Here is a 230,686-nt window from a genome sequence, read left to right as displayed (position 1 = left end):
AAAAATCATTATATTGAACCATTTAAAGAAGATAGCGACTTTGTTGAATTAGATGATGAATATAATATTGTGGATGATAACCCAATCGCACAAGATGCAATGTATCAAAAGTGCGTAGAAGATATGATTTTAGTTACAGAAGCGGGTGTTGATTATGATTATGAAAAACAACTTCGTGGAGAACAAACACCAGTATTCTTCGGTTCAGCATTGTCTTCATTTGGCGTAGAAAGTTTCTTAAATTATTATGTAGATAATGCGCCAACTCCAAAAGGTCGTCGTGGCACACATGAGGAAGATATTGAACCAACTGATGCTGAATTTTCAGGATTTATCTTCAAAATTCAAGCTAATATGGATCCAAAACATCGTGATAGAATAGCGTTCTTGCGCGTGTGTTCAGGAGAATTTAATCGTGGAATGGACGTAACTCTTGCACGTACAGGGAAAAAATTAAAAATATCTCGTTCAACAAACTTTATGGCGGACGACAAAGCTACAGTAGATGTTGCTTATGCTGGAGATATTATTGGATTATATGACAGTGGAAATTATAAAATAGGAGATACACTTTATCAAAATAAAAAAGTTGAGTTTGAAGCATTACCATCATTCACACCAGAAATTTTCGTAAAAGTTTCTGCGAAAAATGTTCTTAAACAAAAACACTTCCACAAAGGTGTGGAACAACTTGTTCAAGAAGGTGCAATTCAATATTATAAAACCTTACATACAAATCAAATAATTTTAGGAGCAGTAGGTCAGTTGCAATTTGAAGTATTTGAACATCGTATGAAAAATGAATATAATACAGAAGTAATAATGGAAAGAATAGGACAAAAGACAACTCGTTGGATAGAAAACGAAGATTCAATTAATGAAAATATGTCGAGCTCGCGTAGTATTTTAGTAAAAGATTTATGCGATAATTATGTATTCCTATTCGAAAATGACTTTGCAATGAACTGGTTTAATGATAAATATCCAGAAGTAAAATTATTTAGTAAGTTGTAAAATATAAACTAAAAGTAAAGAAGTTAATATACCTTATGGGGGGTGACTAAATAATCTTGTTTTAGTGGTTATGATTGTTAGTTATCCCTTAATTTTTTTATGTAAAAATTTGAAAAAAACTTATTCTAGGTATATAATAAAGTGTTAGCAAAAATTTTAAATTTAAAGAGGATAGTATGGAAAATTTAATAAAAAGAATGCTGGAACTCTACAAAGAACCAAAATATAAAAGTGTTGTTAATTACATTTTCTTTGGAGTTTGTACAACATTAGTAAACTTTGTGACATATGCGATTTTGTATTATTGTGGTATGAAAGTAATGTCAGCTAATTTAATATCGATAACATTGTCAATTTTATTCGCGTATTTTGTTAATGCAAAATATGTCTTCAACTCAAAAGCTGTAGGATTCAAAAAGGTTTTTTATGAACTTTCAAAATTTTTTACAGCTAGATTAACGACTTTAGTAATTGAAGTGTTTGGGGTTGAATTATTTATTTATGTCGGAATGAATGCTTATTTAGCTAAATTTATTATTCAATTTGTAGTACTTGTTGCTAATTATGTGATTAGTAAATTTTTAGTTTTTACAAAGGAGAAAAAATAATTTATGAAGTGGTTTATTACTGATATGGATGGAACTTTTTTAAATGATAAAAAAGAAGTTGCGCCTAATGCTCAAGATGTAGTAGTAAAACTACAAGATAAAGGTAGTAAGTTTATTATAGCTACTGGAAGACCTGATATTGCAGTTAAACATTATTATTATAATTTAGGTATGAATGATGTAGTTATTTCTAACAATGGTAGTCTAATTAGAAACTTAAAAACAGGAGAGATAGTATATCAAAAAAGTTTTACTATAGAAGAAGTTGAAACGATATACAATATGTTTAAAGAGTTGAATGATGATAGTATAGAATTTCATGTTTATACTCTGAATTATATTTATTGTAATAAGTTATCATTTAGTATGGCACGTATGAAACGTTTAGAAGAAAGTATGCCAGACGAATTGAAGACACCTATGTATATTCATGATGATATTGTAGGAGAAATAAAAAAGAATAAAGAAGACTGTCAAAAAATAATGATGATTGCAAAGGATCATGAGAAAGTTGAAAAATTTTATAAAAAAGTTAATAAAGTATTAGATGTAGATGGAACTTTCTCAGCAACAGATTTTTTCGATATAATGCCAAAGGGCTGTAACAAAGGAACTGCAATAAAAAGGTTAGCACAGTATTATAATTATCCAATAGAAAAATGTGTTGTATTTGGTGATAATTTCAACGATAAAGAAATGTTTGATGTGGCTGGGTGGAGTGTTTGTCCAAATAATGCAAGTGCGACAATTCAAAATATGTGTGATGAAGTTATTGGTAATAACAATGATTTTTCGGTAATAAAGTATGTGGAAGACTACTATAAAAAAATAAAATAAGTACTTGCGAAGTTTGGGAAAATTTGATAAATTAATAGATAGCGTATTAATATACACTAAAAGTAAAGAATAAGAATTATTTATTGTCTAGTGCAATGAAAAATAAAATAAAGGAGAACTTTCATGAGAGGAAGAAGAAATGAGAAGAAAAAATCTAGTAGAATACTAGCCTTTCTATCTTTAGTAGTTATTATTTTAACTTCAATTGGTTTAACGACAAAAACTAATGCACAAAAAGTAAATCTTGGACTAGACCTTCAAGGTGGATTTGAGGTACTGTATCAAGTAGAACCTTTAAGAGATGGTCAAACTATAGATGAAGCAGCGGTTAAAGCAACAGCTGATACAATCAGTAGACGTATTAATATATTAGGTGTAAGTGAACCAGTAATTACAGTAGAATCAGGTAATAGAATTAGGGTAGAGCTTGCCGGAGTCAAAGATCAAGAATCAGCAAGAAAAGTTTTATCTACACAGGCTAATTTAACAATTCGTGATATAGATGACAAGGTACTTTTAGATGGTTCAGACCTTCAGGAGAATGGCGCTTCTCAAGGGTTTGATCAAAATAATAAACCAGATGTCAATCTAAAATTAAAAGATGGAGAAAAATTTGGGAATATTACGTCTGAAATTAGTAAACGAGGTGCAGGTAAAAACCTAATGGTAATTTGGATGGACTTTAACGAAGGTGATTCGTATAAAGCAGAGTCTGCTAAAAGTAGTCCTAAATATATTTCAGCACCACAAGTAACTCAAACTATCAATTCAAAAGATGTTCAAATTACAGGAAACTTTACAGTAAAAGAAGCTAAAGAAATGGCAGCATTACTTAATTCTGGTGCTTTACCAGTTAAACTTACTGAGATCTATTCAAACTCAGTTGGAGCACAGTTTGGAGCAGATGCATTAAACCAAACAGTATTAGCAGGGGTTATTGCACTGGGTATTATCTGCTTATTTATGCTAATAGTTTACCGTGTACCTGGGTTTGTAGCAAGTGTAATGATGGTAGCTTATGTTTATATTACAGTTGTATTCTTTAATATGATTTCAGGTGTTCTTACATTGCCGGGTATTGCAGCCTTAATTCTTGGGGTAGGGATGGCAGTTGATGCTAATATTATTATGTACGAGAGAATTAAAGAAGAAGTTCGTGCTGGGTATCCACTTAAGAAGGCATATCTAGATGGAGCGCGTCAATCACTTTGGACTATTTTTGACTCTCAATTTACAACAGTGATAGCAGCTATAGTATTGTTTATCTTTGGTACAAGTAGTGTTAAAGGTTTTGCAACAATGTTATTACTATCAATTTTAGTCAGCTTTATAACGTCAGTATTTGGTACAAGATTACTATTAAGTTTATTAGTAAATTCTAATATCTTTAATAATAAACCAGAATATTTTGGAGTTAATAAAAAATCAATTCATGAATCTAAATTTGGAATTAATTCATTAAACTTAAGTACAAAATTTGAATGGTTAAGTTTTACAAAGAATATGAAGAAATTCTTCGCATTTAGTATAGCAATTATGATTGCAGGGACAATCTCGTTAGGAATGTTTAAACTTAACTTAGGAATTGATTTTTCTAGTGGTACGCGTATTGATATAGCATCAAACACGGAGTTAACAACTGAACAAGTAAAACAAGATTTATCATCATTAGGTGTAAAAGATGAAAAAATTGTTTTAACGCCAGATAAAAAACAGGCAACAGTTCATTCTAAAGATAGTTTTGCACAAGATAAATCAATAGAAATTAAAGAATATTTCTCTAAAAAATATAATAAAGATGCTAACTTGAGCGTGGTATCACCAGTAATAGGAAAAGAACTTGCAAAAAATGCATTATTTGCATTGATGTATGCTTCAATTGGTATTATTCTTTATGTGGCGTTTAGGTTCGAATGGCGTATGGGACTTACTAGTGTTATAGCTCTTCTACATGACGTTGCGGTGATTATTTTTATAACAAGTATTTTACGTTTAGAAGTTGATATTACATTTATTGCAGCAGTTCTGACAATTGTCGGGTATTCTATTAATGATACAATCGTTACATTTGATAGGATTCGAGAACATATGCGCCACGAAAAAGTATTAACATCAAAAGAACAAATTTATAAACTTGTTGATGTATCATTACGTCAAACATTGACCCGTTCTATTAATACAGTATTAACTGTTATTATTACGGTTATAGTTATGTTATTAGTAGGAAGTAATTCAATTTATACATTTAATGTAGCATTACTTATTGGGCTTATATTTGGTCTTTACTCATCTCTATTTATCGCTGCACAATTATGGGCAGTGTTGAAAGTTAGAGAGTTAAATAAAAAAGGTAAAATAGAAGTATCAGTTCGCAAATCTCCAAAAGAGAGAAAAGAAAATGATAAAGTATTAGTATAATAAAAAAATCTGAAGTTAGAATTTTTTCTATCTTCAGATTTTTAATTTGTTTAAAGTAAGTATTAGTTAAATATGTTAGAGTGGATAAGAAAAATTAAATATGATATAATTTAAAAGTAATTTTAATAAGGAGAATAGTTTATAAATGGAAATGTTATTTAAACTATTGACTGAACATGTATATTTGATATTGTTTATATCAATGATTTTAGAATTTGCAGCTTTGCCGCTTCCAGGTGAAACAATGATGCTTCTTGCTGGTATTATGGCTTATGGAGGACATGCAAGTTATTTAGGAATGATATTAGCAAGTGCATTAGGGACAATAATAGGAATGCAGCTATCTTACGAAGTGGGACGTCGATTAGGAGTTAAAGCTATAGAAAAATATGGTTCATATATAGGGCTTACACCTTATAGAATGACAAAAGCATCAGAATTTTTTAATAAATATGGGAATATTGTAATAATAATCGCGTATTATTTACCTGGAGTTCGTCATATATTAGGATATTTTTCTGGGATAACAAAAGTTGATGCTAAAAGATTCCATATCTATTCTACCTTTGGAGGAATTGCTTGGGTAGGAACATTCACTACTTTAGGTTACGTTTTAGGGCCTAGTGCCAAACCTGTATTTCATTTAATGCACAAATATGGAACATTAGCAATGCTATTTGGATTAGCTGGATTATTTATATATTTAATTTATAAAAAATTGGGTACTAGAGAATTTACGACATTTATTAAAAAAAGAGTATTAATTTTTATTCTGCCTATTATTTTTTCGATAGCAGTAATAATTTATAAATTTTCGACTACACCAATGCTTCACCCCAAATTTATTACGGATGTTTTATTTTACTTGGCAATAATATTATTAGTGATTTCATTTTTATGTTATTTAAGAATTACATTGAAAAATAATACTACAAAAAAATTGTTAGTGGTAGTAGATTATCAAAAAGATTTTGTTGATGGCTCACTAACAGTCGAGCGTGCAAGGGAATTAGAAAAAGTTATTGTTGCTAAAATAGAAAAATATAGACAAGATAACCAAGATATAATGTTTACAAAAGATACGCATTATACTAACTATTTAACTACAAGAGAAGGTCGATATATCCCAATAGAACATTGTATAATTGATACAGAAGGACATGGGTTATATGGTGAAGTAGCAAAATATGAAAAATATGCTAAGAAGGTTTTCAATAAAACATCTTTTGGTAGCATTGATTTAGCAAAATATATAAGTCGTAGTGATTATGAGGAAGTTGAGTTTTGCGGTGTTGTATCGAATATTTGCGTATTAAGTAATATCATTATGACTCAAACATATAATGAAAAAGTAGAAATTAAAGTAGATCTAAATGCAACTAAAGGTATGGATGATGAAATTGATAGTACACTTAAAAAATATTTAGAACAACTTACAGTAAGAGTAAAAGAATAAAAGAAGGCTTTGGATTATTCCAAAGCCTTTTAATATACGTTTTTCATAAAATATATAGAAAAATTTTATCTTTTATGTTAGAATAATAACAAAATTAGAAGGGTAGGATGAAAAAATTATGAATTATTTATTAGTATCTCCGAACTTTCCAATAAGTCAAGAGTTCTTTGCGAAGGGATTAAAAGAAAAAGGTATTAATGTATTAGGAGTGGGCTCAGAAAGCTATGATGCATTAAGTCAAACATTAAAGGATAACTTGGTAGAATACTTTAGAGTTAATGACTTAGAAGATTATGAAGAAGTCTTTCGAGCAGTTGCATTTTTAACATACAAACATGGGAAAATAGATAGAATAGAATCTAACAATGAATATTGGCTTGAACTAGATGCTAGGTTACGCGAAGATTTTAATGTTTATGGAGTTAAACCTAAACAGTTAGAACTTACGAAATATAAATCAAAAATGAAGACTATGTTTAAAGAAGCAGGGGCGAGAGTAGCCAAGGGTTATGCTGCTAACAATAAAGAAGAATTAAATGGTATTCTGAAAAAATTGGAATTACCACTTATTGCTAAGCCAGATAATGGTGTAGGTTCTGCCAATACATACAAATTATTAACTCAAAGAGATGTAGAAGAGTTTATTAATGAATGGAATGAAAAGGTAAGTTATTTTTTTGAAGAATTTGTGGAAAATGGCGTTCTTTGTACATATGATGGGTTAATTAATCAACATGGAGATATTGTATTTGAGACAAGTTTTATTTATACACAACCTACACTTGACTTGGTCAATAATGGATTGGATTATGCAAATATTATTGAACCCAATATTGATCCAAAGTTAAAAGAATTAGGTCAACGGATAGTTTATAAATTTGGTATGAGAGAAAGATTTTTCCATATAGAGTTCTTTAGACTTCCGGACGGTGAGTATATCGCTCTTGAATATAATAATCGTATTGCTGGTGGAACATGTATAGATTTATACAATTATTCTTATAATATTTCTTTATATGAAATTTATGCTGATGTAGCATTGGATAAAAAAATAAAAGATATTGTAACAAATAAATATACACTATCATTGTCAAGACGTAATAGATATCAATATAAAAATTCGCTTGAAGATATTAAAGCTAAATATTCTTATAGTATTCGAATGATAACAACAGTTCCAGAAGTTTTTTCAGCAGCAATGGGAAATACTATAATAATTATATCTGTTGAAAATAAAGAGCAAATTACAGAAGTGATGAATTATGTTCATGAAAAAATATAAGAAATATATTAGTATTATACCTTAATAAAATCAAATTATAGAAAGAGGATGAGGGATGAATAAAGTATTAAATGGGATTTTTCAGTTTGTAGTTATATTAGGTGTTGGTTTTTGTGTGGGGTATGTACTTGCGAATTTAGCAAAAGATAAAATAGTTTCACTTCAAGAGCCGAACTTCTTGTTACTAGTTTTAGCAGCTGTAATTAGTTTTGTTTTGCATATTATAATCCACGAAGCTGGACATTTGGTCTTTGGACTTTTAACTGGATATAAATTCGTTAGTTTCCGAGTGTTTAATGTTTTAATCGATAAAGAGGAAAATGATAAAATTCGCCTTAGAACTGTTCAAGGTGTAGATGGAACTGGAGGACAATGTTTAATGAGTCCACCAAAGATTAAAAATGGAACATTTCCATTTAAGCTATACTTAGCTGGTGGAGTAACATTTAATATCATATTTTCAGGTTTAGTATGGCTTATCGCACCAAGCTTTTATACCTTACTCTTCGCACTTATCGGGATAATACTAGCACTTACTAACGCAATTCCTATGGGATTCAATGACGGAATGAGTATGAAGCTTTGCTTGCAAAACGAGGTTAATAGATATGCGATTTATCTTAGTCTTATAGTAAATTATTACGCAACTCAAGGAAAGTCTTACGTAGTAAGTTACCCAGAAGTGTTAGAAGAAATTAAAAAATTAGACATAAACGAGCGAAACTATATAACAGATTTTCTAAGTTTTATGGAAATAGAATACTATCAAGATAAATTTGAATTAGAAAAAGTACATGATTTGTTATTAAAACTGTATTATGAGAATCCAGACTTAATACTACCGTATAAAATAGAAGTAATGCGTAGCTTGATTCAATTGACGAGTCTTTTTGAACCTAATTCAAACTTAATAGATGAATTACTTGCTAATAAAAATGTAAAAGCTAGACTTAAAACACGTGAACCACAAAATAAAACAATATTAGCAGTATATGAATGGCGTGTGAAAAATAATCCTCAAAAAGCATTAGCTATTTTAGAAGAGGGTAGAAAGATTCTGTATAGAAGCCCGCATTTATATGCAAAGATTATAGATGAAAAGTATATTAACTATATCGAGAGTTTAATAACATCTGAAATAGAGCAAAAAATATAAAATAAGAACCAAGATTGAGTTAGTCAAACTTGGTTCTATTTTGTTTTGTTAGAAATTAAGGCGCTGAAATCTAAGTCATCATATTTCGAATCACTTATATCTGTTAATAAATCAAAGTCTGTATCAGGAAATAGTGGATCAAAATCATCAATATTTAAATTTTTTTCGTTGGATGAGGTAGGTTTGTTAGAAATAAGCGCTGAAATATCTAGATTGTTATATTTATCCTCATGATTGTTTTTTTTATCTTCAAAATTATATTGTATATTTATCTCTTCTATGTTATTCTCTTCATTTTGATTATAAAATAAAACACCATACTCATCTAAAAGTTCTTCTTTTGAGTAATTTTTAAGTGGGTCTTCAATAGAAGATATAGTATTTTCATATATTTTCTTTACAGTATCCTCACTTGTCTCAATATTATTTTGTTTTGGTTGCCATGAATTTATTAAACTGTCAATAATATCTAGTTGGTTATCGTTAAGCAACATTAATTTATTTTTTAATTTTTCTACTTTATTCATAAACACACCTACATGATATTGTGAACAGGATGTTTTTCATTTTCTTTTAAATAATTGATGTAATCTGCACCCCAGTTTTCAAGTTCATTAAGAACACCTTTGAATTTTTTTCCGATATCTGTAAGGCTATATTCGACCTTTGGTGGAATTTGGGCATAAACTTTTCTATTTATAAGTCCATCTTGTTCTAGTTGCTTTAACTGTTTTGTTAGAGTAGCTTGTGTAATATTTCCTAATTCACGTTGAAGTTCATTAAATCTTTTTTCGCCATTATCCAAAATGTGTAGTATTAAAATTGTCCATTTTCCTGTTAATAGCTTTTGTGTCGTAAAAAAAGGACATGCTCCAAATAATTCTTTATCTTTCATTTTCGAACTCCTAAAATTTTTATATTAATTTATAGTTGATACAATACATTACTATCAAAAAAGATACTAACTATTGTAAAAAATTGTACTTGTTTATTATAATATACATTATTATAATTAGATATATAAATTATAAAACAAAAAGAAATATTTAGCAAGAGACTAAATAAAATGGAGGAATAAAAAATGACAGAGGCGAAAAATTTATATCAGAACAGACGTAGTGTATATGCATTAGGAAAAAATTTACCGATTTCTGAACAAGAGGTAATAGAAATAATTGATAACGCAGTGAAATATTCACCAAGTGCATTCAATTCAAACACTGCTCACGCAGTAGTTTTATTAGGTGATAATCATCAAAAACTTTGGAATATTACTTATGCTGAATTAGCAAAGCTGTTACCAACTGATGAAGCTAAAGCTACAACGAAAGGGAAAATTGATAATTTTGCGGCAGCATATGGAACAATTTTATTCTTTGAAGACCATAATGTTGTAAAAGGACTACAAGAACAATTTCCATCATATGCGGATAACTTCCCATTATGGTCTGAGCAATCAACAGGTATTGCATCATTTGCAGTATGGAATGCGTTAGCAGAAGCTGGAGTAGGAGCAAATATACAGCACTACAATCCACTAATTGACGAAAAAGTAGCAAATGAATGGAATATTCCTTCTAACTTAGTTTTACGAGCACAAATGCCATTTGGCGAAATAGTTGGCGCAGCAGCACCTATAGAAAGAAAAGCTCGTGTAAGAGTAGTAAAATAATATAAAATATAACTTCCCTTAAAGTCAAAATACTACTTTGGGAAGTTTCTTTATGTTACTTAAATAAATATTTTAGATAGTGGTTTTATGCTTAGTATATTGGAATAAGTCTTTAAATGTGTTATTATAATAGATGTTATTAATAAATAAATTTTTGAAAGGTCTAAAATTTTAAATCCCATGTTAAATATAGTAATTAAAAATTTAGAAGACACTAAAAGATTAGCAAAATTAGTTGCTGATTCGATTGAAAATAATAAGTTGCTTTTAATGTTAAATGGTGATTTAGCGGCAGGGAAAACGACTTTTACAAAATATTTGGCTGAATATTTAGGAGTAAAAGCTGTTGTAAATTCTCCGACATTTAACATTATGAAAGAATATAAGTTTCCGGCTGGTCGCTTGTATCATATTGATGCATATCGTTTAGAAGACAGTGATGAAGATTTAGGTTTTGACGACATTTTTTATGAAGACAATGTATGTGTAATAGAATGGGGAGAATTTATTGAAGAATTTCTACCACTAGAAAAATTAGTTTTCAATATTCGACTTAATGGTGAAGAACGTAATGTAGAGATAATCGCAACTGAGAAATATAGAAAAATAGAGGAAAGGATTGGTGAAAATTGGTAAGTATAATAGTAGAAGCATCAAATGGTTTTTGTTCGATTGCATGTCTAGAGAATAATAAGGTATTGTCACAACGAAATATGGAATGCAGCAACAATTTATCAGCGATAATTTTACAAGAAATTAATAATTGTTTAAATGATGCAGGAAAAAGTAAAAAAGATTTAACAGAAATAATTGCAAGTAATGGTCCAGGCTCATATACTGCCATTCGTGTTGTTGCAGCTATATGTAAGACATTAGCTTATACTTTAAAATTGCCACTAAAAGTTGTTTCAAGTTTAAAACTTCAAGCACTTTTGGAGTTTGAAAGTAATAAATTAATCGTACCACTTATTGATGCGCGTCGTAATAATGTTTTTGCAGCAGTATATAAAGTTGAAAATAAAAAATTAATAGAAGTTTTGCAAGAAGATTATTATTCTTTAGAAGAATTAAATAACTTTTTAAAAAACAAGGATGAACAATTTGTTTATGTGGGACGTGATATAAAAAAACTAAAAGAAAAACTATTGTTGGCAGAAAATAACAAGAATGAAGTAAGTGCAGCAAATGTTGTCAAAATTTATGATAGTTTAGAAATTGTTGATAGTTATAATATGAAACCACAATATTTAAGGAAAACAGAAGCAGAGAGGGAACTAGAAAATGATAAAAATAAATAAAGTAGATGTTAATGATTTGGAAGTACTTTCAAAAATTGATATTGATAATTTCGAAGATGCATGGACAAAGGAAATGTTTAAAAGTGAATTAGAACATCCAAACGCAGAATATTATGGGTTATTTAATGATGAAGAAATGATAGGTTTTTGTGGTGGATGGTTAGTGTCGGATGAATATCAAATTAATAAAATTGTCATTGACAAACCTCATCAAAATAAAAAACTTGGTCAGATATTTTTCACTTATATAATGCAGGTGCTAAAATTAAAAGGTGTGAAAAAAGCCTTAGTAGAAGTGCGTGTGAGTAATATGCCGGCAATAACTGTTTATGAAAAATCAGGATTTGCTACAATTGATATTAGAAAAAATTATTACAAAAATAATGGTGAAAATGCCTATGTAATGGTAAGGGATTTTAGTAATGAACGATTTTAAAGAAAAGATAAATATATTGGCGATAGAAACGAGCTGTGATGAAACGTCGGTTGCTGTTGTTAAAAATGGTAAAGAAGTATTATCGAATATTGTAAGTAGCCAAATTGAAACTCATAAACAATTTGGTGGAGTTGTCCCCGAAATTGCTAGCCGTCAGCATATAGAAGTAGTAATTCAAATTGTTGAAGAAGCACTTGAAGAAGCTAAGACTTCACTTTCTGAAATAGATGCATTGTGCGTAACGCAAGGTCCGGGGTTAATAGGGTCGTTGTTAGTAGGTGTAAATGTTGCTAAGGCATTAAGTTATGCTCTTGATAAACCATTAATTGCAGCACATCATATTGCAGGGCATATTTATGCTAGTAATATAGATAATGATATAGTTTATCCATCGTTGGCTCTAGTAGTCAGTGGTGGGCATACTGAACTTGTTTATTTAAAAGATGAACTTAATTTCGAAATTATTGGTTCTACTCATGATGATGCGGTAGGTGAAGCATATGATAAGGTGGCAAGGCAATTAAATCTAGAATATCCTGGTGGACCTAAAGTTGACAAACTTGCAAAACTAGGCGAGGATAAATACAAATTTCCACGTGCTATGATTGATAGTAATGATTATAATTTTAGTTTTTCAGGAATGAAGTCTGCGGTTATCAACTTTGTACACAATGCTAATCAACGAGGTGAAGAAATAGTACCAGAAGATTTGGCATGTAGTTTCCAAACGGCGGTAGTGGAAGTTTTAATTACAAAAACTAAAAAGGCCATAATTAATTTAGGAGTTAAGCAATTGATACTAGCTGGAGGTGTGGCAGGTAATAGTGAGCTTCGTAAGCAAGTACTAGAACTTGAACAAGAATTAGAAATAGAAGTGTTAATTCCAAAAATGAGTTATTGCAGTGATAATGCGGCGATGATGGGAGCGGTAGGATATTATTACTATAAAAATAATATTTTTGCAAATCCATTAACGTTAAATGCGAAGTCAACATTAGACTTGGAAGAAATTAATAAATAGTTTATTTTCTGTGTGATGTAGATTGTAAGTTTAAACATAAGTTTAAATATATTAGTTGATAAGAAATTATTTATAGATATTGAATAATTAAGGATATAGAGAGGTAGTAAGTGAATTATAGTATTAATGATAAAACAGCTGTAGCAAAAGAAAATCACAAGGAAGCACTGTTATTAGTAAAAGAATTAAACAGTAATGTAAATGATTTAAAAAAATGGAAAGAACTTTCTAAAATAGTTACTAAAGATTCTGACATGAATGATGATTTTTGGGCGGAATTATGTGAACTTGATTTTACAAAAATCCAATTTTTTCCGATAAGATCATTATTAGCTGGGATATTAAAAAATAAAAGAGATGTTTCAAATATTTCAAGAATATATGATTACATAGTTTTAGAAAATAAGATATATTTTGATAACTATGAGCAAAGAATAAGAAGGAATACTCCAGCAACCTTAATAATTTATTTTGGTGGATTTTTGGGGGTGGGATTTTTTGCTATAGTTAATTTCATTTTATTATTTTTTGCTCCATTAAATTATCGAGAAGTACTTTTTAATTTGATTGCAGGATGTTTTATAAGTGCTCTTGTAGCTGAAATATCAGATAGGCAGTATCTTTTTGAGTGGAAAATACCTTATTTTGAAAATGGTAAATTTCTAGCATATATGTGGATGTATATACCGATAATAGTTTTATATTTGTACATGAATATTACGTTATTGTATACACAAGGATTTGACTATAGTATTGAAAATCAATTTAAACTTACTATTGGGATTTATATTGTAATTTTAATTATAATTAACACTTTGTTTAAATTGAAAAATTCCATAGAGTTTATTTATAAGTCATATTTTGTAATATTTAAATTAATAAGTTTTCTAAGTTTGATATATATTATTACAATGTATTTTGTAGGAGAAATATATATTTCTGTTTTGTTTATCATAGTAACGATTATAATCGGGGTTTGTCTTAGTGTAATGAAAAAGTCTCTTGTTGATAGAATTGTGAGACTACTGTTTTACCCAATGACATTTTTCTATTTGACATATCTTAGATTAATTTTTGATAATTATAATATAGTAGGATTGTTTAATGAATTATTGTATGCTGCAGGAGTTTTAGCAGGATTAATAATATTAATGACTAAGACCAGAATAAAAACTAAATAGATACAGAAAAATCCCTTTCGATAATAATAAGAAAGGGATTAATATTTTTAATTGCATAGTAATAAAAACATCTTTAGTAGATATAAAGCGATATTGATTTTATTCGGCTATTATTTATGTTAAAATATAATATGATTAATATTAGGAGGCGATGTTATGGCGAATATATATTTAGATTATGCGGCAACATCAAGAAAACATTTTGATATTATTGAGAAAAATTTGGATATATTGAAAGAGATTTATGCTAATCCAAGCAGTGGTCATACTTTAGGAAAAAAGAATGAAAAGCTTTTTAGAGAAGCACGTGAAAAAATTGCCAAATCAATCTGTGCAAAACCTGAAGAAATTATATTTACTTCTGGTGGAACAGAAAGTAATAATACAGTTTTCAACCATGTACTAAATCGTTTTGCTGGTGGAGAAATTATTATTTCGTCTATAGAACATCCATCAGTTAGATCAAGTGCTAAACATTTAGAAAAATATGGATTTATTGTTCATGAATTAAGTGTAGATAAAACAGGAATAATTGATTTAGAGGAATTAAGACAGAAAATAAATGATAAGACAGTTTTGGTTTCTATTATGCTTGCTAATAATGAAACAGGGATGATAAATCCGCTTAAAGAAATTTCAGAAATAATTAAAGGTAAGAATATTTTATTACATAGTGATATTGTTCAAGCATTTGGAAAGGTAGAGATAGATGTTTCTGACTTAAATTTAGATTTTGCATCAGTTTCCGCACATAAAATTGGAGCTCTTAACAATTTTGGTTTTTTATATGCAAGAAATGGTGAGGTAGAACCGTTTATTTTGGGTGGAGGACAAGAACATGGACTTCGTTCAGGAACAAGTGATTTACTTGGAACATTAGTTCTTGCTGATTGTGTAGATGAAACATTAAAATCAATCTCAAAACTTCGTGAATTGAAAAATTATTTTCTTGATAAACTAGAGGAAAACCAAGTAGAGTTCGAAATTAATGGATTAAAGGATAATTCACTTCCTAATATAATGAATATATATTTCAAGAAGATTGAATCACAACGACTTATTACGTATTTAGATTCATTGAATATTTATATATCTGGAGGTTCTGCTTGTAGTTCTGGGAATATAAAAGGTAGTCGAATTATTACAGAGATGTATAATATAGAGCGAGCTAGTCATTCAGTTAGAATAAGTATTGGCTTTGATATTACAAAGGAAGATTTAAATTTTGTTATTGATAAAATTGTAAGATTAGAAAATAGATTGAAAGAAAGGGATAATTAATGAGTAATGGTAAAAAAGTAGTAGTTGGTATGAGCGGAGGAGTAGACTCATCAGTAACAGCATATCTTTTAAAACAACAAGGGTATGATGTTATAGGTGTTTTTATGAAAAACTGGGAAGAAAAAGATGATCGTGGAGTTTGTGTTGCTGAAAAAGACTATGAAGATGTGATTAAGGTTTGTGAGCAACTAGATATTCCATATTATTCAATAAATTTTGAAAAAGAATATTGGAATAAAGTCTTCACATACTTTTTAGATGAATATAAAAAAGGTCGTACGCCAAACCCAGATATTATGTGTAACAAAGAAATTAAGTTTAAAGTTTTCTTAGAGTATGCGGAAGATTTAGGGGCTGACTATGTGGCAACTGGTCACTATGCTCGTGTAAAAGATGAAGATAATCAAAGATTACTATTACGTGGTGTGGACAACAACAAAGATCAAACATACTTTTTATCACAATTAAAACAACATCAAATTAAAAATATTTTATTTCCTGTAGGAGAACTTGAGAAAAAGGATGTAAGAAGAATAGCGGAAGAAGCAGGTCTTGCGACTGCGAAGAAAAAAGATTCAACGGGAATATGTTTTATTGGTGAGAAAAATTTCAGAGAATTTTTATCTCAATATTTACCAGCAAAAAGTGGAAAAATGGTAGACCTTGATGGTAATATTCGTGGTGAGCATGTAGGACTTATGCACTACACTATAGGACAACGTCATGGGCTAGGAATTGGTGGAACAAAAGATACAGATGGTGAAGCATGGTTTGCTTGTGGTAAGGATTTAGAAAAAAATATTCTATATGTTTGTCAAGGATTCCACAATGAGAAATTATATTCTGATAGTCTTTTAGCAAGCTCTCTTTCATTTACAACTAAAGACCCACAACCTAATAAATTTACTTGTACAGCAAAATTCAGATATCGTCAACCGGATACTGAAGTAGATGTAGAAATATTAGAGGATGATAAAGTAAAAGTTGTTTATAAAAACCTAGTTCGTGCGGTAACCCCAGGACAAGCCGTTGTCTTTTATGACGGAGATGTTTGTTTAGGCGGAGCCATAATTGATGAAGTTTATAAAGACGGGGAAAAATTGCAAGTATAGATAGTAAAATTTAATTTATAAAAAAATCCTAAACGTTGTGAAAGGCTAACGTTTAGGATTTTTATTTGAAAATCAAAATACTTTTTTAGCTATTAATAAATTATTAATTTAATTAAAGAAATAAGAAATATAACATAATTTTTTTATTTCATTCCAATAGCTCTAAAATTATAATATATATTGCGCTAAAAGGGTATCAAACTTTCTAATATCAATATCTTTTTTCAGATTTATTTTTATTTTACCAACCTTAGTCCACAGTTCAACCTCAGCATTTAAATCAAATAGTTTTCCTGCATTTTCTGTTGACCACATTAAGATTGATGAGTAAGGAAGAGAGTAAATTTCTACTTTTTTACCAGTAATACCTTGCGCATCCTTGACTATAAGTCGCTTATTTGTAAAAACAGCGACGTCTCTAATTGTTGCAAACGAAGCAACAGGTTTCTCATTTTCTACTAGTAAAGTAGTGATGTCATCCGGGATATCAACTTCTCTAAAAAATGTCCAATTTAATAAATTCATTTCATTTGCCATAGTATCGTCTCCTATTCTTATAAATTTATCGTAATGAAAGTCTAATAAGGTGATTAATCTTTATTCAAGTATATCATAAATTTAAATAAATATGAATAATATTTTAAGTTTAGGTTTTCAGTATTAATATTGTAATTTTAGTGATATAATATTAGTGCTAGGGGGAGAAAATATGAAATTTAATAAAGAAGAAATAATTTTGTTTTTAAAACAAAATTTTAAAATTATAGCAGCTGCATTTTTATGTAGTGTGTTATTTGTAGCGGCAGGGTTTTATTATTTCAGTAGTTCATCATCGGGTAATAATGATAATATAAACTTTAATGTTCAAAAATCCTCAGAAGATAATCAAAATGAGGAGCAAAAAGAGGATGAAAACAAAATTTTTGTTGATGTAAAAGGTGCTGTAAAAAATCCAGGTGTTTATGAGACTACAAAAGAAAAGAGAGTCAAGGATATAATTGAAGAGGCTGGAGGATTATTAGAAGATGCTGATACATCTAATATAAATCTTAGCCAAAAGTTGCGAGATCAGATGGTCATTTACATTTTGAAAAAGGGAGAGAAGCCAAAGCAAATTGGGGAAACTTCTAGTGTAGGTAACTCAAATGATGCGATTATAAATGTAAATACGGCAAGTAAAGAACAACTTATGAAAATATCTGGAATAGGAAAAACTAAAGCTGAGGCTATACTTGCCTATCGAGAAAAAAATGGGGAATTCAAAAAGAAAGAAGATATAACAAAAGTAAAAGGTATAGGGAAAGCTACTTTTGATAAAATTAAAGATAAAATAGAGGTATAATTATGCAAAGAATTAGTTGGGATGAATATTTTATGGCACAAAGCCACTTATTATCATTAAGATCTACATGTAGTAGATTATCGGTAGGAGCGACTATCGTTAAAGATAAAAGGATAGTATCTGGAGGATACAATGGATCAATAAAAGGAGATGAGCATTGTATCGATGTTGGTTGTAAAGTTGTTGAGGGACATTGTGTGAGAACAATACACGCTGAAATTAATGCGATACTTCAATGTTCAAGATTTGGAGTAGGGACAGAAGGTGCTACAATATATGTAACACATTTTCCTTGTTTGAACTGTACAAAATCAATAATTCAAGCTGGGATAAAAGAAATTTGCTATGCAAATGATTATAGAAATAATGAATATGCTCGAGAGTTATTGGAAAAATCTGGGATTATAGTAAGAAAAGTAGACTATGATGTCAATTCTGTAGTAGAAAGGCTTTTGGATAATAAGTAATGTATTACTTACAATTAGCAATACTAGCATTAGGGGCGGTATTATTAAATTATAATTTTTTAATATCTATGCTATGTATAATTATTTTTCTACTAATAACTTGGAAAAATAAAAACCTTAATGCTAGGAAAACTATTATTTGTATAATAGTTTTCTTGGCATTTTTTATTCGGGGAGCATATGAACAGAAAACAAATACCACACATATATCTGATGAAAAAAATATAGATATAATCTTAACAATAGATGATAGAATTCAAGTGAATGGCAATTATTTAAAAGGTATTGCGAAATTAAATAAGGAAAAAGTTCTATTCACTTATATTCTTAAAGATGAAAAAGAAAAAACATTTTTTAAAGAACACTTTCAGGGTGGAATGCTAAAAGTAAACGCTGATATAGAAGATATTGGTGAAAAGAAAAATTTTTATTCCTTTGATTATAAAAAATATAATGAAAATAAGGGTATTTTTAAAAACGTAAAAGTCAATGATATTAAAAATTTTGAAGAAAATAAAGGAATTATTTCGAAAATAAAAATATGGAGAATTAGTCTAGGGAATAAAATTCATAAAGAGATTAGTTTTGATAAAAGTGGCTATATAGAAGCACTTATTTTTGGGGATAAAGCATATTTAGAAAAAGATGAGATTATTAACTATAAAAATTTAGGAACGAGTCATTTACTAGCAATTTCTGGCTTGCATCTAGGGGTATTGATTTCGCTGATTTATTTCATTTTGTTAAGGTTACGATTTAGTGTAGAAATAATAGAGAAAATAGTATTTTTAGTTATCCCATTTTATATGTTAATAAGTGGTTTTAGTCCATCTGTTTTGCGTGCAGGGGGCATGATTATGCTTTATATTATTTTCCGAAAGAAGGATATGACAAAACTGGAGGCATTACTGACAACGTTTATCTTAATGTTGTTTATTAATCCATTATTTATATTTGATATAGGATTTGAGTTGTCATTTTTAATAACGTTTTGTTTGCTTATGTCGGATGATTTTTTAAGTGGATCAAAAAATATCTTTACTTCAGGGTTTAAGATTAGTTTAGTTTCATCTTTGGCTAGTTTGCCAATTTTAGTTATGAATTTTTATACCTTTTCTTATATTTCTATAATAAGTAATATATTCTTAGTTCCAATATTTAGTCTAGTAATTTTTCCGTTAGTTCTTATAAGTTACGTTGTATTTTTATTTAGTTCAACAATATTTAATGTAATTTTTAAATCAATCTTAAATATTTCCTTTAGTTTTTTTGATAAAATTCAGGATTTATTTTTAAATTCCTCACCAATGCTAATAGGAAGACATAATAATTATGTTGGAGTTATAATTTTTATTTTTATCTTGGGTATATTAATTTATCTTAATAAAAATAAATTTTTACTAGCAACTTTAGGAGTACTATTACTATTCTTTACGCTTTTAGGTTTTAGCTATATAGGAGAAGATAAAATAGAAGAGGTGAAAATTGGTAAAGGGGATGTTTATTATGTTAGAGAGGGACGAGGTAATTTGTTGATTAATACCTCTAATAATATACAAAATTTTTATAATGATTTTCGAAAAAAAGACGTAGAATATGATATAATAAACGAATATAATCAAATGTTGAATTATGAAGGGAAGAGAAAAATTGATTATCTTGTTTTAACGAGTTTTAAAAGAGATAAGGTAGGGTATGCAAGCGAACTTGTGGGAAAAGATATGGTTAACGAAGTAATAGTCCTAGATAAAAATAAACACAAACTCAAAGAAATAATCAAACTTGCAAAATTTAAAGGTATAAAGGTTATTGAAATAAAAGAAAATACAGGTTTTGATTTAGGGATAATAAAATTTTATTACAGTGAACGACAGTTTAGTGTAAAGGGGAAAGATAGAGAATTTAAAATAGAGGTAGATGATTGATGAAAAATGTTTATGTGATTTATGGTGAAAATTTTGAAGCGGTAAATGACTATGAAAAAGAAATTACTAAAAATTATTTAAAAGAAGTAGATGAGTTTAATCGTGTAAAAATAAATATGAATGACCATACGCTAGAAACATTAGTTTATGAATGTAGAAGTAGTGGTTTATTCGGTAATGAGAAAGTAGTAGTAGCTGAAAACTGTAATTTCTTACTGGCAAAACCGAGAAAACTTAAAGTTGAACATAACGTAGACGTTTTGACCACATATTTAGAGAATATAAATGATGAAGTTATTTTAATTTTGAAAAATTCTGAAAAAATTGATAGTCGAAAAAAAATAGTTAAACAATTAAAAGAAATTGGTGAAGTAAAAGAGTTTTCTAATTTTAAAGAACATCAACTTATTGATTACATAGTAAAACAAGTGGAAGAATTGGGATTAGAAATATCAAAAGCCGATGCTCAATTTTTAGTAGACTACACACAGTTGGATTTAGCTAATATAAAAAAAGAATTAGAAAAACTTGTTCTTTATTGCGGGGGAATAGGCCGAATTTCTAAAAAAGATATAGAGTTGTTATGTACGCGAAGTTTAGATTATGATGTCTTTAGTTTAACAAATGAACTTTTTGGGAAAAATTACAAAAAATTACGTGAAGTATATAATTCACTAGTTTTGAAGAGAGAAGAACCGATATTTCTACTTTCATTAATTAGCGGGCAACTTAGACTCTATTATAAGGTAAAAGTATTTCTAAACGAGCATTATTCTCAAAAAGAAATCGCAAAAGAATTGGGTATTCATCCATACAGAGTTCAGTTAGCGGCACAAATGGTTTCTCATTATGATTTAGAAAAAATTATGAGGAGCATGATTATTGCTGCAGACTATGATAAGTTACTAAAGTCATCTTACATGGATAAATATTTGATTTTAGATCTTTTTATAAATAAGTTAATAGATGAATTGGAATAGAAAAGCTCAAGTTATAAAGAAATATGACTTAAGAAACAGAATTTAGGTTTGATTTTACAATTAAATCTGAATTCTATTTTTCATAAAAATTTCTAAAAAGATTGCAAAAAATTCTGAAAAATCTATTTATTATATTTTTATAAAATGTTATAATTAAGAAAAATTATAAGGAAAAGGAATGTTTAATTTATGAAGAAAATAGAAACTAAATTAGCTCAGTTGGGCAATAGAAAAGATAATGTAACGGGAGCAATCGTTAGTCCAATTTATTTATCTACAGCTTATTCACATCCTGGATTAGGGGAAAGTACAGGTTATAATTATACGAGAACAAAAAATCCTACTCGTACTATTTTAGAGGAGGGGCTTTGCGACCTCGAAGAAGGATGTTGTGCTGTTGCGACAAGTTCTGGAATGAGCGCTATTCAATTAGTTTTTGAACTTTTTGACTTGAATAGTGAATTTCTAGTATCACGAGATTTATATGGTGGTAGTTTTAGATATTTTGATGAACTGGAGCGTAAAGGGGTTCAAAAATTTATTTATTTCACTGATGAAGAAGATTTGAAAAATAAAATAACTGATAAAACAGAGGCAGTTTATGTAGAAACGCCTACTAATCCTTTAATGCAAGAAGTGAATATAGAGCAAGTAGCAAAAATCGCAAAGCAGAAAGGAGCACTGTTAATAGTTGATAATACACTGTTAACATCATTAAGGCAAAAACCTTTAATTTTGGGTGCGGATATTGTTATTCACTCAGCTACAAAATATTTAACTGGCCATAATGATATATTAGCTGGAGCTGTAATTACAAATAACGAAAAAATTGGAGAAAGGTTATTATGGCTTTCAAATACAACAGGTGCGGTGTTGTCTCCGCTTGATAGTTGGTTGTTTATTAGAAGCTTAAAGACTTTACCATTACGCTTTAGTAAACAAGAAAACAATGCAATTAAATTAGCTGAGGAATTAGAAAAACATCCAAATGTTAAAGAAGTATTATATCCTAAGAGAGGAGCTATGCTAAGTTTCAGACTAAATGATGAGACAAAAATTGATAAGTTTTTACGTTCTCTTAAAGTAGCAACATTTGCTGAAAGTTTAGGAGGAGTTGAAACTTTTGTTACATATCCAACAACACAAACTCATTTTGATATACCAGAAGAGTTACGTTTATCATATGGTTTAACACCAGACTTGTTAAGAGTTTCTGTAGGGATAGAAGATATTGATGATTTGTTAGAGGATTTTTTAAGAGCTTTAGAGGTTTAGGGGGAGTTGAATAATGAGTATAGTAGAAGAATTTGTAAAAAACTATTATGTAGAAAGAAGAAATACTAATAGTTTAAAATGGGATGCATTAGAAGAGAGGTTTGGAGACGGAAATTTGCTAGCTTTATGGGTTGCAGATATGGAATTTAAAACACCAGAATGCATTAGAGAAGATTTAAATAAAAGGATTGCACATGGAGTCTTTGGATATACAAAACTCCCAGAAAGTTACTATGATGCTTATAAAAAATGGCATAAAGATAGGTATGATTATGAAGTGAATAAGGATTGGATTAGATTTGCACCAGGTATTGTACAAGCAATATTATGGGTGATTCATGCTTATACTAAAGAAAATGAAGCTATTATAATAATGCCACCAGTTTATTATCCTTTTGCTAATTCTATTCGAAATAGTAAACGAAAATTGGTTGAATCGCCGTTAGTAGAAAAAGATGGTACTTTTGAAATTGATTTTGAAAAATTTGAAAACGAAATTGCTAATAACGATGTGAAATTATACATTCATTGCTCACCGCATAATCCAGTAGGGAGGGTTTGGACACTAGAAGAACAAAAACGAGTATTTGAAATCTGTGAGAAGCATAATGTTCTTGTGCTATCTGATGAAATTCACCAAGATTTCACCTATGATAAAAATAAACAAATTTCTGCACTTTCATTGGAAAATGGAAAGTATAATAGTAGATTAATAGTTGCTAATTCTGGTTCTAAAACTTTTAATTTAGCCTCATTAGTACATGCGACACTTTTAATCCCAGATAGTAAAATTCGTGAACAATTTGATAAATATAGTAAAAAAAACTTAGGAGCGGAGCCGAGTTTATTGGGTCAAATAGCGCTTGAAGCGGGATATAGAGACGGAGAAAATTGGTTAAATGGATTAAAAGAAACAGTTATTTTCAATTATAATTTATTACATGATACATTGGCGAAGAAGATTCCTGAAATTATAGTATATCCGTTAGAAGGAACATATTTAGCATTTGTTAATATTGAGAAAGTTTTAAATGGAAAAACAACAAAGCAATTTATACAAGATGAGTGTGGATTAGCAATAGATTTTGGTCACTGGTTTGGGGAAGGCTATAACAATTATATTAGAATTAATCTTGCTACAAGTCCAGATAATATGAAAGAGGCTGTTTCAAGGATTGTTGAAAACTGTAAATAAGTATGATGAAACATTAATAAAAAAACTACTCAGTTTACTGAGTAGTTTTTTTATTATTTAGCTAGGTTTGATTTGTATCTAGCAGCTGCATTTTTGTGAATTAAATTAGTTTTAGCAGCTTTATCGATTTTTTTGTAAGCAAGGTTTACTAACTCTGCAGCGTTAGCAGCACCTTCAGATTTAGCTAATTTAGCTTTTTTAATAGCTGTACGCATTTCAGACTTTTTAGCTGTGTTAGCTGCGTTAGTTTTAGCATCTTTTCTTACACTCAATACTGATGATTTAATGTTTGGCATTCGATTCACCTCCTGATTATTAGTGATATTACTAAGAAATATTAATTAATATTCTTAATTACAATGAATTAAGTGTTGTTAAATACAACTACCTCATTTTAACATAATGAAAATGTAAATGCAAGGTGTTTTTTTAATTTTTTATATTGTATTAGCAAATTTCATCCAAAATCAATATTTTTATTGACATTAGATTTAAGAATATGATAGTATATAAGACGTTGATATTTAATTTTACATGAGTAAGGTTATTTGTCTTCTGACTTTATTATAAATAAAAGATGTTTGAGAGATCCATCTATAAAAAAAACTGCGAACGCTGATTTCTCATATCAGTGTTTTTTTGTTCTCTTAAACAAGATAAGGAGATATATAATGAGAAATAATACAGTTAAAGTTTTAACTATTCAAGCATTATTAGCTGCAATCTACGTTGTATTAACAGTTGCTATTGCTCCATTTTCATACGGAGCAATTCAATTTCGCATAAGTGAGTCTTTATCACAATTAGTAGTATTTAGCAAAAAGTATTGGTTCCCAATTACTCTTGGGGTAGCGATTGCTAATATTTTCAGCCCCTTAGGAATTGTTGATGTGTTTTTTGGAACACTAGGAACAGGTCTTGCACTTGCAATTAGTATTTTTGTTTTTAAATTTATAAAAAACAGAATAGTAAGGCACGTCATTAACATTATTTTATATTTAATTATTTGTATGCCAATAATTGCATATGAGATAACAATATTTAGTGGTGAAAATTCTGCAAGAGTTCCATTTGATTTTGGAGCATTTACTACGATTTATGGCTCATTGCTATTATCGCAAGTGATTGTTATGGTTATTGGTATTGTAATTACAGAAGCGCTAAATAAAGCAGTGGATTTAAAGAAAGTTTTTGAAGCCTAATTAAATTGTCTTCAATATAACATTATAGAAGAAATCAATTCTGATGAGGCGTTTTCTTATATAAGGAAAGGTCATTCTGCAAATCCTGAATTCCAAGATAATATTAATAAATTTGGTGAGAGAGTTGTGGAGTATATAAGTGAAGCAATAGAGTATTATGTTAATAGACATAAATAATGTTATTATTTAAAACAATACCAATAAAAAATAAAAAAACTATTGACAAAAAAAGAAATATATACTAAAATATATAAGTCAGTTGAAAATGTACCGTAGACAGTAGGGGGAGAAATCCTTAATTAGCCTACCGAGGACAAAATTCGAAAAGAAGCTTATGTGCCTTTTTGTATGTTCTCGCATGCAAAAAGGTTTTTTATTGGTACTGAAATTGATAAATCTACTTAGGAGGAAGTTCAATGTCTAAAGCTATTGAGAGAAAACAAGAGTTAGTAAATCAAATCGCAGAAGAAATTAAAGCAAGTTCTTCAGTTGTTATTGCTGACTACCGTGGTTTAAACGTTGCGGAAGTAACAGAATTACGTAACAACATGCGTAACGAAGGTTTAACTTTTAAAGTTTATAAAAACTCATTAGTTCGTCGTGCGATGGAGCAAGCAGGAATTGAAGGATTAGAAGAAGTTCTAACTGGACCAAATGCTTTTGCTTTTTCAACAGACGATGCTGTAGCTCCTGCTAGAGTTTTAAACGATTTCGCAAAAGAACACGAAAACTTAGAACTAAAAGCTGGTGTTATAGAAGGAAAAGTTGCAGATAAAGCTGAAATTAAAGCTATCGCTACATTACCAAGTCGCGAAGGGTTACTTTCAATGTTACTATCTGTATTAACAGCGCCAATGCGCAACACTGCTTTAGCTGTTAAAGCTGTAGCAGACCAAAAAGCTGAACAAGAAGCTTAATAAATAAAAATCATAAAAAAATATAATTTAAAATCGGAGGAAATTTATAATGACTAAAGAACAAATTTTAGACGCTATCAAAGAAATGTCAGTTTTAGAATTAAACGACTTAGTAAAAGCAATTGAAGAAGAATTCGGAGTAACTGCTGCTGCACCTGTAGCTGTAGTTGGTGGAGCTGCTGCTGGAGCTGCTGAAGAAAAAACTGAATTTGACGTAGTATTAGCATCTGCTGGTGAGTCAAAAATCAAAGTAATCAAAGTTGTTCGTGAAATCACTGGAGACGGACTAAAAGAAGCTAAAGAAAAAGTAGATGGAGCACCTGCAACACTTAAAGAAGGTGTTACTAAAGAAGAAGCCGAAGAAATCAAAGCTAAATTAGAAGAAGTTGGAGCTTCTGTAGAAGTTAAATAATTTCTAATCTAAGTAGATAAAAAGATAGATGTAAATAAACAATAATATTCTATTTGAGAATATTTGATACGATGATAATAACAAAAAATAGTATATCTCAAGTGCTCAACTGAGGATATACTATTTTTCTTCTATTCATAAGAGGTGTCTTTATTATGGAACATTATTATACAAATAATCTAACAACAAAAAGTTGTGAAAAAATTATATGCTCTAAAATAGTTGGAGAAGATTTTAAATTTTATACAGATACAGGAGTTTTCTCGAAAGATGGAGTTGATTTTGGGACTAAGGTGTTATTAGAAAACTTTAGTAGTGATAAAGAAATTGCTGATGTGGCAGATATAGGTTGTGGATATGGTGTGATATCAATAGTTTTGGCAAAAAATAACCCAAGCTATAGCTTTACTATGGTTGATGTTAATAACAGAAGTCTTGAATTAACTAAAAAAAATATTGAACTTAATAGAATTGAAAATAAAGTAGAAATAATTGAAAGTAGTTCTTTTGATAATGTAAAAGGTGACTTTGATATAGTATTAACAAATCCACCTATAAGAGCAGGAAAAAAAATTGTCCATCAAATAATGATAGATAGTTTTAATCATCTTAACGAGTCAGGAGAACTATGGGTTGTTATTCAGAAAAAACAAGGAATGGCAAGTTGTAAAAAACTTCTTGAAGAAACTTTTTCTTTTGTGGAAGTTATCGTAAAAAACAAAGGATACTATATTTTGAAAGCCTCAAAATAATTGACAACTTGCTATAACTATGATAAAATGATAAATTGCAAGTAATTCTATTTTCTAGTAAATGGAATTGCAAAAATTATATAGTAATTAAGAGAAAATAGTATATTTTCTTTTTAGTTTTATAAGAGAAAAGCTGAGAGGTGACACAGTTGCAAAAAGTTAAATTTGGTAAGCACAGACAAAGACGTAGCTATGCTAGAATATCAGAGGTAATTGATTTACCGGACTTAATTGAGATTCAGACATTATCTTATGAAAAATTTTTAGAAACTGGTATAAAAGAAGTTTTTAGAGATGTTTCACCAATTGAAGGTAATAATGATAAATTAAGCTTAGAATTCATTGATTATAAATTAGGAACGCCTAAATACAGTGTTGATGAATCTAAGGAACGTGATGCTACATATTCAGCACCTTTAAGAGTGCGAGTACGTTTGATTAATAAAGAACGTGACGAAATTAAAGAACAAGAAGTATTTATGGGTGAGTTACCATTGATGACAGAAACTGGAACGTTTATTATCAATGGAGCAGAGCGTGTAATTGTATCTCAATTAGTGCGTTCACCTTCTGTTTACTTTACAGAAGACGATAAATTAAAAATTAAAAATATTCCTAATGCTTATAAAACAACTGTTATTCCTAACAGGGGTGCTTGGTTAGAGTTTGAGAAAGATATAAAAGGTCTAGCATACGCTCGTATAGATAGAACTAGAAAAATACCTTTGACAACGCTTATTAGAGCACTAGGTTTTGAATCTGATGAAGCAATAGTTAAATTGTTTGGTGAGGATACAGAACTTCTAAATACTTTGGAAAAAGATGAAAACTTAGACACGGGAACAGCATTAAAAGTTATTTACGATAAACTACGTCCAGGAGAGCCTGCAAACGTAGAGACAGCGAAAGCTACATTACATGGTCGTTTCTTTGACCCAAGAAGATACGATTTAGCTAAAGTAGGGCGCTATAAATTAAATAATAAACTTCATGTTGGAGAAAGATTAGAAAACCAAATTCTAGTAGAACCAATCGTTGATACAGAAACAGGTGAAATTTTAGTAGAAAAAGGAACTAAATTAACTCGTGAAATTATTGATGGTATCTACGAGGAACTGGGAACTACTGCTAACGTTGTAGAGTTTGATATGAATGAATCATTAGATGGCACTGATAGTTTGAAATTGCAACTTTTCAAAGTTGTAAATCAAGTTAAAGTTGGTAATGAGTTTAACATAGATGAACTTACTAATGATCAAATCCTTCATGTTATCGGTAATGGTGCGCCAAACAAAGATATATTAACATTAACAATCGCAGATATCGTTGCAAGTATCAACTACTATTTATTATTAATTAGAAATAGAAGGAATAGTGATGGATTCGAATATGAATTAATTGGCCGCGTTGATGATATTGACCATCTTGGTAATCGTCGTCTTCGTTGTATTGGTGAGTTGTTACAAAATCAAATTCGTGTTGGTATTTCTCGTATGGAGCGTGTTGTACGTGAGCGTATGAGTATTCAAGATACTAATGAAATTACACCTCAACAATTGATTAATGTTCGCCCAGTAACGGCAATTATTAAAGAATTCTTTGGAAGTTCTCAACTTTCACAATTCATGGATCAAACTAACCCATTAAGTGAGCTTACTCACAAACGCCGTTTATCAGCGCTTGGACCTGGTGGTCTAACGAGAGAACGTGCAGGAATGGAAGTGCGTGACGTTCACTATTCACACTATGGTCGTATGTGTCCAATTGAAACGCCAGAGGGTCCTAATATCGGATTGATTAACTCACTTTCATCATTTGCTCGTATTAATGAATTTGGATTTATAATGACTCCATATAGAAAAGTAGAAGTTGATAAAGATGGGCGTCCATATGTAACAGAAAATGTTCAGTATTTAACAGCTGATCAAGAAGATAAATACGTAGTAGCACAATCAAATTCAAATATAGATAAGAATGGATATTTCTTAGACGATGAAGTGGTTTGTCGTTTTAGAGGAGACAATACAGTTAAACCAAAAGAAATGATGAATTATATGGATGTTTCTCCAAAACAAGTAGTGTCGGCTGCAACAGCATGTATACCGTTCTTAGAAAATGACGACTCTAACCGTGCGCTAATGGGAGCGAACATGCAACGTCAAGCAGTGCCTTTAATGTTAACAGAGGCACCATTTGTTGGAACAGGAATGGAGCATCTTGCAGCACGAGACTCGGGAGCTGCAGTAATTGCTAAGTATCCTGGTATTGTAGAGTATGTAGACGGAGCTAAAATTAAAGTTCGTCGAATTGAAACTTTAGATGGAAAAGAAATACAAGGTGATTTAGATACTTATGTAGTTCATAAATTTGTTCGTTCTAATCACAGTACATCATACAACCAAAAACCAATTGTAAAAGTTGGTGATAGAGTAGAACCTAAAGATATTCTTGCTGATGGTCCTTCTATGGATAAAGGTGAATTAGCCTTAGGTAAAAACTTAGTTGTAGCATTCGTAAACTGGGATGGATATAACTATGAGGATGCTGTTATTATGAGTGAACGTCTTGTAAAAGATGATGTTTATACTTCTATTCACGTGGAAGAATATGAAACAGATGCGCGAGATACAAAATTAGGACCAGAAGAAATTACACGAGAAATTCCTAATGTGGGGGAAAATGCATTAAGAAATCTTGATGCACGTGGTATTATTCGTATTGGTGCTGAAGTTAAAGACGGTGATATCTTAGTTGGTAAAGTAACTCCAAAAGGATTAACTGAACAGACTCCAGAAGAAAAATTATTATATGCTATTTTTGGTGCGAAGTCTAAAGAAGTACGTGATACTTCATTACGTGTACCACACGGAGCAGACGGAGTAGTAGCAGATGTTAAAATTTTCAAACGTGAAGACGGAGCAGAATTAGCTAACGGCGTAAATGAACTTGTTCGAGTATTTATCGTTCAAAAACGTAAGATTCGCGTTGGGGATAAAATGGCCGGTCGTCATGGTAACAAAGGGGTTATCTCTAATATCTTACCTGAAGAAGACATGCCATATTTACCAGATGGAACACCTGTAGATGTTATGTTAAACCCACTAGGGGTACCATCTCGTATGAATATTGGACAAGTATTAGAGCTTCACTTAGGAATGGCTGCTAAACAGTTGGGTATTCATGTTGCTACTCCAGTATTTGACGGGGCTAATGATGATGATGTTTGGGCAACTATCGCAGAAGCAGGAATGGCTAAAGATGCCAAGACTGTTCTTTATGATGGACGCACAGGTGAACCATTTGACAGCCGTGTATCTGTTGGTGTAATGTACATGATTAAACTTGCACACATGGTTGATGATAAACTTCACGCACGTTCAATTGGACCATACTCACTAGTTACTCAACAACCATTAGGTGGTAAAGCACAATTTGGTGGACAAAGATTTGGTGAGATGGAGGTATGGGCATTAGAAGCTTATGGTGCTGCTTATACTCTTCAAGAAATTTTAACATATAAATCAGATGATACTAACGGTCGAGTGAAAACATATGAAGCTATCGTTAAAGGTGAAAATATTCCAAGACCTGGAGTTCCTGAATCATTCCGTGTTCTTATGAAAGAACTACAAGCTTTAGGTATGGACTTTAGAGTAATGGATAAAGATGATAACGAAGTGGATATGGGTGATATTGATTTAGGAGATACTATAGAATATCATGGTTCTCATGAGAATAAAGAAAACGATAGGGAAAATGATGTGCAAGAAGAATCAAAAGCTGAAAGCGATGAGACTTCAGGTTATGAAAATTTAGCTAACTTATTATTATCAGATACAGATGAGTATGATGATGTAGAAGAAGATAGTGAGCCAAGCGAAGAATCTTCAGGTTATGCGGCTTTAGCTGATATATTACTATCAGATATAGATGAATATGCCGATGTAGAAGATACTGATGAAGAATAATATGAATTTTACAATTAATCACAAAGAACTATTCAAGGCTATTATACAAAAAAATAAAGGAGGTATGCTCCTTGATAGACGTAAATAATTTTGCATATATGAAAATTAGTTTAGCTTCTCCTGAAAAGATTAGAAGTTGGTCTTATGGAGAGGTTAAGAAACCAGAAACTATTAACTATAGAACTTTAAAACCAGAAAATGATGGGCTATTCTGTGAAAGAATATTTGGTCCTACAAAAGACTGGGAATGTGCTTGTGGAAAGTATAAGAGAGTAAGATATAAAAACATAAAATGTGATAAATGTGGTGTAGACGTTACTTTGGCAAAAGTGCGTCGTGAAAGAATGGGGCACTTAGAGTTAGCTGCCCCAGTCAGCCATATTTGGTATTTTAAAGGTATTCCAAGTAGAATGGGACTATTGTTAGACCTTAGTCCAAGACAACTTGAAGAAGTTATCTATTTTGCTTCTTATATTGTAATTGATCCAGGTGAAACTGACTTTATGAAGAAACAAATTGTTTCTGAACGTGAAGTTCGTGAAGCGCGTAGCACTTTTGGAGCTAACTCATTCGTAGCAAAAATGGGAGCGGAAGCAATCCATGACCTGTTAACTGAGTTAGATATCGAAAAAGAACTAAAAGACTTAAAAAATGAACTTAAAGAATTAAGTGAAAGTAATTATAAATCAGGACAAAAAGTTGTTAAAATTATTAAACGTGTGGAAGTATTTGAAGCGTTCAAAAATTCTGGGAATAAACCAGAATGGATGATCATGACAGTACTACCAGTTATTCCACCAGAACTTAGACCAATGGTTCAATTAGATGGTGGTAGATTTGCAACAAGTGATCTTAATGATTTATACAGACGTGTAATTAACCGTAATAATCGTTTGAAAAAACTTATTGAGCTTAAAGCTCCGGGGTTAATTGTACAAAATGAAAAACGTATGTTACAAGAAGCAGTTGATGCTTTAATTGATAACGGACGTCGTGGTCGTCCAGTAACAGGGCCAGGTAATAGAACACTTAAATCATTATCTAATATGTTAAAAGGTAAACATGGGCGTTTCCGTCAAAACTTATTAGGTAAACGTGTTGACTACTCTGGGCGTTCTGTAATAGTAGTTGGTCCAAACTTAAAAATGTACCAATGTGGATTACCAAAAGAAATGGCGCTTGAATTATTTAAACCATTTGTAATGCGTGAATTAGTAAAACGCGAATTAGCAAACAACATTAAAAATGCAAAAAATCAAATCGAAAAAATGGAAGATCATGTTTGGGATATTCTAGAAGATATTATAAAAGAGCACCCAGTACTACTTAACCGTGCTCCGACTCTACACAGACTTGGTATCCAAGCGTTTGAACCAATTTTAGTTGAAGGACGTGCAATTCGTCTTCACCCTCTTGTTACAACAGCATTCAACGCTGACTTTGATGGTGACCAAATGGCCGTACACGTACCTTTATCAAAAGAAGCGCAAGCAGAAGCGCGTATGTTAATGTTAGCAGCTCAAAATATTCTTAACCCTAAAGATGGGAAACCAGTTGTTACACCATCTCAGGATATGGTACTTGGTAACTACTACCTAACACTAGAAAGACCAGGTGCAGTTGGGGAAGGTATGATTTTTAAAGATGCGGATGAAGCAAGAATGGCATATCAAAATGGATATATCCACTTGCATACACGTGTAGGTATTATGGCTAAGTCATTTGAAAATCCTACATTCACAGAAGAACAAAATAAAAAATTACTTATTACAACTATTGGTAAGGTAATTTTCAACGATATTCTTCCTGAAGGATTCCCATATTTAAATGAACCTACTAAAGAAAACTTAGAAACTGCAACACCAGATAAATACTTTGTAGCTCCATCTGAACTAACAGAAAGTGGCTTAAAAGGATATATTGAGGAAAAAGAACCTGTAACACCATTCAAAAAAGGTTTCTTATCAAAAATTATCTCTGAAATATTTAATAGATTCCACATTACTGAAACATCAATGATGTTAGACAGAATGAAAGATTTAGGATTTAAATATTCTTCAAGAGCGGGTATTACAGTAGGGGTTAGTGATGTATTTGTCCTACCTAACAAATATGAAATATTAGCTGAATCACAAGAAAATGTTGATAAGATTACTAATCTGTTTAGACGTGGATTATTAACAGAAGAGGAGCGATATCAAAACGTTATTGCACAATGGGCAAAAGCAAAAGATATCATTCAAGATCAACTTATGGACTCTCTTCCAGCTACAAACCCAATTTATATGATGAGTGATTCTGGAGCACGTGGTAATGCATCAAACTTTACACAGCTTGCCGGAATGCGTGGATTGATGGCTTCACCATCAGGGCGTATTATGGAAATGCCAGTTCGTTCATCATTTAAAGAAGGATTAACAGTATTAGAATACTTTATTTCTTCACACGGAGCACGTAAAGGTCTTGCAGATACAGCTCTTAAAACAGCCGATTCAGGGTACTTAACTCGTCGTCTAGTTGATGTTGCACAAGATGTTATCGTTCGTGAAAATGACTGTGGAACTTCTCGTGGTTTACGTGTAACAGCACTGAAAAATGGTACAGATGAAATCGAGAGCTTACAAGAACGTCTTGAAGGTAGATACAGTAAAGAAACTGTTGTTCATCCAGAAACAGGTAAAGTACTTGTTGAAGATGGAGAATTAATTACATTAGATACTGCAAAAGCAATCGAGGCAGCAGGTGTTGAAAGTGTTGTCATCCGTTCAGCATTCACATGTAATAGCCGTCACGGTGTTTGTGAAAAATGTTATGGTAAAAACTTAGCAACAGGTGAAAAAGTTGAAGTTGGAGAAGCAGTAGGTACTATTGCAGCTCAATCAATTGGGGAACCTGGTACACAGCTTACAATGCGTACATTCCATACAGGAGGGGTTGCTGGTGCCGATATTACCCAAGGGTTACCTCGTATTCAAGAGTTATTTGAAGCACGTAATCCAAAAGGTAAGGCACTAATCTCAGAAGTTGATGGAACAGTTACTAAAGTAGAAGTAGATACTAACCATGTTCGTAGAATCTATGTTCTAAGTGAAATTGGTGAAGAAAGAGAATACCAAGACTATGGTGCAAGCCGTATGTTAGTAAAACAAGATGATAAAGTTAAACGTGGACAAGCATTAACGGAAGGTTCTATTGAACCAAAAGAATTATTAGCTATTGCAGGGCTAGAAGCTGTACAAAGTTATTTATTAACTGAGGTACAAAAAGTTTACCGTATGCAAGGGGTAGAAATCAGTGACAAGCACGTAGAGGTTATGGTTCGTCAAATGTTAAGAAAAGTACGCGTAATCAATGCGGGAGATACTGATTTACTTCCAGGTTCACTAGTAGATATTCACAAATTTACTGATGAGAACAAACGAATCCTTGAAAAACGTGGGAACATGGCTACGGCTAAACCAGTTATTCTGGGGATTACAAAAGCATCTCTTGAAACAGAAAGCTTCTTATCAGCAGCATCATTCCAAGAAACAACACGCGTTCTTACAGATGCAGCAGTTAAAGGAAAAGTTGATAAACTTATGGGGCTTAAAGAAAATGTTATTATAGGTAAATTAATTCCAGCAGGAACAGGTATGCTAAGATATAATAATATTGATATAGACTCAGAAGAGGATTCTGATAAGCCAATTGAAGAAGAATTACAAGAAGAATTAGATGCTATTTAATAAAAATATGTAGAGTCAATAGAAATATATCAAAAAATTATATATTTCTATTGACAAAACTAAAAAATAAATGTAAAATGAATAATGTTGAATACAAAAGTAGAAGCACCCGTTTCTCACCTGCCAATTTTGATTGTTCAGGTCTATGTAGATGAAATGTAGAATTTTATGCTGGGTGTTTTGCACCCAGTTTTTTTAGTACTTTTAGTATTTAATGAAATTTATAAATAGGAGGTGCTGATCATTAGTAAAGATACTGCACAAGTAAATGAAGGTATTAAAGCGAAAGAGTTTCTTTTAATTAGTCAAAATGGAGAACAATTAGGAGTTAAAACAAAGGCAGAAGCGATGCAAATTGCAGAACGTATGAATTTGGATGTAGTCTTAGTAGCTCCAAATGCTAAAACACCTGTTGCGAAAATTATGAATTATGGTAAATTCAAATTTGAACAACAAAAGAAAGAAAAAGAAGCACGTAAGAAACAAAAAATCGTGACAACAAAAGAGATAAGATTATCTCCAACGATTGAAAAACATGATTTTGAAACTAAGTTGAAAAATGCACGTAAATTCTTAGCAAAAGAAGACAAAGTTAAAGTTTCTATTCGTTTTAAAGGGAGAGCAATCACCCATAAAGAAATTGGACAGAAAGTTTTAGAAAACTTTTCTAACGAAGCTAGCGATATAGCTACTGTCGAACAAAAGCCTAAAATGGAAGGTCGCAGTATGTTTTTAGTTCTAGCACCCAAAAAAGAGAAATAAAGGTTTAATATAGGAGGAATTTGATAATGCCAAAAATGAAATCTCACCGTGGTTTAGCAAAACGTGTGAAAAAAACAGCTAGCGGTAAATTAAAACGTAGCCGTGCTTATACTTCTCACTGGTTTTCAAGAAAAACTACTAAACAAAAACGTCACTTACGTAAAGCTTCATTAGTATCTCGTGGTGATTACAAACGTATTAGAACTTTATTAGTTAAATAATATTAAAGAAGATTAATTATAGCGTAGATACTTATTTAAGTTATACATAAGGAGGAATTTGATATGCCACGTGTTAAAGGTGGAACTGTGACTCGTCGTCGCCGTAAAAAAGTTTTAAAACTAGCTAAAGGATATTTTGGTTCAAAACATACATTATTCAAAGTTGCTAAGCAACAAGTTATGAAATCTGGTATGTATGCGTTTAGAGACCGTCGTCAAACTAAACGTAATTTCAGAAGATTATGGATCGTTCGTATTAATGCAGCTGCAAGATTAAATGGGTTATCTTACAGTCGTCTAATGAACGGACTTAAAGTTGCTGGTATCGATATTAACAGAAAAATGTTGTCAGAAATCGCTATCCACGATGCAGCAGCATTCACAAGTATTTGTGAACAAGCTAAAGCAGCTTTAGCTAAATAATTAATTTAAAGCTAACTACATAATTGTGTAGTTGGCTTTTTTTATAGTTTATTTTAATATAGGCCAAAGAAAACCAATATAAAGTTTAGTGTTAAACTTTAATATGTTTGTGTGTTAAGAGTGAATAATTTACTGTAAATTATAAAAGTTTTAGAATAAATATATAATATAAAATTTCATACTAAAATAATATTTTAATAACTAAATATTTAAATAAATTATTAAAATTTAATTAATAATATAATATATTTTATATAGAAATTAATAATATTAGTGGGTGAAAAAATAGCCCAGTTCTGCAATAAGATTCATATGTAAAGTATTATTTCTGTTGCCAGTTTCTTGAAAAAAAAGCTGTTTTCTGATATAATTATAAGGTATAAAATATATTTATATACATAAAGTTTCATTTCAAATCAATTTGGAGGTGTAAAATGAAAAAAGTTTTTATTAATAGTGAATATATTACACTGTCTCAATTTTTAAAACTAGAGGGTTTTATTGCTTCAGGAGGCGAAGCTAAATATTTCTTAAAAGAAGTAGAAGTAGAGTTAAATAATGCATTCGAAGACAGACGAGGTAAGAAGCTATATACTGATGATGTTATTAAAATAGATGGACAAGAGTTTATTATAGTTAATGAAAATTAGAGAGTTAAAACTATTATATTTTCGTAACTACACATCTTTAAATATAGCAACACATCCATCCCTTAATATTTTTTTTGGTGATAATGCTAATGGAAAGACTAATATAGTTGAATCTATTTTTTGTTTGTCTTTGGGAAAAAGTTATCGAACAAAAAGTGATACCGAGTGTATTATGTTTGGAAAAGATGCAGCAGCAATGTCATGTGTTTTAAATAAGAATAATAAAAATCTCGATATTATGCTAGGGATAAGCAATAAAGGAAAAAGTGCAAAAATTGCTGGCATAAAAAAAAATAAGCTAACGGAGTTTGTAGGAGAATTAAATGTAGTCTTATTTTCTCCAGAAGATTTACAAATAGTAAAAGGATCTCCATCGCTAAGAAGAGAGTTTATTAATAGAGAATTTTATCAGTTTTCTCGCATATATCATAAATATCATTTAATGTATCAACACCTTCTGAAACAGAGGAATTCTTATTTAAAAGACATGAAAAAGAATCCTAAAGATGAAATAAGTCTTACGTATTTAGAAACACTTACCAGTCAGTTAGTAAAAATAGCAATGTATATTACTCGAGAACGAGTTTCGTTTGTAAAAGATATAGCTAAGCTTGCTTATGAGAATATGTTGAATATTTCTAACGGTAATGAGATTTTGGAAATTAAGTATAAGAGTTCGATTTTGGATGTTCTAGGAGTCTCTAGTGTTTCAGATGCTAAATTTAGTGAAGAAAATATTGTCGAGTTAATGATGAAAAAATCTTTCGATGATATAATGCGTGGTAATACTAAAATCGGACCGCATCAAGATGACTTAGAGTTCTTTATAAATAATCTTGAAGCAAGAACATATGCGTCTCAAGGCCAACAACGTAGCATAGTGTTGTCACTTAAGCTTTCAGAAATACATTATTTAAAACAAAAAACAGGAGATTATCCTATACTTTTATTAGATGATGTATTAAGTGAGTTAGACAAAAATAGACAGTTAAAATTATTAGATGCAATTGATGAAAATGTACAAACATTTATAACAACACCATCCATAACAGATATAAAGGAAGATTTATTAGAAAAAGCAAAAGTATTCAAAATAGACAATGGTAATATTAATGTATTTTTGCCAAAATAGTTATTAAAACAATAGATGATAAAAATGAAAGGAAAAATCATGGTAGAAAAAAAACAAATTCAAGAATATAATGCCGATCAGATACAGGTTCTTGAGGGATTAGAAGCTGTTCGTGTAAGACCAGGTATGTATATTGGTTCGACATCAAGCAGAGGGCTACACCATTTAGTGTGGGAAATCGTAGATAACTCTATCGATGAAGCTTTAGCAGGATACTGTAATACAATTACAGTTGCTATTGAAAAAGATAATTGGATAAGAGTAGAAGATAATGGTCGTGGTATCCCAATTGATATTCAAGAACAAACAGGAAAACCTGCACTTGAGGTAATTCTTACAGTACTACATGCCGGTGGTAAATTTGGTGGAGGAGGATATAAAGTATCTGGTGGACTTCACGGAGTTGGTGCCAGCGTTGTTAATGCTTTGTCTACTAATTTAGAAGCATATGTACATCGTGACGGTAAAATTCATTCAATGAAATTTGAACGAGGAGAAGTTGTTCAAGGAATTACAGTTATCGGTGAAACTGATAAAACGGGGACAACGGTCCGATTTAAAGCAGATCCAGAGATATTCCAAGAAACAACAGTATATGAATATGATATTTTAAGATCACGTATTAGAGAGCTTGCTTTCTTAAATAAAGGTATAACTATTGTTCTGAAAGACGAAAGAGAAAACCAAGAGAAAGAAGAAGATTTTTGTTATGAAGGTGGATTATTAGAATATGTAGAGATGTTAAATGAAAATAAAGATGCTTTACACGAAGCAATTTATGTTCATGGTGAGATGGAAGGTAAGGAAGTAGAAATCTCAATGCAGTATAATACAGGATATTCAAGTAATATTTTGAGTTATGCGAATAACATTAATACACACGAAGGTGGGACACACGAAAGTGGATTTAAAACAGCTTTAACACGTATTATAAATGCGTATGGCAAAAAGAATAAGCTAATTAAAGAAAAAGAAACACTGACTGGTGATGATGTTCGTGAAGGTTTAGTTGCAATTATTTCTATTAAACATCCGAATCCACAGTTCGAAGGACAAACAAAGACTAAATTGGGTAACTCAGAAATGAGTACAATTACCAACAAGCTATTTTCTGAAGAATTAGATAGATTCCTATTGGAAAATCCAAAAGTTGCAAAAATTATTGTAGAAAAAGGATTACAGGCTTCTCGTGCGAGAATTGCTGCTAAAAAGGCACGTGAATCCACTCGTCGTAAAAATGCTTTAGAATTCACAAACTTACCAGGTAAGCTTGCAGATTGTTCTAGTAAAGATGCAGCTGAATGTGAATTATTCCTAGTCGAAGGGGATTCTGCGGGAGGAAGTGCGAAACTTGGACGTGATAGTAAGTTCCAAGCCATATTACCATTAAAAGGTAAAATTCTTAACGTAGAAAAAGTTAGAATTGATAAAGTTTTATCAAGTGATGAAATTAGATCTCTTATAACGGCAGTAGGTATGGGAATCGGTGAAACATTAAATATGGATAAATTACGTTATCACAAAATCGTAATAATGACCGATGCCGATGTTGACGGTAGCCATATTCGTACATTATTATTGACATTCTTCTTTAGATATATGAGAGAATTAATAGATGCGGGATATGTATATATTGCAAGACCACCACTATACGGTCTGAAAGTAGGTAAAAAAGAATACTATTGTCATACAGAAGAAGAACTAAAACAACATATTGAAGAATTTGCTGGAGATAAAAAGTACGCAGTTCAACGATATAAAGGTCTTGGAGAAATGAATGCTGAAGAACTTTGGGATACAACAATGGATCCAAAACATCGTTTAATGTATCAAGTAAGTATAGGAGATGCGCAACGTGCAGATGCCGCTTTTGATACTCTAATGGGTGAAAAAGTTGAACCAAGACGTAAGTTTATTGAAGAAAATGCCTTAAATGTTATAAACTTAGACATTTAGTAAGAAAGGATAAAACATGGAAGATAATAAAAATAATATTACCTTGAGAAATATAACAACTGAAATTGAAAATTCATTTTTAGATTATTCAATGAGTGTTATTGTTTCACGTGCCTTGCCAGATGTAAGAGATGGGTTAAAACCAGTTCATAGAAGAATATTATATGCATTTAATGAACTAGGATTAACTCATGACAAGCCGTATAGAAAAAGTGCTGCTGTTGTAGGGGAAGTTATGGCGAAATATCACCCTCATGGTGACTCGGCAACATATGGAACAATAGTTCGTCTTGCTCAAGATTTTAACAGTAGATATCCAATGGTAGATGGACAAGGGAACTTTGGATCTATCGATGGTGATGGAGCAGCGGCAATGCGTTATACAGAAGCTAGAATGAGTAAAATAGCTTCAGAAATGCTGAGAGACATCAACAAAGATACTGTTGATATGCAAGAAAACTACGATGGGACTAAACAAGAACCAAAAGTATTACCTGCTCGCATACCTAATTTACTAGTAAACGGTAGTAGTGGTATTGCTGTAGGTATGGCTACTAATATTCCACCACATAATCTTGGAGAAGTCATTGATGGAGTAGTAGCTCTTGCAGATAACTCTGAAATTACTATTGCGGAACTTATGACTAAAATTAAAGGACCAGATTTTCCAACTGGAGCACACCTGTTAGGGCGTAGTGGAATAGTTAAAGCATATACTACAGGTCGTGGTTCTATAGTTATGCGTGGTAAAACAGAAATCGAGCAAATGAAAAATGGTAAGGAACGTATTGTAATAACAGAAATTCCTTATCAAGTTAATAAAGCAAAATTAGTGGAAAAAATTGCTGAATTGGCCCGAGACAAAAAAATTGAAGGTGTAACAGATTTAAGAGACGAGAGTAATCTAAAAGGAATGCGTATCGTGATCGAACTTCGTCGAGATGTAAACAGCAATGTTATTTTAAATAATCTTTATAAATTAACACCACTTCAAAGTTCTTTTGGTGTTAATATGATTGCCCTTGTTAATGGGGTTCCCAAATTACTTAACTTAAAAGAAGCGTTATATCATTATCTAGAGCATCAAAAAGAAGTAGTTGTTCGTAGAACTAGATTCGATTTAAATAAAGCAAAAGCTCGTGCTCACATTTTAGAAGGATTAAGAATTGCGTTAGATAACATAGATAGAATTATTAGCTTAATTCGTGGTTCACAAACTACAGAAGAAGCTAAAATAGGCTTAATGGAACAATTTTCATTAACAGATGTTCAAGCACAAGCGATTTTAGATATGCGTCTTCAAAGACTTACTGGTTTAGAACGCGATAAGATTGAAGAAGAATATAAAAAACTTATGGAACTTATTGCTGATTTAGAAGATATACTTGCTAAGCCAGAGCGCGTAATTGAGATAGTAAAAGAAGAACTATTAGAAATTAAAGATAAATATGGTGATAAACGTCGAAGTGTTATAATTGAAGGACAAATTGATCAAATCGATAATGAAGATTTAATTGAAAAAGAGCAAATAATTATAACTTTATCACATAATCAATATATTAAACGTCTAGCAGCAAGTACTTATAAGAGTCAAGGCCGTGGAGGACGAGGTGTTAATGGTATGACTACTAATGATGAGGATAACGTAGCTTATATGCTAAGTTGTTCAACTCATGATCATATTTTATTCTTCACCGATAAAGGAAAAGTATATACTCTTAAAGGTTATGAAATTAATCAAATGAGTCGTCAGTCTAAAGGTATACCGATTATTAATCTACTTGAAATAGAAAAAGAAGAAAAAGTAAATTCTATTATTGCTATTTCTGATCTTCAAGAAGAGGACACAAGCCTAATCTTCTCAACTAAGTTTGGTATTATTAAAAAATCTAAATTAGGAGATTATGCAAGTATCTTGAAAAAAGGTAAAATAGCACTTAAATTGGATGATGGTGATTCATTAATTGATGTTCAAAGAATTACTGATGATCAAGACATTATGATTGTAACTGCAAATGGTCAAGCAATTAGAATTAATGCTAAAAAAGTACGTCAAATGGGACGTGTTAGCCGTGGTGTTAAAGGTATAACACTTTCTCCAGATGATTATGTAGTAGGTATGGAAGTGGTAGACGAATCTAAGAAAATTTTAACTGTAACAGAAAATGGTATTGGTAAAATTTCTAAATCTACAGAGTTTAATGTAATTAACCGTGGTGGTAAAGGTGTTAAAGTAGCGAAAGTTACTAAGAAAACTGGTAAAATAGTTGCGGTTAAATCAATAACTGGAAACGAAGACTTGATGATTATGACAGATCAAGGAATAATTATTAGAATAGATATTTCTACTATTAGTACCTTAGGAAGAACTGCTACAGGAGTTAAAGTAATTAACTTAGTTGACGATCAAAAAGTAGCAACGGTGACATTAGCAGAAAAAGAAGAAAATTATGAAGATGATTAAGAAGTACCCGAAAAGCATTTTAGCTTTTCGGGTATTTTTCTAAAATAAGAACATTAGTAAAAAAAATTTATAAAAAGTTAGTAATTTAATAAAAAAACATAGAAAAATCTTCCAAAGCAATTGTTTTATATAGAAAAAAGTTTTATAATGGAATATGTGGCTATTGTTGATAATAAAATTACAATGGTAATCTTATTATCAAAATCAAAGTAAGGAGTAGTTTAATGCAAAGTAAAAGACTAGAAAGTAATGTAAATGAAAATATTGTACATGAAGAAATAGAAATATTAACACAAATTTTGTTGAAGGCAACAGAGAAGATGACTTCAAAAGAGACTTTTAATAAAATTATCGAATTAAAACGATTAGCTGATAATAAAGAGTATGAACAATTAAACAAAATTATAAAAAGTTTAAATCAAGAAGAGATGGAAATAGTAGCTAACTTTTTCTCTACGTTACCGTTATTAATCAATATTTCAGAAGATGTTGATTTAGCTTATGAGGTAAACTATAAAAATAATTCTGGAGAAACTTATGTAGGAAAATTATCTGATTCAATGTCTAAATTAAAAGATGCTAATATTTTGGAAAATATTAATGTAGTACCTGTTTTAACAGCGCATCCTACCCAAGTTCAAAGAAAAACAATTCTAGATTTAACAGAAAAACTACATAACTTATTAAGAAAACATCGTGATGTTAAAAATGGACTAATTAATAAAAATAAATGGTATAATGATTTACAAAAACACATTGAAATTTTGTTACAAAGTGATATAATTCGTGAAAAAAAATTAAAAGTAGTTAACGAAATTACGAATGTACTAGAGTATTATAATTTATCATTTATAAAAGCTATCTCTAAACTTATGACTGAATATAAAAACTTGTTAAAAGAACATAATATACCATTGGAAAATGAAGCTCCTATAACTATGGGGATGTGGATAGGTGGAGATAGAGATGGAAATCCCTACGTAACAGCAGAAACACTAAAACTGTCTGCTATGAAGCAATGTGATTTAATCACAAATTATTATTTGAATAAGTTAGATAATTTGTATCGTACATTTTCTATGTCATCGCAATTGATAGGAGAAAGTGAAGCACTTCGTGAGCTTGCCAATAAGTCTTTAGATTTATCAGAATATAGAGAAAAAGAATTTTATAGAAAAGCTATATTTTATGTAAGATGTAAATTAGAAAATACTCGTGAATATTTATTAAATGATACAATACATGGTGATATTTACTTAAGTGCTGAGGATTTCGAAAAAGATTTAAAAATTATGGAAAAATCTCTTTTAGAGAATAAAGGGGAAATTTTAATAACTGGAGAATTTGAAGAATTATTGAATGTAGTTAAAATCTTTGGATTTTATCTGGCAAGCATTGATATGCGTCAAGATTCTAGTGTTCATGAGGCATGTGTAGCGGAACTTCTAAAATGTGCTAATATTGAACAAAATTATAATTTATTATCAGAAGAGGAAAAATGCAAATTACTATTGAGACAGTTAAATGAAGATCCACGACCTCTTAGTATAGGGGACGATAGCAGGCAATCTGAAGAATTGAAAAAAGAACTTGAAATTTTCCGTACAGCAAAATATTTAAAAGATAAACTAGGAAACAATGTAATACGTCAAAATATTATATCTCATACTACAAGTATTTCAGATTTGTTAGAACTTGCAATAATGTTGAAAGAAGTAGGGTTAGTAGGAAAAGATTTTGCAAGGTTACAGTTAGTACCATTATTTGAAACTATAGAAGATTTAGAAAATTCTTATGAAATTATGGATAATTATTTAAATCTTGATATTGTGAAAAAATGGGTTAGTGATAATAAAAATTATCAGGAAATTATGTTAGGATATTCTGATAGTAATAAAGATGGTGGATATTTATCATCTGGATGGTCACTATATAAGGCCCAACAAGAATTATCATCGCTTGGAGAAAAGTATGGTATAAAAATTACATTCTTCCATGGTCGTGGAGGTACAGTAGGTCGTGGAGGCGGACCAAGTTATGATGCAATTATTTCTCAACCACTAGGTAGTGTTCAAGATAGAATACGTCTTACAGAACAAGGAGAGATTATTGCAGCTAAATACGGTAATAGTGATGCAGCATATTACAACTTAGAAGCGCTGTTTTCTGCGGTGATTCAAAGAATGAATGCTGATAAAGTTAACACAGATATTAGAGATATTCCAGAAATTCAAGTTATAATGGATGAAATTGTGGCGAATAGTTATGAAGCATACCGTAAACTTGTATTTGAAAATCCGAATTTCTATAACTATTTCTTTGAAGCAACGCCAATTAAAGAAATTTCAAGCCTAAATATAGGTTCTCGCCCAGCTTCACGTAAAAAAATTACAGATATTGGGGGATTAAGAGCCATTCCTTGGGTATTCTCATGGTCCCAAAGTAGAATAATGCTGCCAGGGTGGTACGGAGTAGGGACTGCATTTTCAAACTTTATTAATAAAGATAAAGAAAATATTGATAAACTCCGCAGTATGTATAAAAATTGGCCGTTCTTTACATCGCTACTATCAAATGTAGATATGGTTATGTCAAAATCAGATATGGGAATAGCAAAAGAATATGCAAATCTTTGTAAGGATCAAAAAACAAAACAGGTATATGATGAAATTTTAAAAGAATGGCAACTAACAAAAGAGGTAGTTTTAAAAATTTCGGAACATAAAGAATTTTTAGAAGATAATACATATCTAACTAAAAGTTTAGATAATAGGTTACAATACTTCAATACATTAAACTATTTACAAATAGAATTAATAAAACGTGCTAGAGAAGGTAAGCTTCCGGAATCACAGGTTAACACTATTCATATTACTATTAATGGAATAGCAACAGGGCTAAGAAACTCAGGATAATAAAAAAACTTTCGCAGTTAGAATTACAAACTGCGAAAGTTTTTTTATTTAATTTTAACAGCTATATAACTACTTGGTGGAATTACTACACCATATGGAGTGACGTATATTTTATTATTTCCAAATATTTTTTCTCCATTATATTCTGGTATAAAATGTGCTTTGTTATCTAGATTAATAATACAAAGAATATCATTCCTACGGTATGCGATACATTTGTCAGCAATATAACTCATTTCGAATCCAGTTATGAAGTTTTCTTTATTATTATGTCTAAAATTAGACAGCTCTATATAGTAATTTAGTAGATCAGAATCTTTTTTATCGTGAGCAAAACCTAAACGATTGTATGGATCTCTAAAGCCATACATACCAATTTCATCTCCATAGTAAATACATGGGACACCAGGTAATGTAAATTGAATAAAACTTGCAAATTTTAATAGTTCTCGAGCTTTAGTATATTGTTCATCTGATAATTTGTATGTTGGACGTTCATTTACTGGAATACTTTCTGGATTATCAAATGCAAGTAAAGTAAGCACACGTTCAGTATCATGACTATCTAATAGGTTCATAATGCAATCAAGAGCGGGTTGTGGATAGTTTTCTACCAGTTTTAATATTTCAACTGAGAATTTCTTGGCATCATTGTACTTAACAAAATTAATAATTGCATCTTTCCAAGGATAATTCATAACACTATCAAGTTGTTTTCCTAAGAAATAGCGTCGGCGTGTATTATAAGAAATTTTATTCGTTGCATCTTCCCAAACTTCTCCGATAATTAAGGCGTCTTTATCATAATATTTCGCTGTTTCGCGAATACGATCAAGGAATTCATCAGGAAACTCGTCAGCCACGTCAAGTCGCCAACCAGAGATACCTAACTTTTGCCAAAAATTGACAACGCCAGTATCTTTATTATTAATAAAGTCACTATATTCTTTATTTTCTTTTACTACAGTTGGTAAATTATCAAATCCCCACCAAGAATGATATTCATTAGGGAAATTAATAAAGTTAAACCAAGAATAATAAGGGGATTCTTTTGAATTAAAAGATCCTATGCTATCATAGTGGTTATATCTGTTAAAGTAAATACTATCAGAGCCTGTGTGACTGAAGACACCATCTAAAATTATTTTAATATTGTCTTGTTTAAAGTTGTTACAAAATTCTTCAAATTGATCATTTGTTCCAAAATATGGATCCACTTTAAAATAATCTGAAGTAGAATAACGGTGATTTTCAGGGCTTTCGACTATTGGATTTAGATAAATACTTTCTATATTTAATTTTTTGAAATAATCTTTTTCTTCTTCAATACCTAGCAAATTACCCATTAGGAAATCTTTAGCGCCATAGTCTTTATGTGTTATTGATGAATGGGGGATAGCATCCCATGATTTATGTCTGATTCGAATATCTTCATTTTTTGCAGCAGGTGCGACATATTTTTCGCTACGTTTAAACCTATCAGGAAAAATTTGGTACATTATAGAACCTTTATACCAATCAGGAGTGGTAAAGTTTTCATCATAGACTGTCAATTGCCAATCAGGTAATTCGCTATTTTCACGTACTAATTTAGCATCTAAATTATCATTTTTCAAATAAGCGGTGAAACTATCAAATACAACTTCAAAATGATAAAAATATAATCCTATATCAAAACCACCGAAGTCAACAAAATATTTTGAATAATTAGATGAGTTTTTCTCAAGAAAAGTTAAGCTTTTAGAAAATGAAATTCCTGTAAATTCATTTTTTATTACTATTCTAAAATCATTAAAGTAAAAATCATCTCTAATTAACACTTCAAATTTTAAACTTTGTTTGTTTATAATTGCTCCATGAGGAAACTTGTTATAAATGGGGTTAAAAATAATCATAATTTTATTTTCTCCATTAATGTAATATTTTTTGCATTAAATTTATATGTGAATTTTTCAACAATATAATTGTAATATAAAATAATATTATTGTAAATTAATTGAATGCGAAAATATAAAAAAACTTTTATATATTTTTTATTTTGTAAGTATAAAAAGCAATCATCATTTTGCAAGAAAACATTTACAGAAATTGGGGTATGTGTTATAATATAAGTATAAAAAAGCAAAAGAAATCCAATAATATAGTAATTAAATTTATTTATTATTTTAATATTTCTTTTTTTTATAGCAAAAGAAAACGTTTACTTTAATTGGAAAAGGGGGGTTATATAGTGAATAGTATGGCGGAATACTTATTTCATGAAGGAACTAACTACCATAGTCATAAATTTTTAGGATCATTTTTAGAAGATGGAGCTTGTACCTTTAGAGTTTGGGCACCAAAAGCCAAAAAAGTTTTTGTGACAGGTGAGTTTTGTTCGTGGAATCCACATGTTTATGAAATGCAACCTTTTAATGATAAAGGAATTTATGAGATCACAGTACCTGATGTGAAACAATTTGATTCATATAAGTATATTATTGTAACAGAAAGCGGTCAGGAACTATGGAAAGCAGATCCTTATGCGGTACATGCAGAAACTAGACCTCAAACTGCATCTAAGGTTTATAGGCTTCCAAAATATGAATGGGAAGATGATAAGTGGATGGCTAAGCGAAAAGTTCCTTACCAGGAACCTATGAATATTTATGAAGTACATTTGGGATCTTGGAAACATAAAGAAAACGGCGATGAATTTAGTTATCGCGAGTTGGCAGATGAACTAGTTAACTATGTAAAAGAAATGAACTATACTCACATTGAATTACTTCCAGTAACTGAGTATCCATATGATAAATCTTGGGGTTATCAAGTAACAGGATATTTTTCACCTACATCAAGATATGGGACTCCAGAAGATTTTATGTATTTTGTTGATAAGTGTCATAAAAATAATATTGGTGTTATTCTTGATTGGGTGCCAGGACATTTTACAAAAGATGCACATGGATTATATGAATTTGATGGAACACCTTGCTATGAATATTCAGATACAAGAAAAATGGAACACGAAGGGTGGGGAACTAGAGTTTTTGACTATGGACGTAATGAAGTTAAATCATTTTTAACTTCTAGCGCAATATCTTGGATTGAAGATTATCATATTGATGGATTAAGAGTTGATGCGGTTAGTTCAATGATATTTTTAAACTATTGTCGTGATGAAGAAAAATCGGCAAGGAATATCTATGGAGGTTTTGAAAATTTAGAAGCGATAGATTTTCTAAAAAATCTAAATCTATATGTTAAAGAAAATTATTCTGGAGTTAGTATGATTGCAGAAGAATCTACAAGTTATCCTAAAGTAACGGCCGCTGTTGAGCGCGGTGGACTTGGATTTGATTTCAAGTGGAACATGGGATGGATGAACGATAGTCTTGATTATTTAGAAGTAGACCCATTTTTTAGAAAAGGATCACATGACAAATTCACATTCTCAATGTGCTATGCCTTTTCAGAAAATTATATTTTACCAATATCTCATGATGAAGTAGTACATGGGAAAAAGTCACTTTTAGATAAAGCACCGGTAGCATATGAAGATAAATTTTCTAATTTTAAAGCATTTTTAGGTTATATGTTTGCACATCCTGGGAAAAAATTAACATTTATGGGTGTTGACATAGCACAATTTATAGAATGGGATGAAGAAAGACAACTTGATTGGTTCTTGTTACTATACCCAAAACATAGTTTTAGCCAACGTTATGTGAAAGAATTAAATGAATATTATAAATCAACACCAGCACTGTGGCAAAATGATTGTGATTGGAACGGTTTTAGATGGCATGTAGTTGATGATAATACAAATAATGTCTTTGCTTTTTCAAGAATTGATAATAGCGGAAAAGAAGTATTAGTAGTAAGTAATTTTTCAGGTCAAATATTAAAAGGTTATGAAATAGGTGTGGATACTTGGGGAAGCTACAAAATATCATTAAATTCAGATGCTAAAAAATATGATGGTACAGCATTACAAAATAGAAATCTAAAAACACTAAATAAAAAGAAAAACAATTTCCAATATACTTTGAGTGTAAATATACCACCTTATGCAACAATGTATATAGAAAAGAAATAATAAGTTTAGAAGACGGGGGACAAATTTATGGCGCGTAAAAAAGAAGTAGTAGCAATGCTATTAGCAGGAGGTCAAGGAACGAGACTTCAAGTTTTAACACAAGATATGGCAAAACCAGCTGTACCGTTTGGTGGAAAATATAGAATTATAGATTTTCCACTTTCAAATTGTGCAAACTCTGGAATCTCTACTGTAGGTGTATTAACGCAGTTTATGCCATTAGAGCTTAATTCATATATGGGAAATGGACAACCTTGGGACTTAGATAGAATGGATGGGGGATTATCAATTTTACCACCTTACACAGCAGGGAAAACAGGAGAATGGTATAAAGGAACTGCTAATGCAATTTATCAAAACATAAAATATATTGAACAATATGATCCAGAGTACGTTCTTATTTTATCAGGTGATCACATTTATAAAATGAACTACAAAGAAATGTTGGATTTTCACAAACAAAAAGGTGCAGATCTAACTATTGCTCATATTAATGTACCAATTGAAGAAGCAAGTCGCTTTGGTATTCTTAATACAAACGAGGATTTAAGAGTAACTGAATTTTTAGAAAAACCAGAACATCCAATTTCAACTAAAGCGTCAATGGGAATTTATATTTTCAGTTGGCAGCAATTAAAAGACTATTTAGTACGAGATGAAGAAAATCCAGATAGTGAAAAAGACTTTGGTAAAAATATTATTCCTATGATGTTAAATGAAGGTAAAAATATTTATGCATATCCGTTTTATGGCTATTGGAAAGACGTAGGTACGATTGAAAGTTTATGGGAAGCTAACATGGACTTAATTAAAAATAAAGAGAACTTTAATATTGATGATAAACTATGGAGAATATACTATCGTCATGCTGGGGTAATGCCACAATACTTAAGTGCGAGTGCTAATGTTAAAAATTCTATGATTTCTGATGGAACGTCTGTTTCAGGATTAGTTTCAGAATCAATAATTTCTTCAGGGGTTACTATAGAAGAGGGAGCAGAAGTAGTAGGAAGTATTATAATGCAAAATGCTAAAATAGAGCGTGGTGCAAAAGTCTTTAATTCAATTATTGCAGAAGGTTCAGTAATCAAAGAAAATATTGAGGTAGGACACAGAGAAATTGTTTTAGGAAAAGAACAAATCACGGTAGTTGGAAAAGATGAAGTAGTTTCAGAAAATAGGAAAGTAGAGGGAAAATAATATGGTAAATGCTTTTTGTGTATTATTCGCAGACAATTATAGAAATGATGACTTGCAAGGATTGGTAAGAAATAGAACATTATCATCATTATCAATTGCCTCAAGATATAGAATGATAGATTTTATGTTATCATCATTAGTAAAAGCTGAAGTTTCTAATATAGCAGTTGTAACTAATCACCACTACAAGTCGCTAATGGATCATTTAAGTTGGGGGAAAGACTGGGATCTGAACAGAAAAAATAGTGGTTTGAAATTTATTACACCTATGTCGAATCACTTATCAAATAGAGTTGCTCATAACAAAATAGAAGCGCTTGGTGATGCAATATCTTATTCAAATGGTTTATTAGAAGAATATTGTATTTTAGCAGATGCAAATATTGTTGGAAACATTGATTTTAAAGAAATGGTAAAATACCATAAAAATACAAATGCTGATGTTACTTTAGCTTATACATATAGAAGACCGCAACAACGTGAATCACAAATTATATTTGATGAAAAACATAAAGTGTATGATAGTTTATATCACTATAATGGATATGATGAAGTTTGTCCAACACAAGTTAAAATTTATATTATGTCAAAATCTATGTTTAAAGATATTGTTCAAAAAGGAACAACATTAGGTTGGGAAGATATATTATTAGATTATGTAGCTAAAAATTTCCATAAATTAAATGTTTATGCATACGAAATTAAGAGTTATAATAGAACTATAAATAGTGTTCAAGAATATTATGACTTTAACAAAGATTTACTAAATCCAGATAAGTTAAGAGAGTTATTTTTATCTGGAACAGATATACTGACAAGAGTTCAAGATAGTGTACCAACAATGTATGGAGATGGAGCAATTGTTAAAAATTCTATCTTAGGTGATGGATGCGAAATTAATGGAATTGTTGAAGATAGTATTTTATTCCGTGATGTAGTTGTAGAAGAAGGTGCTGTAATTAAAAATTCTATAATAATGCCTAATTGCGTTGTGAAAAAATCAGCTTATTTAGATTATGTAATTTCAGATAAAGCTGCAACGATAGGAGAAAAAATTGAATTAAAAGGGACAGAAAATTGTCAAGTAATTGTAGAGAAAAATAAAGTTGTAAAATAACTAAATATTAGGGTTAGGATAATTTATGAAAAATTAAAATCTCGATTTTCTATTGGAAAAGGAGTATAATAAGCAAAGAATCATAAATTAATACTAACCCTTTTATCTGGAAATAAATTTATGATAAAACAACGAATAAGGAGATGACAAAAATGAAAATATTATTCGTAGCAGCAGAAGCAGCACCTTTCGTTAAAGTTGGTGGATTAGGTGATGTTATTGGCTCACTTCCTAAAGCATTGCAAGATGAAGATGTAGAGGCAAGAGTGATATTGCCATTATATTCTTCTATTGATAGAGAGAAATATAACTTAGAATATAGACAACATATTTTTATTAATTTAGGTTGGAGAACAGTTTATTGTGGTATATTTGAAACTGAAATAGATGGAGTAAAATATTACTTTATAGATAATGAACAATATTTTAATAGAGATAGTGTTTATGGTCAAAGTGATGATGGTGAGAGATTTGCATTCTTTTCAAAAGCAGCATTGGAGATTTTACCTCACATTGAATATAAGCCAGATATTCTTAATGCTAATGATTGGCATACTGCTTTATCTATAATTTATTTAGATGATTTAAAATCTCGTGGAGAGAATTTTTATAGTGATATTAAGAGTGTAATTTCTATTCACAATATAGAATTCCAAGGTAAGTTTAATCCATACGATATGGGTTATTTGTTCGGTTTAGATAATAAATACTTTGATGCACTTATTTATAATGGAGATTTGAATTTATTAAAAGGTGCAATTCAGTTAGCTGATAGAATTAGTACTGTAAGTGAAACGTATGCCCATGAAATTTTGGATCCATATTTCTCATATGGTTTAGATAGTATTTTAAAAATTGAGCAAGGGAAACTTCATGGAATTGTGAATGGATTAGATATAGATAAATTCAACTCGAAGACAGATAAACAAATTTATCAAAATTTTGACTTGAAAACTTTGAAAAATAAGGTTCAAAATAAACTTAAATTCCAAGAAGAAATGTCACTTGAAGTTAATGAAAATATTCCGATGATTGGGATGGTAACCCGTCTTACTCATCAAAAAGGTATAGATTTGGTACTTCATGTCGCAGATCAAATTTTAAAATCGGGAGCACAACTTATTATATTAGGAACAGGTGATAGACATTATGAAGATGCACTTCGTTCGCTAGAACATCGTCGTCATGACAAGGTACGAAGTTTAATAATGTTTTCATCAGAAATGTCATCAAAAGTGTATAGTTCATGTGATATGTTCTTAATGCCATCGAAAACAGAACCTTGTGGCTTATCACAACTAATATCTATGCGTTATGCGACAGTACCAATTGTCCATCGAGTAGGTGGGCTGCGTGATACAGTAGAACCATTTGATGGGAAAAACGGGACAGGATTTACATTTGAAAGTTTTGACGCATATGATATGCTAGACGCTGTTTATCGTGCAACATATTGTTACTATCAAGAACGTCATAATTGGAATAAAATTATGAAAAATGCTATTAACCAAGATGTTAGTTGGAAAAAATCAGCATTAAAATATATCGAGATGTACAATGAGATTGTGTAGTTAGAATGGACATATAATATGTGTAATAAATAAAAAGACTTAGGAGAGAATAATGAAGAACAAAAGATTCAAAGAAAAAATAGAGAAGTATTTAAAAAGACAATTTGGAGTAACAATTGATTCAGCAAGTAAACGTCAAGTATATGAAGCTCTCATGAGCACGATAAGAGAAGATTTATCAGAAAAGAAATTTGCTTATGAACAAGAACTTAAAAAAACTAGACAAAAACGTGCTTATTATATGTCAATGGAGTTTTTAGTAGGTAGAACGTTAAGAAACAATTTATTTAACTTAGATTTAGAAAAAGATGTAAGAGAATATTTTGCTGATAATGGTATTTCATTAGATGAAATTTACGATATTGAACCAGATCCAGGATTAGGGAATGGTGGACTTGGGCGTCTTGCCTCATGTTACTTAGATGCTTTAACAAGTAGTGATTATCCAGTTACGGGGTTCTCTATTTTATATGAATATGGAATTTTCAAGCAGGTAATTAATAATGGTTGGCAACAAGAATTTCCAGATTATTGGTTAGATCTTGGAAAATACGGTCTAGTTTACCGTAATGATGAAGAAGTTGAAGTTAGATTTTACGGCCGAGTTGAGGAAAAATTAACAGAAGATGGTTTTAAAGTTGAACATAAAGATTATACTTCAATCCAAGCCGAACCATATGACCTATTAATTTCTGGATATAAAACTGGAACTGTAAACACACTTCGTCTTTGGGAAGCAAAAGCAAAAACTGGCTTTAATATGAAGTTGTTTGAACGTGGAGAGTATTCAAAATCTTCTGAAGCAGAAGCTATTGCATCGTCAATCTCAAAATTATTATATCCAGCCGACAGTACGAATAAAGGTAAAGAACTGCGTATTAAACAACAATATTTCTTCATTAGCGCATCAATTCAACAATTACTAAAAAATCATTACAATGAATTTGGTACATTAGAAAATCTATTTGAACATGTTGCATTACATATAAATGATACTCATCCAGCTATGGGAGTACCGGAGCTTATGAGACTATTATTAGATGAGTATGGATATTCTTGGGATAAAGCATGGGATATTACAACAAAAACGTTTGCGTATACAAACCATACAATAATGGCAGAAGCATTAGAAAAATGGTCAGTTGAATTATTTAAACCTTTATTACCACGTATTTACTCAATTATAGAAGAAGTTAATAAACGTTTCTGTCAATGGGTAATTGATCAAGGTAAAGATTATACTTTAGCAGAAACAGCTATTATTTATGACAATCAAATTAGAATGGCAAATCTTTCTATAGTAGGAAGTCATAATGTAAATGGAGTATCAAAACTTCACAGTGATATATTAGTTGATTCTACATTCAGAGCATTCCATGAACTTTATCCAACTAAGTTTGGGAATGTAACTAATGGTATTGCGCATAGAAGATGGTTAGGACAGGCTAATCCTGAACTAGCAGAATATTTAGAAGATTTGATTGGGGATGATTTCGTTAAAGATTTATCAAAAATTGATAAATTAAATAAATATGCTAAAGAGAAAAAAGTTGTTGAAAAATTACAAGAAATTAAAAAAGTTAAGAAAGAGCAACTTGCTAAATATATTCAAGAAACAACTGGTATTACAGTAAATCCAGATTCTATTTTCGATGTACAGGTTAAACGTCTGCATGAGTATAAACGTCAATTGTTAAATGCGTTACACATTGTTTATTTATATCGTGAAATTAAATACAATGGATTGCGTCCAGTACCAAGAACATTTATCTTTGCGGCAAAAGCTTCATCAGGTTATCAAATGGCGAAAAACATTATTAAATTCATTCATTCAATCTCTCAATTAATTGAATCAGATGAATTAGTTCGAGATTATATTAAGGTTGTATTTTTACCAGATTATAAAGTAACACTTGCTGAAAAGATTATACCAGCAGCAGATATTAGTGAACAAATTTCACAAGCTGGTAAAGAGGCAAGTGGAACAGGTAATATGAAACTTATGCTAAATGGAGCTCTAACCCTTGGTACTTTAGATGGTGCTAACGTAGAAATTCATGAAGCGGTAGGAGATGATAATATTTTCATCTTCGGATTGGAAACTCCTGAAGTTGATGAACTTAATAGACATGGTTATAAACCATGGGAATACTACAATAGCTCTGCTAGAATAAAAGATACATTAGATTTCATCAGAACGATGACAGTTGGTGGAATGAACTTTAGCTTTATTGTGGACTACTTATTAACACAAGATAGCTACATGTGTTTAGCTGATTTTGAAAGTTATGTAACAGCTCAAGAGCTTGTTGCAAAAACTTATCAAGACAAAGAAAAATGGGGGCAAATGAGCCTTATTAACACAGCAAATGCCGGAATATTCTCAGCTGACCGTTCTGTAGAAGAATATGCTAAAGATATTTGGAATATCAAAAAAGTAAAATAATAAAAATTACAATTTGGGATGGTAATCTATAAGCTTAGAGATTACTAAATATATTTAATTAGATACTCTAGGAAGTTTTCATTTTGTAACTTTCGAAATCTAATGAAACCATGGGGTGGCTTGAAAATGTGGTTCTATATGAATTAATAATTTCTTGAGCTACTCCCTTAGTTTATAGTTGATGTAAAGTAATTACTATAAAATTGAAAACAAAATTATAAATGGAGGTGAACAGTATTAAAAATAAACTATCCAGAAGAGATATAAAAAAGAAAAATTCAAATAAAATAAAGAGTAAGACACCGAAGACAAAAGTGGTAAATAAAACAAAAAATTTAAAATCAAAACCTAAAAAAGGAACTAACTCGAAAAAAACAAGAGTGACTAAAAAGGTTCAGAATATTGCTACTAAATCAAAAAGTATAAAACAAAAGATATTGCCTGTGGTGGTTGGTGTATTTTTAGCGATACTGGGAGGAATGGTTATAGTTGAATATTATAATAGTACGAATATTATTATTCAACGTCAACTAGTAGGAAGTACTAATGTAGAACGAGCATGGAATTTTTATCGAGAAGAAGGATTTAGTGAAGAAGCAACTGCAGGTATATTAGGGAATTTTATGAGAGAAAGTAAAATGAATCCTGCAGTAGAGGAAATAGGTAATAAAATAGGATATGGTATAGCGCAATGGAGCTTTACAAGAAGAACAGACTTAGAAAAATGGACAAAAGAAAATAATTTTTTAGTTTCGAGTTTGGAAGGTCAATTAAATTTTAGTATATATGAAATGCAAAAAATGAAATTTGGAAAGTATTCATATGCGCAGTTTAAAAAATTAAAAGATGTCAGAGAAGCTACTGAAGTATTCGAAAAACATTTTGAAAGAGCAGGAGTTGTCGCACTAGATGAACGAATAAAATATGCTCAAGAAACGTATAATCAGTATTCAAAAACAAAAGATAGAAGCAGTTAATTTATGTATAAAACTACAAAGATTAATTTTTTCTATCTTATTTTTTATGAAAACATCTTAACTCATAGATAAAAAATCATTAATATGATAAAATTAAGTAGATAAAGAGATTGAGCTAAGAAATATAAGCTTGATAGTTAGATAATTTAAAGAGGTAATTATGGCAAAAGAAAGAGCGGATGTCCTTTGTGTTAGTCAAGGATTATTTGAGTCAAGAGAAAAAGCTAAACGTGCTATTATGGCAGGTATAGTTTATAATGAAAATATAAGGATAGATAAGGCTGGAGAAAAAGTAGATTCTACTGCTGAGCTTAGAATAAAAGGGAAACAAATGCCTTATGTTAGCCGTGGAGGCTTGAAATTAGAAAAAGCAATTAATGAACTAGGTTTTTCAGTAAAAGATAAAGTAATGATAGATATAGGTTCTTCAACAGGGGGATTTACTGATTGTGCTTTACAAAATGGTGCTAAATTTGTTTATGCTTTAGATGTTGGAACTAATCAATTAGTTTGGAAATTACGTAATGATGAGCGTGTAAAAGTGATGGAACAAACTAACTTTAGACATTCTGTCAAAGAAGATTTTGATGTGTATGAGATTGATATAGCATCGATAGATGTTTCATTTATTTCGTTATCACTGATTTTACCAAATCTCTCAGAGATTATAAAAGATGGGGGAGAGGTTTGTGCTTTAGTAAAACCTCAGTTTGAAGCTGGGAGAGACAAAGTAGGAAAAGGCGGTATAGTTCGCGATAAAAAAGTCCAACTTGAAGTTGTAGAAAAAGTGTTACTACTGGCTAATAGTGTTGGCTTTAGTATGACAAATCTATCATATTCTCCAATAACAGGTGGAGAGGGGAATATCGAATTTTTAATGTTATTAAAATATAACGCTACAAGAGAAATAGAAAACAAAGTTATTAATATTGAACATATAGTAAATAATGCTCATAATCATTTTAAATAGGAGGACAATAGGTGTTAATACAGTTAAATATAAAACAGTTTGGAATAATAGAAAGTGCTACTATCGAACTTAAAAATGGTTTGACTGTTTTGAGTGGTGAGACTGGAGCAGGTAAATCAATGATATTAGCAGCTATATCACAACTTTCAGGACAAAGAACATCTACTTCTTATATAAGATATGGGGAAGAAAAAGCAAGTGTTGAGGGAGTTTTTGATTTTCCGAAAAACAAAGAGGTCATTACTATATTTAAAGATCTTGATTTAGATTTAGAAGATGAAGTAATAATAATTCGACGTGATATTTACAGTAGTGGGAAAAGCGTTTGTCGTATAAATGGAACAATAGTTAATTTATCAACATTAAAAAAAGTAGCTGTATATTTATTGGATATGCATGAGCAACATGATAATCAAATTCTTTTAGTAGAAAAAAATCATCTTAATTTAATTGATTCTTTTAACAAGGAAGAAATAAAAAAAGTTCGAACGGAGTATAAAGAAAAATATAAAGAATATAAAGTAGTCACAGAGAAAATAGAAAATTTAAAACAACAGGAGAGTGATATACTTCAAAAAGTTGATTTTCTAAAATTTCAATATCAAGAACTTACACAGATGAAGTTGAAAAAAGATGAAGATATTTCTCTAGAAAAAGATATAGATTATCTAGAAAATTTTGAAAAGGTCAATACATTAGCTTATAGCATAACTGATGGAATCGATGGAGAATATGGAATTTTATCAAAACTTGCAGAGATAAAATCAAATTTAGGCGAATTAAGTAGATATAATAGTAATTTTGAAGAAAAATACGAGGAAATAACAAATCTTTATTATATTTTAGATGACTTAAAATATGAAGTGTCTAGCTACACAGATGATATTGAATATGATGAAGAAAAATTAGATCGTTTAATATTTAGAATGGATAAAATAAAAAACCTTGAGAAGAAATACTCACGTTCATTAAACGACTTAATAATTTTCAGAGAAGAAATTAAAGAAGAATTAGAAGAGTTAGAAAATTATGAAGAAAACTATGATAAATATATAGTAGAGCAAAAGAATATATTGGCTGAGTTAAAATCTTTAGGAGATAAATTAACAACTATACGTAAAAAAACTGCTCAAAAACTAGAGAGTCTTATTCAAGAAGAATTGAAGTTCCTGTACATGGATAAAAGCACAATAAAAGTAGACTTTAAAGATAAAGAATACGCAAGTGATGGAAAAGATGATGTAAGAATCTTAATTAGTGCTAACCTTGGGGAACCATTAAAATCATTATCGAAAGTGGCTTCTGGTGGAGAATTATCTAGAGTTATGTTAGCTTTAAAAATTATATTCTCACGCAGTATTGAAGCAACATCAATTATTTTTGATGAAATAGATACAGGAGTAAGTGGTCGTGTATCACAACGAATGGCAGAGAAAATGTATCAATTAGGTGTTGGTTCACAAGTATTATGTATATCACATTTACCACAAACAACTGCTCTTGCTGATACTAATCTGTTAATTAGTAAAGAAGTAATAGATAAACGAACACTAACATCAATTAAAGAATTAGATAGGCAACAAAAAATAGAAGAAGTTGCACGTATGATATCAGGTGATAAGATGACAAGATTATCAGAAGAGCATGCTATAGAAATGTTAAAATTAGCAGAAAAGACAAAAGAAGAAATTAAAACAAAAAAATTTCAATAACTATAAAAAGGTCAAAAGGAGGACTATGATAAAAGAAGGAAAAATTTTAAAAGCACTTAGTGGTTTTTATTATGTACAATGCCAAGATGAGTTGATAACATGCCGAGCACGTGGTAATTTTAGAAATGACAATATTACTCCACTTGTAGGAGATGATGTTAAAATTCAGATGAGCGACAATAATACAGGATATGTAGTGGAAATACTCGAAAGAAAAAATGAATTATTAAGACCTAAAGTATCTAATATAGATTACAGTATTATTATTGTTTCAGTTAAAGAACCGGATTTTTCTAGTAAGCTTTTAAATAAGTTGATATGTTTAAATGAAAATAGTCACGTTGATATTATAATTATTTTCACAAAGTTAGACTTATTATCAAAAGAAGAGTTAGACAATATAAAAACTATAATGGATTATTATAAAAAAATAGGATATATAGTTTTAAGCAATACTAAAGAAGATATAGTTAAATTAAAAAAATTAATTTCAAGAAAATATGTTGCAATTTCTGGTCAATCTGGAGCTGGGAAAAGTACACTCATAAACACATTAACAACAAATTTGGATATAGAAACTGGAGAAATATCTAAACATCTAGGGCGTGGGCGCCACACGACAAGACATATAGAGTTTTACCAAGTAGACGATTTTTATATAGCAGATACGCCAGGATTTTCGTCATTAGATATTACTTTTATAGAAAAAGAAGATATTCAATATTTATTTACAGAATTTAATAGTTATGATTGCAAGTTTAAACCTTGTAATCATATTGAGGAAGTAAAATGTGGTGTAAAAGAGGCGGTAGCCACAGGCGACGTGTTGGAAAGTCGTTATGAAGACTATAAATTATTATTTAAAGAAAAAGAAACACAGAAGAAGAAATATATAAAGGAGAAATAATTATGAAAAAAATATTACCTTCAATTTTATCAGCAGATTTTGCTAATTTGGAACGAGATGTGAAAGAATTAGAGCAAATAGGAATAGATATGTTTCATATAGATGTAATGGATGGGAATTTTGTTCCTAATATTTCTTTTGGATTTCCAATTATCGAAGCTATTCGTTCAAAAACAGATAAAATTTTTGATTGTCATCTAATGATAGCACGACCAGAAGAGTATGTAGAAAGATTCTGTAACGCAGGTTGTGATATGGTATCATTTCATATAGAAGCAACTAATCATGCTGATAGGGTAATTCAAATTATCAAAAATTCAGGGAAGAAAGCGGGGATAGTTTTAAATCCACAAACTCCAATTGAGAGTGCAAAATACCTACTACCAAAATTAGATTATGTACTGATTATGACTGTTAATCCTGGATTTGGAGGGCAAAAATTTATTCCTGAAATGTTAGAAAAAATAGAAGAATTAGCGAAAATTAGAGAAGAAAAGGGATATAGTTTTCTAATTCAAGTAGATGGTGGAGTTAATGTAGAAACATCAAAACTTTGTCGTGATAAAGGAGCAGATTTATTAGTTTGTGGTTCTTTCTTATTTGGTGCAGAAAACAAAGAAAAAACATTAGGTGAATTGTTAAGATAATGAATGAACAAAGAGAAGTAAATATTATGTTGGGGGGAGAATTCCCAACTGAAGTACCAACAATAGGGGTATGGTGCGGAGTAGATAAAGGAGCTTTATATTTAGCCGATAATGGAATAAGACCTCTATTAAGTTGTGGAGATTTTGATTCAATTTCCGAATCTGATAGAAAGAAAATAGAGAGTATATCAGAAAATTTTAAAATAAAAGAAAGTCAAGACTTAACAGATGCAGATTATGCATTAGAAGAATTGGTAAGACTTTATCCAAGTATAGAAAAAATAAATATATATGGAGCTACTGGGAAAAGGTTAGATCATTTTTTTGGTAATATTTTTCTTTTAAATAATGAGAAATATGAAAGAATTGAGCTGAGTATAATAGATGACAATAATATTATTACAATTGCTAAAAGTGAAAAAAATGTATTTCCCCCAAAAAAAGGTTATAAATATTTTTCAATTATTCCAATTTTTCAAGATACAAAAATGACTATAAAAAACTCTAAGTATGAGGCGGAGAATTTACTTTTGACACTGGATAGGCCTAATGCTACAAGTAATGAATTTTGTGAAAATAAGGATATAAAGTTAGAAGTTAGTAAAAATGTATTAGTTATATATTCAAAAGATTAGAAAGAAGAATTTAATTATGATAGAAGTAATTCAGTTTATAGTAATAGCCATTTGTGCAGGATTTCTAGGTTCTCTAGTCGGTTTAGGCGGAGGGCTTATAGTAACTCCAGCATTGACTATACTTTTTGGAATAGATATAAAATATGCTATAGGAGCAAGTATAGTAGCGGTAATTGCGACTAGTAGTGGTTCTGCTATTGCTTTTGTAAAAGACCATGTTAGCAATATGAGAGTAGGTATGTTATTAGAAATATTTACAACAGCAGGTGGTGTGATAGGAGCATTAATGGCTGGAATATTCTCATCTAAATTATTGTATATATTTTTCTCATTAATACTCTTAAACGCGTTTTATGGAATGTTAAAGAAAACGGGTTTGATTACAAAGAAAAGAGTTGAAGAAAAAGTTGAGAATGATAAATATGCAGAAAAGTATAAGTTAAATTCAAGTTATTATGACAAAGCAACTGGTAAAACTTTAGCTTATAATGTAACAAATGTACCTCAAGGTTCACTTGTAATGTTTGGGGCAGGTTTTGCTAGTGGGTTGTTAGGAATAGGAAGCGGAGCGTTCAAAGTAGTTGCGTTGGATAATTATATGAAGTTACCTATAAAAGTAAGTACTGCAACAAGTAATTTTATGATGGGGGTAACAGCAACTGCCAGTGCATTAATATATTTTTTCAATGGGACAATAAATCCCGCTATAGCAGCTCCTATTGCATTAGGTACACTTATTGGATCGAGAACAGGTGCTAAAGTAATGCAAAGATTGGATGCAAAATATATTAGATATATATTCTTACCGATACTTTTATTTACTATAATAAATATGTTTTTAAAAGGTATGGGGGTGCTGTAAAATGAAAGAGAAAAAAGATATAAATGTCGTTATTTCAAATATTTTAAGATGTGGAGTTTATATTAGCTCAGCGCTAATCTTAATAGGGATATTTTTAGGATTAGTAAAAGGAGTAGGAAGTTCTCTTACATTAGAGCGTTATGGTTTTAATCAAATGTTTAATGGATTAGTAGAGTTTGATTATTATGCATATTTAATGTTTGGAATTTTTATATTGATATTAACACCTATTTTTAGAATCTTGGGATTGCTTTTTGTTTATCTCCAAGAAAAAGATTATAATTTTGTAAGAATTTGTTTAATAGTATTAGTCATATTGATAATAAGTCTAACTTTGGGAGTTAAACATAACTAGAAATAGAAGAAATTTTCACAAATGTGAACAAAATGTGAAGAAAAAATGTTAAAATATAGTAAAACTGCTATAGTTTAACATTTTTCTTTTGCCATAAACATAACTATAGTATACAATAATTAATGTAATATTTACTTTAAATATAATTTAAAATCATAAAGGAGGTATATCTATGTTGGATTCATTATTACTTGCAAGGATACAATTCGCTGCAACAACAATATTCCATTTCTTCTTTGTTCCAATAACAATAGGAATGGTATTCTTAATTGCGATATTTGAAAGTATTTATGTTAAAACTGGAGATGAACATTACAAACGAATTACTAAATTCTTTGGACATCTATTCTTAATTAACTTCGCAGTTGGAGTTGTTACAGGTATCTTGCAGGAGTTCCAATTTGGTATGAACTGGTCAGAATATTCTTCATTCGTAGGGGATGTTTTTGGACCATCATTAGCGATAGAGGCATTACTTGCATTCTATCTTGAATCTACGTTTATCGGTATTTGGATTTTCTCTTGGGAGAAAATTAACAAAAAATTACATGCAATGTGTATTTGGTTAGTAGGTATCGGTACAGTTATGTCAGCATTTTGGATTTTATCAGCTAACTCATTTATGCAACATCCAGTAGGAGTTAAGTATGTTGAAAATAATGTTATTGGTAAAAAAGCAGAAATGATTGACTTCTTCGCAATTGTAAAAAATCCATATTTATGGAATCAATTCCCTCACGTATTAACTATGGCATTAACAGTAGGATCATTTACTATTGCAGGTATTGCAGCTTGGAAAATGTTACGTAAACATGAAGTTGCAATATTTAGAAAAGCATTTAAAGTGTCAATTATTGGTGCGCTAATTGGATCTACTGGTTTACTGTGGACAGGACATTCACAAATGCAGTATTTAGTAAGAGAGTATCCAATGAAGGTTGCTGCAGCTGAGGCGTTGTATGAAGACACAGGCAATTCGGCACCATTTTCTGTATTAGCAAAAATTGATCAAAAACAACAAAAAGCAGAGCATTATATTGAAGTTCCTAGTATGTTAAGTTTCTTAGCATATGATAAGTTTGAGGGGAGTTTGAAGGGAATGAAAACACTCCAAAAAGAAATGGATGAGAAGTATTATCCAGTATTTGGGAAGCATATTGATTATACCCCACATGTTCCAACAATTTATTACTCATTTAGAGTTATGTCTGGTTCAGCATTTATTTTATTCTTTGCAGCATTACTTGGAACAATTTTCTCATTTAAGAGAATTGAAACTAAAAAACGTTGGTTCTTAAAACTTATGCCATGGATGCTATTAGTAGCAGAGGTTGCTACTGCATGTGGTTGGGTAATGGCAGAGATGGGACGCCAACCGTTCTTAATCTTTGGGGTTATGACTACTGAAGCCGGAGTTTCACCTAATTCAGGAAGTTCAGTGTTGTTCTCGCTATTAGTTTTCTGTGTTTTATATACAATTTTGGGTATTGCACAGTTTATTGCATTTAAATATATGATGAATAAAAAAGAAACAACTGTAAAGGAGGTAGCATAGTATGGATTGGTCAGTAGCTTTACCAAATATATGGTTCTTACTTATTACAGTGTTATTTACAGGATTCTTTGTATTAGAAGGATATGATTTCGGAGTTGGAGTTCTTGCTCAAGTATTAGGTAAGACTGATGAAGATAAACGAGTTTATTTTAATACAATTGGTCCTTTCTGGGATGCCAATGAAGTTTGGTTATTAACAGGTGGTGGAGCGATGTTCGCGGCGTTTCCTATCTGGTATGGTAAATTATTCAGTGGATACTATATTGCTTTCGTTTTGATGTTAGTAGCATTAATTTTACGAGGCGTATCATTTGAATTTAGAGGTAAATTAGGTAATAATAGAACATGGATTAAATCATTCGATATAGCGATGTTTGTTGGTAGCTTACTACCTCCAATATTATGGGGAGTAGCTGTAGCTAACTTTATGACAGGGGCTAACCTTGATGAAAAGAAAAATCTAGTTGATGGTTTCTTAGGTCTATTATCTCCATTTACTATTCTTGGTGGAGTAATGATGTTACTTTTAATGTTGGTTCACGGAGCGCAATTCTTAGCACTAAAAACAACAGGTGAATTAAGAAACGCTGCTCGTGCAACATCTGCATTATTATTCCCATTTGCAGCGGTAGTAACATTAGTTTTTGCAATTTGGGCATTATTTAAAACAGATATATTCACTACAAACTATTATGTAGGACTAGTTCTTGCATTAATAGCAGTAGCACTATTTGTATTATCATTTGTCTTGAATTTCAAAGGTCGCGATCTAGGTGCTTTCTTGAGTACTTCAGGAACTCTAGCATTTTTAACTCTAAGTGTCTTTGCAGGTATGTTCCCACGTGCTATTATAAACAGTAATGATTTTAGTCAATCACTATTTATATATGATGCTGCGAGCGGAATCTATACACTAAGACTTATGACAATAGTTGCACTATTCTTATTGCCATTTGTTTTAGGTTACCAAGTTTGGTCTTATTCTATCTTTAGAAAACGACTATCAAAAGAAGATGAATTGGAGTACTAGTTAATGAGAAAGAAGGAAGAAAAATTAAAGCTTCCTGTTAAAAAAAGTTTAACATTAACTTTATTACTATTATCAATATTCGAAGCAGCTTGTATTATCATACAGGCTGCTTTTTTAGGTAAAGCAATAGTTGGCTTATTCCATAAAAATTTTGATAATGTAGCAAGGGATAGTGTTCTTTTTTTAATAGGATATATATTAAGAGTTGTGTTTTTACATTTACAACAATATTTTACAGAAAGAGAAGCATTAGAATTTGAAAAAGATTTACGTAAAAGATTGTTAGCAAGCTATTTTAACCTAGGGCCAGATTTTACAACTCGTGAAGGCTCTGGAAAATTAGTGACCCTGTCAATTGATGGAATTGGAAAAGTTAAACAATATTTTGAACTTAATGTTTCAAAGAAAATCCGTGGTGGAGTAATTCCAACGTTGGTAGTAATTTTTATTTTTTATACTGACTATGTATCAGCATTAGTTATAATTTCTGTTATTCCAGTAATAGTTGCCTTTATGATTTTATTAGGAATAAATGCTCGAGATATGGCAAATAGACAATATAAAAAATACCGTGCATTATCAAATAACTTTATTGATACAGTGCGTGGTATAGAAACGCTTAAGTTTTTAGGAATAAGTAAAAATTACTTGCCAATTATGGAAAAGAAAAATTCTGAATACCGAAAAAGTACTATGAAGACTTTAACTTTTGCCTTTCTAAACAGTTTTGCGTTAGATTTTTTAACTACAATAGCAATAGCTCTTTTAGCTGTAAGATTGGGGATATTGTTACTTGATGGAGAAACAAGTCTATTACCATCATTAACTGTTCTATTAATTTCACCAGAGTTTTTCTTGCCGATGAAACAAGCTGCGACAGATTATCATGCAACTTTGGATGGGCAGATAGCTTACGAAGATATAGAGCATATGATTAAAAAAAATAATAATATAACTAAAGAGGAAAAGGTTATAACTAATGTAGATAGTATTTTTCTTAAAGAAATTTCACTTATAAAAGATGATAAAGAAATTTTAAAAGATATCAATCTAGATATACAAAAAGGAAGTAAAATAGCCTTAGTTGGCCCAAGTGGAAGTGGAAAAACTTCGTTAATTTCAATATTATCAGGTTTTAATAAGCAGAGTTCAGGAGAAATATTTATTAACAATGAAGTTGTTTCATTAAATTCAAATTCATGGATTTCTAAAATTTCATATATTTCACAGTTTCCTTATATATTCCCGGATACTATAAAGAATAATATCTTATTTTATGAGAAGGACATAGTTAGTGAAGAAAAATTGAAGGAAGTATGTAGACTTGTTGGATTAGATACATTCATAGAGGATTTACCAAACGGATATGATACCCTTATTGGCGAGGCAGGTAACGAACTTAGTGGAGGACAGGCACAACGAATTGCAATAGCACGCGCTTTGATAAGTAATAGAGAAATTATTATATTAGATGAACCTACAAGTCACTTGGATATTGAAACGGAATTTGAAATTAAAGAAAAGTTATTACAGTTATTTGAAAATCGTACAGTAATTATTGCTACACATAGACTACATTGGCTGAATAATATGGATTATATCGTTAATTTAGAAAAAGGTATGATAGTAGATTTTGAAAGAATAGTAGATTTTAAACAAAGTTTACGATATGTTAGTTTAAAGAATAATTTAGTAGGGGGTGGCTACGATGAGAAATAATTCTATTATTAGAACAGAAATCAAAAAAAATAAAAGTATGATGGCCCTCGTAGTTATTCTAGGAATACTGTCAACAGTTAGTGGGGCGGCACTTATGTATGTGTCAGGTTTTTTAATAAGTAAGTCATCATTGAGAATAGGGAATATTCTTATGCTACAAGTCCCAACCGTATTAACAAGAACATTTTCTTTATCACAATCTACATTTGCTTATCTACAACGTTTAACAAGTCATAATTTGGTTTTAGGGATTATAGAGAAAATGCGTAGTCAAGTTTATAAAATTTTAGAACCGCATGCATTGAAATTGAAAAAAGAATATAAATCTGGAGACTTACTTGGATTAATAGCTGAAGATATTGAACATTTACAAAATATTTATTTGAAAACAATTTTTCCTAGTATAGTGTCATTAGTTCTTTATGTTATATTTGTAACACTAATGTTTGGATATGATATGAGTTATGCCATTCTAGCAACTCTGTTCGGATTATTTATAATTTTTATAGTACCTTTTGTATCACTTACATTTACACGTCGAAATTTTCAAGTAATGAAAGAGGCAAAGTATGATCTTTATAAAAATTTCACAAGTGCAATTTTCGGAATTAGCGATTGGATTTCATCAAATAGAGTGAATGACTTTATGAATGAATATCAAGAAAAAGAAACTAGACTATTAAAAAAAGAAACAAAGATTAAAATTTTTGTGCATTTTAGAGAAAACCTAGTAAACTTTATAGCAGGATTGACAGTTTTTTATATGATTTATAGTTGTTGGAATATGACCTTAAATAATTCTATAGAAAATGTATATATTGCATCGTTTTGTATGATGGCATTATCGGTTATGAGTGTTTCTGTTATAACAAGTGAATCTGTAGCCCATATCCCAGGATATGAAGTTTCGATTAGGCGTGTTAAAGACTTCTATGCTAATGAACAAGATGATGTAGATATTGATAAAGCGCTACAAAATAAAGAAGGAAATGTTATTGATATAGAAAATGTTACATTTGCTTATGAAAATGGGAAGAATGTTCTTGACAATATTTCGTTATCAATAAAAAAAGGAGAAAAAGTTGCAATATTAGGTCGTAGTGGTGTAGGAAAATCTACACTTGTTAAGCTATTGACGGGAACTTATACTGATTATACAGGAAGTATATCAGTTTTAGGCAAAGTTCCAACAGAAAAAATGTTAGGAACGAAAATTTCATTATTGAATCAAAAACCTTATCTTTTTGATATGACTATTCGTGAAAATTTAAAATTGGCGTTGCTAGATAAAAAAGAAGAAGTAACAGACGATGAGATTAACAGCAAGATTGAAGAAAGTTTAGAAAAATCTCAGCTTACTAGGTTAATTTCTGAACTTCCAGACGGAATAAATACTAATGTTTTTGAGACAGGTAGTCGTTTTTCAGGAGGAGAACGTCAGAGAATTGCTTTTGCAAGAACTCTTATTCAAAATAACGAGCTTCTTCTTCTTGATGAGCCGACAGTAGGTCTTGATCCGAAAACAGAACATGAGTTATTAAAAACAATTTTTGAAACTAACAGAGATAAAACAATAGTTTGGATAACTCACCATTTAAATTCTATAAAATACATGGATAGAATAATTTTTATTAAAGATGGAAAAGTAGAAATGAATGGAACTCACGAAGAATTATATCAAACAAATGAAAAATATCGTAAATTATATGATATGGATAATGTAGAATAATAGAAAGCAGCAGGATAAGAGACTTATCTCGAAATCTTGCTGTTTTTTATAATATAGAATAATAAAATGGGTTTAAAATATATAAAGAAAAAACAATTTAATATTATTTTAAATATTGTTTATGATATAATAATAGAGTTAGAAAATTTGTTTTAAAGTAAAAGTTATTAAATATAAAATAATAATTTCACAAAGTTTATATGAGGTGAAAAATGCAAAAAAAGAATAAAATCGTTATACAAGGAGCAAGGGAAAATAATCTAAAAAATATAGATTTAGAAATACCTAGGGATCAATTTGTTGTAATTACAGGACTAAGTGGAAGTGGAAAGAGTTCGCTTGCTTTTGATACTATTTATGCTGAAGGACAACGTCGCTATGTAGAAAGTCTTAGCGCTTATGCTCGCCAATTTTTAGGAAATATAGAAAAGCCAGATGTTGATTTGATAGAGGGGTTATCTCCTGCTATTTCAATAAATCAAAAAACAACATCAAAAAATCCTCGTTCAACGGTAGCAACGGTAACAGAAATTTACGATTATTTAAGACTTCTCTATGCACGAATTGGTGAAATTTACTGTCCAAATCATCATGTTAAGATTGAAAGTAGTTCGATAAGCCAGATTGTCGATTCAATAATGGAAATGCCTGAGAGAAGTCGAATTCAGATTGTTGCACCGATGATCAAAGAAAAAAAAGGTACCCATAAAAAATTAATAGAAAAATTAGCTAAAGAAGGGTATATTCGTTTTAAAATAGATGGTGAAAATTATGAAGTAGATGAAATTCCTGAATTAGATAAAAACAAAAAACATTCAATAAGTGTTATTATAGACAGAATTGTCATAAAAGAAGGAGTAGAAGGCCGTCTAGCAGATTCTTTAGAAACATCATTACATCTTTCTAATAATGATCTAGTAGAAATTGATGATGTTGGTAAGGGAGTGACTCACCTATATTCAACTAAATATAGTTGTAAATACTGTGATTTTACTTTAGGTGATCTAGAACCAAGAATATTTTCATTCAACAATCCTCAAGGTGCATGTCCAGCTTGTGATGGGCTAGGAATGCATGAAACAGTAGATGTTAATAAGGTTATTCTAAAAGATATGTCAATAAATGATGGGGCAATTGTAGTTTATAACACAGCAACATCGACGTATTATCCAAGTTTAGTAAAATGCGCATGTGAACATTTTGGAATTCCAATGGATATTCCATTTAAAAAACTGACACAAGAACAACAAAATATAGTCTTGTATGGAAATGATGTTGAAGAAATTAAGCATACCTACATAAATGATGAAGGTGTAAAACGTTCACGAATAATCTATTTTGAAGGTGTATGTAATAATATATTGCGTCGCTATCAAAGTGGAATGACAAAAGCAACTCGTGAAGCAATGGCAAAGTATATAAAAGAAGATGAATGTCAGAGTTGCCACGGACAAAGGTTAAAACCAGAAATATTATCAGTATATGTTGCTGGGAAAAATATTGCGGAAATTTGTGAAATGTCAATAAGAGATAGCTATGACTTCTTTGAAAATATAAAACTTAGTGAAAAAGATTATACAATAGCGAGATTAGTCTTAAAAGAGATAAAGTCAAGATTGCAATTTTTAAATGATGTTGGTTTAGATTATTTGACTTTAAATCGTGCTTCAGGAACATTATCTGGAGGGGAAGCACAAAGGATAAGGTTAGCAACCCAAATAGGTTCAAAACTTATGGGTGTTACATACATCTTAGATGAACCTTCAATAGGTCTTCATCAGCGTGATAATGAAAAATTAATTAATACAATGCTATCAATGCGTGATTTAGGTAATACGGTTTTAGTAGTAGAACATGATGAAGATACTATGCTCGCTTGTGATTATATTGTTGATATTGGACCTAAAGCTGGAGAAAATGGAGGGCAAGTAGTAGCGGTTGGGACACCAAAAGAAATTATGGAAAATAAAAATTCTATAACTGGTGCATACTTGTCTGGTCGAAAAAAAATAGAAGTTCCCAAAGAACGTCGTTCTGGAAATGGAGAGTTTATTACAATTAACAAAGCTAAAAAGAATAATTTGAAAGATGTATCGGTGAAACTACCATTAGGTAAGTTTATTGGAGTAACCGGTGTTTCAGGCAGTGGGAAGAGTACCTTAGTAAATGAGATTCTATTTAATTCTGTAAAAAGCATATTAAATAAAGAAGAGTTAGATACAGAGTATGTAAAATCAGTTAAAGGAGTAGAAGGCAATATTGATAAAATTATTGATATAGACCAAAGCCCTATTGGGAGAACACCAAGAAGTAATCCGGCTACCTATACAGGAGTATTTGATGATATACGAGATTTATATGCAAATACTAATGAAGCTAAATTACGTGGTTATAAAAAAGGACGCTTTAGCTTTAATGTAAAAGGTGGACGTTGTGAGGCATGTACAGGAGACGGTATATTAAAAATAGAAATGCACTTCTTACCGGATGTTTATGTGCCATGTGAAGTATGTAACGGCAAGAGATATAATAGAGAAACTCTTGAAGTCAAATATAAAGGTAAGAGTATCAGTGATGTTTTAGATATGACTATTAAGGAAGCCTATGAGTTTTTTGAAAATATACCAAAGATAAAAAATAAGCTAGAAACACTTGTTAATGTGGGATTAGATTATATTCGTTTAGGTCAAAGTGCAACGACTCTTTCAGGCGGAGAAGCACAAAGGGTAAAACTAGCTAGTGAGCTTTATAAAAAATCAACTGGGAAAACTTTATATATTTTAGATGAACCAACGACAGGATTACATATTGATGATATAAGTCGTCTAATTAAGATTATTAATAAGCTTGTAGATGGAGGCAATACTGTTGTAGTTATTGAACATAATCTAGATGTTATTAAGTGTTGCGATTATTTAATTGATTTAGGACCAGAAGGTGGAGTTGGAGGAGGAACTATTCTTGATGAGTGCACTCCAGAAAAATTAATTGAAAACCCGCAAAGTTACACTGGAAAGTTCTTGAAAAAGTTATTGTAAAAAAATATAAATTATAATAGAATTTAATTTTACAAATATATTTATTATGAAGATATTTTGAAAAAATTAATATCATAAATAATCCATTGTTTATTTAATAGAGCTAGAATAATAATACGATACTTGTTTATACAATTTTCTCTATTGTCTAAATATAAAAGATGTGGTAAAATATAGGTATAGAATACTAAAGCATTTGTAAGACTTACCATACATTCGGGCCTAACACTTTTTAAAAGGGAACAAGAATTTCTTATTAGTATAAAATGCTTCTCGGAGAAGACTTTAGAAGGTAAGACTATTGTACCCACCTGATTATATCAGGACCAATTTTAGTAAGAAACTACGGTGTTTTGGTTTTAGACTGGTATTAATTGCCAGTCTTTTTTAGTCTAATTATAACTAAAAATTATAAAATAAAAATTTAAAGGAATATAAAATGTTACATCAATTTTCAAGAAATGAATTAATAATCGGAACAGATGGATTAGATATATTAAAAAAGTCAAGAGTAGGTATATTAGGAATAGGTGGAGTAGGCTCATTCGCAGCAGAAGCATTAGCTCGTTCGGGTGTAGGAGCATTAGTACTTATGGATAAAGATGATATAGATATAACTAATATTAACCGTCAAATCCATGCAACGACGGTGACCGTGGGATGTAGTAAAGTTGAAGAAATGAAAAAAAGAATTTTATCTATTAATCCGAACTGTGAAGTTACTGCTATTCAGGATTTCTACACTGAAGAAACATATAAAATATTCTATGAAAAAAATTTGGATTTTGTAATAGACGCATGTGACACAATAACATATAAAATTCATCTGATGAAATACTGTTTAAGAAATAATATTAAGTTTATTAGTGTTATGGGAACAGCCAACAAGATGGACCCAACAAAGTTTCAAATAGCGGATATAAGAAAAACTACAGTGTGTCCTTTAGCAAAAGTAATAAGAATAAAATTAAAAAAAGATAAAGTAAAAGGGAAGGTTCCCGTAGTGTACTCAACGGAGAGTCCAACTGTAGCAAATAGTGTATATTTGAAAAAAATAGGCAATCAAGAGTCAGATATAAGAAAGTCTAAGATGCCGCCGGCGTCTAATGCATTTTGTCCATCTACCGCAGGATTAATTGCCGCGAATTATGTTTACACTAATTTATTAAAAAATATAAAAATATTAACTATAGAAAAATCTAATTAAAATGTTGAAACAACGCTTTCACAAGTGTTGTTTTTCTATATATTTCAGTTGACATATCATCTGTTATGGTAATTTTACTGTAAACCTTACACAGGAATTGAAAATTAGTTATTTTCATAATCATAAGAAAAGTTTTTAAAATTTATAATTTAATTTGCTTTTTTATAGAAAAGAAGGTATAATATAAGTAGATGAGAAAGGAGGATTACTTTGAAGAATAAAGGAACATTACTGGCACAAAATTTAAAGAAACTTCGAAAAATAAATAATTACTCTATGTCTACTGTAGCAGATAAATTAGATTTATCATCTCATGGTGTTTATGCTAACTGGGAATATGGTAGAAATGAGCCCAATGTAGCAACATTAGTATCTATTGCAAAGCTGTACAATGTATCGATTGATGAGCTTGTAGGTTACAAAATAGAAAAAGTGAATGACGAAGAGTTAGCGAAAACTCATTTTGAAGTAATTGATATGATAAAAGCACTAGATAGTGAGGATTGTAAATTAGTAGAAGAGGTTCTGAAAAGATTTAGGGGATATTCTTTTTCTAGACACTTGAATCTATAATAAAACTCAAATTACTTAGGCTATATGAGTTATCTGTGGTTGCGTTAAATTAATAGTTTTGATATAGACTAGGTACAAGATACTTAGTCTATATTTTTTTATCTATAAAATGGGGTGATGGTTATTGATGTAAAAAGTTTGATGACTAAAATTATAGATGATGCAATTAAAAGCAAAGCTAGTGATATACACATATATCCACATATATCAGGTAATTCCTTTATAAAACTCAGAATCAATGGTAATCTGAGTAAATATGAAAGTTACACAAATAGGGAGTTAGATGCAGTTAACTCATTACTAAAATACAACGCTGGGATAGATATTTCTCGTAATAAAGAACCACAAAGTGGACGCTTTGTTTATTCGCTATCTGAGAAAAGTTATTATTTAAGAGTATCTACTTTACCTTTGAGTGAATTATCAGAGGGTTGTGTAGTTAGGATTTTTATTGATGAGTTAGAGGATGTTGATTATAGTATTTTTGAAGAAGATAGGGAGCATATTAATTCATTAAGTAAAAAGATGTATGGATTAATATTGTTTTCAGGTCCCACAGGAAGTGGGAAATCAACATCAATGTATAAATTAGCGAGTTCACTTGCTAATATGGATAAACAAGTTATAACAGTTGAGGATCCTGTAGAGAAAAATATTGAAAATTTAATTCAAATGCAAGTAAATGAAAAAGCAGGGATTAACTATGATAATGCACTAAAATCTATTTTGAGATGTGATCCAGATGCAATGGTAATTGGAGAAATTCGAGATTTTAAAACAGCAAGTCAAGTTATTACTTCTTCATTTTCGGGGCATTTGGTTTTAAGTACAATTCATGCAGAGGATTCTGTGGGTGTTATAAATCGTTTGAAAGATTTGAATTTATCACTTGAAGATATAAAACAAACGGTCCTTTGCATCATTTCTCAAAGGTTGGTTAATTTATCAGCTGGAGGAAGAGGATTAATAACTGAAATATTAAATAAAGAAGATATTCATAACTATATAGATAATAAAAAAATAACCAACAAATCCTTAGATGAAAAATTTTTGTTAGCTTATGAGGAAGGATTCATAACACAAGATGAAAAAGAAAAATGGGGATATTAAAAAAATTTTTGATAAAGAAAATAAGGTTTATTTTATAAAACGGTTATACGAACTTATCGAACACGGTTATATGTTAGAAGATTCTTTGGAATTTCTTTTAATTCAGTATGATGTACCTGCTGTTGAGATAGAAAAGATAAAAAGCAAACTCTCTAATGGAGAAAAGTTATCTGATATTTTAGGGTATATTGGTTATTCAAAATTAATAGTTACAAAAATAAAATTTGCGGAACAGTACGGCTGCATAGAAGACATGTTACTGGAAGTTGAAACATATCTGCAAATAAAAAAAATACAAAAAGAAAAGATAATAAAAACTTTACGCTATCCACTATTTTTAACTATGACATTAATTTGCCTAATAATGGTTTTTAATGCACTAGTAATTCCACAGTTTGAAAACATCTATTCTTCATCTAATATTAAGATGGACTTTCAAACTATTATTCTTATAAAATTGTTGTATTATATTCCAAAAATTATATCTATTATTTTTGTTATCTTTATACTTAGTTCAATATATATGTTTTATATAGCTAAGTATAAGCCTATACTATTTTTAAACACTTTACTAATTATTCCTAAAGTTAAAAATTATGCAAAACTATACTTTTCGTATAGATTTGCTATGGAATTAAGCCTATTTTTAATGAGTGGATTTTCTCTAAAAACGGCGTTAGAAGTCATGATTGAAGAAAAGTATGATTATTATCTGACATACTTCTCAGAAGAAATTTTAACAAAGTTAGATTTAGGGATAACGTTTGAAGATGCCATAGGAGAAGTTAAATTTTTTGATAAGTCAATGAAAAAATTTATTATTCATGGAAAAAATAATGGATTAATCGATAAGGAATTGAAGTTGTTTAGTGAGCTGATGTTAGATACATTTTTAACATCGCTGGATAGAAGTTTAAGAAAAATTCAACCGATATTATTCGGTGTGCTAGCATTAGTGATAGTTGGATTATATATGGTTATACTTTTACCAATTTTCAACATGGCTAGCTCGTTAAAATAAAGGAGTTTAGTGTGGAAAAAATTTTAAAAAAATTAAAAAAGAAAGACGGTTTTACCCTTATAGAAATGCTTGTGTAGGAGTGCCATTTATAAGAGATGCTTACTTAAAGCGCACATCTCTTATATCAACGTTGTATCTATTCATTTTTTCTGATATTCTAATAGTCTCTACATTTATACTTATATCTTCAATAAAAGCATTTAGTAGTTTTACCTTTTCTTCAGTAGTTATTTTGTTAAACACTTTAGTAAAGTTTAATGATAAGTCTTTTATCTTAACTTCTTTCCTTTGATTTTCTAATATGTTAAATTGCTCTTGCTGCTCTTTTTTCAATAACTCTATTCTAACATCAATATCTGATTGAAGTTTTCTCAATTCTTTGTCATTTATTAAATTATCTAACCATGCTCTTTGCAATTTAAATTTTTTATTTTCCTGCATAGATATTTCCTTTTCATAATTCCTAGTAGGTAACTTAACTTTATTCTTTTCAAATTTAAAATTAAAGCAACATTCTTTGAAATATTTTAATAATGCTTCCTCAATTATTTCTTCTCCTAGATAGTATTTTGATTTTTTATCCAGTTGGCAATATTTACATTTATAACGCACAAGATATGTTTTATCTTTTCTCGGAGATCTAGTGACCGACATTTTCCTATGACAAGTAGGGCAATTAATCAAACCTCTAAAAATAGTTGTAAAAGACCTTTTACGAGCTTTAGACGGACAACAATTCCTACTATCTAGCTGTTTAATAATGTATTCTTGTTCTTCATCAGTTATATACGCTTCATGAGTATTTTCGACAACTATCCCCATTAAAGGAGTATGTCCGCAATATACTTTTTTACGAGCAAACCTATTAACAGTATTATAATGCCAAAGAGCAGTTCTTAATTTAGCATATCCGTTTAATTCTAACATTTTCGCTATTTGAGTTGTTGAAATTCCTTCTAATAACTTTTCAAATATAAATTCTACACATTTTCTAGTGTTTTCATCTTTTACTAACTTACCATCTACTTTTTTATATCCAAAAGGAGCATGATTAATATATTTGCCATTTTTAACAGCTTGCAGTTTACCTGCTATCATACGCTCTTTTATAGTCTCACGTTCTAATTGAGCGAAAGTAGATAGCATACCTATAGTTGCCATTCCCATAGCTTGAGAAGTATCAAAATTTTCTGACAGACTTATTAAATCTATATTATTAGGTTTAAATATATCTTCAATTAACAACATAGTATCCTTTATCGAACGAGAAAGTCTATCTAATTTATATATTAATACTATATCTATTTTTTCTATATCTTCTTTTAATCTATTTAACGCTGGTCTATCGAACTTAGCTCCACTTATTCCTGCATCTATATATTCGCCAACTACCTTTAACTCATGAAGTTGACAATATGCTTTTAATTTATCTACTTGAAATTCTAATGAATTACCATTTTCTACTTGCTCTTGTGTAGATACACGAGCGTATATTGCTACTCTTTTGGACATAACAAATACACTTCCTTTCTTGATTAGTTAAGAAGTGTATGATATACTATTAATATCAAAATGTTTGTGTATATCATACACATTTTTTAAACTCTCTAACTCTTGGCGGGGTGTAGGGAGTTTATATATTTTTTAGATAATTATAATAATTATTCTTTATCTTGAAAATCATTAAATATAATAGCCCCATCTCTAGCTCTCAATATCACTACATTAGGATTATGTGGACTATGAACATCAATATCTTCGATAGGTAAATCTAATAATTTCCAATAGCAAGAAGTAGTAGCTATTCTATTTTTAAGACTAAACCATGCCTCAGAATAAAATTTATTTTTAGGTTCTTTTAAAAAATTTTCTATCGTTTTCTTTGCCCAACCTTTCGGATAAAGATGATAAAGTTTATCCTTTTCTGAATGGACTATCTCAAACCAATCATCCAAATTGTTTATATCTATTGCTCGCCCAATCATCTCTTTATCCTCTTTTGACATTTCTTTTTTTTCACGCGTAAATTGATTTGTATCAGTACTAGAATCATGAGGTGAAATCAAAGAAACAAAAATCAAAGTAACTATAGTAATAATAAAAATTATAGATACTATTTTATAAATCTTTTTGTTGGATTGCTTTTCATTCTTTATTTTTTCCCTTTTTATTAAATTCATAATGTCACCTTTTTATTTATTAATTGGGGTAAAACTATCTACAACCTTACCCACAATATTAAAGTAAGCATCTTGTATATCTGATGTGTAAATTATTATATCAGGGTATTTTTTATTAATTGACTTTAAGACAAAACGATTTCCATCATTGTATAATTTTTTAACGTAACTTTTCCCGTCATAATCAACAACATATATATCACCATTCACATTATCGTAACCTTGTTGCAATAAAATTACATCCCCATCTAATAACTCTGGTTCCATACTATCACCAAATACACGAGTCGCCATGTCATAAGGCATTAAATCATCACGATCTGTATAATAAGAAACAACTTCATTATTTCCATAACAATAACCAACACCAGCTGCAACTTTTTCAGTCATAAAAATTTCCGTTAATTTCTTAACCTTACATTCGATAGAAACTTCTTTAACTGTTCTACTTTGAAAATTAAGAAGATTAGTAGCGTATTGATGAGTTTTATTTTGATTTTCTTCATTAAGCTTCGAAACTATTTTTACTATTTTTTCAGTCAATTCACTCGATGGTTTATCTTCGGAAATTCCCATTATATAAGCCGGTGTAGTTTCTAATGCGTTAGCTAAGGGTTCTAATATAGATACAGGTAATTTTTCAATATTAGAGTTTTCATACCTATATATAGTAGATCTATTCTTTCCAATTTTCAAAGCTAAGTCATCAGCCGATAAATTCAATTTATTTCTTAATTCTTTAATTCTTTCTCCAATTGTCTTTGCCATAAAATCATCCTTTCATAATATTATAATAACATATTTTCGCAAATTTGCAAATAAAATAATTGCGAAATTGCGAAAAAATATATTGACTTTTTGTTTTTTCTATTATAAAATAAATTTAGAGGCAAAAATGCGACAAAAGGAAGGAGGTTTTTTATGGTAAATATAGAAAAACTAAAAAAAGAAATTGATAAAAATAATTCATCAATAGAAGAAATTTCGCAACAAATAGGGATTGACAAGAGTACCTTTTATCGTAGATTAGAATCAAATGGGAAAAAATTCACAATAGAAGAAGTAATTAAAATCTCTAACATATTAAACTTGGACAGAAAAAAAGTAGATGAAATTTTTTTTAACATAACAGTCGCATAAAAGCGACAAAAATTTAAATTAAAGAAAGGAGACTATCTATATGAATATTTCTAAAAAGATAACAACTGATCTAAGCGGAAAAATTATCTCGATTGAATATAAAGAAATAGAAACTAATGATGTTTTTTTATCAGAAGACGAAGAACCGATTCGAAACGAGATAATCAATATATTAGCAAAACACAATCTTCCTTACTGGAAAGCTAAGCTAATATTAGAAAGAACTACAGCCTTTTTAGTTAAAGAAGCTGTAGTACAAAATATTACTTAAAATTACTAATTAAAGGTGATGAAAATAAAATATAGCAATAAAAAGGAGAATAACAATGATTAAAGTTAAAGTAACAACTAATAAAGAATTATCACCAAGAGCGATTGAAAATTTAAATAAAGTATTTACTGAAATATTTAATAAAGATTCAGCGAGATTTTTAAAACCACAAAAGAAAGGAGCATAGAAAATGTTCAAATTTTTTAATGACAAAAAAGAAGAAGCACAAGAAAAAAATAAACAAGAAGAACAATTTTCACTTGAAGTTAAGATGGCAGGATTGCCAACAATCTATTATATTGTAGATAAATATACATTTGAGAATTTCAATTCTTGGATTAATTCACACGGATATTTCGTTGAAATTTTCGATATAGAAGATAGAACAAGATATGGACTTAGAAAAGATAGTATTTTAAAGTACAATATCGAAATAATTAAAGAGGTTAAGAATGATAAGTAATATTATTGATTGGGCAATAGCTCGAAAATTTCACGAATATTGCACATTAGAAAAAGAATTTGAAAAAACCGAAGAGGAAACTAAAGAAATTCTTGAAGCTATAAAAAATAATGATTTAGAAAAGATAAAAGATGGAATCGGGGATACTTACATAACATTAGTAATAGGATATTGGCTCACATCGGATTTAGAGGATACAATTAAATTTTTCAAAAATATTCCAAAGAAATATACAAATGATTTTCCAAAAACCCCATCCGAAATATTTATCAGAACCAATTTGATTGCTAATTTAGAATTTCTTAGTTGGTCACTGGATAGGAAAATAAACGATATGAAATATGATCCATTAGTACTTGAGTTTATGGTTAATGATTTAGAATTAACCGCAGCAAAATACAATCTTAAATTAGATGAATGTGTTGAGTATGCTTTTAATCAAATAAAAGATAGAACAGGTCGATGGATAAGTGGCCAGTGGTTTAAAGATAAATAACAAAGGAGAATTCAAATGATAATCCTCAAAGAGAACATTACTTGCAATGCTAAGATCCAATTAATTGACTGGAGTAAAGGAAAAGACATCGCACAAGCTGATTGCTTACACGTTCACACAATTCTAAAAGATGGCCGAAAAGTTTGCTTAGCATTCAGATTTAAAAATTTTGTAGAAACAGATGGAGCATTTACCGCCTTAATTAACGGAAAATGTAAGCTGAAAAAATATTTTAATAACTTTTGTCCATCTCCAAGTATGATTAAATGCAAAAATGAAATATTTGAACAACTATTAATTTAACAACAAGGAGTGATTTAATTGAATGAAAGGATAATAAGAAAAAACAATAAATCCACAAATATTGATAAGGAAATGTGCAAAAATATCTTCCTGGATTTAAAAGGAAATAAGCGGACGAGGTTTAAAGATATTGCAGCTAAATACGGAGTTAAATATAGAAATGCAATGATTTGCTATTACGCAAGAGGCAATTTCAAATGTTATCAAAAATTAATAGTAACATTTAAATAAATTTAAAATGAAAGGAGAAAAGACAAATGAATAATGATTCTTACATGCAAGCCCCAAAGGTGTTGTGGAATCCAGATAGCAGATATTTTCTCCTATCAAATAATGCCAAGATAATATATATGCTAATGATTGACAGATACAAGCTATCAGCAAAATCATATCAAGAAGGTAATAGCACATGGTTTGACGTTACAAAGAGCAGATGCTTTGTTAAATTTAGCAATACAGAGCTTGGTAAGTTATTAAACGGGATAAGCACCAAAACTGTAATCAAGGCAAAACTTGAACTTGAAGAGTTAGGACTAATTAAACAATTCGCAAAAGAAAATGATAGATCATGTTACTTTTTTGTATTTCCACCTAAAGAAGTTGAAAATATTCCAGAGGAAAAACAAGAAGAGAAAAAAGAAAAAGTAGATATTATCTTACCGACTATGCCAGCTATTGTTAAGAGCGAAGTAATCAACGCTGAAGATATTATTTTTGGCCAAAATGTCATTCATCTAAGTGTATTAGAAAGAAAATGGCGGATAAAAAAAGGCTGCAAAATATGCGAAAGGTTAGTCAAAGTACTAGATAAATTTGACGATAAAGAATTAATAAGTGACAAAGAATTCTGGTATTTGAGAAACAATATTCAAAATTATGAACAAAATAATATGATAGCTGATTTAAAAGCTTTTGTAGAAACCCTCAGAAAGAAATTTAAAGAGAACAAAGACTTTATTTCTGTCAAAGTTGGTGCTGATACTGATATTGATATAAAAGAAACCATATTAAATTCTATACAAAATACTAAAGATTTAGATTTAATAGAAAATTGATAGTGGAATTTTTACAACATATAGTGGAAATATTCCACAACCATAGTGGAAATATTCCACAACCATAGTGGAAATATTCCACACATAATAAGAATAATATATTAATAATAAATATTAATAATAACATAATAAAAATAAAAATTAAGTAGTTGTTATTTTAAATAACGCATGCGCGAAAATAAAATTTATAATTATTTAAAATTTAATTAGAGCAGATTTCAAAAATCTAGCCAGTAGGAGTTCAACATGTGGTTAAAAAATACGATTTAAAGCAAATTGATTTTTTTCTAAGAAATGAACAACATTATTTAAATATTGTTGAATGCCACTTCTTAGAGTCTTCGTCAAGCGAAAATTTAGGAGTAAGTTTAAACAAAATAGGTAATTCTGTAGAGAATACAGCTATTAAAAAACTAGATGACCCTCGTTATGTTAAAGCAAAATTAATTGTTGATAGTATTAATGAATTAAGGTCTAAATGCAACGACATCGAAGAAGAGTTATTGTACTATTGGGCATCTTTAAGCTTGAATTATTTCCAGATCCACAGAAAAGTAAACTATTCAGAATCATGGGTAAAACAAAAAATATTAAAATTAAGGCATTCATTAGTTGTTATAGTCAACAAAAATATTGGTGGTGATGATAATGAATAGTGTTGAACCAATTCGCAATAAAGACGATATACAGGCAATGAAAGATTATTTGAAAGAATGGAACGAAAGAAATTACATGCTATTTCTCTTCGGAATAAATTCAGGACTTAGAATAAGTGACATATTGCAGCTAAGAGTCAAGGATGTTAGTGGCTGGAGTGTTAGAATTCGAGAAAAGAAAACACGAAAAGAAAAAAGTTTTAGAATGACACCAACGCTAAAAAAAGAGGTAAGGGAATACGTCAAAGGCAAGCCACTACATCACTTTTTATTTCAATCAAGGAATGGGAAAAATAAGCCATTAAGCAGACAATCAGCATATCTTATTTTGAAAATAGCTGCTGAAGAATGTGGATTAGAAAGTGTAGGTACTCACACAATGCGAAAGACATTCGGTTATCATTTCTACAATAAATATAAAGATATAGTAATGCTGATGGAACTATTCAACCATGCATCACCTGCAATCACTAAGAAATACATCGGAATCAAGCAAGACCAACAAGACTTAGCAATGTCAAGGTTTGGACTTTAATTTTTATTAAAAATATCAACTTTACATAACGAGCAAAATGCTAGTTGATTAAAAAGAGGTAGCAAAACGCTTTTAATATCAACGAATTATTAATTTTATTGAATTATACAAAATATAAGATATGACTAGTTCACACACGAAAAGAGGGGTATAAAATGACAAAACATGAAGAAAGTTAGAAAGACTTTAAAAAGTTCTCGTTGGAGAAAATTCAGAGAGAGGATTTTAAAGAAGTATAACTATTTATGCCAAGAATCACTAAGATACGGATTAAGAGTTGAAGCAGAAATGGTGCATCACATATTCCCTGTTTCAGAGTATCCAGAGTTAGAGTTTGTTAGTTGGAATTGCCTTCCTCTAACAAATAAGATACACAATACATTTCACGATAGAAATACAAATAAAATTATCGGTGAAGGTCTAAGATGGCAAAGAAGAAGAGAAAAAGAATTTAAAGAATTTTACAAAAATAAGGAGATAAAAAAATGACAGAGAAAATAATAAATTTCACAAATAAAAAAATAGCCAAAAACTTAGGAGGATTTTTAGCAAAGATAGTGTATCTATCATTAATGATACCAGCAATACTTATTATTGGAACATTGGTTTGGTTTGTAGAAGGATTACAAGAAAGAATGGGGTAAAAAAATGAATAAAGCAGTAAGTATAAGCGAAATGATAAGCGAAATCAAAAAACAAATGAAGTGGTCTGATGCTATATTAGCATTAGAGATAGGAGTAGAACCAAAGAATCTCAATGCATGGAGAAAAGGAACAACTCCAAGGTTGCCGAATTATAAAAAATTAAAAGCAATATACGTTTCTCTAAAAGATAAAAAAGAAATACCAGATAATACCACAGAGAAAATTCAGCAGTTAGACAAAGAAATAGAATACCTGACAACAGAGAGAAATAACGCAGTTAAACATATAACAAATATAAATAAACTTATCAATAATTTAAAGAAAGAGCGAGAAGAATTAATTTCGTGCAAAGGTGCATAAAATGGATTTAAAAAAATTGAACAAATGGATTTACATATTGCTAGGATTGTCGATTATTTTCGTTGGTGGAATGATGGTAGGAGCATATCACAGTGAAAAGGCATTAGAAAAAGTAGCTAATGAAAATTTAAAATTAAGAAATGAAAATATGCGATTAAAAAATAACTTAAATGATCTAGACGAACTGCAAGCAAAGTTAACAAAGAAAGTGGCAGAACTAGAAGGAGTAGGAGGTTAGGAGGTACGGTTATGAAATGGAATAAATTAACAACGAGAAAAATGACTGAAGATGAAGTGGAAATTTACGGAGATAAATATGATTTCATGTGGGATGGAACGTTACCTGAACTTGATGAAGAAGTACTAGTCACTTTCCCTTTACCTTCAGGGAAGTTTGTTGATACATATATTGATACATGGGAAGAAATTGGAGATGGATTAGGTTTTGAAAATACTGATAATGATGTTATTTACTGGATGGAAATACCACAATATAACGGAGAATTAGACGAGTAGGAGGGTAGGAAATGAATTTTTTAGACCTGTTCGCAGGAATTGGTGGATTTCGGTTAGGAATGGAACGAGCAGTACACAAATGCGTTGGATATTGCGAAATAGATAAATTTGCAAGAGCTAGTTATCAAGCAATTCACGATACAAAAGGAGAAATAGATTATAAAGATATTACAGAGGTGACGAATGAGGAGTTTAGAAAACTCAAAGGAACAGTTGACATTATTTGCGGAGGATTTCCCTGTCAAGCTTTTTCCATTGCAGGAAAGCAATTGGGTTTTGAAGATGCTAGAGGAACTCTATTCTATGAAATTGCTAGAGCTGCCAAAGAAATCAAACCACGTTATTTATTCCTTGAGAACGTGCGAAATTTATTATCGCACGATAAAGGAAAAACATTTACTACAATGCTTACCATCTTGGATGAATTGGGGTACGATGCGGAATGGCAAGTGCTTAACAGCAAAAATTTCGGAGTGCCACAGAATAGGGAACGAGTGTTCATTGTTGGACATCTTAGAGGAGAATGTACCTCAAGAGTATTTCCTATCAGAGGAGAAAACGAGAAATCTAATATTAAACAAATAGGAAATATCGTAACAACAGAAAGTTTTGGAGGTAACCCTCAAGTAGGTAGAATTTACAGCGTAGATGGAATTTCGCCGACTTTAAACACTATGCAAGGCGGAGGACGTGAACCTAAGATTTTGCAAATAGGAAGAGGATTTAACAAAGGCGGAGTACACAATATAGCACCGACAATAACTAAAAATAGTTACCAAGAAAATAATTTTTTAAGTATAAAAGAAGCAACTAAGCAAGGTTATGCTATCGCAAATATTGGAGATAGCATCAATCTATCTCACCCTAATTCGAAGACTAGAAGAGGAAGAGTAGGTAAGAATATAGCAAACACACTTTTAACAAGTGATGAACAAGGGGTAGTGTTATCAGATTACAAGATCAGAAAACTTACACCAAGAGAGTGTTGGAGATTGCAAGGATTCCCAGATTGGGCGTTTGATAAGGCACAAAAGGTAAATAGCAATAGTCAATTATATAAACAAGCTGGGAACAGCGTAACAGTAAATGTGATTGAGGAAATAGCGAAGAGATTAAAGTAGGAGGATAAGGAGATGCCGAATTGGTGTGAAGGATATTTAAAAATAAGAGGAAAAAAGAAAGATTTAATTAACTTTATAGAAAATGAAATTGTTTTGATAAAACAAGAGTCGATTATGTCAGAACCGCAACTTGTGGATATAAAAATGCAAGATGACGGTATAGATTGTAGTTTCAAATACAATAAATCATTTAAAGAATTTTTATATCTAAAAGGCACTAGAAGATTTCTTATAGAAAGCGAAGAAATAGCATTTGATTATGGATATGATGAAGATGAAATTTGTTATTTGACTTTGGATATAAAACAAGCGTGGGGGATTATTATTCAATCTCTTTTAATAGAACATAGTAAAAAATATTCTCTCGATTTTAACATATTTGCCAGCGAATGTGGAATGGAATTTGAGCAGCATATAACCGTTGTTGATGGAAAATTATTAAAGAACGAAGAAAGAACTTATATAGATTTTAGATTTGAGGCAATTAACCCAGATTTAGGAGGATAAAAGATGTTAGGTAGAAATAGTCAAGTATTTAAAGACAGGTCAGTTATAAAAGCCGATATAGAAACAACAGGGTATCAAGGAGGAAAAGCAAAAAAAGGCAGATATATTGAGGTTTCTTTAGAGAACATAGCAGCTACAGGTTGGAATACAACCGTAGTGCAAGACCATAAAATTTGTGAGTTAGGAAATTTACAAAAAATTAAAATCGTATTTAAAGGTGATGGTGAAATAAGAAATTTTCATAAAATAATTAGTCAGTGGAAAGAGTATTTAGATTACCAGTTAGGAGTTGAGATGTAATGAATGAATTAATGCAAAAAATAACAGAACAATTAAATATTAGTATAGACAAAGCACCAGAAGTATATTCAAGTTTAAGAGATCAATATATTATTTGGGAAGTAGCAGCAAGCATAAGCGCTATATTCGGAGTTGTTATATTTTTAATATTAATATATATAATAATACATGACGAAGTTAAAATTAAGAAAAAACATTTAATAATACTAATATGCATAGGCATTATTAGCGTTATTAGTTTAATTGCTTCTCAAGCGCTAATATATATATTTGCACCAGATATTGCATTTCTTAAAGGAGTATTCGGACGATGTTAATTAATTATGAAAAACTAAAACGATACACATATCGAAAAGCGCCAAGTACTAAACATTATTGCCATAAGTGTTGTGGAGAGTTAGACTATTGCAATGTAGAAGAAAATGTATTCTGCATAAGATGTGAGGATTGTCAGACTCATACGTTAGTTGAGGAAAGTAATTGGTACAACGCTATTAGAAAGGTTGAGGAGAACAATAATGAATTTAATAAAATGCACAATAAGTAATAAAGAAAAATTATATTTAAACGCAGAAAAGATAACTGCAATTTACAAAGCTGAACTACCGCCAACTAGAAGTATAGTGGTAGTAGAAAATCAATACTTTCACGTTACAGAAACAGTAGTTGAAATTCTTGCTATGATAGGCGAGAACAAAGGATGTGAAAGTTAGTGTTATTTACTTTTGATAAAGAATTGATAAAAGTGCTAAAACGAAGAATATATGATTTTCCTAAAAAAGAAGCATTAGAAAAAGAAATATACAAACTAAAAGAAAATACTAGAAATGTATTAACAGATACAGAGGTAGCAAATCTAGAGAATAAGTTCAACATGGATTTAAATAATTTCATAAGAGTATTAACTATACCCGCAAAATACAAAGTACATCAAGAACGTGTAGACAACAGAATTCATGAGATACTAAGATTATTATCAGACATATGGAACTATGGATATAAATGGGAAAAAGAAATAAAATTAATTTATCTATTTGACAAAGAAAATAAGAAGTTGAAATTCCATTATGATAAATTTTACATCTACCACCGAAATGAAAGATTGGTCAACATGTGGGAGAATGCAGATAAAGTTTTAGACAGATTTTTTAAAAATAAAATTAAAAGATAGTCAATAGACTATCTTTTTTTAAAAAAAATTTCAAAAATATTAAAGTTTGTCCAAAATGTCCAAAATGTCCGTTATAATTAGTAGTATAGGGAAAATAAAAAAAATTGATTTTCTCTAAAAAATAATTTTTAATTTTTACCCCCCCGCATCAAAAATTTTTATTTTGATGACTTGGGAACCGGGGAAGGGAACTTCTTCCAAAAACGGAGATCTCAGAGAAAAAGGGGTGTAAAAGTCGACGGAAGAAAAAAAGGAGTTGAGATTTTTGGCCAGACCACCAACTAAAAATTCTTTTGAAAAAAATACAATCAAACAAATGAAGTCCTTGGGAACTTATCGAGATGAATTTAAACCGATAATTGAAATCTATGCAGGGCTTCTTTTTCAATATCATACTTACGCAAAGGCGCACGAAGAAAATGATTATCTCGCAATGGAAGAATACACGAACAAGGCAGGAGCAACTAACATGAGGAAAGTTCCATTAATAACAATTATGGAGACTTTGCGGAAAGATATAATTTCCTATTCGGATAGATTGATGTTAAATCCTAAAGCGCTTGGCGATATCGTAACAGAAGAAAATGATTCACCTATTTTAAAATTCTTGCAGACTACTGGAAAAAAATTATGAAGAATTTTGACAGAGCAAAAGCATACGCTAATGATGTTATCTCTGGAAAAGTAGTTGCGAACAAAGAACGCATTCAAGCTGCAGAACGTTTTTTAAAAGATATAGAATCAGATAAGTGGGATCTAAAAGAAAATATTGTGGATTTTGTTGTTACGTTTATTGAAAATATAATAGTCCATGTGCAAGGCGACGATATGAACGCGTTAAGTATAAGAAATACACCACTGAAATTACAAGAGTGGCAACATTTCATAGTTACAAACTTATTCGGATTTAATATCAAAGATAGCCGAGAACGACGGTTTAAGGAATCGTTTATGATGCTGCCGCGTAAAAATGGTAAAACGGCATTCACCGCTGCACTTATACTTGCAGGCTCACTACTGGATATTAAAAGTGGTAGTAAAGCGTATATAGTGGCCAACAGTATTAAACAATCACTAGAGGCATTTGGATTTCTACGACACAATATAGATAGATGGCGCGATAAAAAAATTAATATAAAAGACAATAACCAAGAACATTCTATTACTGGAAATTACGGAGTAGAAGGTTCTTTTTATATTAACGCGTTAGCCAGTGATGAATCCAGATTAGATTCATTAAACGGAAATTTCGTTGTTATAGATGAAGCCCACGGAATGAAAAATTCTAAAAAATATGGATTGATGAAAAAAACAATGAGTGCTTATCGAAATAGGTTACTATCAATTATTAGTACCGCTGGAGATATTCCTAATGGATTTTTGGCTAACAGATTAAAATACTGTCAAAAAATCTTAGATGGAACGATAATCAATGATGAACTTTTTATATTTGTTTGTAAAGCAAATCAAGATAAAGAAGGGAATCCAATTGATTATTTAGACCCCAACACATTAATCATGTCTAATCCATCTTGTGGAGTTACCATCTCACTAGAAAGTTTAATGGCGGAAGCAGAACAAGCGCTTAATGACCCACAGACTAGAAATGAGTTTTTCAACAAAACATTAAACATTTTTACAAATTCAATGAATGCTTACTTCAATGTAGATGAATTTATTGACAGTGATTCTAATTTTGATTGGAGTATTGAAGAATTGGCCAAACTACCAATTAAATGGTATGGTGGTGCAGACTTATCTAAATTACACGATTTAACAGCAACTGCATTATACGGCCAATACAAATATAAAGGGAAAATAATAGATATAGTGATTCCTCATGCATTCTTTCCAATTGTTGCCGCACAAAAAAAAGCTAATGACGATTCAATTCCATTGTTCGGTTGGAAAGAAGATGGCTGGTTAACAATGAGCAATACTCCGACTGTGCTATATGATGATGTTGTCAATTGGTTTGTCGAAATGAGAAACAAAGGATTTAAGATTGCAAAAGTTGGATTTGATAAAAAGTTTGGTAGAGAATTTTTTATTAAAATGAAAAAGCAAAAATTCAACATAGTTGACCAACCACAATATTTTTGGAAAAAATCTCAAGGATTTAGAAGAATTGAAGTCAAAACCAAAAATAAAGAATTCTATTATTGTCATTCAGAGGCATTTGAATATTGCGTAGGAAATGTTCGCGCGATTGAAAAAACTGACGATATGATTCAATTTGAAAAAATTGACGGAGACGGTGGAAATGCAAGAATAGATATTTTTGATGCAGCTGTTTTCGGAGCAGTCCAAATGCTAGAGGATATGGACAAAAACCCTAATATAATGAGCTTTTTCGATTAAAAGAACAGCCATTTAACAGCCGTATAAACGTTCTATTATTTTCTGTAAGGTAATTATACCCCAAAGAACGAATATAGAGCGATTTAAACGGTTTACATAAGATTTAAAAAAGGAGGTAAAAGAGTTTGGGAATTATAGATAAGTTTTTTAAACGTAGCTATCAAAATTCTAATGGTGTTGATATAAAAAAAGTGAATCAAGATAAATTTGTAGAGTACATTTTCCAAGAAGGATATCAGCCATTAAATAAGAATCCAGATGTGATTATTGCAGTTGATAAAATAGCAGACTTAGTATCCAGTATGACTATTCAGTTAATGGAGAATACCGAAAAAGGTGACGTTAGAATTAAAGATGAACTCGCAAAAAAAATCGATGTAGCACCTTGTAAGTATATGACAAGAAAAAGTTGGCTTTACAAAATAGTAAAAGATTTATTGTTAGATGGTAGAGGTAATTCAATTTTGCATATCGAATATGATACCAAAAATGACATCATCAAAAATCTCACACCTTTTCCTATGAAAAGTGTTGATATCATAGCAAACGGAAATGATTATTATATAAAATATAACGGAATTAAGTATTCTCCAGACGAGGTAGTTCATTTCGCAATAAATCCAGATACAGACGAACCATACAAGGGAACAGGATATGAGGTTGTTCTTAAGGATATTGTTCAAAACCTTAATCAAGCAACGTTAACAAAAAGAAGCTTTATGAACGGTAGAAATATGCCTAGCCTAATTATCAAAGTTGATGCGAATAACGATGAGCTTTCTTCGAAAGAAGGCCGAAAAAAAATATATGGAAAATATATTGAAACGGAAAACGCAGGAGAACCTTGGATAATTCCAGCAGAATTATTAGAAGTTCAGCAAATCAAACCGTTAACACTTAATGATATTGCGATTAATGAATCTGTAACTTTAGATAAGCAGACAGTAGCAAGCGTTATAGGTGTGCCACCATTCTTTCTAGGAATAGGTTCATTTAATAAAGAAGAGTATAACAATTTTGTAAGCACCAAAATAATGTCAATCGCTCAAACAATAGCACAGACATTAACGCGAGATATTTTAATTAGTCCTAACAGATACTTCAAACTTAATCCACGTTCACTCTACTCTTACAACTTAACTGAAATGGTAGATGCAGGAAGCAAGATGATTCAATTAGCTGCAATGAGGAGAAACGAACTTAGGGATTGGGTAGGAATGATTCCAGATGAGGAGATGGAAGAAATTATAGTTCTTGAAAATTATCTCCCTCAAGAAAAATTAGGAGATCAAAAAAAACTTTTGGAAGGTGGTGATGACAATGAATAAAAGAACGGCATATATTAATACACAATTTAAGGTTAGAGAAAAAGAGGATACACAAGATTTAATCCTAAGTGGTTATTTTATCAAATTCGATGAAGAAACAGAAATTTGGGACGGTTATTACGAAAAAATTGATAAGAGCGCGATAGATAAATCAATTAATGATTTAGATGTTCGCGCTTTATTCAATCATGATACGTCATTAGTTCTAGGTAGAACCACTAATAAAACTCTAAATTTAACAGTTGATGATACAGGAGTCAAAGGAGAAATTTTAATTAATAAAGATGATCCAATGGCAGTAGGTGTATTTGCGCGAGTAAAACGCGGAGACATAAGCGGATGCAGTTTCGGATTTATCCCAACGGAGATAGATACCATTATAAGAGAAGATAGCACGCTAGATATAATTAAAGGTCTAGAACTTTTAGAAGTAAGTCCATGTACATTTCCAGCTTATCCTCAAACGGAAATTTCGGCTAGAAAAAAAGAGTTTGTAGACAACAAAAAACAACGCTTAGAGCAACGAAAAAAACAATTTAAGGAGAAATATAATGGGTAACGTAATAATTTTAAATGCAAAAATCAAAGCAAGAGCAAATAAATTAATCAATATTGAAAAAGATATCGAGGAAGCTAAAAAACGTGCTGCTGAAACCGAGGCGGCAGTTGATTCAGCTGAAACAGATGAAGATATCGATGTACTAGATGAACAAATGGAAAAAATCCAAAAAGAAATCAAAGAAAAAGAAGAAGCTAAAGAAAAATTAGAACAAGAAATTGTTGATTTAGAAAAAGAATTAGAAGAACTAAACAACAAAAAACCAACATCAGAAAAAGGAGAAAGAGGAATGAATAAAGAAAAAGAAATACGTAGTAATTTAAACAATTTTATCAGAACAAAAGGACAAACAAGAGACGGTGTTAAAATCGTTGACAATGGAGCATTAGTTCCTGTTGAGATTTTAAAACCACAAATTGCACCTACATTGGAAGTCGATTTAAGTAAATTAGTTAACGTTGTGAAAGTAAACAGCGCTTCTGGGAAATATCCAGTAGTTAAAAAATCTGGGAAAAAATTAACAGCTACATCAGAGTTAGAGAAAAATCCAGATTTAGGGAAATTCTCAGCAACACCTGTTGATTACTCAATTGAAACATACCGAGGACATTTAGCAGTTTCTCAAGAAATTATTGATGATGCCGACTTTGATATTTTAGGATTAGTGGCTGAAGATGCTGAACTACAAGTATTAAATACTAAAAATGAAAAAATTGCATCTATTTTAAAAACAGCAACAGCAAAAGCTGTAGCAGGGTTAGATGGAATTAAAGATGTGTACAATAAAGAAATCCCATCAGTTTACGATGTATCGTTAGTAGTGTCAGATTCAATGTTTGCAGCATTAGATAAAGTTAAAGATAAAGAAGGTCGCTATATGTTACAAGTTGATATCACTTCACCTACTGGATATAAATTTGGAGGAAAAGTAATCTATAGACTTCCTGACACTGTTATTGCAGGAGCAACAGGAGAAATGAAAGGATTTATCGGAGATTTAAAAGCCTTTGTTACATTGTTTGATAGATTACAAACAACAGTAAAATGGGTTGAAAATGATATTTATGGGCAGTTACTAGGAATCTTTACTCGTTTTGATGCAAGAAAAACTGACAGCGCAGCTGGATTCTATGTGACTTACACAGATGCAGTCTAGGAGGTAAACTATGGGTGAATATGTAGTGGTTAGAAAATTCTTAGATACAGAAGTTAGAACAAAAAAATATCCTAAAGGGAAATTGTATGAAAAAGGCGAAAAATTTCCAGAAGATGGACTTAAAGTAAGTGAGGAACGTTTAAGGGAATTAAGCACTTACGATAATTCAGCAGGTGATATTTTCATCAAAAAAATAGATGAAATTGAAGAAACAACAGAAGATTCAGGGACAAATAACGAAGAATCTGAAGAAATGTCAGAGTAAAAACTAATTGGTAGGTGATAATATGGATAAAAACTTGATATTGGAGTTGGTTAAGGCCAAAGAAGGAATTACCACATCAATTAGAGACAATTACATCAGTCATATTATCAAAGGGACAATCGACGAATTAACGCGAATTAAGGGCGTGAGATTAAATGGAAACAATCACGCTCACGTCCTTTTTGTAGTCGATTACGCTCATTATCGCTATTGCAATAAAGATGGAGTGGCTATTCCTAGAAACTTGCAATATCGTTTAAATGATTTAATTATCAAAGATGGAGGGGAAAACTAATGTCGTGGAATGACGAGGTAATTTTAATTTCTGAAGGGAAACTAGTTGAAGATGAATTAGGTCAACAAGAGAGAAAAAGAGAGGAACTTAAAGTTCTATGCAATGAGAAGTCCGTAGGACGTTTTGAATTTTATCAAGCGGCAAGAGCAGGATTTAAACCCCAATTAATTCTTAGAATACATCGCTTTGAAAACAACAATCCAATTGAAGTTGTTTTTAGAGGTAAAAAATATAGTGTAATTAAAGAATATACATCTGACGATATTACTGAGTTAACTTGTGAGGAAATCAAAAATGAAAGCAGATGATTTAGGAAAAGCCATATTAAAGGAATTGCAGAACTATGCAAAGGAAGTTCAAGAGGATATGGACGAAGTTGCCGATAAAGTTGCTGATGAAGTTGTAGAAAAATTAAAGAATGAGAGTCCTAAAAGTAACAGAAAGAGTGGCGGAGCATATGCTAGTAGCTGGGGCAAAACGAAAGAAAAAGGAAAAATAACAATCCATAATAAAAAACACTATAGACTAACCCACCTACTAGAGCGAGGCCATGCCAAAAGAAATGGGGGAAGAACAAAAGCCCAGCCGCATATCGAACCTGTTGAACAATTTGCAATTGATATGTTTCCGAAAAAATTAGAGGAGCGACTAGGACGATGAATAATTTATTTAATAATTTGAAACAATTAGGAATACCAGTTGCTTATCATCATTTTGTTAATAGAACAACTCCTACTATTCCTTATTTAGTATATTATTCAGAAGCCAGCAAAAAATTACTGGCAGACAACAAGATACACTGGAAAGTATCAGATATGGTGGTAGAGTTATACAATACAAAAAAAGATTTGAAACTGGAAGAAAAATTGGAAGACATATTAGACGAAATGAAATTAATATACGATAAAACAGAGACATATATTCAAGATGAAGATATATACATGATCTCTTATGATTTTAAATTTGAAAATAGGAGGAAAAAATAATGGAAGAGAATAAGGTAACGTACGGTTTAGAAAAAGTACATTATGCAGTTATTACAGGAGAAAAACAAGGAAAAATTGAGTATGGTACACCTAAACCTATTCTCGGAGGTGTTGAACTTTCCTTAGAACCTAAAGGAGATATTTTCGCTATAAAAGCTGACAACATTGATTTTTATAAAACAGAAAGCAATGAAGGTTATGAAGGAACGCTAAAAGTAGTTAACCTACCTGAAGCATTTAAACAAGAAGTACTTGGAGAAAAAGTAGAAGGTGGAATAACAAGTGAATACAGTAATGCAACTAAAAATTCATTTGCATTATTATTCCAGTTTGAAGGCGATGCACATGCAACACGCCACGTGCTATATAATTGCACAGCTAAAAGACCGAAAGTATCAAGTTCAACAAAAGATGGTAACAACTATAATACAGATGAATTAAGCTTTTCAGCATCACCTAGATCGACCGATAAAGTAGTTAAGAGAAAGACTAATAAAGAGACGCCAACTGAAACATACAACAAATGGTTCGAAAAAGTACCAGAAATTGAAGCTTCAGCAAGTTCTGTACTATCATCAACAGGGAGGTAAATTAGATGGAGTTAGTAGTTAAAGGAATTAAATTAAAAGCAGCAGCTAATTTGCCTTTTAAATACAAAGCGCATTTTAGACGTGATTTTTTCAACGATATTTTAAAACTAGCTAAAAAATTCAACAAAAAAGAAGAAGCTACTAAAAAACTAAATAAAAAAAATAAACATATAAATGAAATTACAGGGGCAGATATCGACATTATGTACGACATCTTCTGGACATGCGCAAAAATTGCAGATGATAGTATTCCAGAAAAAGAAGAATTTTTTGGTTTACAAGAAAATTTAACTGTAACAGATATTTTCGAAAATATAGCATACTTACTAGAGGCAACTTTTTATACTGAAAAAAAGTAGATGACTCTGAAAATGCTTCAGATGAAGTATTTACTCCTGAATCATTTTTCATGTGTTGCAAGCAATGCGGTCTAACGCTAGATGAATTGTCAGAAATGACAATAGGAAATGCTCTTGATTATCAAACAAAATATGTTGAAATGCATAGTGATAATAAGAAAGAGAAGAAAGCAGTTAGAGCAACACAAAATCATTTTGATAATTTTTAGAGCAAGATTAATTAATCTTGCTCTTTTTAATAATTTAGGAAAGGAGGAATAATATGGCTAAGATTAAAGGAATAACTATTGAAATAGATGGAAATACACAAGGCTTGGAAAAAGCATTGAAAGGTGTCGAGAAAAATACTACAAGTATTCAAAAAGAGTTAAAACAAGTAGATAAATTGTTAAAATTTGATCCTAATAATACAGTTCTATTATCTCAAAAACAAGAATTACTTGGAAAAAGTATAAATTCTACTTCTGAAAAATTAAAAGTACTAAAATCAGTAGAAGAACAAGTTGAAGCACAATTCAAGCAAGGTAAAATCGGCGAAGAGCAATATAGAGCATTTAAACGAGAGTTAGAAAGCACTCAAAATGTTCTTGAAGGATACAAAGGAAAACTATCTGGAATCCAAAGTGAACAAAGTAAACTTGGAGAAAATACTAAAACTCTGGAGAAATACTTTAGTTTGACAGGGAAAAGTGTTGAGGATTTCCGCCACGTTCTTGGTGATAAGCTAACAAATGCAATCAAAAGTGGAAAAGCTAGTAGCGCTGATTTGGATAAAGCCCTTGAGAAGATAGGAAAAAGCGCCTTAGAGAGCAAGGTAGATGTTAATGAATTTAAAAATGCTATTAACAAAATTGATAATATTGATGGAATTGAGAAATTAAACAAACAATTTAAAAATTTAGATGGAACTATAGAAGAATCAACTAAAAAAATTGGGAAAAAACTTGATTTTCAAAATATACAAGCTGGTGCACAAGTAGTTCAAAATCTCGGTAATAAAATTAAAAGTTTTGGTAGCAAAGCAGTTAGCGCATTTACAGAAATAGATGCAGGATTAGATATAGTAACATCGAAAACTGGAGCCATGGGAACAGCATTAGAAGGGATGCATGATATTGTAAAAAATATCGGCGGAACAACTGGCTATAGTTTTGAACAAATCGGCAATGCAGTTGGTGAGATTAATACACAATTTGGTTTAACAGGAGAAACTTTAGAGAAAACATCATTGCTATTTTTAAAATTTTCAAAAGCAAATACTACCGATGTAACGACCAGTGTAATTAACGCTAAGAAAGCGATAGAGGCATTTGGATTAAGTTCTGAAAATCTAGGAAACGTATTGGATTCGGTAACCAAGGTTGCACAGAATACTGGGCAATCAGTTGATACGATTTTCAGCAAAACAGTAGCAGGAGCACCAATCCTTAAAGAATTGAATCTAAGCTTCCAACAAGGAGCAAACCTTATAGGAGTGTTTGAACAAAGAGGATTAGATTCATCTAATATGCTAAGTAAACTAACTAAAGCAGCAGCGATTTACGGGAAAGAAGGGAAAACCTTAACTGAAGGATTAAAAGGAACTATAGAAAAAATAAAGAATGCTACAAGTTCTCAAGAACAATATAATGAAGCTTCAAGAGTTTTCGGAACTAAAGCAGCGCAACCTATGATTGCTGCGATAAAAGAAGGTAAGTTAAGCTTTGAGTCATTAAATAGCACTATGGAAAATGTTCAAGGTACTACAGAAGAAACAGCCAAAAGAATGGGAGAATCTCATAAAGGTATAGGTGCTGCTGCTAATGCTCACAAATTGGCAATGTCAGAATTAGGAGAAATAATTGCGGGAACAATAACACCTATCTTTCAACAATTGGCTAAAGTATTCAAAAAGGTAGCTGACTTTTTTAATAAGATTCCCACCCCAATTAAAGACTTTATTGTAATACTCGGACTACTAGTTGCTGCATTTGCTTCTTTAGCGCCAAGTATTGCAGTTGTAGCTCTCGCAATGAGCTCGCTAGAAATTGCACTGGCTCCAATATTATTGATATTCGCAGGAATAGCGCTCGCAATCGCGGGTATAATTGTTATTTGGAAAAATTGGGGAACAATCATTGATTGGTTAAGTCAAAAATGGGATGAGTTTAAAAATTATGTATCAGGAATATGGACAGTCATTTCCGAGACAGCCAGCATAGTTTGGGGGACAATTAGCACAACCATATCAACAGTAATAACTATAGTTTCAACCATAATTAGCACGACATTAGCGGTGATTAGTGGAATATGGTCAAGTATCTGGGGAACAATCAGCGGTGTTGCTTCAACTATTTGGGAAACAATCAGCACAACGATAACAACCTTAATCGATGGTATTTCAAATACAATCAGCACAGTACTAGATACAATTAGTGGCATTTGGTCAACAATTTGGGGAACAATCAGTGGAATTGCCTCAACTATTTGGGGTGGGATTACAACAACAATATCTGGAGCATTAGGAGGAATAAGCACAACATTTAGTTCTATAATGAGCGGAATAAGCAGAACAGCTAGCACTATTTGGGATGGAATTAAGGGTGTGTTTAGTCGAGCGATAAACTGGATTAAAGGGTTGTTTAATTTCCAATTTAAATGGCCTCATATCCCATTACCACATTTCAGCATAAGCGGAAGTATGAACCCATTAAAATGGATAGATGAAGGTGTACCCAAAATTTCAGTTCAATGGTACGCAAAAGGTGGTATCTTAACTAAACCAACGATATTTGGTGCAAGAGATGGCCAATTATTAGGTGGTGGAGAGGCAGGAAATGAAGCAGTCCTACCACTTAACGAACAAACACTTGGAGCAATAGGGCGAGGAATAGCTGCAACAATGAACAATGAAAGCATAGTTATTAATATTAACAATCCAATTGTTAGAGAAGAAGCAGATATTCAATTAATAGCTCAGGCAGTTTACCATGAAATCGAAAAAGGAAAAAACAGATTAAATAAATTGAGAGGAATAAGCGATGATAGAATTTAACAAGTTAACTTTTAACAATAAAAGCACAGCTGATTTTGATTTTGAAATTATCGTTGAGACTTCTCCATCATTAAATTATGTAAGCAGCAAATCAGAACTATTTGAACTAGATGGGAAAACAGGTGCATTAGTTCGAGATAACTCCAATAGAGGTGTGTTACCTTTAAAATACACATTACACCTTATCAAGCCAACAGAAGAGCAACTCAAAGAAATTAAACGTTGGTTATCAGTTGAAAACGCGTGGCTTAAACCACCGCAGAAAAACATCCTATACAAAGTGTACAAAGTAGAAAGCTTTTCTTCATTTCGAAATAAACTTGGCAATTATCAAATTGAAGTGGAATTCAAATGTGATCCTATTGCATATAATATTGAGCCATTCAGTAAAGTATTTAATCCAAACGGAACACTAGACACGCAAGGAGACTATGCTATTTTTCCAAAAATAACAATCGAAGGGAATAGCACTAGTGAAGTGAGTTTAACAATTGGAACGCAAGTAGTAAGATTTTCGAAACTAGATACAAAAATCGTAATGGACGGAAACCCAAGTAATCCAGTTGTTTTAGATAAAAACGGAAATGATGAAACAGTACTTTGGAAAGGTGATTTTATTAAATTAGAACCAAATAAAAGGCTTGGTATAGTTGGGAGTACAGGTATTATAAGTATTAAAATTGAATGCAGATGGGGGTGGTATTAGTGATAGAATTATATAACCAAAATACAACGGACTTCACCTATCACGGAGTGATTCTACATGAATGTACAAAAGCTGTTGTTAAGGAAGCTTTAAACGGCGATTTTGTAGCCAAATTAGAATACCCCATCACTAATTCCCATAGGTACAAAAAACTAAAAACAAATAAGATAATATACCTACCCACACCTAGAGGAAATCAACCATTTAGAATTTATGATCTTGAAAAAAGAAATGACAGAATAATAATCGAAGCGCAACACACAACTTTTGACATAATGGAACAATTGGTCGAACCTATTAGTATTAATAATAAGACATGTAGAGAGGCCTTAGATACATTATTCGGAAAAATGAAAACCCCAAATAGTAAATTCACTTGGAAATCTGAAATAACAGAACGTCATACTTACAATACAACGGAAGAAAAAACCTTTTATTCCAACCTAATGGACGGTAAACATAGTATAGTAGGTACATGGGAAGGTGAGTTATTAAGAGATAATTTCGGCATAGAAATTAAGAAAAGAATTGGGAAAGATACCAATATTGTTATCTCAACAAGTACAAATCTTAAAACCTTCGAAGAGAAACAAAGTTCGCGCGGTGTAGTTACTAAAATTTATGGAAAATCAACGTTTAAAGCAAATAAAGACGACAAAGAGGATACAGTATTAACAGCGGTAGCGATAAGCTCACTTAGAAATACGTATCCTTTTGAACGTGAAAAAAGCTATGAAAACAACAATATAAGAAGTCAATCAGAACTTATACAATGGTTAAATAACAAGTTTAATAAAGACCATATCGACAAAGTAAGTAGCAATATTAAAGTAACACATCAACAACTAAACAACAGGATTATTAATTTAGGTGATACCGTGCGAATTTATGTAGCCGAACATGATGTAGAAGTCACTAGAAAATGTACCGAATATGAGTACGATGCTATCTTTAAAAGATATATCAATGTTACTTTCGGTGAGGAAAAAACAGGAATAACAGGAATTGGAAGCACACATAGTAATAGTAGCCAGGAAGTTCAAAACATTGTAAGTATGTTTCCTGGCAACAGCAAAGAATTCTATGATAACTTAGCGGAATTGTTGCAAGAAAACGCTAAGAAGTTATTTGAAAAAGAGAGTGGAAAATTCTTGGAAGGTATTAAAGACAGTATCGAAAAAAATAAATCTCAAATAGAACTTAACAAAGCGAAAATCACAGATGAACTGAATAGGCTCAAAGTAGATACTAGTAATGAATTAAGCAACTTCAATAAAAGTTTAAAAGAAACAAAAGCAACAATGGATGGACGTAATGAATATTACGGGAAACAATTTAATGCTCTACACGATGATATAGACAGAGGTTTCCACTTTTTTGAGCAAAAATTCGAACAGCGAATTAAAAGAACAGTTGATGATAGTATGATACGTACAGACGCTTTAAGAGCCTGGACAGAAGATTTAACGACAAGCAAATTAACTAGAGAAAGAGAAGAAATCCTAAGAATCATCGACAATAAAGGATATATTACAAACACCTCTTTTTCTAACAAGTTTGAAGAAACAGCAAAAGGGATTCGAAGAGAAATAAGCAATGTTGATAATAAGGTAAATACTTTAAATTCATGGAAGTTAGTAGCGAATGAGACACTAAACAACGTGGTATCTAAAACAAATGATGTACTTACCTATTCACAACTAAAAATAACAAATAATGGAATTAATTTTGGAGCAGGCCAAGAGTTCAACGGACAAAAATTAATAAGTATGCTTACAGTTAATCCAGGATATATCAAGGCAATAACCGAAAAAATGATAATAACTCCAGCTAATGAAAATTTAGTGAATTCAGATCTCAAGAATACTTCTTTTGTAGCCAGTAATGGAAAGATGCTAGCAACAGAAATAACAGGAATTAATACTCCAGCAGAATTTCTTATCAAGGGATACACGCAAATACCAAGTGTGACTATATTATATTTCTCCGCAAAAGTGCAGCTGAAAAACTCGAATACTATTCATACATATACGGCCTCACCTTATCTTGTTAACAGTGGAAATTTCGAGTGTAGCTTAAAGATAGACAACGTCGATACCGATCAAGTGAAGAACATATCTTTTATAGCATATACATACAGCGAATCTGGGGCAGGGATAGTTACATTTAAAAACTTAGCCATTATCCAAAAAAAATCAGCAAGCTTACTGGTGGACGGAACTATCACATCGAATCATCTAATGTCTAAGATTATTAAAGCAGCACACATTGACACAAGCGCAATAGAGGCTATACATATCAAATCAAATAGTTTAACAGCTGATAAAATTTTAGTAGATGAGGCATTTATTAACAAACTATTAGTTAACAATTTATTAGTGGATAAACTAACCACTAATTATGCATTTATAACTAAAATATTAGCGACTGATATTGATGCAACTCGAATAAAGTCGGGATATTTAAGTGGAGATAGAATATACGGTGGAACAATTCAAGGGGTCACACTCCAAGGATTAAATAAAATAAAAATAGGTGAACGTGGATTTATGCAACCGATAGAAAAAGGACTACAAATCAACGCTCCTGCATCTCATAACGCTAATTGGGGAGTTGGGGTTCAAATTGCTGGTGCTGCTTATCCAAGAGCCGGCACAGGAACAGTTCCTAAAGGATTATTCATATATAGTGATGACGATTTTGATACTGGTGGGACAGTAACTTCAAGAAACGAAAATTTAATAACAGTTAATGGAACAATTACTTGTCGAAGTTTATCTGATGGATATGGGAATTATAGTTGGGGATATGCAATCCCTACTATTAGGGAGTTTAATCAAGGAGGCAAAGGTCTATATCCAATATTTGACATATATCACCAAGATAATAGCAATGGACAATATTTACTATATACCGTACCAGGTACAACTTTCTCAGTTGATGCCTCAAGAATATCTGATATTAGATTAAAAACAAATATAAAAGAATCTAAAATCAAAGCGTTAAACATTATTAATCAAATTTCATTCAAGTCATTTGATTGGCGAGAAGCTAAAAAAGGTCATGAAAAACTCGGAATGATAGCGCAAGAATTGGAAAAATTAGAACCTAGCTTTGTTAAATTTATAACACCGCAAAGAGGAGAAGGCCATTACGCGCTAGATATGGCAACACTAAGCACCTATAATCTAAAGGCAACCCAAGAGATTGATTATAAATTTGAAGTCAAAATAGCAGAATTAAACCAAAAAATAAACAAACTAGAAAATGAAATAAAAGAATTAAGGAGTGCAGCATAAATGGAATTAAAGATTAAAAACAAAAACATAGAGATTATATACAAAATATTTTCGGAATTACCTATTACGAAAATGAAAGCAAATAGAGGTAGGGCTAAACTGCTTAAAAAACTAGAAGAAAAATTCAATAATTTTATCGAGGACAGAAAAGAAATCCTTGAACTTTATGTTGAATTCGATAAAGAAGGTAAACCTATTTCAAACAATGGAAAGTTACAATTTAAAGAGGATTATACCGAAAAAGACTTAACTAAAGATATTGACGAATTAGCCAATGAATTAATCATTATCCAAAGTGGAGAATACTCAAATAGATTTATTGACTTATTTGATGATCTAGAAAATTTAGAAACGCAATTATCAGCACAAGAAATAATCTTATTAGATGAATTATTAGAGCAATACGAAAATCAAAAAGGAGAACAAAAATAATGGCATTAGTAATTAAAAAAACAACAAAACTTACTGGAGAATTTAAAGTGGAAGACGTAATCGTTAAAACAACAACAGTAGATATTGACGAAAACGGAGTATCAACTGTATTTGAGTATATGAACAATGCAGACTTATATGCCTCTAATCGAAGAGAAATGAGAAAACAGGAAAAAGAATTTAGAGATAAAAGATATGAAGTTGAAGATGCTATTTTAGCTGAAATCGAAAAGAAAAATATAGGTCAACAAGCCTAATTTAATTAAGGAGAAACATAATGTTTGAATTTTTAAAACACTTTCTAGAAACTGAAGATGGAAAAATTTTATATTTATTATCAATGATAAGCTTAGCGATGATTCTTGATTTCTTAACAGGAATCATTGCTGCTAAAATTAATTCTAATATCACATTCAATTCTAAAGCAGGAATTAATGGGATTTTACGAAAAATAGGAAGTATTCTAGTAATGGTATTCTTCATTCCGATTTCAGTGCTTATTCCTGGAGATACAGGCACTATTCTTATATATACACTATACATAGGATACTTAGTAATGGAGCTTAAGAGCATTGTAGAAAACCTAAATAAAATGGGAATAGATGCAGAAGCTCTTAAAAATATCATCGAATTACTTAGCAAAAATAGAGGTGACAAATAGTGGTGAAAAAATCTGAAGCAATCGCACATTTAAAGTCGGAGGTTAATAAACCTCATGATATTGACGGATTTTATGGAAGTCAATGTACAGATTGGGTTAACTACTATTTAGGCAAAAACTGGGGAATCAGATTATATGGAAATGCTATTGACTTTTTAGAAAATGCTAAAAAACAAGGTTTAACTGTAATATATAACGCTCCAGGAGTTAATCCAAAAGAAGGAGATATATTTGTAATGGAAGTACCTTATCACGAGCTCGGCCACACTGGAACAGTAATCGCTGATAGTGATGGATATACGATTGAAACCATTGAACAAAATATTGATGGAAATGCAGATGCATTAACCAACGGAGCGCCTGCACGATTTAACAAACGTGATTTCACTGGTGTTATTGGTTGGATTAGACCAGACTTTGAAGATGAAGGGAGTAGAAATATGACTTATATAGAAGATGAAACGTATTTAAGAAGAGACACACCTCAAGTTGGTGTATCTCCTTACAGACAAGTACACGCACATTCAACAGGAAATCCTAATTCTAAAGCCAGCGGAGAAGCTAGCTATATGAGAAATAAGGATTTAAACAGCGGTTTCTATACGCATGTAGTAGGGAATGGCCAAGTATTTCAAACAGCCTTAGTAGGACAAGGCGCTTGGGATGTTGGAGGCGGTTGGAACAATGAAACATTTGCTGCAGTCGAACTTATAGAAAGCCATAGAACTTACGAAGAATTTAGAAAAGACTATGAAATTTATATCCAATTATTAAGAGATTTAGCAACACAAGGTGGAATACCAATTACAGTTGATTCTAGCGCTCTTGAAGGAATAAAAACACATTTTTATTGTACTAACAATCAACCTAATAACTTTTCAGACCACATAGATCCATATCATTATTTGGCCAAATGGGGTATTACAAAAGAACAATTTAAAAAAGATGTTGAAAGTGGAAGCATAAGCAATATCCCACAAAATAATAATGACAGTAGTAATGTACTAGATACCAATACTACTCTAGAAAATCGAGAACAGCCATACTATAGGGGTTACCTAAGCGAAGATTATTATGTGGAAACAGAGCCTAATGCAAATAGTAAGGACAAAGAATACTTACCTAAAGGAACAGAAGTGTACGTATACGAAAAGAAAAACGGCTGGAGTAGAATAGGTTCTCACACATCAAATCAATGGGTAGAAGATGATTATTTAGTTAACGCTACTGATATGTAGTATCGTGTTGCAATAAATGATAAACAATGTTATAATTTAGTAAGGCTTTTCGAATCCAAAAAGCCAACTAGATACCAAACCCCTTAGCTTATGCTAGGGGGTTATTTTTTATTGACAAAGATTGAAAATTGTATTATTATTTAGTTATAGATAAATACGGTATTTTATAGTTTGAGAGAATGTATATTTTGAATCTAAATCATTCGAGTTCAAATAAAGATTTATCTGTATTGCCTTATGGCTGAGCCGGTGTCGGCTCTTTTTTTAACCCTTAACTAAGTTTGAGGGTTATTTTTTTATGTCTTCTTTAAAACTTTTTACAAAAAACTATTGACACGTTATAACGTGTATGATATAATAAAAGTACAAAGTAAGAAATGAGGTAAAAGGAAATGGGAAAATTCATAGAAAAAAACGGTAGATCTCTAATGAAAGAAGTAACAAAAGAGTACTTGCTTAGAGCACAATCAATTTTTAAATTTGTAAAAACATCAAAATATTACACTTCTACATTTGATATCATAAGAAAAAATGACCATACAGTCCTTGAAATAGTAAGCATTTCTCATTGCAGCAGATATTTAAGTAAGCCAGAGGTTAAAATGGTAACAGTAATTGTGAGAGGAAATGACGAAGAATATATTAACTCTGAATATGAGAGGGACGATAGAATTGAGGTGTTCGAATTTTTACACGAACTAAAACTTGATTATTACGGAGTAGCTAAAATTTTTAACGAAGGGGTAAAAATCGGAGATAAAGATTACTCATCTACAATCGTTCCTTTTGAATTTAGAGAAGCTAAAAAAATGAACCTATACAAAAATGTTAGTTCAGAGGACTTAGAAAAAATCTTAAAAGAAGGTATCCTGCCAATTTCAAAAACTGGGAATGATAACTGGGAAGGTAATAGAAGAGCAAATAATTCAACTGAGGTGGTTTATTTATTCAACCCAACAACAGATGTTAAAAGTTTCAGCCAATATGGAGATGTGGTGCTTGAGGTTGAAGTAGAGGCTTACAGAAATGAAATTGCACCTAATGATTCTAACCATGGACAATATGAGGAATATATCGTAGCGGAAGTTAAACCAGAACAAATAGTGGGTGTGAGATATGAGTAAATTATCAGAATCAAAAAGAAAAGCTAACAAGAAATGGGACGATAAGAATAAGGAGCGCAAGACTTACATAGTCAAGCGCTCTACAGCTAGAAATTTTATAAAGAATATGGATCGCGAGGATATTGCAGAATTTGAGCAATTAATCCAGGAGAGGAAGGAAAGAAAAGAGTAGTTGTTATTGACATCTACTTCTTTTTTTATTGACAAATTTTTTTAAAAATTTTTCAAAATAACTATTGACTTTATACATCATATGATGTATAATTATAAATATAAAGGAGGTGAAAAAGTGGGTAAAAAACAAAATAAAAAAGAAGATTCTAAACAAGAAACTCTTTTAAAATTATCAATAATATTAGCTCTGGTACAGTTAATTAAAACGATAATTGAGTTGATTGCTAAAATCTTCTAAATACTTCAAGGGAACGGAGCTTATAAAAGCTCCAAGTACCTACTTGTTACTCACATTATACCATGAAAAAAGAAAAGATACAAATAACAATTCTTATTTTAGGAATTATAGCGACTATAATTTCAATAATTTTAAAATTTATCTAGGAGGTAGTATGATTGAAAAAGTAATAAAAGAAATTGAAGAATTATTTAACAGCAACATTACAGATTATAGAATAGCGAAAGATAGTGGTGTAGCTTTAAGTATGATTCAAAATTACAGAAATGGCAGTAGGAGTATAGAAAATATGACTTTAAAAACAGCCGGGAAATTATGTAAGTATATCGAAAGGTATGAAAAAATAGACAAAAAATGATATAAAGGAATTATAGAGCTACGATAGGTGGGGGAATTCTTAGTGTATTGGAAAAGACCTCGATTATATTAATATTTTAATAAAAACCAAACAATATATCACTAAAACTATTACGGAATTATAAACGTTGTTATTTATTTGTATTAATAAATAATACTAATTTTAAATTAAGAAACATTGAATTTACAACAATTATATATTTATATAATATATAATAAATATAAGATAAAATCAGAGAAACTAAATAGCACTCCTACACTTCTGTAGAAATGCTTATCGTATTATTTATTATTGCAATTTTGTTAATATTAATAATACCTAATATTACTAAAAATATTGACACTGCAAAAGATAAAAGTTCGGAAGCATATGAAAAAACAGTTCAATCACAAGTAACAGCATACGAAATAAATGAAAAAGATAGTAATGTTACTTTTGAGAAATTGGTAGAAAAACATTATTTAGATGGACCTGTAGAAAAAGCTAGTACCGCACCTAATGGTAAAAAAATTGTAATATCAAATGGAAAAGCGACATTACAAAAATAGTGCTGGTTATTCATTAGTTGAAATGTTAGCAGTATTGTTAATAGTCAGTATTATCATTATTATTTTATCAAAAACATCAGTAGCTAATTATAATAAATATAAAGAAAGATTAGCGTTAAATGAATTAGTATCAGATTTATATCAGTTACAAACACGAAGTTTAAATGAAGAGAATATCTATATAGATTTATTTTCAAGTGATGGAGAATATGTCATGCACTATAGTAATCAAAATTACTGGAAAAAGATTTCAAATGATGGAAAAGTACTTTTAAACAGGCCGAATATCAGATTTAAATATAGAGAAGGGAATTTAATATCTAGGGCAAATACAGTCGATGTAAAGTTTCCTGAAAGTTTATATAGACTTATTATTCACCTAGATACTGGATATATAACCATTGATGAAATTGAATAAATCAGGGTTTACATTTGTAGAGCTTATAGGGGCACTGTTTATTTGTTCATTGCTTTTCGTATTTCTAATTCCTAATATGGTTAGGCAATACGCTAATTTGAGCAAGCTTGAAAAAGAACTGGAAATGAAAGAGGTTCTTTATGAAGAAATAAGTATTAATAAACATAGTAACTTTACTAATAGGCGTGGACAATATTACATAGAAGTTAAAGATAAGAAGGCGAAAATAGTTGATGAAGATACAGGGGAAGAAGTTAGTTACTAAAAAAAATAGTAAAGGATTTACTTTGTTGGAGCTAACAATTTCGTTATTTCTACTCCTTATTTTATCGTTATTGTTGACATTAATACTTCAAACTACAATAAAAACATCAAGGAATTTTTTAGATTTTACTAATTATGAATATGCATTAGCGCATAAGAAAATATTAGAAATTTATAATGATAGTAGTAAAGTTGAAAGAGAAAGTAATTTTGTAATGATGACTAATAAGGACAAAAAAGAAGAGGTTAAATTAGTTTTTCAAGGAGATAGAGTGTATATAGCAAAGCAAAAGAGTAAGGATTTTTATGCTGGATATATTTTACTGTTGAAAAAATTAAAATCTTATTCTATTGAACAAAATGGAGATATGATTCATATAAAGCTGAAGGATAGAGAAGATAAAGAAAGAAATCTATATCTAAAACTTAAAAATGACGAAAAAAGTAAAAAAGAATCTGAAGAAAAAGATACAGATAAAAATAATGATAAACAATCAACTAATACACAGGAAAATAAAAATGATTAATAAAAAAACTACCATGCTAAAAGATAAACAGGGTAATGCTATTATAGTATCGCTACTTGTAACTATGTTAGTAGTTGTGGTAATGTTTAGTGTTGTAGGTATTTATATGAATAAAATGTACAGCATTAAAAATATTAATAACTATTATGATAAAAAAATAATAGAACAATTAAACAAAGAAAAATAATCTGAATAATGTTTTATGAACTAGAACTATATTTCTATATAAATAGTTATGTATAGTTCTAGTTTTTTATAAAACAATTGAGCCCTAATTGTTATTAGCCACTTTTAAAATTAATGTATTGCTTTGTCTTAGCAAATAGTTTAAAATGATACTATATGATTTAAAATTGAATTGATTCCAAAGGAGAAAAATAATGAATAAAAAAGTATTATTTCTACTAACAGCTGGGGCTGGAGTAGTTGCAGTAAAATCATTATTAAAAACTGAAAAACTAAATAATGAAGATCGTGAAAAAGTTGAGGAATATAAAAAATTTCTAGAAGAAAAAGGATATACAGTTAGTAAAAATACTTATCTACCTAATAATTTAGATTTATTATCTGTTTCAGCATTACCAATGTATTATAAAGCAGCTAAAACAATAGCTAAATTTATTTTCTAGAGCCATGTTTATTCCAGAAAAAAATTACTCATTTTACGAAGAGAATCCTAAAGGTAAATTAACAATAAAAAAATTTGTAAAAGAGATGTACTATCGCATAATGTATGATGAAATATCTCTTTTATCTGCAAATTTAAGTTATTATTTTATTTTATCTGTGTTTCCAATGCTGATAGTTGCGTTGGCATTAACACCATATTTTAAAATAGATCAACAATTTTTGCTAGCTAAGATACAAACTTTTGCCCCTGGTGCATTGGGGGATTATCTTTTTAATATGATAAGCGAAGTTTTGAACAGTAAAAATAATAATACAATTATTACTATTGGGATAGTATTTACTTTATGGTCCGCATCTAATGGTATATATGGGATAATTATAGCATTTAACAATGCATTTAGAGTACGTGATGGACGTATTTGGATAGTAACAAAAATTATAAGTATAATTTTTACAGTTTTATTCTTAATAGGTATGTTTCTAGTTTTAGCATTAGTTGTTTTTGGCAAACAACTTACATATTTGTTATTTCACAAATTTAACTTGGATGAAGGTTTTTATACAATGTGGTCGTACTTAAGTTATAGTTTTCCAATCTTGTTTACTTTTATTGTCTTTGTATTTTTATATATACTAGGACCAAACTTAAAATTAAAATCTATTAGTATATTACCTGGAGCGGTATTTTCAACAATTTCTTGGACATTAGTCAGTAGATTATTTGGATACTATATTGATCATTTTTCTAGTTATATAAAAACATATGGTACTATTGGAGCGTTGATGGCGTTTATTATTTGGTTATATATTACAGGATATATACTAATAATAGGAGCAGAGATTAATGCGATTTTTCATAATTATAAGGTAGAACACCGTATTTTTGAAGAAACACATACAAAGGAATAGTTTAATATTATTAGAGCTTTGAGTTTAAGACAATTAACTCGAAGCTTATTTTATATATTATTAAGCTAGAATAATGTAAAAAGTGTATATTTTATAGTATAATAATAAATACTTAATTTCATTTGTGGAGAGGAGAATAGTGATGATTAAAGAAGTTTATTTAGCGGGTGGATGTTTCTGGGGAGTAGAGGGATATTTTTCTCAACTAAACGGAGTAATCGAAACCAAAGTAGGGTATAGTAATGGAACTACTACAGAAACTAATTATCAAAAAATAAAATCAACAGATCACGCAGAGGTAATATATTTAAAATATGACAATGAGATATTATCACTAAATGATGTTCTACGTCATTATTTTAGAATTATTGATCCGATTAGTGTAAATAAACAAGGTGGGGATATTGGGCGTCAATATAGAACCGGAATTTATTATGTCGATGAAGAAACCTATAGAGAAGTAAGTGACTTTATATCAAACTTACAAAAAGAGTTTTCGAAAAAGATTGCAGTAGAAGTAGAAAAAGTTAGTAATTATGTTGATGCAGAAGAATATCATCAAAAATATTTAGAAAAAAATCCAACAGGATATTGTCATGTGGATTTATCATTAGCTAAAAAGAGTTTATAATAATATTAAACTAGCTATTATATTTTTGTAGATTAAAAATTAAAGAAATTTTAAACAATAATTAATAAATATTTTGAAAAAATAGCTAAAAAAAGGTAGAATATAAGTAAGTATAAATAAGGAGTTTTAAAAAATGACTAATATTTTAATTTTTGGACATAAAAATCCTGACACAGATACTATCTGTTCAGCAATTGTTTATAATAACTTAAAAAGATTACAAGGTATGGACTCTGAAGCGGTTAGACTAGGTGAGTTAAATGATGAGACTAAGTATGCATTAGAGTATTTCAACGTAAGAACACCACGTCTTATAGAAGAGGTAAAGGAAGGACAACATGTTATTTTAGTAGACCATAATGAGTTTCAACAATCTGCTAACGGGATAGAAAAGGCTGTTATTCGTGAGGTAATTGATCACCACCGTATTGCAAACTTTGAAACAGCTGCACCGCTATATTATCGTGCAGAACCATTGGGATGTACAGCAACAATCCTTAAAAAAATCTATGAAGAACAAAGTGTCCATATTGACAAGCAAATGGCAGGACTAATGTTATCAGCACTTATTTCTGATTCATTATTATTAAAATCACCAACATGTACATTACGTGATAAAGTAGCAGCAGAAGAACTAGCTAAAATAGCAGGTGTGAACTTAGAAGAATATGGTCTAGCTATGCTTAAAGCAGGAGCATCTACTAAAGACAAAAAAGCAGAAGAGTTAATCACACTAGATGCTAAAGAATTTATTCTAGGCGATGATAAACTTATTGTTGCTCAAATTAATACAGTTGATGAAAAAGAAGTAGCAGATCGTAAAGAAGAATTAGCAAATGCTATTAACTCAGAAATTTCTGAAAAATCTTTATCAGCATTTGTATTTGTAATTACTAATATTTTAACTTCAAATTCTGAGGTATTAGTGTTAGGAGCAAAACAAGACAAAGTTGCTGCAGCATTCGGGAAAACTCTTGCTAATGACTTTATGACATTAGAAGGTGTTGTTTCTCGTAAAAAACAAGTAGTTCCTCAAATCACAGAAGAATTCACAAAATAGTTTTGTTTATATTTAAAGAAGGAAAGTGAGGATAGAATTCTCACTTTCTCTTGTTATTAAAGAAAGGAGATTTTATGCAGAAAAGTAAATCAATATTATGGACGGCAGTAAAGAGTATTGTTGTCAACACGCTGATTGTTCTTGCTTTTTCAGGATTATTTAGATCAAGCTTATTAATAGATAAACCTAGTTATGGATTTTATGGAGCAATACTAATAACATTGATGTATATGTTTATTAGACCATTACTAATGTTTATAAGTATTGTGCCAATAATTATGACTTTTGGTATATTTATTGTTGTAATAAATGCAGGTATAATATTGTTAGTATCATATCTGTTGGCACCACATTTTATTGTTTCATCTTTCGGATCGGCATTCTTTTTAGCAATTTTTATATCTATCTTTAATGCATTATTAAATACAGGAGATAGAAAAATTATAATAAAAAGATTTTAGATGAAAGATGTACAAATACTATTTGTTTAATACAAAAATGAAGGAAATGAATTAATGAAAAAACTAACAACAAGAGATATTGTAGAAAGATTAAAACTAGAAGTAATAAGTGGAGAAGCTGGTTTAGATCGTGAGATAACGACTGAGGAGTTATCACGACCTGCTTTGCAACTTGCGGGCTATTTTTCACATTATTCCCCACAGAGAATTCAAATATTAGGAACAAGTGAATTATCATTTTTTAAATTAATAGCAGATGCTGAAAAAAAATCTCGAACACGTATGTTATGTACGAGAATAACGCCTTGTATTATTATTTCAACAAATCATGATGTTCCAGAAGAACTAATTGCGGCATCAAATAAATACGATACACCAGTTTTAAGAAGTACTCAAGAAACTACAAAACTTATGGGGAATATTACAAATTATATTCAAAAAGAATTTGCTCCAACAACTTCTGTTCATGGAGTTTTTATTGAAGTTTATGGAATAGGTGTATTGATTACGGGGGAAAGCGGAATCGGTAAAAGTGAGGTGGCGTTAGAACTTATTAATCGTGGGCATAGATTAGTAGCCGATGATAGAGTTGATATTAAAGAAATAGAACGTGGATTATTAATTGGTAGTTGTGAGTCTACGCTTATTAAACACTTATTGGAAATTCGTGGACTAGGTATTATAAATGTAATGACATTATTTGGGACAGGAGCAGTACGAAGTGATAAACGTCTGCAACTTAATGTACATTTAGAAACATGGAATGATAATAAGCAATATGATAGGATTGGATTAGGAAATGAATATAAGGAAATACTAAATTCTAAAATAGAGAAGAAAACTATTCCTGTTCGACCAGGGCGAAATGTTGCGATTATTATTGAAACTGCAGCTATGAATTATCGTTTAAACCAAATGGGTATTAATACAGCAGAGGAATTTACTGAACGTTTAGCTGAAGAAATAAAAAAGAATAATATAAAAAGTGAGGAAGAGTAAGTATGATTTTAGGATATTTAGATCCAATTGCCTTTCATTTATTTTCAAAACCAATTTATTGGTATGGAATAATAATTGCAATGACAGTGTTAGTTGCATATATGATGGCAGACCATGAAGCAACAAAGCGAGGCTTAAAAAAAGAGACGATGCTAGATTTATTACTTATAGCATTGCCAATAGCATTCATATTTGCGCGTGCATACTATGTAATTTTCAGATGGGATTACTATAGTACTCGAAAAGATGAAATAATTGCAATTTGGGATGGAGGAATAGCGATATACGGCGGATTATTGGGAGGATTTTTAGTATTATACTTCTTTGCAAGACGCCGTGGAGTAAAAATTATTAAAATGCTAGATATTATAGCTCCTAGTCTTTTAGTTGGACAAATGCTAGGGCGCTGGGGAAATTTCTTTAACCATGAGGCATATGGAGAAGTAGTTAGTCGAGAATTCTTGGAAAAAAGGTTTATACCAAATTTTATTATAGAAAATATGTACATAGACGGCGCCTACCGCCAACCAACGTTTTTATATGAAAGCCTTTGGTGTTTTATTGCTTTAGTTATTTTATTATTAATCCGTAATAAGTTGGCTCAAAGTGAAGTTTTTGCAATGTATATAGTTCTTTATGGTATTGAGCGCTTTGTAGTAGAAGGTATGAGAACAGACTCATTGTATATCGGTTCGTTAAGAGTATCTCAAGTTCTTTCACTGGTATTTGTTATAGGAAGTCTGATATACTTAATAATGCTTAATACAAAATATAAAGATAAAAAAGTTTTGTATATAGAATCATAAAAAAGAGGGTGAAATATATGTCAGAAAAAATTTACGATTTAATTATTGTTGGAGCAGGACCTGCAGGAATGACAGCTTCTATCTATGCCTCACGTGCTAATATGTCAGTTTTAATGTTGGAGAGAAAATATCCAGGTGGTCAAATGCTTTCAACAGAAGAAATTGAGAATTACACAGGATATGAGATGGTTACTGGACCAGAATTATCAGAGAAAATGTTTGAACATTCTAAAAAGTTTGGAACAGAATTTGCTTTTGGAAATATTACAAAAGTAGAAGTTAGAGATAATTTAAAATATTTGACAGCAGGTGAGAATGAATATGTAGCGAAGTCAGTAATTATTGCGACAGGTTCAGAACATAAGTTGTTAAATATCCCTGGAGAAGAACAATTCTCAGGAAAAGGTGTAAGTTACTGTGCTGTTTGTGATGGAGCGTTCTTTAGAAATAAAGAGGTAATAGTAATTGGTGGAGGAGACTCTGCTATTGAAGAAGCACTATACTTATCAAATTTAGTAAGTAAAGTAACTGTTATTCACCGTCGTGATGAACTGCGCGCTCAAAAGATTTTACAAGATAGAGCATTTGCTAAAGAAAATATTCACTTTATTTGGGATAGTATTCCATTAGAAATCAAAGGTGAAAGAAAAGTTTCTTCTATAGAAATCCGTAATGTAAAAACAGGAGAAGAAAGTTCTGTTTCTGCTGATGGTATATTTATTTATGTAGGTATGTTACCTCAAACAGAAGATTTTAAAACACTAGGAATTACGAATGAAGCAGGATATATTCCAACTAACAAAAAATTAGAGACAAAAGTAGCTGGTATATTTGCAGCAGGTGATGTTCGTGAAAAAGAAATCCGCCAAGTAATAACTGCAGCTTCTGATGGGGCTATTGCTGCACAAAGTGCATATAATTACGTAGAAGGATTATAGAAAAGTATAAATAATTATTGAACTAGTCATCACAGAAGTGATGACTAGTTTTTTAATAAATATTAATATGTATATAGCAAAGTATTTATAAATATTAATTATAAAATAGATATAGGGAGTTCTTTAAAAAGGTTTAATGAAAATATAATCAAAGAATTTTAAGAATAGCAAAATTAATTTGAAATATAAATGAAATAGTTTACTAGGAATCTATGTTAATATGAGATTAAGGCGTGTTATATGTAGAATGTAAAAAAATGCTTGACTTTTAAGGGTAAAATGCTATAATGTTTATATACGATAGTCTTCGTATAAAAATAAAAAATATATAAAGGAGATAATGACAATGAAAAAAGCATTATTATCAGTATTAGCTGCTGGTTTAGTGGCAGCAACTGCAGCACCAGCAGTACTAGCAGAAGATTATACAGCAATTGATAAAGCGGTTGCTTATGTAGATGGACATGCTTCAGATATCAAAGCTGAAGTAGAAAGTTTACCAGAAGTACAAAAAGCTGTAGGTACAAAAGATTATGCTGCTGTATATAATCAAGCTTACAATGATGTACGTAACAAATACATTAAAAAATATGAAGCTTTATATAAAAAGGCTCAGAATATCCAAAATCATCCAAATACTGTAGATCCACAAACAGGGGAACAAAAAGTACCAGGTAAAGATAACAATAATTCTGGCCAAAAAGTACCAGGTAAAAAAGTTTTACCAAAAACTTCAGCTGCTAAATAATTATCAGCTTACTATAGAAAAGGATGTTTGTTAAGTCAAACTCCTTTTTCTTTATATTCCACATCTTATATAAAGATGTGGTTTTTTAATTTTATTTTCTTTAATCCATTTTTTCATTATGTTATAATATAGTTATTATTAATTTAGGAGTGGAGATATGATCAAAGTAGAAATTTGTGCAAATAGTGTAAAGGATTGTTTAATTGCTCAAAGCTTAGGAGCTCATAGAATAGAGTTGGTAAGCGCAAGTTATTTGGGAGGATTAACTCCTAATCTCAGTGTCTTAGACATGGTCCTTGAAAGAGGTGTAGTATTACCCATTATGGCAATGGTACGTCCGCGTGGTGGTGGTTTTTGTTATAATGATTTAGAAAAAGAACAAATGTTTAGGGAGGCAAAAGAATTATTAAAACATGGAGCTAATGGTCTTGTCTTTGGCTTTTTAACAGAAAATAATGAAATTGATTGGCTTGCAACAGAGAAAATGATAGAACTTTGTGATAAATATAATGCAGAGAGTGTCTTTCATAGAGCTTTTGACTGTGCAAATAATCCTGAATATAATATTCAACGATTAATTGGTTTAGGTTGTACTAGAATATTAACAAGTGGATTAGCTAGTAACGTAAAAAGAGGAGCTAAATTAATAAAGTTATTCCAAGAAAAATATGGACAACATATTGAAATTTTAGCAGGATCAGGGATAACAAGCGATAATGTAGATAAAATACTTGAAAAAACAGGTGTAGAACAAATCCATGGAACTTTTAAAAAATATATGAAAGATTCAACAACTAGTCGAGATGAAGTAACTTTTGCTTATACTGATAAAGGGGACTATGAAGAGGTAGATTCAGAAGAATTGATGAAAGTTTTAGCTAGTACTAAAAATTATAAAGCTAATAACTAGAAACAAGAAAGGGTATATATGTTATTTGAGAACATTCATCATATAGCAATAATAGGAAGAAATTATAATAAAATGAAGGAGTTTTATGTTAAAAAATTAGGTTTTAAAATTATAAGTGAATATCATCGAGTAGATAAAAATGATATTATAATAAATGTAAAAAAAGAAAATGTAGTTTTAGAAATATTTATAAAAGAAGATGCACCATTACGCCCTCCTATACCTAATCCAGAAAACACAGGACTTAGACATTTGGCGTTCAAGGTAAAGGATGTAGAAAAAACACTTGAAGAATTTGACAGTTTAAAAATAGTACATCAAGGTTTAAGATATGATGATTTTGATGGGAAAAAGATGGCTTTTTTCTTTGATCCGGACGGATTACCTTTAGAGATTCATGAATAGGTGAAAAAATCAGTTTTATTGAAACATAAAATAGATAGTAGATAAAAAAGATTAGCAACTAAAAAAGTTAGTACTAATCTTTTTTTATTATATATCTATAGTTGTACCGATATTAAGCTTTTCTGCTTTTTTTATAATTTCTGAGCCGCAAACTATGTCTAAAACAGCTGTTCCAACTGATTTGAATATAGTAATGTCATCTTCAGAGGTACGGCCTAGCGAAAAATCTAGTAGCAATTCTCCGAGTTCTCCTTTAAAGTCCTTTGTTGTTATATATTGCTTATCTAATGCTGATAATATTTCTCCCGCTTCGCTAAGGACGCCATCATAAGTGTCTAAATATATTTTGTTTTCTTTAGTAATTAATTCAACAGGGATTTCTATCATTTCTGGTGTGAATGAGCCAATTCCGTTAATATGCGCTCCTTTTTTAACAAATTTACTATCAAAGGTAGGTGTTTTTGAATTCGTGACAGTTGTAATTATATCGGAATTTTGTACAGCATCATTTGCATCTTTATATGCGACAATTTTAGTTTCAAAATTAGAAAAATTATTTTTCAAAATTTCAACAAAGTTTTTCGTTTTTTCGAAATTTCTACCAACAATACGTAGCTCATCTAATTTTCTAACAGTTAGAAGAGCATGTACTTGTTCGTATGCTTGTCCTCCAGTCCCGATTAATGAGGCTATTTTTGAATCTTTGCGAGCTAATAAGTCAGTAGCTAAGCCTTGAAGAGCTGCTGTACGTAGTGCAGTGAGATAAGTCCCATCTAAAAGTCCATTAACAATTCCAGTTTTTTCATCAAGTGTCAACATAGTTGCTGGAACGGCAGGTAATTCTTTTTCTGTATTATTTGGGTAAACAGAAACTATTTTTAGCCCAAGTGATTCAGTATTAGAATTTACAGAACCTGGCATAAATAAGACTTGACCGTTGTGATTGGCTACAGAAATATTTGTGCGAAGAGGTATATTTGTTTTCTTTAGTGAGTAACTTAACATAGCACTTTTGCAAGTTTCAATAGTTTCTTGCATAGTAATACATTTTTTTATATCTTCTTTAGTTAATATAAGCATTAGAAAACCTCCACAATTATTAGTAATATATAAGTTTATTATAACAAATATTTTTTAAAAGTAAAACGCTATCTATCAATAAAAATGATCGATATGTAGTTGTATTTAAGAGAAAATAAATGATAGAGTAGAGGTGAATAATACAATTACCACCAAAATTATCTTTTGGTGGTAATTGTATTATTTATTTAAAATTTAACAGTAACAGTTCCAGTAGAAGAAGATGTAAACAGCATTTTCTTTTTATTAGAACCATTTGTGAAATTAGATTCATTATCGTTTAATTTAGCAAGAATATTACCAGTTGAAGATTTTAGAGAAAAAAATTTGTCTTAGTTACTCTTTTTTGTAAATAGTAAAAAAGTCTTGACACAATCAAGGGGAAAAGGTATAATAAATATTGTTGTTAAATATGGCGGTTGTGGCGAAGTGGTTAACGCATCGGATTGTGGTTCCGACATTCGTGGGTTCGATTCCCATCAGCCGCCCCATTTAAAAGATAATATAGCAAGGCGGCTTAGCCAAGTGGTAAGGCACGGGTCTGCAAAACCTTGATCACCGGTTCAAATCCGGTAGCCGCCTCCATTTATACATCTAATTTAGGTGTTTTTATTTTTGTAAAATAACTTAAAGCAAAAGTCTTTTAGAGTAATTATTCTAAAAGGCTTTTTAATTATATTTTCTAACAGAGCCCAAATTAAGTGATGTATTTATAATAAATTATTTTGATTAAAAAATTAATGAAAATAAAAAATCTAGCGAACATAATGAAAATATGGTAAAATTAGGTAGAAATGAAATGGTAAGTTAATTATCTATGGGATAAGGAGGATTTGTATGAGAAAAATACTGTTAATAATCTTTAGTTTTATATTTATTTTTTCTGTTGCAGGATGTTCTTCTAAGACAGAAAATAAAAAATCAGAAGAAAAAGTAATAAAAATGGGGTTTGTTCCTCTTAAAAATAGTGAACAATTGATAGAGGATGTAAAACCGATTGCTGAGTATCTAAGTGAAAGGTTGGGAGTAAAAGTAGAGGCATTTACTGCTAGCAATTATATTGGAGTAGTAGAAGGTATAGGTAGTGGAAGTGTTGATTTTGGAATTATTCCACCGTTTTCTGCCTTATTAGCTCAAAAACAAAGTAATGCTCAACCATTATTGACTTCAAAAGGTACAACTGGGAAACCAGGATATACAGCAGAGTTATATGTAAGAAAAGATTCAGGTATAAAATCTTTACAAGATGTAAAAGGTAAAAAAGTTGCCTTTGTCGATCCTTCGTCATCATCAGGATATATTTATCCAGGTGCTATGCTGGTTAAAGCAGGAATCAATCTTGAAAAAGATATTAGTTATCAATTTAGTGGTGGACATGATAAAAGTTTACAACTTTTACTGAATAGAGATGTTGATGTTATTGCTACATTTGATGGTGTACCAGAAAGATATAAAAAAGATTTTCCAAATGCAGTTAATAAAGTTGAAAAGTTAGCAACAAGCGATATGATACCTGGAGTTATGGTAACAGCATCGAATAAAATGGATAAAGAATTACAAGAAAAATTAAAACAAGCCTTGCTTGATATAGAAAAAGATCCAAAATTAAAAGAGTTATTTAAAAAAATGTTTAGTATAACTGGATTTTCAGATGTAGACCAAGATGCGTACTCTAAGGTTGAAGCAACTGCAAAAATTATGAATGTTGATTTAGATAAAGTAAAATAGTTATTAGAAAGAACCTAGTTGATTTGATTAGGTTCTTTTAAAATAGTACTGTACTATAAGTTATTAAGAAATCAAATAGTCATTGATATTGACGATTTAAAATATTCTTGCTAAATGCTTGAGATTTTCGGCGTTTAATTTTATAATAATATAATCAATTAGGAGCGTGAATTTTAATGTATGCATATATAAAAGGGAAAATTTCTGAGATTAATCCTACTAACATCGTAATAGATAATAATGGAATAGGTTATGAAATCACTGTTGCAAATCCATATGAATATCAATTAAATGAAGAAAAACAAATTTATATAAGTCAACAAGTTAGAGAGGATTCTAATACACTTTATGGATTTCTAACTAAAGAACAAAAAAAGGTATTTTTACTTTTATTAAAAGTAAAAGGGGTAGGACCTAAAAGTGCGTTAGCAATTTTGGCTGGAGCAACTAGTGAGGAAATTATCTCAGCGATAGAAAAGCAAGATGTAAATTATTTAACAAAATTCCCTGGTATAGGTAAAAAATCAGCTCAGCAAATTATTTTAGATTTACAAGGGAAAATAGATTTTAATACTGCAGCAAATAAAACAGAATCACTAGCAAATCTTTATATTAAAGATGCATTACTTGCTTTAGAAGCCCTTGGTTATAGTACAAAAGAATTGGCAAAAATCGAAAGCAAGCTGGCTAAGTTTGAATTTAGTGCAGTGGATGATTATGTAAAACAAGGATTAAAATTATTATTTGGAAATTAATGAAAGGATGAAATATGGAAGAACGAATGGTATCTGCTCATTTAAATGACGGAGAAGAAAATGAAGAACAATCGTTAAGACCTAAATTCCTAAATCAATATATAGGTCAAGAACAAATTAAAAACAATCTTAAGATTTTTATTGAAGCAGCAAAACTTCGTGCAGAAGTCTTGGATCATTGTCTTCTTTATGGTCCTCCAGGATTAGGGAAAACAACACTTGCGACAATAATAGCTAATGAAATGGGTGTAGGGATAAAGTATACTTCAGGTCCAGCAATTGAAAAATCGGGTGACTTGGCCGCAATATTAACTAGTCTAGAGCCAGGAGATGTGTTATTTATTGATGAGATACATCGTATAAGTCGCTCAATAGAAGAAATTTTATATTCAGCAATGGAAGACTTTTACCTTGACATAGTTATAGGAAAAGGTGATGAATCTCGAAATATAAGAATAGAACTACCTCCTTTTACTTTGGTAGGAGCTACAACACGTGCAGGAGCATTAACGGCACCATTAAGAGATAGATTTGGAGTTCATTGTCGTTTGGAGTTTTATAATGTAGACGAACTTAAAAATATAATTGATAGAACATCAGATATTTTTAATTGTGAGATTGATGAACAAAGTTCTTATGAAATAGCTATGCGTTCTAGAGGAACCCCACGAATAGCCAATCGTCTGCTTAAACGAGTTCGAGATTTCGCTCAAGTGAAAAATGATGGAGTAATAACTCAAAAACTAGCAACTTCTTCATTGGATTTGCTTCAAGTAGATGGACAAGGCTTAGACAGTATAGATTATAAAATATTAGAATGTCTAATTAAGCGTTATGATGGTCGTGCTGTTGGATTAGAAACTATTGCAATAACAATTGGAGAAGAAAGTATTACAATAGAAGATGTTTATGAACCTTATTTAGTTAAAGAAGGTTTTATAGAGAGAACTCCGAGAGGTCGTCGCGCGACACCTAAAGCATATAAACATTTAGGAATTGAATATATAGAAAAATAAGAAAGGTATAGTATGATAGATAGTAAACAGTTTATTAATACAAGGCATAAAAATCAAAAAATAAACTATGATAATGTTTTAAAAGAATTGATAAAAGAATGGGGTAAAAATAGCTTTCGCCCTAAAATTTTAATTCATTCATGTTGTGCACCATGTAGCACCTATGTTTTGGAATATTTATCAGAGTTTAGTGATATCACAATATTTTTCTCAAATTCTAATATTCATCCTAAAGAAGAATATATAAAAAGAATGCTCGTTCAAAAAGATTTTGTAGAAGAGTTTAATAGAAGAAATGACAAGAAGATAAAATTTTTAGCTGATGAATATTCACCTAGTAAGTTTATTAGAGCGGTAAAGGGTTACGAAGACGAACGCGAAGGTGGAGAAAGATGCCATATTTGTTACGAAATGCGCCTTGATTCATCTGCTCAAAAAGCTTTGGAATTAGGATATGATTATTTTGCTTCGGCATTGACAATTAGTCCAAAGAAAAATGCTCAAATAATCAATGAAACAGGATATGTTCTGCAAGAACAAGTTTCAATTTATTATTTACCTTCTGATTTTAAAAAAAATAATGGCTATCGACGTTCAGTAGAAATGTGCGAAGATTATAATATTTATCGTCAGTGCTATTGCGGATGTGTTTTTGCAGCAAAAGATCAGGGAATAGATTTTAAAGAAGTTAATAAGAATGCACGTGAATTTAATAATAATCATGAAGATTATGAAAGATTTAAGTCTATAATCAAACTCGGGGGAGAAATAGTTTAGTATTATTATTAAAAGTAGCTTCTTAAAGAGAATAAGTTTACTGTAAAATTATAAAAACATAATAATTTTAAATAAAACCTAAAAAAGAATTATAAAAATACTGAAGTTTAGAAAATTTCAGTATTTTTTTATATTAATATCTTTATAGTATATTTTTCTGTTTTCATTTCATTTTCAACAAAATACAACAACTATTTACACACATTAAAAGAAACGGCTTTCTTTGTTGTTTAATAGCAAGATTAGAACTTATGATTTCGACTCAAAACACTTGTAAATATTGTTTTCATGTGGTATTATTTGTTTGTAAATATTTTTTTAATAAAAGGAGATAATAACTATGCTACAAAAAGAATTTAAAGTAATTGACGAAACAGGAATTCACGCAAGACCAGCAACACTATTAGTGCAAGCTGCATCAAAATTCCAATCTAATATTGAATTAGAATACAATGGTCGTAAAGTTAACTTAAAATCAATCATGGGTGTTATGAGTTTAGGAGTTGGAAAAGACGCAGATATAACTATTTATGTTGATGGAGCTGATGAAGCTGAAGCACTTGCTGCTTTAGAAGAAACAATGAAGAAAGAAGGATTAGCATAATATGTTAAAATTAAAAGGTATAGCAGCATCACAAGGTATATCTTTTGCTAAAGCTTATGTATTTGTAGAGCCAGATTTGACAGTTAAAGAAGTGAAAATTGAAGATGTGGCAGCTGAAATTAAACGTTTTGAAGATGCTATAGAAGCATCTAAAAAAGAATTAACTATTATTAAAGAAAATGCATTAGCAAGCCTAGGCGCAGATAAAGCTGCTGTATTTGAAGCTCATCTTTTAATTTTAGATGATCCTGAATTTATGGGAACTGTTAAAACAGATATTGAGTCTAAAGTTATTAATGCAGAATATGCATTTAAAGAAACTTCTGATATGTTTATATCTATGTTTGAAGCAATGGACAATGAATATATGAAAGAGCGTGCAGCTGATATTAGAGACGTTTCTAAACGTATTTTAGCACATCTTTTAGGCGTGGATTTACCAAATCCAAGTTTAATAGATGAAGAAGTTATTGTTATCGCGGAAGACTTGACACCATCTGATACTGCTCAACTTAACAAAAAATATGTAAAAGGTTTTGCAACAAATATTGGTGGACGTACTTCTCACTCTGCAATTATGGCACGTTCATTAGAAATTCCAGCGGTAGTTGGAACAAGTTCAATTACAGAAGATGTGAAAAATGGCGACATTTTAATTCTTGATGGACTTGATGGTGTTGTTCTTGTAAATCCAGATGAGGCTACTACTGCTGAATATAAGGAAAAATACGCTAAGTTTGAAGCTCAAAAAGCTGAATGGGCTAAACTTGTAACAGAAAAATCTGTAACAAAAGATGGGCATGAAGTAATTTTAGCAGCAAACATCGGAACACCAGCAGATTTAGAAGGTGTTAAAAATAATGGTGGAGAAGCTGTAGGATTATATCGTACAGAGTTCTTATATATGGGACGCGATCAACTGCCAACAGAAGATGAACAATTTGAAGCATATAAAGCTGTATTAGAAGGTATGGGTGATAAACCAGTAGTAGTTCGTACTCTAGACATTGGGGGAGATAAAGAACTACCTTACTTAGATTTACCAAAAGAAATGAACCCATTCTTAGGATTTAGAGCAATCAGACTTTGTTTAGAAGAAAAAGATCTTTTCAGAACGCAGCTTAGAGCATTATTACGTGCATCTGTGTACGGAAAATTATGTGTAATGTTCCCTATGATTGCAACAGTGCAAGAATTTAGAGCAGCTAAAGCTTTATTCTTAGAAGAAAAAGAAAAACTTGTAGCTGAAGGTGTTGCAGTAAGTAATGATATTGAATTAGGTATCATGGTTGAGATTCCGTCAACAGCTGTTATTGCTGACATCTTTGCTAAAGAAGTTGATTTCTTCTCAATCGGTACTAACGATTTAATTCAATATACTATGGCAGCAGACCGTATGAGTGAAAAAGTATCATACTTATACCAACCATATAATCCAGCTATCTTACGTCTTGTAAAAAATGTTATTGAAGCATCTCACAAAGAAGGTAAATGGACTGGAATGTGTGGGGAAATGGCTGGAGACAGTTTAGCTATTCCATTACTGCTTGGTATGGGATTAGATGAGTTTTCAATGTCTGCTACTTCAATTTTACAAGCACGTAGTCAAATTAAGAATTTAACACTTGATGAAATGAAAGAATTAGTTGAAAAAGCTGTTATGTGTGCTACAACCGAGGAAGTATTAGCTTTAATAGAAGAATATACGAAATAAAGAAATATATAAATAAAATCATTCTTTCTTCGAAAAAGGGAAAGGGTGATTTTTATATTAATTATAAAGGAAAAAACATATTAGCTTTTTAAATGATTAAGATTAATTTGGTGTATAATAATTAGTATACTCGATAAAAATTAATATTGAGTTAAGTTTAAGATTTTAATAATAAAATAAAAACATATTCAAGGAGACTTTTATGGAAAAGATACATGCATCAGAAAAATGGCTAAAAAAATATGAAGAAGTAAAGAATTTACTTATATCACCAGTAAATTATGCACAATGTTTTGAAATGAAAGAAATACAAGGTAAGGAAGTTTTTGTTTTAGATATGGGGGAAGTGAATTTGCCAACTGGAGAAATTTTGGTTAGAGATCCGTTAGTATGGCTTCACAGAGATGAAAAACCTTATTTACAGTCCGTGCCTGTAGGAAAATTTAGAATAAAAACGTTAGTAGCAAAAATAGAGGAAGACCATTACAGATATGTGATGAGTAGAGTAAAATTTACAGAAGAAGAACCTGTTGTTTACTATGAAGCATTAAAGGGAGATGAAAATCTAGATTCTCTTGAAGAGGGGAACATCTTCGGATTTTCAGTTGATGCAGGACTTGCAACAATAGTAGATGTTGAAACTAAAAATGCATATTGTGATTTTGAAGATAGTTGGTATGAAGAAAATCCTAATAAAAATATTTATGATGATTTCTTTGCGGATATTTTTGAAAAAAATGCAGTAGAAAATCCACTTTATCAACGTGAAGGAGGAGATTGGATTAATTTCAGGATTCCTAATACCAATTTAAGTATTCCGATGATTCAAACAGGTTTTGGAGATGGAGTGTATCCTGTATATTTTGGATATGATAAGAATAAAAATCTTTGTGACATCGTTATAGAGTATATTTATCTAGGATAAGGAGATTATTTATGTCAATAGAAAAAGTCTATGATTATTTTCATGACTATGATTCTAAGGTATATCAGATTTTTGCTTGTATGGGAAACGAACCATCAGAAAAAGATATATTAAATTTTGAGAAGCAGTATGATATAAGTCTTCCTAATGATTTTAGAGAGTTTACTATGTCTCCTTTGGGAGGACTTTACATGGAAGTCAGAGAAGAATTATGGCCAAGAGCTAAGGTATACGATGTAGCTCCATTTTGGACATTTTGTCGAGGAATTATGGTATATGGTATTGCAAAAGGAATACCAGATTATCTAGATATTCGTGTAAAAACAAAAGAATTGCATGATGAAGGCTTAGAAGACTATATTCCATTTTTTTCAATAATCGGTGATGGAAACACAATATTTTGCTTTGATAAAAATAATAGAATTGTCGCACTTGATTGGTATTCTAAAGTTGCTTTTGAGGAAGATGAAATGAACTTTTCTGATTTCTTGCTTAAGAAAATTAAAGAGTTGGAAGAACGTAAAACGCAAATGATAGAGACGCTCGAAAATAGAAAAAATTAGTGAATAAAACTACATAGGAATGCGTAGTTACTAATACTATATGAATAGGTCTGGCATTTGTAAATTTAATGTTTGGAGAGAAAATATGAAAATAATAGATAAAATCAAACAAATTGAGAAATATATATGTGAAAATTTTGAAGAATGGGATTTGGAAGATCCCGTAGAAGAAGAATATCTTGACGATTATCACAAAATTTCAGGCGCTTCAGAGACAGAGATTGTATCTTTCGAGAAAAAAATAGGTATAACCTTGCCTAATGATGTAAAAGAAATTTATAAATATAAAAATGGGAGTAAATACTTGAGTATTTTTCCTTGTATTATAGATGAAAGAGAAATGCCATTTTGTTTAATGAGTCTCCAAGATATAGAAAATACAAAGGAATATTTTCAAAATAAAGATGTCTTATTAACAGAGCTTAATGAGTATTTTTCAAAAGATGATATAAATAAAATGAAGGATAGCAGGGTAAAACCATATCTCTTTAATAAAAGGTGGATTCCTTTTGCAGAGTATTGTGATAGTTGCTTTCTAATGTTTGATTTTGATCCAGATAATGCTGGGAAAGAAGGTCAGATTATTTGTTATATTCATGATCCTGATGAAATAGTTTATGTAGCCAAAGGAATTACAGAATTGATAGATAAGATAATGGCTGAAATTAATTAGCGTCATAATCTAACATTTTTGATGGAACTGCTAAATTAGAACTCTAATTGAACTAAAATAACATACATTAAGTTCATTAGTTATCGCGCCTTGTTTTTGGCGTATTAGTTGACAGCGTGGTATTTTTATATTATTATTTTAACTATATAATTTAAAAGCAATGATTAAGACGGTATATTGGAAGTTTTTAACAGGGAGCAGCTTTGTAACTGAAAGAGTTGTATTAACTGAATTTATATTTTCAGCTTATGAGTAATTGTATAAGTTAGATAATGAGTACAATCGGATGGCACCGTTAAAAGCCAATCTAATCTAGATTAGATTTAAGGAAGTCAGTTTGACTTTAAATTTGGGTGGTACCACGATTTATTCGTCCCTTCGAAACGAGAGTTTTGAGGGACTTTTTATTTTGGATAATTAAAGTAACTTATACAAAATGTCTTTATAAAAATATTAGGAGGATTTTATGTCTTTAGAAAATATAAAAAAAGAATATCTTGAATTAGTAAAAGATATTAAAAACGAAAAAGAATTGTATGACCTAAGAGTTAAGTTTTTAGGTAAAAAAGGTGCACTAACAGAAATTATGAAAGGTGCTAGAGACCTTTCTCCAGAAGAGAGACCAACATTTGGGAAATTAGTTAATGAAGTGAAGACTTTCATTAATGAGAGCTTAGAAGAGCGAAAAGCAGAATTAGCAAAAAAAGCATTAGAGTTAAAACTTGCAAGTGAAAATATTGATGTTACTTTACCTAGTAGAAAAGTTGATTTAGGTGGAGTGAATCCATTAAATAAAGTTATAGAGGAAGTAGAAGAAATATTCATTTCTATGGGGTATTCAGTGGCAGAAGGTCCAGAAGTTGAAACAGATAAATTTAATTTTGAAATGTTAAATCTTCCAAAAGATCATCCAGCACGTGATATGCAAGATACATTTTATATTACTAACGAACTTCTTATGAGGACTCAAACATCTCCTGTTCAAGCAAGAGAAATGTTGAAATCTAATGGTCAAGGTCCCGTTAAAATTCTTTGTCCTGGTAAAGTATTCCGCCGCGATAGTGATGATGCTACTCACTCACACCAATTTGCTCAAATTGAAGGATTAGTAGTTGATAAAAATATTACATTTAGTGATTTAAAAGGGACATTGGAACATTTTATTAAATCTGTTTTCGGAGAGAATAAAAAAATTCGTCTTCGCCCTAGCTTTTTCCCATTTACAGAACCTTCAGTAGAAGTTGATGTATCTTGGGGAAATGAAGATGATGAAAATAATATTAAATGGTTAGAAATTCTTGGCGCAGGTATGGTGCACCCTAATGTATTAGAAATGGCAGGGTTTGATCCAGAAGAATATAGTGGTTTTGCTTTCGGTATGGGGGTAGAACGTATCGCAATGTTAAAATATGGAGTTAGTGATATAAGAAGTTTCTATACAAACGATATTAGATTTTTACAACAATTTAATAATGATAGAAATGATTAGTAGGAGGTAGCAATGTTAGTAAGTTATAATTGGTTAAAACAATATACAAATGTAGAAGATAATGCTACAGATTTAGCAGAAAAAATTACTCGTGGTGGTATTGAAATAGAAGGAGTAGATTACTTAGCTGAGGAATTGTCTAATGTAGTGATAGGCTATGTAGAATCGAAAGAAAAACATCCAGATGCAGAAAAATTAAGTGTATGTCAGGTAAATATAGGAGAAGAAGAAAATCTTCAAATCGTATGTGGTGCACCAAATGTAGATGCTGGACAATATGTTATTGTAGCAAAAGTTGGAGCAAAACTACCAGGAATCAAAATCAAAAAAGCTAAGCTTCGTGGAGTAGAATCACAAGGTATGATATGTTCACTAAAAGAGCTTGGATTAAACCAAAGTGTAATTCCTAAAAATTATCAAGAAGGTATTTATATTTTTGGAGAAAAACAAGAATTAGGTGCTGATGTATCAGAAGTACTAGGTTTAAATGATTATATATTAGACCTATCAATTACACCAAATAGAGCTGATGCATTAAGTATGCGTGGTTTATCGTATGAATTAGGAGCTTTATATAATAAGGCTGTAACTTTTAACGATAAAGAAGTAGCGGAAAATTATGAACAGACTACTTTATCTGTAGAGGTAGAAAGTCCTTCTTGTAAAAATTATTTAGGACAAGTGATTAAAAATATAGAAGTAAAAGATTCACCATTATGGTTACAGGTTCGCCTTATGAGTTCGGGTATTCGTCCAATTAACAATATTGTCGATATAACTAACTATGTTCTTTTAGAATTTGGTCAACCAATGCATGCATTTGATAAAGATTTAGTAGGAGATAAGATAGTTATACGTGATGCAAATGAAGGAGAAGTACTAGAAACTCTGGATGGAGTAGAACGTAAATTACAAAATACAGATTTAGTTATTACAGATGGAAAACAGCCAATAGCTCTAGGTGGAGTTATGGGTGGAAAAAATACAGAAGTAAGCGAAAGTACTAAAAATATAATTTTAGAATCTGCATACTTTAATTCGTCAAGTATACGTCGTACTTCAACTGTGCATGGATTAAGAAGTGATTCATCAGCACGTTTTGAAAAAGGAATAGACTCTAATATGCAACGTGCAGCCTTACAGCGTGCAGTAGAATTAATTTTGGAATTATGTCCAAATGCCACTGTAGAATCTTCGGTAGGTGTAGTTAATAAAGAACAAGAAAGAGAAGTAGCTATTACGACAACATACATTAATAATTATTTAGGTATTAGTTTATCAATAGAGGAAATTATTTCTATTTTAGAAAGTTTAAACTTTAGTGTAGAAACAGCTACTGAAGAATTAATCGTAAAAGTACCAACAAGACGTCCAGATATTTCTATTAAACAAGACTTGGTAGAAGAAGTTATTCGAATCTATGGCTATGACAATTTAGCATCTACGTTGCCAAAATTTTCAAGAACAACAAAAGGTGGTTTAACTTATACACAACGTGCTGTTCGTGATTTACGCAGATTGTATGTTAATGTAGGTTTTAACGATACAATTAATTATTCATTGGTATCTGATGAAGAATCAACGAGCTTTACTTTAAAAAATCATCATAAAGTAAAATTATTAATGCCAATGACAGAAACACATTCAACACTTCGCCAAAGTTTAATACCAGGATTATTGAATACAGTTGGATATAATGTGGCTCGTAAGCAAAAGGATTTAAAACTTGTAGAAATTGGGAGAGTTTTCTTCGGAAGCGGAGATGATAATGTTCAACCGAAAGAAACACTTTATCTTAGTGCTGCTTTAACTGGAGAAGAAAGAGCTGCAAAATGGTTAAAAGATAGTCGAGAATTAGATTTTTATGCAGCAAAAGGTTATTTAGAAGTTGCTTTAGAATATTTAGGATTAGATGATAAAGTAACATATAAAAAGTTAGCAGTTGATGGAATGCATCCAGGTCGTACTGCTGAAGTTTATTTAGGCGTAGAACGTATTGGATTAATTGGTGAAGTTCATCCATTGGTAGCAGAGAAATTCGGACTTAATAGAACTTATGTTTTTGAAATTAATTTAGATAAAGTTATTTCAGAAGAAAAAGTAAAACCTAAGTATGAAGAAGTAACTAAGTATCCGGAAATAACTCGTGATATTGCGATGCTAGTTGATTTGGAAGATGAATATCAAAATATTTATAACGCAATCGAAAGTGTAAATAGTAAATTAATAACAAATGTAGAATTATTCGACTTATATGTAGGTTTAGAATTAGTGGCTGGTAAAAAATCTCTAGCATTAACAATTACGTATAGCGATAAAGAAAAAACATTAACTGATGAAGAAGTCACAGCTGTTCATGAAAAAGTTCTTGCAGCGTTGACAGAGTATGGAGCTATAATAAGATAGGAGAATATATGATTACACAAGTTTTATTGTTTTGTGCTATTGCATATTTAATAGGAGCTATCCCATTTGCTTTAATTATTGGAAAACTATTTTATAATACAGATATTCGTACTATGGGAAGCGGAAATTTAGGAACAACAAATACATTTAGATGTCTTGGGAAAAAAGCAGGAGTTATGGTGTTTATTTTAGATATATCTAAAGGAATTGTCGCAACATTTTTACCTACGTTAAGTCTAGGAAAAGTTGAATTTCTTTCTATTTTTGGAGCATTTGCAATGATAGGACATGTTTATCCTATCTTTGCAAATTTTAAAGGAGGAAAAGCAGTTGCAACTGGTTCAGGAGTATTCATATTTCTTTATCCAGCTTTGAGCGCACTTTTACTTGTAATATTTTTCTCAACACTATTTATCACAGGGTATGTTTCCTTAGGTAGTATTTTAATTTGTTTAACTTCTATAGTTTATTTAACTATTTTTGAAACAGGTATTGATAAGTGGGTTATGATTGTAATGTGTATTTTTGTTATATATATGCATAAGAAAAACATTCAAAGATTATTGAATGGTACGGAAAACCAATCCAAAGCAAAATTGAGATTAGGAAGGAAAAAATAATGACAAAAATTATAAGCGGTACTGATCTTGCTAATAAATTACGCGCTGAGATAAAAGAAGAAGCAACAATTCTTCAACAAAAAGGTATAACTCCAACGTTAGCGGTAGTTTTAGTAGGAGATAATAAGGCTTCTAAAAGTTATGTTAATTCAAAGCATAAAGCATGTTTAGAAAATAACATTAATTCTGTTAAAATAGAATTAGATGAAAATATTTCTACTGCTAGCCTTTTAAATGAAATTGAGAAGTTAAATAATGATAGTGAAGTACACGGTATTTTAGTTCAATTACCATTACCTAAACATATCGATGCAGAACAAATTTTAAATGCGGTAAGTCCGCAAAAAGATGTTGATGGTTTTCATCCTATTAATGTAGGAAAGTTAGTTATTGGAGAAGCAAAATTAATTCCATGTACACCTCTTGGTATTTTAGAAATGATAAAATCTACTGGCGATGAAATTGATGGAAAGTTAGCATTAATAATAGGAAGAAGTAATATTGTAGGAAAACCTATATCTACATTATTGCTTCAAAATAATGCAACTGTAATAACAGCACACTCAAAAACTAAAAATCTTGATAGTTTATTAGAACAAGCTGATATTATTGTTAGTTGTGTGGGTTCTGCACACTTTTTAACTGGAGAAGAAAAAGTAAAAGAAACAGTTACTATTATTGATGTAGGAAATAACTACAAAGATGGTAAGTTAGTTGGAGATGTAAATCTTGAAAACTTTATGGGGAAAGTTAAGTATATATCACCCGTTCCTGGTGGGGTTGGTCCATTAACAATTACTATGTTAATGAGAAACACCTTGGTAGCAACATATGATTTAATAAAATAAATAAGTATTTCTTGAGAGAAATAATAAATATAATTTTGTAATACAATTATTGAAATATATTTCTCTCAAGATTTTTAAATGTTTATTTAGCAATTTTAAGATATATATTTGAAAAGTTTCTTAATAAATGTTACAATATTATATTGTACAAGTGTACTTATTTTTATTTGAAATTTTATAGATTTATGAATTGTGCTATGGTATAATTTATAAAATGTACAATGAAAGAATTAAATTTGTATGAGAGGAGAATTCACTAGTGTTAAGATTTTTTAAAAAAGTTGTTTCAGAAATGAAAAAAGTAAGTTGGCCAACATTTAACGAACTTGTTAGAAAAACTCTTATAGTTATAGTAGTTGTAGGAATATTAATGTTGTTCAGTTATGTGGTAGATTTAGGAATAACTGCTGGAATTAGACATTTTAGTAAGTAAGAGAGGTTATTATGAGTGATACAGTAAACAAAGAGTGGTACGTAATTCATACATACTCTGGTTATGAGAATAAAGTAAAAGATAATATTGAAAAACGTGTTGAATCTTTAAATATGGAAGATAAAATATTTAGAATTGTTGTTCCAGAAGAAAAAGAAACTATTATAACGCCAACAGGAAAAAGAAAAGAAGTAAATAGAAAAACTTTCCCTGGATATGTTCTAGTTGAACTTGTTATGACTGATGACTCTTGGTTTGTAGTTAGAAATACACCAGGTGTAACTGGATTTGTAGGTTCACATGGTGGGGGTTCAAAACCAAGTCCATTACTTCCAGAAGAAATCAATTTTATTTTACAACAAATGGGGCTTTCAAGCGTTGTTGATGTAGATATCGAAGTAGGAGACCATGTTCGTGTTATTTCTGGGCCATTTGTAGATATGGAAGGTAAAGTGGTGAATATAGACCTTAATAATTACAAAGTAGATGTAATGATTGAACTTATGGGTAGAGAAACAAAAGTTGAATTAGAACTGTATAATATTGAAAAATTCTAGGAAAGGAAAAGCTATTGTAAAATAGTAGGTATGAGTGTGGAAAAAATAGCTATTGTAATGGATTCGACAGCATATTTACCAGATGAATTAACAAAAGAATTAAATATTAGAACGGTTTATTTAAATATAGTTATTGATGGAAATTCTTATAAAGAGGTTATTGATATGCCTCTTGATAAATACTATGATTATTTAAAGGATCCTAATAATTCTTTTCCAACAACCTCTCAACCAGCAATTGGGGAAGTTGTTTCATGCTTAGAAAAATTAAAAGAAGAAGGTTATACAGATGTTATTGCTATAGCACTATCTAGTGGTATAAGTGGAACATTTTCATCATACTCTGTAGCTGATCTTATGGTTGATGGTATTAATGTTCACCCATTTGATTCTGAAGTTGCTTGTCATCCTGAAGGATATTATGCAATTAAGGCAGCTATGCTAATTAAAGAAGGTAAAAATTCTAAAGAAATCATTGCTGCATTAGATGAAATGAAAAAAGTTTCAAAAGCATATTTTATGGCTGACGACTTATCTCATTTACAACGCAGTGGTCGCTTAAATGGTGCACAGGCTATAGTTGGTAACTTATTACAAGTTAAACCTTTATTACATTTTGAGGATAAGGTAATCGTACCATTCCAAAAAATACGTACTTATAAAAAAGTTGTATTAAGAATTTATGAATTATTTGATGAATTTTATCGACAACACAAGGATGAAAACATATCTGTATGTATTCTTCATGTAGATGCTTTAGAGAAGGCGGAAGAGATTAGAAATCATATAAAAGAAGTTTATCCTAATGTTAATGTCGAAATAGACGCAATTACTCCTGTAGTATCAACTCATCTTGGGATTGGAGCTATAGGTTTTGCGTGGACAATATTATAAAAAAATTTTTGAGGTGAGATTATGGTTCAAACTATGGCGCATACTTGTTATAGAGTTGCTGATTTAGAAAAATCAATTAAGTTTTATACGGAAGCATTTGATTTTAAAATAAGTAGAGAAAGAGATTTTAAAGAATATAAATTTACTTTAGTATATTTGACTTTACCAGGTTCTGATTATGAATTAGAGTTAACTTATAATTATGATCATGGTTCATATGATTTAGGAGAAGGTTACGGTCATATTGCAATTTCAGTTTCTGATTTAGAAGGTTTATATGAGAAACATAAAGAGGCAGGATACGACGTTACAGATTTAAAAGGTTTACCAGGATTCCCGCCAAGTTATTACTTTATCAAAGATCCAGATGGATATAAGATTGAAGTTATTCGTGATAAGTAAGACAAATTAATTGATTTCTCTTATTTATTGTGATACAATGTAACTACATTGAAATAAATTACCGAAAGGGTGGTGAATTTTGAAAGTTCTCCACTTTTTTATATTGCAATTTTAGATTTTAGAAAGAGGTGTAATATGAGTATAGTACAAAGAGTAAAAGCTATTGCAGATGAGCAAACAAAAGATACAGTATATTCACTTTATGATGTAGAATATGTAAAAGAAGGTAGTGAATTCTTCTTACGCATTTACTTCGATAAAGATGGTGGTTTAACACTAGATGATTGTGTACTTTTAAGTGAAAAACTAGCAGAAGAATTGGATAAAGAGGATTTTATAAGCGACAAGTATTATCTTGAAGTTTCTTCGCCAGGTATAGAACGTGAGTTAAGAAATCTGGAAGAAGTTATCGATTCAATAGGTAAGCATGTATATATAAAAACTTATGAGAAAGTTGATAACCAAAAAGAATTTTATGGTGACATCTTAGATGTTGATGATAAAGAAATTACTATTGAATATAAAGATAAAGCAAGAGTAAAGAAATCAATTATTAGTTATGAAAAAATTGCTAAGATTAGATTAGCTGTTAAATTTTAATTTTTAAAGGAGAAAAGAACAATGAGCAAGGACTTGCTTAAAGCTATTAAATTAATTGAACAAGAAAAGGGTATTGCAGAAGATATACTAGTAGAAGCTATTGAATTAGCTCTATTATCAGCATACAAAAAGAATTTTAACGCTGCAAAGAATGTAAGAGTAGATTTTAATCGTGCTACAGGTGATTACAAATTTATCATTAGAAAAGATGTTGTAGAAGAAGTATATGATGATAGAATTGAATTTGCTTTAGAGGATGCATTAAAAATAAATCCAGCGTATGAAGTTGGTGATATCTATGAGGTAGTAGATCTTCCAGATGACTTTGGTCGTGTCGGAGCTCAAGCGGCTAAACAAGCGCTATTACAAAGACTTCGTGAAGCAGAAAAAGAAATCTTATTTAAAGAATATAGTGAATATGAAGGAGAAATCCTTTCAGGTACTGTAGACAGAATTGATACACGCTATGTATATGTGAAACTTGGAAAAATTGAGGCTATTTTAGGAGAGAATGAAAGAGTTCCTGGTGAAAATTATGTACCACAAACACCTATAAAAGTTTATATAGCTAAAGTAGATAACCCAAGTCGTGGTAGTAAGCCGCATGTTCTGGCATCTAGATCACATCCTGAATTTATTAGAAGATTATTCGAAATGGAAGTTCCTGAAATCTATAGTGGAACAGTAGAAATTAAGAGTGTGTCTCGTGAAGCTGGCGAAAGAACTAAACTTGCCGTTTTCTCTGAAGACAAAAATGTTGATCCAGTTGGTGCATGTGTAGGTAATAAAGGAGACCGTGTTAATCGTATCGTTGATGAATTAAACGGTGAGAAGATTGATATCATTACATGGGATGCTGATCCTGTGAAATTTATTACTAATGCATTAGCACCTGCTAAAGTAGAAGAAATCATTATAGATGAAGAAGAAAAAATTGCTAATGTTAAAGTTAAAGAAGATCAACTATCTCTTGCAATAGGGAAAAAAGGTCAAAATGTTCGCTTAGCAGCAAGATTAACTGGATGGAAAATTGACATTAAAGCAGCTGAGTAGTGAGGTGTTAAGATGAAAAAAAGAAAAATACCAACAAGAAAATGTATACTGACTAACGAGATGTTTCCGAAAAAAGATTTACTAAGAATAGTAAAAAATAAAGAAGGAGAAATTTCGGTAGACCCAACAGGAAAAAAAGCTGGGCGCGGAGCATATGTTGTATCAGATTTGGAAGTAATTAATAATGCAAAAGATAAAAAATTACTTGAGAAATTCTTTTCAACTACTCCAGAAATTATGGAACCTATTTACAACGAAGTAATTAGATTAATATATAGAAAGTCTATTCCACAAAAATAATGTTAAAAATATATAATTTATTAGGTTTAATGCAAAGAGCAGGTAAACTTATAACAGGCGAAGATTTAATCACAAAAAATTTAAAGAATAAAAAGATAAAATTATTAGTCATAGCACAAGATTGCGGTATTAATACAAAGAAAAAATTGATAGATAAAGCGACGTTTTATGGTGTTAATCACATCGAATTTTCAGATATTGAAAATATAAGTAGAGCAATTGGACGAGATAATCGTGTCGCACTTGGTATGACTGATGATGGGTTTATAAAAAAGTTTAAACAACTATTAGAAGAAGGAGGAAGATTGTAATGAAAAAGGTCAGAGTATATGAATATGCTAAAGAGATTGGTAAACAGTCAAAAGATATAATTAAAGTTTTAAGAGAATCTGAAATTGAAGTGTCTAACCATATGTCAATGTTAACGGAAGAGGGGTTAGCCAAACTTGATAGCATCTTCAAAGCTAAAAAAGAAGAACCAAAAGCAGAAAAAGTTGCTAGTAATCAAAATCAAAGTGATACTAAAAAACATAAAAAGAAAAAAAATAAAAAAGAAAAAAATAAAAAATCTAATAAACAGCAGCCTGCAATTATTGAAGCACCTACAGAAGAAACAATTTCAGAAGACACTATCTTAGTAAGAGATGGTATGACTGTAGGAGAACTTTCAGAAGTACTATCAGTAAATTCAACTGAATTAATTAAAAAGTTATTTATGGAACTTAAAATCATGGCAAATATCAATCAATCTCTTACTTTAGAGCAAATTGAATTAATTGCTATGGATTATGGAAAAGAAATTCAAGAAGAAGTAGAAATCAATAAAGAAGATTTAGATTTATACTTTGAAGTTGAAGATGAAGAAAAAAATCTTAAAGAAAGAGCTCCAATTGTTACAATAATGGGGCATGTTGACCACGGGAAAACAACTTTATTAGATACAATTAGAAACACACGTGTAACTGCAGGAGAAGCAGGTGGTATCACTCAACATATTGGTGCTTATCAAGTTCGTACTAAAGATAAGAAAATTACATTTTTAGATACACCAGGACACGCTGCGTTTACAACTATGCGTGCACGTGGAGCAAAAATTACTGACGTAACAATTTTAGTAGTAGCAGCTGATGATGGGGTAATGCCTCAAACAATAGAAGCTATTAACCATGCTAAAGCAGCAGATGTTCCTATTATTGTTGCTGTTAATAAAATGGATAAACCTCAAGCAAATCCAGACCGAGTTATGAATGAACTTGTAGAATATGGACTTATTTCTGAAGAGTGGGGTGGAGATACAATCTTTGTTCCTATTTCAGCTCTGAAAGGTGAGGGGATTGATGAACTATTAGAAAATATTTTATTAGTTACAGAAATGCAAGAGTTAAAAGCCAATCCAAACCGTCTAGCATTAGGTACTGTCATTGAAGCTAAACTTGACAAAGGGCGTGGAGCAGTTGCAACATTATTAGTACAAAATGGTACTCTTAATGTAGGAGATCCGTTAGTAGTAGGTAATACATACGGACGTGTTCGTGCTATGATAAATGATCGTAGTAAAAATATCCATACTGCTAAACCATCTACACCAGTAGAAATAACTGGTCTTCAAGACGTACCAAATGCAGGAGATCGTTTTGTAGTATTCGGTGATGAAAAAACAGCACGTCAAATTGGAGAAAAACGTCAACAACAATATATTGAAACTACACGTCAAGCTAACTCAGCAGTATCACTTGATACGCTATTTGAACAAATGAAACAAGGTGAGATGAAAGATCTTAACATTATTATAAAAGCAGATGTTCAAGGTTCAGTTGAAGCACTTGCCATGTCATTAGCTAAAATTGATGTAGAAGGTGTTAACGTGCGTATTATCCACACTGGAGTAGGAGCAATCAATGAATCTGATATTACTCTTGCTGTTGCATCTAGTGCGGTAGTAATTGGATTCAACGTCCGTCCTGATAATAACGCTAAGCAAATGGCAGCAACTGAACAAGTAGATATTCGCTTACATAGTATTATCTATAAAGTAATTGAAGAAATCGAAGCAGCTATGACAGGATTATTAGATCCAGAATTTGTAGAAAAAGTAATAGGTCTTGCAGAAGTTCGTCAAGTATATAAAGTATCAAAAATTGGAACAATCGCTGGTGCTTATGTTACAGAAGGTAAAGTTTCTCGTGATGGTAAAGTGCGTGTAATCCGTGATAGTGTTGTAATTTACGAAGGTGAAATTGATACACTAAGAAGATTTAAAGATGATGTAAAAGAAGTTCAAAGTGGTTATGAATGCGGTATGACTGTTGAAAACTTTAATGATATTAAAGAAGGAGATGTCTTTGAAGTTTATATCATGGAAGAAGTAAAAAAATAGGAGGAGAAACTAATGTCAGAATTAAGAGTTAATAGACTTGCAGAACAAATCAAAAAAGAAATTACTTATGTTTTAGCAACAAAAGTTAAAAATCATGATTTAGGATTTGTTACTGTTACAGAAGTAACTTTGACAGGAGATTATTCTCAAGCAAAAGTGTACTACACAGTTCTAGGTGGAGAACGCGAAAAAGAAAAAACTAAAGAATCGTTAAAAAAAATAAAAGGATTCGTTAAAAGCGAAGTTGCTAAAAAAGTAAAGATTCGTAAGTTTCCAGAATTGATTTTCGAATATGATAAAACAGCTGAGTATGCAATACATATTGAAAGTCTAATTGCAAGTGTAAGTCAAAAAAAAGAAGAATAAAGTATAGGGAAGCTGCCTAAAGGTGTTAGGCAGTTTGTCCTATGATTGAATAAAATTAGAGGAGAATGTAATGTTACAAGTAACAAATTTAGGTTTGCGTTTTGCAGATAGAAAACTATTTGAAGATGTAAATATAAAATTTACAAATGGTAACTGCTATGGTCTGATTGGGGCTAATGGAGCAGGTAAGACAACATTTTTAAAATTATTATCTGGTGAAATTGATTCACAACAAGGTCATGTATCATTAGGAAAAGGTGAGCGACTTGCGGTGCTTCGCCAAAATCACTTTGCTTATGAAGAAGACAGAGTTATTGATGTTGTTATGATGGGTCACGAACGTCTTTGGGATGTCATGAAGCGCAAAAATGAAATTTATATGAAAGATCCATTCACAGAAGAAGATGGTATTATTGCGGCAGAACTTGAAGGTGAATTTGCTGAAATGGATGGATGGAGCGCTGAGAGTGATGCGGCTCAACTTTTAGAAGGATTAGGTATTTCTGTAGAGCATCATGATATGCTTATGGGAGAATTAGATAATGCAATTAAGGTAAAAGTACTTTTAGCACAAGCGTTATTCGGAAATCCAGATGTTCTACTATTAGATGAGCCTACCAATGGACTTGATATAGCTGCGATTAAATGGCTTGAAGAGTTTTTAATTAACTTTGAAAATACTGTTATCGTAGTCAGCCATGATCGACACTTTTTAAATAATATTTGTACACATATTTGCGATTTAGATTTTGGTAAAATCCAACTGTATGTTGGTAACTATGATTTCTGGTACCAATCAAGTCAACTTGCACGTCGTATGATGGAAGATTCAAATAAGAAAAAAGAAGAAAAAATTAAAGAACTTCAAGAGTTTATTGCACGTTTCTCAGCAAATGCATCTAAATCGAAACAAGCAACAAGTAGAAAGAAAATGCTTGATAAAATTACTCTTGATGACATTAAACCAAGTAGTCGACGTTATCCATATGTTCGCTTCACTCCAGATCGTGAAATTGGTAACGACTTATTAATCGTAGATGGTGTAAGCAAAACTATTGAAGGAAAAAAAGTATTAAATAATGTAAGTTTTACAGTTAATCCTAATGATAAAGTTATCCTTTTGGGAGATGAAGTGGCAAAAACTACACTTCTTAAGATTTTAGCAGGTGAGATGGAACCAGATAGTGGAACTGTAAAGTGGGGTATTACTACTTCACGCAGTTATATGCCAAAAGATAATACAGAATACTTCGAAGGATTGAAACTTTCATTAGTAGAGTGGTTACGTCAATATGCTTCTCCAGAAGAAGAAAGTGAAGCATACCTACGTTCGTTCTTAGGTAGAATGTTATTCTCAGGTGAGGAAGCATTAAAACGTGCTCATGTACTTTCTGGGGGTGAAAAAATGCGCTGTATGTTATCTAAAATGATGTTATCTAAAGCTAACGTTATTCTTTTAGATGAACCTACGAATCACCTTGATTTAGAGTCCATTACAGCAGTTAATGAGGGTATTATCGCATTTAAAGGATCTGTATTCTTTACATCACATGACTATGAATTTATTCAAACAATTGCTAATAGAGTAATAGAACTTACTCCAGAAGGAGCAATTAATAAAGAAATGGATTATGAGAACTACCTTAAATTTAAAGGAATTATCGATTAATATTAAAAAAAGAGGTTTACTTCTAAATGAAGTTAAACCTCTTTGCTATTTTAAAATTTTATGTTTTCAAAAAGTTCTTTTGTTACCTCACTGAATGCTAAGACTTCTTCAGGGGAAAATCTATCAAATTCAATAGAATCAATATCAAGAAGTGCAACAACTTCATTATTTTGTATAATAGGAATTACAAGCTCACTATTAGTTGCACTATCACAAGCTATGTGTCCAGGAAATTGATGAACATCTTTTACATAAATTGCTTCTTTTGTTGTGTAGCAATGCCCACAGACTCCCTTATTGAAAGGAATACGCGTACATGCGACTTTTCCTTGAAACGGACCTAAGACTAGATTGTTTTGTTCTTTATCTACTATGTAGAAACCAACCCAGTTAGTATTGGGCAAATATTCTTTGTATAATGCAGAAAGATTAGAAAGATTAGTAATTAAATTTTTCTCATTGGTAATAAGTGAATTCGCTTGTTTAATAAATAAAGATTTATCTGTAATAATATTCATATGAAACCTCGCTAAATTTATTTATCTTATTTTCGCATATTAGGAGAAAAAAATAAAGTGAAATGACTATATAAGATTTAAGGGAAGATACGAAATAAATTTTAATAGTTCTGAAATAAAAATTCAAAAAAATTTCAAAAAAATGGTTGAAATACTTTGTTTTTTACGCTAAAAATGGTATAATTTTGTTAGTATTTATTGTATTAATAAACGTAAAATTTAATAAAAATTTCAGGGGGAAGATATATGACATATATATTTTTATTTGTATGTGTTCTTATTCTTGGAGGAGTAGTGGCTCTATTCATCTTTAGAAATAGAAAAAAACAAGATTTATACCCTCTTTTAGTTATGAAAGATGAGCTAGAAAGAGAAACATTGTCTGATGATTTGAAACAGGTAAAAGCACTAGAGATAGCAGGAAAAGCAGAAAAACTTTATAATAAGTGGGAAAGTGAATGGTATGAAATTCAAAGTATTGATATAGAAGAATTAGATCGTGATCTTTATAATGCTGAAAGCTATATAGATAAATTTAATTTTAAACGTGCTGATGAAGTAATAATGAATAGCGGTGAACTAATTGCAAGTATAAAAGATAGAATTGCAGAGATTCGACGAGAAATTAAAGAACTTAAAGAAGTTGAACCTAAAAATAGAGAAGTTTATGAAGAAATCGTTGTAGAGTATAAAGAGCTTAATCGTGAACTTTTAGCTAAAAGACATCAGTATGGAGCAGCAGCTGATCAATATGAGCAAAACATTAAAGAACTTGCGCCTCAATTAGATGACTTCAAATTATTGACATCTACAGGTAAATATATCGAAGCACAAGAAAAAATTACAGCAATAAGAAATTCTATTCTTAATTTAAAAGAAAAAATGGATGTATTACCAGATTTACTAAAAGAGATAGAAAAAACTTGTCCAACTCAGATACAGTCATTAAGACTTAAAGTTGAAGAGATGGAGAAAAAAGGTTTCAAACTTACACATTTAGAAATATCTAGTAAAATTGAAAGTATTGTTTGGCAATTAAATGATGCTCGTGAAAAAGTTAAACTAGGAGATATTGATCTAATAGAAAATATTTTAGATGGCATTTATGATGTTATTGATGAGGTTTCTAACGACCTTAAAAAAGAGCTTGATTATAAGAGATATATAGAAGAAAACTATCGTGAAATTACTAATAAACTTGATTTACAAGATAAATTAAATGAGGCCCTTTATAATAATATTCAGGAAATTAAAACTAGATATCAAATCTATCAAAAAGATGAAGAAATGGTAGCTAATTATTACGATGAATTAAGCGAATTGTTAGATCTTAAACATGATATAGATGTCTATATTAATAATCAACCAAAATTAAATTATAAAGATCTTAAAGATAAAGTTGAATTATTAGAGCAAGGATTAGAAAAAATCGAAGAAGACCAAACAAATTACTCTAGATATTTAACAAGTTTACGTGAAGAAGAAAGTATTGCAAGAGAAAAATTAATATTTATTAATCAAGAAAAAGAAGTAATCAAGCGTAAATTAGATAACTCTCGAGTTCCTGGTTTCAGTGATAGATTTATTGTTCTTTATAAAGATGTTACAGATAGTTATAGATATGCTTTGGAAGAACTGAAAAAAGAGCCTATTAATATTGATTTGTTAAAACGTGCAGTTGCAGAAGCAGAAGAGTCACTAGATATTTATTCATCTGAAGTTAATAATATACTTACAGATATAGAATTAATCGAAAAACTTATCCGTTATGCAAACAGATATAGAAAAGAAAATATTGAATTCCATCAACAATTAACAGTTGCTGAACAATATTATAGAGAATATCGTTACAACAAAACATTAGAAATAATTCGTACTTCTCTAGAAAAAGTAGAGCCAGGAGCATACGAAAGAATAAGAAATTCTGTAAAACCAAGATAAAAAACCAGTCATTTTGACTGGTTTTTTTATCTGCGTTTTAAATTGTAATAACCAAGGCTTAGGAAATAAAATAGTGCTTCAATAGTAGCAATATAAAAAGTAGTTGGTAGGGCTGAATAGTAAGACAATGTAATGCCTAACCAAGTTCCTATTAAAGCGAAAGTAATTGAAATAGCAATCATTACTCCTACTTTATTAGTTAAATATCTAGCTGCACTAGCAGGTACAGTAAGCAATACAAACATTAATAAAGCACCTACAACTGGAACTGTAATACTTGTTGCAACAGATAATAGCACTAGGAAGAATATTGAGATAAATTTTCCATTAAGACCGAGTGCTTTAGCACCAATTGCATCAAAAGAATCAAATTTTATTTTTCTATAGAATAGTGATAGTAAAATAATTACAGCAATAGCTAGCGAAAATATTAGTTTAACATCATCACGAGTGATGGATACAACACTTCCAAATAAAATACTATTTACATAACTTGTACTTTTTGGTGTTAGTGAAAGGAATAGCAAACCTAGACCTAAGAATATCCCAAGCATAACACTTACAGTTGCTTCACGACGAAAAGCTTTTACGCTAAGATGTCCTACTAAATATGACATAGTTATTGTGAAAATAAGCAATCCATAAATCGGATTAATTCCAAGAAAAACAGCAAAAGCAGCTCCAGCAAATCCAACGTGAGATAGGGTATGGGAGATAAATGACATATTTCGTGCCATTACAAATACTCCGATATATCCAGCCATAATTGCTACAATAGTACCTGCAATAAAGGCATTTTGCATAAAATCATAATTAAGCATAATTGTTATCTCCTACATAATGTTTACATAATTTAAAATCACTTTGTTCTTTATTAAAGTCGTTAATACTAATAAATTTATAACAATCTTCCTCTAAGTATAGAATTTTATCAATATATTTTTCGTCAATTAACGAAAGTTCATGTGTAATACAAAGAGTAATTATATTATTTTTTTTAGTAATATCACGAACCAAAGACATACATTCAATCTCGCTACCTTTGTCAAGATTAGAAGTAAACTCATCAAGAAGAAGTAAATTAGGATTATTAACAAGTGCCTGTGCTAGGAATACGCGTTGTTTTTCCCCGCCTGATAAATGACCTATTGACTTTTCTTTTTTAGTTAGTGAATTAGTTGTTTCTAAGGCAATTTCAATTTGTTTTTTTTCTTTTGACGAAAGCCAAGGAAGAATTTTTTTATGGAGAGGAAGTGCGACAAAGTCTTCAACTGATAAAGGTAGTTCTTCGTCTATTTGACGGAATTGTGGAACATAGCCAAGACGAGCTTCTTCTCCAATTAATTTTATGTTTTCTGTTGTATTTAGTTTTTCTAATATATTATTTAATAAAGTTGTTTTACCAACACCATTTTTTCCAACAACAGCTACTATATCTCCAGCAGAACAGCTGAAAGAGAGATTGTTGAGTATTAACTTATCTCCTATTGAATAGGTTAAGTTTTTTATATTAAGTTCAGTCATAATAAACTCCTAACTTATGGATTAAATTACACTTTTAGTATAAAAAAGAAGAGATACGATTTACAAATCTCTTCTTAATATTATACTACATATTTTCTAATTGTGAAAACTATTTTTTATTAATGGTTGTGATTGTGTCTCTCATGATCATGATCATGATCTTCATGGTCGTGATTATGTGAGTGAGATTCTTTAGCATTTTCTGTATGATATGCTTTTTCTCCCTTACCACCGTTTAAAATTTCTTCAAGTTTATTATATTGGTCTAACATCCACTCTATATATGTTTTACCATCAGGTTGCGTCTCAGTAACATTTAGAATCGGAATATTATTTTGTTCAGCAAGATTTATTAATCCTTCAACTGTTTTGTTAGTAGTCTGAACATTATTGATAATCAATGAAATTTGTTTATTCTTAATTTGTTGCTGAATATTTTTAAGGTCTTGTGGTGCTGGATCATTTCCTTCCTCTGTAGCTTGTGCTAATTTATTCACCTCGTCAGATACTTTTAGTCCAAGAGATTTAACAGCATATTCGAATACAGGTTCGGTAGTAAGAACAGATTTTCCATTAGCTTTTTCTTTTAGAGAATTTATTTTTTCTGTAATTTTTGATAACTCTTTTTTGTATTTATCTCTATTTTTTTCATAGAAATCCTTATTAGAAGAATCTTTTTCACTTAATATTTTAGTTAACTCATCAGCGATTTTGCTCATTACCTCAGGATTATACCAAATATGTTCATTTTCACCTTCTTTAAGACCTAATAATTTAGCACCATCTATTTTAGTTATATTCTTACTATTATTAGTAAGTTTTTCAAACCATGAATCATAGCCGCCACCGTTTAAAATAGCAATTTTTGAATCAGCTACAGTCTTAGCATCTTGTGCAGTTGGTTCAAAATCGTGTGGGTCAATAGAAGAAGAACTTATTATAGAAGAAACTTCTGCTTTGTCACCAGCAACAGCTTTGGCAACTTCTGCGTAAAAGTTAACAGATGCTACAATTTTTATTTTTTCAGTTGAAGTAGGGTTTGAATTTGTTTTACTAGAACACCCAACTAGAAATAAAGTTAATGCTGTAATAATTGATAAAAATTTTAAAAATTTACTCATAGTAAAAAAACACCTCCGTTATTTCGTAATTATTACGGTCTAATAAATTATAATACTAAATCATTAAAAAATCAAGGGATAAATCGAAATTATTTTGATTAAGAAAAAGAGAAGATTAAAAAAAGATACATACAAATCTTTAAAAAATCAAAATCTAAAAGGTATAATTTTATTTTCTAAAAAAGAAAAATAACAAGTAATATTTTAAAAATTTTCAATTACATATTTACTAAAATGCGATAAAAGCACTTGATTTTTATTGCTGAATACTATATAATTAATAAAGTTGAGTAAAAATCAACAAAAAATAAAACACACGACATTTGAGTAGCTGCTCGGTGCATTAAATGTTTGCAGTAGGCTTAGAGAATGTCGGAGGAAAAAACCAAGGAGGAAAATAACTTATGGCAGTTATTTCAATGAAACAATTATTAGAAGCTGGTGTACATTTCGGTCACCAAACAAGAAGATGGAATCCTAAAATGGATAAATATATCTTCACAGAAAGAAATGGTATCTATATCATCGACTTACAAAAAACAGTTAAAAAAGTAGATGAAGCATATGAATTCGTTAAATCAGTTGCTGATCAAGGCGGAAAAATGTTATTCGTAGGTACTAAAAAACAAGCACAAGATGCTATTAAAGAAGAAGCTGAAAGAAGTGGTCAATACTACATCAATCACCGTTGGTTAGGTGGAACTTTAACTAACTACAAAACAATCAAAGGACGTATTGATAGAATAGCTGAAATCGAAAAAATGGAAGCTGATGGAGTATTCGAAGTTCTTCCTAAAAAAGAAGTTATTGAATTAAGAAAAGAATACGATAAACTTAACAAATTCTTAGGTGGAATCAGAGAAATGAAAGGTATGCCAGATGCAATTTTCGTTGTTGACCCTAAAAAAGAACACAATGCAATTGCTGAAGCGAAAAAATTAGGAATTCCTGTAGTAGGTATCGTAGATACAAACTGTGATCCAGACGATGTTGACTATGTAATTCCTGCAAACGATGATGCTATTCGTGCAGTTAAATTATTAACAGCTAAAATGGCAGATGCTTTTGTGGCTTACAATGAAGGAAATATCGAAGAAACTGCTGAAGAAGCATTCGTAGAAGAAGTAGAAGCAACAGAAGAATAATTTTATAAATAAATTTTAAAGAAATATAATAACGGAGGCAATCAAAATGGCACAAATTACAGCTAGTTTGGTAAAAGAATTAAGAGAACGTACTGGTGCTGGTATGATGGACTGTAAAAAAGCACTACAACAAACTGATGGAAATATCGAAGCAGCAATCGACTATTTAAGAGAAAATGGTATCGCTAAAGCAGCTAAAAAAGCTGACAGAATCGCTGCAGAAGGTCTTTCTTATATCGAAGTTAAAGGTAACAAAGCTGTTATCTTAGAAATCAACTCAGAAACTGACTTCGTTGCTAAAAACGAAAAATTTGTTGCTTTAGTAAAAAATGTTGCGGATGCTATCTTAGCAGCTGAACCAAAAACTTTAGAAGAAGCACTTCAAGTAGAAGCACAAGGTGGAACTGTAGAAGCAGTTATTAATGAAGGTATCGCTACAATTGGAGAAAAACTTTCATTAAGAAGATTTGAAGTAGTATCAAAAACTGATTCAGATGCATTTGGTGCATATTCTCACATGGGTGGAAGAATTGGTGTTCTTACACTTGTTGAAGGAAGCACTGATGAAGAAGCAGCTAAAGATGTTGCAATGCACATTGCTGCTTTAGCTCCAAGATACTTAGACGAAAGTGAAGTACCAGCTGATGTACTTGAACACGAGAAAAAGGTATTAACTGAGCAAGCATTAAATGAAGGAAAACCTGCTAATATCGTTGAAAAAATGATCGTTGGTAGAATTAATAAATTCCTAGAAGAAATTACAGTAGTTAAACAAAAATTCGTTAAAGACGATAGTTTAACTGTAGAAAAATTTGTAGCATCAAAAGGTGGAAAACTTGCTAAATTCGTACGTTACGAAGTAGGAGAAGGTATCGAGAAAAGAGAAGATAACTTCGCTGAAGAAGTGATGAGCCAAGTTAACGCTAGCAAATAATTCTCTATTTAATATTCATTATTAGAAAGAGGTAAAGCACACACTTCTTGTGTGTGCTTTTTTAAAAGATTAGTATATATTTAGATATATCTGTATTTTATTAGGAGGATTAAAATGGCTACTAGATATAAAAGAGTTTTATATAAACTTAGTGGAGAAGCACTTGCAGGTGGAAAAGGATTCGGAATTGATTCTGAGACAGTTAACAAAATAACATCTCAAATCGTTGAAGTTGTAAAGCAAGGGGTAGAAGTTGCTATTGTTGTTGGTGGTGGAAATATTTGGCGTGGTAAAACTGGAGAAGAGCTAGGTATGGAACGTGCAACAGCAGATTCAATGGGAATGTTAGCTACAGTAATGAATTCATTGGCTCTACAAGATTCATTAGAACAAAAAGGTGTGGATACTCGTGTACTTACATCAGTAGAAATGAAAGCTATGGCGGAACCATATATTAGAAGACGTGCAATTAGACATTTAGAAAAAGGACGTGTTGCGATTTTTGCAGCAGGAATTGGAAATCCATACTTCTCAACAGATACTACGGCCGCTCTTCGAGCTAAAGAAATTGGAGCTGAGGCTATTCTTATGGGTAAAAATGGGGTAGATGGAGTTTACTCTGCAGATCCTAAGTTAGATAGCTCAGCAACTAAGTTTGATAAATTATCATATATGGATGTAATGAATAAAGGATTAACTATTATGGATTCGACAGCTATTACGTTCTGTATGGATAATAACTTACCAATTATCGTCTTTTCTATTGATGATGCAGATAATATTGTAAAAGTTGTTACCGAAAAATTAGGAACAATTATTGAATAAATTATAAGTAGGAGTGTAAAACTATGCCTGAGCAAATTATGAATAATTTAAATGAAAGAATGGAAAAAGCAATTGCGAGTTTACGTCGTGAGTTAGCTTCTATTCGAGCTGGGAAAGCAAGCGCGGCAGTACTTGATAGATTAACTGTTGATTACTATGGAGTTGCAACACCTATTAACCAAGTGGCTGGAGTTTCAGTACCAGAACCAAAAATGTTAGTAATATCTCCTTATGAGAAAACTTTATTAGGAGATATAGAAAGAGCAATTCAAGCATCAGATTTAGGTCTTAATCCTTCTAACGATGGATCAGTAATTCGTATTGTATTTCCAGCGTTAACAGAAGAACGCCGTAAAGAATTAGCAAAATTAGTAGGTAAAGAATCTGAAGGTGCAAAAGTAGCTGTTCGTAATGTACGTCGTGATGCAATTGATGCAATGAAGAAATTAGAAAAAGCCTCTCAAATTACAGAAGATGATTTGAAAGGATATTCAGATGATATTCAGAAAGTAACTGACAAATTTGTTGCAGAAATTGATAAAGTAACAAAAGAAAAACAAGATGAATTAATGAGTGTATAATAATATGGAAATGACAGAAATTATTGCTAAGATTAATTCTCTTAATGCAACAAAAAAAGAACGCGAGCTAACAGCTGTTGAAACAGAAGAGTTGGCAGAATATAGACAATTATATTTAAAAAATTTTAAAGCTAATATGCGTAATATATTAGATAATACAAAAGTGATAAATGAAAAAGGAGAAGATATTACTCCTAAAAAGAAAGGACTTTAAATTATGAGTGCGACTACAATTACAATTTTAGTTGGAGCTATTTGTTTACTTGCAGGAGTAGTAGGTGGTTTTTTCCTTGCAAGACGAAACTTCATGAACTATATGGAAAAAAATCCTCAAATTAATGAAGATATGGTAATGGCAATGATGAGCCAAATGGGGCAAAAACCATCTCGTAAAAAAATTAACCAAGTTATGGGGAATATGCAAAAAGCTCAACAACAAGCAAAAAAACAAGCTAAAAAATAATATATTTAGAGCAAATATTATGTATTATAAAGCATAGTATTTGCTCTTTAATTTTGATAAAGAGTTTCTATATAGAAAATAATTGTAGCATACATCATATTAGTTTACAATTAGCATATTTTTCGTTAATATAATATAGTACAAAAAGGAGGAAATAATGGAAACAAAGACTATAAAATATACTTCGCAAACAACAGAAAGAATTGATAAGTTTTTACAAAAAGAACTTTCTGAGTTATCGAGAACTAATATTCAAAACTTGATTTCAGAAGGATATATAAAAGTAGATGGAAAAGAAATAAAAACTAATTTTAAATTAAAAGAAGGTAATAAAGTTTCTATAGAGTATAGAGAACCGGAAGAGTTAGATGTTGTAAAACAAGATATCCCATTAGATATAGTTTACGAAGATAGTGATTTAATTATAGTAAATAAAGCAAAAGGAATGGTTGTTCATCCATCTGCAGGACATAGAGATGGCACATTAGTAAATGCACTACTATTTCACAGTGAGCTATCTAGTATTAATGGAACTATACGCCCAGGTATAGTACATAGAATAGATAAGGATACCTCAGGGCTTTTAGTAGTTGCTAAAAATGACAAAGCACACGTTAAATTATCAGAAATGATTGCCAATAAAGATGTGAAAAGAAAATATTATGCATTAGTGCATGGTAGTATAAAACATGATTATGGAACAATAGACGCTCCAATAGCGCGTAATCCAAAAGAGCGTAAAGAAATGGCAATTATAGATGAAGGAAAACCATCAATAACACATTTTAAAGTGATAGAACGATTTGAAAAATATACTTTAATTGAATGTGAATTAGAAACAGGACGTACTCATCAAATAAGAGTACATATGAAATATATCAATCATCCATTAGTGGGAGATCCGGTGTATGGTCCAAGAAAAACGTTAAATGCAAATGGGCAGGCTCTACACTCAAAGAGTATTGAGTTTAATCATCCTATTACAGGAAAACATGTATATTTTGAGACGCCAATTCCTCAATATATGCTAGATATTATGGCAAAACTAGACAAATAAAATAGTTAATTGAAAAAATTTTCATAAAATAGTTTATTTTTTCTAGGAAATATAGTATTATAGAATAAGTAAGTAGTTATTTAAGGAGGACAATAACATGGTATTAGTGCCAGCAAAAGATATGCTTGTAAAAGCTAGAAAAGAAGGATATGCGGTAGGGCATTTCAACATTAATAACTTAGAATGGACAAAAGCTATTTTAGCAGCTTGTGAAGAAGCGAAAAGTCCAGTTATCTTAGGTGTAAGTGAAGGAGCAGCTAAATATATGACTGGGTTCAGAACAGTTGCAGCTATGGTAGTAGCTATGGTAGAAGAAATGAAAATTACAGTTCCTGTTGCATTACACTTAGATCACGGTTCATACGAAGGAACTAAAGCAGCGATTGAAGCTGGATTTAGTTCAGTAATGTTTGATGGATCTCACTATCCATTCGAAGAAAATATCGAAAAATCAAAAGAAATGATAGCTTTAGCTCACTCTAAAGGAATATCAATTGAGTGTGAAGTTGGATCAATCGGTGGAGAAGAAGATGGAGTTATCGGAAGTGGAGAATTAGCTGATCCTCAAGAATGTAAAACTATGGCTGAATTAGGAATTGATTTCCTTGCAGCTGGAATTGGTAACATTCATGGTAAATACCCAGAAAACTGGGCTGGATTAAGCTTTGAAACATTAGAAAACATCTCAAATGTAACTGGTGGAATTCCACTAGTATTACACGGTGGTTCTGGAATCCCAACTGAACAAATTCAAAAAGCTATTTCTCTAGGAGTTTCTAAAGTTAATGTTAATACTGAGTGCCAATTAGCATTTGCAGAAGCAACAAGAAAATATATTGAAGAAGGTGGAGATCATAAACCTAAAGGATTCGACCCTCGTAAATTATTAAATCCTGGATTCGAAGCTATTAAAGCTATGGTTCATCAAAAAATCGATATCTTCGGTTCAAGAAATAAAGCATAATAACTACAGATTACTAAAAAAGGCTCGTGCTTTGCATGGGTCTTTTTATCTATATAATAAAAATAATTTATAACTAGGTTGAAATTATATATTGTAAATACAAAGGAGTGTTTGCATGAAAGAAACTATAAATTATATAAAAAAATTAATAAGTGTTAACTCACCTACAGGATTTACAGGAAAAATTAGTACATACTTAATTGAAGAGATAGAAAAACTAGGATATAAAGCAATACGTGGAAACAAAGGTGGAGTTAATGTCGTTGTAGAAGGGGAAAATGATAAAAAACATAGAATTGTTACTGCGCATGTTGATACGCTTGGGGCAATAGTTCGAGCAATTAAACCCGATGGACGCTTAAAAATAGCTCAAATAGGAGGTTATCCTTGGAATATGATTGAAGGGGAAAACTGTGAGGTGCATGTTGCTAGTAATAATAAAAAAATTAGTGGTACTATTTTAGTACATCAGACAAGTATTCATGTTTATCGAGATGCAGGAACAGTTGAAAGAACTCAAGATAATATGGAAATACGACTTGATGTGAAAGTAAATAGTGCAGAGGATGTACGTTCTTTAGGTATAGATGTAGGAGATTTTATTAGTTTTGATCCTAGGACGATTGTTACAGAGACAGGATTTATAAAAAGTCGTTTCTTAGATGATAAAGTAAGTGCAGCTATATTATTAGATCTTTTACGAAAATATAAAGATGAAAACATTACTCTTCCATATACAACTCATTTTATGTTTAGTGTTTTTGAAGAAGTAGGGCATGGTGCAAATTCTTCTCTTCCTAAAGAAGCTGTAGAATATTTAGCGGTAGATATGGGAGCAATGGGAGATGATCAACAAACAGATGAGTATACAGCCTTAATTTGTGTTAAAGATGCAAGTGGTCCATATAACTATGAGTTTCGTCAACACTTAACAAATTTGGCACGAGAAAAACAAATTCCTTTTAAGTTAGATATTTATCCATACTATGGAAGCGATGCTTCGGCAGCTATGCGAGCAGGCGCAGAAGTGAAACATGCTTTACTAGGAGCAGGCATAGAATCTAGCCACTCATATGAGAGAACGCATATCGATTCAGTAGAAGCAACGCAGAATTTAGTTGATGCATATTTACAAAGTGAATTAATAAGTTAAAAAGCAGACTATAAAGTCTGCTTTTTTTGATAAATTATTATTTATAAAAATTTTTTATACTAGAGTTTACTTCAATTTTTTTATTTGTAACGGGATGATTAAAAATAACTTTTAGCGCTCCAAGATACATCTTTTCATATTTATGACCATTATTAGAATAAAGTTTATCTCCAATAATAGGATTTCCTTTATATGCTAAATGAACACGAATTTGATGAGTGCGACCTGTTTCTAGTGAAATGGTAGTAGCAAATTTATTCTGCTCTATTTTTTCGCAAGATAGTATATTTGTAATTGCATTTTTTCCTTTATTAGTAACTGCCATTTTATTTTTTTCACGGTTATCACGTCCAATATTAGTATTAATAGTTTGAACATGAATATTATTTTTTACAAGTGCTGTATAGAAGCGTTTTATGACACGATGTTCTAACATTTGATCAAGTTTGGATTTTACAAATGGTGTTTTTGCAAAAATGACTAAACCACAAGTATCGGTATCAAGACGATGTATTGGTTCTAGATAAGGATAATCAGTAATTAAGTAATTAACTAATGTATTATTTTCATCTGTTATATCATTCGGATGAGTTTTAATTCCAAATGGTTTAGAAGCAATTAGTAAGTAGTCATCTTCGTATTCTTTTATAATGGATAGTGAGTTATTTGCAATATAATTAGAAGTTCCAAGTTCTATGTTAATCTCTAAATTATCACCCTTATTGAGTTTTGATTGTAGGTCAGCACTTTGTCCATTGATAATTATGGTATTTGTATAATGATGAGAATGCATACGTATATTATGGATATTTTTTTTAGAAACTTTTAAAAAATTACTAAGATACGATTCAACATTAATATAAGATGATAAAATTTTAAAATTCATAGGTCTCCTTATGGTTTATAATACTTAATAATATGATAAATACAATTATATAATATTTTCACTTTTGTATAAAGTAAAAAGCAAGATAAATAAGGATATTATAAAACCTCAAAAAGTTTAAAAATATTTAATTTAATCTTGATTTTAATTCAAAAGTATAGTATTATATATCTTGTGATTTAATATTACTAAACTTAAAGTTTAATTAAGTGTAACTTTAATTACAAAAAGTTAGATATAGGTAAACAAAAGTGACAATAAGTTTAATTATAATAAACTTTGAAACTAAAAATTTTTTATGCCTAAATATAAATTAAAAGAAATAATGGAAAGGAGAAATATGTATTCAATAGGTGAAAGATTAAAACGATTAAGAATTCAAAAAAATCTTACTCAAGAAGAACTTGGTGAGAGAACAGATTTAAGTAAAGGATATATTTCACAAGTAGAACGTGATTTGGCATCACCATCTATGGAAACATTTTTTAATATTCTAGAAGTTTTGGGGTGTGCTCCAAAAGATTTTTTTGATAAAGAAAGTACAAGTCAAAAGGTATACTATTCATTGGAAGATCAAACTAGTTATGAAGAAACTGATGAAGGATATATACTGACATGGCTTGTTCCGGAATCTAATGAGAAAGAAATGGAATCTTTAATACTTAGATTAGAAGAACATAGCAATTATAAAACATTTAGCCCATCAGAATCAGAAACACTGTGTTATGTTTTAAAAGGTAAATGTAAATTAAAACTAGGTGATGAAGAGTATATTGCATCATCGAATGAAAGTTTTTATTTTTTAGCTACATCAGAGCATAGGTTATCAAATCCTTTTGACGAAGTCTGTGAATTATTGATAGTAGCGACAAATTCGTATTTATAACGAAGAGAATGAAGGTTACTTAATTAAAGATTAAATAACATTCAAATCTCTTGCTTAATTTAATTATATTATTATATGTGAGGAGAATAAAATGGCAAATATTGTTGAGTTTAAAGATGTATCAATGTCATTTGGTAATAATAAAGTTTTAAAAAATATAGACTTAGAAATTGAAAAAGGTAAATTTTATACTTTACTTGGGCCTAGTGGTTGTGGTAAAAGTACTATTCTGAAATTGATTGGTGGATTTTTAAGTCCAACGTCTGGGGATGTTTTATTAGATGAAAAAGTGGTAAATGAATTACCAGCAAATAAACGTCAGGTCAATACAGTGTTTCAGGATTATGCATTGTTCCCACATATGAATGTTTTCGAAAATGTTGCCTTTGGTTTAAAAATCAAAAATGAAAAAAAGGAAATTATTAATAAAAAGGTAAAAAAAGCTTTAAAACAAGTAAACTTAACTGATTTTGAAAAACGTGATATTAGTGAGATGAGTGGTGGTCAAAAACAGCGTGTTGCTATAGCTCGAGCTATAGTTAATGAACCAGAGATTATCCTTCTTGATGAATCTTTGTCTGCTCTTGATTTAAAACTTCGTCAAGAGATGCAATATGAACTTCGTGAACTTCAACAGCAAACAGGAATTACTTTTATTTATGTTACGCACGATCAAGAAGAAGCTCTTGCAATGAGTGATTATATCTTTGTTATGAATGATGGGGGAATTGAACAAAGCGGAACACCACTTGATATTTATGATGAGCCAGTTAACCGCTTTGTTGCTGATTTTATTGGGGAATCTAATATAGTTAATGCGGTTATGCTTGATGACTATTTAGTAGAAATCTATGGAAAACAATATGAATGTGTTGATGCTGGACTTGATAAAAATAGACGGGTTGAAGTCGTTATTCGTCCAGAAGATTTAGAAATTACAACACCTGAAAAAGGTAAAATTAGTGTTGTAGTAGATACACAATTATTCCGTGGAGTACATTATGAGATTTGCTGTTTAGATGATCAATATAATGAGTGGATAGTACATTCTACAAAAGCGGCTAAACCAGGAGCAGCTATTGGTTTAAATTTTGATCCAGAGGCAATTCATATTATGGTTCCTGGGGAAACAGAGGAAGAGTTCGATGCTCGTTTAGAGTCATATGAAGAGGAGGAATAAAGATGTTTAATAAAAAAACAAGATCATTCTTTATGATTCCTTATGTACTATGGATGTTGCTCTTTGTAGTATTTCCATTGTTACTAATTGTATATTATTCATTCCGTGATTTAGATGGTAATTTTACTTTTGAAAATTATAGAATATTCTTTAGTAGTACGTATGTAGTTATGACATTGTATAGTTTTTGGTATGCATTTTTGATAACTCTTATTTGCTTAGTTATTAGTTATCCACTTGCGTTTGTAATTAGTAAAAGCAAATATAAAGAAATAATATTACTACTGATAATATTACCAACATGGATTAATATTCTATTAAAAACATATGCATTTTTAGGATTATTTGGTGAATATGGTACTGTTAATAATGTTTTGGAGTATTTGGGAATTGGAACACAGAGTTTACTGTTTAACTCATTTAGTTTTGTGTTTGTTTCAAGTTATATATTTTTACCATTTATGTTATTACCTATCTATAACTCAGTTGTTGGTATAAATAAAAACTTAATTGAAGCGTCATATGACTTGGGGGCCGATTTTAAAACAACATTTAGAAAAATTATCTTACCTCTTAGCATCAATGGAGTTAAAACAGGTATTCAGGTAACGTTTATACCAGCACTTTCACTATTTATGATTACACGTTTAGTAGCTGGAAATAAAATTATTAACTTAGGAACAGCGATTGAAGAGCACTTTATTGTTACTCAAAACTGGGGATTAGGATCTACTATTGCAGTATTCTTAACAGTTGTTATGGGAATCATTATGATAGTTACAAATACAAAAGATAAAGTATCAATAGGAGGTAGAAAATAATGAAATTAGCATCAAAATTTTATTTAGTGGTTATTTTTGCTATTTTATATATACCGCTTATTTACTTAGGATATTACTCGTTTAATTCTGGAAAAACAATGATTGATTTTGAAGGATTTTCTTGGCAACATTATGTAGAGCTTTTTGAAAATTCTCGAATGCTAGTTATTGTTATCAATACAATAGTTGTTGCTTTATTATGTGGATTGTTTTCTGCAGTATTTGGAACTTTAGGAGCATTAGGTATATATTCATTAAAATCTAACAGGCAAAAAAATAGTTATCTAGTAGGGAATAATATTCTTATTGTTAGTCCGGATGTTATAATAGGATGTTCATTTCTATTAATGTTTACGTTTATCAGTAAACAATTTGGTATTGATAATATTCAAGGATTTTGGTCAGTACTCTTATCACATATTGCATTTAGTATTCCTATTGTAGTGCTTATGGTTCTTCCAAAGTTATATGAAATGCCAAAAAGTATTATTGATGCAGCAGTTGATCTTGGTGCAACATATCCGCAAGTTTTAAGCAAAATTGTTATCCCTTATATAACTCCAGGTATCTGGGCAGGTTTCTTTATGGGACTTACTTATTCTCTTGATGATTTTGCAGTAACATTTTTTGTGACTGGTAATGGATTCCAAACATTGTCGGTAGAAATTTATTCAATGGCACGCCAAGGAATTAACCTGCAAATTAATGCACTATCAACAGTATTATCTATTTTTGTTATAGTGGCGGTACTAATATATTATGTAATTAATACAAGTAAATTGAAAGGGGAGGTAGAATAAGATGAAAAAATTATTGATGTCAGCCTTATCGATTTTAGTAATATGCCTAGGATTACTTTATAGCCGTAATTTTATTGATAGCTCAAATAGTGAAGATAAACAAACATTAACTATTTTCAACTGGGGGGAATATATTGATCCAGAGCTTATTAAAAAATTTGAACAAGAAACAGGAATTTCAGTAATATACGAAACGTTCGATTCTAATGAAGCATTACTTACAAAAGTTCAGTCTGGATCAACTCCTTATGATATAATAATTCCATCTGATTATATGATTAATAAAATGAGAAAGCTAAATTTAATCAAAAAATTAGATCATAGCAAGTTAGAAGGGCTTGATAATATTGATCCACAATTCTTAGATAAAGTTTTTGATCCTGGAAATGAATATTCAATTCCATATTTTTGGGGAACTTTAGGTATTTTATATAATAAAACAAAAGTACCTGAAGATTTAAAATTCGATAAATGGAATGATCTTTGGGATAGTCGTCTGCAAAATAATATTTTAGCTATAGATGGTGCTCGTGAAATGTTAGGACTTGCTCTTCAATCTGAGGGGAGATCTGTAAATGAAAAGAATGAAGTTAGTTTAAATTTAGCAGAAAAAAAATTAGAATTACTTCATCCTAATATTAAAGCTATAAATTCTGATGAGAAAAAAATGCTTATGATTAATAATGAAGCATGGGTATCGGTTGTTTTTTCAGGTGATGCCTCAGCAATTATGGAAGAAAACAAAGATATGGTCTATGCAATTCCGAAAGAAGGGACTAACTTATGGTTTGATAATATGGTTATTCCTAATACTGTAAAAAATGAAGATGCCGCGTATAAATTTATTAACTTTATGTTACGTCCAGAAAACGCAGCACAAAACTCAGAATACATAGGCTATGCGACTCCTAATAGAAAAGCTAAAGAGTTACTTCCTGAGGAAACGATAAATGATAAACAATTTTATCCTGATTTGGATAGTTTAGGTAAGGCTGAAGTTTACGAAGCATTAGAGCCAAAACTTCATCAAATTTATAACGATTTATTTTTAAAATTTAAAATTAATACTAGAAAATAAGAAAAGAGAGATTACTATTTTTATGGTAATCTCTTTTTTACAGAAAACTTTTTGACAGTACTTAAATTGATGTTGTATAATGAGATTGTATTATGAGATTGTATTATGAAGTTTAATAAAAAAGGGAGAGATATTTATGAAGAAAAGTACTGCACTATTAATTACAATTTTACCAATTGAATTAATGACATTGTTGTTATTTTTTTTACCTGAAAGATATCTTGGAACTGGAACTATGGTGATAGTACTATATTTTGGGATAATAATGTTGGTTTTAGGAAAATATATAAAAAGAGGTGATAATGCTCACTTGATTAATGGCATAGATATTAGTTTTGAAGAAGCAAAATTACCAGAAAATATTGAGAAGTATTCTAAAGATAGTAAGATTGTAGGAAATATTTGTTTTGGAATGAGTAGTATATGTTTCCTTGTTGTAATAGTATACTTTATTGTAATTAATATTTAGTAATAAGTATAGTGAATAATTTTTCACTATGCTTTTTTTACTATAAGTAATATATAAAATGTGGTATAATTATATAGTTAAGTTTATATAGGAGGATTGTATGTTTCAGGCTTTATATAGAAAATATCGACCACAAACATTTAATGATATTGTAGGTCAAAATCATATAGTTTCAGTACTAAAAAATGCAATTGAAAAGAATCAAATTAGCCATGCGTACTTGTTTTATGGACCTAGAGGGACTGGTAAAACTTCGATTGCTAAAATATTTGCTAATGAAGTGAATAAAAATGAAGTCTATCAAAAAGAAAATGTAGATATAATAGAAATTGATGCTGCAAGTAACAATGGTGTTGATGAAGTTCGTGATATAAAAGAAGCAATCAAATTTTTACCAAGTGAAGGGAAGTATAAAGTTTATATAATTGATGAAGTTCATATGTTGACAACAGCGGCTTTTAATGCACTATTAAAAACATTAGAGGAACCACCAGCGCATGTTATTTTTATTTTGGCAACTACAGAGATTCATAAAATACCATCAACTATTCTTTCTCGTTGTCAACGATTTGAATTTAAAAACTTATCTCAACAACAACTTGTAGAAAGATTAAAATATATTTCGAAAACAGAAAATATAGATATTGAAGCTAAGGCGATAGAGAAAATTGCTACCCTTGCTAAAGGTGGTCTAAGGGATGCAATCAGTATATTAGATCAAGTATCAAATTATTCAGAAAAAATTACATTAAATAATATTTTAGAAGTAACATCGTCCATTGGAGAAAATGAGATATTAGAGTTTTATAAGAAACTTATTTTAGGAGATATAAATGGTTCTTTATTAATGTATAATAATTTTGTAGAACAGGCAAAGGATACAAAGTTATTGCTTAACGATTTAATAAACATTACTCGTGATGTTATAGTCTATAAAAACTTAAAAGATAGAGCATATACTGGTTATAACATTGAACAGCTTGATGATGCTATAGGAACTATATCATTTGATTACTTCTATGAAATTATAGAATACTTGTCTCAGACGGAGCAATATATTCGTTTTTCAATAGAGTATATGAGTTATATGCAAATTTGTATTGTGAAAATTTGTTCAAAAGAAAAAAATATACAACCAGAATGTCAAGAAGTATTTACAAGAGAAAGTTCTGCTTATAATACCCGAGTTCTTGAATTAGAAGAGAGAATTAAAATATTAGAAAATAAACTTGAACAATTTAACTCTAATATTAAAACTGATAAAACTAGCGAATCAAAATTAATAAGTCAAGGTCATATTGAAAACGAAAATGATAGTAAAAATATAACTTGGGATAATGATACTAAAGAAAATATTAAAGATGTAGTAATAAAAGATAAAAATAGAATTTTAGATTTATTATCTACTTCTAATGATACTTTTACTAATTATGCAGCAGGTGTTTTTAATAAGATAATAAGAGAAAGTTTAGGTGCTAACAATAGTGAAGTTACAACTATGAGAGAGTTATTCAAAACTTGTACTTTAGTCGCCTCATCAAAAGTGGGAGGATTATTAATCTCTACTGAAGCAGAAAGTATGATAAAAATGACACCAAACTCGAAATATAAACAATATTTAGAGACGTTATTTGCACGTTATATAGGGGTAGAATATAAGATATACGTACTTCAAGAACATCAGTATAAACTATTATTACAGGAAATAGAAGATATTGAAGATACGGTTGAAGAAAAATTGTTAACTGAGGAGATATCAGAAGAATCAAAACTAGAACAACTTTTTAAAGATATAATAATTGAGAATTGATAGCAAGTTAACTAAAGAAGTTACTATAGTTGCTATAAAAACAAGATATAAAATAAAGTATATAAATTATTTTAGTAAAAAATTTTTCATACAATCATAGTAAAAGATTTAAACATTATGACTAGGATGGAAATTATTGACAATAAACGTAAATTTAAATAGAATTATATTATAAAGATACTAGGAGGATAATAAAATGCGTGGAATGGGAAATATGCAGCAAATGATGAAAAAAATGCAAAAAATGCAAAAAGATATGATGGCTGCACAAGAAAGTCTTAAAGATCAAACTGTAGAAGGAACTGTATCTGGTGGTATGGTAACTGCAGTGGCTAACGGAGATGGAAAAATTTTAGATATTAAAATTAAAGAAGAAGTAGTCGATCCAGATGATATCGAAATGCTACAAGATATGGTCTTAACAGCAGTGAATGATGCGTTAGAAAAATCAAATAAACTTAAAGAAGATACAATGGGAAGATTTACTAACGGCTTAAATATTCCAGGTTTGTAAGATGAATTATCCTAAACCAATTTTAGATTTAATAGATAGTTATTCATTACTACCAGGTATTGGGAGAAAAACTGCAGTTCGCCTTGCTTTTCATACATTAAAAATGCACGATGATGACATTAAAAATTTTGCAGATTCTCTACAAGGATTAAAAGAAAAACTTACTAATTGCAAAATTTGTCATCGTCTTAGTGAAACACATGTTTGTGACATTTGTTCTGATAACAGTAGAGATAAGTCTACTATATGTGTGGTAGCCAATGATAATGACCTCGTTGCTATGGAGAATATGCAACAATATAGAGGACTTTATCATGTTTTAGATGGTCTTATATCGCCTATGGATGGTATCGGGCCAATGGATATTAATATCAAATCATTATTTGAAAGAGCACAAGATGCGGCAGTTAAAGAAATAATTTTGGCAACAAATTCTTCACCGGAAGGAGAAGGAACAGCAAGTTTTATTTCAAGATATTTAAAAAATACGGATATAAAAGTTACCAGAATTGCTCAAGGTATTTCATTTGGAAGTGATATTGAGTATGTAGATGAAGTTACATTATCGCGAGCGATATCGGGTAGAATAGAATTATAATTTAGGAGGCAATAAATAATATGTTACAACAATCAGTAAATGCTATTAAGGTATTAGGTGTTGATGCTATAAACAAGGCAAAATCAGGACATCCTGGAGTTGTTATGGGAGCTGCACCAATGGCTTATTCATTATTTACTAAACACCTTAGAGTAAATCCTAAAAAAACAGATTGGATAAATAGAGATAGGTTTGTTCTTTCTGCAGGTCATGGTTCAATGTTACTTTATTCTTTATTACATCTATCAGGATTTGAGGATGTATCTTTAGAAGAAATCAAAAACTTCAGACAATGGGGTTCTAAAACTCCCGGACATCCAGAATTTGGACATACAAAAGGTGTTGATGCAACTACTGGACCATTAGGACAAGGAATTTCTACAGCAGTAGGAATGGCTCTTGCGGAAAGATATTTAGCGGCCAAATATAATAAAAAAGGGTATGAGTTATTTGATCACTATACTTATGTAATTTGTGGTGATGGAGATATTATGGAAGGTGTTGCTTCTGAAGCATCAAGTTTTGCAGCAGTGCAAAAACTAAATAAACTTGTAGTTCTTTACGATTCGAATGATATTTGTTTAGATGGTGAAACAAAAGATGCTTTTAGTGAAAATGTTCGTGCTAGATATGATGCATATGGTTGGAATACTATATTAGTAGAAGATGGGGCTAATGTTGAAGCGATAAATGCAGCTATAGAAGAAGCTAAACAATCTGATAAACCTACATTAATTGAAGTTAAAACAATTATTGGAGCGGGATCTCCAAATAAACAAGGAACTAATGGTGTACACGGTGCGCCACTCGGAGAAGAAGAAACAACTCTATTTAGAAAAGAAATTGGTTGGAATTATGAACCGTTTGAAATTCCAGAAGAAGTATATGCAGACTTTAAAGTTAATGTTACAGATCGTGGGGAAACTGCGAATAATGAATGGGAAAAATTATATAATAAATATAAAGAAAAATTCCCAGAGTTAGCTGCTGAATTAGAAGAAGTACTATCAAGAGAAGATATTAAACATCTTTCTAAAGAAAGCTTCAGTTTTAAAAATGTCGGAGAAGCTCAAGCTACTCGTAATTCATCTCAAGATGCAATTAACAGTATTGCTAAAGTTTTACCAACATTCTTTGGAGGTTCAGCAGACCTTTCTCACTCTAACATGACATTTATTAAAGGTGAAGGTCTTCAAGATGATGCTCATCGTACTGAACGTAATATCCAATTTGGAGTTCGTGAATTTGCAATGGCGACAGTGCTTAACGGAATGATGTTACATGGCGGAGTGCGTGTATTTGGAGGAACATTCTTTGTATTTTCTGACTACTTAAAAGCTGCATTGAGATTATCAGCGTTACAAAACTTACCTGTAACATATGTATTTACTCATGACAGTATTGCTGTTGGTGAAGATGGTCCAACACACGAACCAATAGAACATCTTGCATCATTACGTACTATACCAAATACTTATGTATTCAGACCAGCAGATGCTACAGAGACTCAAGCAGCTTGGTATTTAGCACAAGATGTTAACGATAAACCAACATCGATAGTTCTTACACGTCAAAATTTACCAGTTTTAGAAAATTCATCATTTGAAAAAGTGGCTAAAGGTGCTTATGTTGTTTATGAAACTTCAAGTGATTTTGATACAATTTTAATCGCAACCGGTTCAGAAGTAGCATTGGCGATAAGTGTTGCTCAAGAATTAGAAAAAGAAGGCATGAAAGTTCGTGTTGTTAGTATGCCTTCTATTGAATTATTTGAAGAACAAACTAGCGAATATAAGGAAGCTTTATTACCACGCAGTATACGTCGTCGTGTGTCACTAGAAATGGGTAATACTGCTCTTTGGTACAAATATGTGGGGCTTGATGGTTTAGCAATTGGTATTGATAAGTTTGGAGCGTCAGCGCCAGCAAATAAAGTTATTAAAGAATATGGATTTAATGTTGAAAAAGTAGTAGTGAGAATAAAAAATGAGCTATAAAGAAATACAACCTGGTGATATAATTAAAGTTAAAATAACAGCAGTTAAACCGTATGGTGCATTTTTTGAAACACGAGACCGTCAAGTAGGTTTGATACATATTTCAGAGATAACAAATTGCTTTATTTTTGATATAGGAAGTTACATTAAACAAGATGAAGAATTAGAAGTAAAGGTATTATCGATAAAAGATAATAAAATAAATGCGACTCTTAACTTTAATCATAAAAAGACAACTAAGAAAGAAATTAACAGTTTAGACACGTTGAATTTCGAATATGGTTTTGATACTTTAAAACAAAATATGAAACTTTGGCAAAAGAAAGCGTTGTTAGAAATGAGAAATTCTAAGTAAAATCTATTGACATTTGTTTTAGAACTGTATATAATGTATCTAAATAATAAATGAAGTTTAGGAATTAGAAGTTAGTAATATTATATTTAGAGAGAGTCTAGTGGTGAAAAAGATTCATAATATAACTTTTATGCTACCTATATAGTGCTTCATCGGCAGTTAAGCCGTTATAAAAACTAATGAGGAGCATGGCTCAAATTAGGGTGGTAACACGATTATAGTCGTCCCTTGTGTAATATATTTACACAAGGGATTTTTTTTAATTGAAAGGAGAAAAAAATGAAACAATTAACATCAACACAAATTAGAAGAATGTATTTGGATTTCTTTGTAGAAAAAGGTCATAAGATTGAGCCTAGTGCTTCGTTAGTGCCAGTAGATGATCCATCTTTATTATGGATTAACTCGGGGGTAGCAACATTAAAAAAATATTTTGACGGACGTGAAATTCCAGAAAATCCTAGAATTACTAACTCACAAAAATCAATTCGTACAAATGATATAGAAAATGTTGGTAAGACTGCGCGTCACCATACATTTTTTGAAATGTTAGGAAATTTCTCTATTGGTGATTATTTTAAACCAGAAGCTATTGCATGGGCATGGGAATTTTTAACTTCTGAAAAATGGCTAGCTTTAGAAAAAGAAAAATTATCAGTAACTATTCACCCAGAAGATACAGAAGCATATGATATTTGGAAAAATGTCATCGGGCTTCCGGAAGACAGAATTATTCGTATTGAAGGAAACTTTTGGGATATAGGAGAAGGACCATCAGGACCAAATACTGAAATTTTCTATGATCGCGGGCCAGAAGCTGATACTTGGTCTCCAAAAGAAGAAATGTATCCTGGTGGAGAAAATGATCGTTATCTTGAAGTTTGGAACGTTGTATTTAGTCAATATAATCATAATGCAGATGGAACATATACAGAACTTCCTGCAAAAAATATAGATACAGGAATGGGACTTGAGCGTATAGTTTCAGTTCTTCAAGATGTGCCTACTAACTTTGATACAGATTTATTTATTCCAATTATTAGAGAAATTGAAAAATTATCTGGAGCAAAATATGGTGTTAGCAAAGAACAAGATGTAGCGTTTAAAGTTATCGCAGACCATATACGAACAGTAGCATTTGCAATTGCAGACGGAGCTCTTCCATCAAATGAAGGTCGTGGTTATATACTTCGTCGTTTATTACGTCGTGCAGTACGATTTGCAAAAATTTTAGGGTTAAACAGTTCATTTATGTATAAACTTACTGACATAGTAGCTGAAATTATGATTGATTACTACCCAAATGTTAAGGAAAGTGTAAGCTTTGTTAAAGATGTGATTCTTAAAGAAGAGGACAGATTCCATGAAACACTTCATGAAGGAGAAGCAATCTTAACTAATATTGCGAACGAAGTAAAAGATACAACAAAAGTTATCTCCGGGGAAGATGCATTCAAACTGTATGATACATTTGGATTCCCAATTGAATTGACAGAAGAGTATGCTGAAGAATTGGGGTTAACAGTTGATATTGATAGTTTCAATGAAGAAATGGAAAAACAAAAAGAACGTGCTCGTGCATCTCGTCATGATGATTCATCAATGCAAGTTCAGTCAGATTTATACAATAGAATTATAGGAGACAGCGAATTTGTTGGTTATACACAATTAATAGAAAAATCATCAAAACTACTTGCAATTGTAGATAAAGAGGATAATCTATTAGATAAGTATACAGGAGCAGATGTAGTGAAAGTTGTCTTTGAAAGAACACCATTTTATGCTGAAAGTGGTGGGCAAGTAGCGGACCGCGGAGAGATTATAGCACTAGGCTTCAAAGGAGAAGTTCTAGATGTTAAAAAACTTCCTGATAAACGCCATATTCACTTTGTAAAAGTCGTTGAAGGAGAACTTCTTGTAGGAAATGAATATGAACTTGTAGTTAATAGAAATTATAGATTAAATATTGAGAAAAATCATACTGCAACTCACTTATTAAACGAGGCTCTTCGTCAACAAGTAGGAACGCATATTAAACAAGCAGGTTCATTAGTAACTGATGACAAATTACGATTTGATATTACACACTTTGCACCATTAACTAAAGAAGAAATCGAAAGAGTTGAACAAGAAGTTAATGAACAAATTTGGAATGCTTTAGAAATTAAAACAGAAGAAATGCCTATAGCTGAAGCTAGAAAACTTGGTGCTCAAGCATTATTTGGTGAAAAATACGGTGATGTAGTACGTGTTGTTTCTATAGGAGATTATTCTATAGAATTATGCGGTGGAACACATAATGCAAATAGTAGTGAGGTTGGAATTTTCAAGATAGTTTCTGAATCAGGTGTTGCTGCTGGAGTCCGTAGAATTGAAGCTTTAACAGGGAAAGCTGCTTATGAATATTTAAGAAAACAAGAAGAAACTCTGCGTTCTGTAGAAAAATTAACAAAAGCAAACTCTACTAATGTTATTGAAAAAGTTTCTAGTTTACAAGTAGAAATTAAAAAATTAACTAAAGAAAAAGAAATTCTTCAACAAAAAATTGCTAATGCTGAATTAAACAATTTAGTTAATGATATCAAAGAGGTAAATGGTGTTAGTGTTTTAACAAGTGTTGTAGAATCAGAAAATATGAATCACTTAAAACAACTTGTAGATAATGCTAAATCGAAACTAGAAAATTATGTTATTGCTTTTGCATCTATTAATGAAGATAAAGTTAATTTTGTTGTAGCAGTTGATAAAACTATTACAGATAAATATAATGCAGGAAAACTTGTTAATGTGCTTGCAACAGTGTGTGATGGGCGTGGCGGAGGACGTCCTGATATGGCTCAAGCAGGTGCTAAAAATAAAGAAAACATAAATAAAGCATTTGAAGAATTGTTAGCTAATATTTAATTTTTAGGTAGTTTCTAAGATAAAATTTAAGGGAAGTAAGATAATAAATTTACGTTATCTTACTCCCTTTTTTTGATCGAATATGGTATAATAATAGGGATATAATCATTTTATGTTAAACAGAGAGTTTTACATAAAATAAACTTAGGAGGAATAAGGAAATGGAAAATAAAAAATTAGGAAAAGTAGAAATAAATCCAAGTGCATTAAGTGTTATTGCAAATATTGCAGCAACAGAAGTAGAAGGAGTATCAAAATTATTAGGTAAAAAAGTTTATTCACGTGGAGTAGAATTAGAATTTGTAGATAATGAATTAATTATAGACGTTTATTGTAATATGAAATCAGGTTATGGTGTAGCGAAAACAGCTCGTAAAATTCAAGAGAATGTAAAAAATTCTATTTTCAACATGACTGAAATTACTACGAAAAGTGTCAATGTTAATGTATTAGGAATAGATTTTTAATTAGGAGGCTTTAATGAAAAGTAGACACGAATTAAGAGAAGCTGTATTTAAGATCTTATTCCAAATAGAAAACACGGAGTTAGACTATAAGGAACTTTTAGAACTAGAACAAGAAGAGATAGCTAATAGTAGCTATGTTAATAATACTCTAACTGAAATTATTGATAAACTTGAGGAAATTGATAATGTAATTAGTAATAATTTGAAAGATTGGAAACTTGAACGTCTTTCTAAAATGGATAGACAGATATTACGTATTTCAGCATATGAAATATTACATAGTGATATTCCATATAAGGTTTCTGTCAATGAGGCGGTGGAGTTATCTAAAAAGTACAGTGAAAAGGACGAGAGCTATAAATTTATCAATGGTGTTTTAAAAGGTATAGTAGAAACTTCAACAAAATAAGAGGTAAAACCTAGTGGAAGAAAGAACATATTTAACTGTAACAGCCTTAAATAAATATATAGAAAAAAAATTTTTGCTAGATCCATACTTAAGTGAAATATATATAAAAGGTGAAATTTCAAATTTGAAACTACACAATAATAACAATATGTATTTTTCTATAAAAGATGAGAATACAAGAATAAATGCTGTGTGGTTTGGGGCTAAAAATCTTGAATTTAAAGACGGCGATACAGTTTTAATAAAATCAAAAGTTAATTTTTATTATCCGAGAGGAGAGTATAATCTTCTTGTAATGGATATAAGAAAAGATCGTATAGGCGAACTGTATCAAAAGTTTTTAGAACTAAAAGAAAAGCTTGAGAAAGAGGGGTTATTTGCACCACAGTACAAAAAATCAATTCCCAAATTTAGCCAAAATATCGGAGTGATAACAGCCCAAACTGGTGCTGCTATTCAAGATATAACAAGGACTATTCAACGTCGTTTTCCTATCGCTAACATAAATGTTTATTCTACACTTGTACAAGGTGAGGCATCAGTTCAAGATATTGTAAAAAATATTAAGTTGGCCGATGAGGATAATAATGATGTAATTATTTTGGGTCGTGGAGGTGGTACAATTGAAGATTTGTGGAGTTTTAATACAGAAGAAGTAATTCGAGCAATTTTTAATTGTAAGACTCCGATAGTAACGGGAATAGGACATGAAACAGATACAACTTTAGCTGATTTCGTATCAGATAAGAGGGCCTCTACACCTACAGCAGCAGCAGAGCTCGTAACACCAAATATTGAGGATATAAAAAACAGATTAAATTTTAATAAAGATAAATTATATAATAGAATAAATTTTATTATACAAGGTTATAAAAATAGAGTGCAAAATAGTATAGAGAATCCATATTTTAAAAATTATGATAATATTTATATTGAATATAGAAAAAAAATATTATTGTTTGAGCGAGATTTATCAAGAGTAATTGAAAGTAACTTAAGAGATAAGAAACTTAACTTATCATATACTTGTGAAAAAATAAAAAATATAGATGTTTTGGTAAAGCATAAAGAGAAATTTTCTAGAAAAGTGGAACGTTTAGAAGCAAATTCTCCTCTTAACATCTTGAGAAAGGGTTATTCTATTACGTTTTCAGATAATAAAAAAATAGTGTCAATACATGAGGTTAATAGAAAAGATAATTTATCGATTCGATTAATAGATGGAATAGTTGAATGTGAAGTGACTGACATTATAGAAGAAGGAGTAAAATAATGGCTAAAGAGAATTTCGAAACTAATTTAATAAATTTAGAAAAAATAGTTCTAGAATTAGAAGAAGGGAATTTATCTTTAGAGGATTCTCTTAATCGTTATAAAGAAGGTATAGAACTAATCAAAAACTGTAACATTATTATAGAAAATGCAGAGAAGGAAGTAACAAAATTAGCTAAGGATTTCAAAAAAGATGAATAAATTTCAAGTTTTTATAGATGAAAATAAAGATATACTAAACGATTTTGCAAAGAAGTATATAGAAAAAACAGATATGCCAGAATTGTTAAAAAAATCTATTTCTTATTCTTTAGTTAATGATGGTAAGAAAATTCGTCCATTATCATTTTTATATTTATTAAAATATTATGGAGAGGATTTTGCTGAATACTTTGATGTGGCATTAGCAATTGAATTAGTTCATACATATTCATTGGTTCATGATGACCTTCCAGAAATGGATAACGATGATTATCGTTGGGGAAAATTAACTAATCATAAAGTCTTTGGACAAGATGTTGCGGTACTTACAGGAGATGCTATGTTAACCTTGGCGTTTGAAGTATTAAGCAATTCTAATATTAAACCAGATTTAAAAGTAAAATTAATTTCTCAATTTGCTAATTATTCTGGGGCAATGGGAATGATTGCAGGACAAATTTACGATATTAAGCAAAAAGAGTATGAGGTTAATGCAGACTATCTTCGTAGAATGCATAGTTTAAAAACAGGAAAACTAATAGAATTACCTCTTGATTTTGCATGTCAAATTGCAGGTAAAGTAGAAGAATTAAGTGATATAAATTCTTTTGGTAAAGAATTAGGAATAGCATATCAAATTAAAGATGATATTCTTGATTATTATGGAGATTTTGAAAATATCGGTAAGTTACCGAGTGATGAGGATATGATAACTTATCTTAGTTTTTATGGTATTGAACAATGCGAAGAGTTATTAGAGAAACATACTACATCAGCCATAGAAATAGCGAGAAAATTAAAAAATTTTGAATTAGAAGATTTTTCTAATTATTTATTAAAAAGAAATAAATAAGAAAAAATGATTAGTAATCAATAAAGCGATTGCTAATCATTTTATTTTGTATTATATATTATAAAGATTAGTTTATAGTATAGATATAAAAAACCACGATAGTTTAGGGGTAAACTTCGTGGTGCTATACAGTTTTAAATATTAAAACCTAGAGAAAGAGGGCATTAATTAGTTATAATATATTATGATACAAATGCAGCTTACTGGCACAAACATGAGGATTACTTTATTAAAAGTAGTTTGTACTGCAATGTATAATTCAAAACTGTATTATTTCTTAACTAAGTTAAGAATAAATTTAGCCCAACTCTGAATATTATTCAAAGTTCTCTATAAAGTGCAAATCACTTTACATAATCATTATACTAAATAAAGGACTATATTTAAAGTATTTGTGTAAATTTTATATATAAAATTTTAGAATAAAAATTATAACGTAGAGTATTTTAAAAAAGTATAATAGATGATAAAATAGTTTTAGAGTAACATAATTAACATGAAAAAGAGGTGTTTAAAATGGACATTTTAGTTGCTATTAATGAGTTTAAAGGATCTCTTTCTTCTGAAGAACTCAGGGAGATTGTTACTAAAAAGATTTGCGAGATTATACCTAGTGTTAATGTTAGTAGCCAAGTTATAGCAGATGGTGGAGATGGCTTTTTAGCACTATTTAAAGACTTTACTAAAGAAAGTTTTATCACAGTTAATGCTTTAGGAAAAGAAATAAGAGCGGAGTATTTAATTAACAATTACAGAAAAGAAGCAGTAATAGAAGTAGCAGAAATAATAGGATTAAAACATTTAACTGACGAAGAAAAAGATCCATATAAAACAACGACTGCTGGATTAGGAAAACTTATAAAATATTTATTAAAACAAGGGATAAAGCATTATATAATAGGATTAGGTGGATCAGCAACTAATGACTGCGGAATAGGAATGTTAACCGAACTTGGTTATAAATTTACTGATGAAAAAGGAAAACGCTGTAAACACGGAATCAGTGATTTGAAGAGAATAGTAAGCGTTGAAGAGGATATTAATAATGAATTGAAAGAAGCTAGCTTCACCATAATATGTGATGTCACTAATCCCTTACATGGTAAAAAGGGAGCTACCTATGTTTATTCTAAACAAAAAGGATTAAAAGATAATGAATTTGAAATTGTAGATAATTATGTGAAGAATTTTTCAAATATAATTAAGGAAAAATATTCTAAAGACTTGTCTCATATAGCAGGAAGTGGTGCTGCGGGAGGGTTAGGATATGCTTTTCTCATGTTTACTAATTCTAACCTAAAAAAGGGTTCTAATTTTATGATAGATTATCTTAATCTAGAAAAGAAAATATCGGAAGTTGATATTCTTATTACAGGTGAAGGTAAGTTAGACAGACAAAGTTTTATGGGAAAAGCACCTATTGAACTTGCAAAAATTGCAAAAAAATATAATAAAAAAGTAATTTTTTTAGCTGGAAGTATTAGAGATGATGAAATAGATTTACTAAGCGATGAAGAAAAAACTATTATTGATGCATCATTTTCTATACAAAGGGGTATTTGTACACTAGAAAAAGCAATGATAAAAGAGAATGCAGCAAAAAATGTAGAAAGGACTATGGAGCAGCTTTGTGCTTTATTAGGGTTTATTCATGAAAAAACAAAATAATATTTTAATGGGAATTTTTTGCATTATAATGGCAGGGTTTGGATTTTCACTTATGTCTTTATTTGTAAAACTTTCAGGAGATTTACCCTCTATGCAGAAGGGAATATTCAGAAATATTATAGCAGCTATTATATCTGCAATTCCGTTATTTAAACATCGTTTTAATATAACTACGCCAAAGTGCAAAGAAGAATGGGCTGTTTTAGTAGGACGCTCTATGTTTGGAACTATAGGTTTAGTCTTGAATTTCTATGCAATTACCCATATAAGCTTAGCGGATTCTTCAATAATTCAAAAGTTATCTCCTTTTGTAATTCTAATCTTATCTTATATATTTTTTAAAGAAAAAATGACGAGTTTTCAGATAGGAGCGGTAATAGTAGCTTTTTTGGGAGTAATGTTGGTTATAAAACCTAGTGGAAGTGGCCTAATAAGCACAGGGGCACTAGCTGCATTAGTTGGGGCTCTTTTTGCTGGTATGGCATATACTTGTGTAAGATACTTAGGAACACATAACATCTCTGGAGAATTTATTATATTCTTTTTTTCATTAACATCAACATTAATGTTATTACCATATTTAATTTTTGATTATCATGCAATGACACTTTATCAGTTCTCAATGTTGATTTTAGCTGGTGCAAGTGCATCTATTGGACAGTACGGAATTACTTTTGCTTATAGATATGCGGCAGCAAAAAATATAGCAGCTTTTGATTATTCACAAGTTGTATTTTCAGGTATTTTAGGATTTATTGTTTTAGGAGAAATACCTGATCTTCAGAGTTTTATAGGTTATATTGTTGTTATTAGTGTAGGCATAGTTTTAGTTTTAAGATCGAAATAGAAAGGTAACATATGTATGAAGAAAGACAATATTATTATTAGTATAATTTGTGGAATAGTTTTATTATCGATTATTTTATTTTTTTATCATAATTATAAAAACTTTTTTCAGTATGATAATAATGCTGAGACAAATGAAAGTTTAGTCAAAAAAGATATGGAAAAAATAAAAGTGAGAGACGGAATAAGAGGACCACAACACCCAACGCCATTTATTGTAAAAAATGAAGAGGTTAATCAAAATCTTTTTGAAAATACGCATTATAACTTATTGGGGCAACTTATATATTTACAAAGAGACCAATTGCCTGATGCCGAAAAAAAATTATATGCTAATAACAAAGATACCAAAGAATATATATTAGGATATTTAAATGGTCAGCAGGGGACTCCTTTTGAATATGGAGAAACTGTTGAACTGAAAAGAAAATATCCATATTATGTACAATGGGATAGACGTTGGGCATATGATGCTTTGGGCGGAACTAATGTTGCTATAGGAGGATGTGGACCCACAGTAGTTGCTATGGCATTAAGCGGTATGTTAAAAGATGAAACTATTACACCAAAACAAATTTCAGAAATAGAAAATACAAACGGATACTTTACATCATTAGGCACAAAATGGAGTTTCTTTGATTTTATAGCAGACAAGTATAATTTAAAATCAATAAAACTATCATTATCAAAAGCGTCAATTAATGAGGCTATTGATAGAGGTAATCCGATAATTGCATCTGTTCATCCTGGAAAATTTACTACTGTTGGACATATCATTTTAATAGTTGGTAAAAATAACAGTGGAAATTATATAATAAATGATCCTAATAGCTATAATCGTACACTAAAGGTGTGGTCATATGATGAATTAAAAACAGAAATAATAGCGATGTGGGAGTTTTCTAAATAACAAGAGTTTTAAGTAGTAAATTCATGTAAAATATAATGCGTTATATTAAAAAAAAGAGTCTATTTAGTTGTGAATTTCTATTTGAAAAAGGATACAATTGAACTAAACCAATAATTTGATAATTAATACAAAAAAGATTATAATAAAACATGTTAATATAGAGTAACAATTTAAAATTTTAATTAAAAATTTTATCTGTTAACTAAACTTTATAGAATATGGAGGAATAAATATGTCAGTTCTTGATATTAGAGATTTACAAGTATCAATAAATGAAAAGAATATACTAAAAGGATTAAACTTAGAAATTAAATCCGGAGAAATCCACGCGGTTATGGGACCGAATGGAGCTGGAAAATCAACGTTAGCATCTGCAATAATGGGGCACCCTAAGTATGAAGTAGATGGTGGAAGTATTTTACTAGATGGGGAAGAAGTTCTTGAGATGGAAGTTGATGAAAGAGCACGCGCAGGTCTTTTCTTAGCAATGCAGTACCCATCAGAAGTGCCGGGAGTACCAACCTCTGAATTTATTAAATCAGCTATTAATGCACAACGTGATGAAAATATGCCATTGATGAAATATATTAAAAAATTAGATCAAACAATGGAATTTTTAGAAATGGATTTAAAAATGTCTCAACGTTATGTTAATGATGGTTTTTCTGGTGGAGAGAAAAAACGTAATGAGATCTTACAAATGATGATGATAGAACCAAAATTTGCAATTTTAGATGAAATTGATTCTGGATTAGATATTGATGCTTTGAAAATAGTTTCTAAAGGTGTTAATAAAATGCGTGGAGAAGATTTTGGTTGTCTAATTATTACTCACTATCAACGATTATTAGATTATATTGAACCGGATTTTGTTCATGTACTAATGGATGGCAAAATTGTAAAAACAGGTGGACCTGAGCTTGCACTTCGCTTAGAAAAAGAAGGATATGATTGGTTAAAAGAAGAGGTCAAGTAATATGGAAAATAACAAATTAAAACTTAGTATAAAAACTTTGCAAAATATTTTTTCTAATACAGAAGAACCAACTTGGTTTTTAAACACTAGAAAATTAGCGTTATACAGAAGTTATACATTACCATTTCCTAAATTAGAGTCTATGAATTTAGATAACTGGAATTTATTTAATATAGATTTTTCTACATTACGTCTAGAAGAGATGAATACACTTGATATTTCTAATTATGGTCTTGAACAAGATGATTTTGCAATAGTTCAAAAAAACAATACAGTAGTTCATGTTAGTATTCCAGAAAAATATAGAGATAAAGTAATTATTAAAGATATTTTTTCTGCAATGAATGATGATCGTATAAAAGATAGCTTTATGAGTGTGGTAGATTATGCTGAAAACAAAGTAACAGCTGTTCATTATACATTATTGAACGCGGGATTATTTATTGATGTAAAGGAAAATATTGTTATTGAAGAACCACTTCAATATATTGTGATTTCTGACAAAGAACAAAGTTTATTTAATCATGTTACAATTAATGTAGGAGAAAATTCAACATTCAATTTTATTGAAAATTATATTAATACTACAAAAGAGGATAAAGCACCGTTTAGCTTTGTAGCAGAAGTTGTAACACATGAAGGAGCTAAAATAAACTACAGTTCTATTACAAATCAACCTAGAGAAAAACGTGGCACTATTTTACGACGAGGATTAACATTTAAAAATTCTTTAATTAATTGGAATGTGGCTGCAATGGATGAAGCTGATGTTTATCATGATAACACTACGAACATTTTAGGGGATGGTTCAGAAGCTAATCTTAAAATTGTGACATTAGGTGTAAAAGAGCAAAAAACTTACTTCAATAGTGAGGTAGTTAACCAAGGTTTAAGTTCTAAAGGCGATATTCTTCAACACGGTGTGCTTTTAGATAAATCACATATTGTTTTCAATGGTGTAGGTTTTATTGTAAAAGGAGCAACTGGCTCTAATGCATATCAAAGTTCTAGAATGTTAACTTTATCATCTGATGCGAAAGCCGATGCTAATCCAATGTTATTAATTGATGAAAATGACGTTATGGCCGGTCATGGAGCATCATTAGGGCGTATTGATGAAGAACAATTATACTATTTACAAAGTCGAGGTTTAACAAGAAAAGAATCTAGTAGATTACTAGTACATGGTTTTTTATCGCCTGTTATTGCTGAATTAACAGTCGATAAGATTAAAGACTTGGTTACTGTATTAATAGATCAAAAAATCAATAATAACGAGAGTGAATAAAATGAAAAATTTATCTAGTTATAGGGAAGATTTTCCTATATTGAAGAGAAAAATTCGTAATAACAATTTAGTATTTTTGGATAACAGTGCTACGACACAAAAACCTATCCAAGTAATTGATGCAATTAGTGATTATTATAAAAACTATAATTCGAATATCCATCGTTCTGTCTATACTTTAGGAGATGAATCTGAAAAAATATATGAAGAATCTAAAGAGTTAGTTAAAAACTTTATAAATGCTCAGAGTTATGAAGAGATAATTTATACAAGTGGGACCACAGAAAGTATAAATTTTATTGTACGTATGTTAGAACAAGATATAAATGAAGGCGATGAAGTTATATTAACATATATGGAACATCATGCAAATATTATTCCTTGGCAACAATTGGCTCTTCGTAAAAATTTGACTTTAAAATATTTAAAGTTTGATAAAGAAGGGAAAATTAACTTAAAACAGTTAGAAGAATATATTACTGAAAAAACAAAAGTAGTTTCGATTTGCCATGCATCAAATGTACTAGGCACTATTAATCCAGTATATAAAATTGGAGATTTACTGAAAGATAAAAATATTTATTTTGTAGTAGACGCTGCCCAATCAGTACCACACTTGAAGATTGATGTATCTGAAATGAATTGTGATTTTCTTGCTTTTAGTGCTCATAAAATGTGTGGGCCTACGGGAATTGGAGTTCTTTATGGTAAAAAATCTTTACTAAAAAAATTCAATCCTGTAGAGTTTGGTGGGGGAATGATAGGCATTGTTGATGAAACTTCAGCTACTTGGGCTCAGCTTCCTGATAAATTTGAAGCAGGTACGCCTCTTTTAGCGCAAGCTGCAGGTTTAAGTGCCACAATTAAATATCTAGAAGCTGTAGGTTTAGATAATATTGAAGAATATACAAAAGAGTTAACAGAATATATGTATTCTGAATTATCTAAAATTGAGAATATAGAAATTTATGGTCCAAAAAATGTAAAAGATAGAGTGTCACTAGTATCCTTTAATTTATCAGGTGTTCATCCCCACGATCTTACAAGTTTTTTAGATGAGAAAGGAATTTGTATTCGTGCAGGACATCAATGCACTCAGCCTTTACTAGGAAAATTAGAAGTGTATTCAGTTGCACGTGCTAGTTTATATTTCTATAATACACGTGAAGAAGTTGATTTCTTTATTCAAACTCTAAAAGAAACAAAGGAGTTTTTTGAAAATGAGTTTTAGTAATTTAAAGGATTTATATAAACAAGTAATAATGGATCATAGTAAACATCCGCGTAATAATGGGGAATTAAGTGACAGTTATAAACTAGAAATGTTAAATCCTTCTTGTGGCGATAAAATTACTGTGAGTATGAAAATAGAAAATAATATCATTACAGATATTAAATTTACAGGCACAGGATGCTCAATATCATTAGCTTCCGCTTCTATGTTGACAGAAGAATTAAAAGGTTTATCAGTGCAAAAAGCAAATGAAAAAATTCATGATTTTCTAAATATGATTATGGGAACTGAATTCAATGAAGAAAATCTAGAAGATAGTATTGCTCTGCAAAATATATCGCAACTTCCAGCTAGGGTAAAGTGTGCTACGTTAGCATGGAAGATTACAGAAAAAATATTAGAAGATAATAAAAAATAGAAAAAGGAGTGATAGGATTGAATAAAAATGAAGAAATGTTTACCGAGTATCAGTATGGATTTCACGATAGAGATGTTTCGATATTCAAAACAGAAAAGGGACTTACAAAAGAGATAGTAGAAACTATTTCTAAAAGAAAACAAGAACCACAATGGATGTTAGAATTTCGTCTTAACGCTTTAAAAGAATTTTATAGAATGCCGATGCCAACTTGGGGTGGAGACTTATCAGAAATAGATTTTGAAGATTTGACATATTATGTAAAACCCTCAGAAAAGACAGAGCGTTCTTGGGATGAAGTTCCAGAAGAAATCAAAAATACTTTTGAAAAACTTGGTATTCCAGAAGCTGAACAAAAATACTTGGCAGGAGTATCTGCTCAATATGAATCTGAAGTTGTTTATCATAATATGCATAAGCAATTTGAAGAACAGGGTATTATTTTTGAAGATACAGATACAGCACTTAAAAATCATGAAGAAATTTTTAAACAATATTTTTCAAAAGCGGTTGATTTTAATGACAACAAATTTGCAGCTCTAAATTCTGCAGTTTGGTCAGGTGGTTCATTTATCTATTGCCCTAAAAATGTATCGATAGAAGCACCTCTTCAAGCATATTTCAGGATTAATAGTGAAAAAATGGGACAATTTGAGCGTACATTAATTATCATAGAAGAAAATTCTTCTCTTCATTATGTAGAAGGATGTACAGCTCCTACATATTCTGCAAGTTCACTACATGCTGCTGTAGTAGAAATTTTTATTAAAGAAAATGCTCGCTTTAGATATACAACTATTCAAAACTGGTCAACTAATGTTTATAATTTAGTTACAAAACGTGCAATTGTTGAAAAAAATGGAACAATGGAGTGGGTTGATGGAAACCTAGGTTCTAAACTCACTATGAAATATCCAGCATGTGTATTAGTAGGTGAGGGCGCAAGCGGAAGTACATTGTCTATTGCAATGGCAAGTGAAGGACAAGTTCTTGATGCAGGTTCAAAAATGATTCATTTAGCCCCACGTACATCTTCGACAGTTGTTTCAAAATCTATGTCACGTCGTGGTGGTAAAGTCAACTATCGCGGATGGATTCACTTTGGAAAAGATTCTGAGGGCTCTCGTTCTAATATAGAATGTGATACATTAATTTTGGATGAATATTCAACCTCTGATACGATACCGTATAATATAATTAAGAACTCTAATGTTTCACTAGAACACGAAGCCAAAGTGTCTAAAGTTTCTGAAGAGCAACTATTTTATTTAATGAGTAGAGGACTTGATGAAGGACAAGCTACTGAAATGATTGTTATGGGATTCATTGAACCATTTACAAAAGAACTTCCAATGGAATATGCTGTTGAATTAAACAGATTAATTTCATTTGAAATGGAAGGATCAATAGGATAAAATAAGTTAAGAATTTTTATAAATACTATAAAGAGAGTAATATTTTAAAAATCAATAACTAGAATAAAGTAAACGTATTCCAGTTATTGATTTTTTATTGTTTAATTTAATAAAAAGTCTTGTAATTGTATGTAATTAATGAGATAATAATAAATATAATGTAAAAAAGTAAGAGGAGATATATACTTATGACAAAGATACTTGCTATTAATTCAGGAAGTTCATCATTAAAATTTCAATTATTCGAAATGCCTGAAGAAAAGGTTATTACTAAAGGATTAGTTGAAAGAATAGGAATTGAAAATAGTATGTTTACTATTGAATACAATGGTGAAAAAATTAAAGAAACACTAGATATTCCTAATCATGATGTAGCAATAGAAATGTTACTTGAAAAATTAACTAAACTAGGAATAGTTAATGATGTTAAAGAAATTGAAGGAGTTGGACATCGTGTAGTTCATGGTGGGGAATTTTATGATTCATCAGTATTAGTTACAGATGAAGAATTGGCAAAAGTTGATTCTATAGAGGATTTAGCGCCATTACATAATCCAGCTAATATAAAAGGAGCACGTTCATTCCAAAAAGAACTACCAGGAGTACCTAACGTATTAACATTTGATACAGCATTCCACCAAAGTATGCCAAAAGCAACATATATGTATGCAGTTCCTCGTGAATTTTACGAAAAATACGGTGTTCGTAAATATGGTGCACACGGAACAAGCCACAGATACGTTAGTGAGAAGGTGGCGGAATTATTAGGAAAAGACCCTAAAGAACTTAAAACTATCTCATGCCATATCGGTAATGGAGCTTCAATATGTGCTGTTAAATATGGAAAATCATTTGATACATCAATGGGATTCACACCTCTTTCAGGGCTTGTAATGGGAACTAGAACAGGGGATATTGATCCAGCAACTATACCATATATTGCTAAAAAAACGGGATTATCTTTAGAAGAAATCGTTCGTATTTTCAACTTTGAATCAGGACTTAAAGGTATTTCAGCTTTATCATCCGATTTACGTGATATAGAAGATGTAAGAGATACAAATCCATACGCAGCAGAAGCTGTTGAGGTTTATATTAATAGAATTAAAGAATATATCGGAGCTTATGCAGCAGCAATGAATGGAGTAGATGCCATTGTATTCACAGCAGGTGTTGGAGAAAATGCAACGTGGGTACGTGAAGAAGTATTAGAAGGTCTAACATTCTTAGGAGTAGAAGTAGATAAAGAGAAAAACAACGTTCGAGGCAAAGTTGCAGAAATTTCTACAGAAAATTCTAAAGTAAAAGCATTTGTTATTCCGACTGATGAAGAAGTTATGATCGCTCGCGATACATATAACTTATCTAAATAAATTTTAAAATGATAAGGCTGGGGGATTTTCTCCAGCCTTTTTAAATTAAGAAAGGATAGTATGCAAAATATATTTGAACAAAAATTTGGTAAAGCTATAGATATTTTAAAAATAATTGAAAAAAATGGCTATGAAGCATATTTCGTAGGTGGATGTGTTAGAGATTATTTACTGGATGTAGACTTTTCAGATATAGATGTAACTACCAATGCATTACCCGAACAGGTAAAAGAAATATTTGGGAAAACTATTGATACAGGCTTGCAACATGGGACTGTTACAGTAATATTCAAAGGAGAAGCTTATGAAATTACTACGTTCAGGACTGAATCTGATTATAGTAATCATCGTGCGCCGGATAAAGTAGAATTTGTGAGAAATCTAAAAGAAGATTTAGATAGAAGAGATTTCACCATAAATGCTATGGCAATGGATTCTAGAGGGGGAATATATGATTTTCACAATGGTGTAACTGATTTGAAGAATGGAGTAATTAGAACGGTAAATAACCCAAGTGAGAGATTCTATGAAGATGCGCTTCGTATGTTGCGCGCATTTCGGTTTTCATCGAAACTAAATTTTGAAATAGAAGAAAGTACTTTTTTTGCTATTAAAAAAAATGCAAAGTTAATTGAATTTGTATCAGTAGAGAGAATAGTAAGTGAATTTAAAAAGTTATTAGCTGGTGTGGGATGTAAAAATTCTTTAGAAAAATTGATTTCAAGTGAAATACATAAGTACATACCTTTTTTAAAATATATAAAAACTTATCAAGATTTATCTCCTTATACTTTTACTCAGAGTTTATATTATTTATCTTATTTTAATAATATTGATTCAGTTGAGCTGAAAAAACTGAAATTATCAAATATTGAAATAAAAAAAATTAAAAAATATGAAAATATAAAAGATGCTTTAGATAGTAATACGCCTTTAGAACTTATTTTGTATAAACATGAAAAAGAAGATGTTCAATTTGTTTCAGAATTATTTAAATATTATACAACAGAATATATAGTTAATATTAGATTGAAAATACATTCTTTTTATGATGTTGAAATAACTTCAAAAGAGATTATAGATACAATTAATTTAAAACCAGGACCATGGATTAAAGATATAATTAGTCAAATAGAAAAAAATATACTTTTAAACAAGCTGAATAATAGAAAAGAAGAAATTATAGATTTTCTTTTAAAAATAAAGTGATAATAAATAATTAGCAAGAGAGTGTGGTGAGAGAATTGAAAGGAAAATACTTTTGTATTGTAGATATAGAGCTTACTGAAGAAAAGGAGATTATTCAGTTTGCTGCAAAAAAGATAGATTTTAATTTTAGAGTTATTAATAGTATAAATTATTACATAAAACCTATTCAAAGTGATATAACTAGTTTTGTAACTGATTTAACAGGAATAACAAATGAAATATTAAGGGATAAACCTAGTTTTAGAAAAGTTTCAAAAGTATTATATGAATATATAAAAGATGGTATTTTAGTATGTCACGGACTACAATCAGATTATTTAATACTAAAAAAACATTTTCAAGATATAGGTATTGAATATTCTCCTTCAATGTCTTTGGATACTGTAGAATTAGCTAGATTATTTTTACCAACACAATCAAGCTATAGATTATCAGATTTAGCCGCTTCTCTTAACATTTATTCTAGCGATAATTATCACAATGCAGTTATTGATGTAAAAGCTACCGCTAAATTATTAGAAACAATAGCTTTAAAAATACCATTGATTCAGAAAGAAAACTATAATAAAATTTGTAAATTGTTAAAAAAAATAGATAGCAATATAGCTTTATTTTTTGAATATTATAGGAATAACACTTTAACTTCAGATATTATCAATAACAATGCAAACTATATAGTTTATGATGGGGTTAAATTTAAAAAACTTGGATTAGTAAATAAAGAAAACGAAACTAAGTGTAAAATATTGTTTTCTTCAATTGATGTTAATGATTATATCAGCAAGTTTAATGTAATCGATTATACAGTTCTAAAGAAAAAGAGTGATTATGTATCCTTAGATATTTTTTCTTTACTTTCTAAAAAAAATGATTTAAATCTATATAAGTTACTTGTGAAATTGTATATATGGATATTAGAAACTACTAATGGAGATTTATCAGAGTTAAATTTGCTTTACCTGGAAAGACTATATTTAGAAGAATGTAGAGAAGCTTTGGAATTATCTTCTAATTCTTATTATTTTAATGAAAAAAAACAGTTAGCAAAAGGAGCGTCTAATGTTATCGTTAATTATGATAATTTAGAATATATACTTAACAATGATGAATTTTCTAATTATACACTAATTTTTGAAAATAAAAAAATACTGGGAAATGAATTAGATTCAAACAATATAAAAGAGTATCGGTATAAATCAGTAATAACTGAGTTAAATATTGCTATTTCTCAAAATCCAAGTGATAAAAAGCTGAAAGTAATTAAAGAAAATTTAGATAGTCTTATTAAGTTTTTACACGAAATGTATATTTCAGAAAGTTTAGTTTTATATAATGAAAGCTTAGAGTATATTTTACAAGATATAGCAGTTCTTCAAGATAGTTTAAAAAATATTAAAAGATATCTTCCAATTACACGTGATTTTTGTAAACAATTAACGAATGCTTTATTAAATAAGAAAAATAGTTATACATTTGATATTCTCTACCAAGAATCTACACTAGTATTATTGGTAATAGATGACAAAAAAGTTAAAACTCTTATAAATACTATTAATAGACACGACTATCAATATTTAGATATGCCAAACAAAGTATCTTTGATTTATATTAAAGACGAAAAAGAATTAATGTCTTCAAAATTTTCGGGATCGGTACTTTATATTTTTGAGAGTACTAAGTATAAAAATCTCTACTTTAGTAAGAGAGAGAGAAAAACGTATGTTAAATATATTAATTTTTCATTAAAAGATAGTTTTGCCCAATTATATACGGATGTTATTAAAAATAATAAAGTAATATGTAGGTGTTATGCCACTAGAGATATTTTAAATTATAAGTATTATCTGAAGAATCTTTTTGATACTATTGTTATTCTTAAAGATTTAGAATATTAATCAAAAACTTAAAACAGGACCATTTAAAATTCTTTATTTTTGTGGTATAATTTGTGTAGTTTGTATATAACTAATAATATTAAAATTTGTAAAAATTTCTTTTAATCAAAATAATTTAGAAGAAATTGTAATTTAAAAAATATTAACAATGGAGGAGGTATTCTAAGTTGAATATCAGTAACTTAAAAGAGAAATTAGGAGAAAAAGTGACTCTTGGAGCTTGGATTGCTAACAAAAGAAGTAGTGGAAAAATTGCCTTTTTCCAATTACGTTATGGAGCAGGATTTGTTCAAGCTATTGCCTTAAAAGAGAGTCTTGGAGAAGAAAAGTATCAACAATTACGTCATTTACCACAAGAGACATCTTTAAAAGTGACTGGATTAGTTAAAGAAAATGATCGTGAATTATCAGGAATTGAGTTGGAAATCGAAAGTTTTGAGGTCATTTCAGAAGCTATTGATTATCCAATAACTCCAAAAGAGCATGGAGTAGAGTTTTTAGCGGATAATCGTCATATTTGGATTCGATCTAAAAAACAACACGCTATTTTAACAATAAGAAATCAAATTATAAAAGCAACATATGATTTCTTTGAGAAGGAAGGTTTTATTAAAACAGATCCACCTATCCTTACTTCTTCAGCACCAGAAGGAACAACAGAACTTTTTAATACTAAATATTTTGATGAGGAAGCCTATCTTTCTCAATCAGGTCAACTGTATCTTGAAGCGACTGCAATGGCGTTTGGAAAAGTCTTTTCATTTGGGCCTACATTTAGAGCCGAAAAATCTAAAACTCGTCGCCATTTAATTGAATTTTGGATGATTGAAGCAGAAATGGCATTCTGTAATCATGCAGAAAGTTTAGCTCTACAAGAAGCATATGTAAATTACTTATTAACAGAAGTACTTGAAAAATGTCAAGAACAACTTAAAATTTTAGGACGTGATTTAGAGGCTCTTAACAATGCTCGTGGAGAATTCCCACGTATAAGATATAAAGATGCTATAAAATTATTAAAAGATAATGGTTTTGATGATATAGAGTATGGAGATGATTTCGGTTCACCTCATGAAACATTTATTGCTAATAGCTATAATAAACCAGTATTTATTACTCACTGGCCACTAGATATAAAACCATTTTATATGATAGAAGATCCAGAAGAACCAGGTGTAGTATTATGTGCAGACCTTATTGCACCGGAAGGATATGGTGAAATTATTGGTGGTTCTCAACGTATAGATGATTATGATAAACTATTAGAAAATATTAAAAAACATGACCTTAATCTTGATGCATATGGATGGTATTTAGATTTACGTAAATATGGTTCTGTAGAACATGCAGGATTTGGTTTAGGTCTTGAAAGAACGGTAGCTTGGATTACTGGAAATGGTCACGTTCGCGAAACAGTACCTTTCCCTCGCTTATTAAACAGGCTGACACCATAGGAGTATTTAGCTATGATCAATATCAATACAAACGGTTTGTTAGTTGATGCTGATTTTTTAATGAATTATAAGAATTTTAACTTATCTGAAGAAGAAGCTATGTTCCTTCTTCAGATAAGTTATTTAACAGAGCAGGGAAAAAAGCTATTTTCTGTTAATTCTTTTGCAGTAGCGTTAAATCTATCTGAACAAGATATTTTTGAACAAATAAATAATTTATTAAATAAAAAAGTTATCAGATTAGCTAATGATAATAAAATAGAGTTTCTTATTTTTACTAAAGATGATAAGTACTATACGTTAAGAGAACTTTTGAAATTAGTGGAAAGAGTAACAACAAAAGTGTTAACATCAAAGGAATTAGATATAGTTACATCATGGTTTGATAAGAAATATACAAAAAAAGATATAGATGAGGCTCTAAGTATTTCTAGGAATATAAGCTATGTTAATGGAATTTTAAATAATAAGGTATCTCAAATTGATGATGAAGATCAAGGAGGTAGTAAGTTAGGTTATGACTGGTTTAACAAATAAAGAAAAAAAGATAAAAGCACAACAGATTATGGAATATCTCGATAAAGTTTTTCCAAATGTAGATTGCGAACTAAATTTTTCTAATAATTTAGAACTAATTATAGCAGTTCTTTTATCTGCGCAATGTAAAGACGAATATGTAAATAGAGCTACAGTTAGTTTATTTAAGCACTATAAAACAATAGATGATTATGCAGATGCTAGAGTAGAAGATATAGAAAAACACATACGAACACTCGGGCTATATAAAGCTAAATCAAAAAATATTGTTGGTATGGCTAATATGTTAAGAGATGTATATAACTATGATATTCCAAAAACTAGAGAAGAATTAGAGACCCTTCCTGGAGTTGGGAGAAAAACGGCAAATGTTGTACTTGCTGTTGGATTTAATGTACCAGCTATAGCTGTTGATACACATGTAGAGCGTGTAGCGAAGATGTTTGGATTAGCAGACAAAAAAGACAATCCTCTTCAAGTTGAGAAAAAACTCATGTCAATATTTCCTATGGAAAGTTGGGGACGTATACATCATCAATTAATTCACTTGGGTCGATATAAATTACCTGCAAGAGGTGATAAAATTATTGACCCTGAATTAGAAAAATTATTAATTTAATTATAATAAGGAGAAGTGAAATTATGCTATATATTTTTATATTCGCGCTTGCTTTTATTTTATTTGATCAAGGAAGTAAGTACTATATTGTAGAAAAAATGACTTTAGGCCAAAGTTCAGAGATTATATCTAATTTTTTTAGTATTACTTCTCATAGAAATAGAGGCGCTGCTTGGGGAATTTTACAAGATAGCAGAATATTTTTTTTAGCGGTAACAGTACTATTTTTAGCAATACTTCTTTACTATGTGTATAATCGAAAAAACATATTAACTAAATTTGATATCTTAACTTTTTCACTTATTACGGGAGGTGCTATTGGTAATTTTATTGATAGGCTAATCCGTCATGAAGTGGTAGATTTTTTAGATTTTAGAATTTTTAGTTATGATTTTCCAATATTTAATTTAGCAGATTGTTATATTTGTATTGGGGTAGTATTTTTATTAATAAAAATATATAAAGAAGAAAATTAATTATAAGAAGTGATGTTTGTTGAAATAAGTTTCATAAAACATCATTTTTTGATTGAAAGGAAGATATATGTATTATAAAATTTATCATAGTCCAATTGGAAAACTTTATTTAGTTTCTGATGGAGTATATTTAACAGGCTGTTATTTAGAAAATCAGAAATATTTTCCAAATAAATTAAATGACTGGAAAGAAAATAAGGATTTAATGATATTCAAAAACAGCGAAGACTGGTTGAAAAAATATTTTAATAAGGAAAATCCAGATATTGATAATGTTGATATAAAATTTGAAGGAACTAATTTCAGGATATTAGTATGGGAGATATTAAGAAAAATACCGTATGGAAAAACTACAACATATAAAGATATTGCAGATGAGATAGTTAAAATAAAAGATTTGGATAATATGTCAGCTCAAGCAGTGGGAAATGCAATTGCTCACAATCCGCTATTAATATTTATACCATGTCATAGAGTTGTAGCGAAAAATAAATCTTTAGTAGGATTTGCAGCAGGAATTGAAAATAAAAAAATATTGTTAGATTTAGAAGGAAATAATTAGTATACATAAATGCTTTTAATACTTCATTATTAGAAGAATAGCTTAAAATATGGTATAATTAATTGATTATACTGTTTATAGGAGAAACAAATGGATAAGAAAAAAATAGTATTTATGGGAACTCCCAAGTTCGCTGTTCCTGTATTAGAAATGTTAATAGAAAAATACGGAGTAGATTTAGTAATAACTCAACCTGATAAAAAAGTAGGAAGAAAAAAAGTTTTAACTGCACCACCAGTTAAGGTTATTGCTGAAGAAAAAGGTATAAAAGTATTACAGCCCGAAAAAATTTCGAATGATGAAAATGTTTTAGCTGAATTGAAAGAACTAAATCCAGACATTATTATTACTGCGGCATATGGTCAACTAGTACCAGAAAGTATATTAGAAATACCTAAATATAAATGTATAAATGTTCATGGTTCACTACTTCCAAAACTAAGAGGAGGAGCTCCGATTCAATATTCAATTTTGGAAGACCATGGAAAAACAGGGATTACGATTATGTATATGGTAAAAAAATTAGATGCTGGAGATATGATATCTAAAGTAGAAGTAGATATATTAGATAGCGATAATTATGAAAGTCTACATGATAAACTTTCAATTGCAGGAAGGGATTTATTAAAAGAAACTTTACCGAATATATTTACAGGAAATATTGCTCCAGAAAAACAAGATGATTCATTAGCAACATTTGCTCGTAATATTCTTAGAGAAGATGAGAAGATAGATTGGAATAAATCGGCAAGAGAGATATTTAATCAAGTTCGTGCGTTAGATCCAACTCCAGGAGCATTTACATATCTAGATGAAGATATACTTAAAATTTGGAGTAGTGAAGTAGTTGAATTAGAAGAAAACTACTCTGCAGAAAAAGTAGGAACTATAATAAAACAAGATAAAAAACATATTTACATTCTTTGCGGAGAAAATACTGTACTTAAAGTTAAAGAATTGCAAATATCAGGGAAAAAACGTATGCCAGTTGTTAATTTTTTATCAAATAAAAAAGATTATGTTGGAACAATTTTAGGTGGAATTAATGAGTAATATAAATACAAGAAAGATTTCATATGAAATTCTTTATGATATATTTCAAGAAGATGCCTATAGCAATATTACGTTAAATAAGTATTTTAATAAATATAAACTTGAAGAACAGGATAAACGTTTTATTAGCGAGGTAGTATACGGTACTATCAAAAATAAAATGTACTTGGAACATATATTAAAAAATTATTCAAAAGGTAGGGTTAAGCCTAAGGTTAAAATAATCATAATAATAGCTATTTATCAACTTTTATATATGGATAAAACTCCTAGTTTTGCAATAATAGATGAAGCGGTGAAACTATCAAAAAAAATATTAGGGAATATAACAGGGAATTTTGTTAATGGTATTTTGCGTAACATTGAGCGTAATTTAAATGATTTAGCATTAAAGTATAAAAATAAGGAAGAAAAGTTTTATATAGAGAATAGTTGCCCAGAAGAGTTATACAGTATTTTGAAGCGGCAATATGGGAAAGAAAAAGCACAGAGTATTGTAAGATCGTTTAATTCTAAGAGTAAGAACAGTATTCGTTATAATCCTTTAAAAATATCAAAAGAGAGTTTATTAGAAAAATTAGGTTCTAATGCTTTATCTAGTGATATATGTGAGGATAGCTTATTATTAAATAAATTAGACATAAATAATAAATATTTCAAAGAAGGATATTATATTATTCAAGATGAGGCTAGTTCTCTTGTTGCTTGTGCTATAGGAGAGAATGTTAGTACTAAATATAACATATTAGATACATGCGCTGCTCCAGGTGGAAAAAGTCTACATATTGCAAGTAAGTATTTTAATTCAAGTTTAATTTCATGTGATAAATATATACATAAATTGAAACTAATCCAAGAAAATATAAAGAAACTAGAAATAGATAATATTAAAACGTATGAGCAGGATGCAACAAAATGTAATATCGATTTTTTAAATAATTTTGATATTGTTATTTGTGATGTTCCGTGTTCTGGTATAGGTGTTATCAAAAATAAACCTGAAATTAAGTATAAAATTACTGATAAATACATAGAAAGCATAGCAGCTTTACAATATAAGATTTTAGAAAATAGTAAAGGCTACGTAAAAGTAGGTGGGGTTCTTGTCTACTCTACATGCACAATCGATAAGAGAGAAAATATGGAAAATATAGAACGGTTCTTAAATGAAAATAAAGATTTTAGACTAGAGAAAATAACTTTAAATAATAGTAAAGTGAAAGTTCAAGATAATGGTACGATAGAAATATTACCAGATGATTATGAATGCGATGGATTTTTCATCGCTAAATTAAGAAAAATGGAGGAAAAATGTTAATTACAGATTTTAAAGGCTATAAAAAGTCTAGATGGTTAAAAGATTTCGAAAAGATGTCTATATACTCTATACGCCTAGATCAACTAGAAGAGTATTTAGTTAGCATAGGTGAGAAAAAATTCAGAGCAAAACAAATTTATGATTGGTTATATAAAAAACGTATTACCAGTTTTACAGAAATGAAGAATGTTCCAAAATCTTTACAAGAAAAACTGGCAGAAGAGTTTGAGATAACAACCCTTAATACGATTATAAAGCAAGAATCAATAGATGGTACGATGAAGTTTTTATTTGAACTGCAAGATAAGTATACTATTGAAAGTGTTCTTATGAAAAACAAATACGGAAATTCGTTATGTGTTACAACTCAAGTAGGTTGTAGAATTGGATGCACTTTTTGCGCTTCAACACTAGGCGGATTAAAGCGTAATTTAGAAGCGGGTGAAATAGTATCACAAGTTCTGAAAGTTCAACAAGAACTTGATAAAAGAGGAGAAAGAATTTCTAGTATAGTAATTATGGGAATTGGAGAACCTTTTGAGAATTATGATGAAATGATGGACTTTATAAAAATTGTAAATAGTGATGAGAGTTTTAATATTGGTGCTCGCCATATCACAGTTTCTACATCAGGAATAGTTCCTAAAATTTATGATTTTGCAAATGAAAAAATTCAGATTAATTTTGCAGTTTCACTGCATGCACCAACAAATGAGTTACGTAGTAAAATAATGCCTGTTAACCGTGCTTATAATATTGACAAGCTTATGGAATCATTAAAATACTATCAAAAAACTACAAATCGCCGTATTACATTTGAATATGGCCTTATGGGTAAAGTAAACGATCAACGAGAACATGCGGAAAAACTATCTGAAATTATAAAAGATTTAAATTGCCATGTAAACCTAATTCCTATAAACTATGTTCCAGAACGTAATTATGTAAGAACGAGTAAAAATGATATTTTCGCATTTGAAAAAGTACTGAAAAAAAATAGAGTAAACGTAACTATAAGAAGAACACAAGGAGATGATATAGATGCAGCTTGTGGACAGCTTAGAGCGAAAGAACGTAAAGACGAGGTAAAAGGAGGAATTCCAGATGCCACTAGTATATTCGTATAATAGTAATAAAGGTAGAAAATTAAAAAATGAAGATGCAGTAAGTGTTGTTAAAAATAAACAAGGTGAGGCACTTGCTATAATTTGTGATGGTGTTGGAAGTCACAGCAATGCAGCATATTCAAGTAATTATATAGTTTCTACTTTAGAAAGAGATTGGCAAGACCTAACATTTGCTAATTTTAATAATATGAAAAATTGGTTGTATGACAAAATTGAAAAATTGAATAAAGAATTATTCGAAAAATCAAAATCTAAAAATAAAAAAATGGGTACAACGATTGTTGCAGTAGCAACTTTTGATGATCAAGTAGTGGTCTATAATATCGGAGATAGTAGAGCATATGGAATTACTAGTGATAATGAAATGAGCGTTGTTACTATTGAAGATTCATTTGTAGGTGCTTTGATTCATGCTGGTGTAATCACAGAAGAAGAAGCAAAAACTCATCCAGAAAAGCATGTTCTTACACAAGCACTTGCTACTAGGGAAAGAATAGATTTGCATACTTTCATAGATGACTTATCAAAATATGATTACTTTTTAATTTGTTCAGACGGTTTAACTAACATGTTAGATGAAGAAGAAATTAAAGAAATAATTCGCCAAGAAGAATTATCTATAGCTGTTGAAAAATTAATAAATCTTAGCGTTGAGCGTGGCGGTATAGATAACATATCTGTAGCGATATTAAAAAATTTAAGGGGTGAAAATAGTGATAAATAATATAATATGTAATAGATACAAAATACTAGATCATCTCGGGACTGGTGGGATGGCAACAGTATGGTTAGGGTATGATACGATATTAGATCGTAAAGTAGCTATAAAGACATTTAAAATAGATGCTAATGATGTTGATGCGGTAAAAAGATTTAACAGAGAGGCTAAGGCTGTTACTAGTCTTTCACACCCTAACATTGTTTCAATTTATGATGTAGAAAACGAAGGGGATTTTTATTATCTTATATTAGAATATGTCGAAGGTATGACATTAAAAGACTATATGGCAAAAAATCCTAAAATGCCTGTTGAAACTATTGTTCATATTGCAAAACAAATTGCTGATGGGCTTAGTCATGCTCATCAAAATGGTATTATTCATAGAGATATAAAACCTCAAAATATTTTAATGAATAATGATTTAACTTGTAAAATTACAGATTTTGGTATTGCAAGAGCCTATGGAGATACTACTCTGACACAAACTAATCAAATGTTAGGAACTGTTTATTATTTATCTCCAGAACAGGCACGTGGGAATGTTGCAACAGCACAGAGTGATATTTATTCTTTAGGTATTCTAATTTTTGAAATGATTACTGGACAGATTCCATTTAAAGGAGAGTCTGCAGTTGCTATTGCATTAAAACATTTACAAGAAGAATTACCTGATATTGATAGATATAGAGAGAATGTGCCTCAAAGTGTAAAAAATATTGTATTAAAAGCAACTATGAAAAATCCAAATGAACGTTACATTAGTTCTAAAGAATTAGCAGTTGACTTAAGTACAGTTTTAAATCCAGAACGATTGTATGAAAATAAATATACTGGATTTAAGATTTCAGATACTAAATATTCTAACACGCAAAATTACAACCAAACTCAGTATGTTGATGTACGTGATATCGAATCTAGTTATGCAAATACTAGTTATCAAAACCAAGAGTTTTACGATGACTATAATGATAATGAAAAACATACACAGGATAGATATAATAAAAATAAGGGTAGCTATAAAAATAATTATCCAGATAAAAAAGAGGAAGAAAAGACTTCTAGAGCGAAACATATTATTTTAGCAATTTTAGCTATAATAGCGATAGTTGTTGGTTCGTTCTTTGCGTATAATTATATTATAGGAGCAGATAGTGTATCTGTGCCCGATGTAAAAAATAAAACAGTTGAAGAAGCTAAAGTGTCGATTGTAAAAGCAGGATTAGAAGTGGGGGATATTACTGAAGTCGCAAGTGACGATGTTAAGGAAAATACGGTAATAGAAACAGATCCTAAAGCAGGTAAAAAAATAAGAAAAGGATCTAAAGTAGATTTACGTGTTTCTTCTGGAAAGAAAACAGTTGATATGCCAAATTATATTGGGTTGGATGAAGATACAGCAAAACGAAATGCAGCAAAACTTGGTTTTAAAAATATAACAGTAGAAAAAGTTGAGAGCGATAAGTATGATGCAGGTAAAGTTGTTTCTCAAAATATTACAGCAGGTACAGAAATAGTTCCAAAAGATAGAGAATTAATTATTAAAGTTTCTACAGGTAAGAAAAAAATAACAATGCCTAATCTAATTGGAGAAGACAGAAGAACAGTCGAAGGCTTAGTTTCTTCGTATGGTTTTAGAAATGTATCTTATAAAGAAGAATACTCTGATCAAGAAGAAGGAACTGTTATTTCTCAAAGTATTAGAAGTGGAACTAGTATTATTCCTAGTGAGGAATCATTAGAGATAGTTGTATCTAAAGGAAGAAATAGATTGAATCCATCAAATCCTAGTGACAGTAATGGAAGTAATGTTGGTAACACAAACAATAATACAGGTAGAAATAGATCAGAAAGAAATAATAATTAGTATTAATGAGTGATGAATGGAAATCACAATTTTCTCATCACTCTCTTTTATATGGTGATTATATGAACATGACATTAAAAAAAAAATTAGAATCTTTACCTAGTAATCCAGGGTGTTATTTATATAAGGATAATATTGGAGAGATTATCTATGTAGGGAAAGCTAAAAATCTAAAAAATAGAGTGAAGAGCTACTTTACAGGTACCCATAATAAAAAGACTCAGATACTGGTTTCTAAAATAGAAGATTTAGAGTATATCATAGTAAATTCAGAAAAAGAAGCTTTAATCCTCGAAAATAATCTAATTAAAAAATATAGACCTTATTATAATATAAGATTGAAAGATGATAAGAGTTATCCGTATTTGATGATTACAAAAGAGGAGCATCCACGACTAATTTTAACAAGAAAATATAAAAAAAATAATAAAAATATTTACTTTGGACCGTATGTTGATAGTAAATCTGCATCACAGGTAAAGCAAATACTTGATAAAATCTATCCTTTACGCCGATGTAATCCTATTGAAAAGCGTCCATGTATGTATTATCAGATAGGAGAATGTATAGGGCCATGTGCGAAAAAAATATCGCAGGAAGAATATAAAAAACAAATTGTCAAAATTCGAGAATTTTTAAATGGAGATACTAAAAAAATCTTAGAAGACTTATCTAAAAAAATGAAAAATCATATAAATAATTTGGAATTTGAATCAGCTGCACAAATTCATAATTACATAAAATCAATTGAGGTATCAGTGCAAAGTCAAGTTGTATCAGATAGCAGTAAAATTGATAGAGATTATATAGGCTTTTGTTATAATTCAGATTATATCTGTATACAAATATTTATTTCTAGACTCGGTAATATAATTGAACGAAAGGTAGAATATTTTTCACTTTATGACCAACCAGAGCAAATAGTATATTCATACTTGATGCAGTATTATGCCATTAATAAAGTGCCTAAAGAGATATATATTGATATAAAAAATATTAATTTATTAAGTGAAGTTATTGATGTTAAAACAATTATTCCAAAAAGAGGCACTCATCGTAAAATTTTAAACACAGTTGTAGAAAATGCGAAGTATTTTCTAAATAATAATCTTGAAACAGAAGAATTAAAAGAAAGAAAACTTCAAGTTACACTTAATAATATCGCAGAAAAATTAGGTGTAACTTCTATTAATAGTATAGATGCTTTTGATAATTCGAATATAATGGGGGTAGATGCGGTATCTGTTAAAGTTAATTTTACAAATGGTAAAAAAAATCCCTATAAGTATCGAAAATTTAAAGTTAAGGAAACCCAAGGAATTAATGATGTTGGTACTATGAAAGAAGTTCTATATAGGAATTATAAAGATAGAAAAACTAATACAGAATTACTTATTATAGATGGGGGGAAGAGTCATCTAAATGCCGCAATAGAAATAGTACATGATAAATTAAAATTATATGATATAAAGATAATCGGGCTTGTTAAGAATGATAAACATATTACAGAATATATAATTACAGACGATTATGAAATTATTGAGTTTCCCAAAAAATCAGCAGAATACCTATTCTTCAAGCAAGTACAGGATGAAGTTCATAGATTTGCAATAACATATCATCGTGCTACAAAAACAAAGAATATGTTCGCCTCTAGCTTAGACAATATTTCGGGGATAGGAAAAGCTAGAAAACAAATACTTCTCAAGTCATTTTCATCTATTGAGGAAATAAAGAATGCTCCGGAGGAGAAGTTAGTAGAGTTAGGTATACCCAAAAATATAGCTAAAAAATTAAAAAGGGAATTGTAATGAAAGTCTAATTACTTAATAAAGTTATCTTAATTTTCCTAAAGAAATATACGGATAACTTTATTTTTTTGAAATATTCTATAGAATTATCGTTAAAAATATGGTATAATAACATAAATGATAATAAATGCGTCAAGGAGGCAACTATGAAATTTTTATCTTTTAGTTATAATGATAAAGAATTGTACGGAGTAAAAGTAAAGCGCGAAGAAAGTGCTTGGAATTTAATAAAAGTATTAGAAGATTTTGATAATGAAAATGTGATTCCTCAGACATTAAGAGAAGCGATTGAAGTTTATGGTGTTTCTTTTATTGAAAAAGTAAGAAAAGTACTAAAAGTTGTAGAAGAAAGTGGAAAGGCTAATGACTATAAAGTACCATTTGATAAAATAATTTGGCGCTCTCCTATTACGAGAACACCTAAAAATATTTTATGTGTAGGACATAACTATGAAGCTCACGTTAATGAGCTTGGAGATGAACTTGCTAAAACTCCAAAGGATGTTCTTATCTTCACAAAAGCTACAACAGCATTAGCAGGCAATAACGAGATGGTTCCATCTCATAAAGATATTACGGATAGTTTAGATTACGGGGCAGAACTAGCTGTTGTTATAGCTAAATCAGGGAAAAACATATTAAAACCTCTAGTTCTTGATTATATTTTTGGATATACTATTATGAATGATATTACAGCAACAGATTTACAATATAAACATGGACAATTTTTCCTAGGGAAATCACTAGAAAAATCTGCAGTTGTAGGACCATATTTAGTTACAAAAGATGAGGTTAGTTCACCAGAATCAATGGGAATTGTTACAAAACTTAATGGTGAAATTAAACAAAATGCAATGACATCAGAAATGTTATTTAGAGTGGATGATGTATTAGCAGAAATTAGTAAAATTGTTCCTTTAGAAGCAGGGGATATTATTGCAACAGGAACACCAGCAGGAGTTGGTGCTGCACAAAATCCACCTAGATTCTTAAAAGAAGGAGACGAAATAAAAATTACCGTCGAAGGTATAGGTACTTTAACAACAGTGATTGGAGAATAGAAAGGATAAAACATGGCTAAAAAAGCAAAAGATAAATTCGTTACACATATAGAAAAAGATGATATAAAAGCACGTCAAGCAGCCATTAATGAAGCTATAAAAGTAATTGAGAAAGAGTACGGAAAAGGTGCAATAATGGATATTTCATCTGAAAATCCAATTAAAGTTGAAGCTGTATCTTCAGGATCATTAGCTATAGATTCAGCGCTAGGTATTGGAGGATATCCAAAAGGTCGTATAGTAGAAGTATATGGACCGGAGTCATCAGGGAAAACAACTATTGCCTTACATGCTATAGCAGAAGTGCAAAAGACAGGGGGAATTGCAGCATTTATCGATGCCGAAAATGCTCTGGATATTGAATATGCAAAAGCCCTTGGGGTAGATTTTACACCAGGTAAATTTTTCTTATCACAACCAGATAGTGGTGAGCAAGCGCTAGATATTGCAGAAAAATTAATTTTATCAGGCGCAATTGATATTATTGTAATTGACTCTGTAGCAGCATTAGTACCAAAAGCGGAAATAGACGGTGTAATGGGAGCTAATCATATAGGTCTTCAAGCAAGACTTATGTCTCAAGCACTACGTAAGTTAACAGGACAAATAAATAAAGCTAATACTATAGCATTATTTATCAACCAGCTACGTGAAAAAGTTGGTGTTATGTTTGGAAGCCCTGAAGTAACAACTGGAGGACGTGCATTGAAATTCTATTCTACAGTACGTATCGATGTACGTAAGGGAGAAGCGATTAAAGGCGCTGACAGTGAGATACTTGGTAATAGAACTAAGATTAAAATAGTTAAAAATAAAGTGGCGCCTCCATTTAAGATTGCTGAAGTAGATATTATGTTTGGTGAAGGTATTTCTAAAATCGGAGAAACGCTTGATTTTGCTGTAGATTTAGACATTATTAATAAATCGGGTTCCTGGTTCTCTTACAATGGAGAGAGATTAGGGCAAGGTCGTGAAAACATAAAAAAAGTATTTGAAGAAAACGAAGAATTGTATAACGAAATCTATCATCTTGTCCGTGAAAAAATTATGAATAAGTCTAATAAATCGGATACTGCTGATGAAAATATTAATCATGATATAAATGAATTAGATTTAGGAATAGAAACTTTAGGTGAGGTAGAATAGTTAGAAGATGAATAAGAGAATTTTTAAAATTGTATTGTGGATTATGATTTTTGCAATTTTAGCAAGTGGTTTTATATCAGCGATTGCAATTTTCTTATAGTGATTTAGAATATAAAAAAGTAAAAACTCAGATTTAATCTGAGTTTTTGTTTTGAAAATATGTTAAAATAAGAGTATATCGAAACTAGGAGAAATATAGTGGAATTAGTACAAAATATGAATGAAAATCAGCTAAAAGCTATTTTAAAAACTCAAGGAGCAGTTATGGTAATAGCGGGTGCTGGTAGTGGAAAAACACGCGTCTTAACTAATAGAATTGCATATTTGATAGCAGAAAAGAATGTTTTAGAAAGTAATATCCTTGCAATTACTTTTACAAATAAAGCTGCCAAAGAAATGAAAGAAAGAATTTATAGTCTTGTAGGAGAAACTTCTAAATATATTTGGATAAATACATTTCACTCTATGTGTGTAAGAATTTTACGTCAACATATAGATTTGTTAGGTTATAATAAAAACTTTACAATATTAGATACAAGTGAGCAAAAAACAATTATTAAAAATATTGTCAAAGAACTTAATTTATCAGAGGATTCTTATCAACCAAATAATATTTTAAAAATTATATCTAATTCAAAAAATAGTATGATAAGTGTTAATGAAATGAAAGCACAAGCAAGATTCGGATTTATGAAGAATGTGGCTGAAATATATGAATATTATCAAAAGTATTTGAAAAAAAATAGTGTTCTTGACTTTGATGATTTGATGTTAAAAACTATAGTTCTTTTTGAAAAACATCCAGAAGTACTGGCTATTTATCAAAATAAATTTGAATACATTCATGTTGACGAATATCAAGACACTAACGTTATTCAATATAAACTTATAAAAATGTTATCAGAAGTTCATAAGAATATCTGCGTTGTTGGTGATGATGATCAGAGTATTTATAGCTGGCGTGGAGCTTGTAGCGACAATATTATTAATTTCGAAAAAGATTATGAAGATGTAGAAGTTATTTTTTTAGACCAAAATTATCGCTCTAATTCTACAATATTAGATGCTGCTAATGCTGTTATTAAAAATAATACTGATAGAAAAGATAAAGCATTATGGTCCGAAAATAAGGGTGGGGACAAAATTACAGTATATGCTGCCACAAACGATAAAGATGAAACTGATGATATTGCTAAGAAAGTTTTAGATTTAAAAGCTCAGGGTGTCGATTATAAAGATATTGCCATTTTATATCGTGCTAACTATTTATCACGTTCAATGGAAAATTCATGTATGGCTTTTGGGATACCTTATAAATTAATAGGTTCTTTGAAGTTCTTACAGCGTCAAGAAATTCGTGATTTATTAGCTTATATGAATGTCATTGTAAATAAAAATGATGAATTTAGCTTAAGAAGAATTATAAATGTTCCAAAACGTGGAATTGGAGCGAGTTCAATGGCTAAGATAGATAATTATGCAGAACAATATGGGTTAAGTCTGTTTGAGGCACTTAAAAATATTGATATGATTGGTGTTTCTAAAAAAATTACAACAAATATCCATTTATTAACACAATTAATAGAGAAATATTCTCAAACTGAACAATATTCTATTGAAGATTTAATTGTTGGTATTTATAAAGATTCTGGTTATGAAAGTATGTTAAAAGAATCAGCAGATGCGTATGCAGAAAGTAGAATTGAAAATATCTCAGAATTAGTATCTTCTGCAAAACAATTTTCAAGTATGAATGACAATTTAATAGATTTTATTTCAGAAATGTCATTAACATCTGATGCTGATGATGAAAATGAAGATGATTCTGTAGTTCTTTCTACAGTACACGCAGCAAAAGGTCTTGAATATAGAGTTGTCTTTATTATGGGATTAGAAGAAAACTTGTTCCCATCTATTCGTGATGCAGAAAGCAGTGAGGATGAACGCAATAAAATGGAAGAGGAGCGTCGTCTAGCGTATGTTGCAATTACACGAGCAAAAGAAAAATTATTTATGTCATATGCTAATCGTCGTATGCAATTTGGTTCTATTAAAAATAATAAACGCTCTCGTTTTTTAGACGAAGTTCCGAATAAACTTATGCACTTTGAGTCTGGATTCGGTGCAACTGAAAATGATAGCGGAGAGTCTCAATTAGAAAGTGTCACAAAATTTATAAGTAGACTTAGTCCGAAAATAAAAATTGCAGATAAGCCTAAAACTGATGTTAGAACGAATTATGTAGTTGGGGATATAGTAGTTCATAAAAAATTTGGTGAAGGTAAAGTTTTAAGTATTGAGAAAGATAGTGTTAAGGTAGACTTTGAAAAAGTTGGACCGAAAATACTACTTATAGAATATGCAAATCTTACGAGAAAGGAATAATCTGAAGTGGAGCACATAAAAGAGGAAATTTTTAAACTAGTTGCACTGTTAAATAAGTATTCGTATGACTATTATGTAGAAGACAATCCACAAATTAGCGATACTGAGTATGATACATTATACAAACAACTAGAAAAATTAGAACAAGAATATCCAGAATTCATTCTAGACAATTCTCCAACACAAAGAGTGGGAGATAGAGTACTAGATGAATTTGAAAAAGTTATACATAAAGTTCCTATGTTGAGTTTATCAAATACTTTTTCGATAGAAGACTTAAGAGACTTTGATAGTAGGATAAGTAAGTTGTCTTCAGATGACAGTATAGAGTATATTTGTGAATTGAAGATAGATGGATTGGCAATTTCAATTAATTATGAAAATGGTAAATTGGTGAGTGCCGCTACACGTGGAGATGGTATGGTTGGAGAGAATGTTACAGAAAATATTAAGACTATATTTTCTATTCCAAAAACTCTTAAAACTAAAAAATCATTTGAAGTTCGAGGAGAAGTATATCTCCCTAAAAAGTCATTTGAACTTCTTAATAAAGAACGTGAAGAAAACAATGAAGTTTTATTTGCTAATCCACGTAATGCTGCAGCAGGATCGCTTAGACAATTAGATTCTAAAATAACGGCTAAAAGAAGATTATCGGCATTTATTTATTCTGTTGTTGGTGATGAAAATATTAACTCACAAAAAATGGCATTGACAGTAGCAGCTGATTTAGGTCTACCAGTTAACCCTAATTTTAAGTTGTGTAAAACTATTGATGAAGTAGTAGATTATATTATGTATTGGGAGGAGCATAAACAAGACTTGCCATATGAAATTGATGGGATTGTTATAAAAGTAAATTCTTATTCATTACAAGAAGAGATTGGAAGTACGCAAAAAAGTCCGCGTTGGGCAACAGCGTATAAGTTTCCAGAAGAAGAACTTGCGACAAAATTACTGGATATCGAACTAAGTGTGGGAAGAACAGGAATAATAACACCGGTAGCAGTCTTAAATCCTATTAATATTTCTGGATCAACTGTATCTAAAGCTTCTCTGCATAATAAGGATATTATAGATGAATTAGATATTCATATAGGAGATATGGTTGTGGTAAAAAAAGCAGGAGAAATTATTCCGAAAGTAGTTCGAGTAGTGGAAGAATTACGTCTTGCTAATAGCGAAAAATATGTTATGCCAAATATATGTCCGTCTTGTAAAAGTAAAACTTTTACAAAAGAAGGCGATCCATTTACAAGATGTTTAAATCTGGATTGCCCAGAACAAAATATTAGAAAAATTATTCACTTTGCATCACGAGAAGCATTAAATATTGAAGGTTTGGGCGATAAAGTAGTAGCAACATTGTATGAAAAAGGAATTATAAAACATACTATAGATTTATTTTCTTTAGATCGTAATAAACTTGTCGAATTAGAACGTATGGGAGATAAATCGGTAGATAATCTTTTAAATGCAATAGAGAATTCAAAGCAAAGTTCACTGGATAAAGTTATTTTTGCGTTAGGTATTTTAAATGTAGGTAAAAAAGCAGGTAAAATTCTTGCGGAATATTATAAAAATTTAACTAACTTTTCTAAAGCAACAGTTGATGAATTATTAGAATTACCTGATATAGGGTTAATCACAGCGGAATCAATAGTAGATTACTTATCAAATGCTAATAATCTTAGATTTATTAATGAGTTAATTGAAATTGGTATGAATCCACAATATGATATACAAAATAAAAATACTGACAATATATTTTCAGGGAAGACAATAGTTCTTACTGGTAAATTAGTTGAACTTACTCGTAATGAAGCCAAAGAATATTTAGAACGTTTTGGTGCTAAGGTAACAGGTAGTGTTACTTCAAAGACAGATTATGTAATTGCTGGAGAAAAAGCGGGATCAAAACTTGCTAAAGCAGAACAACTAGGTATTCAAGTGTTAAGTGAAGATGAATTTATAGATATAATGAAGGAGGTACAATAAATGGATAATAAATTACCATATAAAGTATTTGGGATTGTAATAGCATTTGTATCTGTTGTTACATTTTTTATTATGAATTATAACTCTGTGCCGGTATCATTTATATTCTTTACTTTAAAATTACCTTTAACATTGTTATTCTTTATTTGCTTTTTTATGGGGGGAATTGCTGCTAGTTTTTACTGGTATCAACGTTATAAATCTCTTGCAAAAAAATATGAACGAACTGAAAAATTATTATTTACAAAAGAAAAATTAGAGGATGATTCAGAGGAATAGACAGGTGGTGAAATAATGGGGATTAAGTATAAATGGCTCTATCCTAAAAATAATGAAGACTTTCTAATGCAGCTTGAGGAGTACAATATTTCAAAAAATATTGCCAAAATTCTTGATTCTAGGGGAATTCATGATATAAGTGAAGTGAAAAAGTTTTTTTCTGATGATTACGAAGAAGGATATGATCCGTTTTTAATGCACGACATGAAACGTGCAGTTGATCGAATCAACGATGCGATAGAAAATGAAGAGAAGATTCTTGTATATGGGGACTATGATGCTGATGGAATCACCTCAACAGTATTATTAGTGGAAACATTGATATCACTTGGTGCTAATGTTTCATCATATATTCCTAATAGATTTTATGAAGGATATGGTCCTAATAAAGAGGCATTTACAAAAATTATTGAATCTGGTATTACATTAATTATTACAGTTGATAATGGTATTGCAGGTGTGGAAGAAGTAAACCTCGCAAACGAGCTTGGTTGTGATGTTATTATTACTGATCATCACAAAATTCAAGATGTTATCCCTAGCGCTTATGCAGTTATTCATCCAGAGCATCCAGATGGTAATTATCCATTTGGGAAACTTGCTGGAGTAGGAGTTGCATTTAAACTTGCTCATGCTTTATTAGAAATTTTCCCGGATTTTCTTTTGGATTTAGTTGCAATAGGAACAATTGCAGATATGGTATCACTAACTGATGAGAATAGAATCTTTGTTAAACAAGGATTAGAATTAATTAATGAAGATCCTCGCATCGGGATAAAAATGTTACTAGAATTATCAGGTATTACTTCAAAAGTTGATGAACAAACTATTGGTTTTTATATTGCACCTAAGCTGAATTCTATCGGACGTATGAGTAGCGCTAAGTTGGGTCTATCTTTTTTAATGGCAGAAGATGCTTACAATGCAAAAATTCTTGCGGAAAAAATAGAAGAGTACAATATTCAGAGAAAATCTGTTACAGAAGATATAGTGAAGGATATTATTTCAAAAATAGAAAATAGTGATAAGAGAAATAAAGATGTTATTATGATTTATGGAGATTATCATGAGGGCGTTTTGGGTATAGTTGCCTCTAATATTGTGGAAAGATATCAAAGACCGGTTCTTATTATGACTAATAAAGATGGCATCTTAAAAGGGTCTGCGAGAAGTATTTTTGATTTTAATATTTATACTGCCATAAACAAAATTGGAGATAAATTTATTGCTTATGGTGGACATACATTAGCTGCCGGTTTTTCTTTTGAAGAAAATAATTTTGAAACAATTGAAGAAGAACTTAATAAAGATTTTGCAGAATATAAAAATACAAACGAGTTAAAATCAACAAAAACTATTGATATAGTAACTTCATTAGAAGAAATGAGTTATCAATTTTTAAATTCGTTAGATGCATTGAAGCCTTATGGTATGGACTTTGAGAAGCCAACAATTTTATTAGAGAATGCTAAGATTTTAGATAAAGCATATTTTGGAGCAGAGAAACAGTATATGAGATTAACTATTGCAGATGAAGTTGGAAGTTTAGAATGTATAAGTTTTAAAGAGAATTCAGCTTTCAATTCTATAGAAAAGAATGATATTATTGATTTACTCTGTACTTTAGATAAAAACAGTTTTAACGGTCGTACAAAGTTACAAGCACATATTATTGATATGGAAATTAAAGAATTTTTATTCGAAGACTTACGTGAAATAAACTTTAATATAGATAATATTCCAAATAATTGCTTAAAACTTTCTAAGCACTTAGTAAATAAAGAGAATAATTTTTATAGTTACAAAGATTTAGCAGATATAGATGAGACATTTAAAAACATTTATTTATTAGATATACCACAAAATCGAGAACAAGTAGAAGAATTATTGGAGTTAAAACCTAAAAAAATATACCTAGTTTGTTCAGAAAGCAAAGTAATGTCTGATATTTATAAAATAGATAAAAATAGATTAATAAAGCTATTTAACCTTCTTATAAACTCATCCAACAAACAAATAAATATATCTCAACATTTGGATTCTATATTAAAAGTGTTGGTTACCAATGTTGATAGTCTTAAAATAATGATACAAATTTTTCAAGAGTTAAATTTAGTTACGGTTGAAAATAATACAATTATTTTAAATCCTGATTATGAAATTGTAGACTTAAAAAAATCTTCAAGTTTTGTTAGAATGGAAAATATTTTCGAAATGGAGAGAATTTTCCTAAAAGAAAGTATAGAGAATATTAATAAAGTATTTTCATAACAAGAAATTATTGAACGGAAAAACACTCCTTACATGATAACGAGGAGTGTTTTTTACTTATTTAGACGTTTGTTTAACATCATAAGAGACAAAGCTGTTTAGTAAAGAATGGATTTATATTTTTCTACTTTATTTAATATTTCATCTAAACTGAAATATCCGCTTCGTTGAATGAATAGCTTTCCTTCGATATAAACTTCGATAGTAGGGGCAGATAAAATCCCATTTTGAGCAGCGAGTTCTATATTATCTTCAATAGGTATATAATAAACTTCGATATTAGAATTTTCTTTTTGCCACTCAGTGAGTTTATATTTTAGTGAATGACATGGTGCGCAGGTGATACTTCCATATTGAAAAATCACAATTTTATTATTTTCTAATATTTTATTAAAATCATTTGTTAAATTAAAATTTTTCATTTTATTCTCCTAACTTAAATAATAAATTTTATATAAGATATATATTGAACACCAGAATAAAATTATATTCATATATAATCTAGTTTTACTTCTAAAAATTAAACTTATGATTCCTATAAGTATAGATCCAACTGTTCCTCCCAGTGTATTATCTATAATATCAGTTATATCAGGGAAACCTATAACAAAGATGTATTGAGTAAGTTCATATACTAAACTAAGAAGAAAGGCTAAAAAAGTAGTTAAAAGTATACTATTTTTATTTCTTAATAAATATATAAATATACCTAGAGGGATAAAGAATGCAATATTTAATAGAACTTCCATGTAGTCAAAATAAGCATACGGAGTGAGATTAATAGTTTGCCATGTTGTGCCTGGATGAAGCAGTAATCTAGGGTTTTCTAGCCAATTAGTATTTATGGTTTTTATTAGTGACCAATCCATTTTTGCAATTATTATCCATGTCAAAATACTTGTGTAAACTATAAATAATAGACATGATAAAAATTTGCTTTCAAAAAACTTCTTCATAGTAATTCCTTTCATTTCTAAACTATATTAGTAAAAGTCTGCTTAATTTACGCTGATTAATTATTTATTATAATTTAATTATATAACAAATTATTTAATATATCTATTTAATATACTCTGTTTATTTAAAAGTGAGTTAAAATCTTATTATCTGTAAAGTTATAAAATAGATAATGTTATTTTTGCTAATCGAATAAAGACTTTTTAGCTGAAATAATAATATTTTCAAGGAAAATAAAATGCTGTAAAAATTGCTTATTCTAATGAATTATAGTATAATATATGAGTTAAGAAAACTTTTAGGAGATTAGAAAATAAATGAATTTAGAAAAATATATTTCAATTGTACCAGATTGGCCAAAAGAAGGAATTAGTTTCAAAGATATAACTACATTAATGGCTGATGGGGAAGCTTATAAATATGCAACTGATCAAATTGTTAACTATGCTCGAGAAAAACAAGTTGATGTAGTTGTTGGTCCAGAAGCACGTGGATTTATTATCGGATGTCCTGTATCATACTCGCTAGGAATAGGTTTTGTACCGGTAAGAAAACCAAATAAACTACCTCGTGAAGTAATTAGTTATCAATATGATTTGGAGTATGGTAGTAATACTTTAACAATGCATAAAGATGCAATCAAACCAGGTCAACGTGTTTTAATCACAGATGATTTACTTGCGACTGGTGGAACTATTGAAGCAACTATTAAATTAGTAGAACAACTAGGAGGAATTGTAGTAGGTATCGCATTTTTAATCGAATTAGATGGTCTAAATGGAAAAGATAAACTAAATGGTTATGATGTGCTTACATTACTAAAAATGTAATCTACTACTAAATTAAATATGACATTTGAACTAAAAGAAACAAAATATCTAAAAAATATAAATACAACTGCTTATTTATATGAGCATGTTAAAACAAAAGCACGTCTAGTATTCTTTAAGAATGATGATATTAATAAAAGTTTTAGCATAAGTTTTAAAACTATTCCGTATAATGACAATGGTATTTTTCATATTTTAGAACATTCTGTTTTATGTGGTTCAGCGAAATATCCAGTGAAAGAACCTTTTGTAGAATTACTTAAAGGTTCTTTTAATACGTTTTTAAATGCAATGACATTTCCTGATAGAACCATGTATCCAGTATCATCTAAAAATGAGAAAGACTTAGAAATTTTAATGGATATTTATTTAGATGCCGTTTTTAATCCTAAACTTGTTGAAAATAAGAATATTCTTGCTCAAGAAGGTTGGCATTATCATTTAGAAAATAAAGATGACGAGCTTATTTATAAAGGTGTTGTATATAATGAGATGAAGGGTGTTTATTCTTCTGTTGATGAAGTTCTTGATCAATATATATCGGAACATCTACTTGGTGAGACACCATATAAATATTCATCTGGTGGAAAACCAGAAGCTATTCCATCAATAACCCATAAAGAATTTATTGAAACGTATGAATATAACTATCACCCAAGTAATAGCTATATTGTTCTTTATGGAGATTTGGATGTAGAAAAATATTTAGAACATATTGATAGTTATCTAGATAATTATGAGTATAAGGATTATAGTGATTATAAATTAGTGCGTCAAGAAACATTTTCTAAAGAGATAGTAAAACATACATATTTTAATGAAGATGTTAAAGATAAATCTTATGTTGCTTATAACTATATACTTGGAGATAGTAGTAATTTTGCTAAAATTGAAAATATTGACATTATTGATGATATTTTATTAGGAAGCAGTAACACAAAATTTAGAAAATACTTTATAGATAATAATATCTGTGAAGATGTATATAGTTATCTGCAAAAAGACCGCAAAGAAGCAGTATATTCAATTATTTTTAAGTATGTAAGAGATGACAAATTAACAGAGCTTGATAAATTATACAAAGAGTTATTAAGTGATATTATTAATACTGGCTTTGATTATGAACAGGTTCAAGCATCTATTAACAAAAAGAATTTTTCAATAAAAGAAGAAGTTAATAAAACATCATCTCCAAAAGGTGTATCTTATGCAATAAGATTACTTCGTACTTGGTTGTACGACGAAGAAAACATATTAAAAGCCTTTGATTTAGATGGTATGGTTAATATTTTACAGCAAAATTGCAATGAAAAAAACTTTGAGAAATTAGCTAAAAATTTTATTTTGGAAAATAATAAACAAGCTGTTATTCATTTATTACCGACTATCGAAAAGGAAAATAAGGAAAAAGATTTAATAAGTTATAAGTCAAAACTTAGTGAAAAAGAAGTAGAAGAAATCTTAGAAGAAACTAAGAAACTTCAAGAGTGGCAAGCTAGTACAGATAAAAAAGAAGATTTAGAAAAAATTAAAAGTGTTGATGCCTGTGAAGTAGAGTTGAAAAATCCATTTAACAAAACTAATTTTGAGACTATAAATAATATTAAATACTCGCATTTCAATACAATAACTAATGGAATTTCATATTCCAAACTATTATTTGATATTACAGATTTTAGTGTTAAACAATTGCAATATGCATCATTACTGACATATTTACTGTTTAACTTTAATACAAAAGAAAAAACAGAAGCAGAAGTTGTTAAAGAGATTTCTGCAAACTTAGGTGGACTTAGTTCACATATAGATGTGTTTAGAAAGTATAAAAGTGATAAATGTGAGGTTAAATTCATTGTAGGAGCTAAGAATTTAGTAGAAAAAGCTGAAAAACTTGTTACTATAATGGAAGAGACGACGTTAAATGCCGACTTCGATAATAAAGAAGCATTATATAGCGTTCTTTTAGAAATTAAACTAATGCTAGATAATAAATTCAAGAACTCTGGACATGCTTTTGTAGCCCGTAGAATTAGCAGCTACAACAGTATACATGGTAAACTAACAAGTTATCATAGTGAGTATGATTTTTATCTGTTTATAGAAGGTTTATTAGATAACTTTGAGCAAAATATAACTAATATACAAGATAATTTGTATAAAGTTGTAAAATTAATTTTTAATAGGTCAAGACTATTAGTAAACTTTGTTGGTGATAATGAAGAATATATAAATTACAAAAAAATAATTTTATCATATATTAATAAATTACCAAACGATATTAATAAACAAGATGGATTTAATATAGTGTTAAAAGAAGACAATTATTCAGAAGGCTTCTACTTTGATTCATTAGTTCAATATGTTGGAGTAGGGTATAATGTTAGGCATTATAGTGGAACGCATTTAGTATTACGCCATATATTAAGTCTTGACTACTTATGGAATAATGTTCGTGTAAGAAATGGAGCATATGGCTCAGGTGCTATATTTAGTACTTTTGGTGATTTTACATTATGGTCTTATCGTGATCCAAATCTCACAGAAACACTAGATATTTATTATAATATTGCGGAGTATATTGCTAATTTTGACGCTGATAATAATGAGCTTAATAAATATATCATAGGTGCGCTTAATACATTGGATGTTCTTATGTCACCAAGTGCTCAAGCATCATATTCGCTAGCTCAGTATTTAACAGAAAGTCCATATGAAAAATACGATGTAATTGTATCAGAAATCAAAAATACTACAGTTACTGATTTGAAAAAATTGTGTTCAGAATTTGAAAATAGAAGATTCTCTAGTTTTAAATGTGTTTTAGGTGCGAAAGAAAAAGTACTGGAAAATAAAGAATTATTTACACAAACAATAGAATTAAAATAGAAAGGAACATTAATGAGAGTTCGTAATAGAGCAGACGCTAGAGAGCGTCTTGAAAATAGTCCCGTTGTATTTTTACAACCAAAATACAATAAAGGAAAATGGAAAGAAATTTTTGGTAATAATAACCCGATTCACTTAGAAATAGGAAGTGGAAAAGGAAAATTTATCCACACACTAGCAGAAAGATATCCTGATATTAATTTTATTGCGATGGAAGCTCAGCCAACAGTGTTAACTTTTTTACTTGATAAAGTAGAAGAAACACATAGACAAAATCTTAAATTAATTTCAGGAAATGCAGAAGACCTTCTTGAATACTTTGCCGACGGAGAAGTAACGCAGCTTTATTTAAACTTCTCAGATCCTTGGCCAAAAACTCGTCATGAAAAACGCCGTTTAACGTTTCATACGTTTTTAGAAAAGTATGAGACTATTTTAAATAATAAGAAAAAAATAGTTCAAAAAACTGATAATCAAGGATTATTTGAATACAGTTTAATGAGTTATGCTAAGTATGGCTTTACATTTAATAAATTATCGCTAGATTTAACTAATAGTATCTACGAAGAAGACAATGTTCATACTGAGTATGAGGACAAGTTTATAAAAAAAGGTAATAGAATTTATATGGTAGAAGCAATAAAAGAAAAATAAGTATTATTTACATATTTTATATTATGTAAACTAAAACTTAATTTCTTATCTAAAGTAATTAAGTTTTATCTTGATTTTAAAAAAATTTTTATTTATAATAATATTAGTATTAATTAAAGGAGAAATATAAGTAATGATATCAGTTAATGATTTTAAAACTGGTGTGACTATCGAAGTTGATGGTAACATCTGGAAAGTTATGGAATTCCAACACGTTAAACCTGGTAAAGGAGCTGCCTTTGTACGTTCTAAATTAAGAAATATGCGTACTGGAGCTGTTAATGATAAAACTTTCAGAGCTGGAGAAAAAGTTGCTAAGGCGCAAATAAATAATCAAAAAATGTCTTATCTATATTCTACAGGTGAAGCATATGTATTTATGGACAATGCTACATATGAACAAATTGAAGTACCAGAAGCACAACTACAATATGAATTAAACTTCTTAAAAGAAAATATGGAAGTTTCAATCTTAATGTTTGGTGATGAAATTTTAGGAATCGATCTACCAACAACGGTAGAACTTGAAGTTACTGAAACAGAACCAGGTGTTAAAGGTGATACTGCACAAGGTGCTACTAAAGCAGCTACAGTAGAAACTGGATACACGTTACAAGTACCTTTATTCGTAAAAGAGGGAGATGTATTAGTAATTAATACTTCTGAAGGTACTTATGTTTCAAGAGCATAAGATAAAATACATTAAAAGACTCTCTATTTTTTAGTAGAGAGTTTTCTTTTTAAGGAGATTTAAATGAAATATGTACTTCTACTTCGCGGAATAAATGTTGGTGGGAAAAATAAAGTAGCAATGAGTGATTTAAAGGATATGATTTCTAAACTAGGATACGAAAATGTTATAACATATATTAACAGCGGGAATATAATATTCGATGCTAATGATAATAAAGAAATTGTTAGGGTTAAGATATCGCATATGTTAGAGACTTTCCCTTTTTCTATAAATAAAGTAATACTGACACAAGAAGAATATTTGGACGAGATTTCTAATTTACCTGAATGGTGGTCAGAGGAACTTTTTAGAAGAGATGTCCTTTTTTATAGTGATAAAGTCGACTATTCTGTAATGAAAGAGCGAATAAAGATGATGCCATTAAATGATGAAATGGTTCACTTTGGAAAAAGAGCTGTCTTTTGGGGTAAATGCAATGAAAAAAACTATTTATCAACTTCATATCATAAATTACTTATGAAAGAGAGTTTTTATAAATCTATTACTATAAGGAATGCTAGAACATTTGAAAAAATTATAGAATTACTTAGTAAAAAATAATAGAAAGAAATCCTACAACTGTAGTTGTAGGATTTCTTTCTATTTAAATTTCTTAATTGTTTTAATGTAAAGGAATATGCTGATAACTATGATAAAGATATCTATTATTGGAGGAGTTACCCAAATAGCATTTAGCCCTAAAAACATAGGGAGTATAATCATTGCAGGAACAAAGATAACTATTTGTCTCATTATAACAAGATTACCTGCAGATTTGGCGTCTCCGATTGCTTGAAAGAAAGTTAGTGTCATAATCATAATACCATATCCTAAAAATACACTATAAAAAATTCTAAAGTATAAAATACCATTTATTAAACTTGTATTTGATAGGCCAAATAAACTTAATAAGTTTTCTGTAAATAGCATAGCTGGTATCCAAAAAATAGCGGCTAAAAGAATAGAGGATAGGAGGAAAATTTTAAAAATATGTTTAACACGAATATATTCTTTTGCGCCAAAATTAGTTCCAATAGCTGGTTGTAATCCTTGACTCATGCCCCAAAGTGGTATGAATGAAAATGCCATAATTCTTAGAGTTGCTGCCATAATTGACCCAGCTTCATCTCCTCCATACCTAAATGCTTGACTATAAAGAATACTTTGTTGAATAATGGTTAAAACTTGCATAAGCATAGCTGATACACCAACAGCAAAAACCTCTTTGCTTATAGTTATTTCTTTTTTAATTTTTTCTATTTTTATAGTCTTGCTTTTATATTTAAAGTAGTAATATGTAACAAATGCTTGAACAATTTGAGCTAAAACAGTCGCTATTGCAGCACCTTCAATACCTCTGTCAATATTTCTCATAGCTATCATTAATAAAGGATCTAGAATAATATTAATTCCAGCGCCTAACGTCATTATAACCATGGCTTTTTTCATGAGACCTTCACCACGTAGAAGCATATTAGCAGACTGGGCAAAGTTTACAAATAGAGAACCTGTAAAAATAATAGTTAAATATCTATTTGCTAAATCTAGTATTATTCCTTCAGCTCCTATAAGACTAAGTAATTTCTTAGAAAAAATAAAGCCTAATATAGTAATTATTAATGATAATATTAACACCCAAAATAATAAGTTGTTCATTATTTTCTTAAAAGTATCTTTATTATTTTCTCCAATTGCACGAGATAATATAGATGACGACCCCACTCCTATTAATGTAGCGACCCCAGTATTAAAATATGTGAACGGCATTGAAACACCAATAGCAGTCATTGCATCTTGTCCTAAAAGTTGGCCAGCAAATATTCCGTCCATCAATGGATATAAACCTATAACCATCATACCTATTATTGCTGGAACTGATAGTTTAAGCATAATTTTAAATGGAGTTTCAGTAAGTAATTCTTTACTATTTGTATTCATAATATTTTCTCCCTTAAGTTATTTTTATATATTTTTTTAGTAAAATCTCAATCATTTCTTCAAGGATATTACGTTCACTTTTAAAATTTTTTCTAGCATCTAATAATTCACATCCTAAAAGAAAAGAATTTATTATATTGGTAAGAATATCAAACATATCATCAGAATAACAGATGGATTCATCAGCTTTTGATAAAATAGAGTTCAGTTTAATTTTTGATTCAGTTTTTAATTGTTCGTTAAGAGCTCTCAAAGGCTCGTTTTCTTTTATTTGCTTTAAAAACATAATATAAAGAGAAACAAATTCATTGTCAGCCAAAATTTTATCTACAATAATAGAAGAGAGTAGTTGAAGTGTAATTTTATTATTAGTCAGTTTTTGTATTATAGCAATTTCTCTAAGAGTGTTGGCTTGTATCATGATATCATGAAATATTTCTGTTGTATTTTTATAATGATGGTATAAACCACCAATAGACATGTCTGTAGCAGTTACAATATCCTGCATTGTAGTATTTTCAAACCCTTTTTTAAAAAATACATTTTTTGATATATCTTGAATTATTTTTTTTCTTTCTTCTTTTTTTAATCTTTTTTTAACCATAGAATTCACCTCGTTGATTACCGAGTTAACCCTCGGTAATATTATAATAGCATTTTTAAAAACTTTTTTCAAGGTTATAAAAAGCATATAAAAAATCTTAAAAAAATAATTTTTTATTTTTGTAATGTAATATAGTTTGTAAAATGAATATAAAACTAATATCTTTACTTACTTTATTTATCAGTGTTATAATTAATCGATAAGATTATGAGGAGAGAGTCATGAAAGTAAATAAATTATTAATTCACCTAGTTTTAATTGTATATTTTATAATAACAATTTTTTTAAGTACATATTCTTATAAACTTCTTATTGTATTTTTAGGAATAAGTGTTTTAATATTTTTTATTACTAAATTACGATTTGAACCATTTCTTTCAATATTGATAGTGGCAGTTATTTTGGGATTATTGTTAGGATTATCTCCTACTAATTTGATTGATTCGATAGAGAAGGGGACCGGGACATTATTAGGTCATTTGTCTTTAATATTAGCTTTAGGAGCAATGTTTGGAAAAGTTTTAGAAGAACTAGGGGCAGTTGATATAGCATCAAAAAAATTAATTAATTTATTTGGTGTAAGTAAAATTCAATTAGGTTTATTAGTTGCGGGTATGTGCATTAGTTTTTCATTGTTTTTTGATGTAGCTTTTATTTTGGTTATACCAATAATCTTATCTGTTGCTCGTGAATTAGAATTAAATAAACTGTATCTAGCTCTTCCGACAAGTATTGGAGTTCTTACTGTTCACGCGCTATTTCCACCACATCCAAGTCCAAGTATTATAGTAAGAACTTTTAATTTGAATATGGGGGAAGTCTTTTTATATGGTCTTATAGTAGCAATTCCAACAGCGATTATTGGAGGAATACTGTTAACTAATTCGAAATTAATAGATATAAAACCAAAGAAAAAAACGAAATTTATAGATAAAACCTTATTCGAAATAAAAAATACAACAATTAGTCCTATATCTTCAATATTATTGATTTTGCTACCAGTTATTTTAATAACTCTACCAACGATATTGTTAAATATACCTAATGTATCACCAAATACAATAGCTTTTTTGACCGTTATTAGTAATCCTGTGACAGCATTGTTGATAAGTTTAGTAGTAGCAATTGCTATATTAATGAAATCTAGAGATAAAAAAATCTTTGAGATAACCCCCATATTAAGTTCATCTATCAAGAATATTGCTGTGGTACTTTTGATTAACGGTGCAGCTGGTGGTTTAAAGCAAGTTTTAGTTGATTCGAAAATAACAGATGAAATAATTAATATTGTTAATGGGTTAAACTTATCTCCATTAGTTATAAGTTTTGTAATAGCAGCTATTCTAAGAATAGCATTAGGAAGTGCAACTGTTGCTGCTATAACAACATTAGCAATTGCAGAATCCTTTGTTCCAATCGTTTCCTACTCTCCAACATTCATTATGTTAAGTATAACTGCAGGAAGTATGTTTTGTTCACACGTAAATGATCCTGGTTTTTGGTTATTCAAACAATACTTGAATTTAGATTTCAAAACTACATTCAAAACATGGACTCTAGGTACAACTATAGCATCTTTAATTGCATTTTGTATTATTTTAATCATAACATCATTTATTTAAAGATTTGCAAATTTTATCAGCTTTTTTGCTTGATATTTATGTTAAGGTATGTTATATTATATCTTGTGTATGTAGTAAATGTTATGAATAAACTATTTCCAAAAGGAGGATTAATTCATGGCAAAAGTTTGTTACGTTACTGGACGTAAAGCTCGTTCAGGAAATACTCGTTCACACGCGATGAACGCATCTAAAAGAAAATTCAAAGCTAATCTACAAAAAGTAACAATTTTAGTAGACGGACAACCTAAAAAAGTTTGGGTTTCTGCTAGAGCTTTAAAATCTGGAAAAGTTGAGCGTGTATAATTAAAAGCGATGAACTTTAAACTATCTAAGTTTTACTTAGGTAGTTTTTTACTTTATCTTATGGTTCTAAATTATAAAATAGAGATTTTATAAATATTCTATCTAAATTTTATAAAAATTCTTGAAAAGTTATTTGAAAGTGACTAAAAATGGGTAATTTTTAGTAAAAAAAGAAAATTAGACGTTTAAACGGCTTCTGAGCGTTTTGTTTTGAATTTTGAATAATTATACCAAAAATTATTTTAAGCGTCTTATATTTGATTTTATGAGTTGTTTTTTCTTGATATTTTAAAAATCTATACTGAAAAATAAAATTTAAGTGATAAGTACTAGGTTATATAAAAAATTTGCAAGTGGAGTATATATATGAACGAAATACTCGATTAGAAAATTTAAAATTAATAAAGTGTAGTATTAACAATTAGTTAAAATAAGTTTTCTAAAATCAATAATTAAAAAATTATGAAATTTTTAAAAGAGGGGTTAAAGTCAAAATTAAATATTATTAAATAAATTTATTTTATTTGAAAGAGAAGCTTGTATATGATATAATATATTTGTTCGCATAATACATATTATATGTATAAATAATAAATAGAGGAGAATACTGTAATGACGATGAATCAACGAGATTACTACAAACAAAAAATAAATAAACTTCTTCCAGAATTCCCAGAATATATTGAAGATTTTGTAGACACTCATTATGATAATTTGTCTCCATTAACATTACATAGATACTTAGAAACATATAAAAACTTTTTGACTTGGACTATTCAAGAAACAATTTCAAGTGCTGAAAATATTAAAGATGTTAAGCTTTCTACTCTGGAAAATATAACTAAAAAAGAAATGGAAAGTTATTTTAAAAATCTTTCACGAGAAGAAGTTAATGGTAAATATAGATCACAAACTACGATAAACAATTATAAAGCTGCTATGCGTTCACTATATAAATTTTTAACTGTTACTAGTGAAACTGAGCAAGGACATGCGTATTTTGAGCGTAATGTGATGTTAAAAATACCTATTAATCGTGTAAAAGAAACATTGTCTTCTCGCTCTAAGAAAATATCAGAAAAAATATTTTTTGATTCTCAAGATGAGGAATTTTTAAACTTTGTTGAAAATGAGTATGAACAAAGTTTGTCTAAACATGCCAAATCATTTTTCTTGAGAGACAAGGCCCGTGATCTTGCAATACTCACCCTTTTTCTAAAAAGTGGTATTCGTGTCAATGAACTTGCTAATTTAAAAGTAAAAGATATCGACTTTCGAAATAGTGAAATAAATGTAATTCGTAAAGGAAATAAAGTTGATACCGTTATTATAACAAAATCTGCACTAGAGAGAATTAGTGAGTATTTTCAATCACTTCCCTTTTCATTAAAGCGCGAGGATTTTGTTTTTGTTACCAAAAATAAAACAGGTTTATCAATTCGTGCTATTCAAAAACTTGTCATGAAGTATACAGATGCATTTAATGTACCTATGTCTCCCCATAAATTACGTCATAGCTATGGAACCAAACTCGCTCTTAAAACCAATGGAAACATTCCTATTATTATGACTCAAATGGGTCATTCAAACAGCGATACATCAATGCTGTATATAAATGAATCTAAGAAAATTATTAAACAATCTATTGATAAATTAGATGATTAAGCAATATAGTTTACATAATTAAAAGTATGTAAACTATATTATTTAATATTAAAAAAGTTAGGATAGAAAAGTATATATCTATCACTAACTTTTTTAATAATTATTTAAATACATGAATCGAGTTTTTAAAGTATTCTATTCCTGAAAGAATAGTTAATATTACTGAAATCCATAATAAAATATAATCTAGTTCAAAATGCCATATATTAAATACTGGATTACCTAATAAAATTAATATAATTGCAAATAATTGACTTATAGTCTTTAGTTTTCCTAATATACCAGCAGGGATTACCTCCCCTTTTTCTACAGCAAGAAGTCTAAGTCCAGTAACTGCAAACTCACGTGCTATAACAATAACAACCATCCAACTATGCATCATTCCTAGTTCAACCATTACAATAAAAGCACTTCCAACTAAAAGTTTATCAGCAAGTGGGTCTAAAAATTTACCCATATTAGTGATTAAATTATATTTTCTCGCAAGATAACCATCAACAAAATCTGTAATTGATGCAAACATAAAAATAAGTGCTGCAATAAATATATTCAATTTCATAGGACGCCCATTTAATATTGTTATTGTATTATCTCCCATATCAAACAATAAAAAGAAAATAAATACAGGAATTAGAACTGTTCTAAATAACGTTATTTTATTTGGTAAATTCATCTGAAATAAAAACCCTTCTATTCTATAATTTCTATAACTATGATACATTAATTATATCATAAAGTATATAAGTGGACAATATAAAGTTTAGTTCAAAATAGGAATAATATATTTAAGTTTACATATTTGTAGTTATGTAAACTTAAATATTATCTTCAGTATATTCCTTTTCTAAAAATACTTTCCTTGGTTTACTTCCGTCTACTGGGCCTATGTATCCATCTTCTTCAAGCATATCTATAATTCTAGCAGCACGGTTATAACCTATCTTAAATCTTCTTTGTAATAATGAAGCAGAAGCTTTTTGAGTCTTAGCGATAAATAACAACACCTCTTTATATAGTGGATCTACATCCTCAGTTAAATATTCTCCTCCTTGCGAACTAACTTCACTTGGGGTCATATTAGGGTCATACTGTGCTTCTGATTGACTTTTAACGAAATCAACAACTTTCTCTACTTCTTCATCAGATAAGAAAGCGCCTTGGATACGTACAGGTTTGCTTGAGTCTGCAGATAAATACAGCATGTCACCTTTTCCTAGTAATGTTTCAGCACCTGATTTATCTAAAATTGTTCTTGAATCTACACTTGAACTCACTGCAAATGCAATACGTGATGGAATATTTGTTTTTATTACACCTGTTATAACATCGACAGATGGTCTTTGTGTAGCTATAATCATGTGAATACCTGCTGCACGAGCTTTTTGAGCGATACGAGCAATAGATTCTTCAACCTCTTTAGAAGAGACCATCATTAAGTCTGCAAGTTCGTCAATTATGACAACAATATAAGGTAATTCCTTATAATCCGGGTCTTGTGCTGCAATCTTATTAAATCCCTCGATATTTCTAACTCTAGCTCGAGCAAATTCACGATATCTATTTTCCATTTCTAGGACTACTTTATGAAGAACATCAGCAGCTTTAAGAGGATCTGTAACAACAGATGTTAATAAGTGTGGAATACCATCATATATAGAAAGTTCAACCATTTTTGGATCTATCATTATTAATTTAACTTTATCGGGTTTATTTTTTAGTAAGATACTAGTTATAATCGTATTAACACAGACAGATTTTCCACTACCGGTAGAACCAGCAATCAGTAAATGTGGAGTTTTATCAATTCTTGTAAAGATAGCTTCTCCTGTAACATCTTTTCCTAATGCTACTGATAGCGGAGAATTATCTTTATCATTAATAAAAACTTCTTTCATAGATACAAGCTCATTTACTTTATTAGGAATTTCTATTCCGATTAGAGATTTACCTGGAATTGGTGCTTCAATTCTAACATCTTTAGCAGCAAGATTTAATGCGATATCATTACTTAAATTAACAATTTTACTTACTTTAGTTCCTGGTGTCGGCAATATTTGGAACTGCGTTATGGATGGACCAACTATAGCTTTTACTATTTTTACTTCTATTCCAAAATTATTTAATGTACTTTGCAATATTTTTGATTTTTCTACAATATCATTTTTAGTTATAGTTTGTTTTTTCGTTGGATTTTTCAATAAAGTTATAGGCGGTAATTTATAACTATCATAAGAAGTATCTCTATTATCATCAAATTTAGCAGACTCTTTGGTATTATCATATGTAGTTTTAGATACCCTTTTTCTTTTTTGTTGCTCATCTATAATATCGCTAATATCTTCTTTAAACTCATGAATATCAACAATTAAATCTTTTTCTTTCATATCATTATAACGTTGTTCGTTAGAATTTTCATCATTATCATTAAATTCAAAGTCCTCGTTATAGATATCCTCTTCACGATAATCTTCATAAACATTTTTGTCAAAGGCGTTAGTTATATGATACTTAATTTTTAAAACAAAAGTACGATGATTTATATTTAAATATAAAAACATAAGAGTAATAATTGCTGATATAACAACCAATAGTGAACCATAATAGGACAATAGATATATTAATAATTTTACAGGATAGTAAGCAATTAATCCTCCACCATAATGAACATTATTATTATAAATATCTCCAAAACTTACATAATCAATACTTTTACTACCAATCAAAATTAACTGGAATAACAAATCAATAAATAGTAAGCAACAAGCAATTATTATTGGAGAATTTACTTTTTTGTTCATTATATAGTAAATAGGTGCAGCTATAAGTATCAAATATATAATATAACTAAAATTACCAAATAAATACTTAAATAATGAATCAAAGAATTTTCCTATAATTCCCATTTGAAGAATAGAAAAAATAACAATGGCAATTGCTATAACAAAAAATATTGTGTGGTAGGCTTCTTTTGTTAATTTTGGGAATACTTTTTTATTTATACTTTTCTTTGTTTTTGATTTTTTTTTAGAATTTGTTTTCTTTTTTGTACTCAATGTGCTCTCCTTTCCACTAATCTTCTACGACAATTGCCTCAGTTGGACAATTATTATGTGCCTCTAGCACTAAACTTCTAAATTGTTCATCAATCTCTTCAGTCATTTCATTATTATCAATATGACAATATGCTATACCGTCTTCATCATAATCATAAATATCAGGACAAATCGCAGTGCAATTTCCACATGCTATACAATTATCTCTCACTACTTTAGTTTTCATTGTCTTGCTCTTTCAAAAATTTTGAAAATTTTTCTAAAGATTTTTTTCGATGGCTGATTGCATTTTTTTCATCAGAAGAGATTTCAGCAAATGTTTTATTTAATTCAGGAACATAAAATATAGGATCATAACCAAAGCCATTGGTTCCGCGTTTTTCAAAAATGATTTCTCCTTCACATTCCCCTCTAAATGTAAATTCGTTACCTCCTGGCATAACCATAGCGATAACTGAAATAAATTTTGCTTTTGATTGTTCACCTGCTAATTCAGCAAGAACTTTTTCTATATTTTTTTCATCTGTTTGTTCTGGGGAATAACGTGCTGAATAAACTCCTGGACGTCCATGTAATTTATCAACACTAAGGCCACTATCATCTGCAATAGCTATTTCCCCAGAAAATGCTGCTATGGTTCGAGCTTTAATTAGTGCGTTTTCTTCAAAACTACTACCATCTTCTATAATATCTTCTGTAAAACCAATATCTTTTAATGTCAAAATATTATAATTAGTTAAAATTTGTTTAATTTCTTCAACTTTATGAGCATTATTTGATGCTAATATTAAATTTTTCATAATTCTCTTTGCTCCTATATATCTACTACTTCTGCACTTATATCGCGGTTTAACCATTTTGATGCAATATTATTAAAATGATCACTTTCGTTTGAAATAAAAAATTTATGTTCACTTTTATTAAATTTCTTTTGAAGTAGTTTTGCATAACCTAATACGGTGCTTACATCGCGAGCTGCTTCATGGCCTGATGATATGACTTTTATATTGTTTCCATAATATTCTTCAATATCTTTTTTTAAAATTGGATAGTGAGTGCAACCTAATACAACTGTGTCTATATCTAATAATTTTGTATCAAATAATACGTCTTTAAGAAGCTTTTGTGTAGCACCTTCTACTAGATTACCCTCGGCTTCTATAAAAGGACAAAAAGTTGGGCATGCTTTATCATAAACAACTATATCAGAATTAATATTTTTTATTTCTTTATCGTAAACTTTAGAATCTGCTGTAAACTGCGTTCCTAATACTAAAACATTATTGTTTTCTGTTGCCTGTATCGCACGTCTTGCTCCTGGCTGAACAACCCCTATTATCGGCAAGTTATATCTATCTTGTAAATATTCTAAAGCTGCTGCAGTGGCAGTATTACAAGCAAGAACAATCATTTTAACTCCTTGGTTAATTAGAAATTCAACAGCTTTTTCTGTGTTTTTTATAATTTCATCTTTGGTTTTATCACCATAAGGACAGTTCTTTACATCTCCAAAATAATATATAGTTTCATTTGGAAGTTGTCGCATAATTTCTCTAGCAACGGTTAATCCTCCCACTCCACTATCGAATACGCCTATAGCATTTTTCATTTAAATCCTCTTTCTATTTAGAACTTAACATTTCTTCAAGGTCCATTATTTTTTTATATGATTTAGTTTCGATTCCTATATATTCTTTAAATAAAAGATTAAAGAAAGAAAAAAGTTTAATTAAATCTTTGTTACTTAACTCTAAATCTTCTAAAAAATCTATATTTTTTGTACTTATATAATATGTTAGCTTGACAAGATTATCATTAATACCAAAAACACTATAATCGATATTAAATTTATCAACAAAACTGTTTTTTAAAAAACTATAACCTACATACTCATGGTCTGTCTTTTGATATTTAAATATAAAGCCGTGATCTTTTAATATTTGCATAAAAAAATAACAACATACTATTTTTTCGCTCACATCATTATTAATTGAGGTTAAGGCAAGTTTTAATAATTTATATAAATTAAATGAGGAATCAATACTATAATTAAGACATTCTAGCATATTAGCAACATAGCTATTTTTCAGTACATCATAGACTATATTTTGATATGTGTTTTCTATTTCTAAATTAGTTATTTTATTCATACCACTTGTAGAGAAAAAGTTAATAGTTACTTCACTTGCTGTACTAACCTTAATTTTTTTTTTGCTTTTATGCACATTTTCGTAAAAAAAACTTTCTATTTTTCCATGTTCAGTAAGAACATGAAGTATTTCGTGATAATCACGATATCTTATTTTTTTTATGATTATTCCTTTAATAAAGTTTCGATTAGTCAAAGACATCATCTCGGTAACCTAAATCACGAATTTGGTTTGGTTTAGAGCGCCAATTATCGATTACTTTTACCCAAAGTTCAAGAAATACTTTTTCTCCTAATAAAACTTCAATATCTTTTCGTGCTCGTGTTCCAATTTCTCTAATCATTTTTCCTTGTTTTCCGATAATCATACCTTTTTGAGATTTTCTCTCTACAACAATTGTGGCTATAATATTTTTCTTTTTGCCATCTTGTTTTTCTATTTTATCTATAATCACGGCAATAGAATGTGGTATTTCTTGATTGGTAAGTTGTAGGACTTTTTCTCTAATAAATTCAGAAATTACAAAGTATTCTGGCGAATCAGTAATAACATCATCTGGATACATTTTATAGCTTAATTGCAGGTATTTTTTAGTAACATTTAATAAATTATCTACATTAATAGATTTTAACGCTGAAATAGGAACGATTTCTACGAAGTCATATAAATCTTTATAAAATGATATAATTTCAATCAATTTTTCTGGACTAATTAAATCTATTTTATTAATTAATAAAAATGTTGGCACATTTAATTCTTTAACGATATCAATTAAATGTTGATCCCCTGGACCAAATTTTTCTCCTGCATTGATTATTAGATAAACTATTTCCGATTCTTGAATAGCACTACTAGCAAGCTTCATCATATAATCACCTAAACGATGTTTAGGTTTATGTATTCCTGGTGTATCAATAAAGACGATTTGTGAATCTTGGTCGGTATATACTCCATTTATTATGTTACGTGTAGTTTGAGGTTTATCAGACATTATTGCAATTTTTTGTTTTAATATATTATTTAACAATGTAGACTTTCCTGCATTAGGTCTACCAATAATAGTGACAAACCCGGTTTTTATTTGTTCATCAAACATAATTATCTCCTTAATCCAAATTCTTCAAGAATGGCTTCTTGTTTATCAAACATCTCTTTTTCATCTTCTTCATTCATATGATCATAACCTAATAAATGTAAAAAGCCATGAACTGCTAAAAATCCAATTTCACGATCAAAGCTATGATTATATTCTTGTGCTTGTTCACGAGCAATATCAACGCATATTATTATATCCCCAATAGAATTAAATTCATCTTCTAATCCTATAATATGAACTTCATCTTCTATTTCGTCGTTTAAAGCAAATGATATAACATCTGTAGGTACATCCTTACCTCTGTAATCACGATTTATCTCTTGAATTTCTTCTTTACTTACAAAAGATAAAGACATTTCGGTGATTTCAGTGTTAATATTTTCATGTTTCGCAGCACATTTTAAAAGTTCTACCAACATATCTTTCGTAGTATCTTCAATCAAATTGTTGTCATCAATAATATCAACAAAAGTCATAATTATCTCCTTGTTTTTCAAGTTTATAGGGGATCGTCTAAATAGACTACCCCTATTACTTAATTTAATTTGCTAAAATTTTGTTGCCTAAGTGCTTCATATATTATTAAAGCAGCAGTATTAGATAAGTTAAGTGAACGAACGTTTTCGCTCATAGGGATACGAAGAGCCTGTTCACTATATTTTTCTCTAAATTCTTTAGGTAATCCTTTGGTTTCTCTTCCAAAAATAAAATAGATTTCTTCATCGTTTTTATTAGAAAAGTCAAAATCAGAATAAGTTTTTTGTCCAAATTTAGTTATTAAATAATAGTTTTTATCGCTAGTTGCTTCCAAAAACTCATCAAAACTATCCCAAACTATTAGGTCTAGATGTTTCCAATAATCCAAACCAGCTCGTTTAACGTGTTTATCATCAATAGAAAAACCTAATGGCCTTATTAAATGCAACCTTGTATTTGTGCCTACACAAGTACGTGCAATATTCCCTGTATTTGCAGGAATTTCTGGTTGAAATAAAACTATATTATTCATATTACATTAGAATGGAAGTTTGCCACCAAACATTCTCCCAAGACCCTTTCTCTTAGATTTATCATTCATTAAACCACCAAATTGTTTCATCATTTTACGCATTTCTTCAAACTGCTTAATAAGTTTATGAACTTCACTAATTGGGCGTCCACTACCAGCAGCAATACGCTTACGACGTGGTACATTTATAATATCAGGATTTTGACGTTCTTCAATAGTCATAGATTTGATGATAGCTTCAACATAAACAAATTGTTTTTCATCTACAGCATCCAAATTCATATTTTTCATTTTTCCCATTCCAGGAATCATTCCAAGAATATCTTTAAAGCTACCTAATTTTTTCACCTGCTCTAGTTGTGATAAGAAGTCTTCAAATGTAAAACTTTGGTTAAGTAACTTTTCTTGCATTTTTTTTGCTTCATCTTCATCGATATTAGCTTGGGCTTTTTCAATCAGCGTAAGAACATCGCCCATACCTAAAATACGTGATGCCATACGTTCTGGGTGGAATAACTCAAGGTCATTCATTTTCTCACCCATACCTACTAACTTAATAGGTTTTCCAGTAATTGATTTAATAGACAATGCTGCTCCACCACGAGTATCACCATCAAGTTTTGTAAGAACAAGACCTGTAATATCCAACTGTTCATCGAATGATGTTGCGATATTGACAGCTTCTTGCCCTATCATTGCATCCACAACAAGTAGAATTTCATCTGGATTTACTGCTGATTTTATATCTTTCAATTCATCCATAAGTAGTTCATCGATATGAAGACGACCTGCAGTATCTATAATAACATAATTATAGTAATGTTCTCGAGCGAATTCTAGCCCTTCTTTAACAATGTCAACTGGATCTTTGTCAACGTAAAATACTTCTATGTCTAATTGTTTTCCAAGAGTTTTAAGTTGTTGAACAGCAGCAGGACGATAAACATCGGCTGCAATAAGAAGCGGTTTTTTCTTCATAGTTTTTTTAACTTTAAGCGCAAGTTTCCCTGCAGTAGTAGTTTTCCCTGCACCTTGAAGTCCAACCATCATAGTTGTTGTAATTTTTCCACCCTGGTTAAGTTCAACATTAGTGCCACCAAGTAATTCTACCAACTCTTCATTAACAATCTTGACAATTTGTTGAGCAGGAGTTAGTGATTTCATAACTTCTGTACCTACTGCACGTTCACTTATTTTTTTAACAAAGTCTTTCACTACTTTAAAATTGACATCAGCTTCTAATAATGCAAGACGAACTTCTCGCATCATTTCTTTAACATCAGCTTCAGATACCTTTCCTTTTCCTGTTAATTTTGCAATAGTATTTTGTAATCTTTCTGATAAATTTTCAAATGCCATACAACACTCTCCTAATTTTCTAATTTACTTAACTGATTGATATACTCTAAAATTTCTTCATTATCAGTTAATTTTCTAATTTCATTTAATAAAAATAATCGTTCATTACTTAATTTTATTAAATTTAGTTTTTCTTCAAATTGTTCTAATTCTATTATTGTTCTTTTGATATTATTAGAGACTGCTTGTTTTGATATCTCATAGTTTTCCGAAATCTCTGTAAGAGACAAGTCATTAAAAAAATAATCATTCAAGTACTGTTTTTGTTTTTGACTTAATAATTCAGAGTAAAAATCATAAAGTTGTGAAACTTTTATAATTTGTTCTATTTCCACAATCTTCCTCCAGTATAATATAAATCTATATCTTTATATTATACGATAAAACCGCGTTTTTTTCAAATTTTTATGGTGTTTTAGCATATAAAAAAGTAAGCTAATAAATTAGCTTACCCTTTTGTATAATTGTTTAATTAGATATAATCTTGAGCAAAGTTATCAATAGTTATCGTTATTTTTTCAGTAGAAAAACTCTCTGCAAAATAATTATTTATATATTTTAAAAGTGGATAAAGTGTTTTATACTCTTCCTCTTGGTACTTTATAACTATGTTAAATTTATATTCATTATTTATTTTGTAAAATGCATTTCTATTTGGGCCTAAGATATCTAATTTATTATTTTTTTCTTTTAAAAAATTATAAATAGCCTTCGCAGCGTACTCAACTTTTGTTTCATTGTATCCTTTAATAGTAATAAATGATATTTTGCAAAAAGGTGGATAGTTTATGAGTTTACGCCTATTAATCTCATATTTATAAAAATCTGGATAACTTTGCTTTATGGCATAATCAATAATATTACTTGATATATTGGTTTGGAAGACTACCTCCCCTTCTTTATCACTTCTCCCTGCTCGACCTGCTGTTTGAACTAATAATTGAAAGAGTTTTTCATTTGCTTTAAAGCTTGGAATAGCCATAAGGCCATCGATAGATAATACTCCTACTAATGTAATATTAGGAAAATCTAACCCTTTAGAAATCATTTGTGTTCCTAGTAATAAATCGGCTTTATTATCTTTGAATTGAGTTAATAGCTTTTCATATGAACCTTTTCTACTTGTTGTATCTGAATCCATACGTATTATTCTTAATTCAGGAATTTTTTCAAGTAAGTATTCTTCTACTTTTTGTATTCCATAATTTCCTGATACTAGTTCTGGATTAGAGCAACATTTTTTTACATTGAAAATTTTTTTATGATAACCACAAAAATGACAATGTAATGAATTATCGTATTTATGATAATTTAAGCTTATATCGCAGTTAGGGCATTTGTATAGATGTCCGCATGAGTAACAGCGAATAAAATTGGTATATCCACGTTTGTTAATAAGTAATAAAATTTGCTCTTTTGCATCTAGCTTTTCACGTATTTTTTCTAATAATTTTGGAGAAATAACTTCCTCTTTATTATCGTTATGAATAACAGAAATTTTTGGTAACTTATTATTAAATCTATGAGAAAGTGTTAGTATATTATCGATATTTTTTTGCTCAAAGTTATAATATAAATCGATAGATGGAGTTGCACTTGCGTAAACAACACTACATTTATTATATACCCCACGTTTTTTAGCTATATCTTTTGCATCATATCTAGGAGAATCTGTTTGTTTATAACTATTTTCATGTTCTTCATCAATAATAATTAAACCAAGATTTTCAAAAGGGGCAAAAATTGCTGAACGTGTTCCTAAACAAATTTTAACCTTCCCATCACGAATTTTTTTCCACTCATAGTATTTCTCACGAGTAGATAAGCGCGAGTGTAATACAGCAATATTATCTCCGAAGATACTTCTAAATTTTTTTTCTATTTGTGGTGTTAAAATTATCTCTGGGACAAGTACTATGGCTTCTTTATTTTTTGCCAAGATATTCTCAACTAATCTAATATATATCTCTGTTTTACCTGATCCAGTAACACCATGTAATAAATACTCATTAAATTTATTTTCATTAAAATTACGAGAGATTTTATCATATACATCTTTTTGATAAATACTTAAATTGTTCATATTAGTCCTTATTGAAGAATTAATATAAACTTCAATTTCTTTTTCCGTGACAGTCAATATACTACTATCAACTAATTTTCTAATAACGCCATCTCCTATATTAAGCTTTTGTTTAACTTCAGTCATTTTTATTTTTTTATTTATTAAGAGGTAATCAACCAAAATTTTCTGTTTAGTAGTTAATTTCTTATTTTTAAAATCATTTAAAACTAAATAACGTTCAGTAGTTTTATTATTTCTTTCTTTAATTTTACTTATTAGTCTTATTGCCTTTAATGATATTAAGTAGCCTATTTGCTCAACAGTAAAAATTTTTTCAAATTTTTTCTTTTCAATTAAATCTTCAGCATTGAAATATTTTTTGTAATCCAAGAGCAAAGTTTTATTTCCATCTAATAACTCATAGTATTCAATATATTTATTTTTAAAAATAGTTGGTATCATAGTTTCCAACACTTGTATTCTTGTACAAAAAAGTTCTTCTGCCATAATTTTAGATAACAACAACATCTCTTTAGTAAAAACTGGAAAGTTATCTTTCAATTTTTTAATATATTTAAACTTTGATAAATCTGCATTTCCTGTGTATGTTTCAAATATATTCGTTACATATCCTTGTACTATTCTTGTTCCGAACGGTACTTCAACTCGATAGCCTACTATATCTTCATTTTCAAATTCTTTTGGAATTATATAATAAAAACTTTGATTAACATTATGATTATTTACATCAACTATAATCTCTGCATACATTTATTATCCTCCTTTCTTAATTTGAAAATTTTATTTTATATTGACTATATTATAGTATCCAATAATTCCTTTGCTATATTTTCTTTGGTAGTTTTCTCTACTTTTTTGATATTTCCATTTTTTGCGATAATATAAACTTCATTATCATCACTACCAAAACCGATGCCTTGCTTAGAAATATCATTGGCAACTATATAATCTAAATTCTTCTTCTTAATCTTTTCTTTAGCATAATCTAATAAATCGTTTGTTTCAGCGGCAAAGCCTACAACTATTTGATTTTCTTTTTTGTGTTCTCCGATATATTTCAAAATATCTCGCGTACGCTTAAATTGAATTGCTAGATCATCAGTTTGTTTTTTCACTTTTTTATCAAAAACTTCTACAGGTGTGTAATCCGAAACAGCTGCGGCTTTTATTATAATATCACAGTCTTTATAATTTTCTTTAACTACTTCATACATATCTTGTGTGCTAACAATTTTTTTAACTTTTATGTTTTCGTGACTTTCTTTTATTCCTACTCCGGTTACTAAAATTACTTCGCCTCCACGTTTTGCTACTTCATTTGCTATCGCTATTCCCATTTTTCCACTTGATGGATTAGTTAAACATCTAAATGGATCTATAAATTCTTTTGTAGGACCAGCTGTAATTAGAACTCTTTTTCCTAAAAGCTCTTTCTTATCATTATTAAACAGCTCTGTTAGTATTTTTTCAGTTTGAGGGAATTTCCCTTGTCCAATATCTCCGCAAGCAAGCAAACCACTGTCGGGTTCTATAAAATTGAAGCCTAATTTAGAAAGCTTAGCAATATTTTCTTGAATAATCGGATTTTCGTACATTGCTGTATTCATAGCAGGAACAATATATACTTTGGAAAAATCTTTTACTGCCAGCATAAGTGATGTAGCTAAATCATCAGCAATACCATTTGCAAATTTAGAAAGGATATTAGCTGTCGTAGGTGCGACTATTATTTTATCAGCCCATTTTACCAGGTCTATATGCTGAATCTCATTCTCATTTAATTCTATAAAAGTATCAGTATATACTCTATTTTTTGTTAAAGTTTGAAATGGCAATTCTGTTACAAATTTTTGTGCATTACTAGTTAAAACAACTTTAACATTATGCCCTTTTTTTACTAAGGAACTAGATAAATCAATAGCTTTATATGCAGCTATTCCCCCTGAAACGATTTGTAATATGTTCATCTTATACTATCTCCTTATAAAACGTTAATAGTTTTCATTCTCTTTATTATTTGGACCGAACACAGCAATTTCCAATTTAGATAATCTCTTTAATATATCCAGATTTGTAACTTGATTAGGTTTTTCATCTTTTGTAATATTTTTTAAAGCATCAATTTTTATTTTTAAATTTTGATTTTCTATTTCTAGCTCTTTAATACGAGTTAATAGTTTATCTAATTTCATATAGTCTTCGATAATTAAATCTAAATAATCATTAACATCATCTTCACTATATCCCTTTACCCTGCTCTTTTTAAATTCTTTTTCATAAATATTTTTTGCTGTTAAATTTAATTCAACACTCATGTCATAACTCCTTTATTTAAATTCACTAAAATATGATACACAACTTGTGAAATACAAAGGTGCCGTTTCAGCCCTTAATATCCTTTTACCTAAGCTTATAACATCAAACTCAGATGAAGTTAAAGTATTTATTTCTTTTTCTGATAAACCACCTTCGCTGCCGAACACTGCTATAACTGATTTATTCTCTAATGGCCCATTTAAAAGTTTTTTAAAATTATAGTTATCTTCATTTATTGATTCTTTTTCATAAGCTACCATTCTATAGTCTAGTGACTTAGAATATTCTATAAGCTTTTCGAAGCTATCTATATATGTAATATCAGGTATAAGATTACGTTTTGATTGTTCTGCTGCTTCTTTAATTATTTTTTGCCAACGATTTAATTTAGATTCAACTTTATCTTTTTTAATTTTTGCAATATTTCTTTCAGAATTAAATAATACTATGCTACTAACACCTAACTCCGTTAATTTTTGTATTAAATACTCTGTCTTATCGTTTTTTAATGGTGGAATTGCTATTGTAATCTTCGTCAGTAATTCATTACTACCACTTACCTCTTCGTAAGGTTTAACAATAACACTTTCTATGTTGTCGTTTATGATACTACAAATATATTTGATTTCATCATTAAAAACAACGTAAATTTTATCATTTATTTTTTTTCTCATAATTCTAACAATATGATTACTATCATCTTTCGATAGGACATATGTAGCATTTATATCAAATTTATCATTAACAAAATACTGTTGCATAAATTCTCCTAAAATATTATTTTCATATATAATTTTACCTTATTCTTTTAAGTAAAGCAATAGCTAGTAGTTCTTGTTAAACTTAAAAGAGGTTACTTAAGTAACCTCTTTTAAGT

238 protein-coding genes, 2 tRNA genes, 1 other RNA gene, 1 pseudogene and 2 other annotated features (1 of these 244 cut by a window edge) are annotated in these 230,686 nt (G+C 30.0%); of the genes and pseudogenes, 209 read left to right on the top strand and 33 right to left on the bottom strand.

Annotated features, from left to right (window positions below; translation table 11 throughout):
• From O3802_RS01205 to O3802_RS01175, 7 genes are all read left to right on the top strand, one after another.
• A protein-coding gene (locus O3802_RS01205; RefSeq protein ID WP_371457936.1) for a peptide chain release factor 3 crosses the window boundary here: on the top strand, positions 1–1,014 show its 3' portion. Its footprint begins 552 nt before the window's first position; only the last 1,014 of its 1,566 coding nucleotides appear in the window; the start codon falls outside the window, past its left edge; its stop codon occupies positions 1,012–1,014.
• Positions 1,015–1,190: 176 nt separating this feature from the next.
• Entirely contained in the window at positions 1,191–1,622 is a 432-nt protein-coding gene (locus O3802_RS01200; protein ID WP_281666272.1) for a GtrA family protein, read from the top strand.
• Positions 1,623–1,625: 3 nt separating this feature from the next.
• Entirely contained in the window at positions 1,626–2,459 is an 834-nt protein-coding gene (locus O3802_RS01195; protein ID WP_371457935.1) for a Cof-type HAD-IIB family hydrolase, read from the top strand.
• A 123-nt stretch (positions 2,460–2,582) separates the two neighbouring features.
• A complete protein-coding gene (secD, locus tag O3802_RS01190; protein WP_371457934.1) occupies positions 2,583–4,877 on the top strand; it encodes a protein translocase subunit SecD in 2,295 nt (764 codons plus the stop codon).
• Between the two features lie 145 nt (positions 4,878–5,022).
• The gene (locus tag O3802_RS01185; protein WP_371457933.1) at positions 5,023–6,333 is read left to right on the top strand and encodes an isochorismatase family protein; all 1,311 of its coding nucleotides are present in this window, start codon (positions 5,023–5,025) and stop codon (positions 6,331–6,333) included.
• A 118-nt stretch (positions 6,334–6,451) separates the two neighbouring features.
• The gene (locus tag O3802_RS01180) at positions 6,452–7,615 is read left to right on the top strand and encodes an ATP-grasp domain-containing protein (protein WP_371457932.1); all 1,164 of its coding nucleotides are present in this window, start codon (positions 6,452–6,454) and stop codon (positions 7,613–7,615) included.
• A gap of 55 nt (positions 7,616–7,670) precedes the next feature.
• Positions 7,671–8,771, top strand: coding sequence for a hypothetical protein (locus O3802_RS01175; RefSeq protein ID WP_371457931.1), 1,101 nt, complete (start codon positions 7,671–7,673; stop codon positions 8,769–8,771).
• Positions 8,772–8,806: 35 nt separating this feature from the next.
• Here O3802_RS01175 and O3802_RS01170 read toward each other — a convergent pair whose 3' ends face one another.
• On the bottom strand, positions 8,807–9,298 hold the full coding sequence (locus O3802_RS01170; RefSeq protein WP_371457929.1) for a hypothetical protein: 492 nt from the start codon (positions 9,296–9,298) through the stop codon (positions 8,807–8,809).
• Between the two features lie 8 nt (positions 9,299–9,306).
• Positions 9,307–9,666, bottom strand: a complete 360-nt coding sequence (locus O3802_RS01165) for a winged helix-turn-helix transcriptional regulator (RefSeq protein WP_371457928.1) — start codon at positions 9,664–9,666, stop codon at positions 9,307–9,309.
• A 186-nt stretch (positions 9,667–9,852) separates the two neighbouring features.
• Here O3802_RS01165 and O3802_RS01160 point away from each other — a divergent pair, with 186 nt between their 5' ends.
• The 8 genes from O3802_RS01160 (at position 9,853) to mnmA (ending at position 16,772) form a co-directional block, all read left to right on the top strand.
• The gene (locus O3802_RS01160; RefSeq protein WP_371457927.1) at positions 9,853–10,443 is read left to right on the top strand and encodes a nitroreductase family protein; all 591 of its coding nucleotides are present in this window, start codon (positions 9,853–9,855) and stop codon (positions 10,441–10,443) included.
• Positions 10,444–10,623: 180 nt separating this feature from the next.
• Positions 10,624–11,079 (top strand): tRNA (adenosine(37)-N6)-threonylcarbamoyltransferase complex ATPase subunit type 1 TsaE, encoded by a 456-nt coding sequence (gene tsaE, locus O3802_RS01155; protein WP_371457926.1) that lies wholly within the window; start codon positions 10,624–10,626, stop codon positions 11,077–11,079.
• Entirely contained in the window at positions 11,073–11,741 is a 669-nt protein-coding gene (gene tsaB / locus O3802_RS01150) for a tRNA (adenosine(37)-N6)-threonylcarbamoyltransferase complex dimerization subunit type 1 TsaB (protein ID WP_371457925.1), read from the top strand. The genes tsaE and tsaB overlap by 7 nt, the downstream gene beginning before the upstream one ends.
• On the top strand, positions 11,725–12,177 hold the full coding sequence (rimI, locus tag O3802_RS01145) for a ribosomal protein S18-alanine N-acetyltransferase (RefSeq protein WP_276747896.1): 453 nt from the start codon (positions 11,725–11,727) through the stop codon (positions 12,175–12,177). Before tsaB ends, rimI begins: the two co-directional genes overlap by 17 nt.
• A complete protein-coding gene (gene tsaD, locus O3802_RS01140; protein WP_371457924.1) occupies positions 12,164–13,198 on the top strand; it encodes a tRNA (adenosine(37)-N6)-threonylcarbamoyltransferase complex transferase subunit TsaD in 1,035 nt (344 codons plus the stop codon). The genes rimI and tsaD overlap by 14 nt, the downstream gene beginning before the upstream one ends.
• A 110-nt stretch (positions 13,199–13,308) precedes the next feature.
• Positions 13,309–14,379, top strand: coding sequence for a hypothetical protein (locus O3802_RS01135; RefSeq protein ID WP_371457923.1), 1,071 nt, complete (start codon positions 13,309–13,311; stop codon positions 14,377–14,379).
• A 156-nt stretch (positions 14,380–14,535) separates the two neighbouring features.
• Entirely contained in the window at positions 14,536–15,660 is a 1,125-nt protein-coding gene (locus O3802_RS01130) for a cysteine desulfurase family protein (protein ID WP_371457922.1), read from the top strand.
• Positions 15,660–16,772, top strand: a complete 1,113-nt coding sequence (mnmA, locus tag O3802_RS01125; protein WP_371457921.1) for a tRNA 2-thiouridine(34) synthase MnmA — start codon at positions 15,660–15,662, stop codon at positions 16,770–16,772. The genes O3802_RS01130 and mnmA overlap by 1 nt, the downstream gene beginning before the upstream one ends.
• Before the next feature lie 168 nt (positions 16,773–16,940).
• On the opposite strand, the gene O3802_RS01120 is transcribed toward mnmA, so the two are convergent.
• Complete coding sequence (locus O3802_RS01120) at positions 16,941–17,309, bottom strand: PH domain-containing protein (RefSeq protein ID WP_276685985.1); 369 nt, start codon at positions 17,307–17,309, stop codon at positions 16,941–16,943.
• Between the two features lie 172 nt (positions 17,310–17,481).
• Here O3802_RS01120 and O3802_RS01115 point away from each other — a divergent pair, with 172 nt between their 5' ends.
• The 6 genes from O3802_RS01115 to O3802_RS01090 all read left to right on the top strand — a co-directional run bounded on the left by O3802_RS01115 (position 17,482) and on the right by O3802_RS01090 (position 23,956).
• Positions 17,482–18,114, top strand: a complete 633-nt coding sequence (locus O3802_RS01115; RefSeq protein ID WP_371457920.1) for a helix-hairpin-helix domain-containing protein — start codon at positions 17,482–17,484, stop codon at positions 18,112–18,114.
• Between the two features lie 2 nt (positions 18,115–18,116).
• Positions 18,117–18,581, top strand: a complete 465-nt coding sequence (locus O3802_RS01110) for a ComE operon protein 2 (protein WP_004631695.1) — start codon at positions 18,117–18,119, stop codon at positions 18,579–18,581.
• Positions 18,581–20,506 carry a ComEC/Rec2 family competence protein gene (locus O3802_RS01105; protein ID WP_371457919.1) on the top strand — a complete coding sequence of 642 codons (1,926 nt, stop codon included), beginning with the start codon at positions 18,581–18,583 and terminating at the stop codon, positions 20,504–20,506. The genes O3802_RS01110 and O3802_RS01105 overlap by 1 nt, the downstream gene beginning before the upstream one ends.
• A complete protein-coding gene (gene holA / locus O3802_RS01100; protein WP_371457918.1) occupies positions 20,506–21,486 on the top strand; it encodes a DNA polymerase III subunit delta in 981 nt (326 codons plus the stop codon). The genes O3802_RS01105 and holA overlap by 1 nt, the downstream gene beginning before the upstream one ends.
• Before the next feature lie 189 nt (positions 21,487–21,675).
• Positions 21,676–22,761 (top strand): aminotransferase class I/II-fold pyridoxal phosphate-dependent enzyme, encoded by a 1,086-nt coding sequence (locus tag O3802_RS01095; protein ID WP_371457917.1) that lies wholly within the window; start codon positions 21,676–21,678, stop codon positions 22,759–22,761.
• 13 nt (positions 22,762–22,774) lie between these two features.
• On the top strand, positions 22,775–23,956 hold the full coding sequence (locus O3802_RS01090; protein ID WP_371457916.1) for a MalY/PatB family protein: 1,182 nt from the start codon (positions 22,775–22,777) through the stop codon (positions 23,954–23,956).
• Positions 23,957–24,009: 53 nt separating this feature from the next.
• Here the strand turns inward: O3802_RS01090 and rpsT are convergent, their stop codons facing one another.
• On the bottom strand, positions 24,010–24,252 hold the full coding sequence (gene rpsT, locus O3802_RS01085) for a 30S ribosomal protein S20 (RefSeq protein WP_004631701.1): 243 nt from the start codon (positions 24,250–24,252) through the stop codon (positions 24,010–24,012).
• A 375-nt stretch (positions 24,253–24,627) separates the two neighbouring features.
• On the opposite strand from rpsT, the gene O3802_RS01080 reads away from it, so the two are divergent.
• From O3802_RS01080 to ppc, 15 genes are all read left to right on the top strand, one after another.
• Positions 24,628–25,158 carry a QueT transporter family protein gene (locus O3802_RS01080; RefSeq protein ID WP_004631703.1) on the top strand — a complete coding sequence of 177 codons (531 nt, stop codon included), beginning with the start codon at positions 24,628–24,630 and terminating at the stop codon, positions 25,156–25,158.
• 21 nt (positions 25,159–25,179) lie between these two features.
• Entirely contained in the window at positions 25,180–25,335 is a 156-nt protein-coding gene (locus tag O3802_RS01075) for a TipAS antibiotic-recognition domain-containing protein (protein WP_371457964.1), read from the top strand.
• A gap of 75 nt (positions 25,336–25,410) precedes the next feature.
• Positions 25,411–25,542, top strand: a sequence feature (ribosomal protein L10 leader region).
• A 32-nt stretch (positions 25,543–25,574) separates the two neighbouring features.
• A complete protein-coding gene (rplJ, locus tag O3802_RS01070; RefSeq protein WP_371457915.1) occupies positions 25,575–26,075 on the top strand; it encodes a 50S ribosomal protein L10 in 501 nt (166 codons plus the stop codon).
• Positions 26,076–26,124: 49 nt separating this feature from the next.
• Positions 26,125–26,487: a 50S ribosomal protein L7/L12 gene (gene rplL, locus O3802_RS01065; RefSeq protein WP_371457914.1), complete on the top strand. Its 363-nt coding sequence runs from the start codon at positions 26,125–26,127 to the stop codon at positions 26,485–26,487.
• 155 nt (positions 26,488–26,642) lie between these two features.
• Positions 26,643–27,239 (top strand): class I SAM-dependent methyltransferase, encoded by a 597-nt coding sequence (locus O3802_RS01060; protein ID WP_371457913.1) that lies wholly within the window; start codon positions 26,643–26,645, stop codon positions 27,237–27,239.
• 149 nt (positions 27,240–27,388) lie between these two features.
• Positions 27,389–31,207: a DNA-directed RNA polymerase subunit beta gene (rpoB, locus tag O3802_RS01055; protein WP_281666292.1), complete on the top strand. Its 3,819-nt coding sequence runs from the start codon at positions 27,389–27,391 to the stop codon at positions 31,205–31,207.
• A 71-nt stretch (positions 31,208–31,278) separates the two neighbouring features.
• Complete coding sequence (gene rpoC, locus O3802_RS01050; RefSeq protein WP_371457912.1) at positions 31,279–34,935, top strand: DNA-directed RNA polymerase subunit beta'; 3,657 nt, start codon at positions 31,279–31,281, stop codon at positions 34,933–34,935.
• A 91-nt stretch (positions 34,936–35,026) separates the two neighbouring features.
• Positions 35,027–35,139 (top strand) — a sequence feature (ribosomal protein L20 leader region).
• Positions 35,140–35,169: 30 nt separating this feature from the next.
• Positions 35,170–35,697: a translation initiation factor IF-3 gene (gene infC / locus O3802_RS01045; RefSeq protein ID WP_003145601.1), complete on the top strand. Its 528-nt coding sequence runs from the start codon at positions 35,170–35,172 to the stop codon at positions 35,695–35,697.
• Positions 35,698–35,723: 26 nt separating this feature from the next.
• The gene (gene rpmI, locus O3802_RS01040; RefSeq protein WP_003145690.1) at positions 35,724–35,918 is read left to right on the top strand and encodes a 50S ribosomal protein L35; all 195 of its coding nucleotides are present in this window, start codon (positions 35,724–35,726) and stop codon (positions 35,916–35,918) included.
• A gap of 63 nt (positions 35,919–35,981) precedes the next feature.
• Positions 35,982–36,341, top strand: coding sequence for a 50S ribosomal protein L20 (gene rplT / locus O3802_RS01035; protein ID WP_003144917.1), 360 nt, complete (start codon positions 35,982–35,984; stop codon positions 36,339–36,341).
• A gap of 434 nt (positions 36,342–36,775) precedes the next feature.
• Entirely contained in the window at positions 36,776–36,991 is a 216-nt protein-coding gene (yaaA, locus tag O3802_RS01030) for a S4 domain-containing protein YaaA (protein ID WP_004631725.1), read from the top strand.
• The gene (gene recF / locus O3802_RS01025) at positions 36,981–38,123 is read left to right on the top strand and encodes a DNA replication/repair protein RecF (RefSeq protein ID WP_371457911.1); all 1,143 of its coding nucleotides are present in this window, start codon (positions 36,981–36,983) and stop codon (positions 38,121–38,123) included. The genes yaaA and recF overlap by 11 nt, the downstream gene beginning before the upstream one ends.
• A 39-nt stretch (positions 38,124–38,162) precedes the next feature.
• Positions 38,163–40,079, top strand: coding sequence for a DNA topoisomerase (ATP-hydrolyzing) subunit B (gyrB, locus tag O3802_RS01020; RefSeq protein ID WP_040461379.1), 1,917 nt, complete (start codon positions 38,163–38,165; stop codon positions 40,077–40,079).
• A gap of 16 nt (positions 40,080–40,095) precedes the next feature.
• Positions 40,096–42,543 carry a DNA gyrase subunit A gene (gene gyrA / locus O3802_RS01015; RefSeq protein ID WP_371457910.1) on the top strand — a complete coding sequence of 816 codons (2,448 nt, stop codon included), beginning with the start codon at positions 40,096–40,098 and terminating at the stop codon, positions 42,541–42,543.
• A 224-nt stretch (positions 42,544–42,767) separates the two neighbouring features.
• Complete coding sequence (gene ppc, locus O3802_RS01010) at positions 42,768–45,458, top strand: phosphoenolpyruvate carboxylase (RefSeq protein WP_371457909.1); 2,691 nt, start codon at positions 42,768–42,770, stop codon at positions 45,456–45,458.
• Positions 45,459–45,502: 44 nt separating this feature from the next.
• Here the strand turns inward: ppc and O3802_RS01005 are convergent, their stop codons facing one another.
• On the bottom strand, positions 45,503–47,353 hold the full coding sequence (locus tag O3802_RS01005; RefSeq protein WP_371457908.1) for a glycoside hydrolase family 13 protein: 1,851 nt from the start codon (positions 47,351–47,353) through the stop codon (positions 45,503–45,505).
• A gap of 344 nt (positions 47,354–47,697) precedes the next feature.
• On the opposite strand from O3802_RS01005, the gene glgB reads away from it, so the two are divergent.
• The 23 genes from glgB (at position 47,698) to comGB (ending at position 75,920) form a co-directional block, all read left to right on the top strand.
• On the top strand, positions 47,698–49,539 hold the full coding sequence (gene glgB, locus O3802_RS01000) for a 1,4-alpha-glucan branching protein GlgB (protein WP_371457963.1): 1,842 nt from the start codon (positions 47,698–47,700) through the stop codon (positions 49,537–49,539).
• A 27-nt stretch (positions 49,540–49,566) separates the two neighbouring features.
• The gene (locus O3802_RS00995) at positions 49,567–50,739 is read left to right on the top strand and encodes a glucose-1-phosphate adenylyltransferase (RefSeq protein ID WP_004631738.1); all 1,173 of its coding nucleotides are present in this window, start codon (positions 49,567–49,569) and stop codon (positions 50,737–50,739) included.
• 1 nt (position 50,740) lies between these two features.
• Positions 50,741–51,856, top strand: coding sequence for a glucose-1-phosphate adenylyltransferase subunit GlgD (gene glgD / locus O3802_RS00990; protein WP_371457907.1), 1,116 nt, complete (start codon positions 50,741–50,743; stop codon positions 51,854–51,856).
• 152 nt (positions 51,857–52,008) lie between these two features.
• On the top strand, positions 52,009–53,427 hold the full coding sequence (glgA, locus tag O3802_RS00985; protein ID WP_314004298.1) for a glycogen synthase GlgA: 1,419 nt from the start codon (positions 52,009–52,011) through the stop codon (positions 53,425–53,427).
• A gap of 52 nt (positions 53,428–53,479) precedes the next feature.
• Complete coding sequence (locus tag O3802_RS00980) at positions 53,480–55,873, top strand: glycogen/starch/alpha-glucan phosphorylase (RefSeq protein WP_371457906.1); 2,394 nt, start codon at positions 53,480–53,482, stop codon at positions 55,871–55,873.
• A gap of 314 nt (positions 55,874–56,187) precedes the next feature.
• A complete protein-coding gene (locus tag O3802_RS00975; protein ID WP_371457905.1) occupies positions 56,188–56,850 on the top strand; it encodes a phage tail tip lysozyme in 663 nt (220 codons plus the stop codon).
• A 160-nt stretch (positions 56,851–57,010) separates the two neighbouring features.
• Positions 57,011–57,820: a TlyA family RNA methyltransferase gene (locus O3802_RS00970; protein WP_371457904.1), complete on the top strand. Its 810-nt coding sequence runs from the start codon at positions 57,011–57,013 to the stop codon at positions 57,818–57,820.
• A gap of 11 nt (positions 57,821–57,831) precedes the next feature.
• Positions 57,832–59,532, top strand: a complete 1,701-nt coding sequence (recN, locus tag O3802_RS00965) for a DNA repair protein RecN (protein WP_371457903.1) — start codon at positions 57,832–57,834, stop codon at positions 59,530–59,532.
• A 25-nt stretch (positions 59,533–59,557) separates the two neighbouring features.
• Entirely contained in the window at positions 59,558–60,439 is an 882-nt protein-coding gene (gene rsgA / locus O3802_RS00960) for a ribosome small subunit-dependent GTPase A (protein ID WP_276747959.1), read from the top strand.
• Between the two features lie 2 nt (positions 60,440–60,441).
• Positions 60,442–61,086 carry a ribulose-phosphate 3-epimerase gene (gene rpe, locus O3802_RS00955; RefSeq protein ID WP_371457902.1) on the top strand — a complete coding sequence of 215 codons (645 nt, stop codon included), beginning with the start codon at positions 60,442–60,444 and terminating at the stop codon, positions 61,084–61,086.
• Entirely contained in the window at positions 61,086–61,721 is a 636-nt protein-coding gene (locus tag O3802_RS00950; RefSeq protein ID WP_371457901.1) for a thiamine diphosphokinase, read from the top strand. Before rpe ends, O3802_RS00950 begins: the two co-directional genes overlap by 1 nt.
• Positions 61,722–61,737: 16 nt before the next feature.
• Positions 61,738–62,583: a sulfite exporter TauE/SafE family protein gene (locus O3802_RS00945; protein ID WP_111743227.1), complete on the top strand. Its 846-nt coding sequence runs from the start codon at positions 61,738–61,740 to the stop codon at positions 62,581–62,583.
• A 1-nt stretch (position 62,584) separates the two neighbouring features.
• Complete coding sequence (locus O3802_RS00940) at positions 62,585–62,938, top strand: DUF1634 domain-containing protein (protein WP_371457900.1); 354 nt, start codon at positions 62,585–62,587, stop codon at positions 62,936–62,938.
• Between the two features lie 172 nt (positions 62,939–63,110).
• Positions 63,111–64,493, top strand: coding sequence for a cytochrome ubiquinol oxidase subunit I (locus O3802_RS00935; RefSeq protein ID WP_371457899.1), 1,383 nt, complete (start codon positions 63,111–63,113; stop codon positions 64,491–64,493).
• 1 nt (position 64,494) lies between these two features.
• The gene (cydB, locus tag O3802_RS00930) at positions 64,495–65,523 is read left to right on the top strand and encodes a cytochrome d ubiquinol oxidase subunit II (RefSeq protein ID WP_371457898.1); all 1,029 of its coding nucleotides are present in this window, start codon (positions 64,495–64,497) and stop codon (positions 65,521–65,523) included.
• A gap of 3 nt (positions 65,524–65,526) precedes the next feature.
• Complete coding sequence (gene cydD, locus O3802_RS00925; RefSeq protein ID WP_371457897.1) at positions 65,527–67,242, top strand: thiol reductant ABC exporter subunit CydD; 1,716 nt, start codon at positions 65,527–65,529, stop codon at positions 67,240–67,242.
• Positions 67,232–68,971, top strand: a complete 1,740-nt coding sequence (gene cydC / locus O3802_RS00920) for a thiol reductant ABC exporter subunit CydC (RefSeq protein WP_371457896.1) — start codon at positions 67,232–67,234, stop codon at positions 68,969–68,971. The genes cydD and cydC overlap by 11 nt, the downstream gene beginning before the upstream one ends.
• Positions 68,972–69,183: 212 nt before the next feature.
• Positions 69,184–72,009 (top strand): excinuclease ABC subunit UvrA, encoded by a 2,826-nt coding sequence (gene uvrA, locus O3802_RS00915; protein ID WP_371457895.1) that lies wholly within the window; start codon positions 69,184–69,186, stop codon positions 72,007–72,009.
• Between the two features lie 181 nt (positions 72,010–72,190).
• Positions 72,191–72,373, top strand: a non-coding RNA gene (gene ssrS, locus O3802_RS00910) — 6S RNA.
• A 75-nt stretch (positions 72,374–72,448) separates the two neighbouring features.
• On the top strand, positions 72,449–73,216 hold the full coding sequence (locus O3802_RS00905) for a tRNA threonylcarbamoyladenosine dehydratase (RefSeq protein WP_371457894.1): 768 nt from the start codon (positions 72,449–72,451) through the stop codon (positions 73,214–73,216).
• Between the two features lie 210 nt (positions 73,217–73,426).
• Positions 73,427–73,789: a helix-turn-helix domain-containing protein gene (locus O3802_RS00900; RefSeq protein WP_040461382.1), complete on the top strand. Its 363-nt coding sequence runs from the start codon at positions 73,427–73,429 to the stop codon at positions 73,787–73,789.
• Between the two features lie 141 nt (positions 73,790–73,930).
• A complete protein-coding gene (comGA, locus tag O3802_RS00895; protein ID WP_371457893.1) occupies positions 73,931–74,899 on the top strand; it encodes a competence type IV pilus ATPase ComGA in 969 nt (322 codons plus the stop codon).
• On the top strand, positions 74,874–75,920 hold the full coding sequence (comGB, locus tag O3802_RS00890) for a competence type IV pilus assembly protein ComGB (RefSeq protein WP_371457892.1): 1,047 nt from the start codon (positions 74,874–74,876) through the stop codon (positions 75,918–75,920). Before comGA ends, comGB begins: the two co-directional genes overlap by 26 nt.
• Before the next feature lie 99 nt (positions 75,921–76,019).
• Here the strand turns inward: comGB and O3802_RS00885 are convergent, their stop codons facing one another.
• The 3 genes from O3802_RS00885 to O3802_RS00875 all read right to left on the bottom strand — a co-directional run bounded on the left by O3802_RS00885 (position 76,020) and on the right by O3802_RS00875 (position 78,868).
• On the bottom strand, positions 76,020–77,432 hold the full coding sequence (locus tag O3802_RS00885; protein ID WP_371457891.1) for a recombinase family protein: 1,413 nt from the start codon (positions 77,430–77,432) through the stop codon (positions 76,020–76,022).
• Between the two features lie 149 nt (positions 77,433–77,581).
• Complete coding sequence (locus O3802_RS00880; protein ID WP_371457890.1) at positions 77,582–78,100, bottom strand: hypothetical protein; 519 nt, start codon at positions 78,098–78,100, stop codon at positions 77,582–77,584.
• A 12-nt stretch (positions 78,101–78,112) separates the two neighbouring features.
• The gene (locus O3802_RS00875; RefSeq protein ID WP_371457889.1) at positions 78,113–78,868 is read right to left on the bottom strand and encodes an XRE family transcriptional regulator; all 756 of its coding nucleotides are present in this window, start codon (positions 78,866–78,868) and stop codon (positions 78,113–78,115) included.
• Between the two features lie 153 nt (positions 78,869–79,021).
• On the opposite strand from O3802_RS00875, the gene O3802_RS00870 reads away from it, so the two are divergent.
• The 60 genes and pseudogenes from O3802_RS00870 (at position 79,022) to gloA2 (ending at position 117,056) form a co-directional block, all read left to right on the top strand.
• Positions 79,022–79,240, top strand: coding sequence for a helix-turn-helix domain-containing protein (locus tag O3802_RS00870; protein ID WP_371457888.1), 219 nt, complete (start codon positions 79,022–79,024; stop codon positions 79,238–79,240).
• Between the two features lie 40 nt (positions 79,241–79,280).
• Positions 79,281–79,511 (top strand): hypothetical protein, encoded by a 231-nt coding sequence (locus O3802_RS00865; RefSeq protein ID WP_371457887.1) that lies wholly within the window; start codon positions 79,281–79,283, stop codon positions 79,509–79,511.
• A 55-nt stretch (positions 79,512–79,566) separates the two neighbouring features.
• The gene (locus tag O3802_RS00860) at positions 79,567–79,698 is read left to right on the top strand and encodes a hypothetical protein (protein ID WP_371457886.1); all 132 of its coding nucleotides are present in this window, start codon (positions 79,567–79,569) and stop codon (positions 79,696–79,698) included.
• A 3-nt stretch (positions 79,699–79,701) separates the two neighbouring features.
• Positions 79,702–79,974, top strand: coding sequence for a hypothetical protein (locus tag O3802_RS00855; protein WP_371457885.1), 273 nt, complete (start codon positions 79,702–79,704; stop codon positions 79,972–79,974).
• Positions 79,964–80,470, top strand: a complete 507-nt coding sequence (locus tag O3802_RS00850; RefSeq protein WP_371457884.1) for a nucleoside triphosphate pyrophosphohydrolase family protein — start codon at positions 79,964–79,966, stop codon at positions 80,468–80,470. Before O3802_RS00855 ends, O3802_RS00850 begins: the two co-directional genes overlap by 11 nt.
• Positions 80,471–80,485: 15 nt before the next feature.
• On the top strand, positions 80,486–80,773 hold the full coding sequence (locus tag O3802_RS00845; protein WP_371457883.1) for a hypothetical protein: 288 nt from the start codon (positions 80,486–80,488) through the stop codon (positions 80,771–80,773).
• Positions 80,774–80,791: 18 nt separating this feature from the next.
• Positions 80,792–81,004: a hypothetical protein gene (locus tag O3802_RS00840; RefSeq protein WP_371457882.1), complete on the top strand. Its 213-nt coding sequence runs from the start codon at positions 80,792–80,794 to the stop codon at positions 81,002–81,004.
• A gap of 26 nt (positions 81,005–81,030) precedes the next feature.
• Positions 81,031–81,828, top strand: a complete 798-nt coding sequence (locus O3802_RS00835) for a replication initiator protein A (RefSeq protein WP_371457881.1) — start codon at positions 81,031–81,033, stop codon at positions 81,826–81,828.
• A 248-nt stretch (positions 81,829–82,076) separates the two neighbouring features.
• A complete protein-coding gene (locus O3802_RS00830; protein ID WP_371457880.1) occupies positions 82,077–82,484 on the top strand; it encodes a hypothetical protein in 408 nt (135 codons plus the stop codon).
• Positions 82,477–83,019, top strand: coding sequence for a site-specific integrase (locus tag O3802_RS00825; RefSeq protein WP_343012166.1), 543 nt, complete (start codon positions 82,477–82,479; stop codon positions 83,017–83,019). Before O3802_RS00830 ends, O3802_RS00825 begins: the two co-directional genes overlap by 8 nt.
• 165 nt (positions 83,020–83,184) lie before the next feature.
• On the top strand, positions 83,185–83,508 hold the full coding sequence (locus tag O3802_RS00820) for an HNH endonuclease (protein ID WP_343012167.1): 324 nt from the start codon (positions 83,185–83,187) through the stop codon (positions 83,506–83,508).
• Complete coding sequence (locus O3802_RS00815; protein ID WP_343012168.1) at positions 83,505–83,663, top strand: hypothetical protein; 159 nt, start codon at positions 83,505–83,507, stop codon at positions 83,661–83,663. The genes O3802_RS00820 and O3802_RS00815 overlap by 4 nt, the downstream gene beginning before the upstream one ends.
• Before the next feature lie 4 nt (positions 83,664–83,667).
• A complete protein-coding gene (locus O3802_RS00810) occupies positions 83,668–84,024 on the top strand; it encodes a hypothetical protein (protein ID WP_371457879.1) in 357 nt (118 codons plus the stop codon).
• A complete protein-coding gene (locus O3802_RS00805; protein WP_371457878.1) occupies positions 84,017–84,262 on the top strand; it encodes a hypothetical protein in 246 nt (81 codons plus the stop codon). Before O3802_RS00810 ends, O3802_RS00805 begins: the two co-directional genes overlap by 8 nt.
• A gap of 11 nt (positions 84,263–84,273) precedes the next feature.
• Entirely contained in the window at positions 84,274–84,540 is a 267-nt protein-coding gene (locus O3802_RS00800; RefSeq protein WP_371457877.1) for a hypothetical protein, read from the top strand.
• A gap of 11 nt (positions 84,541–84,551) precedes the next feature.
• The gene (gene dcm / locus O3802_RS00795) at positions 84,552–85,661 is read left to right on the top strand and encodes a DNA (cytosine-5-)-methyltransferase (protein WP_371457876.1); all 1,110 of its coding nucleotides are present in this window, start codon (positions 84,552–84,554) and stop codon (positions 85,659–85,661) included.
• 12 nt (positions 85,662–85,673) lie between these two features.
• The gene (locus O3802_RS00790) at positions 85,674–86,168 is read left to right on the top strand and encodes a hypothetical protein (protein ID WP_371457875.1); all 495 of its coding nucleotides are present in this window, start codon (positions 85,674–85,676) and stop codon (positions 86,166–86,168) included.
• A 3-nt stretch (positions 86,169–86,171) separates the two neighbouring features.
• Positions 86,172–86,468, top strand: a complete 297-nt coding sequence (locus O3802_RS00785) for a hypothetical protein (protein WP_371457874.1) — start codon at positions 86,172–86,174, stop codon at positions 86,466–86,468.
• Positions 86,468–86,785 carry a hypothetical protein gene (locus tag O3802_RS00780; protein WP_371457873.1) on the top strand — a complete coding sequence of 106 codons (318 nt, stop codon included), beginning with the start codon at positions 86,468–86,470 and terminating at the stop codon, positions 86,783–86,785. Before O3802_RS00785 ends, O3802_RS00780 begins: the two co-directional genes overlap by 1 nt.
• 201 nt (positions 86,786–86,986) lie before the next feature.
• Positions 86,987–87,181, top strand: a complete 195-nt coding sequence (locus O3802_RS00775) for a hypothetical protein (RefSeq protein WP_371457872.1) — start codon at positions 86,987–86,989, stop codon at positions 87,179–87,181.
• Entirely contained in the window at positions 87,181–87,639 is a 459-nt protein-coding gene (locus O3802_RS00770) for a hypothetical protein (protein ID WP_371457871.1), read from the top strand. Before O3802_RS00775 ends, O3802_RS00770 begins: the two co-directional genes overlap by 1 nt.
• Before the next feature lie 265 nt (positions 87,640–87,904).
• Positions 87,905–88,273, top strand: a complete 369-nt coding sequence (locus O3802_RS00765) for a P27 family phage terminase small subunit (RefSeq protein WP_371457870.1) — start codon at positions 87,905–87,907, stop codon at positions 88,271–88,273.
• Entirely contained in the window at positions 88,270–90,000 is a 1,731-nt protein-coding gene (locus O3802_RS00760) for a terminase large subunit (protein WP_371457869.1), read from the top strand. Before O3802_RS00765 ends, O3802_RS00760 begins: the two co-directional genes overlap by 4 nt.
• Before the next feature lie 125 nt (positions 90,001–90,125).
• The gene (locus O3802_RS00755; protein ID WP_371457868.1) at positions 90,126–91,328 is read left to right on the top strand and encodes a phage portal protein; all 1,203 of its coding nucleotides are present in this window, start codon (positions 90,126–90,128) and stop codon (positions 91,326–91,328) included.
• Positions 91,321–91,887 carry an HK97 family phage prohead protease gene (locus tag O3802_RS00750; RefSeq protein ID WP_371457867.1) on the top strand — a complete coding sequence of 189 codons (567 nt, stop codon included), beginning with the start codon at positions 91,321–91,323 and terminating at the stop codon, positions 91,885–91,887. The genes O3802_RS00755 and O3802_RS00750 overlap by 8 nt, the downstream gene beginning before the upstream one ends.
• Entirely contained in the window at positions 91,880–93,043 is a 1,164-nt protein-coding gene (locus O3802_RS00745) for a phage major capsid protein (protein ID WP_371457866.1), read from the top strand. The genes O3802_RS00750 and O3802_RS00745 overlap by 8 nt, the downstream gene beginning before the upstream one ends.
• A 10-nt stretch (positions 93,044–93,053) precedes the next feature.
• Positions 93,054–93,308, top strand: a complete 255-nt coding sequence (locus tag O3802_RS00740) for a hypothetical protein (protein WP_371457865.1) — start codon at positions 93,054–93,056, stop codon at positions 93,306–93,308.
• Between the two features lie 145 nt (positions 93,309–93,453).
• Positions 93,454–93,603 (top strand): hypothetical protein, encoded by a 150-nt coding sequence (locus O3802_RS00735; RefSeq protein ID WP_371457864.1) that lies wholly within the window; start codon positions 93,454–93,456, stop codon positions 93,601–93,603.
• Complete coding sequence (locus tag O3802_RS00730; RefSeq protein WP_371457863.1) at positions 93,603–93,911, top strand: phage head closure protein; 309 nt, start codon at positions 93,603–93,605, stop codon at positions 93,909–93,911. The genes O3802_RS00735 and O3802_RS00730 overlap by 1 nt, the downstream gene beginning before the upstream one ends.
• Positions 93,898–94,263, top strand: a complete 366-nt coding sequence (locus tag O3802_RS00725) for an HK97 gp10 family phage protein (RefSeq protein WP_371457862.1) — start codon at positions 93,898–93,900, stop codon at positions 94,261–94,263. The genes O3802_RS00730 and O3802_RS00725 overlap by 14 nt, the downstream gene beginning before the upstream one ends.
• Positions 94,260–94,589 carry a hypothetical protein gene (locus tag O3802_RS00720; protein WP_371457861.1) on the top strand — a complete coding sequence of 110 codons (330 nt, stop codon included), beginning with the start codon at positions 94,260–94,262 and terminating at the stop codon, positions 94,587–94,589. Before O3802_RS00725 ends, O3802_RS00720 begins: the two co-directional genes overlap by 4 nt.
• Complete coding sequence (locus O3802_RS00715; protein WP_371457860.1) at positions 94,589–95,179, top strand: major tail protein; 591 nt, start codon at positions 94,589–94,591, stop codon at positions 95,177–95,179. Before O3802_RS00720 ends, O3802_RS00715 begins: the two co-directional genes overlap by 1 nt.
• A gap of 5 nt (positions 95,180–95,184) precedes the next feature.
• Positions 95,185–95,538: a hypothetical protein gene (locus O3802_RS00710; protein ID WP_371457859.1), complete on the top strand. Its 354-nt coding sequence runs from the start codon at positions 95,185–95,187 to the stop codon at positions 95,536–95,538.
• Between the two features lie 262 nt (positions 95,539–95,800).
• Positions 95,801–98,572, top strand: a complete 2,772-nt coding sequence (locus tag O3802_RS00705) for a phage tail tape measure protein (RefSeq protein WP_371457858.1) — start codon at positions 95,801–95,803, stop codon at positions 98,570–98,572.
• Positions 98,559–99,278: a hypothetical protein gene (locus O3802_RS00700; RefSeq protein WP_371457857.1), complete on the top strand. Its 720-nt coding sequence runs from the start codon at positions 98,559–98,561 to the stop codon at positions 99,276–99,278. The genes O3802_RS00705 and O3802_RS00700 overlap by 14 nt, the downstream gene beginning before the upstream one ends.
• Entirely contained in the window at positions 99,278–102,577 is a 3,300-nt protein-coding gene (locus O3802_RS00695) for a phage tail spike protein (RefSeq protein ID WP_371457856.1), read from the top strand. Before O3802_RS00700 ends, O3802_RS00695 begins: the two co-directional genes overlap by 1 nt.
• Positions 102,578–103,009 (top strand): DUF1617 family protein, encoded by a 432-nt coding sequence (locus tag O3802_RS00690; protein WP_371457855.1) that lies wholly within the window; start codon positions 102,578–102,580, stop codon positions 103,007–103,009.
• Positions 103,009–103,266: a hypothetical protein gene (locus O3802_RS00685; protein ID WP_371457854.1), complete on the top strand. Its 258-nt coding sequence runs from the start codon at positions 103,009–103,011 to the stop codon at positions 103,264–103,266. The genes O3802_RS00690 and O3802_RS00685 overlap by 1 nt, the downstream gene beginning before the upstream one ends.
• A gap of 20 nt (positions 103,267–103,286) precedes the next feature.
• Positions 103,287–103,670, top strand: coding sequence for a phage holin family protein (locus tag O3802_RS00680; protein ID WP_371457853.1), 384 nt, complete (start codon positions 103,287–103,289; stop codon positions 103,668–103,670).
• A gap of 2 nt (positions 103,671–103,672) precedes the next feature.
• Positions 103,673–104,908: a CHAP domain-containing protein gene (locus O3802_RS00675; protein WP_371457852.1), complete on the top strand. Its 1,236-nt coding sequence runs from the start codon at positions 103,673–103,675 to the stop codon at positions 104,906–104,908.
• Positions 104,909–105,300: 392 nt separating this feature from the next.
• Positions 105,301–106,032 (top strand): hypothetical protein, encoded by a 732-nt coding sequence (locus O3802_RS00670; protein ID WP_371457851.1) that lies wholly within the window; start codon positions 105,301–105,303, stop codon positions 106,030–106,032.
• Complete coding sequence (locus O3802_RS00665; RefSeq protein ID WP_371457850.1) at positions 106,025–106,204, top strand: hypothetical protein; 180 nt, start codon at positions 106,025–106,027, stop codon at positions 106,202–106,204. The genes O3802_RS00670 and O3802_RS00665 overlap by 8 nt, the downstream gene beginning before the upstream one ends.
• Before the next feature lie 117 nt (positions 106,205–106,321).
• Complete coding sequence (locus O3802_RS00660; RefSeq protein ID WP_371457849.1) at positions 106,322–106,444, top strand: hypothetical protein; 123 nt, start codon at positions 106,322–106,324, stop codon at positions 106,442–106,444.
• A 154-nt stretch (positions 106,445–106,598) separates the two neighbouring features.
• The gene (locus O3802_RS00655; protein ID WP_371457848.1) at positions 106,599–106,802 is read left to right on the top strand and encodes a hypothetical protein; all 204 of its coding nucleotides are present in this window, start codon (positions 106,599–106,601) and stop codon (positions 106,800–106,802) included.
• A gap of 263 nt (positions 106,803–107,065) precedes the next feature.
• Positions 107,066–107,350 (top strand): annotated as a pseudogene (gene comGC, locus O3802_RS00650) (competence type IV pilus major pilin ComGC); the annotation flags it as partial.
• Entirely contained in the window at positions 107,325–107,768 is a 444-nt protein-coding gene (locus O3802_RS00645; protein ID WP_371457847.1) for a prepilin-type N-terminal cleavage/methylation domain-containing protein, read from the top strand. The pseudogene comGC and the gene O3802_RS00645, both read left to right, overlap by 26 nt.
• Positions 107,755–108,033: a hypothetical protein gene (locus O3802_RS00640; protein WP_004631792.1), complete on the top strand. Its 279-nt coding sequence runs from the start codon at positions 107,755–107,757 to the stop codon at positions 108,031–108,033. The genes O3802_RS00645 and O3802_RS00640 overlap by 14 nt, the downstream gene beginning before the upstream one ends.
• Positions 108,002–108,559 carry a prepilin-type N-terminal cleavage/methylation domain-containing protein gene (locus O3802_RS00635; protein WP_371457962.1) on the top strand — a complete coding sequence of 186 codons (558 nt, stop codon included), beginning with the start codon at positions 108,002–108,004 and terminating at the stop codon, positions 108,557–108,559. Before O3802_RS00640 ends, O3802_RS00635 begins: the two co-directional genes overlap by 32 nt.
• Positions 108,552–108,746 (top strand): hypothetical protein, encoded by a 195-nt coding sequence (locus tag O3802_RS00630; RefSeq protein WP_276685598.1) that lies wholly within the window; start codon positions 108,552–108,554, stop codon positions 108,744–108,746. The genes O3802_RS00635 and O3802_RS00630 overlap by 8 nt, the downstream gene beginning before the upstream one ends.
• Before the next feature lie 193 nt (positions 108,747–108,939).
• Positions 108,940–109,188, top strand: coding sequence for a hypothetical protein (locus O3802_RS00625; RefSeq protein ID WP_004631798.1), 249 nt, complete (start codon positions 108,940–108,942; stop codon positions 109,186–109,188).
• 4 nt (positions 109,189–109,192) lie between these two features.
• The gene (locus O3802_RS00620; RefSeq protein WP_371457846.1) at positions 109,193–110,098 is read left to right on the top strand and encodes a YihY/virulence factor BrkB family protein; all 906 of its coding nucleotides are present in this window, start codon (positions 109,193–109,195) and stop codon (positions 110,096–110,098) included.
• Positions 110,099–110,240: 142 nt separating this feature from the next.
• On the top strand, positions 110,241–110,729 hold the full coding sequence (gene msrA, locus O3802_RS00615; RefSeq protein ID WP_371457845.1) for a peptide-methionine (S)-S-oxide reductase MsrA: 489 nt from the start codon (positions 110,241–110,243) through the stop codon (positions 110,727–110,729).
• Positions 110,730–110,862: 133 nt separating this feature from the next.
• Positions 110,863–111,789: a manganese-dependent inorganic pyrophosphatase gene (locus O3802_RS00610; protein ID WP_371457844.1), complete on the top strand. Its 927-nt coding sequence runs from the start codon at positions 110,863–110,865 to the stop codon at positions 111,787–111,789.
• 74 nt (positions 111,790–111,863) lie between these two features.
• Entirely contained in the window at positions 111,864–112,250 is a 387-nt protein-coding gene (locus tag O3802_RS00605; RefSeq protein WP_371457843.1) for a phage holin family protein, read from the top strand.
• Positions 112,251–112,304: 54 nt separating this feature from the next.
• A complete protein-coding gene (gene hprK, locus O3802_RS00600; RefSeq protein WP_371457842.1) occupies positions 112,305–113,249 on the top strand; it encodes an HPr(Ser) kinase/phosphatase in 945 nt (314 codons plus the stop codon).
• A 2-nt stretch (positions 113,250–113,251) separates the two neighbouring features.
• Complete coding sequence (gene lgt, locus O3802_RS00595) at positions 113,252–114,055, top strand: prolipoprotein diacylglyceryl transferase (RefSeq protein ID WP_371457841.1); 804 nt, start codon at positions 113,252–113,254, stop codon at positions 114,053–114,055.
• Between the two features lie 17 nt (positions 114,056–114,072).
• Positions 114,073–114,993: a thioredoxin-disulfide reductase gene (gene trxB, locus O3802_RS00590; RefSeq protein WP_371457840.1), complete on the top strand. Its 921-nt coding sequence runs from the start codon at positions 114,073–114,075 to the stop codon at positions 114,991–114,993.
• A 346-nt stretch (positions 114,994–115,339) separates the two neighbouring features.
• Positions 115,340–115,741 carry a hypothetical protein gene (locus tag O3802_RS00585; RefSeq protein ID WP_371457839.1) on the top strand — a complete coding sequence of 134 codons (402 nt, stop codon included), beginning with the start codon at positions 115,340–115,342 and terminating at the stop codon, positions 115,739–115,741.
• A 157-nt stretch (positions 115,742–115,898) separates the two neighbouring features.
• Positions 115,899–116,651, top strand: a complete 753-nt coding sequence (locus tag O3802_RS00580; protein WP_371457838.1) for a copper homeostasis protein CutC — start codon at positions 115,899–115,901, stop codon at positions 116,649–116,651.
• A gap of 18 nt (positions 116,652–116,669) precedes the next feature.
• Positions 116,670–117,056: an SMU1112c/YaeR family gloxylase I-like metalloprotein gene (gene gloA2 / locus O3802_RS00575; protein ID WP_371457837.1), complete on the top strand. Its 387-nt coding sequence runs from the start codon at positions 116,670–116,672 to the stop codon at positions 117,054–117,056.
• Between the two features lie 87 nt (positions 117,057–117,143).
• Here the strand turns inward: gloA2 and O3802_RS00570 are convergent, their stop codons facing one another.
• Positions 117,144–118,136: an ornithine cyclodeaminase family protein gene (locus tag O3802_RS00570; RefSeq protein WP_371457836.1), complete on the bottom strand. Its 993-nt coding sequence runs from the start codon at positions 118,134–118,136 to the stop codon at positions 117,144–117,146.
• A gap of 415 nt (positions 118,137–118,551) precedes the next feature.
• On the opposite strand from O3802_RS00570, the gene O3802_RS00565 reads away from it, so the two are divergent.
• From O3802_RS00565 to O3802_RS00440, 26 genes are all read left to right on the top strand, one after another.
• Positions 118,552–118,627, top strand: a tRNA-His gene (locus tag O3802_RS00565).
• Positions 118,628–118,647: 20 nt separating this feature from the next.
• Positions 118,648–118,721 (top strand) — tRNA-Cys (locus tag O3802_RS00560).
• 252 nt (positions 118,722–118,973) lie between these two features.
• The gene (locus O3802_RS00555; RefSeq protein WP_371457835.1) at positions 118,974–119,864 is read left to right on the top strand and encodes a phosphate/phosphite/phosphonate ABC transporter substrate-binding protein; all 891 of its coding nucleotides are present in this window, start codon (positions 118,974–118,976) and stop codon (positions 119,862–119,864) included.
• 176 nt (positions 119,865–120,040) lie between these two features.
• Entirely contained in the window at positions 120,041–120,619 is a 579-nt protein-coding gene (gene ruvA / locus O3802_RS00550; RefSeq protein ID WP_371457834.1) for a Holliday junction branch migration protein RuvA, read from the top strand.
• 14 nt (positions 120,620–120,633) lie between these two features.
• Positions 120,634–121,635: a Holliday junction branch migration DNA helicase RuvB gene (gene ruvB / locus O3802_RS00545; protein ID WP_004631831.1), complete on the top strand. Its 1,002-nt coding sequence runs from the start codon at positions 120,634–120,636 to the stop codon at positions 121,633–121,635.
• A gap of 12 nt (positions 121,636–121,647) precedes the next feature.
• Entirely contained in the window at positions 121,648–122,412 is a 765-nt protein-coding gene (locus O3802_RS00540; RefSeq protein WP_371457833.1) for an epoxyqueuosine reductase QueH, read from the top strand.
• Positions 122,413–122,752: 340 nt separating this feature from the next.
• A complete protein-coding gene (locus tag O3802_RS00535) occupies positions 122,753–123,016 on the top strand; it encodes a phosphocarrier protein HPr (protein ID WP_004631834.1) in 264 nt (87 codons plus the stop codon).
• Between the two features lies 1 nt (position 123,017).
• Positions 123,018–124,730: a phosphoenolpyruvate--protein phosphotransferase gene (gene ptsP, locus O3802_RS00530; RefSeq protein ID WP_371457832.1), complete on the top strand. Its 1,713-nt coding sequence runs from the start codon at positions 123,018–123,020 to the stop codon at positions 124,728–124,730.
• 202 nt (positions 124,731–124,932) lie between these two features.
• Positions 124,933–125,655: a DUF4241 domain-containing protein gene (locus O3802_RS00525; RefSeq protein ID WP_371457831.1), complete on the top strand. Its 723-nt coding sequence runs from the start codon at positions 124,933–124,935 to the stop codon at positions 125,653–125,655.
• A gap of 11 nt (positions 125,656–125,666) precedes the next feature.
• Positions 125,667–126,218: an SMI1/KNR4 family protein gene (locus O3802_RS00520; protein WP_371457830.1), complete on the top strand. Its 552-nt coding sequence runs from the start codon at positions 125,667–125,669 to the stop codon at positions 126,216–126,218.
• Positions 126,219–126,303: 85 nt separating this feature from the next.
• Positions 126,304–126,891, top strand: coding sequence for an SMI1/KNR4 family protein (locus O3802_RS00515; protein ID WP_371457829.1), 588 nt, complete (start codon positions 126,304–126,306; stop codon positions 126,889–126,891).
• Between the two features lie 466 nt (positions 126,892–127,357).
• A complete protein-coding gene (gene pheS, locus O3802_RS00510) occupies positions 127,358–128,380 on the top strand; it encodes a phenylalanine--tRNA ligase subunit alpha (protein ID WP_371457828.1) in 1,023 nt (340 codons plus the stop codon).
• A 12-nt stretch (positions 128,381–128,392) separates the two neighbouring features.
• Complete coding sequence (gene pheT / locus O3802_RS00505; RefSeq protein WP_371457827.1) at positions 128,393–130,786, top strand: phenylalanine--tRNA ligase subunit beta; 2,394 nt, start codon at positions 128,393–128,395, stop codon at positions 130,784–130,786.
• An 8-nt stretch (positions 130,787–130,794) separates the two neighbouring features.
• Positions 130,795–131,406, top strand: coding sequence for a glycerol-3-phosphate 1-O-acyltransferase PlsY (plsY, locus tag O3802_RS00500; protein ID WP_276766419.1), 612 nt, complete (start codon positions 130,795–130,797; stop codon positions 131,404–131,406).
• Positions 131,406–132,254 carry a bifunctional 5,10-methylenetetrahydrofolate dehydrogenase/5,10-methenyltetrahydrofolate cyclohydrolase gene (locus tag O3802_RS00495; RefSeq protein ID WP_371457826.1) on the top strand — a complete coding sequence of 283 codons (849 nt, stop codon included), beginning with the start codon at positions 131,406–131,408 and terminating at the stop codon, positions 132,252–132,254. The genes plsY and O3802_RS00495 overlap by 1 nt, the downstream gene beginning before the upstream one ends.
• A 259-nt stretch (positions 132,255–132,513) precedes the next feature.
• The gene (gene secE / locus O3802_RS00490; RefSeq protein WP_004631843.1) at positions 132,514–132,687 is read left to right on the top strand and encodes a preprotein translocase subunit SecE; all 174 of its coding nucleotides are present in this window, start codon (positions 132,514–132,516) and stop codon (positions 132,685–132,687) included.
• An 11-nt stretch (positions 132,688–132,698) separates the two neighbouring features.
• Positions 132,699–133,244 (top strand): transcription termination/antitermination protein NusG, encoded by a 546-nt coding sequence (gene nusG, locus O3802_RS00485; RefSeq protein WP_276684882.1) that lies wholly within the window; start codon positions 132,699–132,701, stop codon positions 133,242–133,244.
• Positions 133,245–133,274: 30 nt separating this feature from the next.
• Positions 133,275–134,138, top strand: a complete 864-nt coding sequence (locus tag O3802_RS00480; RefSeq protein WP_371457825.1) for a DegV family protein — start codon at positions 133,275–133,277, stop codon at positions 134,136–134,138.
• A 21-nt stretch (positions 134,139–134,159) separates the two neighbouring features.
• Positions 134,160–134,540, top strand: a complete 381-nt coding sequence (gene gloA, locus O3802_RS00475; RefSeq protein WP_371457824.1) for a lactoylglutathione lyase — start codon at positions 134,160–134,162, stop codon at positions 134,538–134,540.
• 135 nt (positions 134,541–134,675) lie between these two features.
• Positions 134,676–135,140: a ribosome maturation factor RimP gene (rimP, locus tag O3802_RS00470; protein ID WP_371457823.1), complete on the top strand. Its 465-nt coding sequence runs from the start codon at positions 134,676–134,678 to the stop codon at positions 135,138–135,140.
• 21 nt (positions 135,141–135,161) lie between these two features.
• On the top strand, positions 135,162–136,193 hold the full coding sequence (gene nusA / locus O3802_RS00465) for a transcription termination factor NusA (protein ID WP_111743193.1): 1,032 nt from the start codon (positions 135,162–135,164) through the stop codon (positions 136,191–136,193).
• Between the two features lie 12 nt (positions 136,194–136,205).
• The gene (rnpM, locus tag O3802_RS00460; protein ID WP_004631855.1) at positions 136,206–136,493 is read left to right on the top strand and encodes an RNase P modulator RnpM; all 288 of its coding nucleotides are present in this window, start codon (positions 136,206–136,208) and stop codon (positions 136,491–136,493) included.
• On the top strand, positions 136,493–136,804 hold the full coding sequence (locus O3802_RS00455; protein WP_004631857.1) for a L7Ae/L30e/S12e/Gadd45 family ribosomal protein: 312 nt from the start codon (positions 136,493–136,495) through the stop codon (positions 136,802–136,804). Before rnpM ends, O3802_RS00455 begins: the two co-directional genes overlap by 1 nt.
• Entirely contained in the window at positions 136,804–138,870 is a 2,067-nt protein-coding gene (gene infB / locus O3802_RS00450; protein WP_155951681.1) for a translation initiation factor IF-2, read from the top strand. The genes O3802_RS00455 and infB overlap by 1 nt, the downstream gene beginning before the upstream one ends.
• Positions 138,871–138,882: 12 nt before the next feature.
• Positions 138,883–139,236 (top strand): 30S ribosome-binding factor RbfA, encoded by a 354-nt coding sequence (gene rbfA, locus O3802_RS00445; RefSeq protein ID WP_371457822.1) that lies wholly within the window; start codon positions 138,883–138,885, stop codon positions 139,234–139,236.
• Between the two features lie 70 nt (positions 139,237–139,306).
• Positions 139,307–140,905 (top strand): ABC-F family ATP-binding cassette domain-containing protein, encoded by a 1,599-nt coding sequence (locus tag O3802_RS00440; protein WP_371457821.1) that lies wholly within the window; start codon positions 139,307–139,309, stop codon positions 140,903–140,905.
• A gap of 50 nt (positions 140,906–140,955) precedes the next feature.
• On the opposite strand, the gene O3802_RS00435 is transcribed toward O3802_RS00440, so the two are convergent.
• Entirely contained in the window at positions 140,956–141,423 is a 468-nt protein-coding gene (locus O3802_RS00435; protein WP_371457820.1) for a GAF domain-containing protein, read from the bottom strand.
• Positions 141,424–141,669: 246 nt separating this feature from the next.
• Between O3802_RS00435 and O3802_RS00430 the strand changes: the two genes are divergently transcribed.
• Positions 141,670–143,364, top strand: a complete 1,695-nt coding sequence (locus O3802_RS00430) for a septation ring formation regulator EzrA (protein WP_276684863.1) — start codon at positions 141,670–141,672, stop codon at positions 143,362–143,364.
• Between the two features lie 26 nt (positions 143,365–143,390).
• Here the strand turns inward: O3802_RS00430 and O3802_RS00425 are convergent, their stop codons facing one another.
• From O3802_RS00425 to O3802_RS00415, 3 genes are all read right to left on the bottom strand, one after another.
• Positions 143,391–144,185 (bottom strand): metal ABC transporter permease, encoded by a 795-nt coding sequence (locus O3802_RS00425; RefSeq protein ID WP_004631869.1) that lies wholly within the window; start codon positions 144,183–144,185, stop codon positions 143,391–143,393.
• A complete protein-coding gene (locus tag O3802_RS00420) occupies positions 144,178–144,888 on the bottom strand; it encodes an ATP-binding cassette domain-containing protein (RefSeq protein WP_343012715.1) in 711 nt (236 codons plus the stop codon). The genes O3802_RS00425 and O3802_RS00420 overlap by 8 nt, the downstream gene beginning before the upstream one ends.
• A 119-nt stretch (positions 144,889–145,007) precedes the next feature.
• Positions 145,008–146,009 (bottom strand): metal ABC transporter solute-binding protein, Zn/Mn family, encoded by a 1,002-nt coding sequence (locus O3802_RS00415; RefSeq protein ID WP_371457818.1) that lies wholly within the window; start codon positions 146,007–146,009, stop codon positions 145,008–145,010.
• 404 nt (positions 146,010–146,413) lie between these two features.
• On the opposite strand from O3802_RS00415, the gene rpsB reads away from it, so the two are divergent.
• The 9 genes from rpsB to O3802_RS00370 all read left to right on the top strand — a co-directional run bounded on the left by rpsB (position 146,414) and on the right by O3802_RS00370 (position 153,131).
• Positions 146,414–147,154 carry a 30S ribosomal protein S2 gene (gene rpsB / locus O3802_RS00410; RefSeq protein ID WP_276684857.1) on the top strand — a complete coding sequence of 247 codons (741 nt, stop codon included), beginning with the start codon at positions 146,414–146,416 and terminating at the stop codon, positions 147,152–147,154.
• A 46-nt stretch (positions 147,155–147,200) separates the two neighbouring features.
• Positions 147,201–148,088 (top strand): translation elongation factor Ts, encoded by an 888-nt coding sequence (gene tsf, locus O3802_RS00405; protein WP_004631876.1) that lies wholly within the window; start codon positions 147,201–147,203, stop codon positions 148,086–148,088.
• 114 nt (positions 148,089–148,202) lie between these two features.
• Positions 148,203–148,913 (top strand): UMP kinase, encoded by a 711-nt coding sequence (gene pyrH, locus O3802_RS00400; RefSeq protein WP_004631878.1) that lies wholly within the window; start codon positions 148,203–148,205, stop codon positions 148,911–148,913.
• 23 nt (positions 148,914–148,936) lie between these two features.
• Positions 148,937–149,494, top strand: coding sequence for a ribosome recycling factor (gene frr / locus O3802_RS00395; protein ID WP_004631880.1), 558 nt, complete (start codon positions 148,937–148,939; stop codon positions 149,492–149,494).
• Between the two features lie 4 nt (positions 149,495–149,498).
• Positions 149,499–149,708 carry a DUF896 domain-containing protein gene (locus tag O3802_RS00390; RefSeq protein ID WP_004631882.1) on the top strand — a complete coding sequence of 70 codons (210 nt, stop codon included), beginning with the start codon at positions 149,499–149,501 and terminating at the stop codon, positions 149,706–149,708.
• 3 nt (positions 149,709–149,711) lie between these two features.
• Complete coding sequence (locus O3802_RS00385) at positions 149,712–149,957, top strand: YneF family protein (RefSeq protein WP_004631884.1); 246 nt, start codon at positions 149,712–149,714, stop codon at positions 149,955–149,957.
• A 157-nt stretch (positions 149,958–150,114) separates the two neighbouring features.
• Positions 150,115–151,014 (top strand): RluA family pseudouridine synthase, encoded by a 900-nt coding sequence (locus tag O3802_RS00380; RefSeq protein ID WP_371457817.1) that lies wholly within the window; start codon positions 150,115–150,117, stop codon positions 151,012–151,014.
• A gap of 97 nt (positions 151,015–151,111) precedes the next feature.
• Complete coding sequence (gene fba, locus O3802_RS00375) at positions 151,112–151,978, top strand: class II fructose-1,6-bisphosphate aldolase (RefSeq protein WP_371457816.1); 867 nt, start codon at positions 151,112–151,114, stop codon at positions 151,976–151,978.
• 115 nt (positions 151,979–152,093) lie between these two features.
• Entirely contained in the window at positions 152,094–153,131 is a 1,038-nt protein-coding gene (locus O3802_RS00370) for a M42 family metallopeptidase (protein ID WP_371457815.1), read from the top strand.
• Between the two features lie 37 nt (positions 153,132–153,168).
• Here O3802_RS00370 and O3802_RS00365 read toward each other — a convergent pair whose 3' ends face one another.
• Complete coding sequence (locus tag O3802_RS00365) at positions 153,169–154,017, bottom strand: RluA family pseudouridine synthase (protein ID WP_371457814.1); 849 nt, start codon at positions 154,015–154,017, stop codon at positions 153,169–153,171.
• A 340-nt stretch (positions 154,018–154,357) separates the two neighbouring features.
• Between O3802_RS00365 and O3802_RS00360 the strand changes: the two genes are divergently transcribed.
• From O3802_RS00360 to recJ, 46 genes are all read left to right on the top strand, one after another.
• Positions 154,358–154,903, top strand: a complete 546-nt coding sequence (locus O3802_RS00360) for a helix-turn-helix domain-containing protein (RefSeq protein ID WP_276684841.1) — start codon at positions 154,358–154,360, stop codon at positions 154,901–154,903.
• A 91-nt stretch (positions 154,904–154,994) separates the two neighbouring features.
• Complete coding sequence (locus O3802_RS00355; RefSeq protein WP_371457813.1) at positions 154,995–156,083, top strand: ABC transporter ATP-binding protein; 1,089 nt, start codon at positions 154,995–154,997, stop codon at positions 156,081–156,083.
• 2 nt (positions 156,084–156,085) lie between these two features.
• The gene (locus O3802_RS00350) at positions 156,086–156,904 is read left to right on the top strand and encodes an ABC transporter permease (RefSeq protein WP_276766383.1); all 819 of its coding nucleotides are present in this window, start codon (positions 156,086–156,088) and stop codon (positions 156,902–156,904) included.
• Positions 156,904–157,704, top strand: coding sequence for an ABC transporter permease (locus O3802_RS00345; protein WP_371457812.1), 801 nt, complete (start codon positions 156,904–156,906; stop codon positions 157,702–157,704). The genes O3802_RS00350 and O3802_RS00345 overlap by 1 nt, the downstream gene beginning before the upstream one ends.
• Before the next feature lies 1 nt (position 157,705).
• On the top strand, positions 157,706–158,782 hold the full coding sequence (locus tag O3802_RS00340) for an ABC transporter substrate-binding protein (RefSeq protein WP_281665670.1): 1,077 nt from the start codon (positions 157,706–157,708) through the stop codon (positions 158,780–158,782).
• Between the two features lie 136 nt (positions 158,783–158,918).
• Complete coding sequence (locus tag O3802_RS00335; RefSeq protein WP_371457811.1) at positions 158,919–159,251, top strand: hypothetical protein; 333 nt, start codon at positions 158,919–158,921, stop codon at positions 159,249–159,251.
• A gap of 100 nt (positions 159,252–159,351) precedes the next feature.
• A complete protein-coding gene (dnaX, locus tag O3802_RS00330) occupies positions 159,352–161,061 on the top strand; it encodes a DNA polymerase III subunit gamma/tau (RefSeq protein ID WP_371457809.1) in 1,710 nt (569 codons plus the stop codon).
• 196 nt (positions 161,062–161,257) lie between these two features.
• Positions 161,258–161,575 (top strand): YbaB/EbfC family nucleoid-associated protein, encoded by a 318-nt coding sequence (locus tag O3802_RS00325; protein WP_004631908.1) that lies wholly within the window; start codon positions 161,258–161,260, stop codon positions 161,573–161,575.
• A gap of 1 nt (position 161,576) precedes the next feature.
• Positions 161,577–162,173: a recombination mediator RecR gene (gene recR, locus O3802_RS00320; RefSeq protein ID WP_371457808.1), complete on the top strand. Its 597-nt coding sequence runs from the start codon at positions 161,577–161,579 to the stop codon at positions 162,171–162,173.
• A 20-nt stretch (positions 162,174–162,193) separates the two neighbouring features.
• Positions 162,194–164,170, top strand: coding sequence for a transketolase (tkt, locus tag O3802_RS00315; RefSeq protein WP_371457807.1), 1,977 nt, complete (start codon positions 162,194–162,196; stop codon positions 164,168–164,170).
• Entirely contained in the window at positions 164,160–164,525 is a 366-nt protein-coding gene (locus O3802_RS00310; protein ID WP_371457806.1) for a S1 RNA-binding domain-containing protein, read from the top strand. The genes tkt and O3802_RS00310 overlap by 11 nt, the downstream gene beginning before the upstream one ends.
• Before the next feature lie 279 nt (positions 164,526–164,804).
• Positions 164,805–167,429, top strand: coding sequence for an alanine--tRNA ligase (gene alaS / locus O3802_RS00305; RefSeq protein ID WP_371457805.1), 2,625 nt, complete (start codon positions 164,805–164,807; stop codon positions 167,427–167,429).
• Positions 167,430–167,590: 161 nt separating this feature from the next.
• Entirely contained in the window at positions 167,591–167,896 is a 306-nt protein-coding gene (locus O3802_RS00300; RefSeq protein ID WP_004631918.1) for an Asp23/Gls24 family envelope stress response protein, read from the top strand.
• Between the two features lie 13 nt (positions 167,897–167,909).
• On the top strand, positions 167,910–168,305 hold the full coding sequence (gene nusB, locus O3802_RS00295) for a transcription antitermination factor NusB (RefSeq protein WP_371457804.1): 396 nt from the start codon (positions 167,910–167,912) through the stop codon (positions 168,303–168,305).
• A 13-nt stretch (positions 168,306–168,318) separates the two neighbouring features.
• The gene (gene xseA, locus O3802_RS00290; RefSeq protein WP_371457803.1) at positions 168,319–169,578 is read left to right on the top strand and encodes an exodeoxyribonuclease VII large subunit; all 1,260 of its coding nucleotides are present in this window, start codon (positions 168,319–168,321) and stop codon (positions 169,576–169,578) included.
• Positions 169,578–169,778 (top strand): exodeoxyribonuclease VII small subunit, encoded by a 201-nt coding sequence (gene xseB, locus O3802_RS00285; RefSeq protein WP_004631923.1) that lies wholly within the window; start codon positions 169,578–169,580, stop codon positions 169,776–169,778. Before xseA ends, xseB begins: the two co-directional genes overlap by 1 nt.
• A complete protein-coding gene (locus O3802_RS00280; protein WP_371457802.1) occupies positions 169,771–170,631 on the top strand; it encodes a polyprenyl synthetase family protein in 861 nt (286 codons plus the stop codon). The genes xseB and O3802_RS00280 overlap by 8 nt, the downstream gene beginning before the upstream one ends.
• A 516-nt stretch (positions 170,632–171,147) precedes the next feature.
• A complete protein-coding gene (locus O3802_RS00275) occupies positions 171,148–172,299 on the top strand; it encodes a glycerate kinase family protein (RefSeq protein WP_371457801.1) in 1,152 nt (383 codons plus the stop codon).
• Positions 172,283–173,146, top strand: a complete 864-nt coding sequence (locus tag O3802_RS00270) for a DMT family transporter (protein ID WP_371457800.1) — start codon at positions 172,283–172,285, stop codon at positions 173,144–173,146. The genes O3802_RS00275 and O3802_RS00270 overlap by 17 nt, the downstream gene beginning before the upstream one ends.
• 15 nt (positions 173,147–173,161) lie before the next feature.
• A complete protein-coding gene (locus tag O3802_RS00265; RefSeq protein ID WP_371457799.1) occupies positions 173,162–174,055 on the top strand; it encodes a C39 family peptidase in 894 nt (297 codons plus the stop codon).
• Between the two features lie 232 nt (positions 174,056–174,287).
• The gene (gene sufC, locus O3802_RS00260) at positions 174,288–175,031 is read left to right on the top strand and encodes a Fe-S cluster assembly ATPase SufC (protein ID WP_004631932.1); all 744 of its coding nucleotides are present in this window, start codon (positions 174,288–174,290) and stop codon (positions 175,029–175,031) included.
• Position 175,032: 1 nt separating this feature from the next.
• On the top strand, positions 175,033–176,319 hold the full coding sequence (sufD, locus tag O3802_RS00255; protein ID WP_371457798.1) for a Fe-S cluster assembly protein SufD: 1,287 nt from the start codon (positions 175,033–175,035) through the stop codon (positions 176,317–176,319).
• Between the two features lies 1 nt (position 176,320).
• Positions 176,321–177,550 (top strand): aminotransferase class V-fold PLP-dependent enzyme, encoded by a 1,230-nt coding sequence (locus tag O3802_RS00250; protein ID WP_371457797.1) that lies wholly within the window; start codon positions 176,321–176,323, stop codon positions 177,548–177,550.
• Positions 177,540–177,971, top strand: a complete 432-nt coding sequence (sufU, locus tag O3802_RS00245; RefSeq protein ID WP_371457796.1) for a Fe-S cluster assembly sulfur transfer protein SufU — start codon at positions 177,540–177,542, stop codon at positions 177,969–177,971. Before O3802_RS00250 ends, sufU begins: the two co-directional genes overlap by 11 nt.
• Positions 177,972–178,006: 35 nt before the next feature.
• Positions 178,007–179,386 (top strand): Fe-S cluster assembly protein SufB, encoded by a 1,380-nt coding sequence (gene sufB / locus O3802_RS00240; RefSeq protein WP_040461518.1) that lies wholly within the window; start codon positions 178,007–178,009, stop codon positions 179,384–179,386.
• Positions 179,387–179,574: 188 nt separating this feature from the next.
• Positions 179,575–180,759, top strand: coding sequence for an acetate/propionate family kinase (locus tag O3802_RS00235; protein WP_004631942.1), 1,185 nt, complete (start codon positions 179,575–179,577; stop codon positions 180,757–180,759).
• Between the two features lie 60 nt (positions 180,760–180,819).
• Complete coding sequence (locus O3802_RS00230; RefSeq protein ID WP_371457795.1) at positions 180,820–181,968, top strand: CCA tRNA nucleotidyltransferase; 1,149 nt, start codon at positions 180,820–180,822, stop codon at positions 181,966–181,968.
• Positions 181,969–181,994: 26 nt separating this feature from the next.
• Positions 181,995–183,863: an exonuclease domain-containing protein gene (locus O3802_RS00225; RefSeq protein ID WP_371457794.1), complete on the top strand. Its 1,869-nt coding sequence runs from the start codon at positions 181,995–181,997 to the stop codon at positions 183,861–183,863.
• A gap of 167 nt (positions 183,864–184,030) precedes the next feature.
• Entirely contained in the window at positions 184,031–185,317 is a 1,287-nt protein-coding gene (gene asnS, locus O3802_RS00220) for an asparagine--tRNA ligase (RefSeq protein ID WP_004631948.1), read from the top strand.
• Between the two features lie 12 nt (positions 185,318–185,329).
• On the top strand, positions 185,330–185,854 hold the full coding sequence (locus tag O3802_RS00215; RefSeq protein ID WP_004631949.1) for a DnaD domain-containing protein: 525 nt from the start codon (positions 185,330–185,332) through the stop codon (positions 185,852–185,854).
• Positions 185,835–186,473 carry an endonuclease III gene (gene nth, locus O3802_RS00210; protein WP_371457793.1) on the top strand — a complete coding sequence of 213 codons (639 nt, stop codon included), beginning with the start codon at positions 185,835–185,837 and terminating at the stop codon, positions 186,471–186,473. The genes O3802_RS00215 and nth overlap by 20 nt, the downstream gene beginning before the upstream one ends.
• Before the next feature lie 23 nt (positions 186,474–186,496).
• Complete coding sequence (gene lspA, locus O3802_RS00205) at positions 186,497–186,949, top strand: signal peptidase II (RefSeq protein WP_371457792.1); 453 nt, start codon at positions 186,497–186,499, stop codon at positions 186,947–186,949.
• Between the two features lie 67 nt (positions 186,950–187,016).
• Positions 187,017–187,511 carry a methylated-DNA--[protein]-cysteine S-methyltransferase gene (locus tag O3802_RS00200; protein ID WP_371457791.1) on the top strand — a complete coding sequence of 165 codons (495 nt, stop codon included), beginning with the start codon at positions 187,017–187,019 and terminating at the stop codon, positions 187,509–187,511.
• Positions 187,512–187,601: 90 nt separating this feature from the next.
• Positions 187,602–188,564, top strand: a complete 963-nt coding sequence (fmt, locus tag O3802_RS00195; RefSeq protein ID WP_371457790.1) for a methionyl-tRNA formyltransferase — start codon at positions 187,602–187,604, stop codon at positions 188,562–188,564.
• Complete coding sequence (gene rsmB / locus O3802_RS00190) at positions 188,557–189,882, top strand: 16S rRNA (cytosine(967)-C(5))-methyltransferase RsmB (RefSeq protein ID WP_371457789.1); 1,326 nt, start codon at positions 188,557–188,559, stop codon at positions 189,880–189,882. The genes fmt and rsmB overlap by 8 nt, the downstream gene beginning before the upstream one ends.
• On the top strand, positions 189,876–191,009 hold the full coding sequence (gene rlmN, locus O3802_RS00185; RefSeq protein WP_371457788.1) for a dual-specificity RNA methyltransferase RlmN: 1,134 nt from the start codon (positions 189,876–189,878) through the stop codon (positions 191,007–191,009). The genes rsmB and rlmN overlap by 7 nt, the downstream gene beginning before the upstream one ends.
• The gene (locus tag O3802_RS00180; RefSeq protein ID WP_371457787.1) at positions 190,987–191,733 is read left to right on the top strand and encodes a protein phosphatase 2C domain-containing protein; all 747 of its coding nucleotides are present in this window, start codon (positions 190,987–190,989) and stop codon (positions 191,731–191,733) included. Before rlmN ends, O3802_RS00180 begins: the two co-directional genes overlap by 23 nt.
• Entirely contained in the window at positions 191,723–193,594 is a 1,872-nt protein-coding gene (gene pknB, locus O3802_RS00175; RefSeq protein ID WP_371457786.1) for a Stk1 family PASTA domain-containing Ser/Thr kinase, read from the top strand. Before O3802_RS00180 ends, pknB begins: the two co-directional genes overlap by 11 nt.
• A 5-nt stretch (positions 193,595–193,599) precedes the next feature.
• Entirely contained in the window at positions 193,600–195,405 is a 1,806-nt protein-coding gene (gene uvrC / locus O3802_RS00170) for an excinuclease ABC subunit UvrC (protein WP_371457785.1), read from the top strand.
• 146 nt (positions 195,406–195,551) lie between these two features.
• Positions 195,552–196,466 carry a fumarylacetoacetate hydrolase family protein gene (locus O3802_RS00165; protein WP_371457784.1) on the top strand — a complete coding sequence of 305 codons (915 nt, stop codon included), beginning with the start codon at positions 195,552–195,554 and terminating at the stop codon, positions 196,464–196,466.
• Between the two features lie 12 nt (positions 196,467–196,478).
• Entirely contained in the window at positions 196,479–197,612 is a 1,134-nt protein-coding gene (recA, locus tag O3802_RS00160; RefSeq protein ID WP_111743154.1) for a recombinase RecA, read from the top strand.
• A 7-nt stretch (positions 197,613–197,619) separates the two neighbouring features.
• Positions 197,620–197,712 carry a DUF4044 domain-containing protein gene (locus O3802_RS07665; RefSeq protein WP_111743153.1) on the top strand — a complete coding sequence of 31 codons (93 nt, stop codon included), beginning with the start codon at positions 197,620–197,622 and terminating at the stop codon, positions 197,710–197,712.
• Between the two features lie 98 nt (positions 197,713–197,810).
• Positions 197,811–199,997, top strand: coding sequence for an ATP-dependent helicase (locus tag O3802_RS00155; protein WP_371457783.1), 2,187 nt, complete (start codon positions 197,811–197,813; stop codon positions 199,995–199,997).
• Between the two features lie 6 nt (positions 199,998–200,003).
• The gene (gene ligA, locus O3802_RS00150; RefSeq protein ID WP_371457782.1) at positions 200,004–201,995 is read left to right on the top strand and encodes an NAD-dependent DNA ligase LigA; all 1,992 of its coding nucleotides are present in this window, start codon (positions 200,004–200,006) and stop codon (positions 201,993–201,995) included.
• Positions 201,996–202,274 (top strand): LapA family protein, encoded by a 279-nt coding sequence (locus O3802_RS00145; protein WP_004631977.1) that lies wholly within the window; start codon positions 201,996–201,998, stop codon positions 202,272–202,274.
• Positions 202,275–202,289: 15 nt separating this feature from the next.
• On the top strand, positions 202,290–204,545 hold the full coding sequence (gene recJ, locus O3802_RS00140; RefSeq protein ID WP_371457781.1) for a single-stranded-DNA-specific exonuclease RecJ: 2,256 nt from the start codon (positions 202,290–202,292) through the stop codon (positions 204,543–204,545).
• 98 nt (positions 204,546–204,643) lie between these two features.
• Here the strand turns inward: recJ and O3802_RS00135 are convergent, their stop codons facing one another.
• Positions 204,644–204,967, bottom strand: coding sequence for a thioredoxin family protein (locus O3802_RS00135; protein WP_281665641.1), 324 nt, complete (start codon positions 204,965–204,967; stop codon positions 204,644–204,646).
• A 9-nt stretch (positions 204,968–204,976) separates the two neighbouring features.
• Positions 204,977–205,516: a VanZ family protein gene (locus O3802_RS00130; RefSeq protein ID WP_371457780.1), complete on the bottom strand. Its 540-nt coding sequence runs from the start codon at positions 205,514–205,516 to the stop codon at positions 204,977–204,979.
• A gap of 303 nt (positions 205,517–205,819) precedes the next feature.
• On the opposite strand from O3802_RS00130, the gene O3802_RS00125 reads away from it, so the two are divergent.
• The 5 genes from O3802_RS00125 (at position 205,820) to O3802_RS00105 (ending at position 211,166) form a co-directional block, all read left to right on the top strand.
• Positions 205,820–206,332 (top strand): adenine phosphoribosyltransferase, encoded by a 513-nt coding sequence (locus tag O3802_RS00125; RefSeq protein ID WP_276767121.1) that lies wholly within the window; start codon positions 205,820–205,822, stop codon positions 206,330–206,332.
• An 18-nt stretch (positions 206,333–206,350) separates the two neighbouring features.
• Positions 206,351–209,218, top strand: a complete 2,868-nt coding sequence (locus tag O3802_RS00120) for an insulinase family protein (RefSeq protein ID WP_371457779.1) — start codon at positions 206,351–206,353, stop codon at positions 209,216–209,218.
• A gap of 12 nt (positions 209,219–209,230) precedes the next feature.
• A complete protein-coding gene (gene trmB, locus O3802_RS00115; RefSeq protein WP_111743145.1) occupies positions 209,231–209,872 on the top strand; it encodes a tRNA (guanosine(46)-N7)-methyltransferase TrmB in 642 nt (213 codons plus the stop codon).
• Between the two features lie 133 nt (positions 209,873–210,005).
• A complete protein-coding gene (gene efp, locus O3802_RS00110) occupies positions 210,006–210,563 on the top strand; it encodes an elongation factor P (RefSeq protein WP_004631989.1) in 558 nt (185 codons plus the stop codon).
• Positions 210,564–210,626: 63 nt separating this feature from the next.
• Entirely contained in the window at positions 210,627–211,166 is a 540-nt protein-coding gene (locus O3802_RS00105; protein ID WP_276767127.1) for a DUF1697 domain-containing protein, read from the top strand.
• Between the two features lie 39 nt (positions 211,167–211,205).
• Here O3802_RS00105 and O3802_RS00100 read toward each other — a convergent pair whose 3' ends face one another.
• Both O3802_RS00100 and O3802_RS00095 read right to left on the bottom strand, forming a co-directional pair.
• A complete protein-coding gene (locus O3802_RS00100) occupies positions 211,206–212,543 on the bottom strand; it encodes an MATE family efflux transporter (protein ID WP_276686210.1) in 1,338 nt (445 codons plus the stop codon).
• Between the two features lie 13 nt (positions 212,544–212,556).
• The gene (locus O3802_RS00095; RefSeq protein ID WP_371457778.1) at positions 212,557–213,147 is read right to left on the bottom strand and encodes a TetR/AcrR family transcriptional regulator; all 591 of its coding nucleotides are present in this window, start codon (positions 213,145–213,147) and stop codon (positions 212,557–212,559) included.
• Positions 213,148–213,368: 221 nt separating this feature from the next.
• On the opposite strand from O3802_RS00095, the gene O3802_RS00090 reads away from it, so the two are divergent.
• The 3 genes from O3802_RS00090 (at position 213,369) to xerS (ending at position 216,740) form a co-directional block, all read left to right on the top strand.
• Positions 213,369–214,769 carry a GntP family permease gene (locus O3802_RS00090; RefSeq protein ID WP_371457777.1) on the top strand — a complete coding sequence of 467 codons (1,401 nt, stop codon included), beginning with the start codon at positions 213,369–213,371 and terminating at the stop codon, positions 214,767–214,769.
• Positions 214,770–214,886: 117 nt separating this feature from the next.
• Complete coding sequence (gene rpmB / locus O3802_RS00085; protein WP_006365046.1) at positions 214,887–215,075, top strand: 50S ribosomal protein L28; 189 nt, start codon at positions 214,887–214,889, stop codon at positions 215,073–215,075.
• Between the two features lie 612 nt (positions 215,076–215,687).
• On the top strand, positions 215,688–216,740 hold the full coding sequence (gene xerS, locus O3802_RS00080; RefSeq protein WP_371457776.1) for a tyrosine recombinase XerS: 1,053 nt from the start codon (positions 215,688–215,690) through the stop codon (positions 216,738–216,740).
• 100 nt (positions 216,741–216,840) lie between these two features.
• Here xerS and pgsA read toward each other — a convergent pair whose 3' ends face one another.
• The 15 genes from pgsA to O3802_RS00005 all read right to left on the bottom strand — a co-directional run bounded on the left by pgsA (position 216,841) and on the right by O3802_RS00005 (position 230,570).
• Complete coding sequence (gene pgsA, locus O3802_RS00075; protein WP_371457775.1) at positions 216,841–217,413, bottom strand: CDP-diacylglycerol--glycerol-3-phosphate 3-phosphatidyltransferase; 573 nt, start codon at positions 217,411–217,413, stop codon at positions 216,841–216,843.
• A 142-nt stretch (positions 217,414–217,555) separates the two neighbouring features.
• Positions 217,556–219,643, bottom strand: a complete 2,088-nt coding sequence (locus O3802_RS00070; protein WP_371457961.1) for a DNA translocase FtsK — start codon at positions 219,641–219,643, stop codon at positions 217,556–217,558.
• 166 nt (positions 219,644–219,809) lie between these two features.
• Positions 219,810–220,019, bottom strand: a complete 210-nt coding sequence (locus O3802_RS00065; protein WP_371457774.1) for a ferredoxin — start codon at positions 220,017–220,019, stop codon at positions 219,810–219,812.
• On the bottom strand, positions 220,009–220,593 hold the full coding sequence (locus O3802_RS00060) for an XTP/dITP diphosphatase (RefSeq protein WP_371457773.1): 585 nt from the start codon (positions 220,591–220,593) through the stop codon (positions 220,009–220,011). Before O3802_RS00060 ends, O3802_RS00065 begins: the two co-directional genes overlap by 11 nt.
• A 14-nt stretch (positions 220,594–220,607) precedes the next feature.
• Positions 220,608–221,402, bottom strand: a complete 795-nt coding sequence (racE, locus tag O3802_RS00055) for a glutamate racemase (protein ID WP_371457772.1) — start codon at positions 221,400–221,402, stop codon at positions 220,608–220,610.
• A 13-nt stretch (positions 221,403–221,415) separates the two neighbouring features.
• On the bottom strand, positions 221,416–222,147 hold the full coding sequence (gene recO / locus O3802_RS00050) for a DNA repair protein RecO (protein WP_371457771.1): 732 nt from the start codon (positions 222,145–222,147) through the stop codon (positions 221,416–221,418).
• Positions 222,131–223,039 carry a GTPase Era gene (gene era / locus O3802_RS00045; RefSeq protein ID WP_371457770.1) on the bottom strand — a complete coding sequence of 303 codons (909 nt, stop codon included), beginning with the start codon at positions 223,037–223,039 and terminating at the stop codon, positions 222,131–222,133. Before era ends, recO begins: the two co-directional genes overlap by 17 nt.
• A 2-nt stretch (positions 223,040–223,041) precedes the next feature.
• Positions 223,042–223,515 carry an rRNA maturation RNase YbeY gene (gene ybeY / locus O3802_RS00040; protein ID WP_111743133.1) on the bottom strand — a complete coding sequence of 158 codons (474 nt, stop codon included), beginning with the start codon at positions 223,513–223,515 and terminating at the stop codon, positions 223,042–223,044.
• A 59-nt stretch (positions 223,516–223,574) separates the two neighbouring features.
• A complete protein-coding gene (gene trmL / locus O3802_RS00035; RefSeq protein ID WP_371457769.1) occupies positions 223,575–224,048 on the bottom strand; it encodes a tRNA (uridine(34)/cytosine(34)/5-carboxymethylaminomethyluridine(34)-2'-O)-methyltransferase TrmL in 474 nt (157 codons plus the stop codon).
• A gap of 6 nt (positions 224,049–224,054) precedes the next feature.
• Positions 224,055–225,407, bottom strand: a complete 1,353-nt coding sequence (gene ffh, locus O3802_RS00030; RefSeq protein WP_004632023.1) for a signal recognition particle protein — start codon at positions 225,405–225,407, stop codon at positions 224,055–224,057.
• Between the two features lie 11 nt (positions 225,408–225,418).
• Positions 225,419–225,742 (bottom strand): YlxM family DNA-binding protein, encoded by a 324-nt coding sequence (gene ylxM, locus O3802_RS00025; protein ID WP_371457768.1) that lies wholly within the window; start codon positions 225,740–225,742, stop codon positions 225,419–225,421.
• 137 nt (positions 225,743–225,879) lie between these two features.
• On the bottom strand, positions 225,880–228,243 hold the full coding sequence (gene priA / locus O3802_RS00020; protein ID WP_371457767.1) for a replication restart helicase PriA: 2,364 nt from the start codon (positions 228,241–228,243) through the stop codon (positions 225,880–225,882).
• Between the two features lie 44 nt (positions 228,244–228,287).
• Complete coding sequence (gene coaBC, locus O3802_RS00015; RefSeq protein WP_371457766.1) at positions 228,288–229,460, bottom strand: bifunctional phosphopantothenoylcysteine decarboxylase/phosphopantothenate--cysteine ligase CoaBC; 1,173 nt, start codon at positions 229,458–229,460, stop codon at positions 228,288–228,290.
• A gap of 24 nt (positions 229,461–229,484) precedes the next feature.
• The gene (locus O3802_RS00010; protein ID WP_276767843.1) at positions 229,485–229,808 is read right to left on the bottom strand and encodes a DivIVA domain-containing protein; all 324 of its coding nucleotides are present in this window, start codon (positions 229,806–229,808) and stop codon (positions 229,485–229,487) included.
• A 12-nt stretch (positions 229,809–229,820) separates the two neighbouring features.
• On the bottom strand, positions 229,821–230,570 hold the full coding sequence (locus tag O3802_RS00005; RefSeq protein WP_371457765.1) for an RsmE family RNA methyltransferase: 750 nt from the start codon (positions 230,568–230,570) through the stop codon (positions 229,821–229,823).
• Between the last annotated feature and the right edge of the window lie 116 nt (positions 230,571–230,686).

The organism is Gemella sp. 27098_8_92, from assembly GCF_041433685.1.
Lineage (GTDB): Bacteria > Bacillota > Bacilli > Staphylococcales > Gemellaceae > Gemella.
The sequence above is the reverse complement of the archived record's forward strand: the minus strand, read 5'-3'. Positions and strand labels throughout refer to the sequence as shown.

Bases quoted from the DNA above. Each gene is read 5' to 3' on its own strand.
- O3802_RS01200 (WP_281666272.1), top strand. From the start codon at position 1,191: ATGGAAAATTTAATAAAAAGAATGCTGGAACTCTACAAAGAACCAAAA.
- O3802_RS01195 (WP_371457935.1), top strand. From the start codon at position 1,626: ATGAAGTGGTTTATTACTGATATGGATGGAACTTTTTTAAATGATAAA.
- secD (WP_371457934.1), top strand. From the start codon at position 2,583: ATGAGAGGAAGAAGAAATGAGAAGAAAAAATCTAGTAGAATACTAGCC.
- O3802_RS01185 (WP_371457933.1), top strand. From the start codon at position 5,023: ATGGAAATGTTATTTAAACTATTGACTGAACATGTATATTTGATATTG.
- O3802_RS01180 (WP_371457932.1), top strand. From the start codon at position 6,452: ATGAATTATTTATTAGTATCTCCGAACTTTCCAATAAGTCAAGAGTTC.
- O3802_RS01175 (WP_371457931.1), top strand. From the start codon at position 7,671: ATGAATAAAGTATTAAATGGGATTTTTCAGTTTGTAGTTATATTAGGT.
- O3802_RS01170 (WP_371457929.1), bottom strand. From the start codon at position 9,298: ATGAATAAAGTAGAAAAATTAAAAAATAAATTAATGTTGCTTAACGAT.
- O3802_RS01165 (WP_371457928.1), bottom strand. From the start codon at position 9,666: ATGAAAGATAAAGAATTATTTGGAGCATGTCCTTTTTTTACGACACAA.
- O3802_RS01160 (WP_371457927.1), top strand. From the start codon at position 9,853: ATGACAGAGGCGAAAAATTTATATCAGAACAGACGTAGTGTATATGCA.
- tsaE (WP_371457926.1), top strand. From the start codon at position 10,624: ATGTTAAATATAGTAATTAAAAATTTAGAAGACACTAAAAGATTAGCA.
- rimI (WP_276747896.1), top strand. From the start codon at position 11,725: ATGATAAAAATAAATAAAGTAGATGTTAATGATTTGGAAGTACTTTCA.
- tsaD (WP_371457924.1), top strand. From the start codon at position 12,164: ATGAACGATTTTAAAGAAAAGATAAATATATTGGCGATAGAAACGAGC.
- O3802_RS01130 (WP_371457922.1), top strand. From the start codon at position 14,536: ATGGCGAATATATATTTAGATTATGCGGCAACATCAAGAAAACATTTT.
- mnmA (WP_371457921.1), top strand. From the start codon at position 15,660: ATGAGTAATGGTAAAAAAGTAGTAGTTGGTATGAGCGGAGGAGTAGAC.
- O3802_RS01120 (WP_276685985.1), bottom strand. From the start codon at position 17,309: ATGGCAAATGAAATGAATTTATTAAATTGGACATTTTTTAGAGAAGTT.
- O3802_RS01115 (WP_371457920.1), top strand. From the start codon at position 17,482: ATGAAATTTAATAAAGAAGAAATAATTTTGTTTTTAAAACAAAATTTT.
- O3802_RS01110 (WP_004631695.1), top strand. From the start codon at position 18,117: ATGCAAAGAATTAGTTGGGATGAATATTTTATGGCACAAAGCCACTTA.
- O3802_RS01105 (WP_371457919.1), top strand. From the start codon at position 18,581: ATGTATTACTTACAATTAGCAATACTAGCATTAGGGGCGGTATTATTA.
- holA (WP_371457918.1), top strand. From the start codon at position 20,506: ATGAAAAATGTTTATGTGATTTATGGTGAAAATTTTGAAGCGGTAAAT.
- O3802_RS01095 (WP_371457917.1), top strand. From the start codon at position 21,676: ATGAAGAAAATAGAAACTAAATTAGCTCAGTTGGGCAATAGAAAAGAT.
- O3802_RS01090 (WP_371457916.1), top strand. From the start codon at position 22,775: ATGAGTATAGTAGAAGAATTTGTAAAAAACTATTATGTAGAAAGAAGA.
- rpsT (WP_004631701.1), bottom strand. From the start codon at position 24,252: ATGCCAAACATTAAATCATCAGTATTGAGTGTAAGAAAAGATGCTAAA.
- O3802_RS01080 (WP_004631703.1), top strand. From the start codon at position 24,628: ATGAGAAATAATACAGTTAAAGTTTTAACTATTCAAGCATTATTAGCT.
- rplJ (WP_371457915.1), top strand. From the start codon at position 25,575: ATGTCTAAAGCTATTGAGAGAAAACAAGAGTTAGTAAATCAAATCGCA.
- rplL (WP_371457914.1), top strand. From the start codon at position 26,125: ATGACTAAAGAACAAATTTTAGACGCTATCAAAGAAATGTCAGTTTTA.
- O3802_RS01060 (WP_371457913.1), top strand. From the start codon at position 26,643: ATGGAACATTATTATACAAATAATCTAACAACAAAAAGTTGTGAAAAA.
- rpmI (WP_003145690.1), top strand. From the start codon at position 35,724: ATGCCAAAAATGAAATCTCACCGTGGTTTAGCAAAACGTGTGAAAAAA.
- rplT (WP_003144917.1), top strand. From the start codon at position 35,982: ATGCCACGTGTTAAAGGTGGAACTGTGACTCGTCGTCGCCGTAAAAAA.
- yaaA (WP_004631725.1), top strand. From the start codon at position 36,776: ATGAAAAAAGTTTTTATTAATAGTGAATATATTACACTGTCTCAATTT.
- recF (WP_371457911.1), top strand. From the start codon at position 36,981: ATGAAAATTAGAGAGTTAAAACTATTATATTTTCGTAACTACACATCT.
- gyrB (WP_040461379.1), top strand. From the start codon at position 38,163: ATGGTAGAAAAAAAACAAATTCAAGAATATAATGCCGATCAGATACAG.
- gyrA (WP_371457910.1), top strand. From the start codon at position 40,096: ATGGAAGATAATAAAAATAATATTACCTTGAGAAATATAACAACTGAA.
- ppc (WP_371457909.1), top strand. From the start codon at position 42,768: ATGCAAAGTAAAAGACTAGAAAGTAATGTAAATGAAAATATTGTACAT.
- O3802_RS01005 (WP_371457908.1), bottom strand. From the start codon at position 47,353: ATGATTATTTTTAACCCCATTTATAACAAGTTTCCTCATGGAGCAATT.
- glgB (WP_371457963.1), top strand. From the start codon at position 47,698: ATGGCGGAATACTTATTTCATGAAGGAACTAACTACCATAGTCATAAA.
- O3802_RS00995 (WP_004631738.1), top strand. From the start codon at position 49,567: ATGGCGCGTAAAAAAGAAGTAGTAGCAATGCTATTAGCAGGAGGTCAA.
- glgD (WP_371457907.1), top strand. From the start codon at position 50,741: ATGGTAAATGCTTTTTGTGTATTATTCGCAGACAATTATAGAAATGAT.
- glgA (WP_314004298.1), top strand. From the start codon at position 52,009: ATGAAAATATTATTCGTAGCAGCAGAAGCAGCACCTTTCGTTAAAGTT.
- O3802_RS00980 (WP_371457906.1), top strand. From the start codon at position 53,480: ATGAAGAACAAAAGATTCAAAGAAAAAATAGAGAAGTATTTAAAAAGA.
- O3802_RS00970 (WP_371457904.1), top strand. From the start codon at position 57,011: ATGGCAAAAGAAAGAGCGGATGTCCTTTGTGTTAGTCAAGGATTATTT.
- rsgA (WP_276747959.1), top strand. From the start codon at position 59,558: ATGATAAAAGAAGGAAAAATTTTAAAAGCACTTAGTGGTTTTTATTAT.
- rpe (WP_371457902.1), top strand. From the start codon at position 60,442: ATGAAAAAAATATTACCTTCAATTTTATCAGCAGATTTTGCTAATTTG.
- O3802_RS00950 (WP_371457901.1), top strand. From the start codon at position 61,086: ATGAATGAACAAAGAGAAGTAAATATTATGTTGGGGGGAGAATTCCCA.
- O3802_RS00945 (WP_111743227.1), top strand. From the start codon at position 61,738: ATGATAGAAGTAATTCAGTTTATAGTAATAGCCATTTGTGCAGGATTT.
- O3802_RS00940 (WP_371457900.1), top strand. From the start codon at position 62,585: ATGAAAGAGAAAAAAGATATAAATGTCGTTATTTCAAATATTTTAAGA.
- O3802_RS00935 (WP_371457899.1), top strand. From the start codon at position 63,111: ATGTTGGATTCATTATTACTTGCAAGGATACAATTCGCTGCAACAACA.
- cydB (WP_371457898.1), top strand. From the start codon at position 64,495: ATGGATTGGTCAGTAGCTTTACCAAATATATGGTTCTTACTTATTACA.
- cydD (WP_371457897.1), top strand. From the start codon at position 65,527: ATGAGAAAGAAGGAAGAAAAATTAAAGCTTCCTGTTAAAAAAAGTTTA.
- cydC (WP_371457896.1), top strand. From the start codon at position 67,232: ATGAGAAATAATTCTATTATTAGAACAGAAATCAAAAAAAATAAAAGT.
- uvrA (WP_371457895.1), top strand. From the start codon at position 69,184: ATGCAAAAAAAGAATAAAATCGTTATACAAGGAGCAAGGGAAAATAAT.
- O3802_RS00905 (WP_371457894.1), top strand. From the start codon at position 72,449: ATGTTACATCAATTTTCAAGAAATGAATTAATAATCGGAACAGATGGA.
- comGA (WP_371457893.1), top strand. From the start codon at position 73,931: ATGACTAAAATTATAGATGATGCAATTAAAAGCAAAGCTAGTGATATA.
- comGB (WP_371457892.1), top strand. From the start codon at position 74,874: ATGAAAAAGAAAAATGGGGATATTAAAAAAATTTTTGATAAAGAAAAT.
- O3802_RS00885 (WP_371457891.1), bottom strand. From the start codon at position 77,432: ATGTCCAAAAGAGTAGCAATATACGCTCGTGTATCTACACAAGAGCAA.
- O3802_RS00880 (WP_371457890.1), bottom strand. From the start codon at position 78,100: ATGAATTTAATAAAAAGGGAAAAAATAAAGAATGAAAAGCAATCCAAC.
- O3802_RS00875 (WP_371457889.1), bottom strand. From the start codon at position 78,868: ATGGCAAAGACAATTGGAGAAAGAATTAAAGAATTAAGAAATAAATTG.
- O3802_RS00870 (WP_371457888.1), top strand. From the start codon at position 79,022: ATGGTAAATATAGAAAAACTAAAAAAAGAAATTGATAAAAATAATTCA.
- O3802_RS00865 (WP_371457887.1), top strand. From the start codon at position 79,281: ATGAATATTTCTAAAAAGATAACAACTGATCTAAGCGGAAAAATTATC.
- O3802_RS00860 (WP_371457886.1), top strand. From the start codon at position 79,567: ATGATTAAAGTTAAAGTAACAACTAATAAAGAATTATCACCAAGAGCG.
- O3802_RS00855 (WP_371457885.1), top strand. From the start codon at position 79,702: ATGTTCAAATTTTTTAATGACAAAAAAGAAGAAGCACAAGAAAAAAAT.
- O3802_RS00850 (WP_371457884.1), top strand. From the start codon at position 79,964: ATGATAAGTAATATTATTGATTGGGCAATAGCTCGAAAATTTCACGAA.
- O3802_RS00845 (WP_371457883.1), top strand. From the start codon at position 80,486: ATGATAATCCTCAAAGAGAACATTACTTGCAATGCTAAGATCCAATTA.
- O3802_RS00835 (WP_371457881.1), top strand. From the start codon at position 81,031: ATGAATAATGATTCTTACATGCAAGCCCCAAAGGTGTTGTGGAATCCA.
- O3802_RS00825 (WP_343012166.1), top strand. From the start codon at position 82,477: ATGAATAGTGTTGAACCAATTCGCAATAAAGACGATATACAGGCAATG.
- O3802_RS00820 (WP_343012167.1), top strand. From the start codon at position 83,185: ATGAAGAAAGTTAGAAAGACTTTAAAAAGTTCTCGTTGGAGAAAATTC.
- O3802_RS00815 (WP_343012168.1), top strand. From the start codon at position 83,505: ATGACAGAGAAAATAATAAATTTCACAAATAAAAAAATAGCCAAAAAC.
- O3802_RS00810 (WP_371457879.1), top strand. From the start codon at position 83,668: ATGAATAAAGCAGTAAGTATAAGCGAAATGATAAGCGAAATCAAAAAA.
- O3802_RS00800 (WP_371457877.1), top strand. From the start codon at position 84,274: ATGAAATGGAATAAATTAACAACGAGAAAAATGACTGAAGATGAAGTG.
- dcm (WP_371457876.1), top strand. From the start codon at position 84,552: ATGAATTTTTTAGACCTGTTCGCAGGAATTGGTGGATTTCGGTTAGGA.
- O3802_RS00790 (WP_371457875.1), top strand. From the start codon at position 85,674: ATGCCGAATTGGTGTGAAGGATATTTAAAAATAAGAGGAAAAAAGAAA.
- O3802_RS00785 (WP_371457874.1), top strand. From the start codon at position 86,172: ATGTTAGGTAGAAATAGTCAAGTATTTAAAGACAGGTCAGTTATAAAA.
- O3802_RS00780 (WP_371457873.1), top strand. From the start codon at position 86,468: ATGAATGAATTAATGCAAAAAATAACAGAACAATTAAATATTAGTATA.
- O3802_RS00775 (WP_371457872.1), top strand. From the start codon at position 86,987: ATGAATTTAATAAAATGCACAATAAGTAATAAAGAAAAATTATATTTA.
- O3802_RS00760 (WP_371457869.1), top strand. From the start codon at position 88,270: ATGAAGAATTTTGACAGAGCAAAAGCATACGCTAATGATGTTATCTCT.
- O3802_RS00750 (WP_371457867.1), top strand. From the start codon at position 91,321: ATGAATAAAAGAACGGCATATATTAATACACAATTTAAGGTTAGAGAA.
- O3802_RS00745 (WP_371457866.1), top strand. From the start codon at position 91,880: ATGGGTAACGTAATAATTTTAAATGCAAAAATCAAAGCAAGAGCAAAT.
- O3802_RS00740 (WP_371457865.1), top strand. From the start codon at position 93,054: ATGGGTGAATATGTAGTGGTTAGAAAATTCTTAGATACAGAAGTTAGA.
- O3802_RS00730 (WP_371457863.1), top strand. From the start codon at position 93,603: ATGTCGTGGAATGACGAGGTAATTTTAATTTCTGAAGGGAAACTAGTT.
- O3802_RS00725 (WP_371457862.1), top strand. From the start codon at position 93,898: ATGAAAGCAGATGATTTAGGAAAAGCCATATTAAAGGAATTGCAGAAC.
- O3802_RS00720 (WP_371457861.1), top strand. From the start codon at position 94,260: ATGAATAATTTATTTAATAATTTGAAACAATTAGGAATACCAGTTGCT.
- O3802_RS00715 (WP_371457860.1), top strand. From the start codon at position 94,589: ATGGAAGAGAATAAGGTAACGTACGGTTTAGAAAAAGTACATTATGCA.
- O3802_RS00710 (WP_371457859.1), top strand. From the start codon at position 95,185: ATGGAGTTAGTAGTTAAAGGAATTAAATTAAAAGCAGCAGCTAATTTG.
- O3802_RS00705 (WP_371457858.1), top strand. From the start codon at position 95,801: ATGGCTAAGATTAAAGGAATAACTATTGAAATAGATGGAAATACACAA.
- O3802_RS00700 (WP_371457857.1), top strand. From the start codon at position 98,559: ATGATAGAATTTAACAAGTTAACTTTTAACAATAAAAGCACAGCTGAT.
- O3802_RS00690 (WP_371457855.1), top strand. From the start codon at position 102,578: ATGGAATTAAAGATTAAAAACAAAAACATAGAGATTATATACAAAATA.
- O3802_RS00685 (WP_371457854.1), top strand. From the start codon at position 103,009: ATGGCATTAGTAATTAAAAAAACAACAAAACTTACTGGAGAATTTAAA.
- O3802_RS00680 (WP_371457853.1), top strand. From the start codon at position 103,287: ATGTTTGAATTTTTAAAACACTTTCTAGAAACTGAAGATGGAAAAATT.
- O3802_RS00670 (WP_371457851.1), top strand. From the start codon at position 105,301: ATGGGAAAATTCATAGAAAAAAACGGTAGATCTCTAATGAAAGAAGTA.
- O3802_RS00665 (WP_371457850.1), top strand. From the start codon at position 106,025: ATGAGTAAATTATCAGAATCAAAAAGAAAAGCTAACAAGAAATGGGAC.
- O3802_RS00655 (WP_371457848.1), top strand. From the start codon at position 106,599: ATGATTGAAAAAGTAATAAAAGAAATTGAAGAATTATTTAACAGCAAC.
- O3802_RS00645 (WP_371457847.1), top strand. From the start codon at position 107,325: ATGGAAAAGCGACATTACAAAAATAGTGCTGGTTATTCATTAGTTGAA.
- O3802_RS00640 (WP_004631792.1), top strand. From the start codon at position 107,755: ATGAAATTGAATAAATCAGGGTTTACATTTGTAGAGCTTATAGGGGCA.
- O3802_RS00635 (WP_371457962.1), top strand. From the start codon at position 108,002: ATGAAGATACAGGGGAAGAAGTTAGTTACTAAAAAAAATAGTAAAGGA.
- O3802_RS00630 (WP_276685598.1), top strand. From the start codon at position 108,552: ATGATTAATAAAAAAACTACCATGCTAAAAGATAAACAGGGTAATGCT.
- O3802_RS00625 (WP_004631798.1), top strand. From the start codon at position 108,940: ATGAATAAAAAAGTATTATTTCTACTAACAGCTGGGGCTGGAGTAGTT.
- O3802_RS00620 (WP_371457846.1), top strand. From the start codon at position 109,193: ATGTTTATTCCAGAAAAAAATTACTCATTTTACGAAGAGAATCCTAAA.
- msrA (WP_371457845.1), top strand. From the start codon at position 110,241: ATGATTAAAGAAGTTTATTTAGCGGGTGGATGTTTCTGGGGAGTAGAG.
- O3802_RS00610 (WP_371457844.1), top strand. From the start codon at position 110,863: ATGACTAATATTTTAATTTTTGGACATAAAAATCCTGACACAGATACT.
- O3802_RS00605 (WP_371457843.1), top strand. From the start codon at position 111,864: ATGCAGAAAAGTAAATCAATATTATGGACGGCAGTAAAGAGTATTGTT.
- hprK (WP_371457842.1), top strand. From the start codon at position 112,305: ATGAAAAAACTAACAACAAGAGATATTGTAGAAAGATTAAAACTAGAA.
- lgt (WP_371457841.1), top strand. From the start codon at position 113,252: ATGATTTTAGGATATTTAGATCCAATTGCCTTTCATTTATTTTCAAAA.
- trxB (WP_371457840.1), top strand. From the start codon at position 114,073: ATGTCAGAAAAAATTTACGATTTAATTATTGTTGGAGCAGGACCTGCA.
- O3802_RS00585 (WP_371457839.1), top strand. From the start codon at position 115,340: ATGAAAAAAGCATTATTATCAGTATTAGCTGCTGGTTTAGTGGCAGCA.
- O3802_RS00580 (WP_371457838.1), top strand. From the start codon at position 115,899: ATGATCAAAGTAGAAATTTGTGCAAATAGTGTAAAGGATTGTTTAATT.
- gloA2 (WP_371457837.1), top strand. From the start codon at position 116,670: ATGTTATTTGAGAACATTCATCATATAGCAATAATAGGAAGAAATTAT.
- O3802_RS00570 (WP_371457836.1), bottom strand. From the start codon at position 118,136: ATGCTTATATTAACTAAAGAAGATATAAAAAAATGTATTACTATGCAA.
- O3802_RS00555 (WP_371457835.1), top strand. From the start codon at position 118,974: ATGAGAAAAATACTGTTAATAATCTTTAGTTTTATATTTATTTTTTCT.
- ruvA (WP_371457834.1), top strand. From the start codon at position 120,041: ATGTATGCATATATAAAAGGGAAAATTTCTGAGATTAATCCTACTAAC.
- ruvB (WP_004631831.1), top strand. From the start codon at position 120,634: ATGGAAGAACGAATGGTATCTGCTCATTTAAATGACGGAGAAGAAAAT.
- O3802_RS00540 (WP_371457833.1), top strand. From the start codon at position 121,648: ATGATAGATAGTAAACAGTTTATTAATACAAGGCATAAAAATCAAAAA.
- O3802_RS00535 (WP_004631834.1), top strand. From the start codon at position 122,753: ATGCTACAAAAAGAATTTAAAGTAATTGACGAAACAGGAATTCACGCA.
- ptsP (WP_371457832.1), top strand. From the start codon at position 123,018: ATGTTAAAATTAAAAGGTATAGCAGCATCACAAGGTATATCTTTTGCT.
- O3802_RS00525 (WP_371457831.1), top strand. From the start codon at position 124,933: ATGGAAAAGATACATGCATCAGAAAAATGGCTAAAAAAATATGAAGAA.
- O3802_RS00520 (WP_371457830.1), top strand. From the start codon at position 125,667: ATGTCAATAGAAAAAGTCTATGATTATTTTCATGACTATGATTCTAAG.
- O3802_RS00515 (WP_371457829.1), top strand. From the start codon at position 126,304: ATGAAAATAATAGATAAAATCAAACAAATTGAGAAATATATATGTGAA.
- pheS (WP_371457828.1), top strand. From the start codon at position 127,358: ATGTCTTTAGAAAATATAAAAAAAGAATATCTTGAATTAGTAAAAGAT.
- pheT (WP_371457827.1), top strand. From the start codon at position 128,393: ATGTTAGTAAGTTATAATTGGTTAAAACAATATACAAATGTAGAAGAT.
- plsY (WP_276766419.1), top strand. From the start codon at position 130,795: ATGATTACACAAGTTTTATTGTTTTGTGCTATTGCATATTTAATAGGA.
- O3802_RS00495 (WP_371457826.1), top strand. From the start codon at position 131,406: ATGACAAAAATTATAAGCGGTACTGATCTTGCTAATAAATTACGCGCT.
- nusG (WP_276684882.1), top strand. From the start codon at position 132,699: ATGAGTGATACAGTAAACAAAGAGTGGTACGTAATTCATACATACTCT.
- O3802_RS00480 (WP_371457825.1), top strand. From the start codon at position 133,275: ATGAGTGTGGAAAAAATAGCTATTGTAATGGATTCGACAGCATATTTA.
- gloA (WP_371457824.1), top strand. From the start codon at position 134,160: ATGGTTCAAACTATGGCGCATACTTGTTATAGAGTTGCTGATTTAGAA.
- rimP (WP_371457823.1), top strand. From the start codon at position 134,676: ATGAGTATAGTACAAAGAGTAAAAGCTATTGCAGATGAGCAAACAAAA.
- nusA (WP_111743193.1), top strand. From the start codon at position 135,162: ATGAGCAAGGACTTGCTTAAAGCTATTAAATTAATTGAACAAGAAAAG.
- rnpM (WP_004631855.1), top strand. From the start codon at position 136,206: ATGAAAAAAAGAAAAATACCAACAAGAAAATGTATACTGACTAACGAG.
- O3802_RS00455 (WP_004631857.1), top strand. From the start codon at position 136,493: ATGTTAAAAATATATAATTTATTAGGTTTAATGCAAAGAGCAGGTAAA.
- infB (WP_155951681.1), top strand. From the start codon at position 136,804: ATGAAAAAGGTCAGAGTATATGAATATGCTAAAGAGATTGGTAAACAG.
- rbfA (WP_371457822.1), top strand. From the start codon at position 138,883: ATGTCAGAATTAAGAGTTAATAGACTTGCAGAACAAATCAAAAAAGAA.
- O3802_RS00440 (WP_371457821.1), top strand. From the start codon at position 139,307: ATGTTACAAGTAACAAATTTAGGTTTGCGTTTTGCAGATAGAAAACTA.
- O3802_RS00435 (WP_371457820.1), bottom strand. From the start codon at position 141,423: ATGAATATTATTACAGATAAATCTTTATTTATTAAACAAGCGAATTCA.
- O3802_RS00430 (WP_276684863.1), top strand. From the start codon at position 141,670: ATGACATATATATTTTTATTTGTATGTGTTCTTATTCTTGGAGGAGTA.
- O3802_RS00425 (WP_004631869.1), bottom strand. From the start codon at position 144,185: ATGCTTAATTATGATTTTATGCAAAATGCCTTTATTGCAGGTACTATT.
- O3802_RS00420 (WP_343012715.1), bottom strand. From the start codon at position 144,888: ATGACTGAACTTAATATAAAAAACTTAACCTATTCAATAGGAGATAAG.
- O3802_RS00415 (WP_371457818.1), bottom strand. From the start codon at position 146,009: ATGAGTAAATTTTTAAAATTTTTATCAATTATTACAGCATTAACTTTA.
- rpsB (WP_276684857.1), top strand. From the start codon at position 146,414: ATGGCAGTTATTTCAATGAAACAATTATTAGAAGCTGGTGTACATTTC.
- tsf (WP_004631876.1), top strand. From the start codon at position 147,201: ATGGCACAAATTACAGCTAGTTTGGTAAAAGAATTAAGAGAACGTACT.
- pyrH (WP_004631878.1), top strand. From the start codon at position 148,203: ATGGCTACTAGATATAAAAGAGTTTTATATAAACTTAGTGGAGAAGCA.
- frr (WP_004631880.1), top strand. From the start codon at position 148,937: ATGCCTGAGCAAATTATGAATAATTTAAATGAAAGAATGGAAAAAGCA.
- O3802_RS00390 (WP_004631882.1), top strand. From the start codon at position 149,499: ATGGAAATGACAGAAATTATTGCTAAGATTAATTCTCTTAATGCAACA.
- O3802_RS00385 (WP_004631884.1), top strand. From the start codon at position 149,712: ATGAGTGCGACTACAATTACAATTTTAGTTGGAGCTATTTGTTTACTT.
- O3802_RS00380 (WP_371457817.1), top strand. From the start codon at position 150,115: ATGGAAACAAAGACTATAAAATATACTTCGCAAACAACAGAAAGAATT.
- fba (WP_371457816.1), top strand. From the start codon at position 151,112: ATGGTATTAGTGCCAGCAAAAGATATGCTTGTAAAAGCTAGAAAAGAA.
- O3802_RS00370 (WP_371457815.1), top strand. From the start codon at position 152,094: ATGAAAGAAACTATAAATTATATAAAAAAATTAATAAGTGTTAACTCA.
- O3802_RS00365 (WP_371457814.1), bottom strand. From the start codon at position 154,017: ATGAATTTTAAAATTTTATCATCTTATATTAATGTTGAATCGTATCTT.
- O3802_RS00360 (WP_276684841.1), top strand. From the start codon at position 154,358: ATGTATTCAATAGGTGAAAGATTAAAACGATTAAGAATTCAAAAAAAT.
- O3802_RS00355 (WP_371457813.1), top strand. From the start codon at position 154,995: ATGGCAAATATTGTTGAGTTTAAAGATGTATCAATGTCATTTGGTAAT.
- O3802_RS00350 (WP_276766383.1), top strand. From the start codon at position 156,086: ATGTTTAATAAAAAAACAAGATCATTCTTTATGATTCCTTATGTACTA.
- O3802_RS00345 (WP_371457812.1), top strand. From the start codon at position 156,904: ATGAAATTAGCATCAAAATTTTATTTAGTGGTTATTTTTGCTATTTTA.
- O3802_RS00340 (WP_281665670.1), top strand. From the start codon at position 157,706: ATGAAAAAATTATTGATGTCAGCCTTATCGATTTTAGTAATATGCCTA.
- O3802_RS00335 (WP_371457811.1), top strand. From the start codon at position 158,919: ATGAAGAAAAGTACTGCACTATTAATTACAATTTTACCAATTGAATTA.
- dnaX (WP_371457809.1), top strand. From the start codon at position 159,352: ATGTTTCAGGCTTTATATAGAAAATATCGACCACAAACATTTAATGAT.
- O3802_RS00325 (WP_004631908.1), top strand. From the start codon at position 161,258: ATGCGTGGAATGGGAAATATGCAGCAAATGATGAAAAAAATGCAAAAA.
- recR (WP_371457808.1), top strand. From the start codon at position 161,577: ATGAATTATCCTAAACCAATTTTAGATTTAATAGATAGTTATTCATTA.
- tkt (WP_371457807.1), top strand. From the start codon at position 162,194: ATGTTACAACAATCAGTAAATGCTATTAAGGTATTAGGTGTTGATGCT.
- O3802_RS00310 (WP_371457806.1), top strand. From the start codon at position 164,160: ATGAGCTATAAAGAAATACAACCTGGTGATATAATTAAAGTTAAAATA.
- alaS (WP_371457805.1), top strand. From the start codon at position 164,805: ATGAAACAATTAACATCAACACAAATTAGAAGAATGTATTTGGATTTC.
- O3802_RS00300 (WP_004631918.1), top strand. From the start codon at position 167,591: ATGGAAAATAAAAAATTAGGAAAAGTAGAAATAAATCCAAGTGCATTA.
- nusB (WP_371457804.1), top strand. From the start codon at position 167,910: ATGAAAAGTAGACACGAATTAAGAGAAGCTGTATTTAAGATCTTATTC.
- xseB (WP_004631923.1), top strand. From the start codon at position 169,578: ATGGCTAAAGAGAATTTCGAAACTAATTTAATAAATTTAGAAAAAATA.
- O3802_RS00280 (WP_371457802.1), top strand. From the start codon at position 169,771: ATGAATAAATTTCAAGTTTTTATAGATGAAAATAAAGATATACTAAAC.
- O3802_RS00275 (WP_371457801.1), top strand. From the start codon at position 171,148: ATGGACATTTTAGTTGCTATTAATGAGTTTAAAGGATCTCTTTCTTCT.
- O3802_RS00270 (WP_371457800.1), top strand. From the start codon at position 172,283: ATGAAAAAACAAAATAATATTTTAATGGGAATTTTTTGCATTATAATG.
- O3802_RS00265 (WP_371457799.1), top strand. From the start codon at position 173,162: ATGAAGAAAGACAATATTATTATTAGTATAATTTGTGGAATAGTTTTA.
- sufC (WP_004631932.1), top strand. From the start codon at position 174,288: ATGTCAGTTCTTGATATTAGAGATTTACAAGTATCAATAAATGAAAAG.
- sufD (WP_371457798.1), top strand. From the start codon at position 175,033: ATGGAAAATAACAAATTAAAACTTAGTATAAAAACTTTGCAAAATATT.
- O3802_RS00250 (WP_371457797.1), top strand. From the start codon at position 176,321: ATGAAAAATTTATCTAGTTATAGGGAAGATTTTCCTATATTGAAGAGA.
- sufU (WP_371457796.1), top strand. From the start codon at position 177,540: ATGAGTTTTAGTAATTTAAAGGATTTATATAAACAAGTAATAATGGAT.
- sufB (WP_040461518.1), top strand. From the start codon at position 178,007: ATGTTTACCGAGTATCAGTATGGATTTCACGATAGAGATGTTTCGATA.
- O3802_RS00235 (WP_004631942.1), top strand. From the start codon at position 179,575: ATGACAAAGATACTTGCTATTAATTCAGGAAGTTCATCATTAAAATTT.
- O3802_RS00230 (WP_371457795.1), top strand. From the start codon at position 180,820: ATGCAAAATATATTTGAACAAAAATTTGGTAAAGCTATAGATATTTTA.
- O3802_RS00215 (WP_004631949.1), top strand. From the start codon at position 185,330: ATGATCAATATCAATACAAACGGTTTGTTAGTTGATGCTGATTTTTTA.
- nth (WP_371457793.1), top strand. From the start codon at position 185,835: ATGACTGGTTTAACAAATAAAGAAAAAAAGATAAAAGCACAACAGATT.
- lspA (WP_371457792.1), top strand. From the start codon at position 186,497: ATGCTATATATTTTTATATTCGCGCTTGCTTTTATTTTATTTGATCAA.
- O3802_RS00200 (WP_371457791.1), top strand. From the start codon at position 187,017: ATGTATTATAAAATTTATCATAGTCCAATTGGAAAACTTTATTTAGTT.
- fmt (WP_371457790.1), top strand. From the start codon at position 187,602: ATGGATAAGAAAAAAATAGTATTTATGGGAACTCCCAAGTTCGCTGTT.
- rsmB (WP_371457789.1), top strand. From the start codon at position 188,557: ATGAGTAATATAAATACAAGAAAGATTTCATATGAAATTCTTTATGAT.
- rlmN (WP_371457788.1), top strand. From the start codon at position 189,876: ATGTTAATTACAGATTTTAAAGGCTATAAAAAGTCTAGATGGTTAAAA.
- O3802_RS00180 (WP_371457787.1), top strand. From the start codon at position 190,987: ATGCCACTAGTATATTCGTATAATAGTAATAAAGGTAGAAAATTAAAA.
- uvrC (WP_371457785.1), top strand. From the start codon at position 193,600: ATGAGTGATGAATGGAAATCACAATTTTCTCATCACTCTCTTTTATAT.
- O3802_RS00165 (WP_371457784.1), top strand. From the start codon at position 195,552: ATGAAATTTTTATCTTTTAGTTATAATGATAAAGAATTGTACGGAGTA.
- recA (WP_111743154.1), top strand. From the start codon at position 196,479: ATGGCTAAAAAAGCAAAAGATAAATTCGTTACACATATAGAAAAAGAT.
- O3802_RS07665 (WP_111743153.1), top strand. From the start codon at position 197,620: ATGAATAAGAGAATTTTTAAAATTGTATTGTGGATTATGATTTTTGCA.
- O3802_RS00145 (WP_004631977.1), top strand. From the start codon at position 201,996: ATGGATAATAAATTACCATATAAAGTATTTGGGATTGTAATAGCATTT.
- recJ (WP_371457781.1), top strand. From the start codon at position 202,290: ATGGGGATTAAGTATAAATGGCTCTATCCTAAAAATAATGAAGACTTT.
- O3802_RS00135 (WP_281665641.1), bottom strand. From the start codon at position 204,967: ATGAAAAATTTTAATTTAACAAATGATTTTAATAAAATATTAGAAAAT.
- O3802_RS00130 (WP_371457780.1), bottom strand. From the start codon at position 205,516: ATGAAAGGAATTACTATGAAGAAGTTTTTTGAAAGCAAATTTTTATCA.
- O3802_RS00125 (WP_276767121.1), top strand. From the start codon at position 205,820: ATGAATTTAGAAAAATATATTTCAATTGTACCAGATTGGCCAAAAGAA.
- O3802_RS00120 (WP_371457779.1), top strand. From the start codon at position 206,351: ATGACATTTGAACTAAAAGAAACAAAATATCTAAAAAATATAAATACA.
- trmB (WP_111743145.1), top strand. From the start codon at position 209,231: ATGAGAGTTCGTAATAGAGCAGACGCTAGAGAGCGTCTTGAAAATAGT.
- efp (WP_004631989.1), top strand. From the start codon at position 210,006: ATGATATCAGTTAATGATTTTAAAACTGGTGTGACTATCGAAGTTGAT.
- O3802_RS00105 (WP_276767127.1), top strand. From the start codon at position 210,627: ATGAAATATGTACTTCTACTTCGCGGAATAAATGTTGGTGGGAAAAAT.
- O3802_RS00100 (WP_276686210.1), bottom strand. From the start codon at position 212,543: ATGAATACAAATAGTAAAGAATTACTTACTGAAACTCCATTTAAAATT.
- O3802_RS00095 (WP_371457778.1), bottom strand. From the start codon at position 213,147: ATGGTTAAAAAAAGATTAAAAAAAGAAGAAAGAAAAAAAATAATTCAA.
- O3802_RS00090 (WP_371457777.1), top strand. From the start codon at position 213,369: ATGAAAGTAAATAAATTATTAATTCACCTAGTTTTAATTGTATATTTT.
- rpmB (WP_006365046.1), top strand. From the start codon at position 214,887: ATGGCAAAAGTTTGTTACGTTACTGGACGTAAAGCTCGTTCAGGAAAT.
- xerS (WP_371457776.1), top strand. From the start codon at position 215,688: ATGACGATGAATCAACGAGATTACTACAAACAAAAAATAAATAAACTT.
- pgsA (WP_371457775.1), bottom strand. From the start codon at position 217,413: ATGAATTTACCAAATAAAATAACGTTATTTAGAACAGTTCTAATTCCT.
- O3802_RS00070 (WP_371457961.1), bottom strand. From the start codon at position 219,643: ATGGGAATTATAGGAAAATTCTTTGATTCATTATTTAAGTATTTATTT.
- O3802_RS00065 (WP_371457774.1), bottom strand. From the start codon at position 220,019: ATGAAAACTAAAGTAGTGAGAGATAATTGTATAGCATGTGGAAATTGC.
- O3802_RS00060 (WP_371457773.1), bottom strand. From the start codon at position 220,593: ATGAAAAATTTAATATTAGCATCAAATAATGCTCATAAAGTTGAAGAA.
- racE (WP_371457772.1), bottom strand. From the start codon at position 221,402: ATGAAAAATGCTATAGGCGTATTCGATAGTGGAGTGGGAGGATTAACC.
- recO (WP_371457771.1), bottom strand. From the start codon at position 222,147: ATGATGTCTTTGACTAATCGAAACTTTATTAAAGGAATAATCATAAAA.
- era (WP_371457770.1), bottom strand. From the start codon at position 223,039: ATGTTTGATGAACAAATAAAAACCGGGTTTGTCACTATTATTGGTAGA.
- ybeY (WP_111743133.1), bottom strand. From the start codon at position 223,515: ATGACTTTTGTTGATATTATTGATGACAACAATTTGATTGAAGATACT.
- trmL (WP_371457769.1), bottom strand. From the start codon at position 224,048: ATGAATAATATAGTTTTATTTCAACCAGAAATTCCTGCAAATACAGGG.
- ffh (WP_004632023.1), bottom strand. From the start codon at position 225,407: ATGGCATTTGAAAATTTATCAGAAAGATTACAAAATACTATTGCAAAA.
- priA (WP_371457767.1), bottom strand. From the start codon at position 228,243: ATGTATGCAGAGATTATAGTTGATGTAAATAATCATAATGTTAATCAA.
- coaBC (WP_371457766.1), bottom strand. From the start codon at position 229,460: ATGAACATATTACAAATCGTTTCAGGGGGAATAGCTGCATATAAAGCT.
- O3802_RS00010 (WP_276767843.1), bottom strand. From the start codon at position 229,808: ATGAGTGTTGAATTAAATTTAACAGCAAAAAATATTTATGAAAAAGAA.
- O3802_RS00005 (WP_371457765.1), bottom strand. From the start codon at position 230,570: ATGCAACAGTATTTTGTTAATGATAAATTTGATATAAATGCTACATAT.